The following is a 225757-nucleotide window of genomic DNA, read 5'->3' as shown; positions in this document are numbered from 1 at the left end:
TGCGCAGCGCCTCGCCGTCCGCATGCGCGCGAAACGATTCGAGGCTCTGCGATTTCGCGTCGGTGGGCTGATGCTTGCCGTGAGGGCGTTTGTGTTGTGTCATGGGGTGGCTCCTGGTTAGTGTTCCGAACGGCTCGCCACACTTTGAAGGCGAGCGCCGACACCACCCGGAGCGCAAGCGATGTGCCGTTGCAATCGCGCATGGGGCGCGTATGCCCACGGCACGCGATTTGCGCGCCTGCCCGCAATCAGGAACGCGTGAACGGGAGCACACGATGGCTGCGGGGATCAACGCGATCGACGTTGCGGCGCGCGACATGCCGGAGTTCTGATGGAGCGCGGCGCGCCTGCACGCGCGAACGCCACGGTCCCGCGCGCCGTCTACTACGCGCTCGCGTCGAATGTCGTGGTGGCCTTGTGCAAGTTCGCCGCCGCGGCTTACACGAATTCGGGCACCATGCTCGCCGAGGCCGCGCACTCCAGCGCCGATTGCCTGAACCAGTTTTTGCTCATCGCGGGCCGGCGCGCGGCCCGCAACCGGCCCGACGAACAGCATCCGCTCGGCTTTGGCCGCGAGACGCACTTCTACGCCATGCTCGTCGCGCTGCAGTTCTTCTTCGTGGGCGGCCTGGTTTCGATGGCCATCGGCGCATGGCGGCTCTGGCATCACAGCGGCGTGGATCATGTGCAGGTCGCCCTGGGCGTGCTGGCCGTTGCCGCGCTCGCCGAGGGCAGCGCGTTGCGCGCGTCGATCCGCTCCATCGACCGGCGGCGCCGCGCGGGCGGTCTATGGCGCTGGTTTCGCGAGACCGGCGAACTGGAGAACATGCTCTCGATCGGCGAGGACGCCGCGGCGCTCGTGAGCCTCGTCGTCTCGATCACGGGCACGGGGCTGGCCGCGCTCACCGGCTGGGCGGGCTTCGACGCGCTGGGCAGCATCGGCGTGGGCGGCGTGATGATGGCGACGGCCGTATTCGCGCTTCGCGAGATCAAGTCGCTGATCGTGGGCGAAGCGGCGCGCGCGAGCGTGCGCCGGGCCATGCGCGCGTGGCTCGATGCGCGCCCCGAGATCGGCCGCGTGGTGAGCCTCGTGGTGCTGCGCTGGTCGGACAACCTGCTCGTCGCGGTGCAGGCCGAACTCGCCGAGCGCTGCGACGCCGTCGAGCTGGTGCGCATCATCGACCGGGTCGAAAACGACTTGCAGCAGGCGTTTCCTGCTGCGCGCTGGGTGTTTTTCGAGCCGGAACTGCGCGAGCATGGCGAGCATCCGCTATAGGTTCAAGGGCGCAATCGCACGCGCCCCCGCATGCAATCCAGCCACCAGGCAAGCGCATTGCGCACTGCGTGATCTCGACCCACACCCACCCGCCCTGACAACGAGGCCGTCATGCACACAGCCACCCGCACCCGCGCGCCGCGCGCGCACGACGCAAAGGCGAGGCACGATGACACACAGCTTCGCAGCGAGGCCGCGAGCCCGCCCGAAGCCGTGCCGATCGAACTCACGATCAACGGCGCGCACCATGCGCTGCGCGTCGAACCGTGGACCAGCCTGCTCGATCTGCTGCGCGAGCAGCTGCATCTCACCGGCACGAAGAAAGGTTGCGATCACGGCCAGTGCGGCGCGTGCACGGTGCTCGTGAACGGCACGCGCATCAACGCGTGTCTCGCGCTCGCCGTGTCGCACGACGGCGCGGAAGTCACGACGATCGAGGGGCTCGCGCAGGACGGCGCGCTGCACCCCGTGCAGCAGGCGTTCATCGACCACGATGCGTTTCAGTGCGGCTACTGCACGCCGGGCCAGATCTGCTCTGCCGTGGGGCTGCTCGCCGAAGGCCACGCGCATTGCCACGACGACGTGCGCGAGCAGATGAGCGGCAATCTGTGCCGCTGCGGAGCGTATGTGAACATCGCGAACGCCGTGGAAGGCGTGCGCCGCGCGCAGGACCTTGCCAGCGGCGAGCAGGAAGAAGGAGACGAGTCATGAACCGCTTCACGTACGCGCGCGCGAAGAGCGTGGCCGACGCCGTGCGCCTGCACTACGTCACCCCCGGCGCCGAATTCCTCGCCGGCGGCACGAATCTCGTCGATCTCATGCGCGAGGACGTCATGCGCCCCGCCGCGATCATCGACATCACACGGCTGCCGCTGCGCGACATCGAGACGACGAACGACGGCGGCCTGCGCATCGGCGCGCTCGCCACCAACAGCGCGCTGGCATGGGACGCGCGCGTGATCGAGCGCTATCCGCTGCTCGCGCAGGCGCTGCTCGCCGGGGCATCCGCGCAGATCCGCAACGCCGCGACCGTGGGCGGCAATCTGCTCCAGCGCACGCGCTGCCTCTACTTTTACGACCCCGCCACCTGCTGCAACAAGCGCGCGCCGGGCACCGGCTGCGCCGCGCTCGACGGCGTGAACCGCATGCACGCGATCTTCGGCGCGAGCGAACACTGCATCGCCACGCATCCATCGGACCTGTGCGTCGCGCTCGAAGCGCTCGACGCCACCCTCCACGTGGCGGGCCGGCGCGGCACGCGCACGCTGCCGTTCGACAGCCTGCACCGCCTGCCGGGCCACACGCCGCACCGCGAAACGACGCTCGCCGACGAGGAACTCATCACCGCGGTCGAATTGCCGCGCGAGGGCTACGCGCAGCACTTCACGTATCTGAAGCTGCGCGATCGCCAGTCGTATGCGTTCGCGCTCGTTTCGGTCGCGCTCGGCGTGCGCGTGGAAGACGGCACGATGCGCGCATTGGGCTGCGCGCTGGGCGGCGTCGCGCACAAGCCCTGGCGCGACCGCGAAGCGGAACAGCGGCTGATCGGCCGCGCTGCCGACGACACGCGCGCCATCGAGCGCTACGCCGACGCCATGGTCGCGCACGCCGACCCGCGTCCCGGCAATGCGTTCAAGGTGGATCTCGCGCGGCGCGCGATCGTGCGCGCATTCGAACAGGCGCTGGCGCCCCGAACCCGGGGCGACGGCGCAGCAGACTCCGGGGAGGAATCAGCATGAGTACCGCCTATGAATCTCGCCGCGCCGCCACGCCGGCCACGCGCATCGGCGCGCCGCTCTCGCGTGTGGATGGCCGCAGCAAGGTCACGGGCGCCGCGCGCTACGCCGCCGAATTCACTGCCACGGGGCTCGTGCACGGCGCGGTCGTCAACGCCACCATCGCGCGCGGCGAGATCGTCGCCATCGACGCGTCCGCGGCGCTCGCGCTGCCAGGCGTGCTGCACGTGCTCACGCACGAGAACCGACCCACGCTCGCCGAAGACGACGCGGCCTGGAAGGATCAGATCGCACCGGGCGGTAAGCCGTTTCGCCCGCTCGCCGGCACGCACGTCGCCTTCGCGGGCCAGCCCGTCGCGCTCGTGGTGGCGCAAACCCCCGAACTCGCGCACTACGCGGCGTCGCTCGTACGCGTGCGCTACCGCAGCGAGGCGCATCAGACCGAACTGGGCCGCGTCCTGAAGCATGCCGTCAATCCCTCGACCGAGAAGGGCGGCTTCGAGCCGCCGCCGGCACCGCGCGGCCACGCGTACCGGGCGCTCGCGCGCGCCCACGCGCGCACCGATGCGTTTTACAGCACGCCCACGGAATTTCATCAGCCGATGGAGATGCACGGCTGCACCGTCGTGCCTTCGGCCGACGGGCGTTACACGGTCTACGAAAAAACCCAGGGCGTGATCAATACTCAGCAGTACCTGATGAAGGTATTCGGCCTGGCGCAGGACCGCGTGCGCGTGATCTCGCCGTTCGTGGGCGGCGCGTTCGGCTCCGGCCTGCGGCCGCAATATCATCTGCCGCTCGCGATGATGGCGGCGCGCGAGCTGCGCCTGCCCGTGCGCGTGGCGCTTACGCGCGCGCAGATGTTCACCATCGGCCACCGGCCCGCCTCGATCCACCACGTTGCGCTCGCCGCGCAACGCGACGGCCGCCTCGAAGCGATCATCCACGAAGCCGTGGGAGAAACCTCGCAGTTCGAGGACTTCACCGACGTGGTCGTCAACTGGACGGGACGGCTCTATCGCGCGCCGCACGTCCAGCTCGGCTACAAGCTCGGGCGGCTCGACGTCTACACGCCGCTCGACATGCGCGCGCCCGGCGCCGCGCAAGGCCTCTACGCGCTCGAATGCGCCATGGACGAACTGGCCGTCGCGCTGGACATGGACCCGCTCGAACTGCGCATCCGCAATTACGCCGACGAAGACGCGAACAAGCAGTTGCCGTATTCGAGCAAGGCGCTGCTCGACTGCTACGCGCAAGGCGCCGAGCGTTTTGGCTGGGGCGCGCGCATCGCCACGCCGCGTGCCATGCGCGAGGGCCACGAGCTGGTGGGCTACGGCATGGCCACGGGCATCTGGGAAGCGTTGCAGACGGAAGCGACCGTGCGCGCCGTCCTCAACGCGCAAGGGCGGCTCGAACTCACCAGCGCCACGGCCGATATCGGCACCGGCACCTACACCGCCATTTCGCAGATCGCCGCCGACGCCCTCCACATGGCCATCGACGACGTGGAATTCACGCTCGGCGACACGTCATTGCCGAGCGCGCCGATCGAGGGCGGCTCGTGGACCGTCGCTTCGGTCGGCAGCGCCGCATCGCTGGCCTGCACGCAATTGCGCTCGCGCCTCGCGCAACTGCTGCCCGCGCACGGCGGCGTGGCGTTCGCCAATCTCGACCCCGCCATGCTGGACGAAGCGCTCGTGATCGAAGGCGGCGAGGTGAGCCTGCACGAGAGCGCCAGCCGGCCCGAGACGCGCGCCCGCATTGCCGACGTGCTCGCCGACGCGGGCATGAAAACGCTCGAAGCGCAGATCACGCTCGCGCCCGAGGCCCTCCAGAAGCAGTATTCCATGGCGACGCATTCGGCCGTGTTCGCCGAAGTGCGCGTGGACGAAGCGCTCGGCGTGGTGCGCGTGGCGCGCGTGGTGAGCGCGGTCGCGGCGGGCCGCATCGTCAACCCGAAGACGGCCGCGAACCAGATTGCCGGCGGCGTGGTGTGGGGCATCGGCATGGCGCTGCACGAAGAAGCGCAATTCGACCATACGCTCGGGCGCGTCATGAACCACAACTTCGCGGAGTATCACGTGCCCGTGAATCGCGACATCGGCGAGATCGACGTGCTGTTCGTGGACGAGCACGACGACGTGGTGAACCCGCTCGGCGCGAAGGGCGTGGGCGAGATCGGTGTGGTGGGCGTGGCCGCCGCGGTGGCGAACGCGATCTACAACGCTACGGGCAAGCGCGTGCGCGATCTGCCGATCACGCTCGACAAGCTGCTGTGAAACCGCCACGCGCCACGACGCCATGAACACCACCCGGGTGACGCGCCTCGAAGCCCGCGCCTATACGATCCCCACCGACGCCCCCGAAGCGGACGGCACGATCGCCTGGCGTTCCACCACGCTCGTGCTGGTCGAAATCGACGCGCTCGGCTTCACGGGCGTCGGCTATACCTATGCGCATGCGGGCGCCACGGCGCTCGTGGAGAGCGTGCTCGGCGACGCCGTGCGCCAGCACGACCTCTTCGACATCGCGCGCATCAACCTCGCCATGCAGCGGGCCGTGCGCAACATCGGCCGGCCGGGCCTCGCGGCCTGCGCGATTTCCGCCGTCGATGCCGCGCTCTGGGACCTCAAGGCGAAGGCGCTCGGCATCCCGCTATGCGCGCTGCTCGGCATGCAGCGCGAGCGCGTGCCCGTGTACGGCAGCGGCGGCTTCACGAGCTATGACCTGAATACGCTCACGAAGCAGCTGCGCGGCTGGGTCGAGGACGAGGGCTGCGCGTGGGTCAAGATGAAAGTCGGCGCGCGGCCGGGCGACGACCCGGCGCGCGTGAAGGCGGCGCGCCAGGCGATTGGCAGCACGGCGGGCCTCTTCGTCGACGCGAACGGCGCGTATGAGATCAAGGAGGCGCAGCGTCTCGCGCAATGCTTCGCGCAAGAGGACGTGCAGTGGTTCGAAGAGCCGGTCTCCTCGGACGACCGCCGCGGCCTCGCCGCGCTGCGCGCCGCCCTGCCCGCGCGCATGGCGCTCGCGGCGGGCGAATACGCCTATACGGCAGACGACTTCCGCGCGCTGCTGGAAAGCCACGCCGTGGACGTGCTGCAGGCCGACGCCACGCGCTGCTGCGGCATCACCGGCTTTCTGCAGGCCGACGCGCTGTGCGATGCGTGGCATACGCCGCTCTCGGCGCATTGCGCGCCGGCGCTGCATCTGCACGTGGCGTGCGCGGCGCGGCGCCTCGTGCATATCGAGTGGTTTCACGATCACGCACGCATCGAGGCCATGCTGTTCGAAGGCGCGCCGCGCCTGAGCGCCGGGCATATCGCGCCCGACCTCGCGTGCCACGGCCATGGCCTGACGTTCCGGCACGCCGAAGCCGAACGCTACGCGGTGCGCTGACGCGCCGTCATTCAACTGTCGGGGGGCCGCGCGGGCACCTGCTGCCAGCCGCCGGGGCAGGTTTGCACGTAAGGGTAGTAGGTCTGCGACGCGACGCAGAAGTACCAGACGCCGTATGGCGCCTCGCCGCCCTGGCCGGATTGGCCGGATTGGCCGCCTTGCCCGTACTGCTCGTTTTGATCGTACATATTGGCGCCGCCGTACTGGGGCTCGGCCTGGTACTGGGCCTGGCCCTGGCCTTGTTCGATCCACTGCGTGGGCTGCGAGAAGTCGCCGGAAACGTAGGGGTAGTAGACGCTCGCGACGTACGGCGGATAGTAATACGGATAGAACGGATAGCCGTAGATGAAGCCGGGGCCGAAGTAGAAGCCGACGCTCGCCGATCCGCAGCAGCCATACCAGCCGTGATAGTAGCCGCCGTGGTACCAGCCGTAGCCGTGGTAGTAGCCGCCGTGGTAGTAGCCGCCGTGGTAATAACCGCCGTGATACCAGCCGCCGCCGTGGTAGCCGCCGCTCCAGCCGCTGCCGTGATTCACGCCGCCATAGCCGCCGCCCCAGCCGCCGCCTCCACCGCCACCCCAGCCACCGCCGCCGCCATGCACCCAACCGCCGCCTCTCCCCGCGCTTGCCCCGGCGCTGATGCATAGCGCCACGAGCACGAGCAGGAGTCTGCACAATTCACGCGCTTTCATGATGCTTACCCCGGTAGCCGCTGACCGATACGCTGACCGATAGCCGTCTGGCTTCATAGATTAGTTTAGGCGTCGGAAGCCCATTTTTCCTGTGCGGGCGATCACGGCGCGTTACGGCTCGCGCCAGTCGTCCTGCCTCGCGATGATGGCCGCGCCGATGAGTCCGCCGTCCTGCCGGAACGCGCCCGGAACCACGACGCGTGCGCGAAACTGCCGCAGCGTGCGCTTGCGCACGGCCGCATCCAGCGCGTCGATCAATGGGGCCACATTTGACAGGCCGCCGCAAACCGGGACGACCGAGGCGCCCGTGATATTGACCACGGCTGCGAGCGGTTCCGATACCAGTGCGAGCCAGGCGGCAACGGTGCGCCGCGCGCGAGCGCCGCCTCGCTGCCAGTCGTCGAGCAGGGTATGGCTGTCTTTCTGTTCGTCGTGCAGGAGTGCGTGGAGCCGTTCCAGACCGCGTGCCGCGCCGATGGTGTCGACGCAGCCCAGGCGCCCGCAGCCGCAACTCAAGGCCCTCACGGGCTGAGCGTGGCCGGTGCCGTCGAAGTCGACGTGCGTGCTGACGGGCAGCCCGTGGCCCCACTCGCCCGCGATGCCGCTCGCACCGCCGACCACACGGCCGCCCACGACGAGCCCGCCGCCGACACCGGAGCCGAGGACCACGCCAAACACGACATCGTGGCCCGCACCCGCGCCCTCGACGGCCTCGGCCAAGGCGAGGCAGTCCGCGTCGTTGGCAATGCGGATGCGCCGCTGGAGCCGGGACGACAACGCCGCGCCGAGCACGCGGCCCGAGACGCAGGGGACGTTGGACGCGCAAATCACGCCGCTTGCGGGATCGATCGCCCCTGCCATCGAGATGACGAGAGGCGAGCGGGTGTCGCCGATATGCCGGGCCGCGAGGGCTTCGAGCGTCGCACCGAACGCCTCCCAGCTGTCGACGGGCGTCGGCACGCTTTCGACGAGGCGCACGCTGCCCGCGCTGTCCGATACACCGAGCCTGATGTACGAGCCGCCGATGTCCGCGACAAAGACGCGTGGGTGTTGCCCTTGTTCAACGCTGGTGTCTGGCACCCTGGCTCCTCGTTAAGTGCATCGGCGACGCCAGCCTGCGGTTTCAGCGGGCGCGCACGAAATGATGCTCTATCTTCGCGCGCAACACGCCATCGACGGCCGCGAGCTGTTCGCGCAGCCGGGCCGCCCGCCTTTCGGTCATGTCGCCAAATACGATTTTTTGCTCGAGCACGTCGCCGAAGCGGGTCACGGCCCATCGGTCGACGACCACCTGTTCGCCGTCGAGCACGCCGGCGGCGGTCGAGACGACGCCGAGATCCAGACCGGATACCAGATGAACGGTGTGAGTGAGCGTGAAACCGGGGAGACAGTGCGACAGGTCTTCACAGACGGTCGACGAGGAGGAGGTATCTTGATGCATGGTGGCTCCGGATGAAGGTTGATCGAACCGGTGCCAGCCAGGCTGTTCCCGTTTCGTTGCCGTTAATCGGCCGCATCGCCTCGAGGGCTTCCACCTTGCCCGGGAGGGCAGGTTGGCGTCGGTCAGTCCGACTCTGGATGCTTTGCTGCTGCTTGATTTTTTCTTGTTCGATATTTCGAACGAGCTTTCATTATACCGAAATCAGAACGCCGGGCAAGCAGTGCGGCCACGCGCAACTTCACACCCGGCTTTCCCGGCCTTCCGGCCCGCACGCTACTTCCTGGGGACTGTGCCACGCGTTTCGGCCGCCCTGAGGAAATCGAAATCGGCGCCCTGGTCTGCCTGGGTCACGGTGTCCAGAAAGAGCTTGTGATAACCGCGGCTTGCCGTGGGCGCAGTCACCGGATTCGCCAGCGCCCGGCGCCGCAGTTCTTCGTCGTCCACGAGCAGGGCAATCTCGCGGCTGGCCACGCTCAAGCGGATGCGGTCGCCGTTGCGGACCTGCGCGAGCGGGCCGCCGATGGCGGCTTCCGGCGTGACGTGCAGCACGATGGTCCCGAATGCGGTGCCGCTCATGCGTCCATCCGAAATCCGTACCATGTCTTTCACGCCGGCCCGCGCCAGCTTCTTCGGGATCGGGATATAACCGGCCTCGGGCATGCCCGGCGCGCCTTTGGGCCCGATGCGCTTGAGGACGATCACGTCGTCGGCATGCACGTCGAGGTCGTCCGAGTCGATGCGGTTCGCCATATCGGTCGCGTCTTCGAACACCACGGCGCGGCCCTCGTGCTCCATGAGCGCCGCCGAGGCGGCCGATTGCTTGATGACCGCGCCGCCCGGCGCAAGATTGCCGCGCAGCACGGCGAGGCCGCCTTGCGGGTAAATGGGCGCGCTGGGCGGCTTCACCACGTCCTGCGCGAAGCGCGGCCCGGCGCGCTCCATCTCCTCGCCCAACGTGCGGCCGGTCACCGTCATGGCGTCGAGATGCAGCAACGGCTTCAGCTCGTGAAGCAGCGTGGCCATGCCGCCCGCCCGATGAAAATCTTCCATGTAGTGCTCGCCGGACGGCTTCAGGTTGAGCAGCACCGGCGTTTCGCGGCCCATGCGGTCCACCGCGTCCAGATCGATGTCGAAGCCCATGCGCCCGGCAATCGCGGCGAGATGCACGATGCCGTTGGTCGACCCGCCAATGGCCAGCAGCACCCGCAAGCCGTTTTCGAACGACGCGGCGCTGAGCACCTGGTCGATGGTGAGCCGCCGTTTCGCCATCGCCACGACTTGCGCGCCGGTCTGCTCGGCCACGCGCATACGGTCCGCGCTCACCGCCGGCGGCGAGGCCCCGCCCGGCATCGTCATGCCCATGGCTTCCGCCACGCAGGCCATCGTGCTGGCTGTGCCCATGACGGCGCAGGTGCCGACGCTCGGCACGAGGCGGTCGTTCACCTCGGCGATCTCGTCCGCCGTGACTTCGCCCGCGCGAAACTTGCCCCAGTAGCGGCGGCAATCCGTACACGCGCCGACGCGTTCGCCGCGATGCGCGCCTGTCACCATCGACCCGGTAATGAGCTGAATGGCCGGAATGCCCGCCGACGCCGCGCCCATCAACTGCGCAGGGACAGTCTTGTCACAGCCGCCGATGAGCACCACCGCGTCCATGGGCTGGGCGCGGATCATCTCCTCCGTATCCATCGACATGAGGTTGCGCATGAACATGCTGGTCGGCTGCGAAAAGCTCTCGTGGATGGAAATGGTCGGGAATTCCATCGGCAAGCCGCCCGCCAGCAGAATGCCGCGCTTGAGCGCCTCGATAAGCTGGGGCACGTTGCCATGGCACGGGTTGTACGCACTGCCCGTATTCGTGATGCCGATGACGGGTCGCGCCAGCGCGTCGTCGGTATATCCGGCGCCCTTGATGAAGGCCTTGCGAAGGAACAGCGAGAAGTCCGTGTCGCCGTAGTTCGTCAGTCCGCCGCGCATGCCCTGCGGATCATGGGAATCTTTTTCGTCGGGGGAGTGCTTTTCGGACATAGCCACCATCCTCGGGTCGGTTCATTCAGCCTGGTCGAAGTGCCGTCGCCGTTAAGAGTACTGCGAATTGCGCAATCAGCGAGCGGGAGAACGGCGTGACACGCGTGCCCGCGATATTACAAAACGCCTTCATTGGCGGATTGAACTCAATGCGCGCAAACTCGGTCAGTCAAGGAACCGGATTTGCTCGCTGTATTCATTTCGGCCCACTGAAGCGAAATCATGTCGACGAAACCGACCCACCCCGCGACCCAGCCCAACTCCTCCAACGAAGCTTCCCGCGCGGCCCCCAGCGCGAAAGTGCCGGCGCATCCGCACGGCGCACCGGCCGCGCCTGCTTCGCCCGTTGGCAAGCATCCCGCGCCGCCCTGCACGCTCGTGATCTTCGGCGCGGGCGGCGATCTGACCAAGCGCCTGTTGATGCCGGCGCTCTACAACCTCGCCGTCGACCGGCTGCTCGACGACGGCATGAAGATCATCGGCGTGAATCATGGCGAGCGCGAGACGCAGGCGTGGGTCGACGACCTGCACGCCGCGCTGGAAAAATTCGCCGCCGACAAGGCGAGCACCTTCCACGCCGGCAAGCTCGACGACAAGGCCTGGGACTGGGTCGCGCAGCGCCTCACCTACATGGCGGGCGAATTCGAGGACGACAGCGCGTTCGAGCGCCTCGCGCAGCAGCTGAACGGCAAGTCGCGCGGCAGCGTCGTGTTCTACCTCGCCGTGGGCGCGCGCTTCTTCAAGCCGATCATCGAGCGTCTCGGCAAGGCCGGGCTGCTCGACGAGGGCAACGACAGCAACGGCGTGTTCCGCCGCGTCGTGATCGAAAAGCCCTTCGGCGCCGATCTCGCTTCGGCGCGCGACTTGAACCAGCATGTGCTGCGCGTCGCGAACGAATCGCAGGTCTATCGCATCGACCACTTCCTCGGCAAGGACACGGTGCAGAGCATTCTCGCGCTGCGCTTCGCCAACGCGATGTTCGAGCCCGTCTGGCGGCGCGAGTACATCGACAGCGTGCAGATCACGGCTTCGGAAGTGATCGGCGTGGAAGGCCGCGGCAAGTTCTACGAGCAGACCGGCGCGTTTCGCGACATGGTGCCCAATCACCTGTTTCAGCTGCTCGGCATGGTCGCCATGGAGCCGCCCAACTCGTTCGACGCCGAAGCCGTGCGCAACAAGAAAGCCGACATTTTCGATGCGCTCAAGCCGCTCACGCCCGACGACGTGGTGTTCGGTCAATACGCCAAAGGCCCGGCGGGCGTGGGCTACCGCGAAGAGCCGGAGGTGGCGCAGGACAGCCGCACCGAAACCTATGCCGCCGCGCGCGTGCAGATCGACAACTGGCGCTGGGCAGGCGTGCCGTTCTATCTGCGTACCGGCAAGCGCCTCGCCGCCCGGCGCACGGAGATATCGGTGCAGTTGAAGAGCGTGCCGTTCCTGCTCTTTCGCGACACGCCGGTCGATACGCTCACGCCCAACGTGCTGACGCTGCGTATCGACCCGTCGCATGGCACGAGCTTCGACTTCAACGTGAAGACGCCGGGGCCGGTCGTGCAGATCGGCCCCGTGCATTCGTCGTTCGACTACGACGACTTCTTCGCGGAGCGCGCCAACGTGGGCTACGAAACCCTGCTCTACGATTGCATGCTCGGCGACCAGACGCTCTTTCAACGCGCCGATGGCATTGAAGCGGCATGGTCGACCGTGGATGGCGTATTGCACCCGGAACTCGACGCCGCGCTTCCCGTGTACGAGTATGCCGCGGGCAGCGAAGGCCCGGCGCAGGCCGATGCGCTGCTCGCGCGCGACGGCCGGGCGTGGCGCGCCCTCGCGCCGGCGCCAGCGAAGAAGACGTGAACCCGACAGCCAAGGAGAACGTATGACCAAAATCGAAAAAGCGGTCAAGAAAAGCGCTGTGAAAAGCGCGGTAAGTGCAACGCACGCCTCGCAGGACATCGAAAACATTCTCGCCATCGACGTCGGCGGCACGGGCCTGAAGGCCGCGATCATCGACGCGAGCGGCGCGATGCGCACACAGCGCGTGCGCGTGGCGACGCCGCATCCGTGCCCGCCCGCCTTGCTGGTCGAAACGCTCGCAACGCTCGCCGGCCCGCTCCTCAAGCAGTATCCGGCGACCCACGTTTCGATCGGCTTTCCTGGTTTCGTGCGCAACAATCATGTGATCACGGCGCCGCACCTCGGCCCTGACGACTGGAACGACGTGCCGCTCGCGCAGATGCTCGGCGAGCGCCTGGGCATTGCGTCGGTGCGCATGATCAACGACGCGGAAATGCAGGGCCTCGCCGCGATCGAAGGGGAAGGACTGGAATTCGTCATGACGCTCGGCACGGGCGTGGGCACGGCCATGTTCCGTGACGGCGAACTGATGCCGCACCTCGAACTCGCGCATCACCCGGTCAGCAGGAAGCGCGCTTACGACGAGTACATCGGCGACGCCGCGCGCAGCAAGGCGGGCAACAAGCGCTGGAACGCGCGCGTCGAGAAGATCATCGGCATACTCGACTCGCTCGTGCACTACGACAAGCTGTGGATAGGCGGCGGCAACGCGGCTCGCCTCACGTTCGATCTGCCGCCGAACGTGGCGACCGTGTCGAACGACCGCGGCATCGAGGGCGGCGCGCGCCTGTGGCATCCGCGTTCGGTGCGCGAAACGCGGCAGTTGCCCGCGGCCACCCAGCGCGCGGGCAAATTCCGCTAGCGGAGGGGTTAACTCACGCCGGGCCAGGGCAGCGCGCTGGCCCGCGTGCCCACCTTGCGCCCGACGATCTCGTAGATCGACACCTCGTCGCGTTCGAACGCCGTGGCCCAGTCGCGCAGATACTGACGCCACGTTTGATATTTCCGGTCGTTCACGAGTTGGCGCAGCGCCATTTCCTTCGCGCGGAAGTTGTCCTCCCACAGGCGCAGCGTGCGCACGCAATGGCGGCGCAGGTTCTGGATGTTCGACACTTCGATGCCGCTTTCGCGCATCGCGGTGAGTGCGTAGCCCAGGTCGGGCAGTTCGTCGTCGGGAAAGAGATAGCGCGCGAGGTACGCGCCGCTGTCGAGGCCGAAGCGTGAATCGATGCTGCCCGGCGCTGTGGACATGATGCCGTGGCTCACGAGCACGCCGTCCGGTTCGAGGTGTTCCTGCAGTACTGAAACGTAGTCCTGAAGATCGCTGCGGCCTTCGCATTCGAACATGCCGAGGCTCGCAATGCGGTCGAAGCGGCCTTTGACATCGGCGTACGCCTGCAGGCGGATGTCGATGCGATCGGCAAGGCCCGCGGCCTTCACGCACTCGCGCGCCCATTCGAACTGATTCTTCGACTGCGTGATACCTACGCAGCGCGCGCCGTATTGCTGCGCGGCCCGAATCACCAGTGCGCCCCAGCCGCAATCGACATCCAGCAGGCGGTGGCCCGGCTGCAGGCCGATTTTCGTGAGCACATGGTCGATCTTCTTGAGCTGCGCCGTGGCGAGGTCTTCTTCGCCGCTTTCGAACCACGCGCACGAGTAGACCATTCTCGGGTCCAGCCACATGGCGAAGTATTCGTTGGGCACATCGCCCAGGTGCGTGTCGCGCTCGGTCAGCACGCGCGTCGCAAATGATTTAAGGAATGAGCCAAACCCCTGTTTTGCTTTTCCCTCATCAGGCATCTATTTCTCCGTTTTGGCGCGTTGCGTTGTGCGGACAGGGCTCAGTGTTTGGCTTCGGCGCGCTCGTCCGTCATGCCCGGGCGCTTGCTGGTGGGTGCGAAGCGCTCGTTGCGCGGCACCCACACGCGGCGGAACTGTTCGCGCTCGCGCTCTTCCGTGAACACCGAAAGCGAAGGCTTGACGAGATCGTGGCGCGACACGATGCCGAGCAGGCGGCGGCTCTTGTCGTCGTCGACGACGGGAACGCGGTCGAGCCCCGTGATCGCCAGGCGCGCGGCCACGTTCCGGCAGGTCTCGCCGGGCAGCGCAACTTCGGGCAGTGCATCGGAGAAAAGCGCGCCGATGGGCGCATCCGCGGAACTGGGCAACGCACGGTCGAGCAGCGCGCGGTCGGCCATGCCCACGAGCACGCCGTTGTCGACCACGGGGAACGCGCGGAACTTCTGCTGCGCGCCGAAGTAGGTGCGCAGCACGTCGGCGACCGGCGTGCGGGCGTCGATCGATTGCACGCCCTTGGTCATGACCTCATCCACGTAGTGCCGCTCGAGCGGGTCGATGCTGTATTCGCGGTAAATGTGATAGCCGCGGCGCGCGATCTTCTCGGTGAGAATCGAGCGGCGCATGAGCAGCACCGTGAAGCCGTACGCCACCGCCGCCGAAGCGAGCAGCGGCAGCAAGGCATTGGCGTCGCCCGTGAGTTCGAACGCGAACACGGCGGCCATGACCGGCGCGCGCATCATGCCGCCGAGCGCGGCCGCCATGAAGATGAGCGGCCACACCGCGGGCTCGTGGCCCGGCATGTAGGGGCCGGCCAGCGCGCCCACGCCCGCGCCCATCATCAGCAACGGTGCCAACACGCCGCCCGAGGTGCCCGAAGCGAGCGCAATGACCCAGATGATGGCCTTCACGACCACGATGCCGATCACCGCCTGCATGGCGAGGTGGTTATGCAACAGATCGCCGATCACGTCGTAGCCCACGCCGAGCGTGCGCGGCTGAAAGTACCCGCCAATGCCCACCGCGATGGCGCCGAGCGCCGGCCACCACATCCAGTGAATCGGCAGCTTGCCGAACAGGTCCTCGACCTTGTAGAGCCACGTGGACAGGCCCCACGACAACGCGCCCGCGACGAGCCCGGCAATGCACGACGACACGATGCCGACCGTGCCGAGCGGCATGGTTTGCAGCGGAAAGAGCGGGCCGCTGCCGAGCAGCAGCGGACGCGTGAAGCCGGCGACGGCGCAGGCAATGGCGACGGGCAGCAGGCTGCGCGGCCGCAATTCGAACAGCAGCAGCTCGATGGCGAGCAGCACGGCGGCGACCGGCGTGCCGAACACCGCGGTCATGCCCGCCACCGCCCCCGCCACGAGCAGCGCCTTGCGCTCCGCCCCCGAGAGGTGGAAGAACTGTGCGATGAGCGAGCCGATCGCCCCGCCCGTCATGATGATCGGGCCTTCTGCCCCGAACGGCCCGCCGCTGCCGATCGCAATGGCGGACGCAAGCGGCTTGAGCACGGCGACTTTCGGCGACATCTTGCTCTTGCCGAACAAGATGGCTTCGATGGCTTCGGGAATGCCGTGGCCGCGGATCTGCTCCGAGCCATAGCGCGCGATCAGCCCTACGATCAGGCCGCCGATCACGGGCATCGCGACCACGAGCAGGCCGAGCGTGTTCTCGGCCGGCGAATGATTGGCCGTGGAAAACGACTGGAAGAAGAACAGGTTCGTGAAGAAGCGGATGAGGTGCAGGAGAAAGTCCGCCGCGACGGTGCTCAGCGCGCCGCCGGCGGCCGCAATGGCGCTAATGCGCAGAAGCCGGACATCGGTCGCGAAATCGCCCCTGTCGCCGTTGTGATTGCTCATGGTTCCTCTTGCCGCTCGAAATCGGTCAGTAACGTCCTCCGCACTTTATATCACATTATGATGTAACTCGTGGCACTGGCTGAATCCGTCGCCGCTCAGGAGCGGGCCGCGCCGCTGCCCTTGCGGGCTTGCCCGCCCCCGTCGGCAAAGAGTTCGACCACGAGTTCGCGCAGCCAGCGGTTGCCTTCGTCGTGCTGCACGCGCGCGTGCCAGAGCAAATGAATCGGCGCGGCGGGCAGCTTCATGGGCAGCGCGCTCAGGCTCAGCGAAAACGGCTTCGCCAGTTGCAGCGCCAGCCGCTCCGGCACGGTGGCGATCAGATCGGTGCGTTCGAGGATGTAGCCCACGCTCATGAAGTGCGGCACCGAGAGCCGCACCTGACGCTTCACGCCGCGCCGTTTCAGCCACTCGTCGACCTGGCCGTGCCCCGTGCCCGCCGACACCACCACCAGATGCTCGGCCTCGCGCCAGCTCGCGAGCGTGAGCGCCGCGTTCTCCAGCGGATGCCCGCGCCTGAAGAGGCAGACATAGCGCTGATCGAAGAGGCGCCGCTGATAGAAGCCGCCCTTGAGTTGCGGCAGCAACCCGATAGCCAGATCGACCCGGCCGTCGGCCATCTCGTCGCTGAGATTGACGCCCGTATTGCGCACGGTATTGAGCGCGACGCCCGGGGCTTCGCGCGCGAGGCGCTCGAGCAGCGCGGGCAGAAACACGACCTCGCCGATGTCGGTCATGCCGATCGTCATGGTGCGCGTGGCGCGCAGCGGATCGAAGCCGGTCACGGGATTGAGCGCGCCGTGCAACGTGGCGAGCGCCTGCGCGACCGGTTCCGCGAGACGCAGCGCGAACGGCGTGGGCACCACGCCGCCCGGTCCGCGCACGAAGAGCGGATCGCCCAGCAGGCGGCGCAACTTCGCGAGCGCGTTGCTCACGCCGGGCTGGCTCATGTTCATCTGCTCGGCCACGCTCGCCACGCGCCGCTCGCGCATGAGCCGATGAAATAGCAGCAGCAGGTTCAGATCGATGTCACCCAGTTCCATTCATTCAATCCAGTGATGAAGTAGATTCATTCCATTTTATTGTGGAATGAGAAGCGGCTGCCGAGAATACGGACACGGTGTGAGCGTGACGAACCAGCGCCAGCCGACCCCACATATCTGAATATCGGAGACACAGTCATGAAACCACGTGATCTGAAGATTGCGATCGTCGGCGCTGGCATCGGCGGCCTCACACTCGCGCTCGCGCTGCGCGAGCACGGCATCGACGCGCAACTCTTCGAGCAGACCGACGAGCTGCGCGAAGTGGGCGCGGCCGTCGCGCTCTCGGCCAACGCCACACGCTTCTACGAGCGCATGGGCCTGCGCCCGGCCTTCGAGAAAGTCTGCGCGGAAGTCCCGGGACTCGTCTATCGCGACGGCCGCAGCGGCGCGGTGATCGGCCACCATCGCGGCGCACCGGACTCCCGCGGGCAATTCGGCGGCTCGTACTGGGGCGTGCATCGCGCCGATCTGCAAGCGGTGCTGTCGGGCGCGGTCGGGCTCGAGCGCATCAAGCTCAGCCATCGGCTCGCCGATCTCGCGCAGCATGCCGATCGCGTGAGCCTGACCTTCGCCAACGGCGAACGCGTCGATGCCGATCTCGTGATCGGCGCCGACGGCGCGCGCTCGATCACGCGGCGCTGGATGCTGGGCTACGACGACGCGCTGTATTCGGGCTGCTCGGGCTTTCGCGGCGTGGTGCCCGCGGAGCGCATGGACCTGTTGCCCGATCCCGAAACCATTCAGTTCTGGGTCGGGCCGGGCGGCCATCTGCTGCACTATCCGATTGGCGACAAGGGCGACCAGAACTTCCTGCTGGTGGAGCGCCATCCCTCGCCGTGGCCGTCGCGCGAGTGGGTCATGCCTGCAGAGGAAGGCGAGCAACTGCGCCTTTTCAGGGACTGGCACCCGGCCGTCGTGCAGATGATCACCGCCGTGCCGGTCAGCCAGCGCTGGGGGCTGTTCCACCGCCCGCCGCTCGGCCGCTGGAGCAAGGGCCGCATCACGTTGATCGGCGACGCCGCGCATGCGCTCGTGCCGCACCACGGCCAGGGCGCGAACCAGTCGATCGAGGATGCCGTGGTGCTGGCCGACCAGCTGGCGAAGGCGGGCCCGGCCAACTGGCGCGAGGCGCAGGAAGCCTACGAGCGCCTGCGCCGGGGCCGCACGCGCAAGGTGCAGTACGCTTCGATCACCACGGCGGACGTGCTGCATCTGCCCGACGGCCCCGCCGCGCAGGAACGCAACGCCCGGCTCGGCTCGCGCGAGGGCGTGCTCAATCATCTGGACTGGATCCACGATTTCGACGCGCTGGCACAGGAGCCGAACGAGCGCCAAGGGGGGACGTGGCTGTAAAGGGGGCCGGCAAGTTGCACAGTTAATGATCCGTTAATCTCGGCACGCTAGAATCGCCGCTTTCAACCGACCATTTCTGAGCACGGAGCGCCCATGCAAATCGCCGCCGATTCGCGCTATGACTTCGTAGCGCGCCTGCTTCACTGGCTCGTCGTCGCACTCGTGGCGGCGCAGTTCGTGATCGGCTGGACCATGCCCGATGTGCACCGCGACACGCGCCCCGTTGGCGAAATTGCGTGGCATCTGGGCGTCGGCACGGCGCTCGTCGCCGCCATGGTGTGCCGTCTGGTCTGGCGCGCCACCCATCGCCCGCCGCCCGACGACCAGACGCCGTTCATGCGCGCCGTGGCGGCCCTCACGCATGTCGGCCTCTACGCCCTGCTCATCGCGGTGCCGGTGCTCGGCTGGATCAACGCCTCGTCGCGTGCATGGGACGTCACGCTGTTCGGCGCCATCCCCCTGCCCGCGCTCTCCGCTGCGGGATCGTCGTTCGGGCACGCCATGGGCGACGTCCACAGCGTGCTCGCGTGGGTGCTGTTCGCGTTCATCTGCCTGCATGTGGCCGCGGCGCTGTTTCATCGTTTCGTGCTCAACGATCGTGTGCTGCAGCGCATGAAGCTCTAACGCCAGCGGTCATTGGCCGTTCGGCGGCGCATCCGGCTCGGTCACGAAGCCGACCTTCGCGAGTCCTGCGGCGCTCGCCGCCGCGAGCAGCTGCGCGACACGCCCGTACGGCGTGGCGCGATCGGCCGAGAGCCGGATCTCGGGCTGCGGCGTGAGCCGCGCGGCTTCCACCAGGCGCGCCGATAGACCGGACTCCTGAACAGGCTGCGCGTTCCAGCTCATGTGGCCAAGCGCATCGACGACGATGTCGACGTGCGGCGCGGCCAGATCCTCGCGCTGGCTGGTCGCGCGCGGCAACGCCAGCTGCGCGGATTGGTGCAGAACCGGCAGCGTCACCATGAAGATCACGAGCAGCACCAGCATCACGTCGATCAGCGGCGTCATGTTGATGTCGGCCGCCGGCATCGCTTCGTCTTCCACATCGCGATCGTCGTTCATACCCGTTCCTTCATCGTCGCAGGCGCGCTGCCCGTGAGCAACAGCGCGTGCACCCCGTAGGCGAAGCGGTTGAGCTGCGCGACGATATCGCGCGAGACGCGCGCGAGCGCGTGGTAGCCAAGCACGGCGGGAATCGCCACGCACAGGCCGAGCGCCGTCATGATGAGCGCTTCGCCAACCGGCCCCGCGACGTGTTCGAGACTGGCGTTGCCACTCGCGCCGAGCGCGAGCAGCGCATGGTAGATGCCCCACACGGTGCCGAGCAGGCCGACGAACGGCGCCGTGCTGCCGATCGAGGCCAGCAGGCCAAGGCCGCGCTGAAGACGCGTCGAGCTCTCGCTCACCGAAGCCCTGAGGCTGCGCAGCAGCCATTCGCTCAGGTCGACGCGCCCGCGGTGCCCGGCGCTGCTCGCCTCGTGGTGCGCCAGCGCGCGCTGGCCGGCGCAGGCCAATTCGAAGAACGGCATGCCGGGGCGGCCCAGCGCGTCGATGCCATCGTCGGCTTCCCGGAAGTGCCTTTGCGCGGATCCGGCATGGCGGCGCAAGCGCGCAAACTCGAACGCCTTCAACACGATCACCGACCACGACACGATCGACATCGCTATGAGCAGCGCCGCCACGAAGCGTGTCATCGGATCGCCCTGAGCCCACAGGTGCGCGATTCCATAGGTTGGCATGAGGTCCTCCGTTTCATTCGCTGAGGGTGAACGTGAACGGCACGTCGGCGCGCGCCGGCACCGGCTTGCCGTCCTCGGCATACGGTTGGCAACGGCTCGCGAGCGCCGCGGCGCGCGCCGCTTCGTCGAGCCTCGCGTAGCCGCTGGTCGTTGCTACGCGCGCGGCGACCACATGGCCGTCCGCTGCGGTTTCGAGTTCGATGACGGCCGTGCCCGCCTCGGCGCGGCGCAATGACTGCGCGGGGTAATCGGGCTTCGTGAGCGCGCAGTCCAGATGAGCAACGCGGCGCGGCGTGTCCGCGGCCGGCGCCTGGGCGACGGGGGCGGGTTGCGATTGCGGCTGCGGTTGCGGTTGCGGTTGCGGTTGCGGTTGCGGTTGCGGCTGCGGTTGCGGTTGCGGTTGCGGTTGCGGTTGCGGTCCAGCTATGCGGTTCGTTGGCATTGCGGCTTCGGGGGCAGCATGTGCGGCAGGTGCTGCCGCTGGCGACCAGGGCGTGCGGGTGACGCTTTGCGCGTGCACAGGCGCCGCTGGACGCGTTCGAGCCGGCTGCACAGGATTGCTTCGGATTGCTTCATGAGTTGACCGACTCGGCGAGGACGTTCGCGCAGGCGCTTCGCTCTTGTGCGACTCCGGCGCGATCAGCACGGCCTCCACGACCCTCACGCGTACCGGCATGGCGTGCGACGCGCTCGCCTCCCAGCGTGCCACCGCAATCAGCGCGGCATGCAGCGCGAGCACGCTCGCGACCACAGCGGCGATTGCCGCGCGTCGCCCCAACACGTGCCGGCCGAAAACCACACGCTCACCGCGATCGAAGCGTGCAACGACCGACGCCATGTCGATTCTCCACTCAAAGCGCGAGCGAGTTCTGCCGGCTGCGGAACACGATCGGCCGCTCGTCGTCGCGCGTTGGCCGTCTCGCGAATGCCACGGTCTGCACGATGCGGTCGTGATGCGGCGACTTCGCGCACACCGGGTCGGCCGCGGCGGCGTCGCCGGTCAGCAGGTAGGCCTGGCATCGGCAGCCGCCATGATCGGCGTGACGCTCGTCGCAACTGCGGCAGGGCTCGCGCATCCAGCCGTCGCCGCGAAACGCGTTGAACGCTTCGCTCTCGTACCAGATCTGCCGCAGCGGCACGTCGCGCACGTTCGGCAGCACGAGGCCCGGCAGCGAACGCGCCGCGTGACATGGCAACGCCGCGCCATCGGGCGCCACGCCGAGAAACACGCTGCCCCAGCCGCTCATGCACGCTTTCGGCCGTTGTTCGAAGTAGTCGGGCACGACGAACAGAATGCGGCAGCGCTCGCCAATCCGGGCGCGATAGCGATTCACGGTCTCCTCCGCTTCGCGAAGCTGCTCGGCGGTGGGCATCAACTGATCGCGGTTGAGCATGGCCCAGCCGTAATACTGCGTGTTCGCAAGCTCCAGATAGTCGGCGCCCAGTTCGAGCGCCATGTCGATGATCTGCGCGATGTGCGGCAGGTTGAAACGATGCAGCACGCAGTTGAGGACCATGGGATAGCCATGCGCCTTCACGAGCCGCGCAACGTTGCGCTTGAGTTCGAACGTGCGCGTGCTCGTGAGAAAGTCGTTGAGTTCGCGCGTGGAATCCTGCATCGACACCTGGATATGATCGAGCCCGGCCGCCTTGAGCCGCTCGATGCGCTCGACGTTCAAGCCGATCCCGGACGTGATCAGGTTCGTATAGAAGCCAAGCTGGCGCGCATGCGCGACGAGCGCTTCCAGGTCGTCGCGCAGCAGCGGCTCGCCGCCGGAGAAGCCGATCTGCGCCGCGCCCAGTTCGCGAGCGGCGCTGATGGTCGCGAGCCATGTTTCGGTGTCGAGTTCTTCGCCGTGCCGCGCGAAGTCCACCGGGTTGTAGCAGAACGCGCAATGCAGCGGGCAGCGATAGGTCAGCTCGGCGAGCAGCCAGAGCGGCTTGGGCAGGGGAGCGGGAGCGGAAGCCATGTCAGTCGAGCCAGCCGCGCAGCCGCGCGTGATCGAGAAAGCGATAGACGTCGGGCGCCAGCTCGGAGGTGCTGAAAAGCCGCTCCAGTTCGCCGATGATCTCGTCGAGTTCGTGCGCGCCGTCACAGCGCGCGAGTATCTCGCCCGCGCTCGAATTGAGCTGCACCATCCCTTCGGGATAGAGCAGGACGTACGCGTCCTGGGCCGCTTCCCACTGCAAGCGGTACATGCCACGCAAGCGCGGGCGCAGCGGCACGCCGCTGCCTGCATCGGGCACTATCGGGTTCATATGGGCCACGCCTTTTCGACCGCATCGAGGATCGACCAGAGAATATCGAGCTTGAACTGCAGGATCTCCACCGCACGCTGCTGCTCGGCAGGCGTGCGGAAATGGCTCAGTGTCACTTCGAGCCCGTGTTCGACGTCGCGCTGCGCGAGCGGCACGCGGCTGCGGAAATACTGAAGGCCTTGCGGCTCGATCCACGGGTAATGCGAAGGCCAGCCCGCGAGCCGGTCCAGATGAATCTGCGGCGCGAACATCTCGGTGAGGGACGAACACACGCCCTCCTGCCACGGCGCACGGCGCGCGAAATTCACGTAGGCGTCGACCGCGAAGCGCACGCCGGGCAGCACGAGTCGTTGCGACCACATCGTGTCCCGATCGACGCCGACGGCTTCGCCGAGGCGCACCCAGGCTTCGATGCCGCCTTCGTTTTCGCCTTGCCCGTCGTGGTCGGTCAGACGCTGGATCCAGCGGCGGCGCGTGGCGCGGTCGGGGCAGTTCGAAAGGATCGCCGCATCCTTGAGTGGAATGTTGACCTGATAGTAAAAGCGGTTCGCGACCCACCCGCGGATCTGCGCTGGCGAACAACGTCCGCCGTTGAGCATCCGGTTGAATGGATGGTGAATGTGATAGCGCGATTCGAGTGCACGAAGACGCGACTCGAATTCATTCGCAGTCCATGGTATTGCGTGCGCGTTTTCAAGCTTGAGAGGTGCGTTCATCGTCATACCTGGAACTGCATGCCGTCGTGGGCCACATCGATACCGTGTGCACGCAGTTGCGCGTGCTCGACGGAATGCGGGTCGAGAATCGGATTCGTGTTGTTGATATGCGTGAGCACCTTGCGCGTGCCGCGCGGCAACGTGTCGAGCCAGTCGATCATGCCCGGCCGGCCGTCGCCGCCGCGCTGCGCGAGATGCCCCATGTCGGCCGCGTGCTTCGTAGAGAGGCCGAGGTCGATCATTTCGGTGGTGGTCCAGAACGTGCCGTCCACGAGCACGAGGTCGGCTCGGCGCATGGTGCCGAGCACATCGGTGCTCATCTGTGCGAGACCGGGCGCATAGAACGCGCACGTGCCCGCTGCGACATCCTCGATCAGGAGTGCGATATTGTCTCCGGGCGCGGATGCCTCGCGGCGTGGCGAATATGGCGGCGGCTTGCTCTCCACGGGCAGCGCGGTAAAGCGCAGGCCGGCGCAAGCGGCAATCGTGAACGGCTCGCCGGGCGAGACCGCATGTGCTTCGACGCCGCAGTAATGACCGAGCAGCGGCACGAGCGGCAACCCGCCCGACAGATCGTCGAGCACCGGCGCGCACGCATAGAGCGGCAGCGGCGAGGTGCGTTCGCGCAGCATCAGCAGGCCCGTTACATGGTCGATCTGCGCGTCGGTCAGCACGACGGCCGCGAGCGCGCTATCGCGCGTGGCGCGCGCGGGCTGCAGATCGGGATGCGAGCGCAACTGCGCAAGCAGATCCGGCGACGCGTTGACGAGCACCCAGTCCACGCCGTCACCGCTCACCGCGATCGACGACTGCGTGCGCGGCAGCACATCGCCGCACGCCTGCCGCGCGCGGCGGCAATTCGCGCAGTTGCAGTTCCATTGCGGCAGGCCGCCGCCCGCCCCTGAACCCAGTATCCTGATCTTCATGATCGTTCTCGCTGCATGCCGTCCGCCATGCCTCGCTGGCCGCGCGGACGGCACGCTGCCGTGCGCTCAGCGGTTGGCGATGTACATCGTGATTTCGAAGCCGAAACGCAGGTCGGTATAAGCGGGGGTGGTCCACTGCATGACATGTCTCCTTGTTTGAGATTGAGGCTGCATACCGCATCGAATGTGCGGCCAGTCTCTTCAAAGCAAGGGGCATGCCGATGCGAGCCAGCGTTCGCCCGATGCGGCCAGTGCTGCCGGCGTGGAAAAGGGTGTTGCGTTTCGGAACACGGGTGCTACAGGATGCAACACCCGTGGGACAGTGGAGGAGACAGGAAGCGACCTGGCCGCGCGCGAATGGCGCTTCAGGCGTCGCCCGAACCGCGCCCGGAATCGGCAGTGGGCATCTTGCGGTAGATGGTATTGCGCGACACGCCCAACGCCCGCGCCGCAGCCGACACGTTGCCGCCATGGCGCGCGAGCGTGGCCGCGATGGTCGACGCGGTCACATCTTCGAGGCGCGCGTCCTCCGGCACCAACGGCTCCGCGTGGGCATGCGCCAGGGGCAATGCCTGGGTCTGGCCGCAGCAGCGCAGATCGTCGAAGAAGTCGTCGGGCAGATGCTCGCGCCGGATCTGGCCGTCGTCGTCGACCATGGCCGCGGCCGTGCGCAGCAGGTTGCCGAGCTGCCGGAAGTTGCCGGGCCACGCGCAACGCTCGAACAGCGCCATCACGTCCGGTGCGACGCTGAGCGGCTGCACGTTCGCACGCCCGTGCGATTCGCGGTGCAGGAGCTTCTGGATCACGACCGCGAGATCCGTGCGGTCGCGCAGCGGCGGAAGGCGCACTACGAGGCCGTTGAGCCGGTAATACAGGTCCTCGCGGAAGCGGTTCTGCGCGATCATCTCGCGCAAATCGCGGTGCGTCGCGCAGATGATCGCGATATCGACGGGAATGGTCTTCGTCGAGCCGAGCGGATTGACCATGCGCTCCTGCAGCACGCGCAAGAGGCGCACTTGCAGCGGATACGGCATGTCGCCGATCTCGTCGAGAAACAGCGTGCCGCCGTTCGCCTGCAACAGCTTGCCCGCCGCGCCCTTGCGCCGCGCGCCGGTGAACGCGCCCTCCTCGTAGCCGAACAGCTCGGATTCAATAAGCGTTTCCGGAATCGACGCGCAATTCACCGCCACGAATGGCTGGTCGCGGCGCGGCGAATCGTTGTGGATGGCCTGCGCGAGCAGTTCCTTGCCCGTGCCGGTTTCGCCGGTGACGAGAACCGGGATGTCCTTGCCGATCACCTTGCGGACCTTCGCGATCACGAGCGCCACTTGCGGATCGCCCGTGTCGAGATAGCTCAGGCGCGAGAGGCCCATGGAAAGCGGCTGCGCCGTCGCAAAGGCGGCCGGCTGCGCAGCCGCGCCATGCACCACAACGGGTCGGGCGCCTTCGGCCAGCGTGGCACGCCTGAATTGCACGCGCGCGCAAACCACCGCCCCGCTCGCCAGATTGAGCATGAGGTGCGATTCCAGGCCCGCGTGCACACGGTCGATCAGTTGCGCGCTGGTGGTCTGGAATAGCGACGAGAGCGTATGGGCGCGCAGCGCGGCGAGCGAGAGGCCGAGCTGAAACTGCGCGCTGCGGTTGGCCGAGAGAAAGCGCCCGTCGCACGTGAAGGCGGCGATGCCCTCCATGAGCGTGCCGAGGAATTCCGGGCGGCCATGAAACGAGACCTGCAGCGTCTCCTGAAAAGTCGTCGCGAACAAATGATTCTCAATCATCTGCACCGACATGCGCGCGAGCGCCATGGTGTGCTGGTGATAGCTGCGATGGTCGCCCGTCACGTCCAGCACGCCGATCACGTCGCCGTACGGGTCGAAGATCGGCACGCTCGAACAGGTGAGGAAGCGGTTCGCCGCGAGGTAATGCTGGTCGCCGTGCACGACCATCGCACAGCGCTCGGCGAGCGCGGTGCCGATCGCGTTGGTGCCCTGGCGGTCCTCGGCCCAGTTGGCGCCGGGCCGCAGCGCGACCTTTTCGGCGCGCTGGAGGAAATCGTCATCGCCGATCGAATGCAGGATCAAGCCTTCGGCATTGGTCAGCACGATCATGCTTTGCGTGTTGACGATCTGCTCGTGCAGCGTCTCCATGACCGGCGTGGCATGCATGCACAGCACGCGGTTCTGCTCGCGCTTGAGCTCGAGCCCCGCGCCCGAAAGCACGTCGTAATCCGGTCTCGCGCCCGCGCGCAGACCGAAGGTCTCCGAGCGCTCGTGCGCCTTCTGAATGGCCGGTGCGGGCCAGCCATTGGACACCTGGACCGCTTGACCCGCGGCCATCTGTACGTCGTCGCGCATGCTCTCCTCCACGATTGGCCGGTACCTTGCCGGACACTTCGGTACTTCTCGGTGTCCTCTAATAGCAAGCTCCGGGCCATCCGGCCATCGATTCCAGCCAGCCGGTTTGCGCCGAACGCGCGCGCGACGCGCAACACGCTGTGTAAGCGAACCGTATGCAAGGCAGCGTGCGTCGATCGAAACACGTGCCACGCGATTCGCCAGCCTGTGTATTACCTTAAATGGCCCGCGTGGAGGAATGCGGACTCACCCCGATGCGTACGCTCGGCCCCTGAGTTCAATCCCAGGCGTAATGGAGGCCCACCCAGAAACCGCGCGGCGCGCCTGGTCCGACGAATTGCTCGTTCACCGGATTCGCGCCGTCGAACGTGTGGCCGGGCCCGTTGAAGAAGTTCTGGCCCAGCACGCCGAAGCTCGCATAGCGCCTGTCGAACAGGTTCGTCACGTTCGCGTAGACCTCCAGCCGTTTCGTGACGCGATAGCGCGTGTCGAGATCCACGAGCACATAGCCCGCGATCTTTCCATTGGCATCCTGATTGTTTTCATCGCCTTGCGCATACACGCCGCTGCGCCACGTGATGTTCGTGCCGATGCTCCATTGCGCCGTGGCCGCGTAGTCGAGCCGCAGCTTGACGGCATGTGCCGGAATGCCGGGCACGTGGTCGCCCGGCCGCACCGTGATGACGCCGTTCGCATCCGCCGAAGAATTCGCGGAGCTTTGTTCGGTCCATGTCGAGCGGTAGGTCGCGTCCACATAGCTGTAGTTCAGGCTGATGCCAATGGCGCCGAACGCCGTGTGACCCGCCAGCTCGACACCCTGGCGGCGCGTCTTGCCGACGTTCTGGAAATAGCCCTGGGTGCTGCCCGCCGCGTTCACGAACTCGATGTCGTTGGAGAGCGTGGTGCTGAACGCGGCGGCGCTCCACGTGGTCTGCGCGCCGATACGGCCGCGTGCACCGGCCTCGAAGGTCTTCGATACCACGGGCTGCAGCGCCGGATCGGCCACGAAGTCGTTCGGCAGCGAGCACGGCGCGGCCGGGTCCGCGCACGCAAGCTCGATAGCGGTGGGCGCGCGCATGCCTTCGTTGTAGGTCGCGTAGACGGTGACGGCGGGCAGCGGATTCCAGTTGAGCCCCACGGCCGGATTGAAGCGCGAGAATGTGTGATAGCCGTCGAGCAGCGGCTGCACGCCGCTTTCGTCTGCGATGCGCGCACTCGCCCAGTCGTAGCGGCCCGACAGCGTGAGAGTCCATTGCGGCGTGAGCGCGAGCGTTTCGTTCAGGTAGATGCCATAGTTCGCGTTGCGCGTTTTGGCATCGGTCTGCTGCACGAAATCGCCGATGCCGACTGTCGCGCGATCGGGCGTGAACGTGGCGTCCTGCGAAGACGACACGTAGCGCGAGTTCGCAAAGTCCGCCGCCACGCCCGCAACGAGCTGGCTGCCGATGCCGCCCAGCTTGCCGAGCAGTGTCAGCTGCAGGCTCGCGCCGAAGCTGTCCGTCGTCACGATGGAATCGACGTTGCTGCCCTCCAGCGTGTCGACGTTGCCGTTTGCGTCGATCGAGCCGTAGTCCGTGTTGTTGTTGCTGCTCACGTTCTCGTTGCGCAGATGGCGATAGTAGGCGTTGCCGCTCAGCTCCACGTTGTCGTTGAAGAAGTGTTCGCCCGAGAGCGTGAGGTAGCCCACGCTGTTGCGGTTCAGGTCCGGAAACGTATAGGCCTGTTTCGGGTTGTCCAGAAACGAGCGCGGAATGGTCTGGCTGCCGTACAGCTGGTTGTCCGCGCCGCCGCCCGAGATCGAGAGCGTGGTGTCGTCGTCGGTATAGCGCAGCTTGCCGAATCCCTGGCGCACGCGGCTCGCGTTGTGGTCGGCCCAGCCGTTGTCGTTCGTGACGTTCGCGTTCGCGTAATAGTCGACGTGCGGCCCGAGCGTGCCGCCCTGCTCGAACTGCGCGCTCTTGCGCCCCCATGAGCCGCCCGAGAGATCGATGTCGCCGCCGGGGCTCGTGCGCCCGTTCTTCGTGGTGATCGCGATGGCACCGCCCAGCGTGTTGAGGCCGTAGACAGGATTCGAGCCTGGAATGAGCTGGATCTTGTCGATCGCGCCGGCCGGTATCAGGTCCCAGTTCACCACGTCGCCAAACGGCTCGTTCACGCGCACGCCGTCGACGAACACCGACAATCCCTGAGGCGTGCCGAGCACTGGCGAAGCCGTGAAGCCGCGATAGTTCAGGTTCATCTGAAACGGATTGCCCTGGGCGTCGGTCACGCTCACGCCCGGCAGGTTCGCGGCGAAGAAGTCGGTCAGCGTTTCGCGGTGCTGTGTCGCGAGATCCTGCGCGGTCACGGTCTGCACGTTGGCCGGCACCTTCGCGAGCGGCGTACCGATGCCGAGCAGCGGCGTCGTGCCGACCACCACGACAGCGGGCAGCACGAGCGGACCCGACGCTTCGCTCGTCGCGCTGTTATCCGCTGCGCTCTGTGCCTGCGCGATGGCCAGTGTCGATGTACCGGCGCATAGCGCGCCGAGGGCGAGGCTCGTGCCGAGCGTCGCATACGCGCGCCTGGCGCCCACCGCCTTCTCTGGAATCAACTTTCGTCTCCATCTGTTTTATCCGCTCGTGCAGCTCGACCCCATAGCGTCGAGCGCCGACCGATGCACGCACAACCGTCTCCTCTTTGCCGTGATCTAGCCAGGAACGTGCCAGCGTGTATGGCGGCGCCCTTTGCCATGCCGCGCTTGTCATCGGCACGATGCGATACCGCGCAGCGCCTTTCGGAGCGACCGGCCCACTGTCACGTTCGCCAACACTCTTCGCCGCGGCCTGTATCGGAATGCAACACATCGGCCACACGCGGGGCACCTCGCCGGGAAGCCGGTCAACCGGCTGCATCGCCCGCCTCGCAACGCATCGCGGCCAATGGCATACGACTTGCAAGAACGGCAGCGCACCCGGACCGGCCCCATCCCCGCGCATCCAGCCTGACCGCTTCCCGCGCGTGCATCGACAAATACTCAGGAGACGAAGATGAAGAGACGCTCGGCTGCGGCAAGCCGGCTTGCGACCTGCGCCATGGCCATCGCAGCGGCGATGTCCTTGAACGCGCGCCCAGTGGATGCCGCCTCGGACTATCCGCCCGTGACCTATGACCGCCTGACCCGCGCGCAAAGCGACCCGGGCTGGCTCACGTACTACCGCAGCTACAACGGCCAGTCGCATTCGCCGCTCAAGCAGATCGACGCGTCGAACGTCGGCGAACTGAAGCAGGCGTGGAGCTACCAGTTTCCCGCCGAGCTGAAGCAGGGCTTCGAGGCGACGCCGATCGTCAACGGCAACTACCTCTTCGTCAGCACGCCGAAAGATAACGTCTACGCCTTCGATGCGAAGACCGGCGCACAACTCTGGAAATACGAGCCGAAGCTCGGCGCGGAGTCGTTCAAGACCGCGTGCTGCGACGTGGTGAACCGCGGCGTGGCGCTCTATGGCAAGAACGTCTATATCGCCATGCTCAGCGGCGAAATCGCCGCGCTCGACGCGAAGACCGGCGACGTGGTCTGGAAGAAGCAGATGTTCGAGCCGGGACTCGGCTATGCGTTCTCGCTCGCGCCGCTCGCGCTCGACGGCTCGATCGTCGTGGGCACCTCGGGCGGCGAGTACGGCATTCGTGGCTATATCGCCGCGCTGAACCCCGACGACGGCGCGATCGTGTGGAAGCGCTACACCATTCCGGGCTCCGGCGAAAAAGGCGCGGAAACCTGGCCCGACGGCATGCAGGCGCATGGCGGCGGCGCCGCGTGGCTCACCGGTACCTACGACGCCGCGAGCCGCACGCTGTACTGGGGCGTGGGCAACCCCGGCCCGTGGCTCGCCGCGCTGCGTCCTGGAGACAATCTGTACTCCGATTCACTGCTCGCGCTCGACCCGAAGAACGGCAAGCTCAAATGGCATTACCAGTACACGAGCAACGACACGTGGGACTATGACGGCGTCAACACGCCGATCCTCGCGAACATCCAGTACAAGGGCAAGGATTACGACGCCATCATCCACGCCGACCGCAACGGCTTCTTCCACGCCATCGACCGTCAAACGGGCAAGCTGATCTACGCGGAGCCGTTCGTGAAGGCAAGTTCGGTGACGGGCTACACGGACGACGGCAAGCCGGTTCAGGACCCGTCGAAATACCCGAAGGCCGGCACAACCATCGACACGTGCCCGAGTTTTCTGGGCGGCAAGAACTGGTGGTCGGTGTCCTACGATCCGGAGCGGCACATTGCCGTGGTGCCCGCACTTCACGCGTGCATGAGCCTCTCGGGCAAGTCGGTGAGCTATATGGAAGGTCTGCCCTATCTCGGCGAAGGCTTCGAAATCAAGCCTGAACCGGGCAGCGAAGGCTATGGCGAGCTGCAGGCCATCGACGTGAACACCGGCAAGAAGCTCTGGGGCCATTGGACCAAGATGCCCTGGAACGGCGGCGTGGCGACCACGGCCAGCGGTCTCGCGTTCAGCGGCTCGCTCGACGGCCATCTCTATGCATTCGACGTCGCCACCGGCAAGGTGCTCTGGGAAAGCCCGCAGCTCGCGAGCGGCATCATCGCGCAGCCTTCCGTGTTCGAAGTCGACGGCAAGGAGTACGTCGCCGTGCTGGCGGGCTACGGCGGCGCAAATCCGATCTGGGGCGGCCCGATGGCCGATGTGGCAAAGGATGTCCCGCGCGGCGGCACGCTCTACGTGTTCGCACTGGACCGGGGCTGAACCTGGGCTGAACGACGCTCTCGCCTTTCGCCGCACGCAGGTGTGCAAGCCACGCGCGCTTGCGTGCGGCCCCGACTTCACTGGAACACACGATCATGAATATCCGGATCACCTGGCTCGCCGTGGCCGCCGCGCTCGCGGCAGGCGGCGCGCACACCAGCGCCCAGGCGGCGGCGAACGCCGTGCGTGTCTGCACGCTCCCAGGCAGCCCGACGGCCGCGCTCGACCAGGCCGTCGCGCGCGCAGTGCTGAAAACCGCCGGCGTGGCCGCAACGTTCGTCACCCACGGCATCGACGACGATGGCGGCGACGACGGCATCTCGGCGCACGAACTCGCCAGCGCGCTGGGCCGCGACTGCGACCTCGTTGCGGGCTTCCCGCGCTCGAGCGTCGCCGACGCATCGGGCTCGCAGATGATTTTCTCACAAGGCTACCTGCGCTCGGGCTATGTCAGCCTCACGTTGCGCCACCCGCGCGCCGCCGCACCCGCTGCCCACGGCAAGGAAACGGTCGCGGCGACCTGGTCGAGCCCGTCGCAACTCATCGCCGTGCAGGAGAAGAACGCGCGCTTCGACCTGGAGAACACCTCCGAACTAACCGTCGACGCGGTCGCGAAAGGACGCGCACAGCGCGCGATCGTCTGGTATCCGGCCGTCGTGGCTTACCAGCGCGCGCATCCGCAGCATCAATTCGCGGTCGCGGCGACGGCCTCGCCGTATGCCGACTGGCATCTCGTGTTCGCATCGGGGGCCGGCATGCGTGCGCTGCAAGCGCGCATCGACGACGCCCTTGCCCGCATGAACGACGACGGCCGTCTCGCCGCACTCACGCGCGGCTGGACGCTGCCGGAAAGCGCCGCGAGCGCCTCACTCGATCGCACGACGACTTCATATCAGCGCAGCGCCATGCACGGCCCAGGCGCCTTCATCAAGGTCGCCGCAACGACTGGCGGCAACGCGCCCGCGTTCGACCACGAGCAGGTCGAGCACGGCCAGCATCTTTATTCGGAATCCTGTGCGAAATGCCACGGTGCGCAACTCGAAGGGATCACCGCGCCCGCGCTGAGCGGCCCGGCCTTCGCCCCGGCCGCGAATTCGCATCTGACCATCGGCGGCATCTATCAATACATGTCGACCAACATGCCGGCCGACCGCCCGGGGAAGATGAGCGATCAGGAGTACGCCGATCTGATGGCCTTCCTGCTCTACACGAACGGCTATGACACGGGCAACGCAAAGCTCACTGCCGAGGCCGCGCAATCGTCGACCACGCCGCTCAACGCCGGACCGCGCCACTAACCCAACCCAGGAAACCCGCATGATCTCCCGCAATCGCAGAACCTTCATCCTTCATACTGCCGGTCTTTGCGCCGCGCTCGCCACGGCCGGGCGCGCACTCGCCGGCCCCGCCCTCGTCGACGAGAACGACACGACCGCGAAGTCGCTGGGCTATCGCGCCAAAGCCAGCAGCGTCGACGCAGGCAAGTTTCCGAAGTACGCGGCGGGTCAGCGCTGCGCGACTTGCCGCTTCTATGCTGGCGCGGCCGCCGACGCTTCAGGCGCGTGCCCGATGTTCCCCGGCAAGGCGGTGACCGCCGATGGCTGGTGCAACGTCTACGCCCAGCGGGCCTGAACACTCGCCACCACGCGCGCTCACAGCGACATGCCGCCGTCGATGGTGAGGCTCGAGCCCGTCATATAGCCGGACTCCTTGCGCGCGAGCCACGCAACGAGCCCGGCAATCTCGTCCGGGTCCGCCGCGCGCTTGAGCAGAATGAGCGGCTTGATCGCCTCGATGTGTTCGGCGGTCATGTCGGTGACCGTCGGCCCCGGCTGGATATTGTTCACCGTGATGCCACGGCTCGCGAGATCCACGGCCGCCCCCTTCACCATGACGGCAACGGCGGCCTTCGTCATCGAGTACACGCTCGAACCCGGATGGCCGCTGCGCACCGCCGTGTTGCTGCCGATCGTGATGATGCGGCCACCCGCGGTCAGTTGCGCGGCGGCGGCCTGAATGGAGAGAAAGACGCCGCGCACGTTGATGCTGAGCATGCGGTCGAGGTCCTCGACGCTCACGGTCGCGATGTCGCCGAGCATGAGGATGCCCGCGTTGATCACGGCGATGTTCAGTGTTCCGAATCGTTCCACGGTCTGCGCAACGGCGCCCCGGATGGCGGCCGGATCGGCGCTATCGGCGTGAATGGCCAGACCCGCGCGGCCTGCGGCTTCGATAGCGGCAACGGTTTCGGCCGCACGCTGCGGCGCTGAAACGTAGGTCAGCGCGACATCGGCGCCTTCCTGCGCCAGGCGTCGGGCTGCCGCCGCGCCAATGCCCCGCGAACCGCCGAATACGAGCGCGGTTTTTCCCTCGAGTGTGACAGTCGTTTCCATTTGCCTCTCCTTTTATTGACAGATCAGTCCATAACACAGAAAAAATAAACCGCGCAAAGACGGCTTGCGCGGTTCGACGCGTATCGGTTCAGCTCAGATCAGCGCGCCCTGAAGCGGTCGATGGCGAAGCGCGCCAGGGCGCGCAGGCTTTTCGCGTCGCTGCCGCCGCGCGCCGCGAGCTGGATGCCCTGCATCGTCAGCAGCACAAAAGCGGCGGCCTGGCGCGCGTCGAGGCCGGTGTCGATTTCGCCGGCCGCCTGGCCCTCGCGAATACGCTCCATGAGTCGCTTCGAGAGACGCGGGGCGACCTTGTTGCGCAGCGCCACGAGTTCCGGGTCGGCGGCGCCGAATTCACTCATGGCCACCACGCCCATGCAGCCCAGCGCGCGTTCGTCCTCGTCGTCGGCGACGAGGCCCAGTAACAGTGCCTCGATGCCGCCCAGCGGCGACGCACTGCCATTCAGGCGCGCGATATGCCCTGCCGTGCTTTCGCCTTGATAGCGCTCCAGCGCTTCGAGGTAAAGCTTGCGCTTGTCGCCGAACGCGTTATAGAGGCTCTGCCGCCCGATATTCATCGCGGCGAGCAAGTCCTCGGTGGACGTCGAGGCATAGCCTTTCGCCCAGAACACGCGCAGCGCGCGCTCCAGTGCCTCGTCCCGATCGAATTCTCTAGGTCTGACCATGACGCGAGAATAGAGTTTGTGGACTGATCTGTCAATAACCGGCGAAATCCATGCAATATGCAAATACGAACGATCGGCCGTGGACACCGGGTGGCGATTCGTCCAGAATCGCCCAATTCACGACTTTCGCGGCCAGCCTCCGTTCGCACCATGAAAATCGCGGCGCTTTCCGACATTCACGGCAATTTGCCCGCTCTCGAAGCGGTGCTCGACGATATCGAGCGGCAAGGCGCGGACGTGATCGTCAATCTCGGCGACATCCTTTCTGGCCCGCTTTATCCGTCGCAAACGGCGGACCGCTTGATGCAGCTTGGGTTGCCCACGATTCGCGGCAACCACGAAAGACAGCTGCTCGGCGCGGATGGCACTCGCATGGGGCCGTCTGACCGCTTTGTGCGCGGCGCGCTGAGTGAAGAACAGCTGGCGTGGGTCGGCGCATTGCCTGCCACGCTATGGCTCGAAAGCGACGTGCTGCTCGTGCACGGTACGCCGCAGGACGACCTTTCCTATTTCCTCGAAACCGTCACGGCCAGCGGATGCCGAACGGCCACGCACGGCGAGGTCAGACGCCGCGCGGCCGAAGTCGAGGCGGCGTTGATCCTGTGCGGCCATACGCATCTCGCTCGCTCGATGCAGCTCGCCGACGGCCGCCTCATCGTCAACCCAGGCAGTGTCGGGCTGCCCGCGTACGAAGACACGCATCCGTTTGCGCATCGCATGGAAACGGGGACGCCGCATGCGCGCTACGCGAGCGTCACGCGCACGCCGCGCGGCTGGGAGGTGGAGTTTCGCGCCGTGGAGTACGACTGGCACGCGGCCGCCGAACGCGCCGCCGCCAATGGCCGGCCCGACTGGGCAGCGGCGCTGCGCACCGGGTATTGCTGATCGTTTTTGCCGATGCGGGGCGCCGCGTATCGGCGGACTATACCGTCACCACGATCTTGCCGAACTGCCCATTGGTTTCGAGGTAGCGGTGCGCATCCACCATCTGCTCGAACGTGAACGTGCGGTCGATAACGGGCTTGAGCGCACCGCTTTCGAGTCCCCTTAGCACGTATTCCACGGCGGCCTTGCGGCGCTGTGCGTCGCCGCTGGTGAGCCAGATGTTGTGGGCCTTCACGCTCACGACCTTCGCGATCATCTCCAGCACCGGCAGCGTCGTGGCACGTTCGTCGAGCGCGCCATAGAGATACGCGATCCCCTGAAAAGACAGCGCCGAGATCAGCTTCGCGAAGTTCGGGCCGCCGACCGGATCGAACACGACACGCGCCCCCTTGCCGCCGGTGATGCGCATGATCTCTTCCAGCAGATCCGTCTCGTCGGTCACGACCACGTGCGCCGCGCCTGCGTCGAGCAATGGCTGTTTCTTGGCGGCGTGACGCGTGACCGCGATCGAAGTCGCTCCGGCGTAGTTCGCGATCTGGATCGCGGCGAGGCCGACGCTGCTCGACGCGGCCGGCACGACGACATAGTCGCCGGCGCCCACCTTCGCATCTTCGATCAGCGCGCCGTATGCGGTGACGAACATCATCCACACCGACGCGGCCTCGGCGAACGAAAGCGATTCAGGATGCCTGACGACTGCATAGTCCGGCACGACGATGCTTTCTCCATACGTGAAGTACTGATTCATCGAAAACGACGGGATCACGTTGACCTTGTCTCCCGGTGCGAGGCCGACCACCCCCTCGCCCACGGCATCGACCATGCCGGCCGCTTCGTACCCGAGTCCTGCCGGAAAGCGCACGGGCTCGATGTACTGGTCGGCGCGCCACATCGATTCCGCGCGATTCAGACCAATGGCTTTGACGTCGATGCGCACTTCACCGGGGCCGGGGGCGCGTACCGGTTCGTCCACGAATTGCAGCACTTCCGGGCCACCTGCCTGTGCAAACCTGACTATGCGTGACATGACTGACTCCTGCCTGGATTGATGAGGGCGTAATGAGCGCATCACGCGGTCATTACAGCCTGTGAATTCGACTGATGAACCGGGAAGTCCGAGTAGTGCTTTTCGTCGCCGCCCCAGAATGCTGCGCGCACATAGGGCGTAAGCGGCAGCTTGTGCTTCAGACGATACGGCAAGTCCGGGTTTGACGAGAAATGCCTGCCGAACGCCACGAGATCCGCGTCGCCCGACGCCACGATCGCTTCGGCGCTCTCGCCGTCGAAGCCGCCAGCCGCGATGATCGGCCCGCTAAAGTGCTCGCGAAGATATTTCGCTGCGACTGGCGCGTGCCCTTCGTGAAGCGTGTCGTCACCTTTGACGCGCGGCTCGATCACATGCAGGTAGGCGATCCTGTAAGCGTCGAGCACCTTGGCGACATGGCTGAACGTCGCCTCCGGATTGCTGTCGGAGATGCCGCCCCATTCGCCCGACGGCGAGATGCGTACGCCGACGCGATCGGCGCCCCACACCGCAATCAGCGCTTCGACCACCTCGCGCAGGAAGCGTACGCGATTTTCGATCGGGCCGCCGTAAGCGTCGGTCCGCTGGTTGGTGCCGTCCTGGATGAACTGGTCGACGAGATAGCCGTTCGCGCCGTGCAGCTCGACGCCATCGAATCCGGCGTCGAGCGCGCGTTGCGCCGCGACGCGGAATTCCTCGACGATGCCGGGAATTTCACCAATGCCGAGCGCACGGTGGGGCGAGACCGGCACAAAACCGTCTTTCGTCAACGCGACGCCTTCGAACGGCACGACCGAGGGCGCGACAGGCGTAACGCCACCCGTCATGTCGATATGGCTTTGACGGCCGCCGTGGATCAGTTGCATGAAGACGCGGCCGCCCTTGGCGTGAACCGCATCGGCGATCGCTTTCCAGCCCGCGGTCTGGCCGTCGTGATAAAAGCTGGCCGCGCCGAGATACGAGCGGGCCGTCACGGAAATGCTGACGCCCTCCACGATCTCGAGGCCGCCGGCGGAGGCGCGCTGGCCGTAGAAGTCGGCCATCATCGGGCTCGGAATGTCGCCGGGCTGGATCGTGCGCAGGCGGGTCATGGGCGCCAGAACGACGCGATGCGAAAGGGAGTAAGCGCCAAGCGTGGTAGGGGTGAACAGGTGTGCCATGGTCTTTCCTCGAGAGTCGTAAAGTCGTCGGCACGCAAACTGTCGATATCGGCTCCAGGCATGGGGATATCCGATCCCGCACGGTCCTTTTGGAGCCACGCTTCGTCGCGACGCCGTCTGATGGACAATCTAGCGGGCGGCGACGCAAAGTAAAAAGACCTTCTGGGAAGGGGGGCATGCCTCCCGGGCATGGCCAGCCTGGCGCGCACGCCGCCGGCCTCTGGGTCAGGGAAGTGCGAGCGCGTCGAGCCGCGAAAGAAAGAGCTGCAAAGTCGGCGACGCATTGGCGCGGTTGTACCCGACCACGAGGTCGACCGTGGGCGCCTCGCCCTCCAGCGGCCGGCTCACGACCGACCCCGGCAGCAGGTTGTTCGCATACTCGGGCATGAGCGCGACGCCGCGCGTGGAAGCCACGAGCGACATGGCCATCGCGAGGTTGTCCACGCCGTGCTCGGTGGCCACGTTCACGCCTTGCGCCTGCAGATAACCCACGATCACCTCGTGCAGCACGCGCGCCTTGTTGGACGCCATGACGAACGGCTCGCCGGCAATGTCTTGCGGGGAAATGGCGGCCTTCACCGCGAGCGGATGATCGGCAGGCATCAGCACGATGAGCCGCTCGCGGTTCACCACGCGGTATTCGAGATCGTAGCCGGGCTCGGCGCGCAGGAAGCCGAGATCGAGCTTGCCGCGCGCGAGGGCATCGGCCACGTCCGGCGAGTAGTAGCTCGATACGGTCACGTCGATATTGGGCAGCTCGTCGCGCAGCACGCTCATCGCGCGCGGCAGCCAGGTCATTTCCTCGCCCGTGAGGAAGCCCAGCGCGAACACCTTGCGCTCGGGCAGCGCCGCGCGGCGCGCGGCCTCGGCGGCGGCGTCCACCTGCGTCAGCGCGAGCCGCGCGTGGTCGAGAAACGCCTTGCCGGCTGTGGTCAGTTCCACGCCCCGCGCGCTGCGAATGAACAGATCCACACCCACCTGGTCCTCGAGATCGCGGATCTGGCGGCTCAGCGACGGTTGCGACGTGAACAGCCGCTGCTGCGCGGCGACGGTCAGGCTGCCGGTTTCGGCCACGGCCACGAAATACCGCAGATGCCGCAGTTCCATCGCGCGCTCCAGTCTCGCCATGCCTCGCAGGTATGCCGGCAAGCCTACAAAGTCTTTTTCCGCCGCGCAAGCGCGCTCTAGAGTTCGGCACTACGCTTGTCGAGGAAGAAGCGCAGGCCGCAACCGAGTCGACTCGTACAACCTTCACGGAGCCACACCATGAACACGGACACCCAACCTGTCGTTCTGATTACCGGCGCGTTGACCGGCATCGGCCGCGCCACCGCTCTCGCTTACGCTCGCGACAAGGCGCGCGTGGTCGTTTCCGGCCGCCGCGACGAGCCCGGCCGCGCCCTGGCCGACGAACTCCGCGAACTCGGCGCGCAAGCCGAATACATCCACGCCGACGTGAGCAAGGAAGACGACGTGCGCGCGCTGATCGAGCGCACGATCGAACGTTTCGGCCGCATCGATATCGCCGTCAACTCGGCCGGCGTCGAAGGCGAGTCCGGCCCCGTCACCGAACAAACGCCGGAGAACTACGCGGCCGTGTTCGACGCGAACGTGCTCGGCACGCTGCTCGCGATGAAGCACGAACTGCGCGCCATGACGGCGCAAGGCAGCGGCAGCATCGTCAACGTTTCGTCGACCATGGGCGCGCGCGGCGCACCCAACGCCGCGCTGTACGTGGCGAGCAAGCATGCCGTGGAAGGCCTCACGAAGTCGGCCGCGCTCGAAGCGGCGCCGTTCGGCGTGCGCGTGAACGCCGTGGCGCCCGGCCCCGTGCAGACCGCCATGCTCGACCGCTTCATGCCCGACCCGCAGCGCAAGGCGACCTCGCTCGCGAACGTGCCGCTCAAGCGCGCCGGCAGCCCCGAGGAAATCGCCGACGCGATCCGTTTCGTCGGCTCCGGCGCGGCCAGCTTCATGACGGGCGAAATCCTGCGCGTCAACGGCGGGCGCACGGCAGCGTAGTGCTCGTTGCGCCGCCGCCCAGGCCGGAGGCCGCTCGCATACACGGATGCGGCCCGCCGATTTCCCGCCGCTGAACCCGCGTTATCCGACGACGTCTGCCAGCCCGCCATCAACGTGAACGGCCCCAAGGTGACCACCATGTCCACGCCTTGTTTCGATGAACTCCCGCCCGCGCTCCAGGCGGTCCAAACACGTCCGCTCTTCGTGATGCGGCTCGACGTCAAGCCGATCGAGATCGTCGGCCAGACCGGGGGCGCGTTGCGCCGTGTCGGCATCGTGCCGTCCGGTACGTTCACGGGCGAACGCCTCTCGGGTGTCGTGCTCGACGGCGGCAGCGACTGGCAGAGCGTGCGCGGCGACGGCAGCACGACGCTCGACGTGCGGCTGCCCCCGCGCCTCACGCCGCGCCGATATGCGGCTGCAGAGCCTTGAGCCAGCACGCCACCACCACCGCCCCGCCATCGGGCGTCCCGATTGCGCGCGCGCCGAGATAGCTTGCCCGGCCCGCGCGCGGCGTCATTTGCGCCGTGCTTTTCGCACCGGATTCCGCGGCGCTCACCGCCTGCGCCCACGCCTCGCTCACGGGGCGCGCCGACTTCAAGGCGCTTTCCAGCGCAGCGACGGCGGGAACGAGCGCATCGAGCATCGTGCGATCGCCGGGTTTCGCGCCGCCCAGTTCGCTGATCGCCTCGGCCGCGCCGCGCATGGCCGCCGCCCAGTCCCGCGCGTCGGGCTGCGCTTGCTCGCCGAGCGTGCGCGAGGCGCGCAGCAGCGCCGTTGCGTAGAACGGTCCGGAACTGCCCGCTATCGCGCGGCGCAATGCCGAGCCGAGTGCGGCGAGCGCGCTGCCCGGCGAGCCCAGCGCGCCTTGCGGCACGGCGAGCATGGCCTGCGCGGCGCGCTGCATGCTCGCGCCCAGATCGCCGTCGCCGGCTCGGGAATCGAGGTCCGTGAACAGCGCTTCGTTCTCGATCAATGCGTGCGCAACGGCATCGAGCGCCGGCTTCAGACGCCGCGCCCATGCAACGCTCGCCTCGTCCGCAGGCGTCGCGCCCGCTTCGGCGCGTACATCGGCCGCTGAAAACGCCGGCTCGATGCGGATTCGCCGGTTGACCGTGCCGACGCCGGGCCACGCGCGCGCTTCGGTGGCGGCGTCGAGCAGCGCGAGCTTCGCATCGTCGAGCCGGAGCACGGAGATCGAACAGCCCGGCATGTCGAGCGCCGAGAGAAATGTGCCGGTCCACGCCCGCTCGACCGTCACATGACGGCGATTCAGGCCCTCGAATGCATCGCGCATGATGATCGCCAGTTCCATCGCCGGTGTCGCGCCCAGTCCGTTCACGAGCAGCGCCACGCGCTCGCCGCTTTTCAACGCCAGGTCTTCGACGATGTTGGCGAGCAGCGTTTCCGTCAATTCGCCCGCCGCCATCGGCACCGTGCGCTCCACGCCCTTCTCGCCGTGGATGCCCATGCCGAGTTCGATCTCGTCGTCGGCGAGGCGAAAGCCGGCTTGCTCCGCGCCGGGCAGCGTGCAGCCGTCGAGCGCCACGCCCATCGTGCCGAGATTCTCGGCCACGCCGCGCGCAATCGCGGCCACGAGGCCCAGCGCGTCGCCGCGCGCCGCCGCCGCGCCCGCGATCTTGTGCACGAGCACCGTCCCCGCAATGCCGCGCCGCTGATTGCGCTCCGTATGCCCGCGCAGCGACACGTCGTCGGCCACGATGACGATGTCGACCGGAATGCCCTCGGCGCGCGCCAGTTCGGCCGCGAGGCCGAAATTGAGCCGGTCCCCCGTGTAGTTCTTCACGATGAGCAACGCGCCGTTCGGCCCCGCGCTCGCGCGAATCGCGGCCAGCACGGCGTCGGTGGAAGGCGACGTGAACACCTCGCCGCACACGGCGGCCGTGAGCATCCCTTGTCCGACATAACCGCCATGCGCGGGCTCGTGGCCGCTGCCGCCCCCTGAAATCACGGCGACGGTGCGCTCGGCCGGGCTGGGCAGCGGGTTGCGAACGAGCACGTTTTCGTTGCCGAGCACGGCGACATGCGGCGCAGTGCGCGCAATGCCTTCGAGCATTTCGCGCACGACTAACGACGGATCGTTGACGAGTTTCTTCATAAGAGTCCCTTGAACGAGTAACCGGGGCAAAAACGAGGGGCAGATGCGAGGAGCAGAACCGGCGGACCGCACGCGATCCCTTCACGCCATGGGTGTATTGAAGCACGGGCATCGAATGCGTTCAGGATGCCTGCCCCCACGCGTCGCGCGAACATCCCAGCATCCAGGCATCTAGGTAAAAACACCCATCCAAGCGGCACACAAACGACCCGTTATTCAGACAGTAGCGACCGATCACGGCTTTGCCGTGCCTTCGCCGTCTGCATGCCTGGAACACATGGCCCCTCTGCCCGCCTCCCGCGCTGATGCCGGTGCCTTCACCAGTAACCTGCCCACTCCGGCCCAGCAACGCGGCGCGAGTGGCGATGTGCCGAATCGCGTTGCGTGGCGATGAACGTAGCTGAACTATCCGGAACCCCTCCACAGGCCCCGTCCCGCGCGCCCGGCAAGGGCGTCGCCGTAGCGCTAGCCGTGGCGCTGATCGTCTGCGTGGCCATCGGCGCAATACTGAGCGCGAACCTTTCGCGCGGCACGGCCGACTCGCGGCTTCGTCAGGAACTGAGCATCACGTCGGAACTCGAAGCCCTGCTCACGCTGCATATTGCCGCGAATACCGACTTCCTCAAAGGCGTGGGCACGGCGGGCTACACGTCGCGCGCGTGGCCGATCAAGCGGGCCGCCGTCGTGGCTGGTATTTACGACCGGCTCGAGCACGACTTTGCCGGCGCGCCGCGCAACGAGCGCGCGATCCGCGAGTTGCGGCAGCTGAGCGCCGTCTGGCCCGAGCAGCTCGACGCGGCCGCCCGCAACATCGCGCTCGCCGACGCGGGCGCGAGGCTCGAGCCCGCCCTGATGCAGCGCGCGAACGAAACGCTCAGCTCCATCATGTCGCTGCTCACCGAGCTGCGCTCCGAGCAGCGCGAGCAGATCAAGGTCGTGCAGTTCGGTGCGCAGGCGCAGCTCGCGCGGCAAAAGATCTCGCTGATCGGCACGGCGACAGCCGGCGCATTGCTGCTGCTCTTCACGTTGTTTACGAGCCACCGCGCGGCGCTTTCCCGCAGCGCCGCGAAGATCGTCGCGTTCGAGGCCGAGCGGCGCTTTCGCGAGTACTTCGAGCAGCATCCGGTTGCGATGCTCATCTTCGATGTGCGCTCCTACGCGATCCTCACCGCCAACGCGGCAGCCCAGCGCCAATACGGCGCGAGCCTGCAGCAGCTCAAGGGCATGTCGATCGAGCGGCTTCGCCCGCAGGCCGAAGCCGGCGCGTTCCGCCGCGACCTGCACAGCTACGTCAATTCCGGCGCGCAAAGCGGCGCAGGCGGCGTGCGCCGGCATGTGCGCATCGACGGAGAAGTGATCCACGTCGATATCGCCTGGCATCTGCTCGACTATGCGGGCCAGGACGCGTGCTTCATCACCGCGCACGACGTCACGGCGCACGAACAGGCGAGAGAGCACTTGCGCATTCGCAGCCGGGCGCTGGAGGCGTCGAGAAACGCCGTGATCATTTCGCAAAAGGTCGACGGCGAAAGCATCATCACGTACGCCAACGCGGCGTTCGAGCGCATCACCGGCCGCGCCGTGGCGACGGCGAATGGCGCCGGGCATTGGGACATGCTCGATTGCGATAAAGCGTCCGCCGATGCCCATATCGTTCGCAGTGCCATGCAATCGGAGCGCGAGGGCGAGGGCCTGCTCAAATGCTGCCGGCCCGATGGCTCGCCCTACTGGATCGAGCTGCATGTCGCGCCGGTGCTCGACGAGCGCAATCACCCCACGCACTGCGTGACCGTGTTCAACGACGTTTCCGAGCGCATCCGCTATCAGGAGCAGTTGCGCCTGCAGGCCAACGAGGACTCGCTCACGCACCTGCCGAACCGGCTCGGCCTCAAGGCGCGTTTGCGCGAACTGGTCAGGACGGCGCTCGACGCGCAGCAGAAGTTCGCGCTGGTGTTCATCGACCTCGACAACTTCAAGGAGGTCAACGACTCGCTCGGCCATACCGCGGGCGACGAGGTGCTGTGCGAAGTGGCGCGCCGCCTGTCCGCCAATATCGCCCGGGGCGAAATGGTGTCGCGCTATGCGGGAGACGAGTTTGTCGCCGTGCTGTACGGCCGGGGCGGCGTCGATCACTTCGTCGCCGCCGCGGCACGCATGCAGGAATCCTTGACACATGGCCTGCTGATCGGCAACAAGGTCATCGTGCCGCTCGCCTGTGTCGGCCTCGCCGTGTTCCCCGATCATTCGAGCGACCCCGATTCACTCCTCAAGTACGCCGACTCGGCCATGTACCGCGCCAAGTCGATGGGGCCCGGCAGCATGCAGGTGTTCGACATGGCCATCGCCATGCAGAACCTGGAGCGGGCGAGCCTCGCGCAGGCGTTGCGCCTCGCCGTGGCGGCACGCGCGTTTGCCGTCGCGTGGCAGCCGAGAGTCGACCCGCGGACGGGCGAGACGATGGGTTTCGAGGCGCTCGTTCGCTGGCACGACGCGGAGCGCGGCCAGGTGAGCCCGGCGCTGTTCGTGCCGCTCGCCGAGGAAAACGGCCTGATCGTGCAGATCGGCGAGTTCGTGTTCGAGGAGGCCTGCCGCCAGGCCCGCGAGTGGGCGCGCGAGCACCCGGACATCGTCGTTTCGGTCAACGTTTCGCCGGTCCAGTTCGTGCGCGCGGATTTGCCCGCGATGATGGCGGAAACGCTCGCGCGCACCGGCGTGAGCCCACGCAATATCGAGCTGGAAATCACCGAAGGCGTGCTCATGGCGCCGCGCTCGCTCGCCACGCTGCGCGCCCTGCGTGAGATGGGGCTCTCGGTCGCCATCGACGACTTCGGCTCGGGCTATTCGAGCCTCGGGTACATTCGCAGCTTCATGCCCGATCGCCTCAAGCTCGACATGTCGTTCGTGAGGGGCATTGGCCAATCGCGCGCGGACGAGGTCATCGTGAAGGCCGTGCTCGCGCTCGGCCATACGCTCGGCATGCGGGTGGTGGCCGAGGGCGTGGAAACGCTGCGGCAACTGGAATTCCTGATCGAGAACGGCTGCAACGAAGCGCAGGGCTACTGGTTCTCACGCCCTGTGGATGCAGCGAGCGCGCAGTCTTACCTGGAAGCGAGCCATGCGGCCAGCATTCAGCAACGGTAACCTGCTCAGATGGCTCACGGGGCCGCGCACCATTTTCTATGGCAGCCTGGCGGTCGCCTTCATCATGGCGTCGCTCTGCGCGACGGTGCTCTACGAGAGCCGCCACGACGCCCTGGAGCGCGCCAGGGAGAACTCGCGCAACGTCGCACTGATTGCCGAACGCGATATCGAGCGCAACCTCGAGCTTTACGCGCTCTCGCTGCAAGCCGTGGTCGACGGCATCGGCCGGCCCGACGTCATGGCGCTGCCCGCGCCGCTGCGCAGCGAGTTGCTGTTCGACCACGCCGTTACCGCGGAATATCTGGGTTCGATACTCGTGCTCGACGAGGCAGGCAACGTCGCCATGAATTCGGCCACCGGCGCGCCGCTCAACGCCAATTTCGCCGACCGCGACTACTTTACGGCGCAGCGCGACAATCCCCATGCCGGCCTCTACATCAGCGCACCCTATCGTTCGCGCCTGCGCAACGGCGCGCCCAGCATCGCGCTGAGCCGCAGGCTTTCGCATCCCGACGGGTCGTTCGCCGGCATCGTCATGATCGCCATTAACCTCGAGTATTTTCACCAGCTGTTCGCCGGGCTGTCGCTCGGCCGCCACGGCGCGATTTCCCTCATCGCGCAGGACGGCACCATGATCATGCGCCAGCCCTATGATCCGGCCGTGGTGGGGCGCAACATCCGCAACGCGAGTACCTTCCGCCACTTTCTGGCTGCGAAGGAGGGCAGTTTCTCGGACACGTCGTCGATCGACGGCGTGCGCCGGATGTATTTTTTCCGCAATTTCCCGCGCCAGCCGCTCATCATCATGGTGGCGGAAGCCGAGCCCGATATCTACGCCGCGTGGCGGCGGCGCGCGCTGACCATCGGCACGCTCATGGGCACCTTCGCGATCGGCTTCGTCGGCCTCTCGTTCGTGCTCGCCACGCAGTTGCGGCGCAGGATGCGCGCCGAGTCGGAACTGCAGCTGCTCGCGCGCACCGACAGTCTCACGGGCCTGAACAATCGCCGCACGCTCGGCGAAATCCTCGAACAGGAGTGGCGGCGCGCCAGGCGCGCGCGCAGCGTGTTCTCGCTGCTGTTCGTCGATATCGACCGCTTCAAGGCCTATAACGACCAGTACGGCCATCAGGCCGGCGACGACGCGCTCGCCGCCGTGGCGCGCTGCATCGGCGAAAACATCCGCCGGCCCGCGGACACCGCCGCCCGCTACGGCGGCGAAGAGTTCATCGTCGTGCTGCCCGATACGCTGCTCGAAGGCGCCTGCGCGATCGCCGAGAAGATCCGCCATGCGATCAGCGAACTCGCCATCGAGCATGCGGGCAGCGAGTACGGGCGGGTCACGGCGAGCATCGGCTCCGCAAGCTGGTCGCCGGACCAGGATGTCGATGTCACGCAGGTCATCAAGGCGGCGGATCAGGCGCTGTACGACGCGAAAGCGCGCGGCCGCAACCGCGTCGCCATGTGCGGCGCCTGACTGGCGCGGCTACGCGGCTACGGGTTGGCGACGCTGTTGGAAGCGGTGTCCGCGTGATCGGGCCGGGGCGCGTCCTGCCCGCCTCCCAGCGCCACATAGAGCGACGCGCCGTTTTGCAGCGCCGCCGCGCGTAGCTGGATCAGTTGCTGTTGCGCCGCGAACAGGCTGCGCTTCGCATCGACCACTTCCAGGTAGATGGAAATGCCGTTGTCGTAGCGCAGTTCCGCGGCCTCGGCCAGGCGCGACTCGGAGGCCACCGCGCGCTCCTGTGCCGCGATTTGCTCCTGCAGACGCTGGCGCGCGATCAGCGCGTCGGAGACTTCGCGAAACGCCACCTGAACGGCCTTCTGGTAGTTCGCCACGAGTTCGGTCTGACGCGCTTCGGAGAGACGCACTTGTGCGCTGCGGCGCCCCGCGTCGAAGATCGGCAGCGTGACGAACCCGGAGATGAGCCATGCCTGCTTGCCGGGCACGAACAGGTCGCTCAGTTCTGGAGACACATAGCCGAAATTGCCCGTGAGCGAAACACGCGGGAAATAGTCCGCACGCGCTGCGCCGATATCGGCGTCGGCCGCTCGCAGCGACTGCTCGGCTGCGCGAATATCGGGGCGCAGCGCGAGCAGCGAGGAAGGCAGGCCCGCGTCGAGCGTGCCGAACTGGTCGGCGTCGGCAAGCGCATGGCGCTGCGTCATGTCCGCGGCATCCGGCAGCGGTCCGCCGATCAGGACCGCCAACTGATCGCGCTGCTGGCCAGTCGTTCTTTGCAGCTCGGCAAGCTGCGTCTGCGCCTGGGTGACGAGAATGCGCGCCTGCTCGTAGTCCACGAGCGAGGTCGCCCCCGCTTCGAGACGCAGCCGCGCGACTTCCAGCGCATACTGGCGCGTTTCCAGCGTGTGCTGCGCGAGGTCGATGCCCTCGTTGCCCGAGAGGATGGCGTAGTACGTCGCCGCCACGTTGCTGATGAGCGAGAGGCGAAAGGCTTCGTTGGCCTCCATCGTCGCCAGATAATTGCGCCGCGCCGACTCGCTCAGGTTGGCCACGCGCCCCCAGAAGTCGAGTTCGAACGACGTGACGGCCACCTGCACGCTGTACTGGTTGAAGTGAATCGACGTGTTGTTGTTGGGCAGTTCGGGCTCGATGGAGTTGAGCGGCGTTTTGGTGCGGGTAGCGTCGGCGCCCGCGGCCACTTGCGGAAACTGCGCGGAGCGCTGCACGCGGTAAAGCGCCTGAGCCTGCTCGATGCGCGCAACCGATGCCGCCAGATCGCGGTTATGCGCCAGCGCCATGGCAATCAACTGCTTGAGCGCCGGGTCGCGAAAGAAAGTCTCCCAACTGAGCTCCGAAGCGAGACGCTCGCCGCCAGGCGCGGCGATGTCCGCACTCTCGTAGCTTTGCGCAATCGGCAACTCCGGCTGCTGGTAACGTGGCGCGAAGTTGCACGACGCGAGCGTCAGGCATGCCGTGATCGCCGTCCACCTCGCAGGCTTACGCATCGTGCGCTCCCGCGGGCCGCGCATCTTCTTCGTCATCGTCGCGCATGCGTTTGCGGCTCAACCATCGGCGCGCCACCACGTAGAACACGGGCGTAAAGAAGATGCCGAAGAACGTGGCCGTGAGCATACTGCCCATGATGCCCGTGCCCACCGCCTGCCTGCCCGCCGCGCCCGCGCCCGTGGCGAGCACGAGCGGCAGCATGCCGAGCACGAAGGTCACGCTCGTCATCAGGATCGGCCGCAAGCGCTGGCGCGCACCGTTCACGGCCGCGCTCACCGTATCGCTGCCCGCGGCCTCCTCCTTGATCGCGAACTCCACGATCAGAATGGCGTTTTTTGCCGCGAGGCCGATGATGGTCACGAGGCCGATATTGAAGTAGATGTCCGCGGAAAAACGCCGCGCCATGGTGAAGAGCACCGCGCCCAGCACGCCCAGCGGAATGATGAGCAGGACCGCAATGGGGATCGCCCAGCTCTCGTAGAGCGCGGCGAGCAGCAGGAACACCACGACGAGCGAGAGCAGCAGCAGCGCACCGATCTGTCCGGCCGCCTGCTGTTCCTCGAACGCCGTGCCGGTCCATTCGTAGGTCAGGCTGCCGGTAAGAACGTGGTCAGCAATGCGCTCCATCTCCGCGAGCGCTGCGCCGCTCGAACGGCCCGGCGCCGCCTGCCCCGAGATCGTGGCCGAGGGAAAACCGTTGTAGCGTTCGACCTGCTGCGGCCCCGAACTCCAGTGCACGCTCGTGAACGCCGAGAACGGCACCATCTCGCCCACGTTGTTGCGCAGCCGCAGCGCGCCGATGTCCTCGGGCCGCATGCGCTGGTCGGCGTCGGCTTGCATGAGCACGCGCAGCACGTTCCCCTCGTAGACGAAATCGTTCACGTAGTTCGAGCCGAATGCGAGCGCGAGCGCGCTGTTCACCTGACCGATCTGCAGCCCCAGCGCGCGCGCCTTCACACGGTCGATATCGACATAGAGTTGCGGCGCGGGCGGCAAGCCGTCGGGACGCACGCCCACCAGCAAGGGGCTGCGCGCAGCCTCTGCGAGCAGGCGCGCGCTCGCCTGCTGCAGCGCCGCGCCGCCCACGCCGCTGCGGTCGAGTATTTTCATCGTGAAGCCGCTCGCATTGCCGAGCGCGGGAATGGCCGGCGGATCGAGCGCGAAGACGAGCGCTTGCGGAATATTGCGGAACGCCGCGTTCGCGCGCGCCACCAGCGCCCCCGCCGAATTGGCCGCGCCCGGCCGCTCCGACCACGGCTTCAGGTCGACGAACGACATCGCCGCCGACTGGCCCTGGCCGAAGAAGCTGAATCCCGTGACGGAGGCGATATTGCGCACCTGAGGCTGCTGCCTGAGAAAGGCCTCGACCTGATCGACGACCTGTTGCGTGCGCTGCGCCGTTGCGCCGGGCGCCGCCGTATACGCGACGAAAATGTGCCCCTGGTCCTCGCCCGGAATGAAGCCGCGCGGCAACTGGGTGAAGAGGAACCCGGTCGTCGCGCACACCACGACGAATACGAGGAGCCAGCGCACCGGCTTGCGCAGCATCGCCTGCACGGCCAGCACGTAGCGCTCGGTGGCGGTTTCCATGCCGCGGTTGAATCCATCGAACACGCGCCGCTGCATGCGGGCCGGCCAGTGCGTGGCGGCGGGCTTGCCGGTGCCGTCGCCGGTCGTCGTCCTGCTGCCCAGCAGCGTTGCCGACATGGCCACGCCCAGTGTCAGCGCGAGCAAGGTCGACAGAAAGATCGAGACGGTGAGCGTGACCGAGAACTGGCGATAGATCGCGCCCGTCGAACCCGGAAAGAACGCCATGGGGACGAACACCGCAATGAGCACGAGTGTGCTCGCAATGGCGGCGCCCGCAATCTGCCCGACGGCCTTGACGGTCGCCCGCCGCGAACTCAAGCCTTCTTCCTGGATCACGCGCTCGACGCTTTCCACCACCACGATCGCGTCGTCGTTGAGAATGCCGATCGCCACGACCATGGCGAACAGCGAAAGCAGATTGATGGAGAGTCCGAACAAAAAAATGCCGACGCACGTGCCGACCAGCGCGATCGGCACGACCAGCGTGGGAATGAGCGTCGCGCGCCATTTCTGCAGGAACAGGAACACGATGACCGTCACGAGCAGCAGCGCCTCGACCATGGTGCGCAGCACGCCGCTCAGCGAGGTCGTGATGAACGGCGTCGTATCGAACGGTACGACCCATGCCACGCCCTTCGGGAAGGTCGGCTGCAATTGCGTGAGACGCTGGCGCACCGCGCGCGCCACGGCCAGCGCATTCGCGCCGCTCGCGAGCTGGATGGCGATCCCGGCGGATTCCCTGCCGTTCACGCGAAAGCGAAAGCCATAGCTGTCGTTACCCAGCTCCACGCGTGCGACGTCGCCCACACGCACCGTCGAGCCATCCGGGTTCGAGCGCACGATCACCTCGCGGAACTGCTCGGGCGTCGAAAAGCGGCCGCGCATGACGATCTGCGCATTGAGTTCGGCGCCCGGCGCAATGGGCTGGTCGCCAAGGCTGCCGCCCGCAGTCTGGCTGTTCTGCTCCTGGATGGCCGTCATCACTTCGTTGGCCGAAATACCGAAGCTGCTCAGTTTTTCCGGATCGATCCAGATCCGCATGGCATACGACGAACCGAACAGCTGCGCGTCGCCGACGCCGGGAATACGGCGTAATTCGTTGACGATGTTGTTGGCGGCAAAGTTACCCAGCTCGACGGCCGGGATCGATCCATCGGCGGACTGCAGCGCAATGAGCATCAGAAAGCCCGACGACGCTTTCGTGACGCTCACGCCGACCTGCCTCACCTCCAGCGGCAGCCGCGGCTCCACGCGGCTCAGGCGGTCCTGGACCTGTGAGAGCGCCACGTCGAGATTCGTGCCGGGCCTGAGCGTGACGGTGATCTGCGCCGTGCCGTTCGAGCGGCTCTGCGACGACATGTAGAGGAAATTGTCGACGCCGTTCATCTCGTCTTCGATGATCGACGTGACCGTGCGGTCCAGCGTGTTCGCGTCGGCGCCGCTGTAGACCGCCGATATCGTGAGCGAGGGCGGCGCGACGTCGGGGTACTGCTCGACCGGCAGCAGCATGAGCGCGAGCGCGCCGAAGAGCGTGACGAAGAGCGCAACGACCCACGCGAAGACCGGCCGGTAGACGAAGAATCGGTTCATGAGGCGCGCCGCTCAGGAGTGGGCCGGCGCGGCGAAGGGATGGGCGTCCACGCGCTGCCCCGGCTGCACCCTTTGCCAGCCGTCGACGATGACGCGCTCACCCGGCTCCAGCCCGTCCTTCACGACCCATTGCCCCGCTTCCTGCGGGCCGAGCACGACATTGCGGCGCACGACGGTGCCGTCTTCGGCAACGAGCGAGAGGTTCGCCCCGTTGTTGTCGAACTGCACGGCGCGCGCGGGGACGACCAGGCCGTTCGGTATCGTGCCGATCACGACGCGCCCGCGCACGAACTGCCCCGGCAACAAGATGCGCGATGCATTGTTGAAGCGCGCGCGCAGCACCTGCGTTCCGGTGGACGGATCGACGACGAGGTCGGTGAAGTCCAGCACGCCCGGCTCGCCATAGTCGTCGCCGTTCGCGAGCGTGAGCCAGACCTGTGCGCGGTCCGCGGCCGGCGCCGCGAGCGTGCCCGAGGCGATCTGTTTGCGTACTTCCAGCAACGAAATATTCGACTGGGTAAAAACGGCGTTCACCGGCGTGAGCTGGTTGACCTGCGTGAGCAAGGTCGCGCCGGCCGCACTGACCAGCGCGCCTTCGGTGACGAGCGCACGCCCCACACGGCCCGCTATCGGCGCGCGCACGGTACACCGATCGAGGCGAAGCTGCGCGAGCGTCACCGCGGCGCGTGCGTCCGCAACGTTCGCGTCGGCCTGCTGCAGTGCGGCCGTCGCAGCCTCGAACTCCTGGGCGCTCACGACCTGACGCGCCACCAGTGGCTTGAAGCGCGCCACCTCCGAGGCCGCATTGCCCTGCACGGCCCGGGCCCGGTTGAGCGCGGCCTGGGCCTGCTGCAATGCGGCCTCGTAGTCGCGCGAATCGATCAGAAAGAGCGGCGCGCCGGCGCGGACGTCGGTGCCCTCCTCGAAGAGCCGCCGCTCGACGATGCCGTCCACGCGGGCGCGCACCTCCGCCGAACGGATCGCTTCGATCCGCCCCGGCAGTTCGATCTCGCGGGGAATGGATTGCGCCGCAACCGTTTCGACCAGCACGCTCGGCGGCGGTGGCGCCGCGCCGCTCTGCGCTTGCCGGTCGCGGCATCCGTTGCCCGCCAGCAGCAACATGGCCGCCATGCCGATCAGCCACGGTCTACAGCGTCTGGGTTCGCAGTTTGGCACGCGAGGCTCCACCGAAAAATAGAGACGGTACGCGCGCGCCCCGAACGGCTCATTGCGCAGTACTCGACCGGATCATTGCGATGTTCACTCAAACTGCGATTTACGGCCCGCGATGTGCGCAATCCGCAAGGGCAGAAGCGCGCGAAAAGCGCATAACGTCTGGATCGTTATCTAACAAGCAGCGCTTTCATGCATTCACAGGAATTACGCAAAAGCGCCGCAAAATCAACCACTCGTAAATTACTTGAAGTCGGAATTCCGTTTACTACTATGGATAGACGCTTCACACCCTTATTCACACCGCTACATTCGTTCGTTTTCCAGCCTTTGCCCATATGCTTTTAAGGGCACGTTCGCACAGTTCGATATCACGGCTTTCGGCATGTTCTATAACCGAAGAAGCCATAGGTCATGGCGACGTCAATCATCTTCCTACCTCAGGAGATCGAATCATGAAAAGCCAACTCGTCCTCTCAGTCATCGCTGCGCTCCTCCTCGGTGTTGCCTCTTCCGCAATGGCGCAAGACGCAGCATCGGGTGCAGATCAAAGCCAGGGGACAGGTCGCCAGCAGGTCATGCCGACCATGCCGCATCGCGACTGGCACGAGGGCCAACAGGTTCCCTCGAAATATCGGCACTACAACTATCAGATGAAGGACTGGAAGTCGCATAACCTGGACGCACCGAAGCGCGGCCAGCAATGGCTTGGCGTGAACGGCGACTACGTGCTGGTGACGAGAAGCAACTGGAAGATCTCGAAGATCGTACCGGGTACTGAATGACCGGATGACGCGGCGGGCTACGTTGCCGTAGCCTGCGCAATTACTGCATGATTCAGGCATGGACGGTCGCCATGCCTGCTGCCCCTCTCACTCGACGAGCCGCGCGCGCAGGCGCTTGTACTCGTCTTCGGTAATCGAGCCTGTCGTTTTCAGCTTGTCGAGCTTTTCGATTTCGTCCGCCACACTGTAGCCCACCATGTGGCGCAGTTCTTCGCGCGCCTTCTGCGCCCGCTCCTGGTTGCGATGCGCCATGTCTCTGCCCTGCGTGAGGACATAGGCAAATATGCCGATATAGGGCAAAACAATCAGAAAAATCACCCAGACGATCTTCAGGAAGCCCGAGATATCGGTTCGACGGAACAGGTCGCTCGTGATCGTGATGAACAGCCAGAACCACAGAATGAACATGAATATCGAAAACGCATCGATAATAAAGTTCGAAAACGTAAAGCCATTTGCGAAGATCATGAATCGCCTCCGTCGGTTTTGCGTGTGTAAAACGGCAACCGCACACTGACACGGGCATCGATGGCGACACCGTGTGCGCGCGAAACGTGATGCACGGCCGCGACGCGGCCGCCGACTGCGCTTTCGTCAGGTCAGATCAGCTCGCGCCTGCGCTCCCGGCCGCCGAACGGCACCACGGCCATGGAAATGAGATCCAGCCCGAGGAACAATCCGAGCAAGGGTAACGGCACGCTCGGGAAATTGGCGGCCAGAAAAATGGCGAGCAGGAAAGACAACGCCGCGCTGACAATGCCGATATTGTTGATCTTCACATCCTGCCCGACCGACGCAATGATCTTGAAGAAGCCGTCGAGTACGAAGAAGATCATCAGCATCACGGTAAGCCCGCGCGCCCGTGCGCTGTCATTGACCAGAATGAGAATGCCGATGAGGATCGGCACGATGACTGGCGGAATGCGCCGCACAGCGAGTTTCCAGTCTTTCGTCGTGAAGAGATTCAACGCATGCACGAAGCCGCAGAACAACAGCATCCTTGCGATGAAAAGCGTTCCAATCAGGGATCGTGTCGAGAGCGACAAGACGATGCAGAAAATTCCCGCCGCGACGAGAAGCGTTGAACTGGCAATCGGAAAAATAGCACGCTTTTTCATATTCGAATGTAACTGCGTCAATACGGTTACATAGCTCGGCATATCTGACTTGCGCGTATTCTTGCCGAATTATAGGCTTAAGCGAAATTAAGCGTTCTACGATCAGCCGTGGAAGTATAGTGCGTGAGTGTGCAAATACAAGGGCGCGATTGCACCGCGAGCACCGTGAACCTCGAACGCCGCCACACCTTCTCGTTCAGCCCCGACGGCGAGCACTTCCTGCTCGACGGCAAGCCCTTGCAGATTCGCAGCGGCGAGATGCATCCCGCGCGCATACCGCGCGAGTACTGGCTGCATCGCATTCGCATGGCCAAGGCGATGGGCATGAACTGCATCGCGTTGTACATCATGTGGAACTACCACGAGCCACGCCCGGGCGTGTTCGACTTCGCAAGCGGCAACCGCGATATCGAAGCGTTCATCCGCCTGTGCCAGCAAGAAGCGTTGTGGGTGCTGTTGCGCCCGGGCCCCTACGTTTGCGCCGAGTGGGACCTGGGCGGCCTCCCCGCTTACCTGCTGGGCGAACCGGACATCCAGTTGCGCACCGACTCCGCCACCGATGCCCGTTACATGGCCGCGGTTACACGCTATATCGGCGAACTGGCTCCCCGCATCAAGCCGTTGATGATCGATGCCGGCGGCCCGATCCTGATGATCCAGATAGAGAATGAATTCGGCTCGTACGCAAGCAATCCCGCTTACCTCGAAGAACTGAGGCAGCTTTGGCTGCGGGGCGGCATAGCGGGGCCCTTCTACACCGAGGACGGTCTCGCGCAACTCGAGCGCAATCGCACGACGGTGACGGGTGGCGCCATCGCATTGAGCAACGGCAACGCGGCGCAAATCGCCACGGTGCGGCGCGCGTTTCCTGCCGTGCCCGCGATGGCGGGCGAGGTCTATCCGGGCTGGCTGACGCATTGGGGCGAGCCGGAATTCGCAGGACTCCATTACGATCTTTCCGCCATCTTGACGGCATTCATGCAGTCGCAATTGTCGTTCAACCTCTATGTCATTCACGGCGGCACCAGCTTTGGCTTTTATGCCGGCGCGAATGTGGACGAGTCGGGTAATTATCAACCCGATATCACGAGCTACGACTATGGCGCGCCAATTAACGAGCAAGGGGCAGCCACCGCGAAATACCTGAAGTATCGCGACATCATCGCCCGTTATCTGGCCGAGCCGTTGCCGGAGATTCCGGACGCCATACCCACGGTCGCGGGCCACACCCTGACGCCCACCCTCTATGCCTCGATCTGGGACAACCTGCCCGCGCCTTTGCCGCGCGAATCGAGCGTCGATCCGCAGCCGTTCGAGCACTACAGTCAGACATCCGGCGTCATGTTGTATCGCAAACAGTTGCGGGCGCAACCGGTCGGTGCGCTGGATATCAGCGACGTTCACGACTATGCGGCGGTTTTTGTCGGCGAGCGCTATGCGGGCGGTGTCTCGCGCGCGCGGATTCCGCACGGCTATGCACAGCGGTTGCGTGTGACACATCGCGCGCCGCTCGCATTGCCCGCCAACGTGGCCGGTACGCTGGAAATTCTGGTAGAGGCCATGGGGCGCGTCAATTTCGGGCCTGCGATCGTCGACCGCAAAGGACTGCTCGCGCCCGTGAAGATGCAATACGCCGACGGGTCCGTTTCCTCAATCGTGGAATGGGACGTCTTTTTGCTGCCGATGGATGAGGCGTACATCGCCGGGTTAGAGGCACGCTGCACGAATCCGCTGAAACCCGGGCTCTTTTTCAAGGCACGCCTGGTTCTGGATGAAATCGGCGACACCTGGCTCGATATGAGCCAATGGACCAAGGGCGTGGTCTGGGTCAATGGGCACAATCTCGGGCGCTACTGGCGTATCGGCCCGCAACAGCGCTTGTATTGCCCCGCGCCGTGGCTCACGCAGGGCGAGAACGAGGTGCTGATCTTCGACCTGCATCAGACCGAAACGAAACCCGTGCAACTGATGAATTCGTTGTATTAGCCACCACCGGCCGGCAGCAGCTCCAGCGTGAGCACTTCGAATGGCGCGAGCCGGATTTCGCACGGCAGGTCCGCGTCGAGTATTGCGGGAATGCCGGTCGTGCCTGGCTGCCAGAGACTCCGCGCATGGTATCGTCCTGCCGCCCCGGCCGGTAATTCCAGTTGATGGCGCAGCGCCAGGGCAAAGCGCTGCGCCTGATCGTGCGGATTGCGCAGCGTCACGATGGCCTTGTGCTGCGTCCACGCGGCCCAGCCGTAGATGGCCGCTTCGTCGGGCGCGCCGCCGATCCAGTGGCTGTCGCGCAAGACGTCGCCGTTCGCGCGCGCCCATCGGGCCGCCTGGGCGAGCACGTTCCAGTCGTCCTCGCCCAGCAGCGATGGCGTGATGTACAGCTCCTGCAATTGCGTACCGCTCGCGAAGAAGGACCGCAGCTCGTGCGCGAATGCATCGCCTGCCGGCACATTCAGGCGTGGATTGCACTGTGCAACGACAATGCCGTGCAGCATCAGGGAGTTGAGCGGAAAGAGCGGGCTGCGCAGCACGACGTTGCGGTACGTCTGCGCGTCGCGATACGTGATCCAGCGCTCGCGGCTCGTGCCGCTGCCCGCCTGACCGTCGTCGCTGCCGCCGCGCCAGATCGCGTCGACGTAGCGCAGCCAGAACGGCGAGGGCTGCGTGCCGGTCGAGAGATTGATGAAGGTTGCCGGTTTCGCCGCGCGAATGTCGCCGATGAGCTGGATCGCCGCGTCCCAGTCGCTATCGAAAAGGCTGCCTGGAAATACGCGGTCCGCGTTGCCCGTCCCATCGAACTTGAACTGGTTCACGCCGTCTCTCGCGAGCAGGCTCATCACGACTGCGTGAAAGCGCTCGTAATAGCGCGGCCCCGATAACGCAAAACCATTGTCGATGACTTCATAGCCCGCGGCGCGGCCGCGCTTGACGCGCTCGTCCTTCGGTCCGCAATAGCCGCCCCAGGGAGACAGCCACACGCCGGGCGCGCCGCCATAGCGTGCCGCCGCTTCGCGCAGCGGCACGAAGCCATAAGGAAACGCCTCGCTGAAATGCCAGCCGCCGCCAAGGTCGTCCCAGCCGTCGTCGAACAGAAACGAATCGATCTGCACGCCACGCGCGGTATGCAATTCTCGGCCGATCGTTTCGATACGCTCCAGCGCCTGGCCCTGCGTATAAGGCGTGAGGTAACCGATATCCCACCAGCTGTTGTAGTGCAGAAACGGACGATATGGGCGGGCGCGCTCCTGCTCGAGGCAGCTGGCGAAATCGCGTCGCAACTGACCGTCGCGAGCCACGCCCACCACGGCGGAGTAAGTCAGCGTCCGGTTCTTTTGCAGCGGCAACGTGCGTTGCAGCGTAAAACTGACGCTATCCGCTTCCACGTGGCTGGTCGCAAGCGGCGACTCAAAGCCCAGATAGAAGTTGCCCGCGACGACCGGCGCGCCCTTGCGCTCGCTGCCGGTCTGCGCGCCGACCGCGCGCGCCTGCAGCAGGGAAACGACGGCAATCGCTTCGTCCTGGCGCAAGGCCGTCACGTTCAGCGTCATGCGCAGATATCGCGCGCCGTCGCGCTGCTCTACGTTCCATTGAATCGCGAGGCGCCCTTGAACGTCGCCCAGCGTGATGCTCACGCGCCGGCCCGCGACGCGTTCGGCCAGGCGCGATGCGTGCGGGTTGGCCGCGAGCGCCTCTTCCCGTACCGGCGCGAGCACCTGCATGCCGGCCGGGCCGAGTGTGGTGCCATCCGCGAAAGTTAGCGCGAACGGCGCGGCGATGGGCAACGCACCCGCCCCGGCGCAATCGACGAGTGAAAACTGCGTGAGGTGTTCATCCGCGAGCGCCCAGCGCAAGGCAACGGCATGGTTCCCGAACGAGCAGACGTCGCCCTGTGTCCGGAATGCGGGCATGGTGGCTTGCGGAGAGGTTCGATCGTCGGCACGCATGGGCAACCTGTCTCGAGTGCGAGCAGCCTCTATAGGGTAACGGCAATGGCACCAGCGCGTGTCATGACCCTAAAGCGGCTTACCTACGCGAATGGCCATTCGGGGCCGCGCGATTCCCTTATGGGAACCTTAAGGCCGCCATTTTTCGCGCGGCTTTACCAGCGGTTACACGATTGACAAATCTGCGCATCCCGTTCGTAAGCTCAGCGACTAGAATCCGCTTCCATCGCAACCGCGTCCGTAGACTGGAATAGAGATCATCATGAATCGCCTGACGTTTTATCTCCTCGCAGGACTCGCAGGGACGTGTGTCAGCACAGCGGCATCCGCCCATGCCGATATCGGTGTCTATCTCGGCGTTCCCGGTCCGGTCTATGCCGCGCCCGAACCCGTGTACGAAGCGCCGCCGCCCGTCGTTTACCAAGCGCCGCCCCCCGTGGTCTATGAAGGGGCCCCCGCTTACGGCTACTATCGCTACGACCACGACGACGAACACCACTGGCACGACCACGGCCGTCATCGCGGCTGGGAACATCACCACGGCGACGACGACGATTGAGCGGCGCGCCCGCACCCAGATAATTGCGCGCGCAACTTCTTGCGCGCGCATTCCTCCCTGCTAGTGCCAGTCCCACGCCCCCTCCCCGCAAAAGCAGTCCCGTTCTGCCAGCCCCTCAAAGTTGTCTAGCCAATAAGCGCTTACAACGCGCGATCCGCCCCGCCCCCTGTCCTTCCTTTCCGTGTGCAACGCGCACGTGTCAGCCCGTTTACACCGTCCGCCAGCAAAAACCCTAGTTGTCTCAATATGTGAGAGCCGTTATCTTGTCTATACAACACGGCTGACGTGACAGCCCGCTGTTGACCATGCCGCCATCCCTCATGGCGGCGTCGAAAGACATACTGGAGACTCCACGTCAATGAAGAAGTTTGCCCTGTGCATCGCGATGCTCGCCGTCGCCACCTCCGTCTGCGCGAAGGACTGGACCACGGTCCGCTTCGGCGTGGACGCCAGCTATCCCCCGTTCGAATCGAAGAGCACGGACGGCAAGCTGGTCGGCTTCGACATCGACGTCGGCAACGAAATCTGCAAACGCATCAACGCGAAGTGTGTCTGGGTGGAAAGCGAATTCGACGGCATGATTCCGGCGCTCAAGGCGAAGAAGTTCGACGCAGTGCTCTCCTCGATGTCGATGACGCCGCAGCGCGAAGCGCAGATCGCGTTCTCGTCGAAGGTCTTCCACACGCCTAGCCGCCTCGTCGCGAAGAAGGGCTCGAGCCTCCAGCCCACTGCCGATTCGCTGAAGGGCAAGACGGTCGGCGTCGAGCAGGGAACGACCCAGGAAGCCTACGCAAAAGCCAACTGGGCACCGAACGGTGTGAAGATCGTGCCTTACCAGGATCAGGACCAGGTCTATGCGGACCTGCTCTCGGGCCGCCTCGACGCCGCGCTGCAAGACGCCGTGCAGGCCGACCTGAGCTTCCTGAAGACCCCGCGCGGCGCAGGCTTCGCGTTCACGAACGGCGAACTCAGCGATCCCGGCGGCATCCTCGGCAACGGCGCCGCCATCGGCTTGCGCAAGGACGACGCCGACCTGAAGGTGAAGATCGACAAGGCGCTCGCCGACATGCTCAAGGACGGCACGTACAAGAAGATCGAATCGCGCTACTTCGCGTTCGACGTGTACGGTTCCTGAGCCTGACCGGAGCATACGACTAGCGACGAAGGCGCGGGGCACTCCCGCGCCTTTTGCCCTTTCCGCCGCCTGCAACTCTCCCCGCCCTCTCGCCATCATGCAGATTCAGACCCATCCGCTCATTTCGCCGGCGCTCGGCACCGCGCGGCACCTCACGAGCTTCCACTACGGCCCCACCGGCGCACAGAAGATCTACATCCAGTCGTCGCTGCATGCCGACGAACTGCCGGGCATGCTGGTCGCCTGGGCGCTGCGCCAACGCCTTGCCGCGCTCGAAGCCGCAGGCAAGCTGCGCGGCGAGGTCGTCGTCGTGCCCGTGCCCAATCCCATCGGCCTCAACCAGCGCCTGCTCGGTCAGCTGCTCGGCCGCTTCGAAAGCGGCACCGCGGCCAACTTCAACCGCCACTTCCACGATCTCGCCGAACTCGTGCTCCCGCGTGTCGGTCCTCGCCTGAGCGCCGACGCACAGCAGAACGTGGCCGTCGTGCGCGCTGCGATGCGCGAGGCGCTCGACGAACAGGCGCCCACCACCGAACTCGGCTCGCAGCGGCTTGCGCTGCAGCGCCTGTCGTACGACGCCGATGTCGTGCTCGATCTGCATTGCGACTTCGAAGGCGCGCTGCATCTCTACACGAACCCCGATCTGTGGTCCGATGTCGAGCCGCTCGCGCGCTATCTCGAAGCGAAGGCCTCGCTGTTCGCGCTCAATTCGGACGGCAATCCGTTCGACGAGATCCACAGCTTCTGCTGGTCCGCGCTGCGCGAGCGCTACCGCGAGCGCTTTCCGATTCCCAACGGCGCGGTTTCCGTGACGATCGAGTTGCGCGGCCAGGCAGACGTGAGCTACGACTTCGCCGAACGCGACGCGAACGCCATCATCAATTACCTCACGCATCGCGGTGTGATCGAGGGCGCGCCCGCGCCGCTGCCTGCGCTCGAATACCCGGCCACGCCGTTCGCGGGCGCCGAAGCGCTCATCGCGCCGGCCTCCGGCGTGCTCGTGTTCCGCACACCGGTTGGCGTGCGGGTCGAACCGGGCCAGCCGATCGCCGATGTGGTCGACCCGCTGACCGATCGCGTCGTCACGATCACGAGTTCCGTGACCGGCATGCTGTATGCACGCCAACGCACGCGCTTCGCCACGGCGGGGATGGAAGTCGCGTGGGTGGCAGGCGCCACGCCGCTGCGCAGCGGCTCGCTGCTGCCCAACTAGGCGATGAAACCGGGCAAATCGCCCGAAATGATGTGGGGTCATGCCCGATAACGGACACGTTACGCGGCACAGTTCGTTTGAAAACGAAACGATGTGTGACGGGGCGTAACAGCGGGCCGGCAGGCGCACCGCACAGGACGATGCCTGCCGTTGCGGCGCAGTGAGGGCGGGAGCAAGCGCGATTTACACTTGCTTTCGATTCTTTACCTATGCGCGCTGAGTTGAAACTTACGATTGTCAGCGCCTGGAACATCGGGCCCCAAGGCGGCCGGAGACCTCCGTTTCCGGCCGCCTTTCTCATTCGTAAATAGAACCAGCGGAATGGCCCACAATAAATGAACAGCTTCGATACCGTCATTCTGGGAGCCCTCACCCAAGTCGATCTGCCGCCACTGCTCAATCACGCGATCCGGGTGATGGTGGGGCTCTATACGTTCAAGGGCTATTTCCTCATCCCGCTCATCTGGTGGATCTGGTTCCAGCCCAACGAGCGGCGCGCGTGGCGGCGCGAGATGATGATCGCCACGGTGGCCAGCGGCCTGATCGCGCTCGCCGTGGGACGCCTCCTCGCGCGTCTTCTGCCGTTCCGGCAACGGCCGCTCTTCAATCCCGATCTGCACCTGCATTTCGCCTCGTCGTCGCTGCGGGCGGCCGGGCTCACCGACTTCAGCTCGTTTCCGAGCGATCACGCCATGCTGTGGGTGGCGATCGCGATGGGGATCTTTCTGGTATGGCGTGTGGTCGGCGCGCTGGTGATGTTGTATGTGGTACTGATCATCTGCTTGCCGCGTGCGTATCTGGGCTATCACTACCCCACGGATCTGATCGCGGGCGGCGCAATCGGCGTGGTGATTACCTGGCTGATGACGCGCGATGCCGTCAGGAAGCGGACCGCCGAGCCCGCACTGCGCCTGATGGTGCGCTTTCCAGGGGCGGCTGCCGCATTCACGTTTCTCGTGTGTTTCGAACTGGTCACGCAATTCGACGATCTGCTGCGGCTCGCCCACTCCGTGGTGCACGGGATGATCTGAAAACCGGCGCGGGCGGCGTATTCCGTACGCCGCCCGCGCGGCTTCACGCTGCGCCCGGATTGACGTACGCCGTCTTGACCGTGGTGTAGAACTCGCGGGCATAGCTGCCTTGCTCGCGCGGGCCGTAGCTCGAACCCTTGCGGCCGCCGAACGGCACGTGATAGTCCACGCCCGCCGTTGCGGTGTTCACCATGACCATGCCGGCCTGCACATGGCGGCGGAAGTGGTTGGCATGACTGAGCGAAGTCGTGCAGATGCCGGCCGACAGACCGAACTCGGTGTCGTTCGCCACGGCAAGCGCCTCGTGATAGTCCTTCACCTTGATGACCGAGGCGACGGGGCCGAACACTTCTTCGCGGTTGATGCGCATTGGCGCAGTCGTGCCGGTGATCAGCGCGGGAGCAAGGAAATAGCCGCGCGTGGCGCCTTCCACGCGCTCGCCGCCGTACACTTCGCCGCCCTCTTCACGCGCGATCGCAATGTAGCGCTCGTCCTGCTGAAGCTGCTTGTCGTCCACCACCGGCCCGATATGCGTGCCGTCCGCCAGCGCGTCGCCCGTCTTCAGCGTTTTCATGCGGGCCTTCATCGCTTCGATGAAGCGGTCGTGAATGCCTTCGGTCACGATGAGGCGGCTCGACGCCGTGCAGCGCTGCCCCGTCGAGAAGAATGCGCCGTTGATGCAGGCTTCCACGGCGACGTCGAGATTGGCGTCGTCGAGCACGACCATGGGATTCTTGCCGCCCATTTCCAGCTGGAACTTCTTGCCCGTTGCAAAGCACTTCGCGCCGATCGCGCGGCCCGTCGGCACCGAGCCGGTGAAACTCACGGCATCGACATCGGGCGAGCTGACGATCGCCTCGCCCACCACCGAGCCGCGCCCCATCACGAGGTTGATCACGCCGGCCGGCGCGCCCGCTTCCGCAATGATCTTCACGAGCTCCCACGTGCTGGCCGGCACGAGGTCGGCGGGCTTGATGACGACCGTGTTGCCATAGGCCAGCGCGGGCGCGATCTTCCAGGCGGGAATGGCGATCGGAAAGTTCCAGGGCGTAATGAGCCCGATCACGCCGAGCGGCTCGCGCGTCACTTCGACGGTCATGCCGGGGCGCACCGAAGGCACGATCTCGCCGCCCAGGCGCAGCGCCTCGCCGGCAAAGAACTTGAAGATCTGCGCGGCGCGGCCCACTTCGCCGATGGCCTCGGGCAGCGTCTTGCCCTCTTCGCGCGCGAGCAGGCGCCCTAGCTCGGCCTTGCGCGCGAGAATGACGCTGCCCACCTGGTCGAGCAAATCGAAGCGTTGCTGCGGCGTGGACAGCGACCACTGCGCAAAGGCCTTGCGCGCGGCGGCGATGGCGTCGCGCGTCTGCGCGTCGTCTGCCTGCGCGAACTCGCCGATCGCGTCGTCGAGATTGGAGGGATTGATGTTGGTGGAGGCCGTGGCGCCGCGCACCCACTGGCCGCCGATGTAATTGTCGAACTGGTTCATGTCGCGTTTTCCGATTCAGTGGCTCACAGCAATCCGCGCGAAGCCAGATTGCGATAGAGCGCGCGCACGCCGAAGGTCCACGGCGCGAGTGCCGTGCTCAATTGCACGGTGTTGATCAGCGCGCCGAGTTCCGGCGCGGAGATGGTGACCTTGTCGCCCAGATGATGCGTAAAGCCGCCGCCTTGCGTGTCGCGATCCTTGATCGGCGAGAACATGGTGCCGAGAAACAGCATGAAGCCATCGGGATACTGGTGATGCGGGCCCCACGTCTGCGCCACGAGGTCGGCCGGGTCGCGGCTGATTTCGCTCATGTGGCTGATGCCTTCCAGCACGAAGTCGTCGTCCGTGCCCTCCACGCGCAGCGCGACGCTCGTCTTGCGCACCGTGTCGAGGCTGAACGACTCGTCGAACAGACGCACGAACGGGCCGATCGCGCACGAGGCGTTATTGTCCTTGCACTTGCCGAGCAGCAGCGCCGAGCGGCCTTCGATGTCGCGCAGATTGACGTCGTTGCCGAGCGTCGCGCCGACGATCTCGCCGCGGCTGTTCACGGCCAGGACGATTTCCGGCTCGGGGTTGTTCCAGACCGAAGCGGCCAGCAAGCCGACAGCCGCGCCAAAGCCCACCGCCGACATGGGCTGCGACTTCGAAAACACTTCCGCGTCGGGCCCGATACCCACTTCCATGTACTGGGACCACGCGCCGCGCCGCTCGAGTTCCGCCTTGAGCTTCATCGCTTCTTCCGAGCCCGGCTTGATCTTCGAGAGATCGGTGCCGATCGTGGCCGCGATGGTTTCGCGCACTTCCTGCGCTTTCGCGGGATCGCCGCCCGCCTGTTCCTCGATCACGCGCTCGATCAGGCTCACCGCGAACGTCACGCCGCAGGCCTTGATGGCCTGCACGTCGTTGGGCGCGAGCAGACGCAGCGCGGGCGCCACGCTGCCGGGCAGATTTGCTTCGATCAGTTTTTCCACCGGGCCGAGCGATTCGCCGCTCACGGTGCGCGCGAATTGCGCGAGGTCCTCGCGGTCGAACAGATCCGCGGTGGTCGGCGCGCTGGCCGTGATATCGATGACTTCGCCGTTGCGCACGAGCACGACAGACGGGCCTTCATGCTCGCCTGCCTTGCGCCACACGCGGCCAACGAGCAGCGCCTGTCCGACATCGCCGGGAAGCCAGTTTGAGGGGGTGTTCGAGGTCATGGTGCGTCCAGTTGTCCGTGGTTAGTGCGAATGGCGCGGGTTGCCGCGCTCGGCGATGACTTTCAGGTAGAGCGTGGCCGGTTCGAGGCACCCGCCCGTGGACAGCTGCCCCACCGTCTTGCGGTAAAGCTCCTGCCAGGGCGTCTGTGCCGGCGGCACCTCGAAATGCGCCGTTTCGCGGCGGCGCGCCAGCTCGGCCTCGTCGACCAGCACGTTCACGCTGCGCGCGTTCAGGTCCACGCGAATGCGGTCGCCTGTTTGCAGCAGCGCGAGGCCGCCGCCCACCGCCGCCTCGGGCGACATGTTCAGGATCGACGGGCTCGCCGAGGTACCGCTCTGGCGGCCGTCGCCCAGCGTGGGCAGCGACGTGATGCCCTGGCGCACCAGTTCCGCCGGCGGCGCCATGTTCACCACCTCGGCGCTGCCCGGATAGCCCACCGTGCCGGTGCCGCGAATCACCAGAATGCAGTGCTGGTCGATTTCGAGCGACGGATCGTTGATGCGCGCGTGGTAGTCCTCGGGACCGTCGAACACGATCGCGCGCGCCTCGAAGGTGTTTTCCGCGCCCGGCTCGCTCAGATAAGTTTGCCGGAAGGCGTCGCCGACCACCGACATCTTCATGATCGCACTGTCGAAGAAATTGCCCGAGAGCACCATGAAGCCGGCGCCGTGCTTGAGCGGATCATCGGTGGTCCTGATGACTTCGCGATCGGGCTCGGGCGTGGCGTCGGCAATGGCGCCAATGGTGCGGCCCGATACCGTGAGGCATTCGCGGTGCACGAGGCCCGCGCGATCGAGTTCGCGCAGCACGCCGGGCACGCCGCCCGCGCGGTGGAAGCTCTCGCCCAGATACTCGCCTGCCGGCATGCAGTTCACGATGAGCGGCACTTGTTCGCCGACGCGTTGCCAGTCTTCGAGGCTCAGCTCGATGCCCATGTGCCGCGCGATCGCAATGAGGTGCGGCGGGCAGTTGGTGGACGCACCCAGCGCGGAGGCCACGACGATGGCATTCTCGAACGCCTCCTTCGTCATGATGCGCGAGGGCCGCATGTCGTAGCGCACGAGGTCGACAATGCGCTTGCCCGTTGCGTACGCCATCTGGCCGCGCTCGCGGTATGCCGCCGGAATGCTGGCGCAGCCGGGCAGCGACATGCCCAGCGCTTCGGCGAGGCTGTTCATCGACAGCGCCGTGCCCATCGTGTTGCAGTGGCCGATGGAGGGCGACGAGGCCGTCGTGAGCTCCATGAAGCCCTCGTAGTCGATCTCGCCGGCCGCCAGCAGATTGCGCGCATGCCAGATGACCGTGCCCGACCCGACACGCTGGCCGTGATGCCAGCCGTCGAGCATCGGGCCGCCCGACAGCACGATGGCGGGCATATCGACCGTTGCCGCGGCCATCAGGCAAGCAGGCGTGGTCTTGTCGCAGCCTGTGGTCAGCACCACGCCGTCGAGCGGGAAACCGTGAAGAATTTCGACCAGACCCAGATAGGCCAGATTGCGGTCGAGCGCTGCCGTGGGCCGGCGGCTCTGCTCGGCGAGCGGATGGACCGGAAATTCCATCGGGATGCCGCCCGCGTCGCGAATGCCCGCCTTCGTTCGCGCCGCCAGCTCGATATGGTGACGGTTGCAGGGGGCGAGATCGCTCCCCGTTTGTGCAATGCCGATGATGGGGCGGCCCGATTGCAGTTCTTCCCGGGTCAGACCGTAATTCATGAAGCGCTCGACATAGAGCGCGGTCATGTCCGCATGGGCCGGGTCGTCGAACCATTCCTGGCTGCGCAGGCGCCGTGCGTTGGGCTGGGTCATATCACTCACTTGCTTGTTCCTTGTCTCGACGATGTGGCGCGCAGGTCCACGCCATTTGTTATCGGTAACATTTCTGGATATTAGCACTTTGCACGCGCCCTGTGCACCAGGTGAGACCACGCGTTTTCCCGACCTCGGCGCCGGCGTCCGACTTGCCGTGGCGCCTCGTCTCATGCTAATTTAGCGCCCGCTGCGTTACCGATAACAAAACAGTGCGCTGTTCACAGCCAGCGCAGAGATCCAGCAAGCACACCACGAAGCTCGTGGAATCGACTCCCCTGCAGCGGGACCGTTCAAAGGCATATGTGAAAGGAGACACATCCCATGCCCACCCTGACCCAGATTGCGGACTCGCCGGCCGCCGTCAACGAAGCCGAAGAACTGCTGTACCGCAAGGTATTGAAGCGCATCTTGCCGCTTCTGCTTCTGTGCTATGTCGTCGCCTACCTCGACCGCGTGAACGTCGGCTTTGCCAAACTGCAGATGCTCGATTCGCTCGGCCTGAGCGACAGTATCTATGCGGTGGGCGCAAGCATTTTCTTCTGGGGATACTTCCTCTTCGAGATGCCGAGCAACCTGCTCCTGCATCGCTATGGCGCGCGTTTCTGGATCGCGCGCATCATGGTGACGTGGGGCATCGTGTCTTCGTCGCTCGCCTTTATCGCGCCGCTCGCGAGTGTCTTCCACGTGCAGACCTCGACGATGTTCTACATCCTGCGGTTTCTGCTCGGCGTCTGCGAAGCGGGCTTTTTCCCCGGCATCATTCTTTACCTGAACTACTGGTTTCCAGCGCGTCGCCAGAGCGTCGCGATGTCGGGGTTCCTGATCGCCATTCCGGTGAGCCTCACGCTCGGCGGGATTATCTCGGGGTGGCTCATGGAGAACACGCATGGCCTGTTCGGCCTGGGCGGCTGGCAGTGGATGCTGTTGCTCGAAGGCATTCCCTCGATTCTCGTCGCCTTCGTGGTGCTGCTGCGCATGGGCGACGGCATTCAGTCGGCGAAATGGCTGAGCGCCGCCGAAAAGGCCGTGCTGCAAAAGAATCTCGAACAGGAAAGCGCGAAGAAAACGCATAGCGCCATGGCGGCGCTGAAAAGCCCGCGCGTCTGGCTGCTGACGTTCATCCTGCTGACCTTCAATACCGGCTTCTATGGTCTGGCGTTCTGGCTGCCTTCCATCATCAAGGCTTCCGGTGTGAAGAGCACGTTCAATATCGGCTTGCTGACCGCCATTCCCTATCTCAGCGCCGTGGCCGCCATGATCTGGAACGCGTCGCACTCGCGCAAGACGGGCGAGCGCCGGCTCCATGCGGCCATTCCGGCCTGTATCGGCGGCATCGGCCTGATTCTGAGCGCACTGTTCGCGCACAACGTGCCGCTCTCGATCGTATTCCTGACGATCGCCACCTGCGCGATCCTCGGGCTCATGCCGATTTACTGGACGTTCCCGGGGCAGATTCTCTCCGGCACGGCCGCGGCGGCCGGTATTGCGCTCATCAACTCGGTCGGCAACCTGTCCGGCTTCACGGGCTCCATGATCACCAGCGTGGCGAAGGACCTGACCGGCGACATCAACAACGGCACCTATGCGCTGGGCGCGTGTCTGCTCGTGAGCTGCGTTCTGATTCTGTCGATTCCGAAAAGCATGCTGAACCGCGACGCGGTGGAAGAAAACTGAGCGTCATGCGAATCGGCTAAATCGTCCGTTGCGAGGGCCACCTTCTGCCACCTTCAGGCCGAGCCTTCCTTACACGATCCCGTTCTGAAAATTGCGTCGGCCTTGCGCCGGCGCTTTTTTTTGCCTCCGCGGTCCGGTCGGCACGGGTAATCGTCCCGCCCGCGCACCCCAGCGCCGGCACAAAAAGCGTGCAAAAAAACAATTGGAATTGTCTCAAGAATTGCAGCACGCTGCCGATAAGACGTGAACACTGTTTTCCGCCCGGTGCACTGCCATCGGGCCATCGACAAGCAACGGAGACGCTGTGATTCGAAACTGCCTTGGTGGTCTGCTGCTCGCGCTCGGTTGCATCGGCACCGCGGTTGCCGCAGGCCCCGACTGCTCGCGCTCATTTACGCTCGCCTTACACGATCATGGGCTGCTCTACTCCGTCGACACGGACACGGGCATCGACAAGGACTTCGCCGACGCCCTGGCACGGCGCAGCGGCTGCCAGATCCGCGTGAGCCTGATGTCGCGCGCGCGCATCTGGAAACTGATCGAATCGGGCGCGCTCGATTTCAGCCTTTCCGGCATTGCCAACGAAGAGCGCAATCAATACGCGGATTTTGCCTGGTACTTCAGCAACAAGTACTATCTGCTGGTTCGCAAGGATTCGGGCATCCATCAACTGGCCGATTTCGAGCACAACGACAAGTTTCAGCTCGGCGTGATTCGCAGTTTCCGCTACAGCGAGTCGGCCAACCGGCTGGTCGATTCGCTCTCCGCCGAAAACCGCGTGAGTCAGGCGGGCGGCCTCGAGCCGCTTTACCAGGCGCTGATCCTTGGCCGCATTCAGGGAATGATCATCGAGCCGTTCGATTATCCCGCCATCGACGAAGCGAAGATTCGGAGCGTGACCAATATCGTGGAGTTCGACGATCCACCCATTCCGCATGGACTCATCATGTCGAAGAAGGCGCTCTCGCCCGAGGAGCGGGACAAGTGGCGCGCCCTCGTCAACGAAATGATCGCCGACGGCACGGTGCGGCGCATCTTCACGAAGTATTTCAAGCCTGACCTCGCCGACTCGATGGTCCCCTTCTAGACGCCGCCATGACCCGGACGCGCCTCGTTCTGCTCCCGCTACTGGTTCTCGCCGCCGCGCTCGGCGTGACCTGGACGCTCTGGAACCACGAGCGGGAAGCGGCTCGCCACGAACTGCTCACGCAGTTCGATTACTCGCTCGGCGACGTCGTGAGCCGCGTCGAACAGCGCATGGGCACGTACGAGCTGTTGCTGCGCGGCGTGCAGAGCCTGTTTGCCGCCAGCGGCGAGGTCGATCGCGACGCGTTCCGGGCGTACGTCAATACGCTCAATCTCGACGCCAACTTTTCCGGCATCCAGGCCATCGGCATCGTCGCGTGGGTGCCGCAGACGCAAAAGGCCGCGCATATCACGGCCATGCAGCAGCGCGGCTTGCCCGGCTACGCGATCGAGCCCGACGGTCCGCGCGAGAACTACGCCCCCATCATTCAGCGCGAGCCGTATATCGGCGCCAATCGCGCGGCGCCCGGTTTCGACGCCTGGGCCGACCCGGTGCGCCGGCGCGCCATGGAGCAGGCGCGCGACACCGGCATGGCGACGATTTCCGGCAAGGTGCGCCTCTCGGTCGACACCGATCCCGGCGCCGATCCCGGCTTCGTGATGTACATGCCGGTCTACGCACACGGCCCGTCGCCGGAAAACGCCACGGAACGCCAGGCGCAGCTGGTGGGCTGGGTCTATGCGTCCTTTCGCATGCACGACGTCATCGCCAGCCTTTACGGCGAGGAACCGCCCGGCCTCTCGGTCTCCATCTACGACGGCGTGGAATCGTCGCCGGACGCATTGCTCTACAGAACGTCGGGCGCCGCCCATCACCTGGCGAGCGATCTTTCGGCAACCGAATACCTCGTCGTCTGCGGCCACGACTGGATGCTCAAGCTGATGGCGCGCGACGGCTTCAAGGCGCGCTTCGGCCGCGACGCGGCAACCCTCATCGCGATCACCGGCACGGGCCTGAGCCTGCTGCTCGCGCTGCTCACGCGCCTCATGATGACGGGCCGCAGCCGCGCGATACGGATGGCCTCGTCGATGACGAAGGAACTGCGCGAAAGCGAAGAAAAATTCCGCGCCATCGCGGACTGTACGGTCAACTGGGAAATCTGGTGGTCGCCGGAAGGCAAGCCGCGCTGGATCAACTCGGCGGTGGAGCAGTACATCGGCTATACCGTCGACGAGTGCATGGCCATGAGCGACTTCGCCTGCACCGTGATCTATCCGGGCGACGCGTCCTACGTCGCGCCCGAATTCCGCGGCGCGCAACTGGGCTCGCGCGGCGACAATCTGGAATTCCGCTGCGTGCGCAAGGACGGCTCGCTCATGTGGCTCTGCGCCTCGTGGGTGCCGATTACCGACTCGAAGGGCGATTTCATCGGTTTCCGCACGAGCGGGCGCGACATCACCGAGCGCAAGATCGCCGACCAGCGCATCAAGGAGCTGGCCTTCTACGACGCGCTCACGGGCCTGCCCAATCGCACGCTGCTGCTCGACAACCTCAAGGACGCCCTGACCGACAGCGCGAGGAATGGCACGAGCGGCGCCCTGCTGTTCATCGATCTGGATCACTTCAAGACGCTGAACGACACGCTGGGCCACGACAAGGGCGACCTGCTGCTGCAGGAAGTGGCGAAACGCCTGGCGGCGAGCATACCCGCGGGCGACACCGTGGCGCGCGTGGGCGGCGACGAGTTCGTCGTCGTGGTGGGCAATCTGAATCCCGTTCCCTGCGAGGCGGCCCGCCAGGCCGAGGCCCTGGGCGAGCGGATTCTCGCCGTGCTCGGGAATCCTTATCGACTCGACGAGATCGACTACCGCAGCACGGCGAGCATCGGCGCAACCGTATTCAAGGGCTTCCAGGCGACGACAGACGACCTCATGAAGCAGGCCGACCTCGCCATGTACAAATCCAAGGAACGCGGCCGCAACGCGGTGCGCCTCTTCGACCCCGACATGCAGACGGTCGTGGTGGAGCGTGCCGCGCTCGAAGCGGCGCTGCGCGAAGCCATCGAGAACGAAGAGTTCGTGCTTCACTACCAGATGCAGATCGACAGCGGCCGGGTCACCGGCGTCGAGGCGCTGGTGCGCTGGCGTCACCCCCTGCGCGGGCTCGTGTACCCGGCCGATTTCATTCCCGTGGCCGAGGAAACCGGGCTCATCGCCGAGCTGGGCAGCTGGGTGCTGCGCGCGGCCTGCACCCAGCTGGCGCGCTGGGCCATGCAGCCCGACACCGAACACCTGACCATTGCGGTCAACGTCAGCGTGCAGCAGCTGCACCAGCCCGACTTCGTGCAAAGCGTGCTGGCCACCCTCGAACAGACCGGCGCGCGAGCGGACCGGCTCAAGCTCGAGTTGACGGAAAGCGTGCTGGTCGACAACGTGCAGGAGATCATCGAGAAAATGGAGGCGCTGAAGGCGAACGGCATCGTCTTCGCGCTCGACGATTTCGGCATCGGCTATTCGTCGCTTTCGTATTTGAGGCGCCTGCCGCTCGCTCAACTGAAGATCGACCGCTCGTTCGTGCGCGATGTCCTCGTCGATCCGAACGACGCCGTGATCGCCCGCACCATCGTGGCGCTCGCGCACAGCCTGGGCCTCGGCGTAATCGCCGAAGGGGTCGAGACCGAGGAGCAGCGTGCCTTCCTCGCCTCGGCCGGCTGTTACGCGTATCAAGGCTATCTGTTCTGCCGCCCGATTCCTGTCGAGGAGTTCGAGGCGGCATTGCGCGGACTCGAGGCGTCGGAGTGCCTCACGGAGTAAGCGCGCCTCGCCGCCCGCCGCCCGCCACATCACGCGTCGCCGTGCCGGCGCGGCGCGAGCAGGTCGGACAGGCCCACGCGATGCAGCATCTCCGCCCGTACGCGGTCCAGTACGGCAAAGCCGACGTCCGCGCCGTCCTGGGTCGGGTCCACGTGCACCCGGAACGGCCGCTTGCCGAAGGGGGCATCGACCACCTCGACGATCGCCTCGGCCACGAGACCGACGTCGGCTTCTGGCGGCACGATGGCGGCGAACGCCTCCTGGATCTGCTCGCCGAACCCGGCATAGGGGCCGGCTTCATAGGCGGCGACCACGCCCTTGTCTTCCGGGCTGCCCGCATGCGCAAAGTGATTCGTGCCCGAGGTGAACGCGCCCGGCACGATGATCGACGTTTCGATGCCCCAGCGCGCAAGCTCGCGTGCGTACTGAACGGCAATCGCATCCATCGCGGCCTTCGCCGCGAAATACGGCGCGAGATAAGGCGGCGTGCCGCCGGCGGAACTGCTGCTCGACACCCACACCACGAGGCCTTCCCGCCGCTCGCGCATGTGCGGCAGCACCGCGCGGTTCACCCGCTGCGTGCCCAGCACGTTGATGTCGTACAGGTGTGCATACTGTTCCGGGCTGAACGCTTCGGCCGGCCCGAAGGCCATATGGCCCGCGTTGTGGACGATCACATCGATACGCCCGCTTGCGGCGATCACGCGGGCGATACCCGCATCCACGGACTGTTGCGACTGCACGTCGAGTTCGACGGTGCGCAGATCCACGCCGTTGTGCTGCGAGAATTCCGCCATCTGCGCGACAACCGGAGCGTTGCGCCCGGCGGTCGCACGCATGGACGCGTAGACGGTATGGCCGGCGTCGGCGAGTGCTGCGGCGGCGAGGCGGCCAAAACCGCTCGATGCGCCGGTAACGACAATGATCTTCTTCATGATGGGCTCCTCGTTCGTCGTGGAACACTTGATCAGGACATCAAACAATGCCGCCGTTCACGCGGATCGTTTGACCGTCAATCCAGCTGGCGCCGTTGCCGACGAGGAACGAGACCACCTCGGCGATGTCGTCCGCCTGGCCGAGCCTCTCGAGCGGCGGCATCTTCGCGAGGCGTTCGATCTGCTCGGGCGTCTTGTCCTTGAGGAACAGTTCGGTTGCGGTAGGCCCGGGGGCGACCGCATTCACGGTGATATTGCGGCCACGCAGTTCCTTCGCGAAGATGTTGGTCATCGCTTCCACGGCGGCCTTGGTGGCGGCGTACACCGAGTAGCCCGGCAGCGCGAGCGCCTGGATGCTGCTCGAGAAGTTGACGATGCGGCCGCCCTGGCGCAGCTTCTTCGCGGCAATGCGCAGCGTATTGAAGGTGCCCTTGAGGTTGATCGCGACGAGCCGGTCGAACAGGGCGTCGTCGGTATCGACCAGATTGACGAGGCCCGGCTGCATGATGCCCGCGTTGTTCACCACGATATCCACGCCGCCGAAGAGCGTAATGGCCTGGTCGAACATCGCGGCCACCTGGGCGGGCACGGCCACGTCTGCCTGAATTGCCGCGGCGCGACCGCCCGCGGCCTTGATTTCCTCCACGACTGCGTTGGCGTCCGCCGCGCGGCCGGCGTAGTTGACGACGACGGCGACGCCTTCGCTCGCGAGGCGACGGGCGATCGATGCGCCGATGCCGCGGGAAGCGCCGGTAACGATCGCGACTTTGCTGGTGTTGGCTTGCGTGCTCATGGTGACTCTCCGTTCCGGTTGGGTGGGTGATGCAACGTGATGCGATGGGTGCATCTTCCCGCCAGGCGACGCCCCACGGTAGCCGCATAGCCAGAATATCGGTTATGCTTCCCGCGTATGACCATCTTCAACGACCTGAGCCTGCTGCAGGCCTTCGTTGCCATCGTGGAGAGCGGCAGCATCTCCGCGGCGGCCCGCAAGCTGAACCTGAGCCAGCCCACGCTGAGCCGCCAGCTGCGTTCGCTCGAAGATCAATGCGGCGCGGCGCTGCTGCGGCGCGACACGCACCGCATGAGCCTCACGGAAACCGGCCACCAGTTCCTGGCCGACGCCCAGGCACTGCTCGCGCTCGCCGAGGAGGCCGGGCAGCGCATGCGGCGCGACCAGAGCGCGCTGAGCGGCAATATCCGGGTGTTTTCCACGATCGACTTCGGCCAGTCCGTGGTGAGCCGGATGATCAGCAGCTTTATCCAGGCCCACCCGGCTGTGCGAATGGAGCTGGCGTATTCGAACCGCCCGCTCCACATGATCGAAGAGGGCTGCGACGCGGGTATCGTCGCCGGGGCGCTCACTGACGATCGCGTCGTCGCACGCTCGCTGGGCGAGATCCGCCGCTATCCGGTTGCCTCGCCGGCGTTCCTCAAGGATCACAAGTTCGCCAGCAAGCCGGAAAGTCTCCAGGTCTTACCGTGGATCGCACTGTCGAGCCGGCAATTCGGCGGTTCGAGGGACGTCACGCTGTATGCGGGCGCAGCAACGCATACGTTGCAGATCGAGCCCGTGATGATTTCGGAAGGCGTGACGAGCATGCGCGAGGCCGCACGCATGGGGCTGGGTCTGGCCGTGTTGCCGGAATGGCTGATCGAGGAGGATCTGGTGTCGGGCCGCCTCGTGCGCGTCCTGCCGAAATGGCAGGCGAAACCGCTCGCCGCGCAAATCGTCTACCCCGTGCAAAGGCGGCTGCCGCTGCGCGTGCAGGCATTCATCGAATTCGCGACGGAATATATGACGACGGTTTTGAAGCCGCGATAACGCCTGGCTCCACTCATGCGTGCGCTTCGGGCTGAGTGACCTTCATTCTTGACTCGAAATCAAAACACTTTGGTCTCCAGGCCCGTTTTTCGTCAAAAGTAAAACCCGCACAATGCAGCGGTCCCAACTAGCCGGTGCCCAACCAGGCACGATGCCATGCTCGACCGCGACCTCAGTCTACCCGCCACGGGCCGTCCGGCCCGCCAGCAGCATTCCGCCAACCCGCCCGCAAAACGCGGCGCCGCCCTGCCGCTCCTCGCGCTAGCCGTTGGCGCATTCGGTATCGGCACCACCGAATTCTCGCCGATGGGCCTTTTGCCCGTGATCGCCGAGGGCGTGCATGTGTCGATCCCCAGCGCCGGCATGCTGATCAGCGCCTATGCCATCGGCGTGATGGTGGGCGCGCCGCTCATGACGCTTGCCCTCGCGCGCTGGCCGCGGCGCACCGCGCTCATGGCGCTGATGGGCATCTTCACGCTCGGCAACCTGCTTTCCGCCATCGCCCCCGACTACACCACGCTGCTGCTCGCGCGCCTCGTCACGAGCCTGAATCACGGCGCGTTCTTCGGCATCGGCTCGGTGGTCGCCGCGAGCTTCGTGCCGCGCGAGCGCCAGGCCAGCGCCGTCGCGACGATGTTCATGGGCCTCACCATCGCGAACATCGGCGGCGTGCCCGCGGCCACGTGGCTCGGCGAGACGATAGGCTGGCGCATGTCGTTCGCCGCGACCACCGGGCTCGGCGCGCTCGCCATTGCAGGCCTGTGGGCCGCGCTGCCGAGAGGCGAGGCGGGCGAAATGCCCAACCTGCGCGCCGAACTCGGCGTGCTCACGCGCCCGGTGGTGCTGGGCGCACTCGCAACCACGGTGCTCGGCGCAGGCGCGATGTTCACGCTCTACACCTATGTCACGCCCACGCTCACGCATCTCACGGGCGCGACGCCTGGCTTCGTGACCGCCATGCTCGTGCTGATCGGCGTGGGCTTTTCGATCGGCAACGCGATGGGCGGGCGTCTCGCCGACCGCTCGCTCGACGGCACGCTGCTGGGTTTCCTCGCGCTGCTGATCGTCGTGATGCTCGCGTTTCCGGCGCTGGCCGCCACGCATGTGGGCGCGGCGGCTGCCCTGCTCGTGTGGGGCATCGCAACCTTCGCGGTGGTCCCTCCGCTGCAAATGCGCGTGATGCGCGCCGCTCACGATGCGCCGGGGCTCGCCTCGTCCGTCAATGTCGGCGCGTTCAATCTCGGCAATGCGCTGGGCGCCGCCGCAGGCAGCGCCGCACTCTCGGCCGGTCTCGGCTACGGCGCGGTGCCGATTGTCGGGGCGTTCATCGCGCTTGGCGGCGTTGCGCTCGTCGTCGTCCAGATCGTCATGAACCGGTGCTCGCGTTAAATCATTATTCGCTTAGGCAAGCCAATCATTTTTTTGTGGAGAGCAACATGAGCAGGATTCCCGCATTCGGCCTCGGTACATTCCGCCTGCAAGGCCAGGTCGTGATCGACTCCGTGCGCAACGGCCTCGAACTCGGCTATCGCGCCATCGACACTGCGCAGATCTACGGCAACGAAGCCGAAGTCGGCGAAGCGATCGCCGCTTCCGGCATCGCGCGCGACGATCTCTTTCTCACGACCAAGATCTGGGTCGACAACTACTCGCGTGAAAAACTGGTGCCGAGCTTGAAGGAAAGCCTGAAGAAGCTGCGCACCGACGCAGTCGATCTCACGCTGATTCACTGGCCCGCACCCAACAACGGCGTGCCGCTCGAAGCATTCATGAGCGCGCTGGCCGAAGCGAAATCGCAAGGACTGACCAGACAGATCGGCATTTCCAATTTCAATATCGAACTGACGAAGCAGGCTATCGCGGTAGTCGGCAAAGACAATATCGCCACCAACCAGATCGAATTGAGCCCGTATCTGCAGAACCGCAAGCTCGTTGCGTTCCTGCAGCAGGAAGGCATTCACGTGACGTCGTACATGACGCTCGCCTACGGCAAGGTGCTCGGCGATCCGGTCATCCAGGCGATTGCCGAACGGCACCGCGCCACGCCTGCGCAGGTGGCGCTCGCCTGGGCGCTGCGCCTCGGGTACGCCGTCATTCCCTCTTCGACGAAGCGCGAGAACCTGGCCAGCAACCTGCGCGCGCAAAGCCTGGAACTCACGGACGACGACATGGCGCAGATCGCCGCGCTCGAACGCAACGGCCGTGAGGTGAGCCCCGCGGGTCTCGCCCCGCAGTGGGACTAAAACGCCGCGCCGTGCTACATCGACGATGCGAGCATGGCGCGGTACTCGTCTTCGGAAGCCTCGCGCGGATTGGTCTTGTGGCTGTGATCCTTGAGCGCGCCCTTGATGATCTCGGGGAACAGATCGGCGTTCACACCGAGTTGCGCGAGGCCCGTCGGCAAACCGAGGCGTTCGGTCATCGCGCGCACGGCGGGCGCCACTTCGGCGCCGCTGCCCAGCCCCATCGCCGTCGCGAGGCGGGCGAGCTTGTCTTCCTCCCGCACCGAAGGCGCTTGTTCGTTGAACCGAAGCACAGCCGGCAGGAAAATCGCGTTCAGCGTGCCATGATGCAAACGCGGGTTGATGCCGCCCAGCGAATGGCTCAGGCTGTGCACGCAACCCAGGCCCTTCTGGAACGCCAGCGCACCCTGCATCGATGCGCTCATCATGTTCAGCCGCGCCACGCGGTCGCCGCCATCACGCGTCGCGCGCTCGATATGACGCCACGCGCGCCACAAGCCGTCCAGCGCAATGCCGTCCGCGGGCGGATCGGCACGCGCGTGGCGCTCACCTCGAGTTCAGTCGGCAAAGCCTGGCTCGCCACGCTCACGCCGGCCGAGCGCGAGCCTTTGCTCGCGCAGGCGCCGCGCGTGCGCTTCACGGAGCATACGATGACCGACCTCGGCGCGATCCGCGACGAGATCGAACTCACGGCGCAACGCGGCTACGCGGAAGATCGCGAAGAAAACGAACAGTCGATCTGGTGTTACGGCGCGGCGATTCTCGGCGCCGATGGCCACGCAGTGGGCTGCGTAAGCGTCAGCATGCCGATGTTCCGCCGCCAGGATGACGCGCAGCGCAGCTACATCGCGCCCCTGCTCGCCGCGTGCCGCACCATTGCCGCGCGGCTCGGGCCGGTTTGCGTGCGCCAAGGCAGCAACGGTAGCCGTGCTACAGCGGCAAGTCTGGCCTACTTCGCCTCTTCCACGCGCCGCTCATCGGTGTTGCTGGGATATTTCGCCTGCCCGAAGCGGATGATCAGCACGCCCAGCGCGATCAGCACGATCGCGCCGGCGGACGCCAGCAAATGCAGTTCCGTGTTCGCGCCGGCGCGCAGGATGAGGTCCCGCGCAATCGACACCATGGCGATATAGAGCGGGAAGCGCACCGGCAACTGACCCGCCTTGAGATACTGCCCGACCATGGCGAAGATCTCGAGGTAGAGAAACATCAGCAGCAGGTCGGTCAGCGTCACGCCGTCCGAATGCACCATGTGCCAGATCAGCACGCCCATGGCGGCCACGGTGCCAATGCCGATGATCAACAGGCCGAACAGTTCGGCCAGTTCCATGGCGCGCTCGAGGCGCTCCTTGATCGCTCGCTGCAGAGCGTTCTCGTACTTCATCTTCGCGGTTTCCCCATGACACGGTAGGGGGATAGTAGCGCGACAAGATGAAAGTTCGAAAACGCGAAAAAAATCCGCGCGGGCGCGAGCGCGCAGCGAAATCAGGGCGAAGGCGCGGCGGCGCGCAGGTCGTCGAGCACGGCGCGGGCGAATTCGAGTTGCGTGACGAGCGCGGGCGAAGCCGGCCGGATCGGCATGCGCGTTTCGTGCGACAGGGTGCCGTCGAGCGCCAGCATGGCCTTGATCGCACTCGGGTTCGGCGCGGCGAACAACAGGCGCAGCACGCCCTTGAAGCGTGCGAACAGCCGCGCCGCCGCCTCGCCGTAGCCTGCCTTCACGAGCGCGTGCACATCGCGCAGCAGGTCCGGGCAAACGTGCGCACTGGCGAGTATGCCGCCCGCGGCGCCCGCCTCGAGGCACTCCAGAAACGCTTCGTCCGTCCCGCACAGCAGCGAGATGGGCAGTTGCCCCAGCGCCTTGAAGCGCTCGCTCGCGCAAGCCTTGATCGCCACGATACTGTCGAATTCCGCCAGTTCGCGCACCGTTTCGACTTCGATCGGCACGCCCGTGCGATGCGGCACGTCGTAGAGCACCAGCGGCTTCGACGTGGCACGCGCGATCTGCCCGAAGTGCCATGCGAGCCCCGCCTGGTCCGGGCAGACATACGACGGCGGAGGCACGAGAAAGCCCGCCACGTCCCACCGTTCCAGCGTGCGCAGATCGTGCACGAACGCACGCGTATCGCTGCCGCCCAGGCCCGCGATCACGGGCACGCGCCCCGCTGCGACCTCGGTTATGGCCTGCAGCACGGTCACGCGCTCCACGTCGTTCAGGAGCGCCGCCTCACCGGTCGTGCTGAGCGCGACGATGCCGGCAACGCCGTCACTCGCGTATTTGTCAGTCAGCAGTTCCAACGCATCGACATCCACTTCGCCATCGCGCAGCGGCGTCACAATGGGCAACCAGATTCCCTCGAACATATCAGGCCCCCTTGTTGCCGGTGCGCGGGCGCAATGCGCCGATCGTGGCTTCCGGCACGCTGCCTATCAGCGTATGCATCGTGAAGTCGATGTCTTCGGGCGCGATATCGAGTAGCACGCGCATGGCGCCGCGCACGAACGCAGTTTGCGCGACATAGACGCCGAGCGGCGAATGCAGCAGCGCCGCGAGATGCGCCCGCGCGGCTTCTTCGGTATTCGCGTTCAGCATGACTTCGAGCCAGGCACGCGGGGCCCGCAACGGAACGACCTTCGCAAGCGGGCGCGGAGTCGGCGCCACGATCTCGTAACGGGGGATGGGATTTGCGCAAGCCATGAGATTTGAATTGCTATTCGCAGGTTGTGAACACAACTTCAGCGTATTCCCGAACGCGTAAAACCGGTGTTAAAAATAGCGGTGCGTCGTGTCTAAATTTCACATGCCTTGTGCGAGCTGCGGATTCAACTCGAGATGCAGCACGACGAGCCAGCGTCGCGGGCACGCGTTGGCAATCTGGAGTTGCGCTTCGTGCGCACTCCCTTCGGTTCGCGCCGGTCCGATGAATCCCTGCTTCTTTGCCGTGGCCCACGCGGCGCGCGCGTCGGTCACCAGCCAGTTGCTGACGAGCAGGCACGTAATGCAGCTAAAGATCACTGTCTCGAAGTCCGAGATGCCCGGATCGATTTGCTGGGTAACGTAGCCGAACACGGCGGTCAGTATCTGGTCCACGGAAAACGTGAGAAGCGCGAGCTTCAACCAGCCTCTAAAACGCATCGGCATGATTAGCGGAGAAACACAGGATTGAACGGCGGGCGGCAAAACATGGCAATGACTCGGGCGGATTCGACGCGCCAGTGTAGGCGTGGCGTTCTTCCTCGCACAAGAAAAAATGCCGTAAAGAAGCACCGTATTTACACGCCGGCGGGCAATCTTTTACGGCTTGTTTACGCGCCGTTCGCTACGATCCTGCTGATCCGCAATCTCTCGGGCCAATTCGTGTTGAAACTCCTCATTCCCGTCATTGACCGGCACGGCGCAGCCGAAGCCGCACGCCACAGCGCGTTTCTTTTTGCCGAACGCGGCATGGTGGAAGTCGAGGTCGTGGAGACGATGCAGCGAGCCGCGGCGAGCAACGGCGCCCGCAAGCGCTGGCAACGGCACGGCCGCGACATGCTCGACGCCACCTGCGCGATTCTCAAGGACGCAGGCGTGCCGTACCGCCTGCGCCACGCGCCGGGACCTGCGGAGCGCAGCATTGCCGCGTGCGTGGAATGCGGCGGCGCGGATATCGTTCTCGTGGACGCAAGCCATCTCGGCTTTCTGCGCAAATGGATGATGCTCGCAAGGCTCAGGCGGCTTTGCAGCGTGCCCGTGACCTTGTTGCATTGACGACGTCTCGGTCCGCTCGCATGCGCAACCTCTCTTCGCCGCTTCGGCGCACATTGAATGCCACACGCGCCATCAGTCCGCAAAGACGCGCATTGCTGCGCGTGTGCGCGTTGATTCTGCTGATCAGTCCCATACTGACTTCAGCGTTCGCATTTTTCGCGTTTTCGAATCACCCCGATTTCGCGCTGGGACTCACGGCGTTCTTCTGCTTCATGTGCTGCACGCTGCTCGCCGTGTGGATACGCTCCGATGCGCATCATGCGTGGTCGCGCGCGCGCGAGTCGGGCTTCGTGCAGCCGGCCGCGATTCGCCCCGGCCGTGCAGTGCGCGTAGCGAGCGCCTGCCCTTCGCGGTGGCTCGTCGTGCTGCATGTGGAACTGCACGGAGGCATCGTCGCGGCGCGCTAGGCGTCGAAACCCTGCGTGATCGCGGCAATGCGTGCCTCGTCGCAGCGTGCTGTCGCGGCGTCGCGCATGAGTAAGTCGAGCCAGATTGGGTCTGCCCGAACGCGCGCGAACCCGCATGTTCGAAAACGTCCGTTGGGCACATTACGCTGCCGCGCCGCGCAATGCGGACTACTATATCGTCAGTGTATTGGGCAACCGGGCAAAGGAGGCTCGATGGCCGACTGGTCGAACATGATGCGCGATTTCGTCGACGAGATCGCGGCGAGCGTGGCGATGATCGGCCGCGACGAGCGGGGCCAGTTCGTGGTTTCGGCCTGCAACGATCATTTCATGCGAATGACGGGCGGCAGGCGTAGCGCGATCAAGTCGTTCCCGGCAACATTCGATTCGCTCATTCCCAACTACGCCCGAACCGAATTCCGCAAGAAACTGACCCAGTGCTTCGAATCCGGCGTCGCCCGGGAACTCGAGCAAGCCTATGACCTGAGGGACGGAACGCACTGGTGGCGCCTGTCGTTGAAGCCGATACGCCACGCCGAAAGCGGCGTCTCCGTGCTCGAAATCATGGTCACAGGCCTTGAAATCACCACGAAAATGTTGCTGACGCACGAACTGGAAGTCAGCACATCGCGCTTTCGTTCGGTCGTGGACGCAGCCTACGACGCCATCATCACGATCGACCAGCAGCATTGCATCACGCTGTTCAATCGCGCCGCCGAAAACCTGTTCGGGTACTCCGCCGAGGAAATGCTCGGCCAACCGATCACGGACCTTCTGCCCGAGCGCTTCCGCGGCAATCATTCGCAATATGTCCACCAGTTCGCGCGCTCGCCGGTGCGCTCGCGGCAGATGGACGAGCGCAACCGCGTGTATGGATTGCATCGGGATGGGTCGCTGTTGCCCGTCGAAATTGCGATTTCAAAAATCAACGTGGGCGGGCTGATCGAATTCACCGCGGTGATTCGCGATATCGCCGACCGCGTGCAATTGATGGACCTGCTCCAGAAACAGGCCGTGACCGACGAGCTGACCGGCCTGCCGAACCGCCGCGAATTTGCCGATACCGTCGAGCAGCTTCTGGAAGCGGACAAAACGCTCTCCGTCTTTATTCTCGATATCGATTACTTCAAGAAGATCAATGACAGCTACGGGCACGACATCGGCGACGAAGTGCTGCGCGTGCTGGCCAAGGTCGTGATGAACAGTGACAGGCGCATTGGCGTGTTCGCCCGCTGGGGCGGCGAAGAGTTCGTCGCCGCCCTGCCCGAGTTCGATATCGAGCAGGCAACGGCCGTGGCCGAGGAGCTGCGCCAGACCATCGAGCAGCAGGACTTCGAGCACAAATGGCGGCTGGGCAAGCCTGTGCCGTTTACGGTGAGCATTGGCGTGACGGAACGCCTGCCGGGCGAGGATGACTTCGGTGCGATCGTCAAACGCGCGGACGTGGCGCTCTATCGGGCCAAGGACAGCGGACGCAACCGCGTGGAAGTCGGCTAGCGCGCACCGCAAGCAATCGCATCGCCTGCTTTCGCCAGGGAGCTTCAAATGGACAGAATTGTGCTGGCCTGCGTGGCCGTGCTGGGTCTCCTGCTGTTTGGCCTCGGCCTGTCCATTTCCATGCTTCGCTTTCGCGAAGGCACGCTCTCGGGATGCGCGACGGACCCGGCCAGCCTGCTGCACAAGTTCGTCCGCGCGCATGCGAACACCGCCGAATATGTGCCCTTCCTGGCCGTGCTGTTTCTCTATCTGGGCACACGCTCGCCCTCGCCGGTCACGCTCGCGCTGATCGTGGCCGCGACCGTCTGCCGGTGCCTGCTCGTCGTCGGGCTGATCGCGTTTCCCTCGATGGCGAAACCCAATCCCGCCCGATTTCTCGGCGCGCTCGGCACTTACGCGGCCGGTATCGCGCTGAGTCTCGCATTGCTGCGTTGACTCGAGGTCATGAGCCGTGCGCGGCCATACCGCCTCTTTCGCTGTGCGCAACGTTGTCACCGATGTTGGCTACGGCGCACGCGGATCGCCGCGCAACGATGCCAGCAGTTGCACGAGCGCTTCGATGTCTTCATCCCGCGTGCGCCACGACGACACGCTGATCCGCAACGCAGGCCGCCCTTGCCAGATGGTGCCGCCGAACCACGTTTCGCCGGAGGCCTGCACGGCGCTGCGCAGCGCCTGTGTCTGCGCATCCGTTGCGCAGCGGAACAGCACCTGATTCAGCACGACCCGGTTGAGCACCTCGTAGCCGAGGCGTCCGAGTTCCGCGCCGATGCGCTGCGCCTGCGCGTGATGACGCTCGACCATGGCCGCGACACCGCCGCGACCGAGCGTGCGCAGCGCCGCCCACACGGGAATGCCGCGCGCGCGGCGCGAAAATTCCAGCGTGAGGTTCTTCTGCGCGTCGGCGCTCGCGGACAAATAGGCCGCGTCGCTGTTCATCGCCTCGGCCAGCGCCGTTGCATCGCGGCAAATGACCATGGCGCAGTCGTACGGCGTGTTGAGCCACTTGTGCGCGTCGGTCGTCCAGCTATCGGCCCCTTCGATGCCTTCGGTCAGCGCAGCCAGTGACGAGGTCCGCGCCCACAGGCCGAACGCGCCATCGACATGCACCCACGCGCCGGCCGCCCGCGCACGCGCGATGATCGGCGCAAACGGGTCGAATTCGCCGGTATTCACCTCGCCGGCCTGCAGGCACAGGATCGTACGGTCGTCGAGCGGCGGGAGTCGCGCCGCATCCACGCAGCCATGAGCATCGACGGCCGCGTAGACGATGCGATCCAGCCCGAAGCCCAGAATGCGCAGCGCCTTCTTCACCGTGATGTGAGCGAGTTCCGGGATCACGACCTTGATCTCGGGCGCGCCCATCAGCCCCCGGCGGTCGAAGTCCCAGCCTTGCCGTGCCAGCTGCGCGCGCCGTGCCGTGGCGAGTGCGCCGAGCGTGCACGCGGTGGCGCTGGTGCCGAAGCCCACGGCGCTCTCACGCGGCAGGTCGAGTGCTTCGAGCACCCAGCGGCCGGCGATGCGTTCCACCGTGGCCGCGACCGGCGAGTTGTCGAACGTCGAGGCGCACTGGTCCCACGCCAGCATGAGCCGCTCCACCGCGGCCGCCGCCGGCAGCGCCGCGCCGATCACGAAGCCGAAATAGCGCGGGCCGTTCGAAGCCGTAGTCGCCGGCGAGCCTACGCGGTCGAGCAGGGACAGCGTGTCTTCGGCGGGTAACCCGCTTGCGGGCAGCGGTTCGTCGAACGCACCGAGCGCCGCAATGGCTTCGTTCGAGGGGAAAACGCGCCGCGTGGCGTTGCCTTCGAGGTAGCGCAGGCCGCGCGCGTCGGCATCCGCCAGCAGTTTCAGTTCATCCATCCATGTCTCCCGGTTCGGGTTTCCATTCAAGCTTCAATTCGATGTGCAGGCGCACGAGGCCGCGCGCGGCATGCTGCGCACTGTGAGTGCCCAGAACACGAGCGCCAGCAAACTCGTGGCCGCGCCCAGCATACACACGCCATGCCAGCCCGCCACGGCATACGTCGCCGTCGTGCCGATCGCGCCAAGCCCGCTGCCAACCGCGTAGAACAGCATGTAAAGACTCACGAGACGGCTATGCAGTTGCGCATCGCTGCGAAAAATCAGGCTTTGATTGGTCACGTGCAGCGCCTGGCCGCCGAGATCGAGCAGCACGATGCCGACCAGCAGCATCCATAGCGAGTGTCCCAGCATCGAGAGCGGCCACCACGCCAGCAACAGGAGCGCCAGCGCGGCAGCGCTGGTGCGCTGGCCCCAACCCCGGTCGGCCCAGTGGCCCGCGCGCGCGGCGGCCAGTGCGCCCGTCGCCCCGGCGATGCCGAAGGCCCCGATCGCCGTATGAGAGAAATTGTAGGGCGGCGCACTCAACGGCAGCACCAACGCGCTCCAGAAGATATTGAGGGTCGCGAACATCAGCAGCGCGAGCGCGCCGCGCGTCTGCAGCACGCGATCCGAGCGCAGCAACGCGAACATCGAGATGATCAGCTGGACATAGCTCATCGTATCTGGCGCGCCGCGCGCCAGTTTCGGCAGCCGGCGCCACAACGGCACGGCAAGCGCGAGCATGACGGCGGCGGAACAGCCATACACGCCGCGCCAACCGGCGAGATCGCTCACGCCGCCGGAGAACACGCGAGCCAGCAGCAGGCCGATGAACACGCCACTGCCCGCTGCGCCCACCACGCGCCCGCGCTCGTCGGGCGCGGCGGCGGCGGCCGCATAGGCGATCAAACCCTGCGTCATGGCCGTGCCCAGCATGCCTACACCCAGCATGCCAGCCAGCAGCACCGCGACGGATCGCGCGAGACCGACCACGCCCAGCGCGGCCACCAGCGCCAGCAGTTGCGCGATCATCAGGCGGCGGCGCTCCACCCTGTCGCCCAGCGGCACGAGCAGCAGCAACGCCAGCGCGCAACCCGCCTGCGTCGCCGTGACCACGCCGCCAACCGCGGCGCGGGTAATGCCGAAATCGCGCGCCAAGGCGTCCAGCAAGGGCTGCGCATAGTAGACATTGGCGACGCTCAAGCCGCTGGCCACAGCGAACAGCAGCACGAGGCTGCGCGGCAACGGCGCGCGCGGCCGCACGGGAGCGCCGCGGGCCGGCGGTGCAAGCGCAACGGGATCCGCGTCCATGATCTTCAATCCAGTTTCAAAACAAAACTGATTGAATGGTATGTCGACTGGTTTTAAAATGCAACTACGTGAGGCGAACGCATTGCGTCAATCTGGACTGGCATAAGAAGGAGTCGTCATGGCAAGCCGCAAATCCATGCAGACGGAGACCTGCCCCGTCGCGCGCTCGGTCGACGTGATCGGCGACCGGTGGTCGCTGATGATCCTGCGCGACGTGTTCGACGGCATCTACCGCTTCGGTGATATTCAGCGCAATCTGGGCGTGGCGCGCAATATCCTGTCCGGCCGCTTGAGCCATCTCGTCGAGGCCGGCATTCTCGAAACCCGCCCTGCCTCCGACGGCACGACCTATCAGGAGTACGTGCTAACGAAGAAAGGGGAAAGCCTCTTCCCCATCATCGTGGCGCTTCAGCAGTGGGGCGAGCGTCATTTGTTCGAGCGCGGCGAACGGCATTCGTGGTTGATCGACAAGGCAACGGGCAAGCCGTTGCTTTCGATGTTTCCGCAGACCCGCGAGGGGCAGGCGCTCACCCCTCACGACACCGTGGTCAAGAAGCCCGCATAACGCCCGCCCCCGAGTTACATGGCCGGGTCGATCGGCGAAGGCGGCGCGCCGCGTTCCTCGATGGCCTGGCCCGCCAGCAGACACAGGTCTTCGCGGAAGTGCCCGGCGACGATCTGCACGCCAACCGGCACGTCCTTCACCATGCCCGTCGAGACGACGAGTCCCGGCAAGCCCATCGCGGGCAATGCGCGCATGGTCAGCTGGGCGTCCCACACGCGCTGGAATCCCGCCGCGCCCTGCATGTCGAGGTTGTCGGGGAACGGCAGTTCGCCCGAAACCGGCAGCAGCAGCACGGGATAGTCCGCAAGGAACAAGCGCCATGCGCGCGTGAGCGTCGTGCGGCGCACCAGCGACGGGACCACCACGTTCTCGGGCATCGCCGCGACCTTGGCGCGCACGCCGTCCACCACCGCCTGCGCGCCCGGGTCGCCGTCGCGGGCCACGGCGTCGGCGAGGGCCGGGAAGCCGTCGCCGAGCCACAGGCGTTCCTGCACTTCGCCGGCGTCACGCAGGAGCGGCACGTCGTCGATCTGCTCGACCGTCCAGCCCGCGTCGGCGAGCCGGCGGCCGGCGTCGAGCAAGGCGTCCTCCACCTCCTTCGTGATGCTCATGCCGCCCGGGCGCAGGCAGAGCGCCGCGCGTCGCGGCACATCGGGCCCGATGAGCGGCGCCGGTGCCCACCAGGGGTCGCGCAGATCGGGCGCAGCAAGCGCCGCGAGCGCCAGGCGCAGGTCCTCGACCGTACGCGCCATCGGGCCCGCGCCCGACATCATCTGCGCGCCGATCGGCCGCTCGGGCGACGACGCGTTGAACGCCGGCACCCGCCCGATGCTGGGCCGCAAACCGTGCACGCCGCACGCATAGGCCGGGTAGCGCACCGAGCCGCCAATGTCGGTGCCGAGCGCGATATGCCCGATGCCGGCCGTGACCGCCGCCGCCGCGCCGCCGCTCGAACCGCCCGGCGTGAGCGACGCGTTGCGCGGGTTCTTCGTATGCCCGTGGACCTGGTTGCTCGTGAACCAGCGCAGCGCGAAGGTCGGCGAATTGGTGCGGCCGAGCAGCACCGCGCCCGCGCGCACGAGGTTCTCGATGGCGGGGCTGTTGACCTGCGCGATCAGATCCTTTTGCAGCCGCGTGCCGTTGGTCGTCGCGAAGCCCGCCTGGTCAATGTTGATCTTCGTGGTCACGGGCACGCCCGCGAGCGGCCCCGGGTCTTCGCCGCGCGCAATCGCCGCGTCGATCCTGTCGGCCTGGTCGAAGACCCATTCGGGCCGATAGTCGATCACCGCGTTGATGAGCGGATTGACGGCTTCGAGCCGCTCGAGCGCGGCCTTCGCGGCCTCGCGCGCCGACACCTCGCGCGCGCGAACCCGCCTGGCGAGTTCAGTTGCAGTTAAACGCCATAGTTCAGTCACGATCCCTCCGGTTCGTTGGCAAATTGGGAATGGCCAGGCCTGTTCAGGCGCTGGCCGATAAGCTCTCGACACGCCGCCGGTCGCGCAGAACCGCCAGCGCGAGCGCCGCGAGTCCGCACGCCGCAATGAGCGCGAGCAGCGCCGCGCGGCCGCCGTGCACCAGCACCCAGCCGCCGACGGTCGGAAACCCGAACGCGCCGACGAAGTACGCCGCGACGAACCACGTCAGCGCGGCGCGGCGGTGCGCGGCAACGGAGTCGTTGACGGCCTGGAGCTGGACGATCGGGTAAGCGAGCCCGTACCCGGTGCCCAGCAGCACCGCGGCCGCCGATTGGAACAACACGTGAAACGGCACGACGAACATCGCCGCGCTGCCCATCACCATCATGATGAGCAGCACTTTCGTCGCGGTTTCGGAGCGCATCTTGATGACCACGCGCGAGAGCAGCCAGCGCGTGGCGATGACCGTCACCGTGTAGACGCTGAAGAAGGTCGTCGCTTTCGCCTCGGTGCCTTGCACGAGCGACATCTGGAACGTCATAAGGCCCGAGAACACGCAGCCGCCCAGCGCGATGATGACGATGGGATACACCGCGCGCGTACGGGCGATCACGCCCATCTTCAGGAGCCACGGGTCCGGCGAGGCCGGCTCCTGCGTCGTGGCAGCGGAAGCGGCGCGCACGTGCGGCGCGAGCCGGCCGAACAGTTCGAGCAGGACGGCCGCCAGCACGCACAGGCCGCCGATCGTGTAGAGCACGCCGCCAAGCGGCATGCGCCAAAAGCGGATCGCAAAGCCCGCGAGCGCCGGACTGGCGCCGATGCCCGTCATCTGCATGGTGGCGAAGCGCAGGAACCACAGGCCGCGCTCAGCGTCGTTGGTGCGCTCGGCGAGCGCCATGGGCGCGGCGAGACAGAACGCGCCCCAGCCGAAGCCCACGAGGAAGCCGGGCACGACGTCGAAGCTGCTCACGTGCTCGACGAGCGCGAAGCTCACCACGCCCGCACCCACGCAGAGCGCCGCGAGCGCGGCCATGCGCGCCGCGCCCACATGCTGGGCAACCCAGCCCGTGAGCGAGACGCCCACGAAGGTGCCGAGCGCCGCGCCCGCGAGCGCCACGCCCGTGTTGATGTCGTTCCCGCCGATGGCGCGCACGTGCATGGAGAACAGGAACGTCGCGCCATAGCCTGCCGATGCGAGCAGGACGCCGACGAGCATGATGAGGGCACTGAATGGGCGCACGGCGGGAATTCCGGACGATGACGGAAGTGTGCAGATTATCAGTCCCTGTACCCAGCGCTGCATTCAGGTGCTCCTCGGGTGCGATGTCGGTGGCAGGCTAGCGGCCGCGCGGGTGGAAGCGCTTCCACTGCACGGCTGGCGCGGGCTGGTTACTTTGCGTGCTGCTGCGCGTGCTCCGCCGCGTCGATGATCGCGTCGGCCACGGCTTTCGGCTGGCTCAGCATCGAGACGTGGCTGCCGTTCACGCGCGTCACCTTCGCGCCGATATGCTTCGCCATCGATTCCTGCAGCGCGGGGTCGATCATGCGGTCGCGCGCCGTCACGACGAAATACGAAGGCTTGTCGTGCCACGCGGCCTGCGTGACTTTCTGCGAGAGCGCGCCGCTGAACCACGGGCCCTGGGTGGCCGCCACGATGCGTTGCTGCACGGGCGGCAGGTCGGGCGCGAAGTCCTGGCGGATCGCCTTGTCGGAGAGCGTCAGGTAGCCCGCCGAGTCCTTGCGCAGTTCGCTCGCCCAGGGCGCGTCCGGCTGGCCCTGCGTGATATCGGCAATCGACTGGCCGTTGTCGGGCGCGAAGGCCGCCACGTACACGAGCGACTTCACCTTCGCGTCGTTGCCCGCTTCGCTGATCACGACACCTGCCCACGAGTGGCCGACCAGCACCACCGGGCCCTTCTGCTGCTCGATCACGCGCTTCGTTGCGGCCGCGTCGTCGGCGAGCGAGCTGAGCGGGTTCTGCACGGCCACGACGTGCAGGCCGCGCGCTTCGAGTAGCGGAATCACGCGATTCCAGCTGGAGCCGTCGGCGAACGCGCCGTGCACCAGCACGACGTTGGTGCCTTTCAGGTCCTGCGGCGGCGCGGCATGCGCCGCTTGCAGCGCGAACAGGCCGCCGAGGAGCGCCACGGACGTGAAAATCTGCTTGATCGAAGCCATCGTTTTTCTCTCTTCTCTTATCGGGTCGTTCGGTGGGTCGGGAAAGGCGGATTACGAATGCGCGTAGATCGGGCCGAGGCCGGGGATATCGTCCTGCGCGGCGCGTGCGGCGTTCGTGCCGTTCATGGCGTGATGCGGCTTGCGCGGAGCGGACGCATCGGACGAACCGTCCGCCACACCGCCATACGACGACGAAGCGGCTTGTTGCGCGACCTGGGTGGCTTCCACGCGCGCCAGCGCTGCCTGGATGTTGCGCGGGTATTGGGTTTCGTCGGCGGCCGGGTTGTAGCCGGCTTTCTGCAGCTGCACGAGTTCGGCGCGCACCTGCGCACGGGTGACGGGCTCGTTCGACTGGGCGAACGAGAGAACCGGGGCGGCGGCGAGAGCTGCAAGGGCGAGGAGCTTGAGGGCTTTCATGACGTTCTCCAAAGATCAATGAGGTAGACAGCGATCGGGTTCAAACCGGGTTCGGTTCAGCGCGAGGGATGTATCGAGCTGGCGTAGGTGTATTTGAACGTCCGGATGTATCTGCCGTGTTTCCATTTGGGGCGCGGTTTGCATATCAACGTGTCCGAATTGCGCGCAGATACATTGCGCTACAAAAAGCCCGCCGCGATGCGCGGCGCGGGCCGTAACGCAAAACGCCGCCGGCCCGCGAGGGCACGGCGGCGCGGCATGGCATAGCGCGTCGCGTATCAGCCGAACGTGAAGCTGTAGACTTGCGCGCCCGGGTCGAGAAAGCGGATCTCGAAGGTGTGATCTCCAATGCGGCCGGACTGCCGCACGAGCTGATACAGGCGCGCGCTCGTGGCGACGCCGGTGCCGTCCGCTGCGACGTCGGCGCCATGCGCGGCGCCCGGCGGCGCACCGTCGATGCTGATGCGAAAGCGCACGGGCTTGCCGTCGGCAGTGGGCGCGAGCACCAGATGCAGGTCGCGCGCATGGAAGCGATAGGCAATGCTCGCCTGCGGCGCACTCGCCACGGCGGACTCGGCGCCCACGTTCCACTGCCCGCCGAACGCCCACTGGTTCAAGTCGAGCTGCCCCGGCAACGTGTACGCGCCGGCAGTATCGGCCTGCACGCGCTGCGCGTTCGCATTGCCCTGCGCCTCGCGATACCCCACGTACGTTTCGCCCGAGCCGATGTCGCGCGGATCCGCGGGCGCCAGCGCGCCGCTCGCCTGCGGTGCTTTCGGCGTGGCCGCAGCCGTGGCGCGGCCGTTATCGGCCAGCAGTTGCTGGATCGCCTGCTCGGCCTGCGCGTAATCGCCTTCGCCGAAGTGGTGATAGCGCACGCGGCCCTGGGCATCGACGAGATAGAACGCCGGCCAGTACTGGTTGCCGAAGGCGTTCCAGATGCGGTAGTCGCTGTCCACGGCAACGGGATAGCGGATGTCCAGGTTGGCCAGCGCGCGCTTGACGTTGCCCGTGTCATGCTCGAAGCCGAACTCCGGCGTGTGCACGCCGATCACGACGAGGCCGTCGTTACGGTAGCGGTCGGCCCACGTCTTCAGATACGGCAGGGTTCGCAGGCAGTTGATGCACGAATAGGTCCAGAAGTTGACCAGCACGACCTTGCCGCGCAGCGCGTCGGGCGTGAGCGGCGCGGAGTTGAGCCACGCGTTCGCGCCGTCGAGCGCCGGCAGGCGGCCTTCCACGGGAAGATCGACGGCGGGCGCCGGAGCCGGCAGCGACACGCGCACGATGTGGGCCGCTGGTTCGTCTTGTACCGCCGGGCGTGCCAGGGCTTCGCGCTCCTCATGACGCACTGGCTCCGCGCCCGGCGTTTGCCGTGCCGCAGCGGGGCTCGCAAGCAAGTCGACGAGGCGAGCCTCCACACCATTGGTCGGCGCGCCCGGCACCAGCGCCAGCAGGCGCGTATCCACACCCAGCGCGATCGCGCCGACCGTGAGGAGCACGAGCGCACCCATCGCACGCCGCACATGCTCGCCCACGCCGAGCGAGCGCTTGAGCGCGGCCATCGCGCGATGGCCGAGGCCCGCCACCACCGCGAGCGAACTGGCGGCGCCCACCGCGTAGGCCGCGAGCGCGGCCCAGGTCAGCCAGGTCACGCCGTGGCGGGCCGCGCCGGTGATGATGAGACCGAGGATCGGCCCGGCGCACGGCGCCCACAGCAGGCCCGTGGCGGCGCCGAGCAGCACGGCGGAGCCGATGCGGCGCGACGCCCCGTCGTCCTGCGAGCGCGCCATGAAGCGGTCGGCGAGCGCCGTGAGCGGGCCGGACAGGCGCGTGGCGAGCGCGGGAAAGAGCAGCGCCGCGCCGAACAGCGCGAAGAGCCCGAGCGCGACCCAGCGGCCGTACTCGCTCAGCTGCGCCGCGCCGTTCAGGCCGGCGGCGCCAAGCCCCGTGAGCAGCGCGAAGGTGAGCGCAAGGCCGAGCAGCATGGGCAGCCGGCCAGTCAGAAAAGGTTCTTCGGAACGCGCGAACACGAACGGCACGACCGGCAGGATGCAGGGGCTCAGGACGGTGAACGCACCGCCCACGAATGCGATGACGATGAGTAACATGAGTTCGGTCTCCAGACGAATGTCGGCGGACTTGCCATGTGGCGTATTTCAGCGCGGGCATGTATCCGGGGAATGTCTGGAACGCGGGCGTCGTGCATCGTCATGTATCGCGAAAGCGGCTGGATACAAAGCGATACAAACACGCGCGCGGCGTGCCGCGGCGCGCGCGAGGCTGGGCACGCGCAGTGGACGATTTGTATCGCTACGTATCGCGCCCCGGCGGCGACACACTACGTTTCAACAGTGCCGCCAGCGGGACACGAGCCAGATACGTGGGAGCGTTCCAATACGCTCGTCGTCCACACAAGGAGAACCCTCATGATCTCTCGTCTCAAGATAGCCGCTGTCGCCATCGGCCTCGCCGCCACCGCCGGGCTCGCCGCGTACGCTTCGGGCGAAGCGCCGTCGGGCGGCTCGGCCGCGCTGCAGACCGGCGCGCAGGCGCCCAACTTCACCGGCATCAACAACTGGCTCAACAGCCCGCCGCTCGACCTCAAGCAGCTGCAAGGCAAGGTCGTGCTCGTCGACTTCTGGACCTTCGACTGCATCAACTGCGTGCACACTATCCCGCACATCAAGGAGCTGGACGCGCGCTATCGCGACAAGGGTCTCGTGGTGGTCGGCGTGCATACGCCCGAGTATTCGTTCGAGCGCGACACCGGCAACCTGCAGAAGGCCATCAAGCAATACGGCATTACGTATCCGGTCGCGCAGGACAACGGTTACGCGACGTGGAACGCCTATGGCAACCAGTACTGGCCGGCGGTCTATCTCATCGACCAGAATGGCAAGCTCGTTTATACCCACTTCGGCGAGGGCGACTACGCGCAGACCGAGCAGAAAGTTCGCGATCTGCTGGGCATTCAGGGCAAGCAGGGATGATCGGCTGGCGCCGCCGCTCCGGCTTGCGGGGCGGCGGCGCTCTCAAGGCGCTACGCTACGTATTCGCCGAAACCAGCAGCAGCATCGGACGTTCGAGTTCCTCCGCCAATGCGGGCGTTTGCTGAATCTGCCCGGGCGTCGGCGCGAATTCATTCACGCGCTGAATATGGAACCCCGCGTCGATCAGCGTGTTCAGCGTGGTGCCCAGCGTGCGATGGTATTTCAGCACGCCCTTGACGAACCAGTCGATACGGCGCTCGCCCTCCATGGCGTAGCCGTTGACGGGCCAGGTCTTGCGGCCCCGCTGGTCGCCCGCCTCGCCACCGATCCAGTGCGGGTTCGCCGCCGCCATGTACACCGGATGCTCGATCGTGAAGACCAGTTGGCCGGCGCTTGCGAGCGCGCCGCGAAGGGTGCGCACGAGGCGGCCGAAATCGGCGACGTAATGAAAGGCCAGCGCGCTGTACACGAGGTCGAACGCCTCGCCGGGCAGGCTCAGCGTGTCGAGATCGCCGATCCGGTACTCGATGGCGGGGTCCGCCGTATCTGCCCTCGCGCGCGCAATCATGCGCTGCGAAATGTCGATGCCGAGCACCGAGGCCGCGCCCTGCTCGCGCATCCAGCGTGATGCCCAGCCGAAGCCGCATCCCAGATCGACCACGCGTTTGCCGCGCAGATCCGGCAGCAGCGCGCGAACTGCCGGCCATTCGGGCGCGCCTTCGAGCCCCAGCAGCTGGCGCGGGAGCTGGCTGTAGCCTGCGAGGAAATCCGGATCGTCGTAAATATTCTGCGCCATGTTTTCCCTTCGAGATCGCGAGCGAAGCAACCGACTATACGCGTAACATGCGCACGTACCCGCATAAAGGGAGAAGACCGATGTCGACGGACTGGAAAGGGCGCTGCCTGTGCGGCGCGGTGCAATACAACGCGCGCGGCGTAGCGCTCGCGCAGCTCGTTTGTCACTGCCGCGATTGCCAGCGTGCATCCGGATCGGCCGGTTTGCCGGTAGTGGTCGTGAGCGCAGCCGAATTTTCGTTCGAAGGCGCAATCCGCTCGTACACAATGACCGGCGGCAGCGGCATGCCAACTACACGAAATTCCTGTGCGCATTGCGGCAGCCTGCTCTTTGGCACACCGCAACATGCGCCGGATATCGTGACGCTCTACGCCGGAACGCTCGATGACCCTTCACGGTTTCGTGCCGAATTCGTTCAGTTCACTTCTGAGCGGCATCAGCTGGACGCCCGCGAGGCCGGCGTTGCTCAACATGCGGGACGAGCGCCCTGAGGCGCTCAAAGGTGCCGCGTTTCGCGAGGCGGATTGCCCCAGTCATTCGCGAGACCGTTGGCATACGAGATCGGTGCATCGAGGGCTTCGTTCAGGTCGAAGTCGTCGATGCACATGATATTCACGTTGATGTACGGGTAGCCCGTTCCGTTCGGCATATCGACGCGGTCGAACACGTGCACGCCGCAGTGTTTGCAGAACGGATGATGGGCGACCGGGTTGCTCCCTTCGTAGTGCGTGAGATCGCTTTCGCCCGAGTGCAGAACAAAGGCCTCTGGGCGAACCTGAACGAGCCAGAGGCGCAGGCGGCCGCAGAAGCTGCAGTTGCATTTTCCCGTGCCCTTGCTGAAATCGATCAGAGCTTCGAACTTCACCGACTGGCAATGGCAACTTCCACGGTACGTCCGCTGCATGGGGCTCTCCCGATCAGTGTGAAGACGACTGCCGGATTGTGTCACCGATCCTGAATCAGGAGCCCCTGCACCCTGTCAAGGCGCGAACCGCGTAAATACGTAGTCGCGATCCTTCACCTTCGATGCGTGGCACGCGAAACAGGTTTGATGCTGCGCCTCGTTGGCCGGCACGCCGTTGATGAAGCGCCCGTACCCCCAGCCGCCCGTCGACGCATAGCGGCGCGAGTCCTTCACCATGACCTGCACGGTCGTGGGCTGGCCCGGCACCGTGGCCGGCCCGAAATCATCGGACTGCTTACGCTTGTACGCAAGCTTCACGAGGATCGTGCCGTCGGGATACGGCAGCGTCGCATTCTCGATGGCCTTGATCGCAACCGGATTGCCGAGCACCACGCGCAGTTCGTCGAGCGGCGCGGCCTCCTCGGCCGGCGCGATCATTTCCCACTTGCGGTAGCCGGGCGGAATCGTCACGCCGTAGATCGGCGAGGCGGCCTGCCCCGGCGCTTTCGACTGTGTTTGCGTGCCTTGCTGGGCCCATGCGGCGGGCCCCTGCGCGAGACCCGCGAACAGCGCGAGCGCGAGGAGCGCGCGATGCCTGAAAAAACGTGCTTGCATCGCGGCCCCCGTCACAGATGCGTGACTTGCAGGATGGCCTGCGCGAACTCCTTGGGCGCCTCCTGCGGGAGATTGTGGCCAATGCCGCCGTCGAGATTGCGGTGCAGATACTTGCCCGTGAACTTCTTCGCGTAAGCGGCCGGCGCGGGATGCGGCGCGCCGTTGGCGTCGCCTTCGAGCGTGATGGTCGGCACGGTGATGGCCGGCGCGGCGGCGAGTCGCTGCTCGAGGCTGTCGTACTTCGCCTCGCCCTGCACGAGCCCGAGGCGCCAGCGGTAGTTGGAGATCACGATGGCCGCGTGGTCCGGATTCTGGAAGGACGCTGCGCTGCGCTCGTAGGTCGCGTCGTCGAAGTTCCACTTCGGCGAGGCGAGTTGCCAGATCAGCTTGTTGAACGCGTCGCGATTCGCGGCATAGCCCTGCGCGCCGCGCTCGGTCGAGAAGTAGAACTGGTACCACCACTGCAGTTCGGCTTGGGGCGGCAGCGGCTTGCGGTTCGCCTCCTGGCTGCCGATCAGATAGCCGCTCACGGAGACCATCCCCTTCACGCGCTCGGGCCACAGCGCCGCGACGATGTTCGCCGTGCGCGCGCCCCAGTCGTAGCCGCCCAGAACGGCCTGATCGATCTTCAGGGCGTCCATGAACGCGATCAGATCGACGGCGGTGACGGCCTGCTGGCCGTTGCGCGGCGTGTCGTCCGAGACAATGCGCGTGCTGCCGTAGCCGCGCAGATACGGCACGAGCACGCGATAGCCCGACGCGGCCAGCATCGGTGCGACCTCGACATAGCTATAGATGTCGTACGGCCAGCCGTGGAGCAGGATCACAACCGGACCGTTCTTCGGACCCGCTTCGGCGTAGCCCACATTGAGCAAGCCAGCGTTGACCTGCTTGATCGGGCCGAACGAGACGCCGTTGCCCGTGCGTGTGTTGCCTTCCGTGCCGCCCGCCGACTGTGCGTGCGCGAGACCGCCGAATGCGAAGTCCGCGAGCGTGAGGCCGGCGAGCGACGTGCCGAGAAGGCGACGGCGCCGGACGTTGACGGGATCTGACATGACCACTTCTCCTTGTTGTGCATGCAGGCCGCGCCCGAACGGCTTGGCCTCGTTGATGAGCCGGCGGCAGCAGATCGTTCAACCGGTCGATCGCGCTCGCGGCGGCAGGCAAATGCCCCGGTGAATTTATAACCGGGCAGGAAAAGCGCCATGTATCCCAATGTGTCTGTTGCGAGCGCGTACACAAAACGAATCAAAAAAGCGTCGGCGTGCCAGGATCGCTGCGGCGCGAGCGGGATTGAAAGAGCGGCGAGTTTGTATCGCAATGTATAAGCGCCGACGACAGACACATACCCATGCAAAACGCGGCGTTCATGAAACACGGCAGATACGTCCGGTGGTTGTAATGCATCAACGCCGGAACTTGCTGATGACCGGACGGATTTCCAAACCCTTCCCAGGAGAAAGTCATGAACGTATCGAAGCTCGCCCTCGCCTTTGCCGCCAGCGCCGCAGTCCTCACCGCCGCTCCGGTCTTCGCCGCCATGCCTGCCCAGTCGGGCGCTGCGCAACCCGCGGCTCAGCAAGTCCAGGCATGGATGCCCGCCAGCAATGCGGCCAACGCAAAGATCACGCGTGCACAGGTTCGCCAGGAACTGGTTCAGGCGCAGCACGACGGCCAGCTCGCCGTGATCCAGCAGCTGTACCGCGGCAGCTAATTCATTGTCCCAACGACGCTAACCCCAGGAGAAGAACACCATGACTCAGGCAGAAAAAGTGCTGTACACCGGCAAGACCCACACCACCGGCGGCCGCGACGGCGCGGCACGCAGCGAAGACGGGCGTCTGGACGTGAAGCTCTCGCCGCCCGGATCGAGCGCGCCGGGCACGAACCCGGAGCAGATGTTCGCGGCGGGCTGGTCGGCGTGCTTCATCGGCGCGATGGGCCGCGCCGCCACGAAGCTCGGCACGACGCTGCCGCGCGACGTGGCAGTCGACGCCGAGATCGACCTCATCAACGCCGACGACGCCTTCAAGCTGCGCGGCCGCCTGAACGTCACCCTGCCGGGCGTCGATCGCGAGACGGCGCAGCGCATCGTCGAAACGGCACACCAGATCTGCCCGTACTCGAAGGCGACGCGCGGCAACATCGACGTCACGCTGAGCGTGGTCGAGGCGTAATCGCGTAGCAGTAGGAAGCAAAAAAGCGGGGCGGCTTGTGCGCGCCCCGCTTTGCTTTGGCGTGTCGCCGCGCGCGTGGCGCTTCAGCCGTGCGGCGCTTCCACGAGATTGCTGGGCGAGCCGTTGCGCCAGGCCTCCACGTTACGCAGCGTCGTTTGCGCGATCTCGCTCATCGCCTCGCGCGTGAAGAACGCCTGGTGCGACGTGACGATCACGTTCGGAAACATCAGGAGACGCGCGAGCACGTCGTCCTGCAGTGGCGCATCCGAGTGGTCCTCGAAGAACAGGCCGCCTTCTTCCTCGTACACGTCGAGTCCGAGATGTCCCAGCTGGCCGCTCTTGAGCGCATCGACGAGTGCCGTGCTTTCCACGAGCCCGCCGCGGCCGGTATTGATGAGCATGGCGCCGCGCTTCATCTTCGCGAGCGCGTGCCGGTCGATCAGATGACGGGTGGCGGGCACGAGCGGGCAATGCAGGCTCACTACGTCGGACTGCGCAAGCAGCGTATCGAGCGGCACGTAGCGCGCGCCGAGCGCCAGCAAGTCGGCGGCCGGCGGGCCCGGATCATGGGCGAGCACCTGCATGCCGAAGCCCGCCATGATGCGCGCAAAACACCGGCCGATGATGCCCGTGCCGATCACGCCGGCCGTCTTCCCATGCAGGTCGAAACCGAGCAGCCCGGCGAGCGAGAAGTCGCCTTCGCGCGTGCGCGACACGGCGCGCGGCAGCTTGCGGTTGAGCGCGAGGATCAGCCCGACGGCATGCTCGGCCACCGCATGCGGCGAATACGCGGGCACTCTCGCGACGGTGATGCCAAGACGCCGCGCGGCTACCAGATCGACGTGATTGAAGCCCGCCGAGCGCAGCGCCACGAGTCGCGTGCCGCCCTTGTGGAGGCGCTCGAGCGTGGCGGCGTCGACCGTATCGTTGACGAACGGGCACACCACGTCGTAGCCATCGGCGATCACGGCGGTATCGGCATCGAGATGCGATTCCTGGTAGTGCAGTTCGTACTGGAAAGCGGTGTTCGCCTCGGTGAACGTATCGACGTCGTACTGGCGCGCGCTGAACAGGATCATGCGCGGCCGAGCGGAAGGGGGGATCTGGGTTCCCGGCATGTTGACCTCGTGCGAGCTTCGGGGTGTGGGCGCGAAGGGCGCCATGATGCGCATGGATGCGCCTTGAACTCGAACGTGAAAGCGCTCGCGTGTGCCGCGTAGCCACGCAAGCACATGGTAACAGCAGGTCGGCGGGGGATCGGGAACGAGTGGGCTTGGGCTGGGCCTGGACGCGGCAACGCCGCGAAGCCTGCCGGTGCGCGGCAAACTTCGCGGCGTGGTGCCGCGCGCATTACGAGTGCGCGTAGATCGGGCCGAGGCCGACGACATCCTGACCGGCCTCATCGGCACCGGCCGCGTTCGATGCGGCGCGGGCGTGCGTGCGGCTGCCTGCTGCGGACGCGCCCCCGGCTACGCCACCGAATGACGACGCCGCTGCACCGCTTTCGGCGCTCACGCGCGAGAGCGCGGCTTGCAGGTTCGCGGGGTATTGCGTGTTGTCGCTCGCGGGGTTGTAGCCGGCCTTCTGGAGTTGCACGAGTTCGGCCTTCACTTCGGCGCGGGTCACCGGTTGGCTCGACTGTGCGAACGACAGCGCGGGAACGGCGACGAGGGCAGCAAGAGCGGCGGCGGCGAGCGAGTGTGCGAGCTTCATGGTGTTTCTCCTGACGTTGGTGAGTGGTTGCGCACTGTTGTGTATCAACCTTGCGTAGGAGACATTTGAACGCCGCGATGTATCTGGCTTGTTTGCGCGCGAGCCCGTTTTTGCAAGCGCGCTTGTCGGGCGGACGGCCAGACACAGTGCGATACAAGAAGGCGCCCGGCCGGGTGGGCGGGGCCCGCTAGCACACCAATAAGGGGCAAATCAAAAGTGTTGCTGCACTGCACACTTAGCCCCCGCGCGCCTTGCATTCCGCCCTGAAATCCCTATAATAAGGGTTATCCCTTAGGCACTAACCCTAGCAAAGAGGAAATCATGGGTGCAATCGTCGAAAAGCTGACTCAAGTTCTGGCTGCACTGCGTCGTCTCGGCGCCGAAGCGCTGAACCGTCACCTCGAATACTGCGAACTGCTCGCAGAAGCTCAGCGCCGCTGGTACTAAACCGCGCCTGACTGCAGCAAGCGTCCCTGCCCGTACAAACGCGGGACGAGAAGTAATACGCGGCCGCATCGAGCGGTCGGTTTTTATGCGGCGCCCTGCCGTGCCTCGATTTCGGAGGCGTCCGCGCGCCGCATCGGGCCGTGATCCCGGCGCAGCCAGAAGTTCGCGTGCGCGGTCATAGGCTTGCGCAAAGCCACGCAGTTCCCGCGTGACCGGCCGGTCGTCCAGACCCCGCCGGGGGTGAGCGCGTGGCTTTCACCATGGCCACCGCACCGAATCCTGGTAGCGCGTGAGCATCAAATGCGCGACCGCGTTCGAGCGGTGCGCGGCTACGCCCTGTACGTCCTCGAAGCTCGCCGCATCGATGCAGCGAAGCGCGGCCATAGGGCTCGTCGCCGTATGGGTCCGTGCGATTCCGTAGTCCTCTTGCCGTTTAGTTGCAATAGCAACGACTTGCCGGCCGCAAGATGTTCGCCCCGCAGCCCGGCGCGCGAAATCCCGATTCCTCCATTGCCTTCGGCGCCGCGGATTAAGTGCGCGGCGCAACGTTCGGCGCGTTTTCGCGCCATTCGGGCCGGTTCGCGCTTTGGGCGGAAAGCGCCTAATCTTGAGGTATCGGCTCTTGCCCCATCTGTGAGCCGGAACGTGCGCCACCTTCCGGACTTCCGATGCGCGATCATCGCCCCTCGCATGCCGCGGTGCACGGCGCGCCGCACGCTCACCCGCACCACCCGCTCACGGCGCGGCTTGCCCGCGCCGTTGTGTTCGTCGCCTTGCTGGTCGCGTGGGCCGCCCTGGCGGCCGCGCTGGCCGTGCCGGCTGCGTTCGCGGCACCGAGCCCGCCCGTCGTCGTCATGACGGTGAACGGTGCGATCGGGCCCGCCAGCGCCGATTTCATCGTCCGCTCGCTGGAGCGCGCCGCGCGCGAGCGCGCGCCGCTTGCGATCCTCGAACTGGATACGCCCGGCGGGCTCGACACGTCGATGCGCCAGATCATCAAGGCGATTCTCGCCTCGCCGGTGCCGGTTGCGACGTTCGTCGCGCCCGGCGGCGCACGCGCCGCGAGCGCGGGCACCTATATCGTCTACGCCAGCCACTTCGCGGCCATGGCGCCGGGGACGAACCTCGGCGCGGCATCGCCGGTGCAGCTCGGCGTGGGCGGCGGCGGTGGCGGCGGCCTGCCAGGTGGCCCGCCAGGCGCCCCCGAGACAGCCTCCGGCGCCTCGGCCCCGCACGCCGACGACAACGAATCGACGGAAGCCCGCAAGGTCATGCACGACTCCGCCGCCTACATCCGCGGCCTCGCTCAGCTGCGCGGGCGCAACGCGGCGTGGGGCGAGCGTGCGGTGCGCGAGGCCGTGAGCCTCTCGGACGAAGAAGCGCGCGACCAGCACGTGATCGATCTGATCGCGCAGGACCCCGCCGATCTCGCGCGCCAGCTCGACGGCCGTACCGTCACCACCACGGCGGGCACGCTGCGCGTTGCCACGGCGCACGCGCCGCTCGAAGTCGTCGCCCCCGACTGGCGCAACCGCTTTCTCTCGATCGTCGCCGACCCGAACGTCGCGCTGATTCTGCTGACCATCGGCATTTACGGGCTCTTCTTCGAGTTCGCGAACCCCGGCTTCGTGCTGCCCGGCGTGGCGGGCGCGACCTGCCTGCTGGTGGGCCTCTTCGCCATGCAACTGCTGCCCGTGAACTACGCGGGCCTCGGGCTCGTGCTGCTCGGGCTCGCATGCCTCATCGCGGAGGCATTTCTGCCGACCTTTGGCGTGCTGGGCTTCGGCGGCATCGTGGCGTTCGCCATCGGCGCGCTCATGCTGATGGACACCAGCGCGCCTGGCTACGGCATCCCCATCCCGCTCATCGCGGGCCTCGCGCTCGGCGGCGCGGCGTTCGTCGCCGCCGTCTCCAGCGTGGCGCTGCGCGCGCGACGCCGGCCCGTGGTGACCGGCGCGGAGGCGATGGTAGGCGCCACGGGCGAAGTGATCGACGAGGGCCTGCACCCTGACCCGCGGCCCGGCCATGCGACGTTATCCACGGGCTGGGCGCGCGTGCACGGCGAGCGCTGGCACGTGGCATGCGCGACGCCGCTCGCCGCCGGCAGCCGCGTGCGCGTGAGCGCGCGCAGCGGTCTCACGCTCACCGTCACCCCGCTGCAGGGCGCGGTACACGACAAGGCAAACGACAAGGGAGAACATTCATGATCGGCTTCACGTTCGGCTTCACAGGTCTTCTGATCGCGCTGCTGGTGCTGATCGCCTTATCGTCCATCCGCATCTTCAAGGAGTACGAACGCGGCGTCGTGTTCATGCTCGGGCGCTTCTGGAAGGTCAAGGGGCCGGGCCTCGTGCTCATCATTCCCGTGGTGCAGGTGGCGGTGCGCATCGACTTGCGCACCGTGGTATTCGACGTGCCTTCGCAGGACGTCATCACGCGCGACAACGTTTCGGTGAAGGTGAACGCCGTGGTCTATTTTCGCGTGGTGGACCCGGAAAAGGCCGTGATTCAGGTGGCGCGCTACATCGACGCGACGAGCCAGCTCGCGCAAACCACGCTGCGCGCCGTGCTCGGCAAGCACGAACTCGACGCCCTGCTCGCCGAACGCGAGCAACTGAACGCCGACATCCAGAAAGTGCTCGATGCGCAAACAGACGCGTGGGGCATCAAGGTGTCGAACGTCGAGATCAAGCACGTGGACCTCAACGAAACGATGATCCGCGCGATTGCCCGCCAGGCCGAAGCCGAACGCGAGCGCCGCGCCAAGGTGATTCACGCGGAAGGCGAACTGCAGGCGTCCGAAAAATTGCTGCAAGCCGCGCAATGCCTCGCGAAGCAGCCGCAGGCGATGCAACTGCGCTATCTGCAGACGCTCACCACTATCGCCGCCGACAAGAACTCCACCATCGTCTTCCCGCTGCCGATCGAACTGCTCAACGCGCTGATCGAGCGCTTGGGCAAGTGATCCGGCCCCTCGGTTTCGAGCCGCTTGCGCCTTCGGCAGTTCAACTGAATATTGCAGCGCAGCGAAATTAATGGGGCAACGCACTGCGCGCGCTCGTGCACGCTTCTTTTGAGCTTGGGATTGGCAGAGCGCGGAAATATCGCCAATAATTGCCGAACATCCACTAACGGACGACGGCGGCCATGGATTACAGTCCCGAAGCCATCCGCACGATCGCTCTGGTCGGCCATGCCGGCTGCGGCAAGACCTCGCTTGCCGAAGCGCTCCTGCACCAGGGCGGCGCGCTGCACGCGCCAGGCAACGTGAATCGCGGCACCGCCCTCTGCGATTTCGATCCCCTCGAACGCAAGTACCACCACTCCCTCAACTCCGCCATCGCCCACTTCGACCACCAGGACACGCGCATCTACCTGCTCGACACACCCGGCTACCCGGACTTCGCCGGCATGTCGATGAGCGCGCTGCCCGCGGTGGAAACGGCGGCCATCGTCATCAATGCACGCACCGGCATCGAAATGACGACGACCCGCATGATGGCGTACGCGCAGCAGCGCAAGCTGTGCCGGATGATCATCGTGAACGGCATCGACGCCGAAAAGGTCGATTTGCCGGGGCTGCTCGAGCAGATCCAGGAGACCTTCGGCAAGGCCTGCCTGCCGATCAATCTGCCTGCGCAAGGCGGCCGCGAAGTGGTGGACTGTTTTTTCAACCCGGCTGGCGAAGCCGATTTTCATTCGGTGGAAGCAGCGCACAATGCGCTCGTCGACCAGGTGATCGAACTCGATCCGGAGTTGATGGAGTTGTACCTCGAACAGGGCGAAGCTATCAGCCCCGAGCAGCTGCACGAGCCGTTCGAACGCGCGTTGCGCGAAGGCCATCTCGTGCCGGTGTGCTTCACCTCCACGGCCACAGGTGCGGGCATCGCGCAACTGCTCGACGTGTTCGTGCGGCTCTTGCCCAATGTCACCGAAGGCAATCCGCCGCTGTTCTACCGCGAGGTCGAGGGCAAGGAAGGCAAGGAGCCCGTGCGCGCGGAGCCGGATGCCGACAAGCACGTGCTCGCGCATGTGTTCAAGATCGTGATGGACCCGTATATCGGCAAGGTGGCCGTGTTTCGCATTCATCAGGGCACGGTGACGCGTGACAGCCAGCTTTATATCGGCAGCGCGCGACAGCCGTTCAAGGTCGCGCATCTGCTGATGCTGCAGGGCAAGGAGCATACGGAGGTGCAGCGCGCGGGGCCCGGCAATATCTGCGCGGTGGCAAAGGCCGACGACATCGGCTTCGACGCCGTGCTGCACGACGCTCCCGAGGACGGCAACATCCACCTCACGCCGCCTGCGTTTCCCAATCCGATTTACGGTCTTGCTATCGAGCCGGCGCGGCCCGGCAATGAGCAACGCGTGTGGGAAGTGCTGCAAAAGCTCGCGGCGGAAGATCCCTGCCTGCAGATCGATCACCCCGAAGGGACCAACGAAACCGTGGTGCGCGGGCTGGGCGAACTGCACCTGCGCTACATGCTGGAGCGGCTCACCGATCAGTACAAACTCGAAGTCGTGACGCGTCCGCCGACGATTGCGTGGCGCGAGACGATTGGCGGCAAGGCCGAGGGCCATTGCCGCCACAAGAAGCAGACGGGCGGCGCGGGCCAGTTCGGCGAAGTCATGCTGCGCGTGGAGCCCCTGCCTCGCGGCGCGGGCTTCGAGTTCGTGGATGCCGTGAAAGGCGGCGCGATTCCTTCGCAGTTCATGCCTGCGGTGGAGAAAGGCATCTTGCAGGTGATCGACAGCGGACCGCTCGCAGGCTTTCCCATGCAGGACGTGCGCGTGATCGTGTACGACGGCAAGCACCATCCGGTGGATTCGAAGGAAGTGGCGTTCGTTACCGCGGGGCGCAAGGCATTTATCGATGCGGTGCTCAAAGCGCAGCCCATCGTGCTCGAACCGATTGTCGATATCGAGGTGATGACGCCCGAGGCCGCGATGGGCGACATCATCGGCGATCTTTCCGCGCGGCGCGGGCAGGTGCATGGCACGCGCACGGTGGGCGGGCAGGCCATGGTCATTGCGGGGAAGGTGCCGCTTGCCGAGCTCAACGATTACCAGTCGCGGCTGAATTCGCTTGCGGGCGGCAATGGGAATTACAGCATTCAGTTGAGCCACTACGATCCGGTGCCGCCGACACATCAGGAAAGGCTGGCGGCGCAGCATAAGGGGCGGGGGGAGAGTGTGGAGTGAGGGGGGTTGAAATGGGGCTATTGATTAGGAAATAAACATTTCCTATAATCACCCCTATGGCATCCGAGCACCCATCCCAACCTCTGGCCCGCAGCCCCGGCCGCCCACGCGAATTCGACATGGCAACCGTGGTGGACGGCGCCGTGCGCGTCTTCCGCGAGCGCGGCTACCACGCCACCTCCGTAGGCGACCTCAGCGAAGCAACGGGCCTGACCGCAGGCAGCCTCTACAAGGCCTTCGGCGACAAGCGCGGCGTCTTTCTCGCCGCCTTCGACCACTACGTCACCACCCGCAACGCCGAATTGCGCCATCGCCTCGACAAGCAGTCCAAAGCAAGCGAGAAGATTCGCGTCATCTTCCTCTTCTACGCCGAGTCGTCCCACGGCAGCGAGGGCCGGCGTGGCTGCCTCGTGGTTTCCAGCGCAACGGCGCTCGCCACGTTCGACGACGAAGTCGCCACGCGCATCGAAGCCGCCATGCAGCGCACCGAAGAGATGCTGCGCGAACTCCTCCAGCAAGGCCAGAAAGACGGTTCGGTTGCAGCGGAAATCCATGCCCCGGCCATGGCGCGCACGTTACTCGCCCTGCTCCACGGTTTTCGTTTGATCGGCAAATCCGGTCGCACGCAGCGCGACATGCTGGCCGCCGCCGACGAAGCCATGCGTCTACTGCGTTGAAATTTTTTTGGCTAATTTGGAAATGATTATTTCCAATCGATGCCTGCGTTCCTCAAACCCACAGGAGTGTCACGCCATGAGTACGCCCTCACGCATCATCGACCACGGTCCAGCGTCGCTGACCGACCCCATCCTGCCCGGCTTCGTCCATCGCTTCGAAACCATCGAAGGCACACGGCTCCACTACGTGATCGGCGGAAATCAGGATGGCGAAACAATTGTGCTGCTGGCCGGCTATCCGCAAAGCTGGTTCGCGTGGCGCAAGGTCATGCCGCTGCTCGCCGAGCGTTATCGCGTGATCGCACCGGACCTGCCCGGCCAGGGCGATTCCGACCGCCCACAGGGCGGCTACGACACACAATCGCTCGCAAACGCCCTGCATGCGCTGCTCGGCAAGCTCGGAGCACACCGCTACCACCTCGCCGCTCATGATGTCGGCGCCTGGGTCGCTTACCCTTATGCTGCGCTGTTCGGCGATGAAGTGTCGAGCCTCGCGTTGCTCGACGCGGGCATTCCCGGCATCACGCTGCCGGAAGCGCTGCCCGTCGCGCCCGAGCGCGCGTGGCGCACCTGGCACTTCGCCTTCCATGCGGTGCCCGATCTGCCGGAGCTGCTGATACAAGGCAAGGAGCGCGCGTATCTGGAGTGGTTTCTGCGCCGCAAAACGGCGAATCCGCAAACCTTCACGGATGCCGATATCGACGAATATTTGCGCGTGTTCACGAAGGAAGGCGGCTTGCGCGCAGGGCTGGCCTACTACCGCGCGGCCGAAACTTCGGCGCGCCAGAATCGCGAGTTGAGCGCGCGCGGCAAATTGCGGATGCCCGTTCTCGCGCTGAGTGCCGATCAGGGCTCGATTGCCGACATGGCCGGTCCGCTGCGCCATTACGCCGATGAGGTGCAAGGCGCGACGCTGGCCCACTGCGGTCATTTTCTGCCGGAGGAGCAACCCGCGGCCGTGGCCGAAGCACTGCTGCGTTTCTTCGGCCAGACCTGACCAGGGTCGGCGTTACTCCGGCCTTACTCCGGCGCTTCGACCGTGGTCACCGCCGAGGAAAACACATAGCCCTCGCTGCGCAGCGTCTTGATGTAACGCGGCTCGCGCGCCTCGTCGCGCAGGCGCTGGCGCAGCCGGCTCACGAGCAGGTCGATCGAGCGGTCGAACGCATCGGCCTGGCGGCCTTGCGTGAGGCTCAGCAACTGGTCGCGCGTGAGCACGCGCTGCGGATGGTCGAGAAACACGCGCAGCAGCCGGTATTCCGCACCGCTCAGCGCGACGATCGTGCCCTCGGCGTCGAGCAGATGCCGCGCCGTGGTGTCGAGCCGCCAGTCGCCGAACGCGAGCAGTTGCGCCGCCTCGCTCACTTCCATGCCCGGCGGCAGCATGCGTGTGCGGCGCAGCACCGAGCGGATGCGGGCGAACAGTTCGCGCACGGCGAACGGCTTGGGCAGGTAGTCGTCGGCGCCCATTTCGAGGCCCACGATGCGGTCCGTCTCCTCATTGCGCGCGGTGAGCATCACCACGGGCACGGCGCGGAACTTGCCCGCACGCAGCTCGCGGCACAGCACGAGCCCGTCGTCGCCGGGCATCATGAGGTCGAGCACGATCAGGTCGGGGGCGCCGCCCTCCAGCACCGAGCGCATTTCGCGTCCGTTCGCGGCCAGCGACACGCGCATGCCGTTCTTCTCGAGGTAGGCCCCGACCAGTTCACGTATGCCGCGATCGTCGTCGACGATCAGGACGTGATCCATCTTTTCCGTCATTGGTGTTTTTCTCCTTGCGCGCGAGGCGTGAACGGGTTTCCGCGATGCACGAACAGTACACCGGATGCGCAATCTCCGCAGCCAGGCCGCTCGCCGCGAAGAACAGGATGGCGAGCAGGCGTTTCATGCGTCCTCCATCAGGGAAAGACTAGCACCGTCGGCAACCGACGCTTCGAGCGCGTAGACGTCCACGCCCTCGAGGCAGCCGAGATTGACGCGCCAGCGCGCCGGGTCCCTGCGCGTCTGGTGAAACGGATAAATGCCGCAGTGCCTGCAGAAATAGTGCTTCGCCACGCGCGTGTTGAACTGGTACAGCGTGAGCGCGTCTTCGCCCGCGAGGATCGTCAGTTCGCGGGCCTCGAACGGCGGGCTCATCAGCGCGCCCTTGCGGCGGCACAGGCTGCAGTTGCAACGCCCGGCCGGCTCGATCGCCGTGTGAACTTCGAACTGTACCGCACCGCAATGACAGGTACCCTTCCATCGGGTCGTGCTCGTCGACGTGCTCATCTTGCTCTCCATTGATTTCGTTGGGTGATGGATAGCGCGCCATCCGCCGCGTACAACCTGGAACCGCCCCGCCCGATTCGGGACGACAATGACCGCTAGCGCCCATCCGGCGCGACGCATATCGACCTGAAATGGCCGGCGATGACCACAGCCGGGCCAGCCACAAACCGGCATTGTTTATGCTCGCAAGCTGATAGCGAGCGAAACGCAGAGAACGGCTCCAGGAGGTCCCCATGAAATGTCTGCGCATCTATGCCGACGCCCAGGGCGAGTCCCATTTCGAGGACATCGATATCCCGCTCACGCCGCTCGAACTCTTTCCCAACATCCCGCCCATTTACCTCTCGACGTGGGAGCCGGCAAAGGCGGTGCGCTTCGGCTGGGTGCCGGCCGGCCTCAAGGAGGCGGACTGGCACACCACGCCGGTTCGTCAGTTCGTGATCTGGATGACCGGCTGGGTCGAGTTCGAAACGAGCGACGGCGACACGCGCCACTGCGAGCCGGGCACGGTCGTGCTGTGCGAAGACACCATTGGCAAGGGCCATCGCTCGCGCCACCCCGAGGAAGGCCAGTTCAACGTGTTCATTCCGCTCGCCTGAGTAACCGCTTGACCCCACGACCGGGCGCTCGTGGCGCGCCGCCCTTCACGCCTCCGCGCCGCGCAGCACGAGCCGCCCTTCCAGCCCGCCTTCGGGCCGGTTGCGCAGCGTGAGTTCGGCGCCCATCGCCACGGCGAGCTGGCGCGAGATCGCGAGGCCCAGGCCCGTGCCGCCCGTGCCCCGGTTGCGCGAGGTTTCGAGCCGGTAGAACGGCTCGAATACCTTTTCGAGCGCCTCCTCGGGAATGCCGGGGCCGCTGTCGAGCACCGAGATCGTGACGGTCTTGTCCTGCGGCGACGCGCTCACCTCGATGGCCGCTGTGCTCCCATACTTCAGCGCGTTATCGACGAGATTGCCGACGATGCGGCGCAGCGCCTGCACGCGCGTGACGATCGCCACGTTCAGGCGGCGCTCGAAGGTCACGGGCGAGCCCGCATCCACGTAGTCGCATACGAGGCTGTCGAGCAGCGCATCGAGGTCGACGCGGGCGGGCGCTTCGCCGGTGCCGTGCAGCGTGCGCGCGTAGGCCACGCCCTCCTTCACCAGTTGCTCCATCTCGTGCAGGTCCTGCGCGAGCTTGCCCGCCTGCGCTTCGTCGTCCATCTGGTCCACGCGCAGCCGCATGCGCGTGATCGGCGTCTGCAGATCGTGGGAGATGGCCGCCAGAATCTGCATGCGCTCGGCCACGTGCGCCGAGATGCGCTGCTGCATCGCGTTGAACGCGCGCGCCGCACGCGCCACTTCGGAAGGCCCTTCTTCCTCCAGACGCTCCGCCTTCAGGTCCGGACCGAGCGCGTCGGCCACGCGCGCGAGTTCGTGCAGCGGCCGCGTGGCGGTGCGCACCGCGAACCAGCAGCACGCCGCCAGCACGACGAGCTGGGCGACGAGCACGGCCGGCAGCCAGCCCGACAGGGGCAGCGCGGGACCCGGACGGTAGTCGATGGTGAGCGGCGAGCCATCCGACAGTCGCAAGTGGATCTGCAGGCGTTCGTGCTTGCCGGGCACCGAATTGGTCGTGAGCGCGTACTTGTCGCCGAGGCCCGCCGCGATTGCCGAGGCCACGTCCTTCGAGCGGCTCGCTTCGGGCGGCTCGCCCGGCGTGCCAGGACCGAGGATGAAGCTATAGGTACGCCGCGCGAGCTGCGGCAGCCACGCGGCGCGTTCGGCCGCGGGCAGATGGTCGAGCAGCGCCACGGAGATGGCGACTTCGCGCGAGATGTAATTGGTCATCATGTTCGCGGTGGCGTCGTTGCGCTCGGTCATCGTGAGCTTGAACGACAGCCCCTGCGCGAGCGCGAGGCCGACGCAAAGGATCAGGGCGAGGCGCGCGAACAGCGTGCGCGGCCAGCGCAGCGCGCTCATCGCCGCGCCGCCCGCTAAAACCAGCGGTGTGCGGCGGGCCGCAAGTCCATCGGCGTGCATGTTCGGACTCCGTGTGCAGGGAATGATGCGTTTATACCCCATGCCGCGAGCGGCTTTGTATCTCACTGTATCGGCGCGGGCGCGGGACACAATACATTGCAGGCTTGTTCGTTTCAGCGCGTCCTTTCACGTTTGCGGCTTGCGCTGCGGTGCGGCATCGGCCCATTCGCGCACGGCCTGCGCGAACAGGCGCAGCGCCGCGGGCGGATGGCGATTGGCCGGATAGTAAAGGCAGAGCCCGGAAAACACCGGCCCCCACTCGGGCAGCAGGTGGACGAGCCGCCCGGCGGCCACATGCTCGGCCACGAGCGTTTCCGGCACCCAGGCCACGCCCACCCCGGCGAGCGCCGCCTCGACCATCAGGTTGAGGTTGCCGAGCGTGAGCGGCCCGTCCACGTCGATGCTGGCGCTCTTGCCGCGGTGCGCGAAATCCCAGCGGAACAGCGCGCCGCTCTCGAAGCGAAAGCGGATGCAGCGATGCCGCTCGAGGTCGTGCGGCGCGCGCGGCGGCGCATGCTGCGCCAGATAGTCGGGCGAGGCCACCGCGCCAAAGCGCATGTCCTGCGTGAAGCGCACGGCGATCATGTCGCGCGGCACGTCTTCGAGCACGCGCACACCGGCGTCGAATCCGCCCGCCACGATGTCCACGAGCCGCGAGTCCGCCACGAACTCCACGCGGATGTCCGGATAGCGGGCGAGGAACCCCGGCAGCACATGGCGAATGAGCGGGCGCGCGCCCGATTCCGAGGCGCTGATGCGGATCGATCCCGAAGGCCGGTTGCTCGCGGTCGCGACGTCGTTGACGGCGTCTTCGAGATCGGCCATGGCGGGCCGCACTCGGCTGAGCAGTTGCTCGCCCGCCTCGGTCAGCGCCACGGAGCGTGTGGTGCGGTTCAGGAGGCGCACGCCGAGCTTCGCCTCCAGGTTGCGCACGGTATGGCTCAGCGCGGAAGGCGAAACGCCCAGCACGCGCGCGGCGCCGCTGAAGCTGCGCTGCTCGGCGATCGTCACGAAGGCCGTTAGTTCGGATAAGCCGGTGCGCACCATTTGTGAATTTCCCTCAATACCCCATGCAAGTTTAGCGGGATTGTTGAGCGGCCTGCAGCAACCTACACTCGATCGGGTAGAAGGCGGGGCCCACGCGAACGGGAGCGCCGCTCATTTCAGTTCACGCAAACAGGAGCAAGACATGCAAAAGCGCACACTCGGCAAGAACGGCCTGGAAGTTTCCGCGTTGGGCCTTGGCTGCATGGGCTTAAGCTTCGGCTACGGCCCCGCCACCGAAAAGAACGCCGCGATCCGCCTGATCCGCACGGCGTTCGAGCGCGGCGTCACGTTCTTCGACACGGCCGAGGTCTATGGGCCCTTCGTCAACGAAGAACTGGTCGGCGAGGCCCTCGCGCCGATTCGCGATCAGGTGGTGATCGCCACGAAATTCGGCTTTCAGGACGGCGATTCGAAGAAGCCGATGGACAGCCGCCCCGAGCGCATCCGCGCCGTGGCCGAAGCGTCGCTCAAGCGCCTGAAGACCGACCGCATCGACCTGTTCTACCAGCATCGCGTCGATCCGAACGTGCCGATGGAAGACGTGGCCGGCACCGTCAAGGACCTGATCCGCGAGGGCAAGGTCAAGCACTTCGGCCTTTCCGAAGCGGGCGAGCAGTCCATTCGCCGTGCCCACGCCGTGCAGCCCGTCGCGGCGCTGCAGAGCGAATATTCGCTCTGGTGGCGCGAGCCGGAGCACAAGGTGATGCCGGCTCTGGAGGAGCTCGGCATCGGCTTCGTGCCGTTCAGCCCGCTCGGCAAGGGCTTTCTGACCGGCGCGATCGACGAGCGTACGTCGTTCGACCAGAGCGACTTCCGCGCCATGGTGCCACGCTTTACGGAGGAGAACCGCAAGGCGAACGCGGGGCTGGTCGACGTGCTCGGCCGCCTCGCCGAGGGCAAAGGCGCGACGCGCGCGCAGATCGCGCTGGCCTGGCTGCTCGCGCAAAAGCCGTGGATCGTGCCGATTCCTGGCACCACGAAGCTTGCGCGGCTCGACGAGAACGCGGGCGCGGCCAGTGTCGAGTTGAGCGCGGGCGATCTCGCCGCCATCGAAGCGGCGCTCAACGAGATCCAGGTGGTGGGCGACCGCTATCCGGCGCAGTGGCAGCAGCGCGTGGACCGCTAAGTCTGCGCGCGCACGGCCAGCTCACACCCACAACCGGTACATCCAGAACGCCTCGTCCTCGACATAGCGCTGCGCGAAGTCGGTGGGCGAGAAGCCCGTCGTGCGGCGGGTCGTGCGGCTCGAGTGCGCCTGATCCGCGCAGCCTTCGACTGGGCGAACGCCGCCCAGTCGAAGGCCTGACCGTTGGCGAAGCGCTCCGTGGCCGCGAAATACGCGCCCTCGGCCTTCACGAGCGAGTGCCACTCGCGCAGCGAACGGCGTGCATCGCATGTGCCGTGTCGTGAAGCACCATCTTTTTGCAGCATCTTTACGGGCTTCGTTCTACGCTGTACGGAGGCGATCACGGGATCGGTCTCCGCGCTTCCGTGCGTAGGCGGTAACGCTGAGCCCCATTCTCGTCGTCGATGCCAGCCATCCGGCATGTTCAGAAGACCTGGCCGCTGCGCGCAACACCCGTTACGCGGCCGCATTGAGGCGCCGGTTCTCCTACTCCAAAGCCGATTCATTCATGATCGCAACAGAAGAACACGACGAATGGCTCAGCCTGGATCCGTCCGAAATGGTCCGGCTCCAGATCCGGCGGTTCGACATCCATCGCGATTCATCGGAACTGATCGCCAAGCTGCTCCGCAGCGCCGTCTCGAGCCTCGACAGGCACGATGAAATTAGCCGCTACTACGTGAGTCGCGAATCCGGCCGGCGGCGAAGCGCGAAAGCGGAGGCGTGCTTTATCGCCGCGTGCAACGGTCAGATCGTGGGAACGCTGACCATCGAAGCAACCAACCCCTCCTCACCGTGCCGCCACTACCGGCGCCAGGACGTGGCAACGATTCACCGCTACGGCGTCGATCCGCGTTGGCAACACCTGGGCATTGGCCGGGCATTACTGTCGTTTGCCAATCGGTGGGCAGCAGCCCTGGGCTATGCGCAACTGGCTCTCGATACGCCGGTTGCCGCGGGTAGTCTTCTCGACTTCTACCACACGCTAGGGTTCAGGCTCGTCGATACGGTCCACTTCCCCGGTTGCCCCGATGACAGCGCCGTACTCAGTCGTCCTACCTTAATTGGCTGGCGGCACGCACCTGCGTCGCACGCTAACCGTCGCTTGCAGAACGACCGATAACGCCTATATGGAACGGCACTGAATTCACTATCCTGTGAACGGCTTTACGCTCTTTTTACTTGCTGCAAAAAGATAGCGCATTAAAATATCGCGGTAACCCAATACGGAGATGTTCCATGAACATCCGATGTCCTCGTCCCCCTGGTTGTTCCTTGCCTGACTGACACGACGTCTGAGCCTTCTCCTCAAGCCACCGTCTTGCCAGCAGGCGAACGGTGCGCGTCCCGGCAGCATTTCCGCACGATCCTCATTGTCATCTGAACACCGCGATTGCGGTTGATCAGCCGTCGGCTCGTACCCGATCGGTTCGCACGTCAATGCAATGCGGAAAGCACCCTAATCCTGTTCGGCCATTCGCCGAGTGGATATCAACAGCAGTCGATTCAGGAGTTTTCCATGTTTGAGATTAACAAGAACTACACACGCGAATTCATCCACCAGGTCTGTGGCGGCAACAAGCAGGCATTTCTTCCCATGAAGAACGGCAAGGTCGTCGCCGCCTGTTTGCGGACGGACCTCAATCCGCAAGCGCCGGAAGTCATCATCTGCAACAGCAGTGCTTCTGCGTACGCGGCGGGACGAACGCTGTCGGGACAACGCGATGCCATCCCCGTATTCATCAAGACGGACACCGACGCCTACCGGTTTGCGGGGCTGTATGCGCCGGACGAGTCCTTCGTCACCCCGCTTTCCTGCGCGCCGTATGTGCAAAACTGTGGATTGACGTCCGCGCAGGTTTCGCGCGTCATCAAGATGCAACGCCGTTAAAGCAAGGCACCTGACAAAAGCGCCCCCCTTGACGTAGGCCTCGGGGGTTCGCGCTGATCAGTCGGGTTTATATTCGCGAGCGAGCCAGCCAGTACGCACTCAAAGATCGGTGGCCGCCAGTGTGATGCGCTCGTTGACGAGTAGCGGATATCGATGCTCGATTACGCGAACGAGCCTCGATTTATTGAGCGCAAATGCCAGCATGAGTTGTTTCGGGGACCCGTCCGTCGCACCCAGCTTTTCGCAAAGGACCTCGCGAGGGAGTGAATAGGCGCAATATCCCCACCCAAACCGGTAAGCCGAAAACCAGACGGACGAGTCTGCGGCCAGGATGGGCTCGGTGAGGTGAGCAGTTGGCTGAATCATGATTGTTGTCCCTCCCACACAAGCGTCGTTACTGGAATTGCGCCGCCGCTGCGGATGCCGGAATACGCGGCTGAACGGGGAATGCTGTCTTGATCACGCTCACGCGATCGGCCACGCGCCTCGGGTAGTCTCTAGCGCCACCACTATAGCGCAGAAGCGCGTCATGAACGTCCCCATCGGAAGCCTCGATGTAGTCGCGCAGGATCGACGACCCGATGCTGACGTTGGTGCCCGCGTCGGTCAGATCGGAAGCACGAAGCACGATGTCCCTGTGCTGCGAGGGCAGGATCTGCATGAGCCCCCTGGCGCCGGCGACGCTCACGGCGAAGCGGTCGAAATTCGATTCGACGGCGATGACGGCGAGCAGCAGAATCGGCGAGATCGTGTCGCGTCGTGCAGCTTGCAGCACCGCCTCGCCGATTTTCAGCGCATCGTGCAGGCCGATATGAAACCGCAGGTTCAACATCGTCGCGATGTCTTCGGCTGTCGGTATGCCCTGTGGGACGGCGTCATAGGCCGGCTCGGTCGGCACAACGACCGATGCGTCGGCGCCATAGGTCATGCCGTTGAACGAACTACCCACCAGGAGCGCCGCCAGAACGAGCGCGCGAAGGCCACGCGAACGAGCGCCGCGCCGATCACCGGGATTGTTGTTCATATGCGTTAGCGCTTTACTTGTCAAACTCCTTGAAAGGCTACGCCGGTCGACCGAACAATTTCAGAAAAAGGTGGCGCTCTTACGAAAAATTTGCGTAAACACGCGTGGGCAGAGCGCGGGGACCGCTCAATGCGAAATGCTCTCCAGCGACTTGCCGAGCGTGCGGGGCCCCATCAGGCCGATGGACACCATCACGAGCGCCATCGCCCCCGCGATGAAAACGAACACGCCTGTCACGCCGAACGCCTTGAGCGTAAACGCGATGGCGAAGGAACTGAACACCGCCGAGAGCCGGCTCCAGGAGTAGACGAAGCCCACGGCGCGCGCGCGAATGGCCGTGGGGTAAAGCTCCTGCTGGTAGGTGTGATAGGTGAACGAAATGATGTTGCCGGCGAGCGTCAGCAGCACGCCGAGCGTCACGATCGCGACCGCCGCCGACGCCTGGCTGAACAACAGACCGCTCACGATATTGATCGCCGCCATGCCGACGATCACATGCTTGCGCTCGAAGCGGTCGGCAATCCAGTAGCCGAGCAGCGGACCCAGCGGCGCAGCGAGACCGATTACCGTGGTGTACATGAGGCTCGACGTGACCGTAATGCCCTGCTTCACGAGCAGCGTGGGCACCCAGTTCGCAAAGCCGTAAAAGCCCACCGTCTGGAAGATATGGAAGACGATGAGCATGACGGTGCGTTTGCCATATGGCGGCTTCCACATGTCCGCGAATCCCGCTTTGCGCGGCACCGGGTCGGCCGGGCCTACCGCAGGCAGCGGCGCACCATATTGCCGCGCCACCTTTGCTTCGAGGTCCGCCAATACCGCTGCGGCTTCTTCGGTGCGGCCTTGACTCGCGAGCCAACGCGGACTCTCGGGCAGATTGCGCCGGAAGTACCAGACAAAGAGCGCGCTAATGCCGCCCAGCAGCACGACCCAGCGCCAGCCATCGAGCCCCAGCGGCACACGCGGCACCAGGAGCCACGAGAGAAACGCGACAACGGGCACCGCCGAAAAGCCGATCGCCTGGCACACGGCGAACGCCCTGCCGCGCAGGTGTTTGGGCGCAAGCTCGGAGAGGTAGGTGCCGATCGTCACGAGTTCGACGCCGATGCCCAGTCCCGAAACGAAACGCCAAAGGTTCAGGCCGCTCGCCGTATCCTGGAAGGCCATGACCGTGTTCGCCGCGACGTACCACAGCAGCGACCACGTGAAGATGGCGCGCCGCCCGAAGCGGTCCGCGAGGAAGCCGCACACGGCCGTGCCGATGAAGAGGCCGCAAAACAGCGCGGCAATGAAGCTCGCCACGCCCGAAGTGCCGAAGAGGCCCGGCGTGGTTGAAGTGAGAATGCCGCTCTTGACCAGACCCGGTGCGACATACCCGGTGAAGAGTAGATCGTACAGTTCAAAAAAGAACCCGAGGCTGAGCAGCAAGATCAGCTTCCATACCGCGCGCGTGGCCGGAAGCCGGTCGAGACGGGCCGATATCGCGCCGTACTGCGCGCTGCCGTCGGCAACCGTTTTCGCATCGGCGGGTGCTCCATGGTCAGCGTCCCGCAGATTCGCCGCGCTCTCCAGAATGGCCATGTCTGTCTCCAATGTAGTAGTTGGCATCAATTGTTCGTGGCATGTGGCTCACGGATATCGCGCTTTCAACTCGTCAAATGAAGCGATCTCTCCCGCGAGCGCGCTCGCCGCGACTGTCGGCGGGCTCGCGAGCCACACACGGCCAGGCCCCGAGCGCCCCGGGAAATTGCGGTTGATTGCGCTGATCGTGACCTGGCCCGCGTCGACGGAGGCCCCCGGTCCGCAATTGGCGCACGCACCGCATGAGGGCTGCAGCAGTATGACGCCCACCTGCTCGAAGGCCGCGATATAGCCGCGCTCTACGCAGTAGTCGCGCACGTTGGACGTGCCGAATTGCAGGTAGAGCTTCACGTCTGCGGGCACGCGCAGGCCGCGCGCCGCTGCCCACGCCAGCACGTCGTGGTAGTGGTCGAAGTCTTCGCGCTTGCCCGCCGTGCACGAGCCGCCATAGGCGATGTCGATGCGCGGCCTCGCTTCGAGTTCATACAGTGCGATGCCGTTGCCGGGGTCGCCAGGCGCGGCGAGCATGGGCGAGACGTGAGCGCAGTCGATTTCGATGACTTCGGCATACGCGGCATCCGGGTCGCTGCGCATCCACGGCTCGATGGCGAATTCGATGCCGCGCCGCTCCCGCAAAAAGCGCACGGTTTCTTCATCGGGCGCGACGATGCCCGTGAAGCCACCCAATTCCGCCGTCATGTTCGTGAGCGTCGTGCGCTCGTCAGTGCTCAATTGCGCGATCGCGGAGCCGGCGAACTCGAACACTTTTCCCACGCCTGCGCCGGCGCGAATGCCGGGCTGCGCGAGCAGGTGCAGCACGAGGTCTTTCGCCGTCACACCTGCGGGAACAGGACCGTGAAAATCCACGCGCAGCGACTGCGGCACCGTCATGCGCACCGCGCCCGTCACGAACGCATTCGCCATGTCGGTGGTACCCACGCCGAACGCCAGACACCCGAGCGCACCGCTATGCGGCGTATGCGAATCGGTACCGACGACGACCTGCCCCGGCAGGGCATAGCGTTCAGCCATCATCGCGTGCGAAATGCCTTCGGAGCCTTCGCGGATGCCGTCGTCCAGCTCGCTCAAATAGCCGTGATTGCGCAAACCGTAGTCGTGCGCGAATTGCCGGTGCGCCGCCGAAAGCTCGCGCACATCGCGCAATAGTCCGTTGCGCACATGCAACTCGCTCTTGTGCGCATACGAAAGATGGTCTTCGAACGCGAGTAGGGTTTCGGGATCGTGCAGCGAGAGCGGCTTGCCGAACGCGGCATGCAGCATGTGCGCCGCCATGCCCGTGTAGTACTCGTGGATGAAACGCCAGTCCGCGCGCACGAAAACGCCCGCGCCCGGCGTGAGCGATTCGCCCGTGTGCTCCGTGCGCAAGACATGGCGCGCGAGGATTTTCTGTGCGAACGTAAACGGCGCGTTCTGTGCTCGATGCGTGGCATGCGCAATCTGCCGCATGGATTGAGCGCCGTATCTCAACAATCCGCCGCTGCGCAGAATCGACGCCGCGAGGCCGTCGCGAGAGGCAACCAGCTCTTCGATGTCGATCGGCTCGCCGCGCCGGATGCGCTCGATCAGCCCGAAGTCGGTCGACGTGAACAGGCCGATGTTGTCGGCGTTCTGTCGATAGATGCGCTCGAAACTGCGCGCGATGACGAGCCGGATGCCCGCACGGAATTCGGCCAGCGGGCTATGCTCGCGCGACGATCCCTTGCCGTAGCGATTGCCGGCCACGGTCACGCTGAATCCGCCATTTCGTACGGAATCCATACCAACAGGATTGTGCCCGCCGGCCTGAAATCCAAGGTAGGGTACGCGGCCGAGGCGCTCGTCGAAGCGCGTGAGCACGCTCATCGGCGTGATCTCGTCGGTCGACACGTCGTCTCTCAATGCGTCCGGCGTGACGCCTTGCAGGTCGGCGCCGTTCAATTGCCGCTCGACCTGCTCCGGGTCATTGCAAAGAAACAGTACGCGGCCGGTCAATTCCAGTGTTGCCATCCAATTTCTCCTTGAGGGGAAATCTAGACGGCGGCGGGCGGCGCGATGAAGTGCTCGATCGGCAAAGGGGGCATCGCCGTTCGCGATGTCCTCGTTAACCCTCGCGCTGGACGAGCGTGTCGATCAAGGCTTGCACGGCCCGCAGGCGCGGCGACTTGCGCAACGCGTGCAGGTGCAGACTGCGGCTCGTCGCCCAGGGCTCGTCGAGCGGCCGGCGCACGAAGCCCTGCGAGCCCGCGAAGGCCGACGCCGCACTGGTCGGCACGATGCCGATGCCGAGCCGCGCCTCGACCATGCGGCATTGGGCGTCGAAGCTGTTGACCGTCACCGGAATCTTGAGCGGCATGCGCGCAGCGGCAGCGCGCTCCTTGAGGATCTGGTCGAGAGAGCCGCCCGCCTGCAGGGCCACGAGCGGAAAACGCAGCACGTCCTTGAACGTGAGTGCGGACATGGCGGCCAGCTCGTGCTCGGGCGGCAGCACGACCATGAGCGGGTCGTCGGCGAAGTGCCACGAATCCAGCCCGCCGGGAATCCTGGCGCTCGCGGAAATCCCCACGTCCGCGCGATCTTCCATGCAGGCCCGCACGACCTCGTCGCTGATCTGTTCGGTCAGGGCGATCTGCACGAGGGGGTAGCGCGCCTGAAAGACCTTGAGCCGCTCCGGCAGAAAACCAACGATGGCGGACGCGTTGGCGAACAGGCGCACCACACCCGCCACCTCGCCGCTGAGCGACTGGACTTCGCGCGCCAGCGACTGCAACTGGTCGTGCACCGCCAGCGCGCGCGAAAACGCGTGACGGCCCGCCTCGGTCAACTCGACGCCCGACGACGAGCGAATGAGCAAGGGCAGCCCCATCGCCGCTTCCAGATCCGCCATGCGGCGGCTCAGTGCCGAAGGCGCGATGTGATTGCGGCTGGCCGCTCGCGCAATGGAGCCTTCCTCCACCACCGAAATGAACAGCTCGAGGCTATAGGGATCGATTCGCATGCCCGCAATAATATCAGCAGAGCCAATTAACGTCCGACCCGAATAAATTCGAAAGGAAATTAAAAGGGAAATATAGACCAAAGAATTAATTACATCCGCGCACTTCAGACCATCCCAGAACTGCCGATATTGCGGGCAATAGCAGGCGAAACACGCAATTCATGCAGCAAGCATTACCTCATTGATTTGATGTAATTAATACCTTGCTATTGGCGGAAATTGACTAAGTTTCGGTAATTGAAACCAGAGACAATTCGTGTGACATTTTGTTACGTCTGATTTTCACATGCCAGGGGGAATTATCGGTAATATCCGCCGCGCGTCTGACTTCAAGCAGTGACTTCGTAATCTTCGTCCGAAAAAATTGCGCACGTCTCCCCTCCTTCAGGGATCCAGCGCAGGGCCGAAATTCCCGACGGGGCAGCCGTAGCGAGGGTGCAATATTTACCCGCGCGAAAGCAAAAGGACAGATAGCAGGTTCGCGCAATAGCGCGAGCCGCGCGGCGCACGTAGCGGGCGCAGGGCTCATCGAGCCGTTGTGCAGCGTCCGTTAGTTAAATCTCATTCTTCAGACCTTAGCCAGCATCTGAGCGCGCATCGCGCGCCGTCGCCGGCTGGGCGTCGTTTTGTCTTTTTTTCTTCGATCGATGAAACTCTTCTATCTCTTGCTCTCGTCGTCGCTATTCCTCGCGGCGTGCGGCGGCGGTGGTTCCGGAAGCTCCGGCACGGAAGCGACCAATGCCTCGGCCACGACACAAAGCGCGAGTGACGCGGCCGCCACGGACGCCAGCGCGAATGCGGCCACCACCACGCGCGGCACGCTGCACTGCGGCTCCGCCGTGAAATCGAGCGCGAGCTCCAGCAGCGAGCTGGTGAGCGCCGATACGCCGACCACGCAGAGCGGCCGCATCTTCGCCTCGGGTACCGCGTTTCCCCTCGCATTCACCACCAATGCGCCCGCAGCCGACACGGTGAACTGGTCGATCAGCGACCATCTCGGCAAGGTGGTCACGAGCGGCAGCCTGCGCGTGACGGCAGGCCCGGTGACGACCACGCTGAGTTGCACGTCGACGCTCGCAGGCTACTTTTCCGTGACCGCCAAGCTCGCCACCGCCGGCGGTCAGCTCCCCGAGCTGGGCACCCGCCCCGCCGGCACCGCGACCTTCGGCGTGCTGCCCAATCTGGCCGGCATCGTGCCGACGGTGACGTATCCGCATCAGGACCTGCACCGCTTCGGCATGCAAGGCGAAGACGACAACACTTCCGTGCTCTCCTCGCTCGGCATCTCGTGGACCTATGACCACCGCGAGCTATACAACATGGAGCCGAACGGCCCCAACACCTTCAACCCGAACGCCAACAATCTCGACCCGTTCTACACCGCGGGCAACGTGATGCGCCTCGTGCGTCTGGACGGCATTCCCGCCTGGGCGAGCCCGACCGGCGCGTTCGAGGACGAAGCCCTGCCGCCGAGCAACCTCTCGTACTACCAGAACTACATGAGCCGGATCGGTACGGAATCGAACCTCATTCGGACGACTTACTTTCCGAAGCAGGCGTCGAACTACTACCAGCTCACCTGGGAACCGGACGCACAATGGCAAGGCAATGACACGCAATTCGTGCAGCTCTATCAGGCCGTCTATCAGGGTATTCACTCGACCGATCCGCACGCAGTCGTGATGGGGCCGACCGATACGGCGCCGTCCGGCACCGCCGATCACCTCAAGGCCCTCGCGCCGCTCGGCTACGCGCAGGACATCGACGGCGTGACGACGCACGGCTATTACGACATCAACGGCAGCTCGCCTTCGTTCCCGCCCGAGCGTCAGGAAACCGACCCGGCCAACGCGTCCGGCTCGCTGATGGGGCAAATGCGTGCGCTGCGCAGCGAGATGGCGGCTGACTACAAGCCGGGCATGAAGCTGTTCAGCACGGAGCTTGGCATCAGCTACGACAACGGTTCGTCGTACGGTCCCAACTATCCGACCGGCAATATCCTGTACGCACAAGGTGCAGTGGTGGCCCGCAGCCACCTGATCATTCTGGGCGAAGGCGCTGATCAAACCTGGATCTTCTACGGTGCGGACTTCCCGGGCCTCGTGGGCTACGGCACGTTCTTCGATCTCGCCGACGCACAGGGTCAGTATGGCGCGCAGAACATCAGCCCGAAGCCTGCGGCGATGTCCGTCGCGGCGATGACGCGTATTCTCGACGGCACCAACACGCTTGGTCCGGTAAAGAAGACGCCTTCGGGTGTCTACGCCTACGCGTTCCAGCAGCTCAACAACGGCGCGGTCATCACGGCCCTCTGGACGCACAACAACAGCGTGTGGAGCGCGAGCGCCGGCTACAGCTCGACCTATAGCGTGGGCTACAGCCTCGCGGTGGATGCACCCGGCACGAGCGGCACGGTCACCGTGCTCGACGAAATGGGCAATCCGACGACGACGAACTACACCAACGGCAAGGTCGCGCTGAGCCTGACCGAATCGCCGGTGTATGTGATTTCGCAGAACGCTTCGGTGGCCAGCGCCAATGCGACGCTGCCCACGGGCTACGTGCCGAACTGAGCGAACTTACCGAACTGAGCGAACCGGGCGCCTCTTCCGTTTACCGCGTGCGGGGCACGCTTGTCCGAACCCTGGCGTGAGACGACACCGCGCTTCCGAATGCTCAAATTTTCGACGCCGCGACAGAAATGAACGAAAATGCTGCGAACCCACTGGAAAGCAACATGAAACGACTGTTACTAGCCGCACTCACCGCCGCCTCGTTCGTGACCTGCGCTCATGCGCAAAGCGACGCGACCGGCTCGTTCGCCACCCCCGCAGGCACGGTGCAGTTCGTGCGCGACGACCGCGACTTCGTGGCGGTCCTCGGCAAGGATGTCTTCGACCGCTTCGACGCGAAGACGCTCACGCACTTTGACGAAGTGGGCCACGACAACAGCACGATTACGCGCATGCTCGTGCAAACCGCAAACGGCCCGGTGCTGTACGACTTTCGCCACAATCCGCCGCTCGTGCAGCACGTGACCACGCGCATGACGATCAAGCGCGTGTTCTGGCAACCCGACGAAGTCGTGATGCAAGGCTCGGAGGGCTGGTTCCGGCTCAAGAACGGCGCGCTCACGAAGCTGCAATCGTCAACGACCACGTACCGCACCAACTAGTCCGGTTAGACGTCTTTCTCGTCCTTGTCGTCGCCCTGCGAGTCGCGGTCCGCGATCTTCAGCTGACGCAGCTTGTGATACAGCGTTTTCTTCGGCATCCCAAGCTCCTCGCTCGCCTGGGCGACGTTGCCGTGATGGCGGCGCAGCGTGTTCTCGATCAGCATCCGCTCGAAATACGCTAGCTGGTCCGCCAGCGTTTCCCCTTTCACGGTAGCCGCGCCCGCGGAGAGCAGGCTGTCGCCGGTCAGCCCGAGCACGAAGCGGTCGGCGACATTCTGCAGCTCGCGCACGTTGCCGGGCCATGCGTGCGTCATGAGCTCGGACACCTGTGCAGCGGTCACGACCGGCGCCGGCGTACCGAAGCGCCGCGCGGCCGCGAGCACGAAATGCTCGAACAGCAGCGGTACGTCCTCGCGCCGCTCGCGCAGCGGCGGCAATTCGATCTGCGCGACGTTCAGCCGGTACAGCAGGTCGGCGCGAAAGCCTCCTTGCGCAGACACTTCGGCGAGGTCGGCCTTCGAAGCGGCAACGATCCGGCAATCCACCGGAATCAGCTCGTTTGCGCCCAGGCGCTCGACCACGCGCTCCTGCAGCACGCGCAGCATCTTGATCTGCAGCGGCATCGACATCGTTTCGATCTCGTCGAGAAAGAGCGTGCCGCCATTCGCCCATTCGATCTTGCCCACGCGCTTCTTGATCGCGCCCGTGAACGCGCCCGCCTCGTGACCGAACAGTTCGCTCTCGAACACCTGCTCGGGCAAACCGCCGCAATTGAGCGCCACGAAATGCGCGTCGCGCCGCGCGCTGAAGTCGTGCAGGCTGCGTGCGATCAGTTCCTTGCCGGTGCCCGTTTCGCCCGTGATCAGCACCGACACGGAGGTATCCGCGAGACGCAGAATTTTCTTGCGGACTTCCGCCATGGCCGGCGACTTGCCGAGCACCAGCGCCTCAATGCCCTGCCAGTTGTGCAGCGAAGCACGCAGGCCCTCGACTTCGAGCGTGAGCCGCCGCTTCTCGACCGCGCGCGCCACGCGGCCCGCGATCACATCGGAGGAGAAGGGCTTTTCGATGAAGTCGTAGGCGCCCACGCGCATCGCGCTGACCGCCGTCGATATGTCCGCATGCCCGCTGATCAGCAGCACGGGAATTTGCGGGTCGATCGTCATCACGTGATCGAGCAGTTGCAGGCCGTCGATGCCCGGCATGCGCACGTCCGAGACGATCACGATTGGCGCGCCCGGCGCGATGTCGGCATACGCATCGGCCGCCGACGCATAAGCGCTCACCGGAAAGCCCGCGAGCGCCACCGCCTGCTCGACGCCGATGCGGACATTCTCGTCATCCTCGACGACCAGCACCCGAATCTCATCTGCCATGTTCTGTCCTTTGCGGCTCGGCTGCCGCGAATTCGATCGTGAAGCGGGCTCCGCCTTCGTCGCGATTCGTTGCGGTGATTTTCGCCCCAAAGCCTTCGACGATGCGCGACGTGATCGCGAGCCCGAGCCCGAGGCCTTGCCCGCGCGGCTTGGTCGTCACGAACGGCTCGAACAGGTGCGCCAGCACGTCCGGCGCGATGCCGGGGCCGCTGTCTTCGACCGTGAAGCGCACGCGGCCTTGCGCGTCGGGCTCACCCGCCTCGATCGCGATCACGCGCATGCTCGCGTCGCGCACGGCGTCGAGCGCATTGCCGAGCAGATTGACGATCACCTGCTGCAGTTGACTCGACTCCGCATACACCGTCGTGCCCGGCGCGATGCGCACGTCGAGCCGCACCGCTTCGTCGCGGATGCGCGACTCGTAGATGAGCCGCGCATGCGCGACGGCTTCGCCAAGCGACACCGCCACGCGCTCCACTTCCGGCTTGCGCGCAAACGCCTTCAGCTCGCTGGTGAGCACCGCCATGCTGTCCACGAGACGCCCGACGCGCTCGAGATTGGCGTTCGCCTGAGCGCCCTGATTGCGCTCGAAGAAGGTACGCGCATTGTCGCAGAGCGTGCGGATCGCGACGAGCGGCTGGTTCAGCTCGTGCGTGAGCCCCGCCGCCATCTGGCCGATCACGGCGAGCTTGCCGGCATGCACGACCTCCTGCTGCGTGGCGCGCAGGCGCTGCTCGGTGCGTTCGCGCTCGGCGATCTCGCGCTGCATCTGCGCGTTCGCTTGCGTGAGCGCGGCGGTCCGCTGCGCCACGGTCGTCTCCAGCTGGTCGTTCGCGCGCCGCAAGGCTTCCTGCGCCTTGAGCTTTTCCACAATCACGCGGCGGCGCTGCACCGCATACAGCGCATAGAGCGCGGCGATCAGGAACACGCCCGTCACGAACGCGAACGCGAGCCGTTGCTGGCGCCGCGCGCCCGCCGTGTCGAGCAGCACCATGATCGTGTCCTGCCCTTGCGGCGCAGGGCGCGACATCACGAGAAAGCGGGCCGTGCGGCCCGCGCGGCGCAGGTCGGGAAAGAGGCCGATCCACGCGTTGTCATTCCAGTCGCCCACGCGCCGGTATTGCAGCGCCTCGACGATGCGGCCCGCGTATTGGCGCGACGCCTGGATGTCGCGCTGCTGTGGCTCGGTCATCGCGCGCATGGCGCTGAATTTCCATTCGGGCTGGGTCGAGATCACGATCACGCCGTTGCTGTCGACGACGATCGCCGCCTCGCCAGGCGTGCGCCACGCGGATTCGAGCGCGTCGACGCTGACCTTTACCGCGGCCGCGCCGATCGCCGTGTCGCCGTCGTGAATCGCATTCGCGAAGTAGAGCCCCGGAATGCCGGTGTTCGTGCCGATGCCGAAGAAGCGGCCGCGGCCCTGGGCGAGCGCGTCCTTGAAGTACGGGCGATAAGACACGTTGGTGCCGACGAAGCTGACCGGCTGGTTCCAGTTGCTCGCGGCAACCACCGTGCCGTGCGCGTCGATCACGTCTACCGCGCCGCTGCCGACATCGTTGTTGACCGCTTCGAGATAGGCATCGACAGCGGGCAACATGCCGCGCGCTTCAGCGGGCGGCGCCTTGAGCAACGCGCGCACGCTGTCCTGCCGCGCCACGAGCGCGGGGACCATCTCGAAGCGTCCCAGCTCGCTTTTCAGGCTCGCCGCGTAAAGATCGAGCCGATGCTCGCCGACGTCGGCCAGCGCGTCGATCGCGCGGTTCCATGCGAACTCCACCGCGGCGGCGGCCGCACCGACATACAGCACGGCCGCCGCCGCCCATCCCCACCATGGAATGCCCTTGTAACGCATCTGCACGTTCGCCCTCGTCGATTGGCTGCCGCCAGACGGCGGGTTCAGCGGATACCGCGCGCCGGGTGCACCGGCGCCACGATCGCGAAGGCGCGCACGAGGGGCGCACAGCGGCGCGTCATGCGCCGAAGTGCGCGAGCAGGATGAGCGTCACGGTCACGACGATGGCGCCGCCAATGCGCGTGGCGATCTGCGCGAACGGCATGAGCTGCATGCGGTTCGCGGCGGTGAGGATCGCCACGTCGCCGGTGCCGCCCTGGCCGCTGTGGCACGCGTTCACGATTGCGGTGTCGATAGGGTACATCTTCATCAGGCGGCCCACCACGAAGCCCGTGCCCATGAGCGTGACCACGGTCGCGGCGATCGTCACGACATTGACGAGCGTGAACGCGGCCATGAGCTTGTCCCACGGTGTCATCGCCACGCCGATCGCGAACAGCAGCGGGTAGGTGACCGCGGTCGAGAAGAACTTGTAGACCACGAACGCGCCTTCCTGCAGCGGCGGCGAAACCGCACGCGCGAGCTTCACGAGCACGGCGAGGAACAGCATCGCCACCGGCGCGGGCAGGCCGAACAGCTTGTTCGCCATCAGGCCGATGAGGTACAGCGTGATCGCCGTGATGCCGGCCGCGGCGATGTGGCTCACGTCCACGTGCCCGCGGGCTTCGTCGTCCGACGACGCCAGTTCATCGGTCGCGCCGACTTGCAGACGGCCATTGCCGGTGAGATGCGGCATGCGCTTGCCCAGCATGTCGAGCATGCCCGAGAGGATGATCGCCATGAGGCTGCCGAGCATCACGGGCGGCAAGACCTGCGCGAACAGGTCGCCCTGCGCGACGTGCATGATTTCCGAGTAACCCACGGAGAGCGGAATCGCGCCTTCGCCCACGCCGCCGGCCATGATCGGCACGACGATGTAGAGCAGTGTGTGCTTGACGCCGAGTCCGAGCGCCGCGCCAACCGCGGTGCCCACGATGGTCGCCGCCACCGTGCCGGCCGCCAGCGGAATGAAGATCTTCAGGAAGCCTTGAATCAGCACGCGCCGGTCCATGCTGAGAATACTGCCGACGATGATCGAGGCGATGAAGAGATAGAGGAAGTTGGTCTGCTTCGTGAACTCGACCGTGAGGTGCTGCACGGGCGTGGGCAGCACGTGGTAGTACACGAGCGCCGAGGGCACGAAGGTCGCGAGAATCGCCGCCGCGCCGATATTGCGCAGCAGCGGCAGACGCTTGCCGAGTTCGGCGCACGTGAAGCCGCAAAAGGCGAGCACGGCGATGGCCATCGAGATCTCGCCGGGCACCTTGCCGGTGACCGCGAAGCCCGCGATCAGCGCGAACAGGATCACGTAGATCGGCAGCGGAATGATGCCGATGCGGATTTCCATCAGCTTCCACCAGCCTTCTGGCCAGAAGCGCGTTTGCGTCGTCGGGGATGACTCGGGGACCGCCGGGTTGACCTGCGAGGCGGCGGATACGGATGCACTGTTCTGCACGGGATGTCTCCTTCGTTTTCGCGACCGGACTGCGTCGCGTCTCCGGTGCTTGTTTAATGAGGGCTGCGGACTATCGAGGGATAGGCCGCCGGGCCTCTATAAAGCAGTAGCCGTGCCAGCGCGCGCCGGCGTCTCGAGTGATCCGCAACCCGTTGATTTATATGGACGTTTCCGGAACGCCACGCAACTCGAATCCGTCACCGAGCCGAGATTTCAGAATCGGCCCGAGCCGCAGGCTGAAATCTCGGCCTGCCCAGGCGCGACCGTTGAGCGCATGGCAAGAGTGATTTTCAGAATTCGCTATGGAACGACGCCGATCGTTGGCAGAAGATGGATTACCGCAACGTGAGGAGCGAGCCATGAAGATCGTCTTGCCAGGATGCGCCGTCGTTTGCGCCGCGGCGCTGTGGAGTGCCGGCGCGCTGGCCGCGCCGCCGGGTTCGGCCTACCAGACGTCGGTGCAGTTATCGAGCGGAAGGAATCTGCTTTGCAGCGTGAACGAATCACAGCCCGCTGGCGATTTGGCGGCGCTCACGCGTCGCGAACAGGTGGAAGCCGATGTCCTCGCCACGCAGCGCTTGAGGCTCGTGAGCGGACCGGAATCGCCTTATCCCTCTGCCTATACGGCGCCGAGCATTGCCTGCGTGAATGCGGGTTGAGGCCGCAGAAAGAACCGCGGGGCTCGATTCGCCTGACGAATCGAGCCCCGCGTGCTACGAAGTTGAGTGAGAAGACCGATCAGAAGCGCGTGCGCACGCCCGTCGTCACTTCGACCTGGTTGGTCGCACCGAAGGTCGTGCCCACCGTGTAGCCGCCGTGCAGCTTCATGTAGTCGCCTGCCAGATACACCTCGGTGCGCTTGGACAGGTGATAGAAGATCGAGCCGTAGAGCGTTTCCTTGAAGCCGTTGTGCAGCCCGCTCGCGGGATCGAATGCGCCGATGTTGGCGTTCGGAATATCGCCATCGACGTTATACGCGGCGTTGTGCGTGCGCATTTGCTGATAGCCGAGTTCGTAGTCGAGCGCGCCCTTCGGCACGAGCTTGAACGAGACCGTCCACGCATTGTCCTGACGCTGGCCGAGCGCTCCCTGATTGCCCCAGTAGCGGAAATAGCCCGCATTGGCGCGCACGATGCCGATCGTGTAGTTGCCGCCAACCGAGAACGCCTGGTTCGTGTTGCCGTCGCGGTTCACGTGGTTATAGAAGGTCGAGGCCGTCCACGTCGGGGCGTTGTAGCCGAGTGCGAACTGATAATTCGCATTGTTGCCGAAGCTCGTGGAATTGCCGAACGCGTAGCCCGCAGCCGCGTAGATGCCGTTGTCGAACACCTTCTTCCACGCGAGACCGTTTTCGTAACGGGTGCCCGTTGCGCTCGCTGCGTAGAAAATCATCTGCTTGAAGTTGTTCGCGTTGGTCCAGCCGCCCTCTTCCGTCGTGAGCTTCGCGTTGCCGTACGGGTCGCCGTAAATGGCCGCGGCGTCACGCGCGATGGTGTTCTGGAAGCCCGCCGTGAGCTTGCCGAAGCGCTCGTCTTCCACGCCGACCCATGCGTCACGGTCGAAGATCTGGCCCGGGTCTTCCATCTGGCCGTCGCTGACGCGGTACTCGCTTTCGAGCCGGAAGATCACCTTCGTGCCGCCACCGATGTCTTCGGCGCCCTTCAAGCCCCAGCGGCTGCCGCTGAACCACGGTTCGCCGGCAATGCCCATGCCGATCACGTGATTGCCGTTGGCGTCCGCGTGCGATTGATAGGTGGGGACGCTCAGGTCGATGAGGCCGTAGAGTTGAACGCTCGATTGCGCGTGTGCGCCGCTCGCCGCGAGTGCGCCGAAGGTCGCGCCAACCGCAGCGACAGCAAGTTGTTTTCTCTTCAAGATCGTCTCCAGGGGGTACTTCGTTGGAAGTTTTCATGGACCCGCTGCCATCACTCACCGGTTGCGGCGAGCCGTGTGAATCAGCGGGTGAGACGAATAGTAGAGAGGTGAATCCTTCGCGATTCTTTCACGAACGATGGGTATTCCTAAGTACATCCACCAATACCGGTAAAAAATCCGGCCTGCTCAGGCCGCCACCGGCTCTTTCACGCGAAGGATGTAGCCGAGGCCGCGCAGCGTGGTGATCTGCACGCTCGATTGCGCCAGATGCTTGCGCAGACGGTGGATGTAGATATCGATCGCGTCCACACTCGGTTCGTCGCTCAGGCTGCAGATGCGCTCCAGCAGCGCCTGCTTCGGCACCGCCTTGCCCTGGCGCAGCATGAGTGCTTCGAGAATGGAATGCTCGCGCCGGCGCAGGGCGAGCGGTGCATCCTTGTGGCGGAACTCGCGCGTGTCGCAAACGTACTGCAGGTCGCCGCAGGTCAGCCAGCCCGACTTCTCGCCTGTCTGGCGACGTATCAGCGCCTTGATGCGCGCAACCAGTTCGCGGCTGTCGAACGGCTTGACCACGTAGTCGTCGGCGCCGGCGCCGAAACACGCGACCTTGTCGTCGATCGAGCCGTGCGCCGTCAGCATGAGCACGGGCACGTCGTTGCGCCTGCGCCGCAAACGGTTGAGCACGTCCTTGCCGCTCAGGCGTGGCAGGCGCATGTCGAGGAGCACGAGATCGTAGCTCTGCGTGAGCAGCACGGAATCCGCGGCTTCGCCATCGGCCACGCAGTCCACCGTGAAATTCTCGGCGCGCAGCAGGTTGACGATCCAGTGCGCGAGTTCGGCGTTGTCTTCTACGAGCAGCAGCTTCATGGTCCCTCCTCCCCCTCATCCGGGCCAGACGGGCAAGCGCACCGTCGCGACCAGACCCACCCGCTCGGCCCCCGCGGCGACACTCACCGAGCCGCCGTGCGAGCGCGCGACCTGATGCACGATGGCAAGACCGAGCCCCGTGCCTTCGGTATCCGCCGCGACGCGATAGAAGCGCTCGAACACGTGCGCACGGGCCTCGGCGGGAATGCCGGGGCCGTTGTCGACTACCTGCAGCATGACCTGCTCCCCTTCGCTGCGGCACACGGCCGTCACACGGCCGCCCTTGTGCGTATAGCGGATGGCGTTGTCGATCAGGTTGGACACGAGCGAAGCCAGCAGGCCCGTGTTGCCCGCCACCTGCACGTCGTCGTCGAGTTCGGCGCCGAGATCGATGCCGCGCCGTTCCGCGGCCTGGACCATCTCTTCGAGCACGGAAGACACGACCTCGGTAAGATCGACGCGCGTCGGGCTCGGCGACGATTGCGTCATCGATTCGGCCTGTGCGAGCACAAGCAGTTGATTCGTCAACTCCGCCATTTTCTGGCTGGTGCGGCGCACGCCTTTGAGTGCGTCGAAAAGCGCGGGATCGCCCGCGTCGCATTGACTCGCGAATTGCGTTTGCGTGGTCAGCAGCGTGAGCGGCGTGCGCAGCTGGTGCGCCGCGTCGGCGATGAACTGGCGCTGCATGGCGGCATGCACCTTGAGCCGCGCGATGCACTGGTTGATCGCCTCGACGATCGGCCGCAGCTCCGACGGAAGATGATCCGGGCGGATCGGCTCCAGTTGCACGGGCTCGCGGTCGGCAACGTCGTCCTTGAGCTTCATGAGCGGCCGCAGTTCGAGCGTGAGCCCGAGCGGCACGAGCAGCGCGACGAGCGCCAGCATGAACCACTGGCGTGCGAGCTGCGGCCTCCATAAGGCGTTGACCATCGCCTCGCGCGACGCGATCGTCTTGCCGACGATTACCATCACGCGCTCGGCGCGGCCCGAGTCGTAGAGCATGCGCTCGTAGGCCACGGCGCGAATCGGCAAACCCGCATAGGTGGTGTCATAGAACACGGGCGCCTCGGCTGTGTTCGCGCGCGGCAGCGGCAAGTCCGGCGCGCCGCCCAGCAGGCGGCCATTGGCGGCGAGCACCTTGTAGAAGACGTGATCCTGCCACGGCGATTCGAACAGTTCCAGCGCCGCCGGCGGGATCGTCGCGCTGAGGGAGCCGTTGTCCCAGTCGACGTCTTCGATGATCGTGCGCGCCGAATCCAGCAGCGAGTGGTCCTGCACGAGATCCGCGGTCTGCCGCGCGGCATCGTACGACTCGCAGCTCGTCACGACGACAAACGCGGCGAGCGGCACCAGCAGCCACAGCAGCAACCGTCCACGCAGGCTATGCACCATGTCGCGCTCTCTCAGGTATCGAACCGCGAGGCGCGCGCAGGACGGCAGCTCCGGGCATGCTTCATTTCGCGCTGACGAATTCGTTCGTGTACGTGCCGGACAAATCCACGTGCTTGCCCTTCACCGAGGGATTGACACTCGAGAGCACCTTCAGCACGGTCGCCGGACCGTCGGCAGGCATCTTGCCGTCCGCGGTGTACATCGGCAGCGAGGCCTTGAGTGCGCTCACGTAAAGCGCCTTGTCCTTTTGATAGTCGGCGGGCATTTGCGCGGCGATTTCTTCGGCGCTGTGCGTGTGAATGAACTGCATCGTGCGCACGAACGCGTGCGCGAGCTTCACCGCCTGAGCCTTGTGCGACTCGGCCCATGCGTCCTGCACGTACAGGCTTGCGGCGGGATAGGTGCCGCCGAGCGCGGCGCGCGTGCCTTCCACCGTGCGCATATCGACGAGCACCTTCGCGTCGCCGGCTTTCTGCAGCGCCGAGACGGTTGGCTCGGTCGTCATGCCCGCGTCGATGCGCCCCTGCTTGATGGCCGCGATGAAGCTCGCGTCCGCGCCCACCGGCAACATCGTGTACGCGCTCGAGGCGATGCCATGCTGGCCCGCGAGATACTGCGTGAGAAAACTGGTCGAGGACCCGAGGCCCGTTACGCCGAGCGTTTTGCCTTTGACGTCGGCCATCGACTTGATCGTGCCGGCCGCTTTCGACGACACCATTTCCACTTCGCCCGGCACCTGGCCGAACACGACGATCGCCTTGACGTCCTTACCCTTGGTCTGCAAGTCGATGGTGTGATCGTAGAAGCCGACCACGGCCTGCACCGCGCCGGCGAGCAGTTCGTTCTCCGCATCCACGCCCGCAGGCTGCGAGAGCAGTTCGACGTTCAGCCCTTCGTCGTGGAAATAGCCCAGTTGCTCGGTGAGGCGCGCGGGCAGGTAAATGAGCTTCGTGATACCGCCGACCATGATGGTGATCTTGTCGCCGGCATCGTCGGCGGCATGCGCGCCTTGAAGCGCCATGGCAAACAGCAGGCCACCAGCGAGTGCGGCTCGCCGCAGCGCGCCAAAACTGGATTGCATTGATTGTCTCCGTCAGGATGGGTAGGCGGCGCGATGCTCGCCGCCTCGATCGTTCCGGGAATTCTAGAGATTCGAACCCTTCCCGAAGCTTTCGCGGGTCACGCGGATTTATACGGGATTTCCATGAGCGGCGGCATTATTTATGCTTTTAATCATTCTGAATAACAATGGCTTTTATTCAGAATGCCGGTCGAGCCGACATCGATTCAAACAGGATTCCTGATCGATTGCGCGCAAAGCAGCGAGACCCGGATATGGGTCTCTGGCAGGGGAAGTTGCCAGCCGAATCGCGCTTTAACGCGGCAGCGCGCCTTTCATGACGCGCACCACATCGTTTGGTTCGATGCTCGTGACGTCGGTCTGGCCGATGAGCGGGGTACACCTGAAGAAGTCGTTCTCCACGTACCGGGTCCTCGGGTCGATATCGTCGCTGAACAACGCGACGGTCGGCACGCCGGCCGCGTGCGCGATATGCAGCAGGCCGCCGTCCGCGCCAACGAACAGCTTGCTCTGACCGATGAGCGCATAGCATTCGTGAATCTTCAACTTGCCGACCAGCGAGTCGAGCTGCAAATGCCTGAATGACATGGCAGTGAGATCGCTGGCTTCCTTGAGCCCGTTGTCCGATCCGATCAGCACATATTGATAGCGCGACAACTCGGGATCGTCATCGAGCCGGGCCAGAACGTCGGCCCACTTGCCGTAGATGCGGTTCGATTCCCTGCCGCCCACCGAAATCGCAATTCTGCCGGCCCACGCTTGCGCCGGAAAATCCTGGCTCTGTGGCGCATCGAGAATCAGCCGCGAGTTCCTGTACAGCGCGGCTTCTGCGATCCCGGAATTCAGAATCTTGTTGAACGAGTAGTAGCTGAACTGGATATGGTTGAAATTGCGCCCGGCATACCATCCAATCAGGCTCGTAAATCTGGCTTGACCGGCATAGCGGATTTTCTCTTTAATGACGCGAATGCCGAGCTTGTTCAGAATAATGAAATCGTATTCGCCGAAATCGATTTCACGGTAATCCGTATAGACTTTCGAAAAATACCGGTCGTGGCGAAAAAGCTCGGCCAGAGACGGATCGAGCACCACGTCCAGCTTGTATGACGTGCCGCTGAGGAGCGCACGCCCGGAAAGGTCCATCAGCGCGTCGCCGAGGTTGTTGACGCCGCTGTAGAACAACAGGATCCGGGCGCCCGGGCGCAACTGCGCAGATTCCGTATACAGACCCAGTTGCCGGTTCAGCGAAAGTATCGACCACTTATGCAGCTGCTTCTTCAGAAGCGAAAGCTTTTTATAAGCGGAAAGGCTCTCGACCTCATCCTGGACGATTTCCGGATGGGGAACGCGAAGACTCTTGCTGATAAAACCGCGGACCGTATCGACTTTCATTGTTTACTCAGCAGGAGCCCTGTCCAGCCCATCCGTGACCTTTGACCGAGCGGCTATTATGCCACCCGGCGCGAAGGTCACAGAACGCGCTGGACGGCCCGGGCGGAGTCTGTGATGTCCTGCCCGAAACCGGCGACCGTGTTGCAGCCCGCCAAAGCGGCCAGTGCGCCGACCATCGATATCACCACCAGAATCCGTCCGATCATGTTCAACTTCCCCTAAGCTCGATTTTTGATTGTTGCGCGGGCGGCTGCTCATAGCCTCTTGCCCGCGGAATCCAGCCCCATTTGAGATGGCCGGAATTTCGTATTCTGCCTGCGCTGGGTCCGCGCGCGCAAATTGGCGGCGGATGCGGTTGCGCGCGGGGGCTTTGCGCCGCCCGCGCGAGAAAGCTTACACGTGTAAGGCGTGCCGAGCCGGCATATCGGGCGAACCGGCCAGCCGGAACATCGAAACGGAGCCCTTGAGGTCGTTCGCCTGAGCGGCGAGCGCGCTTGCCGCCGCCGCGGCCTGCTCTACGAGCGCCGCGTTCTGCTGCGTGACCTCGTCCATCTGCGTGACGGCCTGGCCGACCTGGCCGATGCCCTTGCTCTGTTCCTCCGACGCGGCCGTGATCTCGCTGATGACATCGGTCACGCGCCGGATTTCCTGCGTGATGACGCGCATCTTTTCGCCCGCCTCCTGCACGTGGGCCGCGCCGGCATGCGAGCGTTCGACCGATTCGTGAATCAGCTCCTTGATTTCCTTCGACGCCGCCGACGAACGCTGCGCGAGCGAACGCACTTCCGAGGCCACCACGGCGAAGCCGCGCCCCTGCTCGCCGGCGCGCGCCGCTTCGACGGCCGCATTGAGCGCGAGAATATTCGTCTGGAACGCGATGCTCTCGATGATGCCGACGATGCTCGCGATGCGATCCGAACTGGCGTTGATGTCCTCCATCGTCTGCACCACGCGCGAGACCACCGTGCCCCCCTGCTCCGCGGCCTCGGCGGCTTGCGCGGCGAGCTGGTTCGCCTCGCGGGCGCTGTCGGCGTTCTGCGCAACCGTGGACGTCAGCTGCTCCATGCTCGCCGCCGTTTGCGCGAGCGATGCGGCCTGTTCTTCCGTGCGCTGCGAGAGGTCCTGGTTGCCGGCGGCAATTTCGTTGGTCGCGGTCGCGATGGAGTCAGCCGAATGCTTGATCGTGTCGATGGTCTGCGTAAGCTGCGCCTGCATGCGCTTCATCGAAAACAGCAGGCTCGAACGGTCGTCCGCTGCGATCTCCACCACGGCGGTCAGGTCGTTGTCGGCAATGCGGTTGGCGATTTGCGCCGCGTAGGCGGGCTCGCCGCCCAGCGAGCGCAGGATGCCACGGTTCACCACTGCCACGACCGCCGAGAGCGCCAGCGCGATCGCCGCCAGAATGCCCAGGCTCCAATAGAGCGTCACGCGAAACGCCGCGTCGATATCGTCGACATAAAGACCGGTCGTGAGAATCCAGTCCCACGGCTGGTAGCTCACGCTATAGGAGATTTTCGGCGCAATGTCGTTCGAGCCGATGCGCTTGAACGAATACGACACGAAGCCCTGACCTTCCTGCTTGATGACGGCAACGATCTCCTTGAACAGATAGACGCCGTTCGAATCCTGAAAGTCGCCGACGTTCTTGCCGACCAGGTGCGGGCTCGCGGCATTCATCAGCAGCACGTACTGCGAATTCATAATGCCGAAGTAGCCACCCTCGCCATACTTCATGTTCTTGACGGCTTCCATCGCGCGCTTCTGGGCGTCTTCTGGCGACAACATGCCGGCATTGGCGCGTTCGCCGTATGACTTCACCACGGCGAGCGCGATTTCCGAGGCGTGCTTCAAATCCGCCTTGCGCTCCTCGAGGCGCGTTGCCCGCATCTGCCACGCGTCATAAATCGATACGCCTGCGAGACACACGAGGCTCAGGATCAGCGGCAACCAAAGCCTTTGCACAAAGGAAAGCTTCATTAGTCTGTCGTTTTCTAATAATTTGAGGAGCGTGCCTGAGCAAACGGCACCCCGCCTTCGCGGGCACGCACTGCGAGAGTCTCTGCGTATACGGCGCCGGCTGCGTACGCATTAGAGGCAGATGACGCAACAAGCTCTTGCGAAAATCGATGCATGCGCAACGTGTGCCGCTCACTGCGCCCGTGTGCTTCACGACGGGCGCAAGGGTTTCCGGGCCGCCTCTCGGTCCCTGTTTATTTTTTAGGCATGTTCTGCGGCCAATTAGCACAGGGCCGGAATGCGTCAGAGCGTTATCATGATCAAAACATTCATCGACGGTGAATGTTTTCTAGCATCCCATCCGCATATAGTTGGTTATCCTATCGTTTATCTCGAGTCTTCCATGAACACGACCCGCCTCAAACTCGACGAAACAGACGAAGAACGGGAGGTCCGCGACGCACTGCGCTGCGTGATCGACCCCGAAGTGGGCGTGAACATCGTCGACCTCGGGCTCGTGTATGGCGTAGAACTCGGCGACGAAGGTCTAAAGATCGAAATCACCATGACTTCGCCCGCGTGCCCGATGGGGCAACTCATCATGGACGAGGTGCAGGCCGTGGCCGAGGAGTCGGTGCCCGAGGGCGTGCCCATCGAAGTCGCGCTCGTGTGGGAACCCGCATGGGAGCCCGCCATGATGAGCGAGGCGGCGCGCGCCGTTCTGGGCTGGGAGCCCGACTGACTGCACAAGCGCCGTAGTCAGGCTCGCGGCACGCAGGCACACATCATGAACATTGCCCCATCACTGCGCCACCTCGGCAAGCTCGTCGCCGCGCTGACGATCGTCCTCGTACTCGTTTGCGCGGTGATGGCGGGACTTGCGCGGCTCGGCGTTCACGTACCCGCCCACGCGATGACGAGTGTCGCGTGGCACGGCGTGCTGATGCTGCCGGTCTTTTTCGGCGCGCTCGTCAGCCTCGAACGCGCGGTCGCGCTGCAGCGCGCGGTTTATCTGCTGGCGCCGGCCAGCGCGATCGCTGCGGGCATCGTACTGATCGCAGGCGCAGCGCCCGTGGCCGCACAATGGCTGCTCATCGCGGCGGCGAGCGTCTCTCTCGTCGCGAGCCTGCAGGTGTTGCGCAAGCAACCGGCCCTCCATCTGGGCGTGCTCGCGCTCGCCGTGCTTGGCTGGTGGTTCGGCAATCTGGTCTGGGCAATGACGAACGATGTGTCGTCTTCCGTGCCGTGCTGGCTCTCGTTTCTGGTTTTGACCATCGCCGCCGAGCGGCTCGAACTCACCCGCATGCTGCGTCTGCCGCGCGCAGCCCGCCATGCGTTTTTCGTGCCGCTCGCCTTGATGATCGCGAGCCTGCCCTGGGCGTTGTGGAAGCCCGAATACGGAACGCGCCTTTTCGCGGCGGGAATCGTCCTGCTCGCCATGTGGCTGGCCAGATATGACATTGCACGCCGCACGGTGCACCAGCGCGCGCTCACGCGCTATATCGCGCTGTGTCTGCTCGGCGGCTATGGCTGGCTCGCGCTGAGCGGCGTGCTCGGCCTCGCCGGCGCACTGTTGCCGGGGCATCCATGGCATGACGCGGCGCTTCACGCGCTCACGCTCGGCTTCGTGTTTTCGATGGTGTTCGGCCACGCGCCGGTCATCGTGCCCGCGCTCACGCGGCTGCCCGTGAAATACCATCCGTTGTTCTACGCGCCGCTCGCCGTGCTCCACGCGGGCCTCGCCATGCGCGTAACGGGCGGGCTCGCCGAACTGTTCTGGCTGCGCAAGGCAGGCGGCATTGCGGGCGCGGTGGCGCTGGCGCTGTTCGCGTTGACGCTCGCCACTGCCGTGCTCGCGGCACGCCGGGACCGCGCCCGGCGTAGCGGCGGTAGACGGATTTCGAACCCGACGCATTCTTCGTAGTCCACGACACGAACGTGTTTCGATGAAAACGCGGCGTGCATCGCTCTCCTAACGTTCAACCGTTCTTGACGGCAACCAGCAAAAGAACGCTCATCGGACGATACGGATAGAATTCACGACAATCCGGCAGTGGCTCCAATGCGGCGGAATCGTGACGAAGCCATCGAGGACAGCTTTCGTTTCCGCCCTGACTGAGCTTCAAGGCGCACGGCGAAACGCCGCTTTTCCGTGCCACGCGGTTCAAACGGCTCGCTACCCTTGCGCTGTTGATCGACGCGGGAGCCGATCCGTCCGTCGCCGATCCGCAAGGCCGCGATAACATGGCGATTGCACGCGAACGCAAGCTGCCGGCAGGTATCATTAACACAACCACGCACCACACCGGGCCCTCTCGTCCATGCGCATTTTCGGAATCAGCCTTTACGTCATCATCGCGCTGCTCTTTGCAGTGCATGCCATCCGCAACCAGCAGAACATGTACTGGCTGCTGATCCTGTTTCTGTTCCCCGGCCTCGGCAGCCTCGTCTACTTCTTCGTCATTTATCTGCCGAGCCTGCGCCAGTCGCGCGGGGCGAGGGCGACAGGCCGGGCCATCTCGCAACTGGTCGATCCCAACCGCGCCGTGCGGGAAGCGCGCAACGATTTCGACCGCGCGCCGACCGTCGCGCACCGTATGCGCCTGGGCGCTGCGCTGCTCGACGCGGGCAACGCCGTCGAAGCGCTGGAGCACTACCAGGCGGCGGCCACCGGGCCGTTCGCATCCGATCCCGCGTTGCTCGAGGGCCTCGCGCGCGCGCAGTTTGCCAACGGCCATGCCGCGGCCACCCAGGAGACGCTCGAAAAACTGTTCGCCGTCCAGCCCGTCGCCCGCCAGCAGCCGGATCCCTCCTTGCTGTATGCACGGGCGCTCGCCGCGAACGGCGCAGCAGGCACGCGCGCCGCGTTCGAAGCCGCGCTCTCGTGCGCGAGCGACGCCGCCCCGCGTTGCCTGTTCGCCGACTGGCTGGCAAAGCAGCCCGGCGACGCCGACCGCCAGCGCTCGCGCGAGCTTTACGCCGAGATCGTGCACGACGCGAAGCACTGGCCGCGCCACGCCCGCGAGCACAATAGCGAGTGGCTGCAACGAGCGCAGGCCGCGTTGAGCCGATAGCGCAGAGCTACCCGCGAGGAGCCGCCGTGCGAGAAACCACCGTCAAGTTCAAACGCGGCATGTTCACCGGGCTCTTCACGTTCGTCGCGCTGATCTGCGTGCACCCTTTTACGGCCCGCTATCCGTCGCTGGGCATCGCCGCGTTTGCCGGCGGCGCTTGCGCATTCGTCGGCACGCAACAGGCGAGCTGGTTATACCGGCCGTAACGCGAGCGCCGGTGCGCAGCGCGATCACAGGCGCTAACGCATACCCGTATGCGCCAGCGCGCGGCGCCGCACGGCCATCAGCGTGCAAATCCAGATCGAGGCAGCGAGGTTGACGGCCGGATAAAACGCGACGGCCACCGTCCACTTTTCCAGCGCCAGCACCGCCAGCAGGTATTTGAGAACGCACAGCGCGAAGTAGAGCAGGCTTTCGCTCCACGGATCGCGGAGCGTCTTGCGCATGGTCGGGCCGAGACCCGCGAGTTCGATCAACGTCACGATGACGACCGAAAGCGTGGGGTCGGCAGTGAGCAGCCAGACGGGAATCGCCGAAAACGCGGCGCCGAGAAAGAACCAGTCGGCTTTCGTCCAGTTTCTATCGCCGCGAAAAATGCTCGCCACGAACGTAAGGAAACACGTGAAGGCGATTGCCGCCGTGCACCACGCGGAAGGCCCGGCGCCCGCCACGAATTGCGCGGCGGCGGCAATGGCCGTGACGACCGACCATACGAGCCATGTAAAGAGATGCGGACGGATGCTGCGCCGGTAGATCGCGAGTCCGTACGGAATGGCCGCGAACAGCGAGATGGCCGTACCCGCCGCGCCAAAGAGCGCTGCGGTGTCGTGGTGTGCGCCGGTCATCGGGCCTGGAATCGATATGACATGGCCTGCAGGATGCGTTTAGTCCGGCGTGTCCGTGTCCATGCGCGCGCACATGCGCCGGTAGGTGGCCGGCGTCATGCGGTACGCGCGGCGAAACCAGCGGCCGAGATGGCTCTGGTCGGCGAAACCCACTTCCGCGGCGACCCGGGCCGGCGTGTGACCCGCCGCCAGCAGCCTGCGCGCGGCGCGCAGGCGCAAGCGCACCAGGTACGCATGGGGCGACGTGCCGAACTCGCGCTGGAACAGGCGCGTCAGACGAAACCGGTCGATGCCCGAGTTGTCGACGAGTTCATCGAGCCCGATGTTCGCGCTCATGTGTTCGTGCAGCAGATCGCGCACACGGGCCAGCGCGGGCGAAGCGGGAGGCGCCGCCGCGGTCGTATCGAGCAGATGGCCGCCCAGGTGCTCCAGCAAGCGGTCGAGCGCCACGTCACGCGCGAGCCGGCCTTCCTCGCCGTATAGCGCGAGAAACGCACGGCGGATCGCCTCGATCAGGCGCGGGTCGTCCACGAGCGTCTGGCCGAAAGCGGCCGCCACGCCGCCCAGGCCCGCAATGTTCAGCCTGCGCGCCGCACGCTCGACCCACGGCTGGGGCAGGTACAGCATCGCGTAGGTGAAGCCGCCCGGCTCAGGCGCGTGGCCGTCGTGCAGCGCGCCCGGCTCGATCAGGATCGCGCGGCCCGGCACGCTCGTATGCAGCGACCGGTGACACTGAAAGCGCTGCACCCCCTGCTCCGTATAGCCGATCAGCATGTCGTCGTGATCGTGGGGGTCGTACGCGTGGCCTCTGAAATGCGCGCGCAGACTCTCGATGCCCGTCTGCGCATCGCGCCGCGCGACGAGCCAGTGATCGTTCCGGCCCTCAGTCACCGTGGCGTTCGTCATGGCAAGCCTGGCTCCCTGTTCCCGATTCCTTTCCCAAGGGCACGAGTGTACGCCAGCCATGCGCGGAGGACAGAGCGTGCCCTCGGTCTCTTCGGGGCCCGCTCTATCGGGTTCAGTCGTCGAACTCGCCGGCCTGCAGCGCTTCGTCGAAATCCGTAATCCACGGGGCGAAGTGATCGGTGTCGTAGGTGGCCGTCTTGCCGTTGGCGATCCGTGTGACGGATACCTGGCGAATCGCCGCGCGCTCGCCGCCATCGGCCCTTTTCTCATGGTCCGAGATGCGGAACTCGCGCAGGTCGAGGCCCCGGCTCGCGAGCACAGCCTTGACGTCTTCCTGTTCGTCCCAGGAAAACTCGGCGAAGTCGTGGGCGGTCATGTTGGTCTCCTCGAGGGCGTCATCACGGGCTGCACGGCGCGACGGGCAATCCCTCGGCCTTCCAGCGCAACATGCCGCCAGCGAGATTGGCCACCTTGCCGAAGCCCGCCTTGGTCAGCAATACGCTTGCCTGCGCGGAGCGCACGCCGGAGCGGCACACCGCCACGACCGGCCGGTCGCGATCGAGCTCGTCGATGCGCGCCATCAGCTCCGAGAGCGGCACGAGTTTCGCATCGGGCAGATGGCCGAGATGGTCGATGAACTCGGGCGCCTCGCGCACGTCGACGATCTGCAGCGCGGCCGCATGCTCCAGCAGCGCCATGGGCTCGATTTCCCATACGCCGCTAAAGCGCAGCGTGAGCGGCGCCCAGTCGGGCGTTTCCTGGATCGGCGCGTCGCCTTCGGGCTTGCCGCAGCGCAGGTTGGCGGGCACCGCGACGGCCATCTGCTTGGGGTGCGGCAAATTCAGGTTGTGCATGTAGCCCGCGAAGTCGCCGAGATCGACGTCGCCGCCCAGGCGCGGATTGAAGCGCCGCTCCTCCGCCACGCTCGTGACCGTGATGCCGCGGTAGTCGTGCGCCGGGTAAAGCAGGCAGTCGTCCGGCAGCGTGAGGATCTGCTCGCGCACCGAGGTGAACAGCTGCTCCGCGCTCCCGCCCTGAAAATCGGTGCGGCCGCAGCCGCGTATCAGCAGGCTGTCGCCGGTGAAGGCCATGCTCGCGTCGTCGAGCACGTAGGTCAGGCAGCCGCTGGTGTGGCCGGGCGTGGCGCGCACTTCCAGATACCGCTTGCCGAAGGCGATGCGATCGCCGTGCCGCAGCGCACGGTTCACGCCCTCGGCGCCCACTACGTCGGCGAGCGCGATCTGGCTGCCGCTGCGCTCGCGCAAGCGCCACGCGCCCGTGACATGGTCGGCATGCACATGGGTGTCGAGCGTCGCCTGCAGGTGCAAGCCCAGCTCCTGCAGCAGCGCGAGGTCGCGCGGCACCTGCTCGTAGACCGGGTCGATCAGCAGCGCCTCGCCGCTTGCGGGGTCGCCGAGCAGGTAGGTATAGGTGGACGATACGGGGTCGAACAGCTGGCGAAAGATCATCGCGGCTCCCTGTTTGGGCAAACGCGTGGTTTGCTTTCCAGTATGCCGCATCCGGTTTCGACCCGGCGGCTCGACGTGCGCGATCTACCCGCATTTGTTCGGCAGCGAACCAAAGCGCGGGAGGCCGGCAATGCGAACGCCGCGCCAGGTCAGCGCCAGGTCCGCCCGAGCTTCTGCAGCACCGAAGCGACAATGCGATCGCAGCATCCCCCGCCGAATTCGAACAACTCGGGACCCAGCCGGTCGACCTCCTCGGCCAGCGCTTCGCGCAGCAAATTCCTCGCGCGGAAATGACGGCTACGCACCGTGGCCTCGGGGATATTCAGCACCTGCGCCGTTTCCTCGATGCTCATTTCCTCGACGGTCCTCAGCACGAACACCGTGCGAAAACCTACGGGCAACGTGTCGAGCTTGCGTTCGAGCAGGGCGCGGATCTCGGCACGCGAGACTTGCTGCTCGGGGCTGTTTTCGTCGTGGGCGTGCATCGGGTCCATATCGAAAGCCATCTGCTCTTCGTCCGGGCACTCCGGCACGATCGGCATCATGTTGTGGCGGCGGGCCTCGCGGCGCAGACGGGCGAGGCACTCGTTGAGCACGAGGTGCGAGAGCCATGTCGCGAGCGCCGCATCGCCGCGGAATTGCGCGAGCGCCCTGAAGGCTTTCAGATACGCATCCTGCAAGGCGTCTTCCGCCTCCGCGTCGTTGCGCAGCGTGGCGCGCGCAAGCCGGTAGAGGCGCCGGTTGTGGCGGCGCATCAGGAGCTCGAAAGCCGCAAGATCGCCCGCCACGATGCGGCGCACAATCCGCGCATCGTCACTCGTCAGGCCGCTGGTGTGCGCTTCGGCCAGCGCCGCCTCCTGGTTCGTCATGGTCCCGGCTCCACGATCACGGTGCCATGCATCACCGGATGAAACTGGCACGAGTAGGCATGGCGGCCCCGTTTGCTCGCGACATATCGCCATGATGCACCCGGCGCAATGCTGCCGGAGTCGAACGCTTTGGCGTCGGCGGTGACCGTGTGCGCCACGAGGTCCTTGTTGACCCACACGACGCTGTCGCCGGCGTGCACCGTCACGCTCGGCGGATCGAAGCGCATCTGCTCGATGGCGACGACGTAGCGGGCGGCCGCCGCTGGCCCGGCGCCGGCCGCACACACGATTGCGCACACGCCCAGCGCAACACGGCGCAAGCGGCTCATTGCGAAGTCGCGAGCGTCGCCTGCACGTGCTTCGCGTGGTCCAGATGCGCGACGAACGCCGGGCGGACCTTCACGAGCAAGGCCTTCAGCTCGGCGTTTTGCGCGCTGGGAATGAGCGTCTTGTCGAGCGCGTCGATGACCTGTTCGTGATACGTCACTTCATGGTCGATATACGCGCGATCGAACGCCGCGCCTTTGAGCGTCTCGAGATTCGCCATGTTGGCCTCGCCACCCTGCTTCAGGCTCTCGCTGGTCGGATTGGCTTCGGGCGTGACACCCAGCTTGTGCACGAGTTTGACGGCTGCCTGATTCACAGCGGTATGGTCGGCCACCATGCGTTGCGCGAAGGCCTTCACGTCTTTCGACTGCGTTTTCGATTCGGCCAGCTTGCCGGCGTCGATGTCGGCCTGGTTCGCGGCCACGACGATCGCGGCGATCTGCGGATCGGTCGGGCCCGCGCCCTGGGCGCGCGCCGGGATGCTCGACAGCGCGCCCACGAACAGGCTCACCAGTGCGAGCGCCGCGCCTGGCAGCATTCTGATGGGGTTCATACGATTCTCCTCGATGGGCGGCGGGCGTTTCACCTGCCTTCGAGGAAATAGATGTCACGAATCGCGAGGCTGTTCCCATTGGCAAACCGAAAATGGAAGAAAGGCCGCTGTCAGCCGTTTTACAGATATCCCGGCGGGGTGCTTAAGAGGACTGAAATCATGACCAGAATCTTGTTGTGCGCCATGGCTTGCCTTCTGCCCATCGCGGTGTTCGCGGAAGCGCCGAAAGTGACCAACGGCATGGTCGTCGACGATGACGGCATGACGCTCTATACCTTCGACAAGGACACGATGCAAGGCAAAAGCGCCTGCGCCGGTGCGTGCGCAAGCATGTGGCCGGCCGCGCTCGCCGACCCCTACGACAAGGCCAGCGGCGACTGGGGGCTGATCGCTGCCGAAGACGGCAAGCATCAATGGACCTACAAGGGCCACCCCCTCTATCGCTACTCGAAGGACACGCACGCCGGCCAGATGAACGGCGACGGCTTCAAAGGCATGTGGCACACCGTAAAGCCCTGACATTATTTCGGTTAGCTAATCGATTGTCATTGCCCGGCCCGCCCCGGTGTTTCGGGGCGAGCCGAGGAAAGTGACGTTGCATTGTTGTCGATCAGTTACCCGTGCGCAACGTCCAGACCGTTGCCGCATTGGTGCTGTCGTCTACGGCGGCAAACTGCGAGTGGTGCTGGCTGTCCATGCCGAATGCGAGCCCGAACGCGGAACCCGCCGTGGGATCGACCGACATCTGCGCGACGAACTGCCCTTCCACGGTGAATTCGACGATCTCGCTGGGCTGTTGCGGGTCGGCGTTCACGGCGTCGCCGTTGGCCGTGACGAGATGCCCGTTCGGGGCGAGCGCAAGGGCAAGCGGTCCGTGCAGATGGGTGTTGTCCTGATAGATCAGCCGCCCCACGCCGCCGCTATGATTCGCACCCGCCGCGCCGTAGATGGCGAACACCGCGTTGTCGCCCGTCGAGGCGACGTAGAGCACGTCGTGCTGACCATCATAGGCGAGGCCCGTCGGGCCGACGACGAGTGCAGCCGGGTCGGTGCGATGCAGGTAGCCCGAAGCGACGATGGTCGAGGAGGGCAACTCCGTCACGCCGTTCTCGCCGATCGCGAGGTCGATCCGGGCGACGGTGCCATTGAGCACATCCGAGACGAAGACCTTCACGAACTGCCCGCCGTCGAGCACGGTGAGGTCCCAGGGGCCGTCGAGCAGCCGCGCATCTTTCAGTTCCTTGACGAGCCGGCCCTGCGGATTGATGACGAGAAGCGAGCCCTGCGCGATGACGTTCTTGCCGTCGGAGGTCGGCACATTGCCCACCAGCACGAAGCCGCTTCTCAGCACGGCGAGCGCCGTCGTGAGACCGAGGTGCGCGCCCTGGAAGAACGTCACCGGCTGGCTATTCGGAACGAGCTTGACGATCGTCGTACCGGTGCCTTGCAGATTCGATTGCGCATTGAAGTTGGACACCACCACGTCGCCGGGTTTGAGCGTGCTCCACGAGGGCACGCCGAACGGTACGAATGCAATGCCATACGGATTGACGTCGCCGTTGGACGGTACGGTCGACGAAGTCGCGAAGGCCGGCGGCAGGATCGCCTGCAGGGCGTCGGCGCGGACGGTTCCCAGCGCAAGGGCGAAGAGCCCGGCGCCCAACGCCAGGTGACGCAGTCGCGGCACGAACGCCGCCCGGTTCCGGCCGAAGTATGAACGACATGCAGACAACGAGCGAGAAGCTTTCATCTGACACCTCCTTCTCGCGGGGACGGTCCGGAACGCCAGGACGACTCGCGCGGCCAGTGAACGCACCATGCTTCGCGCGCCCCGCGTCTTGCGTAAACGATCCGCAGGCGGGGCTATTCCGCTAAACGCGCTTCAACGCTTTGCCACGCCGATTTTCGCTTTCGGCGCAAGCGCAGGCGCCGCCAGTTGCTCCACCAGAAAGTCCACGAACGCCCGCACCCGCGACGTCAAATAACGCGCGTGCGGATACAGCAGAATGAAAGGCCGGGTACGTCCGCCCTCCTCGCGCAGCACTTCCACGAGCCTGCCTTCTCGCAGGTCGTCCGCCACCACAAAGCGATACGTCTGGAACAACCCCGCCCCCGCGCGCGCGAGCGTCACGCCGGCGAGCGCGTCGCCCGACGTTCCGTAACTTCCGCTCGTGATCACATCGCCGTCTTCATTGGCATTGCCGTCGAACGTCCACGCAAGATGGCGGCCACTACTTGGCAGTTCGAACTGTATGCATTCGTGCGACTGCAGATCCGCCACGGTCTTCGGCACGCCCGCGCGCTTCAGATAGGCGGGCGTGGCCACCACCACCATCTCCGCGTCTTCGAGCTTGCGCGCCACGAGGTTGGAATCGGCGGGCGCGCGTCCGCGAATCGCCAGGTCGAAGCCTTCGTCTGCGAAGTCGATGTTGCGGTTGCTCAGATGCGTGTCGACCTGCACCTCCGGATAGCGCTCGCGAAATGCCGGCAAGAGCGGCAGCACGCGATAGTGCCCGTAGGGCGTGGGCATGCTGATGCGCAGCACGCCGGCCGGCGTGGTCTGTTCGCCCGTGACTTCGCGCTCCGCATCCACCAGTTGCGAGAGCGCCTGGCGGCACTGCTCGAAGTAGCGCCGCCCCGCATCGGTCAGGCGGATCTGGCGCGTCGTGCGCACGAACAGGCGTACGCCGAGCCGCTCTTCGAGCCGCGCCACGGATCGGCTCACCGCGGCGGGCGTGACGCTCGCCGCATTGGCCGCCAGCGTGAAGCTGCCCAGCTCCGCCGCCTGGCAGAACAGTTCGATGCTGCCCAGCAGCAGATCGTCGAATTTGCGTTGCATGCCCGTTTTCTCCTGATTGCTTCAGTTCGCGCCCGATGCTTTAGTTCTATCCTGAAGCGTCCCACATAGGCGAATACTCATCACCCCTGGAGGAGAACATCGTGTCCGTCGAACAAAAACTTGCCGATCTCGGTCTCGCCCTGCCCACCGCGCCGCAACCGCTCGGCAACTACAGAGCAGCTTCCGAGGCGGGCAATCTGCTCTTCATCTCCGGCCAGGGACCGCTCGTCGACGGCAAGCTGCGCTGGAGCGGACGCGTGGGCGCGGAGCTGACGCTCGAACAGGGCCGCGAGGCCGCGCAGCTCACCGCCTTGAACGTGCTTGCGCAGATCAAGCGGCACCTGGGCAGCTTCGAGCGCCTGCATCACATCGTGCGCATGGAAGGCCACGTGAGCAGCGCCGAAGGCTTTCTCGAGCAGCCCGTCGTGCTCGACGCCGCGTCGGACCTCTTCGCCGCCGTGCTCGGCGAGAAGGCCGGGCACGCACGCTCCGCGTTCGCGCCTCCCCGACTGCCCCTCGATCTGCCCGTCGAACTCGTGGTGATCGCGCAGATTCTGCCTGCCTGAAGCCGTCTTTGCCGACACCTAAAGGAACATCGGCACGCGCATCCATCGCGCGTGCCGATGTCCCCGTTTGCGTTTATCGAATGCCGCTCAAGCGAACACCGACTGCAACCGTGCGATGCTCTCGCGCGTCTCGCGCTCCAGTTGCGCCACCAGCTCCGCCGCCGGCAACGCGCGCGCGAGCGGCGCGGCCTGGCCCGCCCACTGCGCACCGTAGCCGGATTCTCCCGTGGCCTTCGCAGCCGCGATCAGCGCCTTGCCCGCGTCGTAAGTGATCGGATAAGACGGCACGCGCGGCGCCTTGGGGTCCTCGCCAAGCGCGGTGAAGCGGTTGACGATGCTGCGCGCGAGCCGCCCCGAGATCGCCGAGGTGAACGTCGTATGGCGCGCCGCGTCGCCGAGCAAGGCGGCCCGATAGCCTTCGTCGGCCGCGCTCTCCGGGCAGGCCACGAACGCCGTGCCCAGTTGCGCCGCCTGCGCGCCCAGCGCGAGCGCGGCGGCAATGCCCGCGCCGTCCATGATGCCGCCCGCCGCGATCACGGGCACGTCGAATTCGCTCACCAGCAGGCGCGTGAGCGCGAACGTGCCGAGGCCGTCATCGCGGGCATTCTGGTCGAACACGCCGCGATGGCCGCCCGCCTCCACACCCTGCGCGACGATCGCATCGACGCCCGCCTCCACCGCTGCGGCCGCTTCGTCGAGACTGGTTGCGCTCGCAAACAAACGGATACCCGCGTGCTTGAGTTCGGCGATCACCGCATCGGACGGCAGGCCGAAATGGAAGCTCACCACCGCCGGCTTCTCTTCGAGCAGCATGGTCTGCATGGCCTTGTCCACGACGAAGCTCGTGTAGATCTCCGAGAGCGACGCGGGCGGCTTCGCGCCGTATTGCTCGAACACCGGCGCGAGCCAGTCGAGCCACGCGCGCTCCACGGCCGCGTCGGGCGTAGCCGGGCGATGGCAGAACACGTTGATGTTGAAGGGCTTCGCCGTCAGCTCGCGCGTCTGGTGGATCGCGCGGCGCGCGTTCTCCGCGTTCATCGCGGCCACGCCCAGCGAGCCGAGCGCGCCCGCATTCGACACGGCGGCGGCCAGCGCCGGCGTGGTGGTGCCCGCCATGGGCGCCTGGATGATCGGCTTCTGAATGCCGAGCGAGCGCAGCAACGCCCGCTGGTCCACTTGAGTGCTCATATTGCGTTCCCTCCGGATCCGTTCCCGTTTCAAGCGTGAGCGCGGCGCTGCGCCCAGTGCGCGAGTCCACCGCATGCGACCAGCAGCGCGCCGGTCGCGAAGAACACGGCGTGCAGGCCGAAGTGAACGCCGATCACGCCGCCGATCACCGGGCCCACCACCTGGCCGCTGAATTGCGCCGACTGCAAATAGCCGAGCATGCGGCCCGTTTTGCTTTCGTCCACCGACTGCCGCGCGAGCTTGCCGATGGACGGCAAGAGTCCCGCGAGCGTCATGCCCATCACCACGCGCAGGCCCGCGAGCTGCCACCAGTGGGTGACGAACGCCTGCGGCACCATCGCGAGCCCCGTGAGCACGAGGCAGGCGACGATCACGCGCCAGCTCCCGAAGCGGTCGGCCAGTGCGCCGAGGCGCGCCGCCGTGAGCATGCTGCCAAGCGCCGAGCATGCCATGACCACGCCCGCCACGCGCGCGAGATGCGCCGCGCCCACACCCAGACTGCCGATATACACCGTGATGACGGGCTCGATCGACATGTTGGCGAGCAGCACCATCATCGCGGTCACGAGCAGCGCGGCCACCACCGCGTAGTCCGGACGGCGCGCGCCGCTGCCCGCACCGGCCGCCGCATTGCTTGCGTGCGGTTTCGCGTCGCTTTCTGGATGAAACTCTTCCTTCACCACGAAGATGGTCAGGAGCGCCGCCACGGCGATCATCGCGCCGCCGGCGAAAAAGGTGCCGCGAATGCCGATCCAGCCGGGCAGCACGCCGCCCACCAGCGGCCCGACGAGATTGCCCGCGAGCGCGCCCGTCGAAAGAATGCCGAGCGCCCAGCCCGCGCGCTCGCGCGGCGCCTGGGTGCCGACCATCACCGTGGAAGCCGACGCGTAGCCACCCACGAGGCCGGCGATCAGACGCAGCGCGACGAGCTCGTACACATTGTGCGCCACGCCGATCAACGACATCACCACCGCCATGCCGATGGCGGCGCGCACGAGCATGGGCTTGCGGCCATAACGGTCGGCGAGGCGGCCCCAGACCGGCGCGGTGAGCGCCGTGCCGAGGAAGGTCGCGCCGAATGCCACGCCCGACCACTGGATCACGGCGGACTGGGAGCTCACGCCGAGCTGCCGCACGTAGAGCGGCAGGAACGGCAGCAGCATGCTGAGGCTCACGAGCGTCGTGAACGAGCCGATCACGCACACGACGAGATTGCGCTGCCAGTACTGCGCATTGCGCTCGGAGTAGCCGCGCGGCTGCGGCTTTGTCTGCTGGAGTGCAGCCACGGGAGAAGAAACGGTGGTATTCACCTGGCCCTCAACGCGGAGAAGAGATCGATGAAGAGCGCGAGCACGAGCGCCGCGGCGCCGATCGCGAACAACACGAGGTAGTTGCCGCCGCTCGACGAGAACACGAACGACAGCCCGTAGGCGGCAACGGCCTGCATCACGGCGAAGCTCGTCGTGGCGCGGCTCCACGCGCCCTTCACGGCGGACGGATGATGCGCGAGCAGCTCGTTCACGCGGCCGAGCACCAGCGGCACGATGCCGGGCGTGAAGGCGCCCACCAGCACGGCGGAAACCATGAGCCCCGCAGGACCGAAGAGGCCGAGCGCCGGAATCGCGACCGCCACGGCCTGCACCAGATACGCGGCGCGCAGCGCCGGACCGAAGCCGGCGCGGTCGGCGAGGTGCCCCGCCGCGAGCGGGCCGACGATCGCGCCGATGCCATACAGCACCCAGAACTCGGCGCCGGCATCCACGCCGCGGCCCAGCCCGCGCGCCACATAGTCGACGAGGAAGATCATGTGCGGCACGAGCCCCACGGCATTCAGCCCGTATTCGGCATAGAGCGCGCGCAGCTGTGTGCGGGGGTAAGCCTTGGCGTGCTCGAAGCGCGAAGGCGCGTGAGCGTGCGCCGGCGTGCCGTGCTCGGGCCAGCCGTTCCACGCCACGGCCGTGAGCAGCAGCGAGACGACGGCAAGCCCGAGCCACGTGGCCGTCAGGCCCTGGCGCAGCAGAATCGGCACGATCGTGCCCGAGGCGGCAATGCCGAGCCCGATGCCCGTGAAGATGCCGCCGCTCGCAAAGCCGCGGCGCGCCGCCGGCACGTGCGCGAGGATCGTGGGTGCGGCGAGCACCATCAGCGCGCCGCCCGACAGGCCCGAGGCGAAGCGCCAGATGAAGAACCACAGGAACGAAACGGGCACCGCACAGGCGACGAAGGCGAGGGTCGCGAGCAGCATCATCGCGCGCAGCACGTTGGCGGGTTTGGCGGCGCGGACCATCGCGCCCGCGAGCAGCGCACCGGCCAGATAGCCGCCCAGGTTGGCGGCGCCGAGGTAGGCGGCGGTCGAGGCGGGGAACCAGTGGGCGCCGATGATGGCGGGCAGCAACGGCGTATAGGCGAAACGCGCGAGGCCAATCCCGATGAGGCTTGCGCTGGCCCCGGCGAGCGTGCCCCGCCAGACGTTGTAGGCCGCAGGCGCGGACGGATTCGAGACGGCTTGATGCATGACGACTCCCGGGAGCGCTTGCAATGAAGCACCCGCTGAACATGGGAGCCAGTCTAGGTTAGATCGTGCAGCGAGAGAATCGCCGCGATACGTAAGTCATTCTTCCGCGTGGCGAACGAATGGCGAATATCGCTCAATCGGCGTCGGTAATGCGCCTGGCCTGCTCGAAGTACTCGCGCAGCCGCGGCGTGGCGAAATCGACGAAGCTGCGCACCTTGGGCACCGAAAGGCGCCCATGCGGCGTGACGAGATTCGCGGGCAGCGGCGCATGCTCGCTGTCGCGCAGCACGATCCTGAGCCGGCCCGCTTCGACCTCCTCGGCCACGTGATAGGAAAAGAGCCGCGTGACGCCGTGCCCCGCCACGGCCGAAGCCCGCGCCGCACGGATCGTATTCACGATGAAGCGCGGCGAGAACTGCACGACCTGAGGCAGCGCGGTCTGGCGCGCTGCCGGGAAGCTCCACGAGTCGAGCCCGAAATGCGTCATCGAGATGATCGGGTGGCTCGCGAGATCGGCGGGCGTCTCGATGGCGGGATGCGCGGCGAGATAGTCGGGCGAGGCGACCACCACGCGCCGCACCTCGCCCACCGGAATGGCGACGAGCGTCGAATCCTGCAGATGCGCAATGCGCAACGCCACGTCGATGCCCTCGTCGATCAGGCTCGCGGGCCGGTCGAGCAGGTGCAGGCGGATCGACACCTCGGGGTGGCGGTCGATGAACTCCTCGATCATCGGACGCAGCACCTCTTCGCCCACGGCCACCGCCGCCGTGACGCCCAGCAGCCCGCGCGGCGCGGAGCGCTCGTCGGCGGCGAGCAGGTCGGCTTCTTCGAGATCGGCGAGGATGCGCCGGCACGCCAGCGCATAGCGCTCGCCCGCCTCGCTCAGGCGGATCGTGCGTGTGGTGCGGTACAGGAGCGGCGTGCCGGTGTGCTCCTCGAGGAACGCAATGGCCCGGCTCACCGCCGCAGGCGAGCGGCCCAGCCGGCGGCCCGCGCCCGCGAGACTTCCCTCGTCGAGCGTGGCGACGAAAACCTTCATGGCGTCGATTCGGTCCATTGCGCGTTCTGGCGTGCGGTCGCTTCGCTCTGTGAATTCCGCGTCGATCTTAGCGGATATCGCGCAGGCGTTAAAATCGGCGCTTCCCCTTTTGCGGCAATCGATCACTCATGAAGTGCCTCACCCTCTCGCCGGTCCTCGCGGCCTTCGCAGCCATGGCGCTGGCCGCCGCTCCCGCCCTTGCCCAGACGTCGTCGGGCGATTCGAATTCGAAGCGCGACTGCGCAATCGGTTATGTGACGGGCGTGGCCGGCTCGGCGCAAAGCGTGCGCGACTATCTGGCCACGCCCGACCGCGACCGCATTCGCTACCTGAAGGACAACGAGATTCAATGCAAGATCGCCGACGACGACAGCCACGCGTCCGGCTGCACCGGCGTCACGCTATTGAAGAACGAGAAGGTGAGCGTGTACGACGATAGCGACCCTGCCACCACCGCCATCGTCGTGCGCGTCGAACTCGATCGCGGCACCTACCCGGTGATCATCGTCGCGCCCAAAGACGAAGTGAAGTGCGACGAGTGAGCGGCGCGTCGTTAGCCTCGTAGTTAGCCTGGTAGTCAGCGCGAGCTACGCTCGCACGCCGCGATGTCCGCCTCGGTCACGCCCGCCATGCGCGCGGCATCGACGATCTGCGACCAGCTCGTCGCATCCACGGGAATGCCCTGCGCCTCGCGCGTGCGCCGCGTCGCGTCCTCGCGCTCGCCGGGCAGCAGGATCTCGTCGACGCCCGCCACGCGCCGCGTGGCCTTCAGCCATTCGACGAACGCGAGCGCTTCCTGCTCGCGCGAGGGCGCGTCGAACGCCGCCGGATCGACGATCACCGACGTCATGCAATTGACGATCGCGTGCGAGGAGACGATGGTTTGCTCGCGCGTCGTGAAGCCGCCCGAGAGCGCGCCCGCCAGGATCTCGCACATCGCGGCAAGCCCCGAACCCTTGTGGCCCGCCACCGCGCCGCCGAATGCGCGCAGCGCGCCGTGCTGGGTGTCGCTGAACAGCGCGCCCGGATCGCGCGTGGGGTGGCCGTCGCTGTCGATCAGGGCGTCGGCGGGCACATCCACGCCCTTGTTGTAAGCCACGCGCACTTTCCCCGCGGCAATCGCGCTCGTGGCGAAGTCGAGCACCAGCGGCGAGCGCCCCTCGAGCGGAAACGCCGCGCAAAACGGATTGGTGCCGAAGCGCCGGTCGATGCCGCCGAACGGCGCGACGAGCGGATCGCCCGCGACGTTGACGAAGTGGAACGACACGAGCCCGGCGCGCGCACATTGTTCGGCCCAGTGCCCGATACGTCCGATGTGATGCGCGTTGCGCAGGCCGAGCGCACACACGCCGAGCGACTTCGCGCGCTCGATGCCGTGCTCCATCGCCTCGAAGGCCGTGACTTGCCCGAAACCGCGCCCGGCTTCGATCGTGAGCACCGCACCGGCGTCGCGCGCGACCTGCGCGTGCGCGTTCAGTTTGAGCTCGCCTTCGCGGCACGACAGCATATAGCGCGGAATCATGCCCACGCCGTGCGAGTCGTGCCCGGCGAGATTGGCTTCGACGAGATGGTCGGCGACCAGCGTCGCCTCGCGCGCCTCGCTGCCGGCCGCGCGCCAGATGGCGACGACGAAGGCGTGCAGCGCGCGAGCCTCGATAACGACTTCTGAACCTTTTGCAGCAGTGGCGTTCGACATGTACGTGACCCTGTGTGTGGCAGCGAAACAAGAGGCGGTGCTGACGCGCTTACGTGCGCGGCGCGTAAGCCGGTTCGTCGACGCCGCTGGTCTCCGGCGCCCGGAGCGGCTCGACGCGTCCGACAATCACAAGATAGCTCACGGCGCCGAGCACGCAAAACCCGCCGGCGACCACGAGCGGAATCGTGAACGAGCCGCGCGTGAGCTGCAGCATGACGCCGGTAAACGTCGTCAGCGCGATGCCTGCAAGATTCGACGCGAAGTTCTGAATGCCCGCCAGCGAAGCGACGTGCCGCGGCGTGGGCGCGACGTCGGCGGGCAGCGACCAGATGCTGGCCGCTGCAGCCGCGAGGCTCCCATAAGCAATCGCGAAGAGTGCGAGCATTACATAGACATCCTGAACAACGCCGGTCAGCGTGATCACGGACGAAAGCAGCATGCCGCCGACGATGCACGTCTTGCGCGCGGCGGTCAGGCTCCAGCCACGCTTCACGAGCGCATCGGAAAGCCAGCCGCCCAGCCAGCCGCCGGGGATCGAGGCGATGGCGGGCAAGGTGCCGAGCGTACCGAGCGACTTGAGCGAGAAACCGCGCGCCTCCACGAGATAGCTCGGGAACCACGTAATGAAGAAGTAAATGACGAAGTTCAGGCAGAAGAAGCCCAGCATCATGCCCCACACGGTGCGGTAGCGGAACAAGGCGCTCCAGCGTATCGAGGCGGCGGCCGGCGCGGGGGCGCGCGGCTGCTCGAGTGCGGCCCGCGCCTCGGGTTCCCGGTACATCACGACCCAGCCCAGGATCCACACGAGCCCGAGCGCGCCGGTAATCACAAACGACGCCTTCCAGCCCCACGCGGCCATGATGGCGGCGACGAGCGGCAGCGAGAGTGCGGAGCCCACGCGCGAGCCGCTGTCGAAGATGCTCGTGGCGAGCGCGCGTTCATCGCGCGAGAACCATTGGCTCACGAGCTTCGCGCACGACGGATACGCCCCCGCCTCGCCCACGCCGAGCATGAGCCGGCAGCCGAACATCGCCGCGAAGCCGCCCGCGACCGCGGTGGCCGCGGTGAACACCGACCACCAGCCCACGGCGAACGGCAACGCGATGCGTGCGCCGGCCCGGTCGACGAACCAGCCAAACGGCAGTTGCATCACGGCGTAAGTCCAGAAGAAGCCGCTGAGCAGCAGCCCCATGGCGGCAGGACCAATGCCGAGGTCCTTCATGATGTGCGGCGCCGCCACCGCGAGATTGGCGCGGTCGATGTAGTTGACCGCTATCGCCAGAAAACAGAAGAAAATGACCAGCCAGCGCGATTTTTCCTTCATCGAAAGCACTCCTTCTGAATGTGGCCACCCTTTCTGCTTCGATTAGCGGCGACCGTTCGAATGTCTCCCGCTACATGACCGCCCCCAGGTGCCAGGGCACGAATTCGTTCTGGCCGTAGCCGTGCAGCTCGCTCTTCGTGCGCTGCCCGGAGGCCGTCGCGAGCATCAACTCGAAGATTGCGGCGCCAGCCTCGTCCACGCTTTGCTCGCCGTCCAGAATGCGGCCGCAGTTCAGGTCAATGTCTTCTTCCTGGCGTCGCCACAGCGCGCTGTTGGTGCCGAGCTTGAGCGACGGCGAAGGCGCGCAGCCATAGGCCGAGCCGCGGCCCGTCGTGAAGCAGATCAGGTTGGCGCCGCCGGCCACCTGGCCCGTGGCGGACACCGGGTCGTAGCCCGGCGTATCCATGAACACGAGCCCCTGGGCGCGCACGGGCTGCGCGTATTCGTAGGTTTCGACGAGCCGCGTCGTGCCGCCTTTCGCCACCGCGCCGAGCGACTTCTCGAGAATGGTCGTCAGGCCGCCCGCCTTGTTGCCGGCAGAAGGGTTGTTGTTCATGTTGGCTTCCATGCGCGCGCAATACGCTTCCCACCAGCGGATGCGCGCCACCAGCTTTTCGCCCACTGCGCGCGATACCGCGCGCCGCGTGAGCAGATGCTCGGCGCCGTAGATTTCGGGCGTTTCGGAGAGGATCGCCGTGCCGCCATGCATGACGAGCCGGTCCACGGCCGCGCCGAGCGCCGGATTCGCGGAAATGCCGGAATAGCCGTCCGAGCCGCCGCACTGCAAGCCGACCATGAGGTGACGCGCATCGACCGGCTCGCGCGTCACGCGATTTGCATCGGCGAGCAGCGCACGCACCTGTTCGATGCCCGCCGCCACCGTGCGCGCGGTGCCGCCCGTCTGCTGGATCGTCATGGTCGACAGGCGCGTGCCGCGCTCGAGCTGTTCGGCTTCCACGAGGCCGTCGATCTGGTTCGTCTCGCAGCCGAGTCCGACGATCAGCACGGCATAAAAATTGGCGTGCCGTGCATAGCCCGCGAGCGTGCGGCGCAACACCGTGATCGGCTCGCCCTCGGCCGCCAGCGCACAGCCTTCGCCGTGCGTGAGCGCCACCACGCCATCTACGTTGGGGAACGCTTCGAGCGCTTCGGGGTGGATGTCGCGGCGAAAGTGATCGGCGATCGCGCGCGCGACCGTGGCCGAGCAGTTCACAGACGTCAGGATGCCTATGTAGTTGCGCGTCGCGACGCGGCCATCCGCGCGCCGAATGCCAAGAAACGTCGCCGCTTGCGCAGCAGCCGGCGTGTCGTGCGCGTCCACACCGAAGGCGTAGTCGCGCTCGAAATCGCCCATCGAAAGATTCTGCGTATGCACGTGTTCGCCGCAGCGGATCGGCCGGCTCGCAAAGCCGATGATCTGCCCGTAGCGGCGCACCGGTTCGCCTGGCTCGATATCGCGCAGCGCGACCTTGTGGCCAGGCGGAATCATGCCCGCAACCGTATGGTCGCCATAGAGTGTCGAGCCGGGCATCAACTGCCCGCGCGCGATGGCAACGTCATCGCGCCGGTCGAGGAGAATGAGCGCGGCCGAAAGCAAGGCGGGGTCGAGAAGCGTCATAGCCGGTCTCCGTGGGCAGCGCCGCGCACGCCAACGTAAAGCGAGTACAGCGACGTGCTGGCTGCAATGAAAAGGCGATTGCGATTCGGGCCGCCGAACACAATATTCGCGACCGTCTCGGGCACGAGGATCTTGCCGAGCAGCGTGCCGTCGGGCGCATAGCAGTGGATGCCGTCGCCCGCGCTCGTCCAGAGGTTGCCGTGCTCGTCCACGCGCATGCCGTCGGGCACGCCCGGCGAGACCTCGGCGAATAACCGGCCGTTGTGCAATCCGCCTTGCGCGTCGACATCGAATACGCGGATGTGATGCGGGCCGTTCTCGATATGCGACGCACCGGAGTCGGCCACATAGAGCCGCAGTTCATCGGGCGAGAAGGCGAGCCCGTTGGGCTTCATGAAGTCGTCGGCCATGCGCTGCACCACCCCCGTAGCGGGCGCCACGCGATACACATGACATGCGCCGATCTCGCTCGGTGCGCGAAAGCCCTCGTAGTCGCCGAGAATGCCGTAGTCGGGGTCGGTGAACCAGATCGAGCCGTCCGAATGCACGATCACGTCATTGGGCGAATTCAGCCGATGCCCTTCGTAGCGGTCGGCGATGACGGTGATGCGCCCGTCGTGCTCCGTGCGCGTGACGCGGCGCGTGCCGTGCTCGCAGGTCACGAGCCGGCATTCGCGGTCGAGCGTGTTGCCGTTGCTGAAATTCGAGTTCGCGCGGAACACGCCCGTGCCGATGCCGGGCACCCAGCGCATCATCCGGTTGTTGGGAATGTCGCTCCAGACAAGAAAGTCGCCGGCGGGAAACCACACCGGTCCTTCCGCCCACATGCAGCCGCCCGCGAGCTTCTCGAACTGCGCGTTGGGCTGCAGCAGCATGCGAAAGCGCGCATCGTGGATTTCGTATTCGTGGGGATTCATCGTTCCGGCCTCGTACCGTCAGGGTCAGGTCACGGCAACGCGCGTGACCGATCGCTCACTGCCGCGCCGGTTTATTAAATACTAGTTGAATAGGCCTGTGAAGATTTTCTTCAAGCGCCCGGAATGTGGTTTACCCGTGTTTACCCGCGAGCCTGGATGGCAATCAGGTTTTGTCGAACACCTGGTCCAGGTCGTAGACGAGCAGGAACACGCAGCCCGTGTCGCTATGAAATCCTGCATCGACGGTGCCCCGTTCGGCGATGCCGGCATAGCCCGCCGTTAGTCGCCGGCCGTTTTGCACGGCCTCGCCTTCGAGCATGTAGATGAACTCGGGGCCCGTATGGCGGTGATCAGGGAACGTTGCCCCTGCAGCGAACCGGACCAGTTGCATCGCGCGGCCGTCTGCCTTGCCGAGGTTCTTCACCTCCACGCCGGGCGCGAAGCGGGAGGGCACCCATGGCAGGCTCGCTGAATCGATGCCTGAGAAGCCGGGCGCGAGCGGCGGGTCGTTTGCCATGACGGTGCCCTTGTGTGCGCTGGTGCGCGTTATTGCGCCTTCTGGTCGGCGGCGGCGAGCATGGCGTCGGCAATGCGAGACTCGCCGCTCGATTTGAGCGCTTCGCCCGCGCCGCGAATATCGCGCTCTTCCTTGTTCTGACTGAGCTTGCTCTTGCCGACCAGACGCGTAATCTCGATCTCCACGCCGACGATCGCCTTGACGAGCGTGTCCGTGTAGTCCTTCGGCGCGTCGGCCATCTTCCACGGCTTGGGCTGCGTGGCTTCGTGCGTGCGCGTCAGGCGGCCAATCACGCCGCGCACGTAGCGCTCGTCGTCGAGAATCCTGATGCGCCCGTGCGCATGGACCACGACGTAATTCCAGGTCGGCACCTGCTTGTGCGCCTCGTGCTTGCTCGGATACCAGTTCGGCGAAATATACGCGTCGCCCGCGCGGAAGATCACGAGCACGTCGTCGCCGTTCGCCACGTCCTGCCAAACCGGGTTGGCCCGCGCGACGTGCGCGCGCAGGATGCCCAGCTCGCCTTCGCCCGCCGCGAGTTCAAAGGGAATGTGATTGGCGTCGAGCCCGCTCTTTCCCTGCGTGACCAACGTGCCGAACGGATGTTGGGCGATGCAGTCATGCAGGACGTCCTTGCGGTTTTCGGCGAAATGGGCTGGTACGTACATGCGTTGGTCCCTGCTCGTAAGGTGATGGGTTAGCGCGGCCGACGCCGCCACAGACCCGAGTCTGCCGCAAAAGTGGTTTATTCTATAGATCCAGTTTATTCATATTCCAGTGAACCAGAATCATGCCGAGAACCGCGCAGGCCGCCGAGATGCCATCGTTCGGCACGCTGGACCGGGAGGCCGGCAACCTCAGCCGCCAGGTGGCCGAGGCACTGCGCGAAGCGGTGCGCAAAGGCGATCTGCGGCCCGCCGATGCGTTGCCGTCCACGCGCGCGCTCGCCGCTTCGCTCCAGGTGGCGCGCGGCACGGTGGTCGAGGCCTACGAGCAGCTCATAGCCGAGGGCTTTCTTGAATCGAAAGCCGGAGCCGGCACCCGCGTAGCGCTCGCGCTGGCCGAGCCGCCGCCCGCGCGCGAGCCCCGCGCGGCTTCAGGGCAGGCGGCGCAAGCCGGGCTGCCGGAACGCGCCGCAGCGTTCGCCAGGATCGGACGCGAGTTCAAGCCGCTTCCTCCGGCGCCGTTTGCCATCTCGGTGCCGACGGGTATGACCGCACCCGGCGACGTCTGGCGCCGGCTCGGCAACCGCCTGCGTGCGCGGGGCCCCGCCTCGCCGACCGGCTATGCCGACCCGCAAGGCGCCCTGGCGCTGCGCGACGCGATTGCCGATTATGTGCGCAAGTCCCGCTCGGTGCGCTGCGAAGCGGATCAGGTCATCGTGACGAGCGGCACCCAGCAGGGGCTCTTTCTCGCAAGCCAGGTGCTGCTGGGGCCGCGCGACCAGGCGTGGGTCGAGAACCCGGCCTATCGTGGCGTCACCGCCATCCTCGAAAGCCTGCCCTACCGCGACGCCATGGTGCGCGTGCCCGTGGACGCCGAGGGTCTCGACGTCGAGGCCGGCATTCGCATGGCCCCGAAGGCGCGCGTGGCGTTCGTCACGCCTTCGCATCAGTATCCGCTCGGCATGCCGCTGAGCATGGCGCGGCGCGCCGCCTTGCTCGCGTGGGCGCGCGCCGCCCATGCCTGGGTCGTCGAAGACGACTACGACAGCGAACTGCGCTACGAGGGCTCTCCGTTTCCGGCGCTGCAGGGCCTCGCGCCGGATCGCGTGGTGTATCTCGGCACCTTCAGCAAGATCCTGTTTCCCTCGCTGCGGCTCGGCTATGTCGTCGTGCCGCCCGGTCTCGTGGATGCGTTCTGCGGCGCGCGCGTGCTAATGGACCGCCATCCGCCGACGGCCGATCAACACGTGCTCGCCGCCTTCATGACCGAGGGGCATCTCGAACGGCACGTCCGCAAGGTGCGCAACGTCTATGCCGAGCAGCGGCTCAGTCTGATCGCGACGCTCGAAGCGCTCTTGCCCCGTGAGCTGGCGTGGATCGAGCCCGGTGATCAGGGCATGCATCTCGTGCTCTGGCTCGCCGCAAGGCTCGACGATCACCGGATCGTGCGGCTCGCAGCGAACGAAGGGATCGCGGTGCGCGCAGCGTCGCCCATGTTCGCCGCGGGCACCGCGCGCCCAGGGCTCATCCTCGGCTTTGGCGGCTTCAGCAGCGCGCAAATGAAAGCGGCCGCGCAGCGCCTCGCCGCCGTGATCGCCGCGGCAGCGAACTGAAGCGAGGCTAAACGCTTCGGGCTACTGGATATCGCTGCGACTTGCTCAATTCGATGGCGAGGAAGTCGACGAACGCCCGAATGCGCGTGGACAACTGGTGCCGCTGCGCATACACGGCGTAGATGTCCGCGCCCGGCGTCTCATACTCGGGCAATACGACCACGAGCCGACCGTCCGCCAGATATTCGTTGATGTCCCATTCCGCGCGCATCAAGATGCCATGCCCGTCCAGCGCCCACTTCACGGCAATCTCGCCGTCGTTGGTCGTGAGATTGCCGTTGATCCGGATTGCTTCCGATTTGCGCGCACTGCCGCGCTCGTTCGAAAGCCGCCACACGCCATAGGCTTCGTCGCCCTGGCGAATGCTGATGCAGTTGTGCTTCGCGAGGTCGTGCGGCGTGGCGGGCGTGCCCCGGCTCGCGAGATAGGCGGGCGAAGCGCACAGCAAACGCCGGTTCGCCGCGAGACGCCGTGCGATCACGCGCGTATCGGGCGGCTCGCCGAAGCGGATGCAGACATCGTATGAATCTTCCGTGAGCGGCGGCGGCATGACCGACAGCTGAAGCTGCACGGAAACCTGCGGATACTGCGCGACGAAACGCGAAAGCGCGGGCCCGATATGGCTGCGTCCGAAGCCGAGTGTCGCGTTCACGCGCAGCAAGCCCTTGGGATGCTTCTTCGAGCCGCCCAGCAACTCGCCCAGTTCGTCGATCTCGTCGAGAATGCGGCGCGCGTGCTCCAGGTACACCTCGCCTTCGGGCGTGAGCATCATGCGGCGGGTCGTGCGGTTCACGAGCGGCACCCCGGCGCGCTCCTCCATTTGCGCGAGCCGCTTGCTCACGGCGGCGGGCGTAAGGCCCAGCTCGCGCGCGGCGGCGCTCAGGCTGCCCGAGGAGGCGAGCGTCGAGAAAAAGCCCAGATCGGCGGGTAGAACGGTGTCGGTCACGGTCGCCACTTGTGAATTCAAGTTAAGGATGCTTTGAGTCTAGCACCGGTTTTTGAACCGGGAGTTCGGTAAAGTGAACCCACACTGGCCACACTCCACAGGAACGAGACATGAAGACCTATCGCATCGCAACCATTCCCGGCGACGGCATCGGCAAGGAAGTCGTGCCCGCGGGCAAGGAGGTGCTGGAAGCGCTTGCGAAAACCACCCAGCGCTTCGCGTTCGAATTCGAAAACTTCGATTGGGGCGCCGACTACTACCGCCAGCACGGCGTGATGATGCCGGCCGACGGACTCGACGCCATCCGCAACAAGGACGCCATTTTGTTCGGCTCCGCGGGCGACCCCGACGTGCCCGACCACATCACGCTCTGGGGCCTGCGCCTGAAGATCTGCCAGGGCCTCGATCAGTACGCGAACGTGCGCCCCACGCGCATCCTGCCCGGCATCGACGCGCCTTTGAAGCGCTGCAAGCCCGAAGACCTGAACTGGGTGATCGTGCGCGAGAACTCCGAAGGCGAGTATTCGGGCGTGGGCGGGCGCGTGCACCAGGGTCATCCGCTCGAAGCCGCGACCGATGTCTCGATCCTCACGCGCGCCGGCGTCGAACGCATCCTGCGCTTTGCGTTCCGCCTCGCGCAGTCGCGCCCCCGCAAGCTGCTCACGGTCATCACCAAAAGCAACGCGCAACGCCACGCCATGGTGATGTGGGACGAGATCGCGCAGCAGGTTGCGAAGGAGTTCCCGGACGTGAAGTGGGACAAGGAACTGGTGGACGCCGCCACGGCACGCATGGTCAACCGCCCCGCTTCGCTCGATACGATCGTCGCGACCAATCTGCACGCGGATATTCTCAGCGACCTCGCCGCCGCGCTCGCGGGCAGCCTGGGCATCGCGCCGACCGGCAACATCGACCCCGAGCGGCGTTATCCGTCGATGTTCGAGCCGATCCACGGGTCGGCCTTCGACATCATGGGCAAGGGGCTCGCCAATCCCATCGGCACGTTCTGGTCGGTCGTGATGCTGCTCGAGCACCTCGGCGAGACCGAAGCCGCCGCTCACGTGATGCAGGCCATCGAGACCGTGACCGCCAACCCCGCGCTGCACACCGGCGACCTGGGCGGCAAGGCGACCACGGCGCAGGTCACGGCCGCAGTGTGCGAACTCGTCGAGAAGGCGGCTGTCGCTGCCTGAGCGCTAGCGCCGTTAAAAGCAGACACGGGGGCGTGACACAAAAAAAACCCGCGCGCCCCCGCCGAACCCTCCAAGGAGGAGACACGTGAATTCGGATACCGAAGCAATCGTCACGCGCAAACTCATGTGGCGCATCATCCCGTTCGTCATGCTGCTCTATTTCGTGAGCTTTCTCGACCGGGTCAACGTGGGCTTCGCGGCAATGACGATGAACAAGGCCATCGGCCTTTCGCCCACGGCGTTCGGCCTGGGCGGCGGCCTGTTCTTCATCGGCTACTTTCTGTTCGAAGTGCCTTCGAACCTCATCTTGCACCGCGTGGGCGCGCGCATCTGGATCGCGCGCGTGATGGTCACGTGGGGCATTGTCTCGGCGGCGTCCGCCTTTGTGACCGGCCCCACCAGTTTCTATGCGCTGCGCTTTTTGCTCGGCGTGGCGGAAGCAGGCTTCTTCCCCGGCATCATCCTCTACCTGAGCCTCTGGTTCCCGACGAAGCAGCGCGCGGCAGCGGCTGCATGGTTCATGGCGGCGGCGCCGATTTCGACGGCGCTCGGCTCGCCGATTTCCGGCGCGCTCATGCAATTGCCGACCCTGTTCGGGCTCGCCAACTGGCAGCTGCTTTACGTGATCGAAGCGGTTCCGGCCGTGCTGCTAGGCTTCGTGGTCCTGAAAGTTCTCACCGATGTGCCCTCGAAAGCGCAGTGGCTCAAACCGCAAGAGCGCGACTGGCTCATGGCGAAGCTCGCCGACGAAGCGAGGGCGCGCGAGGGGCACGCCGGCCATACGGCGGGGGCACTGAGCGCCCTGCGCGACCCGCGCGTGCTGGCGCTCGCGCTGATCTACTTCGGCACCTCGGCCGGCCTGTACACGCTGGGCCTATGGGCGCCGCTCATCATCCGGCAATATGGCTTCAGCTCGCTCGAAACCGGGCTGCTGAACGCGATTCCGAGCATCGTGGCGGTCATCGCCATGATTCTTTGGGCGCGGCACTCCGACCGCACGACGGAGCGCACCTGGCACGTCGTGATTCCCTGCGTGATCGCATGCGCGGGCTTCATCTTCGCGGGGCAGGCCAGCACCGCGCTGATGATCGTGCTGGCGCTCGTGGTGGTCAATGTCGGCATCAGCGCCGCCAAGGCGCCGCTCTGGGCCATGCCCAGCATGTTTCTCTCCGGCGCGGGAGCCGCCGCGGGGATCGCCATGATCAATTCGATCGGCAATCTGGGCGGGTTCGTCGGGCCCGCCGTGATCGGGTGGCTGAAGACCCAGACCGGGAGCTATGCCGCGGGCTTGTACGTCGTTGGCGCGACGCTCGCGCTTTCCGCGGTCGTGACGTTGATGCTGAGCCGCAAGGCGAGCCAACCGGTGATGGCGCAGGTGAGGCACGATCACTGAAGGGGCGGGCTCTTGCGCGGGCATCGGCCGAGTGCGTCAGGCCTTGCCCGCCAACCGCACCGCCACCACGCAAGCCGCGAGCGAGATCAACGAGACGATCAGCACGGCCCATTCCCACCGGCACGTAGCTTTTGCGTACGACCCAGATCGCCGCGCCCGCTATAGGGGCAACGCCTTTGGCGATATTCGCGGGCATCGACAGCAGGCCGCTCACCGCGCCATAGCCTTCGGTCCACAGCAGCGCCTGCACGATCGTCCCGCGCAGGATCGTCATCATGCCGTTGGCGCCGCCGTAGACGATGGCGAACAGCATCAACCACGCCGCCGACTTCCCCGCGCACATCAGGATCACGACGGAGCACGGGAAGGCCGTCGTCACCACGATGGCGACGAGCCCCGGTCGAGCGCGCCTGCCGACGGCGAACCATACGACACGCGCCAGCACCTGGGCCGGCCCGATCGCCGCCATGGTGACGATGACCGTGGCGCCCGCAACGGCACGCTCGCGCATCAACGGGATCAGATGAAACGTCAGCGCCACGAACGTGGCGTAGCACGCCGTGAAGCAAACGGCCAGCGCCCAGAACACCGGCGAGCGCAAGGCGTTGCGCGCCGATGCGCGGCTGACCTCGCGTGCGCTATTGCGCCTCGCGGCGTCCTCGCCCGGCTCGCCGCTGTGGCGTGCGTTCCGTGCGGTCTCGCGTGGGTCGATGTCGGCATGAAGATGAAATGGATCGGCAAACCCGGACAAGTTCGGGCACGCCACTCGCCAGACGCGAGCCCGGCCCGTATTGCCGATTCTGGCGCACGTCGAGTGCGCTTGCACTATGTGCGCTAGCGCACGGAGCAGGCCGCGCGGAGTCCCTATGCTCGCCGGGTGCCCGAGAGACCCCGGCGCGAGCCCTCACGTTCGTTTCGCCAAACGGTATCGCCAGTGCGTAGCCAAGCCATCCAATATGCCTTGCTTCTCGCCTGCGGGTGCCCGCCCGTCGTCGATGCGCACGCAGCCGATGCAATTGGCATAGTCAAGACAATCAAAGGCTCGGTGCATGTCGAGCGTGCGAGTCAGCCGGTCGGCGTCGCGGTCGGCAGCGAGGTGTTCGCGAGCGACCGCGTCCTGACCGGCCCCGCGTCTTCGGTTGGCATCACGCTGCGCGACAACACGCTGCTGACCGAGGGCGCCAACTCCGTTCTCGATCTCAACAAGTTCGCATTCAACACCACCACTTACGACGGCGCGCTCGACGTGAGCATCAAGCGCGGCTCGCTCGCCGTGGTCGACGGCAAGCTCGCGAAGGCCAATCCGGAAGCCGTGCGCTATAGCACGCCCACCACCACGCTCGGCGTGCGCGGCACGGAGTTCATCATCGAGGTGGGAGGAAGCGGGGAGACCGATCATTGAAGACGACGAACCGCGCACACCGGCTGCCGCGATACATGGCACTCACGCTGTACGTGTGCCTCTGCGCGTGCAGCACGCCCGACAAGATCACGCTGCTGCCCAACCCGGACGGCAGCGTCGGCAACGTGATCGTGCATAACGGCGGCAAGACGCAAGTCATCGACAAGGCCTACACGCGCGCCGATGTTTCGAAAGGCGGCGCGATCGAGCAGACCGCCGGCAACAAGGCCGCCGTGGAGACCCAGTACGGCGACCTGCTGGCCGCCGAGCCGCCCAGGCCCCGAACGTTCACGATCAACTTCGTATTCGACTCCGCCACGCAGCTGGCGCCCGAGTCCACGGCCACTGTCGCCGAGTTGAAAAAGGTCTTGGCGAGCTGGCCCGCGCCTCACCTCACGGTGGTCGGCCACACCGATATGGCGGGCTCCCAGGAATTCAACGACCGGCTTTCCATGCGCCGGGCGCAAAGCGTGGCGTCGTTTCTGGTCAAGTCCGGCATACCCGCGCAGCAGATCGAGGTTGCAGGCCGAGGCAAGCGCGAGCCGCTCGTCCATACCGCGGACGGCGTGCCCAACCAGGCAAACCGGCGCGCAGTCATCACCGTTCAGTAATCCGTATCGATACGCGTCACTCTTCAGCGATCCCATGCCACCATGAAACGCTACCGCAACTCATGCATCGCCTTTCTCAGGCGCATGATGCGGGCGCGCAAAGGACGCCCCTGGGCGCTCGCGGTGCTCTTGACGCTTCTGTTCATCAACCTGTGCAGCGAATGGCCCGGCGATGTTGCGCGGCCAGCCTTGCTCGACACGCTCGACACCGTGTTGCCCGACACCTTCGGCTCGGCGCGCCAGCTTCTTTTCGACCACTACCAGCGCCGCTTTCCGCGCGTGCCGGCCACGCAGCCGGTGACCATCGTCGAGATCGACGACAAGACGCTCGAATCCTTCGGCCAATGGCCCTGGCCGCGCAACCGCCTAGCCGGGCTGGTCGATGCGATCGAGGCGAACAGACCGCTGGCGATCGGCCTCGACATCTACATGCCCGAGCCCGACCAGACATCGCCTGGCAACGTGGCCGACAACCTGCCCGCCTCGGAGACCGCGCTCGCCACGCAACTGCGCGCGCTGCCCAGCCATGAGCGCATTCTCGCGACCGCGCTGCGCGCTTCGCCTTCGATCCTCGGCGCGGCGGCCTTCGATTACGCGACCTCCACGACGCGCACCGACATCCTGAGCGCCCCCGTGCTCGTGCACGGCCCGGACGCCCTCCCGAACGTGCACCGCTTCAATTACGTGCTCGCGAGCCTCCCCGCGCTGCAGGGCGCGGCACACGGCCAGGCGATGCTCAATGTCGCACAGGAACAGGGCACAGTGCGGCGCATTCCGCTCGTGCTGGGTCTTGGCGACAAACTCGTACCGAGCCTGCCCATCGAAATGCTGCGCGTGGCCACCGGCTCGCCAGCCATCGAGGTGTTCGCGGGCCCATCCGGCGTGCGCGCCGTCGGCGTGGCGGATGTGCGGGTGCCCACGCAGCCCGACGGCGATATCTGGCTGCATTTCGCCTCGATTGCGCGTACGCAGCAGCGTTATGTTTCCGCACTCGACGTCTTGCAGGGCAAGGTCGATGTGAGCCGTATCCGCAACAAGCTGGTTCTCGTCGGCCTCACCGGCACGGGCTTGACCGACATGCGCACGACGGCGTTGGGCGAACTGGTGCCCGGCATCGAGATTCAGGCGCAGGTGATCGAAACGATTTACGAGGGCCGCTTCCTGCAGCGCCCCGACTGGGTGATCTGGGGTGAGACGGCTTTCGTCCTCGTGCTCGGCCTGTTCTTCATCTGGTATGTGCCGCGCAACGATTCACGGCTTGCCGTCTTCATGCGCGCCGTGCCGAAGGCCTCCGCCATCATCGGCCTTGCGCTGAACCTGTTGACGCTTTCGGTTTGCTTCCTCGTGTTCCGTTATTTCGGCTTCCTTGTCGATGCCGCCTCGATCTTCATCATTCTTTCCGCGGTCATGGGCAGCTTCTTCACCATTTCCCTCATGGAGCCGGGAGCGCAAACCGCATCCGGCTCCGCCAAGGCGCCCGAAACGGGCGCGTCGCTCAACACTTAGCGATTGCTTCAGTTGCCTGCATGGCTTCGACCTCGCGACCTCGGTGCTACATTACGATCCTGATTGCCCGACAACAGGAACTCACCCAAGGCACGGAGCGCGCATGACCCCATCGGAACGGATTGACCAGCTAATCGCGGAACTCACCGACTGGCGCCGCGAAACCTTCGCCGCGATGCGCGAGGCCATTCTCGCGGCCGACCCGGCGATCGTCGAGGAATGGAAATACATGGGCAGCCCCGTGTGGTATCGCGACGGCATGATCGCCGTGGGCAACGCGCACAAGGGCAAGGTGAAGCTCACGTTCCTGTACGGCGCGAGCCTGCCCGACCCGAAGCAGCTGTTCAACGCCGGGCTCGACGGCAACGCGCGACGCGCCATCGACTGGCTCGAGGGCGACAAGGTCGACAAACGCGCGCTCACAGCGCTCATTCGCGCGGCGATCGAATTCAACCAGGGCAACGTGAAGAAAAAGGCGCCTGCCAAACCGCGCGCCCGCAAAACGGCCTGATGCGAGTGCGAGGCGCCTTCGCCTCAGGCGTCGGCTTCGCTCACCTCGCGAATGGGAATCACGGTGCGCGCGCCGCAATCGCGCAACAGGTCGCGCAACTCGTTGATGACGGGAAACACTTCGTGATTCCAGTCGGCGCCCTGGTTGTCGTGCGCGGCCTGTTCGAGTTCGACGATGGTGCGGTCTTCCTTGAAGATGCGCTCCGTGAACCAGACCAGCAGCGGCCACGCCGCGTCGAGCAGGAACGGAATGGCAGGCCTGCGGACTGAAAGGAGTCCGAAAGTCCGGTTCGTGCGCTGACGCGCGTCGAGCGGCACATAAACGATCCAAAGGTCCATCAGGAGCGAGTCGTCGCCCGAGCGTATTTTCAGCGTTTGATACGGATATTCCGTGCGGATCGTCATCACGCTCTGATCGCTCGGGTCCGCGCGGTTCTTGCTCGCGCCGAACACGAGCGCCTCGCCCGCGGGCTGCTTGCCCGCCATGCGCGAGAACGTATAGTCCACTTCGATGGAACGCTCGCCGCGCCGCCGGCCAAGCGAGCGCGCGCGCATCTGGCCCATCTGGCGACGGTGCAGAAACTGGTGATTCATGTCCATCAGATTCTCGTGCATGAACGAGTAGTGGCACTTCACCTCGCGCCCGAAGCGGCGCGTCTTGTATGCCTTGTCCGTGACCGAATCCAGCACGGGCAGCGGCGTTTCCCCGGCGAGCGTGGTGTTGCCGGGAAAGACGAAGATCATGCCGTGCGCCTCGCGGCACGGATAGGCGCGCACACCGTTGGGCAGGCGCTCCCTGCCGAGGTAAGGCACGTCCACGCACTGGCCCGAACAGTTGTAGGTCCAGCCGTGGTAGCCGCAGCGCAGCGACTCGCCATCCACCACGCCCGCATGCAGCGGCACCTGGCGGTGGGCGCAGCGATCTTCGAGCGCGTGCACCGCGCCGGACGCGGTGCGAAACAGCACGATGGGCTCGCCGGCGAAATGCGTGCCCAGCGTCTTGCCAGGCTTGAGTTCGCGCGACCAGGCGAGCGGATACCAGTGATCAGGATGAATGGGCACCCGGCGCAGGTCGCGCGGCTCCTGCAAATGTGACTCGATCGTATAACCGTCGGGGAAAGGCATTGCGCGCATACGGTGAAACTCCTTGTCGAGTCCGTCGATATCGTCGTTATGGTCGTTATCGTCGTTCTGGGAAATCGGTAATTCGACGCAAATCTCGTGCCCGATCATTCAACGCGATTGGCGCCCGGGTGTCGATCAGTGTTTTGCCGGAAAGCACGCGATGATGGCGGCCTGAACCTTGACGATGGCGGCGTCGCGCAGCGAACTGTTGCGCCACCCGAGTTCCACGGGATAGCGCGGCAGATCGAGCGGACACGCGAGCAACTTCAGGCCCGTCACGCGTGCGATCGCCTCGGCCGCGTGGCGCGGAATCGTGGCGACGCTGCGCGTGCCCTTGAGCAGAAAGGGCAACGCGGCGAAATGCGTCGTAGAAGCCACGACATTGCGCTTCAGGCCGCGCGCGGCGAGCCCTTCATCGACGATCCCGACCACGCCGCCCGACGACACCAGGATGTGCCCTCTCGACACGTAATCGCCGAGCGTCAAACGCCGCAGCGTGCGCGGTGCGTCGTCCACGAGGCACGCATAGCTGCCCTCGCCGAGCACCCGGTGGCTCAGCCCGCGCGAAGCGAAACCGCCTGCCGCGACGGCGAGATCCATGTCCTGGTTGGCGAGCGCATCGGCGACGATCTGGCTGTGCGTCTGGCGAAAGATGATGCGCAGGCCCGGGGCGCTGGTTTCCAGCGTTTCGATGATGCGCCGGCCGAAAGCCACTTCGAAGTCGTCCGAAAGCCCGATGGAAACCGCGCGCCCATGAAACGTGGTGGCATCGGGCGAGGCGATCGCGAGGCTATGGCGGCAACGGTCGAGCGCTTCGCTGATCACGGGCTTGAGTTCCTGCGCACGCGAGGTCGGCGCGAGCCCGCGGCCCGTACGCACGAACAGCGTGTCCGCATAGAGCGCGCGCAGACGCCTGAGCGCCGCGCTCACGGCCGACTGCGTCATGTCGAGGCGAATCGCGGCGCGGCTCGCCCCGCCCTCTTCGAACAGCGCCTCGAATATCTTCAACAGGTTCAGGTCCACACCGGCGATATCAAACTGGTTCATATCACATAGTATCGATATACGTTCTCGCGATTTTATCGCCGTGGAAAGATGCAGGTAGTCCAACCTCTGGGAGCCATCATGGCCAAGTCGAAAGTCGCCGCGCTGCAGATCGGTTCGTCCGCCGCCGGCAAAGCGCAAACGCTGGAACAGATTCTCTCGTTCGAAGCGCAGATCCGCGCCTCGGGCGCGAAGCTCGTCGTCATGCCCGAGGCGTTGCTTGGCGGCTACCCGAAGGGCGAAATATTCGGCACGCGCCTCGGCTACCGCCTGCCCGAAGGCCGCGAGGCATTCGCGCGCTACTACGAGAATGCGATCGACGTGCCCGGCGCGGAAACCGAAGCGCTCGCGGAGCTTTCGACGCGTTGCGGCGCGTCGCTCGTGATCGGCGTGATCGAGCGCGACGGCAGCACGCTCTTTTGCACGGCGCTGTTCTTCAATCCGGGCGAGGGGCTCGTGGCGAAGCATCGCAAGCTCATGCCGACGGGCACGGAACGGCTCATCTGGGGGCAGGGCGACGGCTCGACGCTGCCCACCGTGCGCACGGAATCCGGCGTAGCGGGCACGGCAATCTGCTGGGAAAACCACATGCCGCTGCTGCGCACGGCGATGTACGCGAAGGGCGTGCAGATCTGGTGCGCGCCCACCGTGGACGAGCGCGACATCTGGCAGTGCTCCATGCGCCACATCGCGCACGAAGGACGCTGCTTCGTGATCAGCGCGTGCCAGGTGCAGCCTTCGCCCGCGGCGCTCGGCGTCGAGGTGCCAGACTGGGACGAGAGCCGGCCGCTCATCAACGGCGGCAGCCTGATCGTCGGACCGCTCGGCGACGTGCTCGCCGGCCCGCTGCGCGGTGAAACCGGGCTCGTCGTCGCGGAGATCGACACCGGTGAACTCACGCGCGCCCGCTACGATTTCGATGTGGTGGGCCACTACGCGCGGCCCGATGTGTTCGCGCTTGCGGTCGACGAACGGCGCAAGCGCACGGTCTCGTTCATCGCGGAGTAACGCGGCGCGAAGCTAAAGGCGCGCCGTCAGGCCGGGCGTCGCTACGCCGAATAAAGCCCTTCCGGCCCGTTGCGCAGCGTGCGCGCCAGCAGTTCCAGCCCTTCTCGCAGGGCCTCGTGGCTGCGCGCGCCGCCGAGGCTCAGGCGCACCGCGTGCGGCGCCGACCCGCGGCCGATCACGAAGCTGTCCGCCGTTTTCGCGAGCACACCGGCCTGACGCAGCGCCGCGGAAAATTCGGCGGCGCGCCAGGGCTCGGCGAGCGGCAGCCAGAGATGCGGGCTCGCCGGATCGGTGCGATACGTCCAGTCCGCCAGCACCTCGGCGGCGATCGCATGGCGCGCGTCCACCTGCGCGCGCTGCTGCGCGACGAGCCGATCGACCTCGCCGTCCACGATCCAGCGCGCCGCGATCTCCGCGGCGAGCGGCGACGTCATCCAGCAGTCGCTGCGTATCACCGCGAGGATCTTGCCGACCCAGTCCTGCGGCGCCTGCACATAGCCCACGCGCAGGCCCGGCGCGACCGCCTTCGAAAGGCTGCTGATGACGATGCCGTGCTCGGGCAGCCGCGCGGCGAGCGGGGTGGGCGGCGCATCGAGCAACGCGGCAGGCACGAGGTCCTCGATCACGACGAGGTGATGGCGCACGGCGATCTCGGCGATCTGCGCGCGGCGCGCTTCGGAGAGCGTCGCCGTGGTCGGGTTGTGCAGGGTCGGCACGCAAAAGAGCGCGCGCGGCGCGAGCAGCCCGCACGCGCGCTCGAGCGCGGCGGGCACGATGCCTTCCTCGTCGATTTCGATGCCGACGAGATTCAGCCGCAACTGCCGCGCGAGCGCGACGATGCCGGGATAGCTCAACGCCTCCGCGAAAATCGTGTCGCCTGGCCGTAGCACCGCGCGCAACACACAGGCAAGACCGTGCTGCGCGCCCTGCGTCACCAGCACACGCTCGGCGGCCACCGTGCAGCCCATGCGCGCGAGCCAGCGCGCACCTGCCTCGCGGTGCGAGCGGCGCCCGCCTTCGGGCTGATAAAGCAGCAGTTCGCCCGCGAGGCGCTCGTCGGCGGCCAGTTCGCGCAAGGTCTGTGTGAGCAGGAAGGCTTCGTCGGTCGGCATCGGCACGTTCTGGCCGAGATCGATCAGGCGTCCCGGCGCATGGACGCCCGGCGCACCGGGCAGGCCGGGCGAAAGCGCCGCCGCGGCCCGCTCGCTGGACTCGGGCGCGGGGCGCGTACGGTCCTGGATGCGCGCCCCGTCGGCGTCGGGCTCGGCCACATAGGTGCCGTCGCCCACGCGCGCCACCACGAGGCCGCCGCGCTCCAGCTCCGCATAAGCGCGGCTCACCGTGCCGGTCGTGACGTTGAGCTTCTTCGCCAGCAGCCGGTGCGCGGGCAGCTTTTCTCCGGGCAGCATCTGGCCGCCGTGAATGGCCTGCGAATAGGCCTGGGCGATCGCCCGGTACTTGGGTTCGCTGCTGCGCGAGAGCGTGGGCATCCAGCCATTCATGGTTTTCCCGAAGGAGCAATGCACGCCGCGGCACGGCGCGACGGCTGGGTCATTATCGCGCCCAATCCGCGGAAATGAAGGCTGTCATTTACTTCAATTGACTTCATTGAGTGCACGAAATTGACCCTCTAGGATGCCGTAACGCCTGACAAGGCCAAGGAGACAATCGCCCGCCCCACGGCGCGCCGCATGCGTATCTTCAGACGTAAGCCACGCAATGCTGCATGCCCCCAGGCGGCGCCCCACGCGCCATGACGAACCGCATCGCACGCATCACCGTGAGCCAGCACCGGCTGCCGCTCGACCCGCCGTTCCCCGCCTCGTGGGACAGCCGCCCGCGGCGCGCCTTCCCGGCGACGATCGTGCGCGTGGAAGACAACGAAGGCCGCGTGGGCATCGGCTCCGGCGACGCGATGTACGGCTTCGACGACTACCGCGACCTCTTCATCGGCGCCGACCCGCTCGACCTCGCGCGGCACTCGGCGGTGCTCGAGAACCTCAGCTTCCACGCGGGCCGGCTCTGGCCGCTCGACGTCGCGCTCTGGGACCTCGCCGGGAAAATTCGCGGCGAGCCGTGCTGGCAAATGGCCGGCGGCCGTGCGAAGCGCGTGCGGGCCTATGCGTCCTCGGGCGTGCATCGCACGCTCGAAGGCATGGCGCAGTGGGCCGAGCATGCCGTTGCGCGCGGCTTCCCGGCGCTCAAGGTGCGCTTCGGCCGCCCGACCCTCGCCGACGATCTCGCCGCGCTCGCCGCCGTGCGCGAAGCCGCGGGCGAGCACATCGAACTGATGGTGGATTGCAACCAGGGCTGGCGCATGCCCTGGGACACCCAGGCGCCGTGGCGCGCCGACGAAGCGCTCGCCGTGATTCGCCAGATCGAAAAGCATCGCGTGTACTGGGTCGAGGAGCCGCTCCATCGCGGCGACTACGCGGGCCACGCGCAGTTGCGCAAGCAGACGCAAGTGCGGATCGCAGGCGGCGAGATGACACGCGACGCGCACGAATTCGCGGCGCTCCTCGCGCACGACTGCCTCGACGTCTATCAACCCGATGTCGTCTGCACGCTCGGCATGGAGGGCGCGCGGCGCCTCGCGGCGCAAATCGAGGCGCACGGCAAGGTGTTCACGCCGCATACGTGGGGCAACGGCATTGGCCTCGCGGCCAACCTGCATGTCGTGGCCGGCGCCGCCCACGCGCCGTTCGTCGAGTTTCCCTATGACCCGCCCGAATGGACGCCGGCGCGGCGCGACTTCCCGATCAAGCACGTGATCGACATCGATGCGAATGGCTGGATCGCGCTGAGCGATGCGCCCGGCCTTGGCATCGAACTCGACGAAGCCATGCTCGCCGCGACACGCGCACACGACAGCCGTTACGACTAAATCCTCATTGGGCCGTAGCACGAACGAGATGCCAGCCCACATCTAAAGCATTCCGAAACATTTCAATAAAACGGAGACACACCATGAACCGCCTGACCACCCTCCTGCGCGCAGCCAGCCTGGCAGCGCCGCTCGCCCTCGCCGCATTGCCGGCGCACGCCGCCGGCACCTGGTGCAGCGCAAGCAAACCCGTGCGCTTCGCGGGCGTCACATGGGAAAGCGGCAACTTCACGAGCGAAGTGCTGCGCTACATCGTCAAGAACGGCTATGGCTGCCAGACCGACACGGTGCCCGGCAGCACGGCGGCCACCGAAACAGCGCTCTCGCGCAACGACCTGCAGGTCTGGTCCGAGCAGTGGACGGGCCGCTCGGAGATCATCGCAGGCGCGGTCAAGGCGGGTTCGGTCAAGCTCGTGGGCGACACGCTGCCGGGCGGCACGAAGGAAGGCTGGTACGTGCCCGACTACGTGGTGCACGGCGACGCGAAGCGCGGCATCAAGGCCAGCGCGCCCGACCTGCAGTCCGTGAGCGATCTGCCGAAATACAAGGGGCTTTTCGTGGACGACGAGGAACCGGATCGCGGCCGCTTCCTCAACTGCCCCTCGGGCTGGGACTGCGAACGCGTGAATACGCGCCTGCTCAAGCTGCTCAAGCTCGACGACACCTACACGAACTTCCGCCCCGGCACCGGCGCGGCGCTCGACGCGGCCATCTCCTCGGCCTACGCGCGCGGCAAGCCGATCCTCACCTACTACTGGGAGCCGGCCGCGCTGATGGCGAAGTACAAGTTCGTTCAGCTCAAGATGCCGCCGTTCAACGAAGCGTGCTGGAAGACGCTGCGCGATGCCAACAGCGCACAGCCATGCGCCTCGTCGTATCTGGTCTCGCAGTTGAAGATCGGCGTTTCGACACCGTTCTATCAGGCCGAGCCCGACGTGATGGCGTTCTTCTCGAAGGTGAACTTCCCCATCGACTTCCTGAACACGACGATTCTCGACATGACCGAGCATAAGGTCGATGCGCAGGACGAAGCGCTCAAGTTCCTCAAGCAGCACCCCGAGATGTGGAAGACCTGGGTGCCCGCCGATGTCGCGCAGAAGGTGCAGAAGTCGCTTGGCGCGTAAGCGCGATGCGCCCCACGAGATAAAACGATTCCAACGAGAAAAGCCGGGCCGCGCAACGCGGCTCCATGATAAGGAGACTTAAATGAAGAAGAAGATGCTTGCGGCGCTGCCGCTGGCGCTCGCCGCAGCGGGCGCGCACGCGCAAAGCAGCGTGACGCTGTATGGCCTGATCGACCTCGGCGTGGACTACGCCAGCAATGTGGCGAACGGCGCGAACGGCCAGCTCGTGCCGGGCACCGGCAGCAAGCTCGTGCAGATGCAAAGCGGCGTGCCCGCCGGCAGCCGCTGGGGTCTGCGCGGCACCGAAGATCTGGGCGGCGGCTACGCCGCGATCTTCCGGCTCGAAAGCGGCTTCAACGCGGCGACGGGCGGCCTGGGCGGCGGTCTCGCGTTTTCGCGCAACGCCTATGTCGGCTTCAAGTCGGATCAATACGGCCAGGTGACCTTCGGCAAGCAATGGGACGCCACCGTCGATCTGATCGAGCCGTATTCGCTGAACGGCAACTACGGCGGCTGGTATTTCGCCCACCCGAACGACATGGACAACCTCGACAACGGGTTCCCTGTCAACAACGCCGTGAAATACGTGAGCCCCGTGCTCGCCGGCTTCCAGTTCGAAGGCCACTATTCGTTTGGCGGCCAGGCGGGCCAGTTCTCGAACAACGCCTCGTATAGCGCGGCGGCGGCCTACACGCTCGGCTCCTTCAGCGCGGGCGTGGGCTACCTGCGCGTGAACGATCCGATCACGGCGGTGGCCGGTTATGGCAGCGGCGGCAGCTTCGTGAACTCGATCTTCGGCGACGCGCTCGCCAATGCGCGCTACCAGGGCATCCTCTCGGCCGGCGCGTCGTATGTGATCGGCAGCCTCAAGCTGATGACGAACTACTCGAACGTGGACTTCGCCTCGGCCACCGGCAGCGGCGACCTGCACTTCCAGAACTTCGAAGTGGCGGGCACCTATGCCGTGACGCCCGCGTTCGTCGTGGGTGCGGGCTACACCTACACGGTGGGCCAGGACCACGCCACCGACAAATCGCCGAAGTATCACCAGGTCAACCTGATCGGCCAGTACGCGCTGTCCAAGCGCACGTCGCTCTATGCGATGGGCGTGTACCAGCACGCGGCGGGCTCGGCGGACAACGCGCAGATCACGGGTTTCAACCCCTCGGGCACCGACAACCAGGCCGTCGCCCGCGTGGGTATCACGCACGCCTTCTAACGTTTTAACGTAGTCGTTATCATTGGAAACGCGCCGGCGCGAGTGAACATGCGCCGGCGCTCCTGCATCGCGAGGCCTGCATGCGCCGCCTACCCTCTTTATCGGCACTGCGTTCATTCGAGGAGGCGAGCCGCACGCTCAGCTTCACCCGGGCAGCGCAGAACCTGCACGTGACCCAGGGGGCGATCAGCCGCCAGATCCGCCTGCTCGAAGACTATCTCGGCACGCCGCTCTTCATGCGGCATCATCACCGGCTCGAAATCACGCCCGCGGGAAAGCGGCTGCTGCCTACGCTGCAGGCCGCGTTCGATAGCATCGCCCATACGCTCGACACGATTCGCGCCGATCCGTCGAACAGCCTGCTCAGTCTGAACGCCGCGCCCACGCTTGCCACGCGCTGGCTCACGCCGCGCTTGCGCGACTTCCAGCTGCGCCACCCCGACTTGCGCATCTCCATCACCAACGAATATGGGCCGCTGCACGGCACGGAGCGCAACGAAGATTGCCAGATCCGCTTCGGCATGGAACCGCTGCCGGGCGGCCAGAGCACGCTGCTCATGCGCGAGCGCCACGTGCTGGTCGGCTCGGCGCGCGAGTTCAGGCAGGCGGCCGCCGATCAAGACGCGTTGCGCGAGATCCTCGCGCAACATCCGTGGCTCTATATCCTCGATATCGACCGGCGCCTGCTGGTCTGGGAAGCGTGGCTCGAAGCCGCGGCACTCGACGTGCAGATCGCGCCGCACGGCGAACTGGAGTTCAGCACGCTCGATCAGGTCATTCACGCGGCGGTGGCGGGTCTGGGCATCGCCGTTGCCGACCGGCACATGATCGCGCCCGAACTGGAGAACGGCACACTCGTGCAACTGAGCGAGGTGGAAGTGGTGGGCCCTTCGGGATACTGGCTCGACGTGCGGCCCGAAGTGCAAGAGACACTACGCGTGCGCAACTTCAGCAACTGGCTGGTCGAGCACCACTGCGAACGGGACGGGCAACAACGCTAGCGCGGGTGCATGACTGGCGTCACGCACCCGCGTCTGCGACCTGGACATCCTCAGTTGGGATCGATCGGCGGGCCCGGCGGACCCGAGTCCACCTGTCTCATCGTGGCCGCGGGGGGGCCTGCGCCCTGTGCCACGTTGCGGGCTCCTTGAGCTGCGATCGAACGCGAGAGGATCTCCCGTGCTTCGCCGCTCGACGAATCGACGGTCAGTGCATGCCCCGCGTTATGCCAGGCGCACACCCACCGCCCATCGCGCGCGCAAAGCCGCGCGTAGCCAAGCAGCGAATCGCGCTGGTCTTCGCGCGACGTCAATTCGGCCTGCATTTGCAGCGCAGTGCCGTTGCCAGGCTGTTGCGCGAGCGCGGAATTGATCGCACTGCGCGCGGGCCCGAGGCTGTTCTTGTCGAGGCTCGCGCGCGCGATCGACAGATTTCTCGAGACGTCGGCCCGCGAATCGGCGGCGGCCTTCGCCGCGGCAACCTTCTCTGCGTTGGCCTTGGCGGCGGCGACCTTCTCCGCATTGGCCTTCTCTGCCTTGGCCTTCGCGGCGGCGAGCTTCTCCGCGTTGGCCTTGTCTGCCTTGGCCTTCGCTGCAGCGAGCGCGCGCTCTTCGGCAGCGCTCGGCGGTGCGGTCTCCGCGCGAGCGGTCGCGGTACGCGGCGGCTGCGCTTGAGCGGGCGCCGGCTGGGGCGCCGGTGCGACATGGGCCACCACCGGCGGCGGCGCTGCTTTAACAGGAGGCGGCTTCACGCTCGCTACCGGAGGCGGCGGCGCACTGCCGACGGGAGCCGATGGCACGCTGGCCACCGGAGGCGGCAACTGCGCGACGGCTACCGGCGGCGCGCTGGGCACCGTGTGCGGCTTCGTGTCGTGCGCGGTGGAAGTGGCCTTGGGTCCGAGGATCGCACCCTCCACGATCTGGGCGCCGACGGTCGGCTCGCGCCCGGTGTGGTGCGAAATCATGTACGCGGTCAGCAGGAACGCGATCGACACCACGCTGCCAATCGCATAGAAGGGCATCCACGAACGTGACGCCCGAGGCGCTTCCTCGCGCAGCTCGTAATCGCTGTCGCGCGGCGCGCCACCACTGAAACTGAATGCAGACGGGTTCCACTCCGTGCGCGCATGGCGCGCGAAACCATCGTGCCATTCGGGCGCGGCGGACTCGCTAGCCGGCGACATGCGCGGGCCAGAGGAAAGCTGCTTCGCGCCGCACTGAGGACAGATCATCAGTGGCGCATTAAAACCGGTCCCGCAGTATGGACATCCCCACGGACCAGACTTGGATCGGCCAGGTTCGTTGAACATTGCAGGCATGGAAGCTTTGACAGGATGGTTTCGGGTTTGCTACCGGCGGCTGGTGCGCGTCGCAGCGGAGGCAACCAGGCGGCCCGGATTCGAAGTATTGGCTGTAATCCCTACTCTATTGCGCGAATCGTTGGACGGTTGTAACAAATAGTCGATTTGAATATGAGCTACTTCGACGCGAAGTTCAACCGGCATAATCGGCCAGATGGCGGATAGGGACAGGCGGGATTTCGACCCCCGCTGGGGGTTCCCGGGGCGTGCCATGATGGCTGCGCCGCGCAGGCAAATGGGCGCGTTTGATACGTCCCCACGCCGTGACATCTTGATACAGAAATCGTGTGGCTGATTCGCCAGGAGCGGCCGTTCGCCATGCCCGCGCGGGCTATCTGGCCTTCGATTTTCGTGCCAAATCGCGATCGCGATGCGGGTTTTTTTACGGGCTTTGGGTGACGCGGGGCCCGCGCCTCACGCCTTCAACGCGTCCTTGTAGACGCGGCCATCCTTCATGATCAGGCTCAGGTTCTGATCGGGGTTCGCCAGCAGCGTCATGTCCTGGAGCGGGTCGCCCGCCACGATCAGCAGGTCCGCGTACGCGCCCTCTTCCAGCACGCCAAGCTTGTGCGGATATGGATTGCGCTCGCCCGCCATCGCGAGCAACTGTCCGTTCGTGGCCGTGGCCATGCGCAACGACTCCGCATTCGAATACCAGCGCGTCATGTGCCCGAGCATCGTGCCTTGCCGCGTGGCCAGCGCCTGCGAAAAGATCAGGTCCGTGCCGAACGCCACCTTGAGCCCATGCTTGCGCGCGAGCTTGTACATGTTGTCGGTCCCGGCTGTCACCTCGAGAAACTTCTCGCGGCTCGACGGCGCCAACGGTGCAACATCCTCTTCGCTGGTAAATGGTTGCGTACTCAACCATGTGCCGTTCTTCGCCAGGATTTCAGCCGTCCGGTCGTCGATGAGGTGGCCGTGCTCGACGCATTGCGCGCCGGCAGCAACCGAGCGCTTCACCGATTCCGGCGTGTAGGCGTGCACGAGCACGTAGGTGCCCCAGTCGGACGCCGTTTCCACCGCGGCTTTCAGTTGCGGCTCGGTGAACGTGAGCATGTCGAGCGGACTGCGCGGCGTGGAGACGCCGCCGCAGCCCACGAGCTTGATCTGCGTGGCGCCCATCATGAACTGCTCGCGCACACGCAGGCGCACTTCGTCGGCCGTGTCGGCGATGGCGGCAGCGCCGGTGCGTTCGATCTCGCTGATCTGGCTGCTCGTGCGCGGCACGTCGGTCAGCAGACGAAAGTCGCCGTGGCCGCCCGTCGTGGTGATCATCGCGCCGCAGGGGTAAATGCGCGGGCCGCTCAGCATGCCGGCGTCGATGGCCTGCTTCAGGGCGAACGCGGGACCGCCCACATCGCGAATGGTCGTGAATCCGCGCAAGAGTGTGCGCTGCGCCTCCGCGCCCGCGGCCAGGTAGACGAAACTCAGGTCGGACTGGAGGATCGTCGCGATCGGGACCGCAGCGAGAAGCGAATGCCAGTGCATGTCGATGAGACCGGGCATCATCACCTTGCCGCCGCAGTCGATCACGCGGCCGCCCGACGCGTTCTGTGCATCAGGCGCGCCCCGCCGCAACTGCGAGATGCGGTTGCCGTCGACGACGAGGGACATGCCGTCCTGCAGCGCCGCGGACTTGCCGTCGAACAGGCGAAAGTTCGTGAAGGTCGTGGGCTGGGCAGGCGCGGCGGCGCCAGGTTGCTGCGCGCTGCTGAACTCGGGCAGCACCGCGCTCAACAGGGAGGCCCCCATGCCGACCAGGAAGCCGCGCCGGGCAAGGTCCGCGCTGATGCGGCGACTGGCGAACTCCGCGAGCGCCTTGTCGCCCAGGCAGGCGGAGACCGGGCGGATTGCGTTGCCGCGGCGGTTGATTCTGGAAGCCATAGGTCACCTGTGAAAGTAAGCCACGCATTTATTCTGCACGCCTGACTACATCGTCCTTCGTCAACAGCAGCGCCAGCGGCCGTGTGGAGCTGAACGCAGAGAAGATGATCGTGAGCGCCACGGTGCCCGGCACGGCGAGAAAGGCGCCGGGAATGCCCCAGAGCGCCGTCCATGTCGCGAGGCTCATGAGGATGACCGCGGGACTCAGGTTCAGCGACCCCGCCATCAACCACGGGTCGAGCACGTTGCCCATCACGAAGTTGATCGCGGACAGCGCGATGAGCAGCGTGATCGACTCGTTCCACTGGCCGAACTGGAGCGCCGCGAGCAAGGCGGGGAGCGCCACGGAAATGAGCGACCCCGCATACGGCACGAAGTTGAGCAGCACGATGAGCACGGCGAGGAGTGGCGCGAACTCCAGCCCGACCAGTTGCATGCAGACCCAGCTGAGAATGCCGAGCACCACGCCGAGCAGCGCTTTCAACGCCAGATACGTGCCGATCTTCGAATTGATGGCGTCGATCACGGGCTCCATGTCCGCCTTGCCGCGCATGACCGCGGAGAGCTTGCGGCGGAACCGCCCCATCTCGACCATGAAGAACGCGGTGTACAGCAGAACGACGAGCGTCGTCGCCATGAGCGAAGAGAGCGAGCCGAGCAGCGAGGTGAGCAGCGACTGGACGTTGACGGTCGCGAGCAGCTCGCGGCGAAACGCCGTCCACGAAGCCTCGGTCTCCAGATGAAACAGCGCGGTGATTTTCGCGAGCAACGCGAGCAGCGTGGCTTCGTACTTCGGCGCCACGGCGAGCATGCGGTCAGTGTCGGACAGCAGCAGTTCGGTCGCGAGCCACGCGGCCGCGAGGATGAGCGCGGCGGCGCTCCAGTAGCGCACGCCCGCGCGAATGCGCGGGCCCACGTGGGGCACGCGGCGCAGGATTTCGGCGAGCCCGTAGATCACATACGACGTGATGATCGCGAATGCGATCGGCACCAGCACCGGGCGCCCGATATACAGCACCCACCCCGTGATGACGGCGATGACGACCACGCAGGTGAACGTGACGAGATCCTGTTTCATGGAGATGTTCTGGATGACGAACCACGTTGCGTCGATGTTGCAGGCAGCGGTTGCGTACAGCGCGTCGCGCAGCGAACCGGCTATCCGGCGCGAGACGTTTGCAAGCCATCCACGCCTCGCCGCGCACATCCGGCCCTCAATAAAGCGTCTTCGGGGCGCGATCGGCCGCCACTTCGCAAGACTAGCCGCTTTGAAAAAGACGTGCGCGCTAGCTGGCGAGGAATCCGAACAACCGCGCCCGGATTTTCGTTGCACGCACATCGACTCTTCGCGCGGACAAAAGATCTCTCCTGCATTTAAGTCACGTTTAAGCAGCTAAAAGTACCTTACGCGCACCTTCACCATCTCTTCGAAGACCATAGCAATGAGTACCATCAAATATCGGCGCCGGGGCCTGATCGCCGGTGTAGCGGTGGCGCTTGCCGGCGCCTGGGTCGTCAGTCACGAGCACGCCAGCGCGGACGAAAGCGGCATCACCAAAACGACGTTGTCGGCACCTGTGCCGAAGGCAGACGACGTCCGCGGCGCGGCGCCGAACTTCTCGGCGATCGTCGCGCAGTACGGCCCGGCTGTGGTCCATGTCGAGGTCGTCAAGGAAAACCCGGACTCCGAAGACGGCCATTCGGGCGCCCTCGGATCGGGCTTCATCGTGAGCCAGGATGGCTTCATCCTGACGAACAATCACGTCGTCGAAGGCGCGGACGACGTGACGGTCAAGCTCACCGACGGCCGCAAGTTCCCCGCACGCGTGATCGGCACCGACAAGGCCGGCGACGTGGCCGTGCTGAAAATCTCCGGCAAGGGTTTCCCCACGGTGAAGATCGGCAATCCGGCGAACAGCAAGGTGGGCGACTGGGTCGTCGCGATCGGCTCGCCCTATGGTCTCGACAACACCGTGACCTCGGGCATCATCAGCGCGAAGTCGCGCCAGCTCTCGGAAGATAGCCCGACGCACCTGATCCAGACCGACGTGCCCGTCAACCCGGGCAATTCGGGCGGCCCGCTCTTCAACCTGAACGGCGAAGTCATCGGCATCAATTCGATGATCTACTCGCGCACGGGCGGCTTCCAGGGCCTCTCGTTCGCGATTCCGATCGACGAAGCCATGCACATGAAGGATCAGATCGTGCAGGGCGGCGGCAACGGCAATGGCAACGGCACGACGCTGGCCCGCAATGCGCATCCGCGTCTCGGCGTGGCCGTGCGCGCGCTCAGCGGCGACGAAGCGCAGCAGGTCGGCGTGGACGGCGGCGTGCTCGTCGTGAAAGCGGGCGGTGCGGCAAAGGCGGCTGGCATCAGCGCTGGCGACGTGATCATCGCGGTCAACGGCATCGAGGTGGACAACGTCGAGCAGCTGCAAAGCATGATCGCGCGGGCACGCAGCAACGTGTCGATCGTCGTGGCCCGCGACGGCGAGCAAATGACCGCGCAGGTCCAGCTCGCGCCGCGCGCGTAACGCCCTGGCCGGGTCCGGGCCTGGCGCGCGCCAGACGCGCGCTCACGGCCCGTGGCTCGCCAGGTAGTCGATACGCTCGACGATGTAGTCGTAGAAGGGGTTCCACGAGAGCCGCGTGAGGAGCCCCGCCCCCACGATCAGCGCCCCGGTTTCGCCGCGTACGGACTGGGCGCCCAGATGGATGCCCAGGTCGTCGTTGGGATCGGGGTTGCGGCCGTACAGCGAATCGGTCACCGGAAACGGCAAGGCCACGTGTGACAGCGAATAGACATCGAGCGGATAGTCGAGCCCCGTGGGTTCGACTTTCGCCGTGGTCTCGCTCGGCGCCGTGCTCTCTTCGACCACGTGCGGCGAGGTGGCCGAGGCGTTGGTCAGCACGGTCAGGCGGTAACGCAGCGGCGGCACGGGCGAGAGACGGCGCAGCGCGTCACGCATCGACGCGCGCAGCAGCGGACTCCATTGCGCGGTGCGGTTGATGTCGAACAGCACGAGCTCGCTGCCGTTGGCAGGCAGTTGCGCATACAGCGAACTGACGATCGCGCTCGTGCTCACCGTGAAGTCGAGCACGGACTGGAACGTGAGCGTGGGCGGCAGCGCCGCCAGTTTGCCGTTGCGCGCCGCGTCCGCCACTTCCTGCTGGATCTTGCGCGTGACCCGCCACGACTGGCGTGCGCCGTTCACCGGAAACGAGTTGTACTTGAACGGATTGAATTCCGGCACGATGTCGAGCCACGCGGCTTTCGCGAACGCGGGCAGGATCGCAGGCAATGCCGCGAGCCCCGCAAAGCGCGCGAAACGCGTAATGCCGATCATCGGCGAAAGCAGGATCAGGCGGTCCGCTTGCGGCAGGCTCGGGTCGTCCAGCGCCTCGAGCGAGTATTGCAGTGCGAGCGCGCCGCCATTCGAAAACCCCACGATATGCAGCGGCGCAGGCGCCGGCACGAGGCGCCGCGCTTCGCGCACGGCGAGGCGCGCGGCCGCCTCCCAGTCTTCCGCCGTCACTTCGGTCAGCCCCGATGGCACGGTGCCATGCCCGGGCAAGCGCACCGCCACCACGGCGAAACCATCCTGCTGATAGCGCTGCGCGATGTGCCGCAGGCTATAGGGCGAATCGGTCAGCCCATGCAGCATCACGGCCACGCCGCGCGGCGCGCCTTGCGGCATGAGCGTGTACGAGCGGTTCCAGTCGGTGCGAAAGTGCCCGGGATAAATCGGGCTGCCCGAGAAATAACGGTTGGCGGGAATGCGTTCGTCCGCCGGCAGCTTGTCGGTCACGTTTTTCTTCACCGCGTCGAACAGGCGGTTCTCGTTGGCGATGTATTCCTCCCACGTCGCATGATCGATTTCGTGCGCGTGCATGTCTTCCGGCACATAGGTGTGCCACAGGCTCAACGGCGCCTTGCGCTGCGCGTCGAAGAAGCGCACGCCGGCAATGCACACGAATGCGATCAGCACGAAAAGGGCAATCCGCTTGATCCAGCGAAGGAGCCACGCTCTCGTCAAGAAATTCGCCATGTCCGGTCAATGCCTCGTGAACGGGCGGCCTTTCCCTCGCGCTAGCGCGGGAAAACCGGCCAGATGAGCGGTACCAGCATTACGGTGATGACGAGCGCCCCGAGGGCAGCCGGCGAGCCCACCATGAAAAACTCCCGGAACCGATAGCCGCCAGCCGTGCTGACGAGCGCATTCACGGGCGTCGAGATCGGCGACATGTAGGCCGCCGACGCGGCAACCGCCGTCGTCATCGCGAACGGATACGGCGACGCATGCAGGTGCGCCGCCATCGCGAGCACCACGGGCGCCATCAGCACCGCCGTCGCCGTGCCGGAAATCACGGTGCCGATCACGAGCGTGAGCAGGAAGACGGCGCCCAGCAAGCCATGCGCACCCCAGTTGCCGGCCACGCGCAGCACGGCGTCGGCGGCGATATCGATGCCGCCCGTGCGCTGCAGCGCGATGGAAAACGGCAGCATGCCCACGATCAGCACGAGGCTGCGCCAGTGAATCGCGCGATACGCGCTGTCGAGGCTCACGCAACCGGACGCGCCCATCAGCAGACACCCGATCAGGCCCGCGAGCACGTTCGGCACGCGCGGCGTGAGCATCATCGCGATGACGAGCGCCATGATGGCAAGCGCGTGCAGCGCCTTGTGCGGCACCGGCACGTAGGCGTCGCTTTCGACCGGCATGGCAAGGCACACGATATCGCGCTCCACCGACTGCATCGAGAAGATGTCGATCCACGGCCCGACCACCAGCAGCGTGTCGCCCACTTTCAGCTGCGTGGCCTGCAGGTCCTGCTCGAGCGCGGCGTCGGCGCGGCGCAGGCCGACCACCGTCACGCCGTGCCGGCGCAGCGCCGCGGAACTGCGCGCGACGTTGCCGACCAGCGACGAGTCGGGCGGCACGATGACTTCGGCCATGCCCACGTCGTGCGACTGGTCGGTGAAGTAGGCGCCGGACATGCGGCGCGTCGCGAGCGCATAGCGCGCGCAAAACGCCTGCACGTCGAAACTCGCGGACTCCACGTCGAGCAGCAGCACGTCGCCGGGCGCGATGCTGCTGTCCGCGGTCGCGGGCAGCACCGTCGCGCCCATGCGCGTGCGCCGCTCGATCGCGACGACGTGCGCCACGGGGTCGTCGTCGAGCCCGGTGTGGCCGAGCGTCTGCCCCACGAGCGGCGAATCCGCGCCGACCTCCAGGCGAAAGGCGCGCCCTTCGAGCGAATAGCGCGCGACCCAGTCGTTCAGCGACGGGCGCGTGGTCGCCTCCGCGCCGCCCGTGCCGTTCAGAAAGCGCCTCGCGAACAGCATCCAGCCGATGCTCGCGGCGAGAACCGGCAGGCCCAGCGGCGTGATGGCGAAGAAACTGAAGGGCCGGTAGCCGCGGTAGGCGAGCGCGCTGTTGATGACGAGATTCGGCGTCGTGGCGACGAGCGTGAGCATGCCGCTCGTGAGCGCGGCCATGCTGACCGGCATGAGCATGCGCGCGCGCGACACGCCCGACTGGCGTGCGATGCGAATGACGATCGGAATGAAGATCGCGACGACGGCCGTCGAACTCATGACCGAACCCATGACGCCGACGATCATCATGATCAGCACGACGAGGCGGCGCTCGTTGGAGCCGCCGCGCTCGATCAGGTAGTCGCCCACGCGCTGGGCGACGCCCGTGCGCGCGAGCGCATCGCCGAGCACGAAGAGGGCCGCGATGAGCACGATGTTCGGGTCGGAGAAGCCGGCCAGCGCCTCGTTGACCGTCACGATGCCCGCGAGCGACAGCGCGACGATCATGATGAGCGCCACCGCGTCCGAGCGGGGCCGGCCGATCAGGAACATCGCGATCGCGCAGGCCAGACAGGCAACGGTCATCAAAAGGTCGGTAGACACGATTTCGCTTTGCCTGCTCAACGGGCCTGGGAAACCACTGCTACCGCAAATAGTGCCGGATTTTGAAAACTTACGTTTCAGCGCGGCCTTGGGCCGTCATGCCCGCTGCGCCGCCGTTTCTATGCAACGTTTGTGAACGTTTTGATGTTCACGCTTCCAGCAGCGAAACGCGGTTGCGCCCCTGGTGCTTGGCCCGGTACATGGCCTGATCGGCCTGGTCGAGCAGCGAGCGCGCCAGCGCTTCGGGACTCGCGGCGCCGGTGTTCGCCTCGCTGTTGAGCCGATACGCCGCCACGCCGATCGACACGCTGAGCGCAATGCGCTCGCCCTCGTCGTCGAGCACGTCGAGCGCCTCGACCGCGATCCGGATGCGCTCCGCAACGGCCAGCGCGTCGGGCAGCTCGCACATCAGCAGCGCGACGAACTCCTCGCCGCCGTAGCGCGACACCGTGTCCCCCACGCGCACCTGCTGCTTCAGGCAGGTGCCGATGGCGCCCAGCGCGAGGTCGCCGGTTGCGTGGCCGTGCGTGTCGTTGATCTGCTTGAAATGATCGATGTCGATGAAGAGGCACGACATGGGCGCCGCGTGCGAACTCGCGCGGCGGATCTCGTGATGCAGGCGCTCGTCGAAATAGCGGCGGTTCGACAGGCCCGTGAGCGGGTCGGTCACGCCGGTCTTGCGCAGATGCTCGCGGTGAGCGACGTTGTCGAGACTCGCCGCCGCAACGCGGCTGAAGCGCGCGAGCAGATCGGTGCCCATGCTGGCGTCGAAGCGCGCGGGATCATCGCTCGCGAGGCACAGATAGCCGAGCAGCTGGGTGCGGTTCAGAAGCGGCAACACGATCGCGCTGCCGATCGTGGTCCGCGCGTCGAAGAAGGTCTCGCTCACCGCGGGCTCGAGTTCGCTCAGTTCGCTCACGCGGCCAAGCCACGGCTGGTTTCCCGCGCACAGGCGTGACAGCGCAAGGCCGCCCTGGAGCCCGGAGCGCAGGTTCGCTTCGAGGTCGGCGCGCCCGCAGTCGGATTCGAGCAGATCGCGCAGCAGCGGCGTGCGCACGTCGAGCCAGAGACCGGCCGAAGCCAGCCGGAACACCTCGGGCAGATAGACGAATATCCCTTCGAGAAAAGCACACCAGTCGTGCGCGCCGATCAGGCGCAGTTCCACGTCCTGGAACGACTTCGATGCGCGCTCGTTCCGCTGGACGGTTTCGATAAGCGCAGCAAGATCCAGTGAAGGCTGAGTCCCGGGATGTGTCACGATGCATCGAGAATATTCCGAAGCCTGCTATTACGGCAGCTTGGGGACAGACTTGAGCGTCGAACGACGACATCCGCATGCCGGCGGCCGTTTTCCAGCGGGGTCAGGGCAAAAGAAAAGACCGCTGTCCGTGAGGGCAGCGGTCTTTATGGTCACAGGCTGCTGTTATTTCGCTGCCGGCGACCTTACGCTCGGCCTCGCCAGCGAGTTGTTGTCAGGGCCGCCGGGGGCCGGCGCCGCGCTGTTGTCCATGCTATTCGGCGACGCAGCGCTCATGCCGCTGTCCGAGCCCGTGGCGCCTGGCGTGCCGTAGCCGCTCGTTGCATTGGTATTGGCTGCGGCAGCCGGCGACGTAACGCCCGGGGTTGCCAGTGTGTTGTTGCTCTGTGCATACGCACCGGCGGACAGCGTGAGCGCGGCAACGGCCGCGATCAATGTGCTGGTTGTCTTGCTCATGACTTGCTCCTCCATTGATTGGACTGGAATTCCGGCACAAACGACGCACCCTATTTCTCATTGGGCGGTCGTTATATGCGGCTCACGACGATCAAAATCGCGTAACTGTTCGCAGTGGTGTACGTAAAGCAAACCACTACCAGTTGATATCAAGTTTAGGAAAGCAATCGCGGATAATTAAGCGCATTGTGCGCAACGATTTATTTCGTTTTTTGGCAATTACCCGTGATGGCGTAATGGATTTCGCGGCCTCGAATCCGGGCGCTGCGGGGTTCGATATACGGTTCGGCGATTTGACCTGGCATTTCCGAAAACCTCTTTTTTGGCACCTTGGTGGAAATCCAGCTCAACGATTTACACCGCTTTTTGCGCGACTACGTTTCACATCGATATTCGGGAATATCGGTCGCCTTCATTGCGGCACACATAATCGGTCTGCGCGATTTTCGTTGCATGCGCATCGAGGTCATCATCCATTTCCGCGTTGACATGCAGCCCGCAGCGCGCCGGCAAAAACCGTACGAAGCGCGAGCGAGGCCACCGAGGCCACCGAGGCCACCGAGGCCAAAATTTTCACGTCGTGCGAGCGATCTCCTTGCCAATTCTTCGATATTTCGACTATTATCGAAACATGGAAACGAACCAGACCATCGCCGCTCTGGCGGCACTCGCGCACGAGTCCAGGCTCGCGATCTTCCGCGCCCTCGTTCAGGCAGGCCCCGAAGGCTTGCCCGCAGGCCAGATCGCCACCCTGCTCGACGTGCCCCCGTCGTCGCTCTCCTTCCATCTGAAGGAGCTGTCTCACGCGCAACTCGTCACGAGCCGTCAGGAAGGCCGGTTCGTTTTCTACTGCGCGAACTTCGCGACGATGAACGGCCTGCTGGCCTACCTCACCGAGAACTGCTGCGGCGGCAATCCCTGTTCGCCGCTATCCACGTGCTCACCCTCCACGGAGAAACAGTCATGAAGCGCTTTCATGTTCACGTCGCCGTTGCGGATCTCGCATCGAGCATCCGTTTCTACTCGGCGCTGTTTGCCGCTGAACCGACCGTCGTGAAGAGCGACTACGCGAAGTGGATGCTCGAGGACCCGCGCGTCAATTTTGCGATCTCGCAACGCGGCGCCGCACCGGGCCTGGATCACCTCGGTGTGCAGGTCGAGAACGAAGCCGAGCTGGCCGAAATGCACGCGCGGCTGGAAAGCGCGGCATTGCCGGTGGATACGCAGATGGATACCGCCTGCTGCTACGTGAAGTCGAACAAGTACTGGAGCGTCGATCCGCAGGGCATCGCGTGGGAGTCGTATCACACGCTCAATGAAATTCCCGTGTTCGGCGAGTCGCGCAATACGCCGACCGGTGCACCCGCCCGCGAAGTGGCCGCGTGCTGCGGGCCGTCGTCGGACAAGCCGGCCAGTTCTTCGGCGTGCTGCTGAGCAGCCGCGCACGATCGAGCGGGAAAGCCATGACGACCAACGTATTGATCCTGTGCACGCACAACTCCGCTCGCAGCGTGCTGGGCGAAGCCATGTTGAATCAGCTCGCTTCGAAGGTCGGCAAGGACGTGCGGGCGTTCAGCGCGGGCAGCGCGCCGGGCGGCCGCCTGAATCCCTTCGCCGTCGAGTCGCTCGAGCGCGCGGGTATCAGCGTGAGCGGCTACCGCAGCAAAAGCTGGGACGAGTTTGCCGCCAGCCAGGCGCCGGTCATGCGCATCGTCATCACCGTTTGCGACAGTGCCGCCGCCGAAACGTGTCCGTATTGGCCGGGCAGTCCCGTCAAGGTCCACTGGGGCTACCCGGATCCTTCTCTTGCGCCCGGTGGCGATGAAGGCAAACGCGTGGCGTTCGAACTCACCCGCCAGGCGATCGGTTATCGCATGCTGCAACTCCTTGCGCTGCCGCTCGAGTCGATGAGCGACGAGGCGCTTCAGCAGGCGCTCATTGCGATCTCCGAATCATGACTGCAATCGTGGGTCTTGGGCGCAAGGTCCTGGCCGAGCTGATCGGCACGGCCTTGCTGCTTGCAGTCGTGATTGGCTCCGGCATCATGGCGCAGCGGCTTGCCGGCGGCAATGTGGCGATCGCGCTGCTCGCCAACACGCTGGCAACCGTGGCCGGACTGTATGTGCTCATCGAGGTGTTTGGGCCCCTGAGCGGCGCGCATTTCAATCCCGCGGTCAGCGCCGTCATGGTGCTGCGCGGCGAGCTGCATGCTCGGGAATTGCTGCCGTACGTCGCTGCGCAGCTCGTCGGCGCGCTGCTGGGTGCATGGCTCGCGCACGCCATGTTCGACCTGCCGATCATCGAGCTATCGAGCAAGGTGCGCACCGGTAGCGGGCAATGGATCGCCGAGGCCGTGGCGACCGCAGGTTTGCTCCTCGTGATCCTGCGCGCGCCGGGCGAACGCGCCTCGATCATGGTGGCCGCGTACATTGGCGCCGCCTACTGGTTCACGGCATCGACATCGTTTGCGAACCCGGCCGCAGCGTTCGGACGCATGTTCAGCGACACCTTTGCAGGCATTGCGCCATCGAGCGTACCGGCCTTCGTCATTGCCCAACTGATAGGCGCTGCGACAGGTCTTGCGCTGCATACGGCCTTCGAACCGCGCAAGCAACGCGCTCGCCACCCGAATCTGGTTGAGTCGTCCGGCGGACACGGCGACGTTCGCTAATGCGCGCAAGCTGATGAGCCGCCGCTTCGCGAGATGAAGGCAACGGCAGGCGCGGCCTCCAGGATGATCCCGGAGACCTGTCTCCGGGCTTTAGCGCATGCGCCCGGCCGGGCGCAAGGCCATAGTGAGAGGATGATCAGGACTCGTTCGGACGGATCGTCAGCGCGTTCTTGACCGACGTTACGCCTTGCACGCCCGTGGCGACTTCGGTGGCGTGTTCGATCTGCGACTGCTCCGGCACCGAGCCCTGCAGGACGATGGCGCCGTCACGCGCGCGCACGGTGATCTTCGCAACATCGATCTTCTTGTCCTTGGCGAGAGCGGTGCGGACCTTGCGGCTGAGCGCGCGGTTAGCGGCCTTCGCCTGCTTCGATTGCGCCTTCGACGGGGCTGCCTGTTGCTCGGCTGCGGCAGTCGCGCCGCTAGCCGCGTCGCCCTGCGCATAGGCGTGCAAAGACGCGGCCACGAGAGCCGTCGCCGCGGCCAGCTTGAATACCTGAATAGCCTTCATGGAATTTCTCCTGTTGTCACAGTCTTGTTGTGGGCCCACGAACGGGCCAATGCACTACACCGTCCACGACTAAGCATTCGCGCGCCAGAAACGGCGCTCGACGCGATGCCGCATTTTTCGGCGACATCGCATCGATTCGCGCGAGCGCGCGGCTGATTATAAGAACGTAAGCTGCGGCGCAGGACGGGGAAAATGCGGCTGCATCATTAGCTTGATATCGATTCCATCATGAAGTAGGCGCAGCGTTCGTGACCATGGGCTCGTGGTCACATTGCCCGCGCAGCCAATTCCATCCATCGGCTATCGAGCGGCTTTGACGCGCTTTTTCGCGGCTGGGAGAGAAATGGAGCGCGCAATCGGTCGCGCGCGTGCGGCAAAATTCTGCCAGGCGTCGCATTATTACGACGCCGGTTCTGCCGTGGGATCAGCGCGATGACCGGCTTCCTCTTGCGTCGCGCGGCGCATCTGCGTTCACGAACCTGTTCCCTCGCGTTCGAGCCATGAACGGAACAACGCGACCCGTTCATCGCCGGACTTCTCGTCTGCAACGTAAGTGCAATAGCTGCGCGACGGCAGACGTGGACCTGCGAACGGCGCCACGAGCCGGCCGGCGGCGAGATCGTCGGCGACCAGCGCAGTGGGTCCCATCGCGATGCCGATACCGTCGATGGCGGCCTGCAAGGTCAGGAAGAAGTGGTCGAAGGTCAAAGCGGCGGCCGGCCGCAGGTCGGGAATCTGCGCGCTCGCCAGCCAGTCGGGCCAAAGCCGCGGAAGACTCGAGGTGTGCAGCAACGTGTGTTCTCGCAGGTCGCGAGGCGCGCGCAACGGTACGCGCTTGATAAGCGTAGGACTGCAGACCGGCAGCCGCTCCTCGGACAAGAACGGCCGCATGGAATAGCCGTAGAAGGTGTCCGGGCCACCCCGGATGACGACGTCATCGTCGTCCTTCAGACTCTCCAGCGGCGCGTTCGACGTCTCCACCTTGACGTCGATGTCGGGATGCCCGGCGCGGAATGTCGCCAGCCTCGGCACCAGCCAGCGCAGCGTGAACGTCGCGGGCGCATTCACGGACAGGGTTCGCGAGACCGTTTGCGGCGCGCCGTATCGCGCGGTTGCCTGCGAGAGCTGTTCGAACAACGGGCCGATTTCCGCCAGATAGCTTTTCGCCGCCGGCGTCAGCGCCACGCGGCGGTTGTGCCGCTCGAAGAGCGACGCGCCAAGCCACTCCTCCAGCAAGCGCACGTGCTGGCTCACTGCACCGGGCGTCACGTGCAGTTCCGCGGCGGCGTCCTTGAAGCTGCCGAGCCGGCCCGCGGCCTCGAAGGCTCGCAGGGCATTGAGTGGGGGCAACACCGGTTTCATTCGAGAGAGTTTATCTAACACGAACATCGAATTTATCTGGTTTGTTGCCCCGCCACAAGATAGATATCCTTCTTGTTAGACCATTCATGCAACCCTGCCCGCACCCTCATGCTCAGTTATACCGGCGGTATCGTGCTGTTCGCCGCGCTGCTCCACGCGAGCTGGAACGCGATGCTCCACGGCAACCGCGACCGGTTTTTCTCCATGGCGTGGATGAGCATCGCCATCGGCGCGGTCGCCACGCTGGTCGTCCTGTCCATGCCCGCGCCGGCCCGCGTTTCGTGGCCTTACATCGTCGCGTCGGGGCTCGTGCATGTCTTCTACAACGTAAGTCTCGTGCGGTCGTATCGCCGCAACGACCTGGCGCTGGCGTACCCGATCGCACGTGGCTCGTCGCCGCTGCTCGTCACGCTCGGCGCTGCGCTGTTCGCGCATGAAGCGATCGGTCCGTTGCACGCTCTCGGGATCGTGATGATTTCGGGCGGCATCATCGCGATCGCGCTGCAGGGCCGTCACGTGTCGCGCGCGGGTGCGCTGGCCGCGCTGACGACCGGGGCAACGATCGCGCTCTATACCGTGATCGACGGCATCGGCGTGCGCCTGTCCGATGGCCAGCCGCTCAGCTACACCGCGTGGATGTTCCTGTCCTATTGGGCGATGCCGCTGCTGTTCGTCGCGCGGCGCGCTCCCGCTGCGCTATGGACGCCGGTGCGCGCCGAGCCTCTGTCGATCGCCTCTTCGCTGGCCGGCGGCCTCGTGTCGATCGGGGCGTATGGCATCGTGATCTGGGCGCTGCAGTCGGGCGCGATGGGCGCAATATCGGCGTTGCGCGAGACCAGCGTGGTGTTCGCGGTGCTGATCGGGCGGATGTTTCTGCGGGAGGCGGTGAGCGGACCGCGCTGGCTCGCCTGCGTGGTCGTCGCGGCCGGAGCGGTGTGTCTCGGGCTCTGAGATGATTTCACGCACGCCGTTTGCTACCCGTGCAGCATCACGCAACTGAGCACGCAACTTGAGCGCGAAGGAGCGCCCCATGCTTAACCATATCGAAACCGATTTGCTCGACATCGCCTATGACGAACAGGGCGACGCGAACGGATGGCCAGTCGTCCTGCTGCACGGCTTTCCCTATGACATCCACGCATACGACGAAGTCACGCCACGCCTGGTTTCAGAGGGCGCCCGCGTGATCGTCCCCTACCTGCGGGGATACGGCCCAACGCGCTTCCTTTCGCCCACGACGCCTCGCTCGGGCCAGCAGGCAGCGCTTGGCGCGGACCTGCTGGCGCTGCTCGACGCCCTGCAGATCGACCGCGCCATCCTCGGCGGATACGACTGGGGCGGCCGCGCGGCATGCATCGTGGCGGCGCTCTACCCGTCGAGAGCGCGGGGTCTGGTATCGGTCAACGGCTACAACATCCAGGATATCGCCGCTGCCGCACAGCCGGCCGACCCCGAAAAGGAACATCGCATGTGGTACCAGTACTACCTGCACGGCGAGCGCGGCCGGGCTGGATTGACCGAACAACGGCGCGTGTTCTGCCGTCTCCTGTGGTCGCTCTGGTCGCCGACCTGGCGCTTCGACGACGACCTCTACGCGCGCACGGCAGCGTCGTTCGACAATCCCGATTTCGTCGACGTGGTGGTCCATTCCTACCGCCACCGTTTCGGGCTGGTCGAAGGCGATCCCCGCTTCGACGACATCGAGCATCGCCTCGCCGCCACGCCGCCGATCACCGTGCCGACGATCACGCTCGACGGAGACGCCGACGGCGTTCAGCCGCCCGGGGCACGAGAGACCAGCTCGAAGCGCTTCAGCGGACGCCATGAGAACCGCATCGTGCCGAATGCAGGCCATAACCTGCCGCAGGAGGCGCCAGCAACGTTCGCCGCAGCGGTTCTCGACATCAACGCGTGGGCCGGTTGACGCCGCGCTTTATCCGCAAGGGAGAAACTAAAGACATGGTGGGCGATACGAACCAACGGGCAGGCCAGTGCCATTGCGGCGCAGTGCGTTTCGTGGCGACGCTCAGCGACGGCCTCAACTCGATCCGCCGCTGCAATTGCTCTTACTGCCGCATGCGAGGCGCGGTCATCGTCGCGGCCGAAATGGGCGGGATCGCATTCCTGCAGGGCGAGGAGGTGCTGACGAGCTACCGCTTCAACACCGGAGCGGCGCAGCACTTCTTCTGTTCTCGCTGCGGAATCGCCACCCATCTTCAACGGCGTTCCAACCCGAACCGATATGGCGTGAACGTGGCTTGCCTCGACGGCGTCAGCCCGTTCGATTTCGCCGAGGTCCCGGTGATGGACGGCGTGAATCATCCGAACGACACCGGCGGCACGGCGCGCCTTGCGGGCACCGTGCGTTTCATCGCGGCTGAATGAGGCCTGAGGCCCATTCGCTCGCTCAATTGAAGGCTCAAAATAAACCGCCGCGCTCTCGCGCGGCGGCCTTCGCCAGACGCTGGCAGGCGTGAGGAAAATCAGCCGAGCCCGCCCATCATCAGGTACTTCGTTTCGAGGTACTCGTCGAGCCCGTACTTCGAGCCTTCGCGCCCGAGCCCCGACTCCTTCACGCCGCCAAACGGCGCGACCTCAGTCGAGATGATGCCCTCGTTGATGCCGACCATGCCGCTTTCCAGCGCGCCCGCCACGCGCCATACGCGGCCAATGTCGCGTGCGTAGAAGTAGGCGGACAGACCGAAGTCGGTATCGTTCGCCGCCTGGATCACTTCCTCCTCGGTCTCGAAGCGGAACACCGCGGCCACGGGGCCGAACGTCTCCTCGTGCGCGAGCATCATGCCGCCGTGCGCGCCCGTGATGACCGTCGGCTCGTAAAACGTGCCGCCCAGCGCATGCGGGTGGCCGCCGCACGCAATGGCGCCGCCCTTCTCGAGCGCATCGCTCACATGCGCCTCGACCTTGCGCAACGCCGCGCCGTTGATGAGCGGCCCTTGCGTGGCGCCCGGCTCCATGCCGCCCGCCACGCGCAGCGCGCGCACGGCCGCAACCAGTTTCTCGACGAAGGCGTCGTGCACGCCGGCCTGCACGTAGAAGCGGTTCACGCAGACGCAGGTCTGCCCCGTGTTGCGGAATTTCGAGGCTATCGCGCCTTCCACGGCGGCATCGAGATCGGCGTCGTCGAACACGATGAAGGGCGCGTTGCCGCCCAGTTCGAGCGACACCTTCTTCACCGTATCGGCGGCAGCACGCATGAGCAGCTTGCCCACGCGCGTCGAACCCGTGAACGAGATCTTGCGCACGGCCTTCGAGGCCATCAGCGTGTCGCCGATCGCCGGGGCGTCGCCCGAGACGACATTGAACACGCCGCGCGGAATGCCCGCCTCGGCCGCCAGTTCGGCGAGCGCGAGCGCAGAGAGCGGCGTTTCTTCCGAAGGCTTGAGCACCATCGTGCAACCCGCCGCGAGCGCCGGGCCGGCCTTGCGCGTGACCATGGCGAGCGGGAAATTCCACGGCGTGATCGCACCGACCACGCCCACGGGCTCCTTCGTGACGACAATGCGCGCGCCCTTCTTCGGCGCGGGAATCACGTCGCCATAGGCGCGTCGCGCTTCCTCGGCGAACCACGTGAGAAAGCTCGCCGCGTACGCCACTTCGCCCAGCGCTTCCGCATAGGGCTTGCCCTGCTCGGCCGTCATGATGCGCGCGAGGTCTTCGCGATGCGCATGCATCAGCTCGCCCCAGCGGCGCACCTTCGCGCTGCGCTCCGCCGCCGTGGCGTCGCGCCAAGCCGGGAACGCGTGCGAGGCCGCCGCCACGGCCTGCAGCGCTTCGCGCGCACCGGCGCGGGCCACCTGCGCGAGCGGCGCGCCGGTGGCCGGGTCGATGATGGGGTAGGTCGCTTCGCTCGCCACCCATTCGCCGTCGATGAAGCTCGATGTGCGCCACAGGCGCGCTTCCTTGAGTCCGTCAATCGTCGAGCCCGTCATGCTGCGATCTCCAGGCGGCGTGCCGCGCGCGGCACGCGCGGAATGCGCGCGCTCACGTAATCGTTGATCACGTCGCACGGCGTGTAGTTGCGCTCGAGTTCGTAGAGCTCGTCGGCACTCAGTTGCATGTCGAGCGCGGCGAGCGCGCTTTCGAACTGCGCAACGGTGTCCGCGCCCACGAGCATCGACGAGATGCCCGCACGCCCCAGCACCCAGGCCTGCGCGATCTGCGCGCTCGACACGCCGCGCGCCGCCGCGACTTCCGCCACCGAACGCGCGATATCGCGCGAAGCTTCATCGTCGTACATCTGCACGGTGAAGAAGTCGGTCTGGTTACGCACCGACTTCGCGTCGCCGGAAAGGAGGCCGCGTGCGAGCGGACTGAACACCGAGACGCCCACGCCCTGATCCTGGCAGAACGGAATCATCTCGCGCTCTTCCTCGCGATACGCACAGTTCAGCTGCAGCTGCATATTGATGGGTCGTGCGAAGTGATAGCGCTCGCACGCCTGCAGAATCTTGGCGAACTGCCACGTGAACATCGTCGACACGCCGATATAGCGCGCCTTGCCCGCACGGACGATGTCGTTGAGCGCGTCCATGGTTTCTTCGACCGGCGTGTTCACGTCGAAGTAGTGCAGCATGTAAACGTCGACGTAGTCGGTTTGCAGCCGGCGCAGCGAGCCGTCGATGCTTTCCATGATGTGCTTGCGCGAGTGGCCCTGGTTGTTCGCGCCGTTGCCGATCGGATACCCGACCTTGGTCGTGAGTACGAGTTCGTCGCGCTTCGCAAGCCGCCGCACGATGCGCCCCACCACTTCCTCGCCCACACCGGTCGAGTAGAAGTCCGCGAGGTCGATGAAGTTCACGCCCGCTTCGAGCGCGCGGCGCACGATGGGCTCGCTTTGCTCTTCGTTGTAGATCCACGGCTTCCATTCGGGCGTGCCCATGTTCATCGTGCCGAGGCACAGGCGCGACACCTTCAGGCCGGAGCGGCCAAGTTGCACGTATTGCATCGTAGTCACCTGTAACGATTGGCGCGGCTCAAGCCGCTTTGGCCTTCGGCGTGTAGAACGGATTGCTGATCTGGTCTTTGATCTTCGCAATGTCGTCGAGCTTCGGGAGCCCGTTCATCGCGGCGCGAATGGCCGTCTTGCAGGCCACGTAATTGTTCTCGTACACGGCGTCGAGGTCGTCGCACGACCAGTTCACCCAGTTCGCCGTGACGATGCACCATTCGTTCTCCGCTTGCGGCGGCAGCGTGCCGTCGAGCATCGCTTCCGTCACCGCCTTTGCGATGGCCGCCTGCGAGGCGCCCCACGTGGCGTTGCCGTGCAGGTCGCCGCGAATGTCGGCCTTGTTCACGTAGAGCGTGGCGGGCTTGACCGGCACGTTGGGCTGCGCCACCACCATGAACGGCACGTGCCCTTGCGAAGGCGACGACAGGCTGTTCGTAAACGCCTGCCCCACCGGGCCGTTGCGCGGGCCGATCATGATGTTGATGTGGGCAGCGTTTACGCCTGGTCCAGCGAAACCTTCGCCGATATAGACTTGCAGGTCTTTCATGTTTGACTCCGTCTCCTGTGTACATGAGTTCGAATTTGGCCAGACGCATTCCAGCACACGCCGCAAGCGCCCAAAAGCTATGAAATCTCATGGGGGCATGACGCGCAGTCATCGCTCTCGCATGCATCATTCGCGTGATGAAAGTGGCATGAGATCAGGTAATGCATCGATGACTATTCGTTGCTTCGCAACCCGAAATGCCACGGCTAGACTCTGGTCGGACTGATTCGAAAAGCGGCGGCCCCACGCTGGCCCGCGCATACAATTCCAATCACTGGAGACGACATGAGACGTATCACGCTGGCAGGCGTGCGTATTGCCGCCGCCCTCGCGCTGACCGGCGCGGCCACGAGCAGCTTTGCAGCCCCCGGCTGGTGCCAGGCGGGCAAAACCGTGAAACTCGCGCAAATCACCTGGGAAAGCGGCGCGCTGATGACCGAAATGGTGCGCACGGTGCTGGAGAAGGGTTACGGCTGCAAGACCGAAGTCGTGCCCGGCGCCACGGCCGCCACCGAAACGGCGCTCACGAAGAACGACCTGCAGGTTTGGGCCGAGCACTGGACGGGCCGCAGCCCCATCGTCGCGCGCGGCTTGAAGGACGGCAGCGTGAAGCTCGTGGGCGAGCTGATTCCCGGCGGCGACAAGGAAGGCTGGTACGTCCCCGACTACGTGATCAACGGCGACGCGAAGCGCGGCATCAAGCCCATGGCGCCGCAACTGCGCTCCGTCGCGCAACTGCCGCAGTACAAATCCCTCTTCACGGACGACGAAGAACCCGGTAAGGGCCGCTTCTACAACTGCCCCGCGGGCTGGGATTGCGAGCGCTTCAACAACCGCCTGCTCACCGCCTACAAGCTCGGCGACGACTATACGAACTTCCGCCCCGGCACTGGCGGCGCGCTCGACGCGGCGATCGCCTCGGCCTACGAGCGCGGCAAGCCCATTCTGTTCTACTACTGGCAGCCCGCCGGCCTGATGGCGAAGTACCACTTCGTGCAACTCGAGGGCGCGCCGTATTCCGACGCCTGCTGGGACACCATCGCCGACCCGAAGGGCGCGCCGTGCGCGTCTGCCTTCAAGGTCTCGCATCTGAAGGTCGCGGTCTCCACACCGTTCTACGACGCCGAGCCCGACGCCGTCGCGTTCTTCGGCAAGGTGAGCCTGCCGCTCACGCTCGACGAACAACTGGTCCAGCAGATGCACGACAAGAAGCTCGACGCCTCCACGGTCGCGCGCACGTTCTTCGAGCAGCATCCGGAAATCTGGAAGCAATGGGTCACGCCGGAAGTCGCCGCGCGCGTGCAGGCCGGCCTGCGCACGTAAGCAACGACACTGGCCGCACGACGGTCCGCATCACATGACACACGCAGAATGAGGCTCACCATGGGATCTCCCTTTCTTCACCTCTCGATCGCCGACTGGGTCAACGATCAGGTCGCCGCGTTCGTGCAGCGCTACGGCGACGCGTTCCACAACTTCAGCGTGCTGATGCTGCGCGACCTGCTCGTGCCGCTCGAAAGCCTGCTGCGCGCCACGCCGCCCGTCGTCGTGCTCGCCGCCGTGGGCCTGCTCGGCTGGCATGCGTCGCGGCGCATCGGCGTGGCGCTGCTGTTCGTCGTGCTGCTCTGGCTGATCGGCTGCTTCGGGCTGTGGGACAAGCTCATGCAGACCTTCGCGCTGATGGTCGTCGCCACGCTCATCTCGGTCGTGCTCGGCGTGCCGCTCGGCATCCTCGCGGCCTCGAGCAGCGGGTTGCGCCGCGTGCTGCTGCCGGTGCTCGACGTCATGCAGACGCTGCCCAGCTTCGTGTACCTGATTCCGGTGCTGATGCTGTTCGGCCTCGGCAAGGTGCCCGCCATTCTCGCCACGGTCGTCTATGCGCTGCCGCCGCTCATTCGTCTGACCGATCTCGGCATCCGCCACGTGGATGCGGAAATCGTCGAAGCCGCGCGCGCGTTCGGCACCACGCGCACGCAATTGCTGTTTGGCGTGCAGTTGCCGCTCGCACGGCCGAGCATCATGGCGGGTATCAACCAGACCACGATGATGGCGCTTTCCATGGTCGTGATCGCCTCGATGATCGGCTCGCGCGGTCTTGGCGAAGACGTGCTTGCGGGCATTCAGACGCTCGACGTGGGCAAGGGCACGCAGGCGGGCGTCGCCATCGTGATTCTCGCGATCGTGATCGACCGCATCAGCCAGAGTTACGGGCAGGGCCGGCGCACGCGCGGCCTCGCGCGTAAATCGAAGCAACCCTCGCGCATTCCGTTTCGCCGCGTTCGCGAACAGGAGAGCGAAAGCGCCGGCGCGCCCGGCAGCAGCGACCTGACGAGCCAGCCGGCCAAGTAACGAACGCGCAGGCAAAAGCGCCGGCACAATGGCGGAAACCCGGCCGGCGCGTCCCGCATACGCAATGAGCATGGAATGAGGTAACGATCATGAGCGGCATCGAAGTCAAGAACGTCTACAAGATCTTCGGCACGCGCGAAAGCAGCCAGCGCGCGCTCGAACTGCTGCGCGGCGGCGCGGGCAAGGCCGAGGTCCTCGAGAAGACGCGCTGCAATGTGGGGCTCAACGACGTGAGCCTGTCGATCGGCTCGGGCCAGATCTTCGTCATCATGGGCCTGTCGGGCTCGGGCAAATCCACTCTGGTACGCCACTTCAACCGGCTCATCGAGCCGACCGTGGGTGAGATCCTGATCGACGGCAAGGACGTGCTCAAGCTTTCCGACAACGGCCTGCGCGATCTGCGCCGTTACGGCGTGAGCATGGTGTTCCAGAGCTTCGGACTCCTGCCTCACCAGACGGTGCTCAACAATGCCGCGTACGCCCTCGCCACCCGCGGCGAAAAGAAAGCGGCGGCGCACGCGAGCGCGCGCGAATGGCTCGGCAAGGTGGGCCTCGCGGGTTATGCGGACCACTATCCCGACGAGCTTTCGGGCGGCATGCGCCAGCGCGTGGGCCTCGCCCGTGCGCTCGCCGCGAACACCGACGTGCTGCTGATGGATGAAGCGTTCTCCGCCCTCGATCCGCTCATCCGCACCGAAATGCAGGACCAGCTGCTCGAACTCCAGGCCACGCTCAAGAAGACCATCGTGTTCATCACGCACGACCTCGACGAGGCGTTGCGCATCGGCAACCAGATCGCGATCCTGCGCGACGGCCGCCTGATCCAGTGCGGCTCGCCCGACGACATCCTGCACCGCCCCGCCGACGACTACGTGCGGCGCTTCGTCGAGCGCCGCGCCGGGACGACGCACTAAGCCGCCGTACATGCGGGCGCTCATCGGCCTGCTGGGCGGCTATACGATCCTCGTTTGCGGGAACAGCCTCCTCACGACGCTGATCTCGCTGCGCATGCTGCACGGCGAGCGCACCGCGCTCGACGTCGGCCTCGTGCAATCGTGCTATTACGTCGGCTTCATCATCGGCGCGCTGGGGCTCGGCCCGATCGTCGGGCGCATCGGGCCGCAGCGCGCCTTCATCGGTTTTGGCGCGCTCGCCGCACTCGCGGCGCTCGGCTATCTCTCCTTCGATTCCCCCGACATTTGGGCCGTGCTGCGGCTCATCACCGGCTTTAGCATGGTCGGCGTGTTCACCTCGATCGAGAGCGGCGTGAACGGCGCCGTGCCGAACGAACGGCGCGGGCGGGCATTCGCGTTTTATCTCGTCCTCACGTATCTCGGCGTGAGCGCGGGGCAGTTCCTGCTGGGCGTGGGCGCGCCCGGCGGCATTTTCGAGCATGCACTCGTGAACGGGTTGTTCGTGACCGCGCTCATCCCGGTGGCGCTGATCGGCGAGTGGCAATCGGCCGGAGCGGCACCGCCCGCGCCTGCGGCCACGGCGCCGGCTTCCGCGCTCGCCACGCCGAAGCGCCCCACGCTGCTGCTCGACGGCCTACGCGAACTGCACCGCGTCGCGCCGCGCAGCGTGCCGGCCTGCGTCGGCGCGGGGCTGCTTTCCAGCGCGTTCTATGCGCTCACGCCGGTGTATCTCGCGCGCATCGGCTATCCGGCCAGCGGGATTTCACGCGCCATGGGCGTCGTGCTGATCGGTGCCCTGCTTTCGCAATGGCCCGTGGGGCGGCTCTCCGACCGGCTCGGGCGGCGCGCCACGCTCGGCCTGATCTCGCTCGTCTCCGCGTGCGCGGCCGCGGCGCTCGCCGTCCTGCGCGCGCCGGTTCTCGTCGACACGATCCTGTTTCTCTACGTGGCGCTCACCTTCACGCTCTACGGCGTGATCGTCTCTGACGTGAACGACCGTGTCGATCAGGCGCGGCGCGTGCAGACGAGCGCGACGCTGCTGCTCGTCTTCTCGCTCGGCGGCGCGGCCGGTCCCACCGTCGCTTCGCTGTTCATGCGTCTTCTGGGGGCGGGCGGGCTCTATGTGTTCGCGCTCGTCGTCACGCTCGCGCTCGCGGCGCTGTCACGCGCGCGGGGCGTCTGAATGGCGGCGCGGGCCGGTATACTGCGTCGTTTGCAGGAGGCGTCGTTTCGAGGCGCCCGGAGCGAGGAGACGACCTTGAAGCGAAAGATGCCGGCGCTGAACGCCCTGAAGGCGTTCGAGGCGGCAGGCACGAGCGGCAGCTTCACCCGCGCCGCCGAGCAGTTGAACGTGACGCAGAGCGCGGTGAGCCGCCAGGTGCGCCAGCTCGAAGAACAGCTTGGCGAGGCGCTGCTCGAGCGCCATCACCACCGGCTCGAACTGACCGAAGCCGGGCGTGCGCTGCTACGCACGCTCCAGCAGTCGTTCGACCGCATCGAAGTGACGGTGCGCACGATCCAGCAGAAGAGCGACCTCAACCGCCTGCGCGTGAACGCGCCGCCCACCTTCGCGAGCCGCTGGCTCGTGCCGCGCCTCACGCGCCTGCAGGCGCGCCATCCCGAGCTCGAACTGAGCCTCACCACGCATCTGCAGGACAGTCTGGCCGATTCGACGGCGCTGGACTGCGCGATCCGCTTTGGCGACGGGGAATGGGAAGGCCTCGACAGCTCGCTGCTGATGCACGAATCGCACATCGCGGTGTGCGCGCCCGCGCTGCTCGCGCAAGGGCCCATCGATCTCACGCAGCACACCTTGCTGCACGTGCTCGCGGGCGACAACCAGCGCTATCTCACCTGGCGGCACTGGCTCGACGCGGCGCGCATCGAGGACGTGGACACCTCGGGCGGCTACGAATTCGACCTGCTCGATCATGCGATCCGCGCGGCCATCGAAGGGCTCGGCGTGACGATGGCCGACCGCCACATGATCGAACACGAACTGGCCCAGGGGCTGCTCGCGCCCGTGCGCGACATCCACGTGGACGGCCGCCAGTCCTACTGGTTCGTGGTGCGGCCCGAACAGAAGGCTTCGAAGCCGCTCCGGCTTTTCCGGCAATGGCTTCAGGACGAAATCGCGGCCATGCGCTGACGGCCCTGCGCGACGGCCTGCGCGGCAATGGCCTGATCGGCGTCTTCCAGAATCAGGTCTGCGCCCTTTTCCGCGACCATCATGGTCGGCGCGTTGGTGTTGCCCGACGTGATGTTCGGGAAGATCGACGCATCCACCACGCGCAGACCTTCGATGCCATGCACGCGCAGACGCGCGTCCACCACCGCCGTGCGCGGGTCCGGCCCCATCGCGCAGGTGCCGCACAGGTGATAGATCGATCCGCTTTGCTCGCGGAAGAACTTGAGCATGCTCGCGTCGTCGGTCACTTCGCCCGCGGGCGTCACCTCGGCTTCAGTGATGCCCCGCAGTGCGCGCGCCGTCATCAGCTTGCGCACGAGGCGGCTGCCCGCAATCGCCTCGTCGCGGTCCTTCCGCGTCGAGAGGTAGTTGCCGCGAATTTTCGGCGCGTCTTCCACGTTCGCCGAAGCGATCTCCACCGAGCCACGGCTCGTGGGCCGGCAAGGATTGAAGCAGACCAGAAAGCCCGAGTACGGCTCCGGCGTGAGCTGTGCCCGATTCGATTTGGGAATCCGGTACGAAAGCGGGTTGAAGTACACCTGCATGTTCGGGTGCGCCTCGTCCTGGCTCGTGCGGAAGAACCCGCCCGACTGGTTCACGCTCATCGAGAACGGACCCTTGCGCTGCAACACGTATTGCAGCCCGAACTTCAGCTTGCCCATCCAGCTGCCGAATGAATCGTTGAGCGTCTTCACGCGCGAGCGGTAGTAGAAGCTCACGCACAGATGGTCCTGCAGGTTCTGCCCCACCGCAGGCAGTTCGTGCACCACGTCGATGCCGTGCTTCGCGAGCAGCGCACGCGGGCCCACGCCCGATAGCTGCAACAGCTTGGGCGAATCGACCGCGCCGGCCGCGACGATGACTTCGCGATTTGCACGAAACGTGCGCTTCACGCCTTGCTGCACGATCTCCACGCCGATGGCGCGTTTTTGAGCCTCGTCGAACAGCACACGCGTGGCGCGTGCATGATGCTCGATCTTCAGGTTCGAGCGCTGCCCCGCGCGATGCAGATAGGCCACGCTGCTCGAATCGCGCTTGCCGTCGCGCGTATTCACATCGTAGATGCCCACGCCTTCGAGCCGCGCGCCGTTGAAGTCCTCATTGCGCTCGTAGCCGAGCTGCGTGCAGCCTTCGACGAAGGTGCGGCAAACCGGATGCGCGCCATCCTTCATCGGCGTGATGCGCACGGGGCCGTTCGCGCCGTGCCAGGGCGTGTCGCCGAGCGGATGCGATTCGAGCTTGCGGAAGTACGGCAGCACTTCCTGGTACGACCAGCCCACATTGCCTGCCGCGGCCCAATCGTCGTAGTCGCGCGCGGCGCCGCGCACGTAGATCATGGCGTTGATCGCGCCCGAGCCGCCCTGCACCTTGCCGCGCGGCGCGTAGATCTGCCGGCCGGCAAGCTCCGGCTCCGGCTCGCTGTAGTACATCCAGTTGTACTGCTTGTTGTAGTACAGCTTGGCGAAGCCGATCGGGATCTTGAACCAGAACGAATCGTCGGGTCCGCCCGCTTCGAGCAGCAGCACCGAGTGACGCCCGGAAGCGGAGAGCCGTTCCGCGAGAATGCAGCCCGCCGATCCGGCGCCGGCGATGATGTAGTCGTAGTTCATCTGAGTGCTCCGGCAGGTCAGCCGCGTGCGGGCGAGGTATCGCGCACGTCGGCGGGCTGGCTTGCCATCTGCAGATGCAGACGCTTGCCTGTATAAGGCGAGTGCGCGCGCACGACGTCCATGTCGAGTTCGACGCCCAGGCCCGGCGCCTTCGAGGGAATGATGTAGCCGTCTTCCCACTGGATCGGCTGCTTGAGCACTTGCGCGTGGAAACCGTCCCACGTGCCGATGCTTTCCTGAATCAGGAAGTTCGGCGTGCAGGCCGCGAGCTGAATGCTGGCCGCCGCGCCGATGGGCCCGTTGTAGAGATGCGGCGCGATCTGCGCGTAGTGCACTTCGGCGAGCGTCGCGATCTTCTTCGCTTCGAGCAGACCGCCCACGCGCGCGACGTTCAGTTGCAGGATCGACGCACCGCCCCCCTGCAGCAGCTTGTGGAATTCGTACTTGGTGGTGAGGCGCTCGCCCGTGGCAATGGGAATCGACGTGTGCTGCGCGACATGGGCGATGGCCTCTTCCTGGCCCGGCGGCACCGGCTCCTCGAACCACAGCGGGTCGTATTTTTCGAGCCGCTTCGCCAGCCGGATGGCCGAAGAAGGCACCATCTGGCCGTGCGTGCCGAACAGCAGATCGGCCTTGCTTCCCACCGCTTCACGGACCTTGCGGCAGAACGTTTCGCAACGGTCGAGCACTTCGAGCGAAAGCTGGTGCCCCGAATAGGCGGTGTACGGACCCGCCGGATCGAACTTGACCGCAGTGAAACCGCGCTTCACATTTTCGGCCGCGCATTCGGCGGCGAGATCCGGGTCGTCGTAATCGTATTCGCCCTGCGCATTCTTCGGGTACAGGTAGGTGTACGAACGCAGCCGCTCGTTCACCATGCCCCCGAGTAGTTCGTACACGGGCTTGTCCGCCGCCTTCCCGATGATGTCCCAGCATGCCATTTCGAGGCCGCTCACGATGCCCATCATCGTAAGGTCCGGGCGCTGCGTGAAGCCGCTCGAATAGCCCTCGCGGAACAGGCGCTCGACGCGGTGCGGATCGTGATCCAGCAGATAGCGCGTGAAGACGTCTTCGATCGCGCTCACCATCACGTCGGGATGGAACGTGGCCGCGTAGATTTCGCCCACGCCTTCGATGCCGCAATCGGTTTTCAGCGTAACGAAGATCCAGTACATGCCGCCGAGGTGCGGAGGCGGCACCGCGACGACGTTCGTGTCAATTGCAACGACTTTCATGGTTCAGGCTGTTTCAGGCAGTTTTGGAGTGGGTCATGCGCTTGAGCACGAGCGCGGCGATACCGCCGAGCGTGCCGATGGCGGCGATATAGGCGAAATAGATCTGGTAGCCGGCCATGCCCGCATAGTGCTCGGTGATATAGCCGTTCACGAGCGGCAGGAAGATGTCCGACGAGTAGCCGATCAGCGAAACGAGACCGATGGCGAGGCCCGTGATGCGCATGGGAATCGCGCAGTAATCGAGCAGCGTCCAGTAGAGGCCGCGAATCGCGTAAGTCATGAGGCCGATGAACAGCACCACCGCGCCGAGCAGCGCCATGTTGCGCAGCGCGGGCAGCAGGATCAGGCCGATCAGGCCCGCGACGGCCAGGAACAGCGCCCAGATCAGCACGCGCAGGTTCGACAGGCGGTCGCCGAGAAAGCCGCCGCCAATGCCGCCGATGGGGCGCATCCAGAGCTTCGCGGTGGTGACCATGCCGGCCGCCACGACGCTCATATGCATCTCACCCTGCTGGAGATATGCGGAGAAGCTGTAAGTGGCCCAGAAGATCTGATAGCCGCAGAACACCACAGCCGCCATGAGCCAGAGTTGGGGAATCGCGGCGAGCGTCGCGAGATCGCGCCACAGCGAACCGGTCGCATTTGCCTCGACCGATTTGCTTTCGACCTGCGCGGGCGCGGGATCCTTGAAGAAGCTCATCAACGCGCCGAGTGCGATACACGTGAAGGAATACAGATAAATCACGTGACGCAGGCCCGCCGCTTCACCGCGTCCCGAGCCGGTCGCGGCGGCGAAGAGCGCGAGCGCGGCGGTGGCGAGGAGCGCTTCGACGAGCCCGCGTCCGCCATCGAGCAGCCCGAAGAAGCGCCCTTGTTCGTTCGCCGCCGCGATCATGCGCACGCGTTTGAGCACCGAGGCCCAGAACGTGAGGCCGGTCGTGACGCCCCAAAGGCAGAAGATCGCGAGCAGCGTATGGAATGACGGCGCGGTGGAGTACCAGAGGCCCAGCGCCCCGGTGCCGATGAGCGAAAAGCAGATCAACAGGCGCGGCGCGACGCGGTCGGCGAGCCAGCCGCTCGGCAGATAGCAGACGAAGAACACGATGCCGAGCACCGAGTAGAGATAGCCGAGCTGGGCGTTGTCGATACGCAGGACATCGAGCATCGTGGTCTGGTAGACCTGACGCAGATACAGCAGCGGATAGATACCGCCCGCGGCGAGCACGAGCAGCAGCAACTGCACGTAGCGCTGCATGGAGCCCGCTGCGGCGGGCGTGAGCGATGGGGTTTCGGCGCGCGGCAGCGCCGGCGCATTGGGTTTTCCGATGGACTTCTGCAAGTTTGTCTCCTGTCGACCAGAGTTAGTGCAAAGCACTTACTCTGGTCCCATGCAAAGCTGTCGACGCCGGCGCGCGGACGGTTGGCCGCGCGAGGCGTTCTCTCTTTATCTGCGGCGCCTTGTACGAGAGGCGCCGTTGCTGCAATTAATCAGTATCTCGAACGATCAGAACGGCATCACGACAAGGCGTGTCTGCGTGAATTCGAGCATGCCGTGCTTGCCGTCGTCGCCGCCGAGGCCCGAGCGCTTCCAGCCGGCGTGATAGCCCTGGTATGGGTCGGCAGGCGTGCGGTTCACGTACAGTTCGCCAGCTTCGATCTCGTTCGCGACGCGCAGCGTCGTGCGGTAGCGCTCCGTAAAGAGCACCGACGACAGGCCGAACTGGTGATCGTTGGCCATGTGCAGCGCGTCGTCGAGCGTCTCGTACGAAAGCACCGGCAGCACCGGGCCGAAGATCTCTTCCTGCACGATCTCCATGTCCTGGCGACAATGCGTGAGCAAGGTAGGCGGATAGAAATGACCCTTGCCTTCGGGCACGTAACCGCCCGTTTCGAGCTTCGCGCCTTCGGCTACCGCGCGCTCGACCATCGCGTGGATCGCTGCGCGTGCGCTCGCGCTCACGAGCGGACCCATGCGGGCGGCGTCTTCGGCGCGGTCGCCGAAGCGCACGGCGCTCATCTTCTCGCGCAGCAGCGCGACGAAGCGGTCATGCACCGAAGCGTGCACGTACACGCGTTCGATCGCCGTGCAGAGCTGGCCGCAATGCGTGGTTTTCGAGCGCACGATGGCCGTTGCGGCCGCTTCGAGATCGGCGTCGTCTTCGATGATGGCGGGCGTCTTGCCGCCCAACTCCAGCGAAGGCTTGGCGATGTTTTCCTTGCAGTAATCGAGCACCTTGCGGCCCGCGCTCACGCTGCCCGTGAGCGTGATCATGCCGACGTCCGCCTGCGTGCAGAGCACGGCGGCGGTATCGTGGTTCATGGCCAGCACGTTGAAAATGCCCGCGGGCAGTTCCGCTTCCTGCGCGGCGCGCGCCACTTCGAACGCCGAGCCCGGCGTGTTGTTGCTCGGCCGCACGACCACCGCGTTACCCGTGATGAGCGCCGGCGCGACCTTGCGCAGCAGCGTGTACACGGGGAAGTTGAACGGAATCAGGCACGCGGCCACGCCGATCGGCTCGCGCATGAGAATGAGGTTTTCGTTCGCGCTGTCGCTCGGAATCACCTCGCCTTCAATGCGGCGCGCCCACTGCGCGTGGTAGCGCAGGATTTCGGCGGCGTACTGCGCTTCGGCGGTCGCGTCCGCGACGCTCTTGCCCGACTCGGCGGCAAGCGCCGCGCCGATCTTCGGCGCGCGCGCCACGATCGCGTCCGCGAAACGGTTCAGGATCGCGCCGCGTTCGGCGGCGGGCAGCTTGCGCCAGGCGCGCTGCGCGGCCTTGGCGGCCACGACCGCGCGCACCGCGTCGGCGGCGCTCGCGGCGCTCACGTGGCCGATCGCGTCGCCGGTTGCCGGGTTATGGACAGCGATCTGCGGCCCTTCGGCGCCGACGAACTGCCCATTGATGAAATTGAGGTCTGATCGCATGGATTGCTGCCGGTTTGGCGTTGCCGCCGCTTCATGAGAAAGGGCAGTATCCGTGCGGCATCGGGACGCCACAAACGATTAATTGTCGAGCGGAGCATGCGAAAAACGCATGCTCGCCGTAGCGGGCGCTGGGGCGGCAGGAGCCAAAGCGCGTGGCCATCGCACGCCTTGCTTGTTATAATTCGCTCACGCGTACGAAACAAATCTAACGTTCGCCGGAACGCAGCATACTCCGGCGCAGCACCCACTCCATGGCCAAAACCGACCGGCTGCGCGCCCTTGCCGACGCGCTCGCAAAACACAACGTCATGCATCTGCGCGATGCAGCCAGCGTGCTTGGTGTCTCCGAAATGACCGTGCGGCGCGACATCGCCGCGAATCCCGAGCGTTTCACGTATCTGGGCGGCTATATCGTGAGCGCGCAGGACGTGCCCAATACCGCCGGCTACTCGCTCGAACACGAAAAGGACCACTTCGCGCAGGCCAAGGCGCAAGCGTCCGCGCACGCGGCGCGGCTCATCGCGCAGAACGACACCGTGTTCATCGACTGCGGCACGACGCTTGCCGCCCTCGCGCGCCTCATCCCTTCGCAGCTGCAAATCACGGCGGTGTGCTATTCGCTCAACGTGGCCGAGATTCTGCGGCGCATGCCCAATGTGCGCATGATCTTGCTGGGAGGCGTGTATGTGCCGTCGTCGGACTCGTTTGCCGGCGAGGAGAGCCTGGAAACGCTGCGCCGCATGGGCATCAACAAGGCGTTCATTTCAGCGGGCGGCGTGGACGCCGCGCGCGGCGTAACCTGCTGGAACTTCCACGAAGTGGCGCTCAAGCAGGCCGCGATGGCCAGCGCCGTGGAAAGCCATCTCGTTGTGGATGCCAGCAAGTACGGCATCGTGAAGGCGTGGCGCTTTTCGCAGCTGGACGACTTCAACTCCGTCATCACCGAAAAAGGCCAGACGCTGCGCGCGCACAGCGCATAAGCGCCGACCGGCCGTGCTGCGCCGGTCGCTTCAATAGCCGGCTGACTCAGCTGCGCCGACGCAGCGCGAACAGCGTACCGGCCACCAGAATGAACGCGCCGACGATCACCTTCTGCCACGTGCTCGGCACGCCCACGAGAATCAGCACATTGTTGATGAGCGTGACGAGCGCCACGCCGAGCAACGTGCCCACGACCGTGCCGCTGCCGCCCGTAATGCGCGCGCCGCCCAGAATCACAGCCGCGATCACGTCGAGTTCCGAGCCCACGAGGTCGAACGGATTGGCAAGCCGGTTGTTCGCCACGTGCAAGATACCTGCCACGCCGGCGAGAAACCCCGTATAGCCGAACACGAACAAACGGATCGCGCGCAGGTTGAAGCCGAGCCGCTCCGCAATCGCCGTGCTGCCGCCCATGGCGTAGACGCCGCGCCCCATCATCGTGCGGTTGAGCAGCCACCACGTGAGAATCGCGCCCGCCACGAGCGCGATCGCGGAAACGGGCAGCACCGCGTTGAGCCCGTCGGCGGTCTTGTAGGCAATGAGCGGAATGCGGCCGAAGTGATCCATGCTGTGCGGGATGTTCATGAAGAACGTCGTGCCCACGAAGGTGAGCAGCAGCCCGCGATAGAGGTACTGCGTGCCGATCGTCACGATCAGCGAGGGCGCCTGCAGCCGGTGCACGAGCATGCCGTTGATGACGCCGAGCACGATGCCGCCCACGGCGCCCGTGAGCAGAATGAGCGCGAACGGCGCGTCGGGCCACCACGCGAACACGGCTTTCGTGATCGAGTACATCGTGAGCGCGCCGATCGCCGTGAACGAGACGTCGATGCCGCCCGACGCCAGCACGACGAGTGTGCCGAGCGCGAACAGCGACGTGATCGTGGCGGAGTGCAGCAGATCGAACAGCGTGGCCCACTGGAAAAAGCGCGGATTGATGGAAGCGACGATCACGCAGGTAATGACGATCAGCGTGGCCGTGAACCATTCGGGGTTGCGGGCGAGCTTCGCGCGCCAGTTGAGCGGTACGCTCTGGCGCGCGACTTCGACGGTGTTGGACGACGTGCTCATTGTCTGATTCATGCTCATGCGGTGTCCGGCAAAACGTTACGCGGAATTCAGGCTGCCTCTGCAAGCAGCGCGCGGTACAGCTCGGCCTCGGTCAGGCCATCGGCGTGATGCTCTTCGGCGAGGCGGCCCTTACGCATCATCAGCACGCGGTCGCAGTTCTGCAGCAGCTCGGGCAGGTCGTCGCTGACGAGCAGAATGCCGATGCCGCGCTGCGAGAGCCGCTGCATGATGCGATAGATGATGTCCTTCGAGCCGACGTCCACACCCACGGTCGGCCCGTGCAGGATCAGCACGTGCGGGTCGATGGCGAGCCAGCGGCCAATCAACACGCGCTGCTGGTTGCCGCCCGAGAGCGACTGCACGGCCTTGTCCACATCGGGCGTGGCGATCTGCAGTTCCTTCACGGTGTTTTCGGCCAGCGCGCGTGCGCGCGTGCGGTCGATCTGGCCGAAGCGGTCGCGCAGGCTCGCGATCATCGCCGTGATCACGTTGTCGCGAATCGGCTTGTCGAGGAAGAGGCCTTCATTCAGGCGGTCTTCCGGCACGTAGCCAATGCGCGCGCGCCTCGCGTCGCCGGGCGTCGATAGCTTGATCGCGCGGCCTTCGAGCACGATCTCGCCCGCATCGGCGGGCGCGACGCCCGCAAGCGCACGCGCGAGTTCGTTGCGGCCCGAATCGAGCAGGCCCGTCACGCCGAGAATCTCGCCGCGATGCAGCGTAAACGAGACGTCGCTGAAGAGGCCCGTGCGGCCGAGGCCGCGAACGTCGAGCAGCACCTCGGCTTCGGCCGCGACGTTGCGGTAGCGTTCGGTGGAAAGCTCGCGGCCCGTCATCAGTTCGCTCAACTGCGCCTTGGTGTAGTTCGTGATCGGGCCTTGCGTCACTTTCTGGCCGTCGCGCAGCACGATCACTTCGCCGCCGATCGCATAGCACTCGTCGAGCTTGTGGCTCACGAACAGCACGGTCACGCCCTGCGCGCGCAACTGCCCGAGCACGGCGATGAGGTTGGTCACTTCCTTTTGCGTGAGCGAGGTCGTGGGCTCGTCCATGATGACGAACTTCGCCTCGCTCGCGATGGCACGCGCGATCGCCACGAGCTGGCGCGTGGCGAGCGGCAGCTGTTCGATGAGCGTCGCCTGAAAATCGGCGTCGCCCGGCAGGCCCACGGCCTTCAAGGCGCGCTCTGCCGTGCGGGCCAGTTCGCGGCGGTCGAACGTGCGCGCGAGACGCCCCGCGTGTTCCGCGAGTTCGGTCGTGAGCCCGATGTTTTCGGCCACGCTCATGTTGGGCAGCAGCGAAAGATCCTGGTACACAGTCTCGATGCCGGCCGCCAGCGATTCGAGCGGCGTGAGCCGCGCGTGGCGCGCGCCGTCGATCACCAGATCGCCTTCGTCGGGCGGCTGCGCGCCGGAGATGATCTTGATGAGCGTGCTCTTGCCGCACCCGTTCTCGCCGAGCAGGTGATAGATCTGCCCGCGCTCGAACGCGAGCGTCACGCCGCGCAAGGCGTGCACGCCCGTGAAGCGCTTGTGCACGCCGAGCACCTGCAATAACGGTTCTGAAGCCATGTCGTCTCTTCGTGACGTTGCGACGAAGCGCGCGCCGGGTCACCAGACCGCTGCGCGCGCCACCTTCTCCCGATCAGAAGTTGTATTGCTTGTAGTTCGACTTGTCGACGCTCACCCAGCCCTGGCCGCGCACGATGATGCCCTTGCCCGGACCCTTCGACACCGTGACCTTTTCGTAGCCCGGCAGGCCGAGGTTCGCGCCGTTCTCCACGGTCTTGCCGTCGATCAGCATCATCGCGATCTTGTTCATGGCGATGCCGGCCAGCTTCGGATCCCAGAACGCGATGCCGTTGATCGCGCCGCTTTCGAGGTACTTGCCGGCCTCGGTCGGCAGGCCGGTGCCATACACGCAGATCTTGCCCTGCAGGCCCGCTTCCTCGACGGCGCGGCCAATGCCGATCACGTCGAGCGACGACGAGCCCTGGAAGCCCTTGATGTCCGGATGCTTGCGCAGCACTTCCTTGGCCACTTCATACGCGTGCTCGCCGTCGTTGTTGGTTTCGAGGTTGGTCTCGACGAGCTGCATCTTCGGGAACTTCTTCTTCGCGTTGTCGATGCCGCCATTGGCCCACTGCACCTGCGAGCGGCTGCCGAGCGAGCCGACCATGGTCGCCCACTTGCCATCGTCGTGCATGCACGAGGCGAGGCGGTCGTTGAGCGCGGCGCCGTAGGCGGAGTTGTCGAACGCCTCGACGTCGACCATCGTGTTCTTCTCGTTGTCGGCTTCATGCGTGACGACCTTGATGCCGCGGTCCATCGCCTTCTTGAGCGCCGGTTCGAGCGTGGGCGGGTCATACGGCACGACCGCGATCGCGCTCACTTTCTTCGCGATCAGGTCGTCGATGATCTTCAGTTGCTGCGCGGCGTCCGCGCGGCCGGGCCCGGTCTGGTAGACCGAAACGTTCGGGTTGTCCTTGCCGAATTCCTTGACGCCGTCGTCCATGCGGTTGAACCAGCTGATGCCGGTCACCTTCACCACCGTGACGATGGTCGGGTTTTCCGCCGCATACGCCACGGCCGCCATGCCAGCGGCAAGTGCACACGCCGTGATCGCCACACTGAGTCGCTTGATCTTCATGTTCGATGTCTCCGTTTTTTTATAGCCGATTAGCCTTCGCCCCGAAAGAGATGGCGGCGGACCTCCGAGGCTCGAGGCCCGCCTGCTACACGGTTCAGCCCGTCAGCCCGAGGTCCGCCCTTTGCCGGCGGACGCGGAGCCACCGAGACCGAAAATCGCGCGTACCCGCTCGCCGCCCGCGAATGCGAGCGAGAGCAACAGCAGGAAGCCCCAGGCACAGTCGCCGAAAAACTGCGAAACGCCCATCAGATTGAAGAGGCTCGAAAGGAATTGCAGCACCGTCGCGGCAAAGAACACGCAAATGATGCGTCCGTAGCCGCCCGCGGGATTCACGCCGCCCATCACCGCAATGAGAATGGCGATCAGCAGATAGGAATTGCCGTAGTCCCATTTCGCGCTGAGCGTGTGCGAAACGCTCACGAGCCCCGCGAGCGACGCGAGCACGCCGCACATCGCGTAGGTCATGATCAGCATGCGCGCGCGCGGAATGCCGGCATAAAACGCCGCGCGCTGGTTCGTGCCCATCAGGTAGAGGCGCAGCCCGAACGGTGTGCGCCTGAGCAGCCAGCCCAGCAGCACGACCACGGCCACGAATAGCAGGAACGAGATCGGCACCTGGAAGAACGTGCCGTTGCTGATATCGGCGAGCGGTTCGACGTAGTCCACGTGCACGGAAGCGCCGTTGCTCAGCGCCACCGCGAAGCCCGTGAAAAGCAGCTGCGTGCCGAGCGTGCAGAGAATGGGCGTGAGCCCGAGGCGCGCGATCACCACGCCGTTCAGCAGGCCGCCAAGGAGCCCCATCCCAAGCACGATCACGATGAAGAGCGCCGTATAAAGCGCGGGCGAGTCGTCGCCGCTCACGAAACGCGGCACCACCAGCGCGGCGATCATGCCCGAAAGATTCGCGAGCCCCACGCCGGACAGGTCGATGCCGCCGTTGCCCGACAGCATGGAGAGCATGATGCCGAGCGCGAGCAGCGCGACTTCGGGCAGTTGCGCGCCCATCGACTGCAGGTTGTCGATGCCGACGAACTGCCCGCGCGACACCCAGACCGCGACCAGCACGACCAGCAGGTTCACGGCCAGCAGGAAGTTCAACTGCCGGTCGCCGAACCATTTGGCAAAGAGTGCAGACTTCATGGACCTCATCCTTTGCGGTGTGTTTTCACCTGGCAACGTTCAATGCGCGCTGGCACTCGCCGTGCGCGCGAGCATGGCGTCGACTTCTTCCTTGCGCGGCATGGAAGGCGCGGTGCCGGGGCGCGTGACGGAAATGCCCGCCAGCGCGCAGCCGAAACGCGTGGCCGTGAGCGCGTCGTCGCCGCGCGCGAGCGCCGCCGCGAAGCCGCCCGTGAAGCCGTCGCCCGCGCCCGCCGTTTCCACCACCGGGCCACAGTTGAAGGCGGGCAGCAGGACCGAAGCATCGCGCGTATGGAGCAACGCGCCGGCTTCGCCCAGCGTCACGATGACCGCGCCCGCGCCCTTGGCGAGCAGCACGTCGGCGGCGCGGCGCGCGTCGTCGGCGTTGCGGATCTCGATGCCCGTGAGCGCCTGCGCCTCGGTCTCATTGGGCGTGATGTAATCGCACAGCGGGAAGATGTCGTCGGGCAGCGCCATGGCGGGCGCCGGATTGAACACCGTCTTCACGCCATGCCGGCGCGCGAGTTCGAGGCCGCGCCGCGCTGCCGCGAGCGGCTGTTCCAGCTGCGTGACGAATACCTGGGAGGCCGCAATATCGGCTTCGATCGCTTCGGCGTCGCCGGGCTCCATCGTGGCCGCCGCGCCCGCTGCGACGATGATCGCGTTCATGCCGGTCGTGTCGTCCACGAAGATGTGCGCCGCGCCCGTGGCCAGGCCGTCCACGGCCTGGGTGCGCGCCGTGATGCCTTCGGCGGCCCACGTCGCGCGCGCGATGTCGCCGAACGCGTCGTTGCCCACGCGCGTGCAGAACACCACTTGCGCGCCCGCGCGCGCGGCGGCCACGGCCTGATTCGAGCCCTTGCCGCCCGGCCCCATCGCGAATGCCGATCCGGCGAGCGTCTCGCCGATCATCGGCATGCGGCTCGCGCGGAACGCCAGATCGGTCACATAGATGCCGAGGATGACGACGCGTCCGCTCATTGGCCGTGCTCCCTGGCGCGCGGCGCGTCGGGTGCGAGCAGCACGCCTTTGGTGAACACGAAGCAGCCGTAGCCGCGCGTTTCGCCCGTGGCGATCACACAGTAGGCTTTGCGGGCGCGCGCATAGAACGCATGACGCTCGATGGGCGCGAACGGCACCGCGCGGCCTTCCGCGGCGTCGACCTCGGCCTGCGCTTCGTGCTGCACGGTGGGAATCGTGTCGGGTTCGCCGACCACTTCCATGCGCATGGCCGGGGCTTCGACGAAGGTGTCGAGCGGCAGCACGGAGAGGATCGCGCGCACGGCGCGGGGCGCATCGGCGCCGTCGATGCGCAGGAGCTTGCCGAGCACCGTGGCGCGCGCAACGGAGTCGGCGGGAAAGTTGGCGTCGCAAACGACGAGTTCGTCGCCGTGACCCATCGCGCGCAGCGCTTGCAGGACATCGGCGTTCAGAAGCGGGTCGAGATTCTTCAGCATGTTTGTCTCCTGTCGGCCGCACTTGGCGCTTTAGCTGTCGACCGGAGTTAGGGCTTTAGCCCTTACTCCGGTCCCATGCAAAGCACTTAGTGCGGCCCCATGCAAAGCTAATACGTGGCGCTTTCTTGTTCGAAACGCTCAGTCGCCGTACGGTATCCAGATGTTCTTCACCTGCACGGCATGGCGCAGGAACGGCAATCCTGCGCTCGTCCGGTCGAACCAGTCAACCTCGCGGCCATGATCGACGAAGGTCCGTTTCAGGTTGCCCACCGACTCGCGCTCCACGAGGGACGAATCGGCCGCCGTACCGAAGCACCAGAGCGCATCCACGTCGTCGTGCTTCGCGAGGGCGGGCAGCAGCGCGGCACGCTCGCCGGTCAGGATGTTGAGTGCGCCCGCAGGCACATCCGAGGTTTCCACGACCTGATAGAAGTCCGTTGCCGCCAGCGGGCACGCCTCGCTCGCCAGCGCCACGACGCGATTGCCCATCGCCAGCGCCGGGGCGATCAGCGAAACGAAGCCGAGCAGCGGCGCTTCGTCGGGGCAAGCGATGCCGACCACGCCCAGCGCCTCGTGCATGGCGAGCGCGACGCCGCGCAACGGCGGGGTATGCACCGCGCCATCGAACTTGTCGGCCCACGCCGCATAGCTGAACAGCCGGTCGATCGCCATCTCCACTTCACGCCCGGCTGCGCGCGCGTCGTGCCCGGCGCGGCGCGTGAGCTGCCGCGCGAATTCATCGGCGCGCGCGCTCAGGTTTTCCGCGAGGTAGTACAGCACCTGGGCGCGAGCGTGCGTGCTCATCTGCGTCCACTTGCCCGCGCCGCGCGCGGCGGCAACGGCGTCGCGCACGTCCTTGCGGCTGCCCGCGCCGACTTCGCCCACCCATTCGCCATTCGGCGCGTAGACGGCGTGCGAATAGCCACTGTCGGGCCGCACCTGTTTGCCGCCGATGAATAGCTTCGCAGTGCGATCGAGACCGCTGCCCGCGTGCGTAAAGTCGGGTGCCGGCGGGCGCACCTCACGTTGCGCGCGCATCGGCAGCTTGCTCCATGCGGCCGGCTTCAGATATTCGAACACGCCTTCGCGGCCGCCCTCGCGCCCGAAGCCCGATTCGCGGTAACCGCCGAAGCCCACGCTCGCGTCGAAGAGGTTCGTCGCGTTGATCCACACCACGCCGCACTGCAGGCGCGGCGCAATGTCGAGCGCGCGCCCGATGGTCTCGCTCCACACGCTCGCGGCGAGGCCATAGCGCGAATTGTTGGCGAGCGCCACGGCCTCTTCCGGCGTGCGAAAGCTCATGGCCGCGAGCACCGGCCCGAAGATTTCTTCCTGCGCGAGCGTCGAGGCGGGCCCGATGCCCGTCACGAGCGTCGGCGGATAGAAGCAGCCGCCCGACGGCAGTTCGACTTCGCGCGGCTGCCACACGTTGCAGCCTTCGCGCCGCCCCGCTTCGACGAGCGACTCGATGCGTTCGAGCTGCACCGGATCGACGATCGCGCCGATATCGATGCCCTTGTCGAGCGAGGGCCCGACGCGCAGCGTCGCCATGCGGCGCTTGAGCTTCTCGATGAAGCGCGCTTCGACGCCTTCCTGCACCAGCAGCCGGGAACCCGCGCAGCAGACCTGGCCCTGGTTGAACCAGATGGCGTCCACCACGCCTTCCACGGCGCCGTCGAGGTCGGCGTCGTCGAACACGATGAACGGCGACTTGCCGCCCAGTTCGAGCGTGAGCGACTTGCCCGTGCCGGCCGTGGCGGTGCGGATGAGGCGCCCCACTTCGGTCGAGCCGGTGAAGGCGATCTTGTCGACGCCGGGATGCTCGACGAGCGCCGCGCCCGTGCCGCCGTCGCCCGTCACCACGTTGAGTACGCCCTTGGGCAGGCCGGCGCGATGCGCCAGTTCGGCGAACAGGAGCGCGGTGAGCGGCGTGTATTCGGCGGGCTTGAGCACCACGCAGTTGCCGAGCGCGATGGCGGGCGCCACTTTCCACGCGAGCATCAGCAGCGGGAAATTCCACGGCACGATCTGGCCGATCACGCCAAGCGGCGACCAGCCTTCCAGCTCGCTGTCCTGAAGCTGCGCCCAGCCCGCGTGATGGAGGAAATGGCGCGCCACGAGCGGCACGTCGATATCGCGCGCCTCGCGAATCGGCTTGCCGTTGTCGAGCGCTTCGAGCACGGCGAAGAGGCGGTTGTGGCGCTGCACCATGCGCGAGAGCGCGTAGAGATGCCGCGCGCGCGCCGCGCCGCCCATGGCGTACCACGCGGGCTGCGCCGCGTGCGCCGCCGCGACGGCCGCCGCCACATCCGCCGCACCGCCCTGCGCCACCGCGGCGAGCGCCTCGCCCGTGGCGGGCGCACGCACTTCGAAGCGCGCACCATCGGCACTTGCGCGCCACGCGCCGTCAATGAAATGCCCAAACGCGGCCTCGTGCTGCGCGAGCCACGCGCGCACGGGCTGATCGTCCTCGGGGGCGGGACCGTAATCCATCGTTCGGAAATACTCGGCTACGCTCATCGGTATGGTCTGCTCAGGCTACGGGGTGGCGGTGGAAGGCGGAATAGCGGCCGCTCACATGGTGTTCGAGCTGGCGCTCGATGTCGGCGAGCAGGCTCGAAGCGCCGAAGCGGAACAGCTCGGGCTCGAGCCAGGGCCGCCCCAGCTCTTCCTTCATGAGGATCTGGTACGCAAGCGCGGTCTTGGCGTTCGATACGCCGCCCGCGGGCTTGAAGCCCACCAGCGCGCCAGTGCGCTCGCGGTACTCGCGGATCATGCGCACCATCACGAGCGAAACGTCGAGCGTGGCGTTGACCCCCTCCTTGCCCGTGGACGTCTTGATGAAGTCCGCGCCCGCCATCATGCAAACCATCGACGCGCGGGCGATGTTCGACAGCACGCGAATGTCGCCCGTGGCGAGAATCGCCTTCAGATGTGCGTCGCCGCAGGCCGCGCGAAACTCGCGCACTTCCTCGTAGAGCGCGCGCCAGTTGCCGGTGAGCACGTGCTCGCGCGTGACGACGATGTCGATTTCCTCGGCGCCGTCCTTAACGGAGGCCTCGATTTCCTTGAGCTTCAGCGCGTGCGGGTTCAAGCCCGCCGGGAAGCCGGTGGAGACGGCCGCGACGGGAATGCCGCTGCCCGCCAGCGCGTCCACGGCTGCCGCGACGAAGCGGTGGTACACGCACACCGCACCTGTCGTGATGGCGTCGGGTGCGAAGCCGAGCGCCGCGAGCAGGTCGGCGCGCACGGGGTGGCGCGCCTTCGTGCACAGGCGGCGCACGCGGCCTTCGGTGTCGTCGCCGTTGAGCGTGGTGAGATCGATGCAGGTGATGGCCTTCAGGAGCCACGCGGCCTGCGCGTCCTTCTTGACCGCGCGGCGCGTGCCGAGCGTGGCCGTGCGCCGCTCGACGGCGGACTGGTTGACGCGCAGGGCGTCGATCCACCCCGCGTCGAACGCCACGCCGGCGTTGCGCGCGACATGCGCAGCATGCTGGGCGGGCGCGCCGCGCAGCACGACGAGCGAGTTCATTGAGGCTTCTGACATAGGCTGGGTGGCGAATTTGTGCAATGCACATCAAACCGTGGTGGTTTATTCGCACTCATCCTATACCGATGAAATGATCGTGACAATACTCGTTACAATCCTATCTATCGGGCTCGGGACGTGGGAACGCCGGCCCGCGCGTTCGGCTTGCGCCCGAGGCCTGCGTTTGCGCGCACGCGCGCGCCTCATCCTGAGAGTGGTTTAGAACTGCAACCGATAGCGTACGAAATCGTCGGCTTGCGCGAATTCGTCGTAGAGCTTGCGCGCGGGGTTGTCCTCGCGCGTATGCCAGTAAAGACGCGACCATGCGCGCGAACGCGCCAGTGCGATGAGGTCTTCGATGAGCCGCCTGCCTATACCCTGGCCACGGCAAGCGGGATCGACGAACAGGTCTTCGAGGTAACAAATGGTTGCATCGACCCATGTGCCTTCATGCAGCACACAAAGGCTGAATCCCAACAGTCGTCCCTCGACTTCGGCGACGCGCGCGAACACCGGCGCGTTCGGATCGAGCATGCGCTGCCAGGTGCGCTCGCTGATGTGCGGCGCGACGCTCGTCTCGTAGAACGCGTTGTAGCCCGCCCAAAGATCGAACCACGCGTCGCGGTCGGTGGCCGCGACGTCGCGGATAAGGATCGCCCCGGACATTCAGGAGGCTGCCGCTTCTCTCAAGCTCGCAAGCGACGCGCGCTGCTGGCCTTGCGCGTCGAAGTTCTCTTTCGAGAGCCACTCCTCGAACGCGCCTTTCACGAGCGGCCAGTCCTGGTCGATGATCGCGAACCACGCCGTGTCGCGGTTGCGGCCCTTGTACACGATCGCCTGGCGGAAAATGCCCTCGAACTGGAAGCCCAGACGCAGCGCCGTCTTGCGCGACGGCGCGTTGAGGCTGTCGCATTTCCATTCGTAGCGCCGGTAGCCGAGGTCGTCGAACACGTAGCGCATCAGCAGGTACTGCGCCTCGGTGGAAAGCGGCGTTTGCTTCAGGCGCGGCGAAAACGTCACGCTGCCCACTTCGATCACGCCATGCACCGGCTCGATGCGCATGAGCGCGAACGTGCCCACGGCCTTCCCGCTCGCGCGGTCGATCACGGCGTAGTGGAACGGGTCGGTCGAAGCCGCGGCTTTCGCAAGGTATTCGCGAAACGCGGCAAAGTCGGTAAACGGCTCGGCGAACAGGTAGGTCCAGTCGCGCCCGTCGGCCGCCGTGCCGTAGGCTTCGAAGAGATCGGCGGCGTGGCGGTCGAGGTCGATCGGCTCGATACGGCAGAACTGGCCCTCGATCGTCACACGCGCAGGCCGTTCGCGTGGCTGCCAGCCGGTGACCGGGTCGCCAATGGGCTGCTGGAATTCGTTCAGTCTTGCTGACATGCGTGACAAGCTCCTCGTGCGCGGGACGTAACCAATATCCGCGTTAAGTTACCGCATGTCGTGGTTCTGTGGAAAGGTCCACGAACGGCAGGGCGCGTGGAACCACGCAGCGCGCTCGCAGGCACATCGCGTCGCGCACTTTTGATTGTTCAGTTTTCCTCTGCTTTTCGATTCCCGCGCACCGGGACCCTTGCGGATCACCGACGCCCGCCAGCAAGCCTCACCGCATCGGGATGCCGCCGCAACCGCAGCATCGCCACACAGCCGAGCGCCGGCCCCACGGCCAGCATGCCGAAGCCGCCCCGCCATCCCAGCCACGCCACCGCGTACGGCACGAGATGAATGCTCACGAGCGTGAGCAGAAAACCCGCGCAGGTTTGCGCGGTCAGCAGCGTGCCGACCGAGTCCGGATCGGCCAGTTCGGCCACGCTCGCCGAAAACTGCGCGGAATCGGCGATCACCGAGACGCCCCACACGAGCGCGACCGCGCCCATTACGACGAGCGGCGCGTGAGCCAGCCAGCCCATCAGCGCGGCACAGGTTGCGCTCGTCGCCATCGCGCCGACCGTGACGGCCGTGCGCCCCACGCGGTCCGCCAGCACGCCGCCGAGCCACGCGCCCATCGCGCCGATCGCGATCACGCTGAAGGTCATCCATTCCGCGCGCGTGCGGGCGTTGGCCATGCCGCGCGCGACGAACGTTTGCTGCAGGAACAGCGCGAGCCACGCCCACATCGCGTAAAGCTCCCACATGTGGCCGAGGTAGCCGAGATTGGCGAGCCGCAAGGCGGGCCGCCGCCACGCCTGCGCGACCTTCGCAACGTCGATGCGCGTGGCGCGCCGGATATTCGGCCCGATGCCCGCAAAGCCGATCAGCACCGCGGCACACGCCGCGCAAGCCGCGGCGACGCCATAGATCGTGCGCCAGCCGAGCCCGCCTGTGGCCGCCAGCAGATGGGGGCTTGCCGAGCCGAGCGTGAGCGCACCCACGAGCAGGCCGACGAGCAGACCGAGATCGCCTTGCGCCCAGGTGGCCGCGAGCCGCATGCCGACGGGATACACGCCCGCCATGCACATGCCGGTGACGAACCGCAGCGCGACCACCGCGCCGCCAACCGGCGGCAGGAACGCGAGCGAGGCCGTGGCCACGGCCGCCACGAGCGCGGAACCCGCGAGCAGCCGGCGCAGATCGTAGCGGTCGGGCAGCGAAAGCAATGCGGACGTGATGGTGCCGGCCACGAAGCCGCACTGCACGGCGCTCGTGAGCAAGGCTTCGTCGAACGCGGCAATGGCGTGCGCCTGCTTGATGAGGACCACCACGGTGCTCGACGAAAACCACACGCCCATCGCCGCCACCTGCGCGAGGAGCAGCAACGCGAGCGAGGCGGCCTTGCCGCGTTGCGCCGTGCCAAGCCCTGGCGGCCCCGTTTCGTCCGACGAACGGGAACCGGCAGCGCCTCGGGAAGGCGTGCGCGCCACGCTCAGGCCGCCGCTGCCGCGTGCGCCTGTGCGAGCACGCGATGAAACGCGCGGCCGAACCAGATCAGCCCGTCGCGCCCGCCCACCATGCGCGCCGCCTTGATCTCACAGAAGAACACCGTGTGCGTGCCGACTTCGGTCGTGCGCGCGATGTGGCAATCGAACGAACTCACGGCGCCGCGCAGCGCGGGCGCGCCCGTTTCGAGCCGATACCATTCGGCGAGCGCGAAACGTTCGTCCATGTCGATGTCTTTCGTGGCGAAACGCGTGGCCACCTCGCGCTGGTCGGCGGCCAGCACGTTCACGCAGAGCCGCCCGTTCGCGCGCAGGATCGCGTTGTTGCGGCTCGTGCGATTGATGCAGACGAGCAGCGTGGGGGGCTCGTCCGTCACGCCGCACACGGCGGACGCCGTGCAGCCGGCGCGCCCGGCGTCGCCGTCGGTCGTGACGATGTTCACGGCGGCGCCAAGACCGGACATGGCGTCGCGAAAGAGGGATTTGTCTACCATATTCTTGCCCGCTTGCCGCGGTCTCCTCGTAGCGGGAATTCAGTGCCCGATTTTCATGCGTCGCTCATGCCTCGTTCACGCGCGCGCCGCGATACTGCGCTGCCGCGTGCGAGGCCGGCAGGCGCGCGCCGCCGGAGAGCTTCTCGCGCAGGGTGCCCTCACGATACGCGCTTTTATAGGCGCCGCGCGTTTGCAGTTCGGGCACCAGCAGTTCGACCACGTCGTCGAAGCATTCCGGCACCACCGTGCGCGAGAGATTGAAGCCATCCACGCCGGCCGTTTCGCTCCACTCGATCAAGGTTTGCGCGATGCGCTCGGCCGATCCCACCCACGGCGCCTGGCGGCTGCCGAGGACCATCTGCTCGAGCAGCTTGCGGCGCGTCCATTGCGGCCCGGCGCTGCGCGCCATGGCTTCGACGTTGGACACGATCGCCTGGCTCTTGCCCACCTCGATAGGCTCGTCGAGGTCGTAACGCGCGAAGTCGATGCCAAGCGACGCCGCCGCGTGCGCGAGCGCCGCTTCCGAGCTCACGTAGCGCCGGTACTCGTCGAACTTCTCGTGCGCTTCGCTATCCGTGCGTCCGACGATCAGCGTCGCGCCCAGAAAGACCTTCACGTCGTCGGCCGCGCGCCCGAGCTGCACGGCCTGCGCCCGAATGTCCCCGACGATCTCCTTCACGCCTTCCATCTTCTGACCATTGATGAACACGCACTCGGCGTGCGTCGCGGCAAAACGCCTGCCGCGCGTGGACGATCCCGCCTGGTAGAGCACCGGCGTGCGCTGCGGCGACGGCGCGCATAGATGCATCGCATCCACCTTGTATTGCGGCCCGCGATGATGAATCATCCGCACGCGCGCGGGGTCGGCATAGATGCCGCCGGCGCGATCGTTGACGACGGCGTCGTCGTCCCAGCTGCCTTCCCAGAGCTTGTAGACGAGCGCCATGTATTCGTCGGCCAGATCGTAGCGGTCGTCGTGAGCGTTCTGGCCGTCCATGCCGATGGCGCGGGCCGCGCTGTCGAGATAGCCCGTCACGATGTTCCAGCCGATGCGCCCGCCCGTGAGATGGTCGAGCGTGGACATGCGCCGCGCGAACAGAAACGGCTGTTCATACGTGAGATTGGCCGTCACGCCGAAGCCCAGATGCTGCGTCACCGCGGCCATGGCGGGGATGACGAGCGTGGGATCGTTCACGGGCACCTGCACCGCGCCGCGCAGCGCGGCGTCGGCATTGCCGCCGTAGACGTCGTACACGCCGACGACATCCGCGAAGAAAATGCCGTCGAAGAGGCCCCGTTCGAGCGTCTTCGCATAGTCGGTCCAGTACTGGAGTTCCGTGTAGCGGTTCGACTGGTCGCGCGGATGGGTCCACAGGCCCTGCTGAATGTGGCCCACGCAGTTCATGTCGAAAGCGTTCAGACGGATTTCACGCGGCATGTCGGCTCCTTTTTGGGCGCGCTCGATGCCATCTACTATAGTAGACGAACGGATACTAATGAAACCTGGGATTGATCCGGTGTTGCCGCGAAGGACTCAGGTGAACTTACCTTGCCGGGTTCACTGGATGTGATGGCACCCATCACGGATCGTCATTTGTCCCGGTCGACCGGGTGGCGTATGTTTGCCGGGACGAAGCGTTGACGCTGGCGCGTGCAGCGTGGTCCCGTTATTTTCTGGCGATGCGATATTGGCAGATGAGGCGGCCTTCGCGTAAGCAGTGCTCGCTGACCGGGCGGCCGGTCGCCTCGGAAAAATACGCTGCGAGCGCTCGACATAC

The 225757-nt window shown here is 65.8% G+C and carries 213 protein-coding genes, 4 pseudogenes and 1 riboswitch (2 of these 218 only partly in view); of the genes and pseudogenes, 87 read left to right on the top strand and 130 right to left on the bottom strand.

The genetic code is table 11. The annotated features are described in order from the left end of the window. Nucleotides 1–103, bottom strand: partial view of a catalase HPII gene (gene katE, locus AB4Y35_RS21490; protein WP_368705834.1) — the start only. The gene continues 1994 nt to the left of window position 1, outside the view; only the first 103 of its 2097 coding nucleotides appear in the window; it begins with the start codon at nt 101–103; the stop codon falls past the left edge of the window. Between the two features lie 228 nt (nt 104–331). On the opposite strand from katE, the gene AB4Y35_RS21485 reads away from it, so the two are divergent. The 5 genes from AB4Y35_RS21485 to AB4Y35_RS21465 all read left to right on the top strand — a co-directional run bounded on the left by AB4Y35_RS21485 (nt 332) and on the right by AB4Y35_RS21465 (nt 6411). After that, nucleotides 332–1276 (top strand): cation diffusion facilitator family transporter, encoded by a 945-nt coding sequence (locus AB4Y35_RS21485; protein ID WP_368705833.1) that lies wholly within the window; start codon nt 332–334, stop codon nt 1274–1276. 111 nt (nt 1277–1387) lie between these two features. Next, on the top strand, nt 1388–1987 hold the full coding sequence (locus AB4Y35_RS21480; protein WP_368705832.1) for a (2Fe-2S)-binding protein: 600 nt from the start codon (nt 1388–1390) through the stop codon (nt 1985–1987). Beyond that, entirely contained in the window at nt 1984–3015 is a 1032-nt protein-coding gene (locus AB4Y35_RS21475; RefSeq protein WP_368705831.1) for a xanthine dehydrogenase family protein subunit M, read from the top strand. The genes AB4Y35_RS21480 and AB4Y35_RS21475 overlap by 4 nt, the downstream gene beginning before the upstream one ends. Then, complete coding sequence (locus AB4Y35_RS21470; RefSeq protein ID WP_368705830.1) at nt 3012–5291, top strand: xanthine dehydrogenase family protein molybdopterin-binding subunit; 2280 nt, start codon at nt 3012–3014, stop codon at nt 5289–5291. The genes AB4Y35_RS21475 and AB4Y35_RS21470 overlap by 4 nt, the downstream gene beginning before the upstream one ends. A gap of 22 nt (nt 5292–5313) precedes the next feature. Beyond that, entirely contained in the window at nt 5314–6411 is a 1098-nt protein-coding gene (locus tag AB4Y35_RS21465) for an enolase C-terminal domain-like protein (protein WP_368705829.1), read from the top strand. 11 nt (nt 6412–6422) lie between these two features. Here the strand turns inward: AB4Y35_RS21465 and AB4Y35_RS21460 are convergent, their stop codons facing one another. The 4 genes from AB4Y35_RS21460 to AB4Y35_RS21445 form a co-directional block, all read right to left on the bottom strand. Beyond that, nucleotides 6423–7103 (bottom strand): hypothetical protein, encoded by a 681-nt coding sequence (locus AB4Y35_RS21460; RefSeq protein ID WP_368705828.1) that lies wholly within the window; start codon nt 7101–7103, stop codon nt 6423–6425. A 111-nt stretch (nt 7104–7214) separates the two neighbouring features. Beyond that, nucleotides 7215–8183, bottom strand: a complete 969-nt coding sequence (locus AB4Y35_RS21455; RefSeq protein ID WP_368705827.1) for an ROK family protein — start codon at nt 8181–8183, stop codon at nt 7215–7217. A gap of 43 nt (nt 8184–8226) precedes the next feature. Further along, nucleotides 8227–8544, bottom strand: coding sequence for a hypothetical protein (locus tag AB4Y35_RS21450; RefSeq protein ID WP_254318483.1), 318 nt, complete (start codon nt 8542–8544; stop codon nt 8227–8229). Between the two features lie 42 nt (nt 8545–8586). Then, nucleotides 8587–8690: riboswitch (SAM-I-IV-variant riboswitch) on the bottom strand. 127 nt (nt 8691–8817) lie between these two features. Then, nucleotides 8818–10572 carry an IlvD/Edd family dehydratase gene (locus AB4Y35_RS21445; RefSeq protein WP_368705826.1) on the bottom strand — a complete coding sequence of 585 codons (1755 nt, stop codon included), beginning with the start codon at nt 10570–10572 and terminating at the stop codon, nt 8818–8820. 222 nt (nt 10573–10794) lie between these two features. Here AB4Y35_RS21445 and zwf point away from each other — a divergent pair, with 222 nt between their 5' ends. Both zwf and AB4Y35_RS21435 read left to right on the top strand, forming a co-directional pair. Then, nucleotides 10795–12429 carry a glucose-6-phosphate dehydrogenase gene (zwf, locus tag AB4Y35_RS21440; RefSeq protein WP_368705825.1) on the top strand — a complete coding sequence of 545 codons (1635 nt, stop codon included), beginning with the start codon at nt 10795–10797 and terminating at the stop codon, nt 12427–12429. Nucleotides 12430–12451: 22 nt separating this feature from the next. After that, the gene (locus AB4Y35_RS21435; RefSeq protein WP_368705824.1) at nt 12452–13291 is read left to right on the top strand and encodes an ROK family protein; all 840 of its coding nucleotides are present in this window, start codon (nt 12452–12454) and stop codon (nt 13289–13291) included. Nucleotides 13292–13299: 8 nt separating this feature from the next. On the opposite strand, the gene AB4Y35_RS21430 is transcribed toward AB4Y35_RS21435, so the two are convergent. The 3 genes from AB4Y35_RS21430 to AB4Y35_RS21420 all read right to left on the bottom strand — a co-directional run bounded on the left by AB4Y35_RS21430 (nt 13300) and on the right by AB4Y35_RS21420 (nt 17134). Beyond that, on the bottom strand, nt 13300–14169 hold the full coding sequence (locus tag AB4Y35_RS21430) for a class I SAM-dependent methyltransferase (RefSeq protein WP_368705823.1): 870 nt from the start codon (nt 14167–14169) through the stop codon (nt 13300–13302). A 104-nt stretch (nt 14170–14273) separates the two neighbouring features. Next, on the bottom strand, nt 14274–16094 hold the full coding sequence (locus AB4Y35_RS21425) for a chloride channel protein (protein WP_368687133.1): 1821 nt from the start codon (nt 16092–16094) through the stop codon (nt 14274–14276). A 95-nt stretch (nt 16095–16189) separates the two neighbouring features. After that, entirely contained in the window at nt 16190–17134 is a 945-nt protein-coding gene (locus AB4Y35_RS21420) for a LysR family transcriptional regulator (protein ID WP_368705822.1), read from the bottom strand. A 138-nt stretch (nt 17135–17272) separates the two neighbouring features. Here AB4Y35_RS21420 and AB4Y35_RS21415 point away from each other — a divergent pair, with 138 nt between their 5' ends. Beyond that, nucleotides 17273–18490 carry an FAD-dependent monooxygenase gene (locus AB4Y35_RS21415; RefSeq protein ID WP_368705821.1) on the top strand — a complete coding sequence of 406 codons (1218 nt, stop codon included), beginning with the start codon at nt 17273–17275 and terminating at the stop codon, nt 18488–18490. Nucleotides 18491–18589: 99 nt separating this feature from the next. Then, nucleotides 18590–19114: a cytochrome b gene (locus tag AB4Y35_RS21410; RefSeq protein WP_342923619.1), complete on the top strand. Its 525-nt coding sequence runs from the start codon at nt 18590–18592 to the stop codon at nt 19112–19114. Nucleotides 19115–19123: 9 nt separating this feature from the next. On the opposite strand, the gene AB4Y35_RS21405 is transcribed toward AB4Y35_RS21410, so the two are convergent. The 10 genes from AB4Y35_RS21405 to AB4Y35_RS21360 form a co-directional block, all read right to left on the bottom strand. Continuing rightward, nucleotides 19124–19552 carry an ExbD/TolR family protein gene (locus tag AB4Y35_RS21405; protein WP_368705820.1) on the bottom strand — a complete coding sequence of 143 codons (429 nt, stop codon included), beginning with the start codon at nt 19550–19552 and terminating at the stop codon, nt 19124–19126. Beyond that, complete coding sequence (locus AB4Y35_RS21400; protein WP_368705819.1) at nt 19549–20229, bottom strand: MotA/TolQ/ExbB proton channel family protein; 681 nt, start codon at nt 20227–20229, stop codon at nt 19549–19551. The genes AB4Y35_RS21405 and AB4Y35_RS21400 overlap by 4 nt, the downstream gene beginning before the upstream one ends. Before the next feature lie 13 nt (nt 20230–20242). Continuing rightward, entirely contained in the window at nt 20243–21067 is an 825-nt protein-coding gene (locus AB4Y35_RS21395; RefSeq protein WP_368705818.1) for a TonB family protein, read from the bottom strand. Nucleotides 21068–21080: 13 nt separating this feature from the next. Beyond that, nucleotides 21081–22199: a pyrroloquinoline quinone biosynthesis protein PqqE gene (pqqE, locus tag AB4Y35_RS21390; RefSeq protein WP_368705817.1), complete on the bottom strand. Its 1119-nt coding sequence runs from the start codon at nt 22197–22199 to the stop codon at nt 21081–21083. 1 nt (nt 22200) lies between these two features. After that, nucleotides 22201–22488: a pyrroloquinoline quinone biosynthesis peptide chaperone PqqD gene (gene pqqD, locus AB4Y35_RS21385; RefSeq protein ID WP_069262319.1), complete on the bottom strand. Its 288-nt coding sequence runs from the start codon at nt 22486–22488 to the stop codon at nt 22201–22203. Continuing rightward, a complete protein-coding gene (gene pqqC / locus AB4Y35_RS21380) occupies nt 22485–23204 on the bottom strand; it encodes a pyrroloquinoline-quinone synthase PqqC (RefSeq protein WP_368705816.1) in 720 nt (239 codons plus the stop codon). Before pqqC ends, pqqD begins: the two co-directional genes overlap by 4 nt. 2 nt (nt 23205–23206) lie before the next feature. After that, entirely contained in the window at nt 23207–24130 is a 924-nt protein-coding gene (pqqB, locus tag AB4Y35_RS21375) for a pyrroloquinoline quinone biosynthesis protein PqqB (protein WP_368705815.1), read from the bottom strand. A gap of 66 nt (nt 24131–24196) precedes the next feature. Then, entirely contained in the window at nt 24197–24271 is a 75-nt protein-coding gene (gene pqqA / locus AB4Y35_RS21370) for a pyrroloquinoline quinone precursor peptide PqqA (RefSeq protein ID WP_006410019.1), read from the bottom strand. Nucleotides 24272–24495: 224 nt separating this feature from the next. Then, nucleotides 24496–26484: a sigma-54-dependent Fis family transcriptional regulator gene (locus AB4Y35_RS21365; protein WP_368705814.1), complete on the bottom strand. Its 1989-nt coding sequence runs from the start codon at nt 26482–26484 to the stop codon at nt 24496–24498. A gap of 277 nt (nt 26485–26761) precedes the next feature. Next, the gene (locus tag AB4Y35_RS21360) at nt 26762–29077 is read right to left on the bottom strand and encodes a TonB-dependent receptor (RefSeq protein WP_368705813.1); all 2316 of its coding nucleotides are present in this window, start codon (nt 29075–29077) and stop codon (nt 26762–26764) included. Nucleotides 29078–29513: 436 nt separating this feature from the next. Here AB4Y35_RS21360 and AB4Y35_RS21355 point away from each other — a divergent pair, with 436 nt between their 5' ends. From AB4Y35_RS21355 to AB4Y35_RS21345, 3 genes are all read left to right on the top strand, one after another. Next, nucleotides 29514–31241 (top strand): methanol/ethanol family PQQ-dependent dehydrogenase, encoded by a 1728-nt coding sequence (locus AB4Y35_RS21355; protein ID WP_368705812.1) that lies wholly within the window; start codon nt 29514–29516, stop codon nt 31239–31241. 95 nt (nt 31242–31336) lie between these two features. After that, nucleotides 31337–32539 (top strand): c-type cytochrome, encoded by a 1203-nt coding sequence (locus tag AB4Y35_RS21350; RefSeq protein WP_368705811.1) that lies wholly within the window; start codon nt 31337–31339, stop codon nt 32537–32539. A 19-nt stretch (nt 32540–32558) separates the two neighbouring features. Continuing rightward, on the top strand, nt 32559–32873 hold the full coding sequence (locus AB4Y35_RS21345) for a high-potential iron-sulfur protein (protein ID WP_368705810.1): 315 nt from the start codon (nt 32559–32561) through the stop codon (nt 32871–32873). Nucleotides 32874–32893: 20 nt separating this feature from the next. Here the strand turns inward: AB4Y35_RS21345 and AB4Y35_RS21340 are convergent, their stop codons facing one another. Then, a complete protein-coding gene (locus tag AB4Y35_RS21340; RefSeq protein WP_368705809.1) occupies nt 32894–33634 on the bottom strand; it encodes an SDR family NAD(P)-dependent oxidoreductase in 741 nt (246 codons plus the stop codon). Between the two features lie 98 nt (nt 33635–33732). Then, nucleotides 33733–34404 carry a TetR/AcrR family transcriptional regulator gene (locus tag AB4Y35_RS21335; protein WP_368705808.1) on the bottom strand — a complete coding sequence of 224 codons (672 nt, stop codon included), beginning with the start codon at nt 34402–34404 and terminating at the stop codon, nt 33733–33735. 63 nt (nt 34405–34467) lie between these two features. On the opposite strand from AB4Y35_RS21335, the gene AB4Y35_RS21330 reads away from it, so the two are divergent. Continuing rightward, nucleotides 34468–35202, top strand: coding sequence for a metallophosphoesterase (locus tag AB4Y35_RS21330; RefSeq protein ID WP_368705807.1), 735 nt, complete (start codon nt 34468–34470; stop codon nt 35200–35202). Between the two features lie 37 nt (nt 35203–35239). Here AB4Y35_RS21330 and AB4Y35_RS21325 read toward each other — a convergent pair whose 3' ends face one another. The 3 genes from AB4Y35_RS21325 to AB4Y35_RS21315 all read right to left on the bottom strand — a co-directional run bounded on the left by AB4Y35_RS21325 (nt 35240) and on the right by AB4Y35_RS21315 (nt 38493). Next, nucleotides 35240–36229, bottom strand: a complete 990-nt coding sequence (locus AB4Y35_RS21325; RefSeq protein WP_368705806.1) for a zinc-dependent alcohol dehydrogenase family protein — start codon at nt 36227–36229, stop codon at nt 35240–35242. A gap of 41 nt (nt 36230–36270) precedes the next feature. Continuing rightward, the gene (locus AB4Y35_RS21320) at nt 36271–37386 is read right to left on the bottom strand and encodes an alkene reductase (RefSeq protein WP_368705805.1); all 1116 of its coding nucleotides are present in this window, start codon (nt 37384–37386) and stop codon (nt 36271–36273) included. A gap of 225 nt (nt 37387–37611) precedes the next feature. Continuing rightward, nucleotides 37612–38493: a LysR family transcriptional regulator gene (locus tag AB4Y35_RS21315; protein ID WP_368705804.1), complete on the bottom strand. Its 882-nt coding sequence runs from the start codon at nt 38491–38493 to the stop codon at nt 37612–37614. A 159-nt stretch (nt 38494–38652) separates the two neighbouring features. On the opposite strand from AB4Y35_RS21315, the gene AB4Y35_RS21310 reads away from it, so the two are divergent. Both AB4Y35_RS21310 and AB4Y35_RS21305 read left to right on the top strand, forming a co-directional pair. Next, nucleotides 38653–39408: an SDR family NAD(P)-dependent oxidoreductase gene (locus AB4Y35_RS21310; protein WP_368705803.1), complete on the top strand. Its 756-nt coding sequence runs from the start codon at nt 38653–38655 to the stop codon at nt 39406–39408. Nucleotides 39409–39546: 138 nt separating this feature from the next. After that, complete coding sequence (locus AB4Y35_RS21305; RefSeq protein WP_368705802.1) at nt 39547–39840, top strand: DUF3237 family protein; 294 nt, start codon at nt 39547–39549, stop codon at nt 39838–39840. Here the strand turns inward: AB4Y35_RS21305 and AB4Y35_RS21300 are convergent. Further along, nucleotides 39806–41527 carry a dihydroxyacetone kinase family protein gene (locus tag AB4Y35_RS21300; RefSeq protein ID WP_368705801.1) on the bottom strand — a complete coding sequence of 574 codons (1722 nt, stop codon included), beginning with the start codon at nt 41525–41527 and terminating at the stop codon, nt 39806–39808. The genes AB4Y35_RS21305 and AB4Y35_RS21300 overlap by 35 nt on opposite strands. 390 nt (nt 41528–41917) lie before the next feature. Between AB4Y35_RS21300 and AB4Y35_RS21295 the strand changes: the two genes are divergently transcribed. Then, complete coding sequence (locus AB4Y35_RS21295; protein ID WP_368705800.1) at nt 41918–44668, top strand: putative bifunctional diguanylate cyclase/phosphodiesterase; 2751 nt, start codon at nt 41918–41920, stop codon at nt 44666–44668. After that, a complete protein-coding gene (locus tag AB4Y35_RS21290; RefSeq protein ID WP_368705799.1) occupies nt 44643–46142 on the top strand; it encodes a diguanylate cyclase in 1500 nt (499 codons plus the stop codon). The genes AB4Y35_RS21295 and AB4Y35_RS21290 overlap by 26 nt, the downstream gene beginning before the upstream one ends. 17 nt (nt 46143–46159) lie before the next feature. Here the strand turns inward: AB4Y35_RS21290 and AB4Y35_RS21285 are convergent, their stop codons facing one another. The 3 genes from AB4Y35_RS21285 to AB4Y35_RS21275 are packed head-to-tail and all read right to left on the bottom strand — an operon-like array spanning nt 46160 to nt 51992. After that, complete coding sequence (locus AB4Y35_RS21285; RefSeq protein WP_368705798.1) at nt 46160–47635, bottom strand: efflux transporter outer membrane subunit; 1476 nt, start codon at nt 47633–47635, stop codon at nt 46160–46162. Then, on the bottom strand, nt 47628–50816 hold the full coding sequence (locus AB4Y35_RS21280) for a multidrug efflux RND transporter permease subunit (RefSeq protein WP_368705797.1): 3189 nt from the start codon (nt 50814–50816) through the stop codon (nt 47628–47630). The genes AB4Y35_RS21285 and AB4Y35_RS21280 overlap by 8 nt, the downstream gene beginning before the upstream one ends. Before the next feature lie 12 nt (nt 50817–50828). Next, complete coding sequence (locus AB4Y35_RS21275) at nt 50829–51992, bottom strand: efflux RND transporter periplasmic adaptor subunit (protein ID WP_368705796.1); 1164 nt, start codon at nt 51990–51992, stop codon at nt 50829–50831. Nucleotides 51993–52444: 452 nt separating this feature from the next. Here AB4Y35_RS21275 and AB4Y35_RS21270 point away from each other — a divergent pair, with 452 nt between their 5' ends. After that, on the top strand, nt 52445–52774 hold the full coding sequence (locus AB4Y35_RS21270; RefSeq protein WP_368705795.1) for an RcnB family protein: 330 nt from the start codon (nt 52445–52447) through the stop codon (nt 52772–52774). 87 nt (nt 52775–52861) lie between these two features. On the opposite strand, the gene AB4Y35_RS21265 is transcribed toward AB4Y35_RS21270, so the two are convergent. Together AB4Y35_RS21265 and AB4Y35_RS21260 are read right to left on the bottom strand one after the other, a co-directional pair. Continuing rightward, a complete protein-coding gene (locus tag AB4Y35_RS21265) occupies nt 52862–53242 on the bottom strand; it encodes an SHOCT domain-containing protein (protein WP_368705794.1) in 381 nt (126 codons plus the stop codon). A gap of 131 nt (nt 53243–53373) precedes the next feature. Continuing rightward, nucleotides 53374–53892: a hypothetical protein gene (locus tag AB4Y35_RS21260; RefSeq protein ID WP_368705793.1), complete on the bottom strand. Its 519-nt coding sequence runs from the start codon at nt 53890–53892 to the stop codon at nt 53374–53376. Nucleotides 53893–54021: 129 nt separating this feature from the next. Between AB4Y35_RS21260 and AB4Y35_RS21255 the strand changes: the two genes are divergently transcribed. Further along, complete coding sequence (locus tag AB4Y35_RS21255; RefSeq protein WP_368706131.1) at nt 54022–55878, top strand: beta-galactosidase; 1857 nt, start codon at nt 54022–54024, stop codon at nt 55876–55878. On the opposite strand, the gene AB4Y35_RS21250 is transcribed toward AB4Y35_RS21255, so the two are convergent. Continuing rightward, complete coding sequence (locus AB4Y35_RS21250) at nt 55875–57797, bottom strand: enterotoxin (protein ID WP_368705792.1); 1923 nt, start codon at nt 57795–57797, stop codon at nt 55875–55877. The two genes, AB4Y35_RS21255 and AB4Y35_RS21250, sit on opposite strands and share 4 nt — an antisense overlap. 298 nt (nt 57798–58095) lie before the next feature. On the opposite strand from AB4Y35_RS21250, the gene AB4Y35_RS21245 reads away from it, so the two are divergent. From AB4Y35_RS21245 to AB4Y35_RS21230, 4 genes are all read left to right on the top strand, one after another. Further along, nucleotides 58096–58392 carry a hypothetical protein gene (locus AB4Y35_RS21245; protein ID WP_368705791.1) on the top strand — a complete coding sequence of 99 codons (297 nt, stop codon included), beginning with the start codon at nt 58096–58098 and terminating at the stop codon, nt 58390–58392. 358 nt (nt 58393–58750) lie between these two features. Next, nucleotides 58751–59527 (top strand): ABC transporter substrate-binding protein, encoded by a 777-nt coding sequence (locus tag AB4Y35_RS21240; protein WP_342923577.1) that lies wholly within the window; start codon nt 58751–58753, stop codon nt 59525–59527. 97 nt (nt 59528–59624) lie between these two features. Continuing rightward, nucleotides 59625–60740, top strand: a complete 1116-nt coding sequence (locus AB4Y35_RS21235) for a succinylglutamate desuccinylase/aspartoacylase family protein (RefSeq protein ID WP_368705790.1) — start codon at nt 59625–59627, stop codon at nt 60738–60740. A gap of 335 nt (nt 60741–61075) precedes the next feature. Beyond that, nucleotides 61076–61771 carry a phosphatase PAP2 family protein gene (locus AB4Y35_RS21230; RefSeq protein ID WP_368705789.1) on the top strand — a complete coding sequence of 232 codons (696 nt, stop codon included), beginning with the start codon at nt 61076–61078 and terminating at the stop codon, nt 61769–61771. A 43-nt stretch (nt 61772–61814) separates the two neighbouring features. Here the strand turns inward: AB4Y35_RS21230 and AB4Y35_RS21225 are convergent, their stop codons facing one another. Genes AB4Y35_RS21225 through AB4Y35_RS21215 form a run of 3 tightly spaced genes read right to left on the bottom strand, consistent with a single transcriptional unit; the run spans nt 61815 to nt 66265 of the window. Beyond that, nucleotides 61815–63257, bottom strand: coding sequence for an aldehyde dehydrogenase family protein (locus AB4Y35_RS21225; RefSeq protein ID WP_368705788.1), 1443 nt, complete (start codon nt 63255–63257; stop codon nt 61815–61817). Between the two features lie 23 nt (nt 63258–63280). Continuing rightward, nucleotides 63281–64459 carry a fumarylacetoacetate hydrolase family protein gene (locus tag AB4Y35_RS21220; RefSeq protein WP_368705787.1) on the bottom strand — a complete coding sequence of 393 codons (1179 nt, stop codon included), beginning with the start codon at nt 64457–64459 and terminating at the stop codon, nt 63281–63283. Between the two features lie 21 nt (nt 64460–64480). Next, on the bottom strand, nt 64481–66265 hold the full coding sequence (locus AB4Y35_RS21215; protein ID WP_368706130.1) for an IlvD/Edd family dehydratase: 1785 nt from the start codon (nt 66263–66265) through the stop codon (nt 64481–64483). 324 nt (nt 66266–66589) lie between these two features. Here AB4Y35_RS21215 and AB4Y35_RS21210 point away from each other — a divergent pair, with 324 nt between their 5' ends. From AB4Y35_RS21210 to AB4Y35_RS21200, 3 genes are all read left to right on the top strand, one after another. Beyond that, nucleotides 66590–67942 carry an MFS transporter gene (locus AB4Y35_RS21210; protein ID WP_368705786.1) on the top strand — a complete coding sequence of 451 codons (1353 nt, stop codon included), beginning with the start codon at nt 66590–66592 and terminating at the stop codon, nt 67940–67942. A gap of 304 nt (nt 67943–68246) precedes the next feature. Then, entirely contained in the window at nt 68247–69029 is a 783-nt protein-coding gene (locus AB4Y35_RS21205; RefSeq protein WP_321921838.1) for a transporter substrate-binding domain-containing protein, read from the top strand. A gap of 8 nt (nt 69030–69037) precedes the next feature. Continuing rightward, nucleotides 69038–71782 (top strand): EAL domain-containing protein, encoded by a 2745-nt coding sequence (locus AB4Y35_RS21200; protein ID WP_368705785.1) that lies wholly within the window; start codon nt 69038–69040, stop codon nt 71780–71782. Nucleotides 71783–71811: 29 nt separating this feature from the next. On the opposite strand, the gene AB4Y35_RS21195 is transcribed toward AB4Y35_RS21200, so the two are convergent. Beyond that, nucleotides 71812–72717, bottom strand: a complete 906-nt coding sequence (locus AB4Y35_RS21195) for an SDR family NAD(P)-dependent oxidoreductase (RefSeq protein WP_368705784.1) — start codon at nt 72715–72717, stop codon at nt 71812–71814. Between the two features lie 40 nt (nt 72718–72757). Then, the gene (locus tag AB4Y35_RS21190; RefSeq protein WP_342923585.1) at nt 72758–73510 is read right to left on the bottom strand and encodes an SDR family oxidoreductase; all 753 of its coding nucleotides are present in this window, start codon (nt 73508–73510) and stop codon (nt 72758–72760) included. A gap of 117 nt (nt 73511–73627) precedes the next feature. On the opposite strand from AB4Y35_RS21190, the gene AB4Y35_RS21185 reads away from it, so the two are divergent. The 3 genes from AB4Y35_RS21185 (at nt 73628) to dkgB (ending at nt 76785) form a co-directional block, all read left to right on the top strand. Continuing rightward, nucleotides 73628–74542 carry a LysR family transcriptional regulator gene (locus AB4Y35_RS21185; RefSeq protein WP_368705783.1) on the top strand — a complete coding sequence of 305 codons (915 nt, stop codon included), beginning with the start codon at nt 73628–73630 and terminating at the stop codon, nt 74540–74542. A gap of 156 nt (nt 74543–74698) precedes the next feature. Further along, nucleotides 74699–75931 carry an MFS transporter gene (locus AB4Y35_RS21180; RefSeq protein ID WP_368705782.1) on the top strand — a complete coding sequence of 411 codons (1233 nt, stop codon included), beginning with the start codon at nt 74699–74701 and terminating at the stop codon, nt 75929–75931. Between the two features lie 47 nt (nt 75932–75978). After that, nucleotides 75979–76785 (top strand): 2,5-didehydrogluconate reductase DkgB, encoded by an 807-nt coding sequence (dkgB, locus tag AB4Y35_RS21175; protein ID WP_368705781.1) that lies wholly within the window; start codon nt 75979–75981, stop codon nt 76783–76785. 14 nt (nt 76786–76799) lie between these two features. Here the strand turns inward: dkgB and AB4Y35_RS21170 are convergent. After that, nucleotides 76800–77315, bottom strand: a pseudogene (locus AB4Y35_RS21170) (iron-containing alcohol dehydrogenase); the annotation flags it as partial. On the opposite strand from AB4Y35_RS21170, the pseudogene AB4Y35_RS21165 reads away from it, so the two are divergent. Next, a pseudogene (locus AB4Y35_RS21165) lies at nt 77262–77603 on the top strand (IclR family transcriptional regulator); the annotation flags it as partial. The pseudogenes AB4Y35_RS21170 and AB4Y35_RS21165 overlap by 54 nt on opposite strands. A 131-nt stretch (nt 77604–77734) precedes the next feature. Here AB4Y35_RS21165 and AB4Y35_RS21160 read toward each other — a convergent pair. The 4 genes from AB4Y35_RS21160 to AB4Y35_RS21145 form a co-directional block, all read right to left on the bottom strand. Beyond that, nucleotides 77735–78169 carry a phosphate-starvation-inducible protein PsiE gene (locus AB4Y35_RS21160; RefSeq protein WP_028204349.1) on the bottom strand — a complete coding sequence of 145 codons (435 nt, stop codon included), beginning with the start codon at nt 78167–78169 and terminating at the stop codon, nt 77735–77737. Nucleotides 78170–78270: 101 nt separating this feature from the next. Continuing rightward, the gene (locus AB4Y35_RS21155; protein WP_368705780.1) at nt 78271–79149 is read right to left on the bottom strand and encodes a 4-hydroxy-tetrahydrodipicolinate synthase; all 879 of its coding nucleotides are present in this window, start codon (nt 79147–79149) and stop codon (nt 78271–78273) included. Between the two features lies 1 nt (nt 79150). After that, nucleotides 79151–79447 (bottom strand): hypothetical protein, encoded by a 297-nt coding sequence (locus AB4Y35_RS21150; protein WP_368705779.1) that lies wholly within the window; start codon nt 79445–79447, stop codon nt 79151–79153. 135 nt (nt 79448–79582) lie between these two features. Then, on the bottom strand, nt 79583–79903 hold the full coding sequence (locus AB4Y35_RS21145; RefSeq protein ID WP_368687181.1) for a hypothetical protein: 321 nt from the start codon (nt 79901–79903) through the stop codon (nt 79583–79585). 240 nt (nt 79904–80143) lie between these two features. Here AB4Y35_RS21145 and AB4Y35_RS21140 point away from each other — a divergent pair, with 240 nt between their 5' ends. From AB4Y35_RS21140 to AB4Y35_RS21125, 4 genes are all read left to right on the top strand, one after another. Continuing rightward, a complete protein-coding gene (locus AB4Y35_RS21140; protein ID WP_368705778.1) occupies nt 80144–80536 on the top strand; it encodes a universal stress protein in 393 nt (130 codons plus the stop codon). Between the two features lie 53 nt (nt 80537–80589). Then, nucleotides 80590–80943, top strand: a complete 354-nt coding sequence (locus AB4Y35_RS21135) for a hypothetical protein (RefSeq protein WP_368705777.1) — start codon at nt 80590–80592, stop codon at nt 80941–80943. Nucleotides 80944–81156: 213 nt separating this feature from the next. After that, the gene (locus AB4Y35_RS21130; protein WP_368705776.1) at nt 81157–82440 is read left to right on the top strand and encodes a diguanylate cyclase; all 1284 of its coding nucleotides are present in this window, start codon (nt 81157–81159) and stop codon (nt 82438–82440) included. Nucleotides 82441–82488: 48 nt separating this feature from the next. Continuing rightward, nucleotides 82489–82875: an MAPEG family protein gene (locus AB4Y35_RS21125; protein ID WP_368705775.1), complete on the top strand. Its 387-nt coding sequence runs from the start codon at nt 82489–82491 to the stop codon at nt 82873–82875. A 69-nt stretch (nt 82876–82944) separates the two neighbouring features. On the opposite strand, the gene AB4Y35_RS21120 is transcribed toward AB4Y35_RS21125, so the two are convergent. Together AB4Y35_RS21120 and AB4Y35_RS21115 are read right to left on the bottom strand one after the other, a co-directional pair. Beyond that, nucleotides 82945–84300, bottom strand: coding sequence for an aspartate aminotransferase family protein (locus tag AB4Y35_RS21120; RefSeq protein ID WP_368705774.1), 1356 nt, complete (start codon nt 84298–84300; stop codon nt 82945–82947). A 33-nt stretch (nt 84301–84333) separates the two neighbouring features. Continuing rightward, the gene (locus AB4Y35_RS21115) at nt 84334–85593 is read right to left on the bottom strand and encodes an MFS transporter (RefSeq protein ID WP_368705773.1); all 1260 of its coding nucleotides are present in this window, start codon (nt 85591–85593) and stop codon (nt 84334–84336) included. Between the two features lie 118 nt (nt 85594–85711). On the opposite strand from AB4Y35_RS21115, the gene AB4Y35_RS21110 reads away from it, so the two are divergent. After that, a complete protein-coding gene (locus AB4Y35_RS21110; RefSeq protein ID WP_368695876.1) occupies nt 85712–86158 on the top strand; it encodes a winged helix-turn-helix transcriptional regulator in 447 nt (148 codons plus the stop codon). Between the two features lie 14 nt (nt 86159–86172). On the opposite strand, the gene AB4Y35_RS21105 is transcribed toward AB4Y35_RS21110, so the two are convergent. From AB4Y35_RS21105 to AB4Y35_RS21085, 5 genes are all read right to left on the bottom strand, one after another. Next, nucleotides 86173–87573, bottom strand: coding sequence for an amidase family protein (locus tag AB4Y35_RS21105; protein ID WP_368705772.1), 1401 nt, complete (start codon nt 87571–87573; stop codon nt 86173–86175). A gap of 43 nt (nt 87574–87616) precedes the next feature. Continuing rightward, complete coding sequence (locus AB4Y35_RS21100) at nt 87617–88813, bottom strand: MFS transporter (protein ID WP_368705771.1); 1197 nt, start codon at nt 88811–88813, stop codon at nt 87617–87619. A 149-nt stretch (nt 88814–88962) separates the two neighbouring features. After that, entirely contained in the window at nt 88963–89751 is a 789-nt protein-coding gene (locus tag AB4Y35_RS21095; protein ID WP_368705770.1) for an alpha/beta fold hydrolase, read from the bottom strand. Nucleotides 89752–89802: 51 nt separating this feature from the next. Further along, nucleotides 89803–90168 (bottom strand): DUF4148 domain-containing protein, encoded by a 366-nt coding sequence (locus AB4Y35_RS21090; RefSeq protein ID WP_368705769.1) that lies wholly within the window; start codon nt 90166–90168, stop codon nt 89803–89805. Between the two features lie 278 nt (nt 90169–90446). Further along, nucleotides 90447–92279 (bottom strand): cytochrome c biogenesis protein DipZ, encoded by a 1833-nt coding sequence (locus AB4Y35_RS21085; RefSeq protein WP_368705768.1) that lies wholly within the window; start codon nt 92277–92279, stop codon nt 90447–90449. Nucleotides 92280–92597: 318 nt separating this feature from the next. Here AB4Y35_RS21085 and AB4Y35_RS21080 point away from each other — a divergent pair, with 318 nt between their 5' ends. Next, the gene (locus tag AB4Y35_RS21080) at nt 92598–93161 is read left to right on the top strand and encodes a thioredoxin family protein (protein ID WP_368705767.1); all 564 of its coding nucleotides are present in this window, start codon (nt 92598–92600) and stop codon (nt 93159–93161) included. Nucleotides 93162–93216: 55 nt separating this feature from the next. Here the strand turns inward: AB4Y35_RS21080 and AB4Y35_RS21075 are convergent, their stop codons facing one another. Next, on the bottom strand, nt 93217–93957 hold the full coding sequence (locus tag AB4Y35_RS21075; RefSeq protein ID WP_368705766.1) for a class I SAM-dependent methyltransferase: 741 nt from the start codon (nt 93955–93957) through the stop codon (nt 93217–93219). 47 nt (nt 93958–94004) lie between these two features. Between AB4Y35_RS21075 and AB4Y35_RS21070 the strand changes: the two genes are divergently transcribed. Next, complete coding sequence (locus AB4Y35_RS21070) at nt 94005–94448, top strand: GFA family protein (protein WP_368705765.1); 444 nt, start codon at nt 94005–94007, stop codon at nt 94446–94448. 5 nt (nt 94449–94453) lie between these two features. Here the strand turns inward: AB4Y35_RS21070 and AB4Y35_RS21065 are convergent, their stop codons facing one another. The 4 genes from AB4Y35_RS21065 to AB4Y35_RS21050 form a co-directional block, all read right to left on the bottom strand. Then, nucleotides 94454–94861, bottom strand: coding sequence for a GFA family protein (locus AB4Y35_RS21065; protein ID WP_368705764.1), 408 nt, complete (start codon nt 94859–94861; stop codon nt 94454–94456). A gap of 75 nt (nt 94862–94936) precedes the next feature. Beyond that, nucleotides 94937–95476: a cytochrome P460 family protein gene (locus tag AB4Y35_RS21060; protein ID WP_368705763.1), complete on the bottom strand. Its 540-nt coding sequence runs from the start codon at nt 95474–95476 to the stop codon at nt 94937–94939. A gap of 11 nt (nt 95477–95487) precedes the next feature. Further along, complete coding sequence (locus AB4Y35_RS21055; protein WP_368705762.1) at nt 95488–96531, bottom strand: alpha/beta fold hydrolase; 1044 nt, start codon at nt 96529–96531, stop codon at nt 95488–95490. A 193-nt stretch (nt 96532–96724) separates the two neighbouring features. Next, a complete protein-coding gene (locus AB4Y35_RS21050; protein WP_368705761.1) occupies nt 96725–96943 on the bottom strand; it encodes a hypothetical protein in 219 nt (72 codons plus the stop codon). Here AB4Y35_RS21050 and AB4Y35_RS21045 point away from each other — a divergent pair. Together AB4Y35_RS21045 and AB4Y35_RS21040 are read left to right on the top strand one after the other, a co-directional pair. Further along, the gene (locus tag AB4Y35_RS21045) at nt 96942–97190 is read left to right on the top strand and encodes a DUF4148 domain-containing protein (RefSeq protein ID WP_368705760.1); all 249 of its coding nucleotides are present in this window, start codon (nt 96942–96944) and stop codon (nt 97188–97190) included. The two genes, AB4Y35_RS21050 and AB4Y35_RS21045, sit on opposite strands and share 2 nt — an antisense overlap. A gap of 40 nt (nt 97191–97230) precedes the next feature. Continuing rightward, on the top strand, nt 97231–97653 hold the full coding sequence (locus tag AB4Y35_RS21040; RefSeq protein WP_133181099.1) for an organic hydroperoxide resistance protein: 423 nt from the start codon (nt 97231–97233) through the stop codon (nt 97651–97653). Nucleotides 97654–97736: 83 nt separating this feature from the next. On the opposite strand, the gene AB4Y35_RS21035 is transcribed toward AB4Y35_RS21040, so the two are convergent. Both AB4Y35_RS21035 and AB4Y35_RS21030 read right to left on the bottom strand, forming a co-directional pair. Continuing rightward, the gene (locus AB4Y35_RS21035; RefSeq protein WP_368705759.1) at nt 97737–98771 is read right to left on the bottom strand and encodes a 2-hydroxyacid dehydrogenase; all 1035 of its coding nucleotides are present in this window, start codon (nt 98769–98771) and stop codon (nt 97737–97739) included. A gap of 232 nt (nt 98772–99003) precedes the next feature. Then, nucleotides 99004–99366, bottom strand: a complete 363-nt coding sequence (locus tag AB4Y35_RS21030; RefSeq protein WP_368705758.1) for a DUF4148 domain-containing protein — start codon at nt 99364–99366, stop codon at nt 99004–99006. 321 nt (nt 99367–99687) lie between these two features. On the opposite strand from AB4Y35_RS21030, the gene AB4Y35_RS21025 reads away from it, so the two are divergent. Next, entirely contained in the window at nt 99688–99813 is a 126-nt protein-coding gene (locus tag AB4Y35_RS21025; RefSeq protein WP_256094506.1) for a hypothetical protein, read from the top strand. A gap of 255 nt (nt 99814–100068) precedes the next feature. Here AB4Y35_RS21025 and AB4Y35_RS21020 read toward each other — a convergent pair whose 3' ends face one another. After that, nucleotides 100069–100197, bottom strand: coding sequence for a hypothetical protein (locus AB4Y35_RS21020; protein WP_368705757.1), 129 nt, complete (start codon nt 100195–100197; stop codon nt 100069–100071). A gap of 284 nt (nt 100198–100481) precedes the next feature. On the opposite strand from AB4Y35_RS21020, the gene AB4Y35_RS21015 reads away from it, so the two are divergent. The 5 genes from AB4Y35_RS21015 (at nt 100482) to AB4Y35_RS20995 (ending at nt 106689) form a co-directional block, all read left to right on the top strand. Beyond that, nucleotides 100482–102020, top strand: coding sequence for a nodulation protein NfeD (locus AB4Y35_RS21015; RefSeq protein ID WP_368705756.1), 1539 nt, complete (start codon nt 100482–100484; stop codon nt 102018–102020). Then, entirely contained in the window at nt 102017–102778 is a 762-nt protein-coding gene (locus AB4Y35_RS21010) for a slipin family protein (protein ID WP_069262378.1), read from the top strand. The genes AB4Y35_RS21015 and AB4Y35_RS21010 overlap by 4 nt, the downstream gene beginning before the upstream one ends. Nucleotides 102779–102960: 182 nt before the next feature. Further along, entirely contained in the window at nt 102961–105015 is a 2055-nt protein-coding gene (gene fusA, locus AB4Y35_RS21005; RefSeq protein WP_368705755.1) for an elongation factor G, read from the top strand. A gap of 119 nt (nt 105016–105134) precedes the next feature. Further along, nucleotides 105135–105692, top strand: coding sequence for a TetR/AcrR family transcriptional regulator (locus AB4Y35_RS21000; RefSeq protein WP_368705754.1), 558 nt, complete (start codon nt 105135–105137; stop codon nt 105690–105692). Nucleotides 105693–105768: 76 nt separating this feature from the next. Next, nucleotides 105769–106689, top strand: coding sequence for an alpha/beta fold hydrolase (locus AB4Y35_RS20995; protein ID WP_368705753.1), 921 nt, complete (start codon nt 105769–105771; stop codon nt 106687–106689). 23 nt (nt 106690–106712) lie between these two features. Here the strand turns inward: AB4Y35_RS20995 and AB4Y35_RS20990 are convergent, their stop codons facing one another. Genes AB4Y35_RS20990 through AB4Y35_RS20980 form a run of 3 tightly spaced genes read right to left on the bottom strand, consistent with a single transcriptional unit; the run spans nt 106713 to nt 107963 of the window. Beyond that, the gene (locus AB4Y35_RS20990) at nt 106713–107456 is read right to left on the bottom strand and encodes a response regulator (protein ID WP_069266943.1); all 744 of its coding nucleotides are present in this window, start codon (nt 107454–107456) and stop codon (nt 106713–106715) included. Then, nucleotides 107401–107583, bottom strand: a complete 183-nt coding sequence (locus AB4Y35_RS20985) for a hypothetical protein (RefSeq protein WP_368695863.1) — start codon at nt 107581–107583, stop codon at nt 107401–107403. The genes AB4Y35_RS20990 and AB4Y35_RS20985 overlap by 56 nt, the downstream gene beginning before the upstream one ends. Beyond that, nucleotides 107580–107963, bottom strand: a complete 384-nt coding sequence (locus AB4Y35_RS20980) for a GFA family protein (protein ID WP_368705752.1) — start codon at nt 107961–107963, stop codon at nt 107580–107582. Before AB4Y35_RS20980 ends, AB4Y35_RS20985 begins: the two co-directional genes overlap by 4 nt. 233 nt (nt 107964–108196) lie before the next feature. Between AB4Y35_RS20980 and AB4Y35_RS20975 the strand changes: the two genes are divergently transcribed. Further along, a complete protein-coding gene (locus AB4Y35_RS20975) occupies nt 108197–108562 on the top strand; it encodes a hypothetical protein (protein WP_133181087.1) in 366 nt (121 codons plus the stop codon). A 45-nt stretch (nt 108563–108607) separates the two neighbouring features. Here the strand turns inward: AB4Y35_RS20975 and AB4Y35_RS20970 are convergent, their stop codons facing one another. Then, nucleotides 108608–109924 (bottom strand): ATP-binding protein, encoded by a 1317-nt coding sequence (locus AB4Y35_RS20970; protein ID WP_368706129.1) that lies wholly within the window; start codon nt 109922–109924, stop codon nt 108608–108610. Nucleotides 109925–110110: 186 nt separating this feature from the next. Continuing rightward, nucleotides 110111–111031, bottom strand: a complete 921-nt coding sequence (locus AB4Y35_RS20965) for a LysR family transcriptional regulator (protein ID WP_368705751.1) — start codon at nt 111029–111031, stop codon at nt 110111–110113. Nucleotides 111032–111173: 142 nt separating this feature from the next. Here AB4Y35_RS20965 and AB4Y35_RS20960 point away from each other — a divergent pair, with 142 nt between their 5' ends. After that, a complete protein-coding gene (locus AB4Y35_RS20960; RefSeq protein WP_368705750.1) occupies nt 111174–112157 on the top strand; it encodes an aldo/keto reductase in 984 nt (327 codons plus the stop codon). A gap of 21 nt (nt 112158–112178) precedes the next feature. Here the strand turns inward: AB4Y35_RS20960 and AB4Y35_RS20955 are convergent. Continuing rightward, nucleotides 112179–112414: pseudogene (locus AB4Y35_RS20955) on the bottom strand (AraC family transcriptional regulator); the annotation flags it as partial. 251 nt (nt 112415–112665) lie between these two features. Between AB4Y35_RS20955 and AB4Y35_RS20950 the strand changes: the two are divergent. Further along, nucleotides 112666–113280, top strand: coding sequence for a GNAT family N-acetyltransferase (locus AB4Y35_RS20950; protein ID WP_368705749.1), 615 nt, complete (start codon nt 112666–112668; stop codon nt 113278–113280). A gap of 396 nt (nt 113281–113676) precedes the next feature. Next, entirely contained in the window at nt 113677–114048 is a 372-nt protein-coding gene (locus tag AB4Y35_RS20945) for a hypothetical protein (RefSeq protein ID WP_368687218.1), read from the top strand. A gap of 99 nt (nt 114049–114147) precedes the next feature. Here AB4Y35_RS20945 and AB4Y35_RS20940 read toward each other — a convergent pair whose 3' ends face one another. The 5 genes from AB4Y35_RS20940 to AB4Y35_RS20920 all read right to left on the bottom strand — a co-directional run bounded on the left by AB4Y35_RS20940 (nt 114148) and on the right by AB4Y35_RS20920 (nt 119648). Continuing rightward, entirely contained in the window at nt 114148–114414 is a 267-nt protein-coding gene (locus AB4Y35_RS20940; RefSeq protein WP_368705748.1) for a hypothetical protein, read from the bottom strand. A gap of 28 nt (nt 114415–114442) precedes the next feature. After that, the gene (locus tag AB4Y35_RS20935; protein ID WP_368705747.1) at nt 114443–115072 is read right to left on the bottom strand and encodes a lytic transglycosylase domain-containing protein; all 630 of its coding nucleotides are present in this window, start codon (nt 115070–115072) and stop codon (nt 114443–114445) included. A 126-nt stretch (nt 115073–115198) separates the two neighbouring features. After that, complete coding sequence (locus tag AB4Y35_RS20930) at nt 115199–116653, bottom strand: MFS transporter (RefSeq protein ID WP_368705746.1); 1455 nt, start codon at nt 116651–116653, stop codon at nt 115199–115201. Between the two features lie 48 nt (nt 116654–116701). Beyond that, nucleotides 116702–118660 carry an aconitase family protein gene (locus AB4Y35_RS20925; RefSeq protein ID WP_368705745.1) on the bottom strand — a complete coding sequence of 653 codons (1959 nt, stop codon included), beginning with the start codon at nt 118658–118660 and terminating at the stop codon, nt 116702–116704. Between the two features lie 94 nt (nt 118661–118754). After that, a complete protein-coding gene (locus AB4Y35_RS20920) occupies nt 118755–119648 on the bottom strand; it encodes a LysR family transcriptional regulator (RefSeq protein WP_368705744.1) in 894 nt (297 codons plus the stop codon). A gap of 647 nt (nt 119649–120295) precedes the next feature. On the opposite strand from AB4Y35_RS20920, the gene AB4Y35_RS20915 reads away from it, so the two are divergent. Together AB4Y35_RS20915 and AB4Y35_RS20910 are read left to right on the top strand one after the other, a co-directional pair. Next, entirely contained in the window at nt 120296–122221 is a 1926-nt protein-coding gene (locus tag AB4Y35_RS20915) for a hypothetical protein (protein ID WP_368705743.1), read from the top strand. A 164-nt stretch (nt 122222–122385) separates the two neighbouring features. After that, nucleotides 122386–122823: a hypothetical protein gene (locus AB4Y35_RS20910; RefSeq protein WP_368705742.1), complete on the top strand. Its 438-nt coding sequence runs from the start codon at nt 122386–122388 to the stop codon at nt 122821–122823. Between the two features lie 5 nt (nt 122824–122828). Here the strand turns inward: AB4Y35_RS20910 and AB4Y35_RS20905 are convergent, their stop codons facing one another. The 3 genes from AB4Y35_RS20905 to AB4Y35_RS20895 form a co-directional block, all read right to left on the bottom strand. Then, nucleotides 122829–124199 carry a sigma-54-dependent transcriptional regulator gene (locus AB4Y35_RS20905; protein WP_368705741.1) on the bottom strand — a complete coding sequence of 457 codons (1371 nt, stop codon included), beginning with the start codon at nt 124197–124199 and terminating at the stop codon, nt 122829–122831. Next, nucleotides 124189–126054, bottom strand: coding sequence for an ATP-binding protein (locus tag AB4Y35_RS20900; protein ID WP_368706128.1), 1866 nt, complete (start codon nt 126052–126054; stop codon nt 124189–124191). Before AB4Y35_RS20900 ends, AB4Y35_RS20905 begins: the two co-directional genes overlap by 11 nt. A 118-nt stretch (nt 126055–126172) precedes the next feature. Beyond that, the gene (locus tag AB4Y35_RS20895; protein ID WP_368705740.1) at nt 126173–127549 is read right to left on the bottom strand and encodes a 2-hydroxycarboxylate transporter family protein; all 1377 of its coding nucleotides are present in this window, start codon (nt 127547–127549) and stop codon (nt 126173–126175) included. A 359-nt stretch (nt 127550–127908) separates the two neighbouring features. On the opposite strand from AB4Y35_RS20895, the gene AB4Y35_RS20890 reads away from it, so the two are divergent. Further along, the gene (locus AB4Y35_RS20890; RefSeq protein ID WP_368705739.1) at nt 127909–128208 is read left to right on the top strand and encodes a hypothetical protein; all 300 of its coding nucleotides are present in this window, start codon (nt 127909–127911) and stop codon (nt 128206–128208) included. Between the two features lie 79 nt (nt 128209–128287). Here the strand turns inward: AB4Y35_RS20890 and AB4Y35_RS20885 are convergent, their stop codons facing one another. From AB4Y35_RS20885 to AB4Y35_RS20855, 7 genes are all read right to left on the bottom strand, one after another. Then, nucleotides 128288–129427: a porin gene (locus AB4Y35_RS20885; protein ID WP_368706127.1), complete on the bottom strand. Its 1140-nt coding sequence runs from the start codon at nt 129425–129427 to the stop codon at nt 128288–128290. Nucleotides 129428–129610: 183 nt separating this feature from the next. Then, nucleotides 129611–130291 (bottom strand): response regulator, encoded by a 681-nt coding sequence (locus AB4Y35_RS20880; RefSeq protein WP_368705738.1) that lies wholly within the window; start codon nt 130289–130291, stop codon nt 129611–129613. Between the two features lie 15 nt (nt 130292–130306). Continuing rightward, nucleotides 130307–131683 (bottom strand): sensor histidine kinase N-terminal domain-containing protein, encoded by a 1377-nt coding sequence (locus AB4Y35_RS20875; protein ID WP_368705737.1) that lies wholly within the window; start codon nt 131681–131683, stop codon nt 130307–130309. A gap of 61 nt (nt 131684–131744) precedes the next feature. Continuing rightward, nucleotides 131745–132764, bottom strand: a complete 1020-nt coding sequence (locus tag AB4Y35_RS20870) for an ABC transporter substrate-binding protein (protein WP_368705736.1) — start codon at nt 132762–132764, stop codon at nt 131745–131747. Nucleotides 132765–133058: 294 nt separating this feature from the next. After that, on the bottom strand, nt 133059–134156 hold the full coding sequence (locus AB4Y35_RS20865) for a glycosyltransferase family 9 protein (RefSeq protein ID WP_368705735.1): 1098 nt from the start codon (nt 134154–134156) through the stop codon (nt 133059–133061). Nucleotides 134157–134233: 77 nt separating this feature from the next. Next, a complete protein-coding gene (locus AB4Y35_RS20860) occupies nt 134234–134362 on the bottom strand; it encodes a hypothetical protein (RefSeq protein WP_368687229.1) in 129 nt (42 codons plus the stop codon). Between the two features lie 187 nt (nt 134363–134549). Continuing rightward, nucleotides 134550–136133, bottom strand: coding sequence for a methyl-accepting chemotaxis protein (locus tag AB4Y35_RS20855; RefSeq protein WP_368705734.1), 1584 nt, complete (start codon nt 136131–136133; stop codon nt 134550–134552). A 382-nt stretch (nt 136134–136515) separates the two neighbouring features. Here AB4Y35_RS20855 and AB4Y35_RS20850 point away from each other — a divergent pair, with 382 nt between their 5' ends. From AB4Y35_RS20850 to AB4Y35_RS20835, 4 genes are all read left to right on the top strand, one after another. After that, a complete protein-coding gene (locus AB4Y35_RS20850; RefSeq protein WP_368705733.1) occupies nt 136516–136854 on the top strand; it encodes a metal-sulfur cluster assembly factor in 339 nt (112 codons plus the stop codon). A gap of 45 nt (nt 136855–136899) precedes the next feature. Beyond that, complete coding sequence (locus AB4Y35_RS20845; RefSeq protein ID WP_368705732.1) at nt 136900–138036, top strand: hypothetical protein; 1137 nt, start codon at nt 136900–136902, stop codon at nt 138034–138036. Nucleotides 138037–138433: 397 nt separating this feature from the next. Continuing rightward, nucleotides 138434–139186, top strand: coding sequence for a hypothetical protein (locus AB4Y35_RS20840; protein ID WP_368687233.1), 753 nt, complete (start codon nt 138434–138436; stop codon nt 139184–139186). A gap of 26 nt (nt 139187–139212) precedes the next feature. After that, the gene (locus AB4Y35_RS20835) at nt 139213–139392 is read left to right on the top strand and encodes a hypothetical protein (protein ID WP_368705731.1); all 180 of its coding nucleotides are present in this window, start codon (nt 139213–139215) and stop codon (nt 139390–139392) included. Between the two features lie 33 nt (nt 139393–139425). Here AB4Y35_RS20835 and AB4Y35_RS20830 read toward each other — a convergent pair whose 3' ends face one another. The 7 genes from AB4Y35_RS20830 to AB4Y35_RS20800 all read right to left on the bottom strand — a co-directional run bounded on the left by AB4Y35_RS20830 (nt 139426) and on the right by AB4Y35_RS20800 (nt 144140). Further along, nucleotides 139426–140031, bottom strand: coding sequence for a hypothetical protein (locus AB4Y35_RS20830; RefSeq protein WP_368705730.1), 606 nt, complete (start codon nt 140029–140031; stop codon nt 139426–139428). A 39-nt stretch (nt 140032–140070) separates the two neighbouring features. Continuing rightward, on the bottom strand, nt 140071–140937 hold the full coding sequence (locus AB4Y35_RS20825) for an AraC family transcriptional regulator (protein ID WP_368705729.1): 867 nt from the start codon (nt 140935–140937) through the stop codon (nt 140071–140073). Between the two features lie 112 nt (nt 140938–141049). After that, the gene (locus tag AB4Y35_RS20820; protein WP_368705728.1) at nt 141050–141313 is read right to left on the bottom strand and encodes a hypothetical protein; all 264 of its coding nucleotides are present in this window, start codon (nt 141311–141313) and stop codon (nt 141050–141052) included. Between the two features lie 22 nt (nt 141314–141335). Then, complete coding sequence (locus tag AB4Y35_RS20815) at nt 141336–142406, bottom strand: MBL fold metallo-hydrolase (protein WP_368705727.1); 1071 nt, start codon at nt 142404–142406, stop codon at nt 141336–141338. A gap of 149 nt (nt 142407–142555) precedes the next feature. Beyond that, nucleotides 142556–143275 carry an RNA polymerase sigma factor gene (locus tag AB4Y35_RS20810; RefSeq protein ID WP_368705726.1) on the bottom strand — a complete coding sequence of 240 codons (720 nt, stop codon included), beginning with the start codon at nt 143273–143275 and terminating at the stop codon, nt 142556–142558. Continuing rightward, a complete protein-coding gene (locus AB4Y35_RS20805) occupies nt 143272–143604 on the bottom strand; it encodes a cupredoxin family copper-binding protein (protein ID WP_368705725.1) in 333 nt (110 codons plus the stop codon). The genes AB4Y35_RS20810 and AB4Y35_RS20805 overlap by 4 nt, the downstream gene beginning before the upstream one ends. Next, complete coding sequence (locus tag AB4Y35_RS20800) at nt 143601–144140, bottom strand: DUF4142 domain-containing protein (RefSeq protein WP_368706126.1); 540 nt, start codon at nt 144138–144140, stop codon at nt 143601–143603. The genes AB4Y35_RS20805 and AB4Y35_RS20800 overlap by 4 nt, the downstream gene beginning before the upstream one ends. 174 nt (nt 144141–144314) lie before the next feature. On the opposite strand from AB4Y35_RS20800, the gene AB4Y35_RS20795 reads away from it, so the two are divergent. After that, nucleotides 144315–144674: a hypothetical protein gene (locus tag AB4Y35_RS20795; RefSeq protein WP_368705724.1), complete on the top strand. Its 360-nt coding sequence runs from the start codon at nt 144315–144317 to the stop codon at nt 144672–144674. A gap of 91 nt (nt 144675–144765) precedes the next feature. On the opposite strand, the gene AB4Y35_RS20790 is transcribed toward AB4Y35_RS20795, so the two are convergent. Next, nucleotides 144766–145905 carry a hypothetical protein gene (locus tag AB4Y35_RS20790; protein WP_368705723.1) on the bottom strand — a complete coding sequence of 380 codons (1140 nt, stop codon included), beginning with the start codon at nt 145903–145905 and terminating at the stop codon, nt 144766–144768. Nucleotides 145906–146037: 132 nt separating this feature from the next. Continuing rightward, on the bottom strand, nt 146038–146994 hold the full coding sequence (locus AB4Y35_RS20785) for a LysR substrate-binding domain-containing protein (RefSeq protein WP_368705722.1): 957 nt from the start codon (nt 146992–146994) through the stop codon (nt 146038–146040). A gap of 101 nt (nt 146995–147095) precedes the next feature. Here AB4Y35_RS20785 and AB4Y35_RS20780 point away from each other — a divergent pair, with 101 nt between their 5' ends. Further along, on the top strand, nt 147096–147560 hold the full coding sequence (locus tag AB4Y35_RS20780) for a RidA family protein (RefSeq protein ID WP_368705721.1): 465 nt from the start codon (nt 147096–147098) through the stop codon (nt 147558–147560). 87 nt (nt 147561–147647) lie between these two features. Here the strand turns inward: AB4Y35_RS20780 and AB4Y35_RS20775 are convergent, their stop codons facing one another. The 4 genes from AB4Y35_RS20775 to AB4Y35_RS20760 form a co-directional block, all read right to left on the bottom strand. Next, nucleotides 147648–148748, bottom strand: a complete 1101-nt coding sequence (locus tag AB4Y35_RS20775; RefSeq protein WP_368705720.1) for an NAD(P)H-dependent flavin oxidoreductase — start codon at nt 148746–148748, stop codon at nt 147648–147650. Nucleotides 148749–148777: 29 nt separating this feature from the next. Further along, a complete protein-coding gene (locus AB4Y35_RS20770; RefSeq protein ID WP_368705719.1) occupies nt 148778–150058 on the bottom strand; it encodes an MFS transporter in 1281 nt (426 codons plus the stop codon). Continuing rightward, nucleotides 150055–151263 (bottom strand): YbfB/YjiJ family MFS transporter, encoded by a 1209-nt coding sequence (locus AB4Y35_RS20765; protein WP_368705718.1) that lies wholly within the window; start codon nt 151261–151263, stop codon nt 150055–150057. Before AB4Y35_RS20765 ends, AB4Y35_RS20770 begins: the two co-directional genes overlap by 4 nt. 133 nt (nt 151264–151396) lie before the next feature. Next, nucleotides 151397–152323, bottom strand: coding sequence for a LysR family transcriptional regulator (locus AB4Y35_RS20760; RefSeq protein ID WP_368705717.1), 927 nt, complete (start codon nt 152321–152323; stop codon nt 151397–151399). Nucleotides 152324–152433: 110 nt separating this feature from the next. Between AB4Y35_RS20760 and AB4Y35_RS20755 the strand changes: the two genes are divergently transcribed. Continuing rightward, on the top strand, nt 152434–152847 hold the full coding sequence (locus AB4Y35_RS20755) for a hypothetical protein (RefSeq protein WP_368705716.1): 414 nt from the start codon (nt 152434–152436) through the stop codon (nt 152845–152847). 35 nt (nt 152848–152882) lie between these two features. Here the strand turns inward: AB4Y35_RS20755 and AB4Y35_RS20750 are convergent, their stop codons facing one another. The 6 genes from AB4Y35_RS20750 to AB4Y35_RS20725 all read right to left on the bottom strand — a co-directional run bounded on the left by AB4Y35_RS20750 (nt 152883) and on the right by AB4Y35_RS20725 (nt 159045). After that, entirely contained in the window at nt 152883–154001 is a 1119-nt protein-coding gene (locus AB4Y35_RS20750; protein ID WP_368687249.1) for a malate/lactate/ureidoglycolate dehydrogenase, read from the bottom strand. A gap of 49 nt (nt 154002–154050) precedes the next feature. Continuing rightward, nucleotides 154051–155325, bottom strand: coding sequence for an MFS transporter (locus AB4Y35_RS20745; RefSeq protein WP_324159773.1), 1275 nt, complete (start codon nt 155323–155325; stop codon nt 154051–154053). 70 nt (nt 155326–155395) lie between these two features. Further along, nucleotides 155396–156943 (bottom strand): UxaA family hydrolase, encoded by a 1548-nt coding sequence (locus AB4Y35_RS20740; RefSeq protein ID WP_368705715.1) that lies wholly within the window; start codon nt 156941–156943, stop codon nt 155396–155398. Continuing rightward, nucleotides 156940–157860 (bottom strand): SMP-30/gluconolactonase/LRE family protein, encoded by a 921-nt coding sequence (locus AB4Y35_RS20735; RefSeq protein WP_368705714.1) that lies wholly within the window; start codon nt 157858–157860, stop codon nt 156940–156942. Before AB4Y35_RS20735 ends, AB4Y35_RS20740 begins: the two co-directional genes overlap by 4 nt. A 163-nt stretch (nt 157861–158023) precedes the next feature. Next, nucleotides 158024–158377, bottom strand: a complete 354-nt coding sequence (locus tag AB4Y35_RS20730; protein WP_368705713.1) for a cupin domain-containing protein — start codon at nt 158375–158377, stop codon at nt 158024–158026. A gap of 29 nt (nt 158378–158406) precedes the next feature. Beyond that, nucleotides 158407–159045 (bottom strand): FMN-binding negative transcriptional regulator, encoded by a 639-nt coding sequence (locus AB4Y35_RS20725; protein ID WP_368705712.1) that lies wholly within the window; start codon nt 159043–159045, stop codon nt 158407–158409. Between the two features lie 122 nt (nt 159046–159167). On the opposite strand from AB4Y35_RS20725, the gene AB4Y35_RS20720 reads away from it, so the two are divergent. After that, complete coding sequence (locus AB4Y35_RS20720; protein ID WP_368705711.1) at nt 159168–160655, top strand: PLP-dependent aminotransferase family protein; 1488 nt, start codon at nt 159168–159170, stop codon at nt 160653–160655. A gap of 7 nt (nt 160656–160662) precedes the next feature. Here the strand turns inward: AB4Y35_RS20720 and AB4Y35_RS20715 are convergent, their stop codons facing one another. Beyond that, nucleotides 160663–161601, bottom strand: coding sequence for a LysR family transcriptional regulator (locus AB4Y35_RS20715; protein WP_368706125.1), 939 nt, complete (start codon nt 161599–161601; stop codon nt 160663–160665). Nucleotides 161602–161711: 110 nt separating this feature from the next. Here AB4Y35_RS20715 and AB4Y35_RS20710 point away from each other — a divergent pair, with 110 nt between their 5' ends. Further along, on the top strand, nt 161712–162794 hold the full coding sequence (locus AB4Y35_RS20710) for a tartrate dehydrogenase (RefSeq protein ID WP_368705710.1): 1083 nt from the start codon (nt 161712–161714) through the stop codon (nt 162792–162794). Nucleotides 162795–162879: 85 nt separating this feature from the next. Further along, entirely contained in the window at nt 162880–164187 is a 1308-nt protein-coding gene (locus tag AB4Y35_RS20705; RefSeq protein ID WP_368705709.1) for an MFS transporter, read from the top strand. 223 nt (nt 164188–164410) lie between these two features. Here AB4Y35_RS20705 and AB4Y35_RS20700 read toward each other — a convergent pair. Next, nucleotides 164411–164776, bottom strand: a pseudogene (locus tag AB4Y35_RS20700) (MFS transporter); the annotation flags it as partial. Between AB4Y35_RS20700 and AB4Y35_RS20695 the strand changes: the two are divergent. The 5 genes from AB4Y35_RS20695 (at nt 164748) to AB4Y35_RS20675 (ending at nt 168217) form a co-directional block, all read left to right on the top strand. Continuing rightward, nucleotides 164748–164909 (top strand): hypothetical protein, encoded by a 162-nt coding sequence (locus tag AB4Y35_RS20695; protein ID WP_368706145.1) that lies wholly within the window; start codon nt 164748–164750, stop codon nt 164907–164909. The pseudogene AB4Y35_RS20700 and the gene AB4Y35_RS20695 sit on opposite strands and share 29 nt — an antisense overlap. A 323-nt stretch (nt 164910–165232) precedes the next feature. Beyond that, nucleotides 165233–165589 carry a FecR domain-containing protein gene (locus tag AB4Y35_RS20690; RefSeq protein ID WP_368687259.1) on the top strand — a complete coding sequence of 119 codons (357 nt, stop codon included), beginning with the start codon at nt 165233–165235 and terminating at the stop codon, nt 165587–165589. Continuing rightward, nucleotides 165586–166200, top strand: coding sequence for an OmpA family protein (locus tag AB4Y35_RS20685; protein ID WP_368705708.1), 615 nt, complete (start codon nt 165586–165588; stop codon nt 166198–166200). Before AB4Y35_RS20690 ends, AB4Y35_RS20685 begins: the two co-directional genes overlap by 4 nt. 42 nt (nt 166201–166242) lie before the next feature. Continuing rightward, entirely contained in the window at nt 166243–167706 is a 1464-nt protein-coding gene (locus tag AB4Y35_RS20680; RefSeq protein WP_368705707.1) for a CHASE2 domain-containing protein, read from the top strand. A 103-nt stretch (nt 167707–167809) separates the two neighbouring features. Beyond that, nucleotides 167810–168217: a DUF1801 domain-containing protein gene (locus tag AB4Y35_RS20675; protein ID WP_368705706.1), complete on the top strand. Its 408-nt coding sequence runs from the start codon at nt 167810–167812 to the stop codon at nt 168215–168217. Between the two features lie 23 nt (nt 168218–168240). Here AB4Y35_RS20675 and AB4Y35_RS20670 read toward each other — a convergent pair whose 3' ends face one another. Together AB4Y35_RS20670 and AB4Y35_RS20665 are read right to left on the bottom strand one after the other, a co-directional pair. Continuing rightward, nucleotides 168241–169350, bottom strand: a complete 1110-nt coding sequence (locus AB4Y35_RS20670) for a Rieske 2Fe-2S domain-containing protein (RefSeq protein ID WP_368705705.1) — start codon at nt 169348–169350, stop codon at nt 168241–168243. Nucleotides 169351–169476: 126 nt separating this feature from the next. Further along, on the bottom strand, nt 169477–170388 hold the full coding sequence (locus tag AB4Y35_RS20665) for a LysR family transcriptional regulator (RefSeq protein ID WP_368687264.1): 912 nt from the start codon (nt 170386–170388) through the stop codon (nt 169477–169479). Nucleotides 170389–170466: 78 nt separating this feature from the next. Between AB4Y35_RS20665 and AB4Y35_RS20660 the strand changes: the two genes are divergently transcribed. Further along, nucleotides 170467–171393, top strand: coding sequence for a carbon-nitrogen hydrolase family protein (locus AB4Y35_RS20660; RefSeq protein ID WP_368705704.1), 927 nt, complete (start codon nt 170467–170469; stop codon nt 171391–171393). Between the two features lie 41 nt (nt 171394–171434). Here the strand turns inward: AB4Y35_RS20660 and AB4Y35_RS20655 are convergent, their stop codons facing one another. Next, complete coding sequence (locus tag AB4Y35_RS20655) at nt 171435–172895, bottom strand: PLP-dependent aminotransferase family protein (protein ID WP_324162993.1); 1461 nt, start codon at nt 172893–172895, stop codon at nt 171435–171437. 251 nt (nt 172896–173146) lie between these two features. Between AB4Y35_RS20655 and AB4Y35_RS20650 the strand changes: the two genes are divergently transcribed. From AB4Y35_RS20650 to AB4Y35_RS20635, 4 genes are all read left to right on the top strand, one after another. Then, the gene (locus AB4Y35_RS20650; protein ID WP_368705703.1) at nt 173147–174277 is read left to right on the top strand and encodes a mandelate racemase/muconate lactonizing enzyme family protein; all 1131 of its coding nucleotides are present in this window, start codon (nt 173147–173149) and stop codon (nt 174275–174277) included. A gap of 83 nt (nt 174278–174360) precedes the next feature. After that, the gene (locus AB4Y35_RS20645; RefSeq protein WP_368705702.1) at nt 174361–175401 is read left to right on the top strand and encodes an ABC transporter substrate-binding protein; all 1041 of its coding nucleotides are present in this window, start codon (nt 174361–174363) and stop codon (nt 175399–175401) included. Nucleotides 175402–175483: 82 nt separating this feature from the next. Next, entirely contained in the window at nt 175484–176620 is a 1137-nt protein-coding gene (locus tag AB4Y35_RS20640; RefSeq protein WP_368705701.1) for a porin, read from the top strand. Nucleotides 176621–176700: 80 nt separating this feature from the next. Beyond that, nucleotides 176701–177621 carry a LysR substrate-binding domain-containing protein gene (locus AB4Y35_RS20635; RefSeq protein WP_368705700.1) on the top strand — a complete coding sequence of 307 codons (921 nt, stop codon included), beginning with the start codon at nt 176701–176703 and terminating at the stop codon, nt 177619–177621. Between the two features lie 50 nt (nt 177622–177671). On the opposite strand, the gene AB4Y35_RS20630 is transcribed toward AB4Y35_RS20635, so the two are convergent. The 3 genes from AB4Y35_RS20630 to AB4Y35_RS20620 form a co-directional block, all read right to left on the bottom strand. Beyond that, entirely contained in the window at nt 177672–178850 is a 1179-nt protein-coding gene (locus tag AB4Y35_RS20630; RefSeq protein WP_368705699.1) for a hypothetical protein, read from the bottom strand. Nucleotides 178851–179393: 543 nt separating this feature from the next. Beyond that, nucleotides 179394–180863, bottom strand: coding sequence for an amidohydrolase family protein (locus tag AB4Y35_RS20625; RefSeq protein ID WP_368705698.1), 1470 nt, complete (start codon nt 180861–180863; stop codon nt 179394–179396). A 28-nt stretch (nt 180864–180891) separates the two neighbouring features. Next, entirely contained in the window at nt 180892–181941 is a 1050-nt protein-coding gene (locus tag AB4Y35_RS20620) for an AI-2E family transporter (protein WP_368705697.1), read from the bottom strand. Between AB4Y35_RS20620 and AB4Y35_RS20615 the strand changes: the two genes are divergently transcribed. Further along, nucleotides 181940–182260 (top strand): hypothetical protein, encoded by a 321-nt coding sequence (locus tag AB4Y35_RS20615; protein WP_368705696.1) that lies wholly within the window; start codon nt 181940–181942, stop codon nt 182258–182260. The genes AB4Y35_RS20620 and AB4Y35_RS20615 overlap by 2 nt on opposite strands. 45 nt (nt 182261–182305) lie before the next feature. Continuing rightward, nucleotides 182306–183397 carry a S1C family serine protease gene (locus tag AB4Y35_RS20610; protein ID WP_368705695.1) on the top strand — a complete coding sequence of 364 codons (1092 nt, stop codon included), beginning with the start codon at nt 182306–182308 and terminating at the stop codon, nt 183395–183397. 42 nt (nt 183398–183439) lie between these two features. On the opposite strand, the gene AB4Y35_RS20605 is transcribed toward AB4Y35_RS20610, so the two are convergent. The 4 genes from AB4Y35_RS20605 to AB4Y35_RS20590 form a co-directional block, all read right to left on the bottom strand. Further along, nucleotides 183440–184900, bottom strand: coding sequence for an alpha/beta hydrolase (locus AB4Y35_RS20605; RefSeq protein ID WP_368705694.1), 1461 nt, complete (start codon nt 184898–184900; stop codon nt 183440–183442). 53 nt (nt 184901–184953) lie between these two features. After that, a complete protein-coding gene (locus AB4Y35_RS20600) occupies nt 184954–186786 on the bottom strand; it encodes an SLC13 family permease (protein ID WP_368705693.1) in 1833 nt (610 codons plus the stop codon). Between the two features lie 148 nt (nt 186787–186934). Continuing rightward, on the bottom strand, nt 186935–188044 hold the full coding sequence (locus AB4Y35_RS20595; RefSeq protein ID WP_368705692.1) for a DUF484 family protein: 1110 nt from the start codon (nt 188042–188044) through the stop codon (nt 186935–186937). A 165-nt stretch (nt 188045–188209) separates the two neighbouring features. Beyond that, nucleotides 188210–188500 (bottom strand): hypothetical protein, encoded by a 291-nt coding sequence (locus AB4Y35_RS20590; RefSeq protein ID WP_069266991.1) that lies wholly within the window; start codon nt 188498–188500, stop codon nt 188210–188212. Between the two features lie 631 nt (nt 188501–189131). Between AB4Y35_RS20590 and AB4Y35_RS20585 the strand changes: the two genes are divergently transcribed. The 4 genes from AB4Y35_RS20585 to AB4Y35_RS20570 are packed head-to-tail and all read left to right on the top strand — an operon-like array spanning nt 189132 to nt 191171. After that, the gene (locus tag AB4Y35_RS20585) at nt 189132–189467 is read left to right on the top strand and encodes an ArsR/SmtB family transcription factor (RefSeq protein WP_368705691.1); all 336 of its coding nucleotides are present in this window, start codon (nt 189132–189134) and stop codon (nt 189465–189467) included. Next, nucleotides 189464–189934, top strand: coding sequence for an ArsI/CadI family heavy metal resistance metalloenzyme (locus AB4Y35_RS20580; RefSeq protein ID WP_368705690.1), 471 nt, complete (start codon nt 189464–189466; stop codon nt 189932–189934). Before AB4Y35_RS20585 ends, AB4Y35_RS20580 begins: the two co-directional genes overlap by 4 nt. A 29-nt stretch (nt 189935–189963) precedes the next feature. Continuing rightward, nucleotides 189964–190458 carry an arsenate reductase ArsC gene (locus AB4Y35_RS20575; protein WP_368705689.1) on the top strand — a complete coding sequence of 165 codons (495 nt, stop codon included), beginning with the start codon at nt 189964–189966 and terminating at the stop codon, nt 190456–190458. 5 nt (nt 190459–190463) lie between these two features. Next, nucleotides 190464–191171, top strand: a complete 708-nt coding sequence (locus AB4Y35_RS20570) for an aquaporin (protein ID WP_368706124.1) — start codon at nt 190464–190466, stop codon at nt 191169–191171. A gap of 136 nt (nt 191172–191307) precedes the next feature. On the opposite strand, the gene AB4Y35_RS20565 is transcribed toward AB4Y35_RS20570, so the two are convergent. Together AB4Y35_RS20565 and gcvA are read right to left on the bottom strand one after the other, a co-directional pair. After that, nucleotides 191308–191682 (bottom strand): BON domain-containing protein, encoded by a 375-nt coding sequence (locus tag AB4Y35_RS20565; protein WP_368687279.1) that lies wholly within the window; start codon nt 191680–191682, stop codon nt 191308–191310. 471 nt (nt 191683–192153) lie between these two features. After that, nucleotides 192154–193044: a transcriptional regulator GcvA gene (gene gcvA, locus AB4Y35_RS20560; protein ID WP_368705688.1), complete on the bottom strand. Its 891-nt coding sequence runs from the start codon at nt 193042–193044 to the stop codon at nt 192154–192156. Nucleotides 193045–193152: 108 nt separating this feature from the next. Here gcvA and AB4Y35_RS20555 point away from each other — a divergent pair, with 108 nt between their 5' ends. The 3 genes from AB4Y35_RS20555 (at nt 193153) to AB4Y35_RS20545 (ending at nt 195429) form a co-directional block, all read left to right on the top strand. Then, on the top strand, nt 193153–193995 hold the full coding sequence (locus AB4Y35_RS20555; RefSeq protein ID WP_368705687.1) for an EamA family transporter: 843 nt from the start codon (nt 193153–193155) through the stop codon (nt 193993–193995). Between the two features lie 79 nt (nt 193996–194074). After that, nucleotides 194075–194968, top strand: a complete 894-nt coding sequence (locus tag AB4Y35_RS20550; RefSeq protein ID WP_368705686.1) for an alpha/beta fold hydrolase — start codon at nt 194075–194077, stop codon at nt 194966–194968. Further along, nucleotides 194956–195429, top strand: a complete 474-nt coding sequence (locus AB4Y35_RS20545; RefSeq protein ID WP_368705685.1) for a GFA family protein — start codon at nt 194956–194958, stop codon at nt 195427–195429. Before AB4Y35_RS20550 ends, AB4Y35_RS20545 begins: the two co-directional genes overlap by 13 nt. Nucleotides 195430–195527: 98 nt before the next feature. On the opposite strand, the gene AB4Y35_RS20540 is transcribed toward AB4Y35_RS20545, so the two are convergent. The 3 genes from AB4Y35_RS20540 to fae are packed head-to-tail and all read right to left on the bottom strand — an operon-like array spanning nt 195528 to nt 198560. After that, a complete protein-coding gene (locus AB4Y35_RS20540; protein ID WP_368705684.1) occupies nt 195528–196994 on the bottom strand; it encodes an NAD-dependent succinate-semialdehyde dehydrogenase in 1467 nt (488 codons plus the stop codon). After that, nucleotides 196991–198010, bottom strand: coding sequence for an aldo/keto reductase (locus AB4Y35_RS20535; protein ID WP_368705683.1), 1020 nt, complete (start codon nt 198008–198010; stop codon nt 196991–196993). Before AB4Y35_RS20535 ends, AB4Y35_RS20540 begins: the two co-directional genes overlap by 4 nt. A 28-nt stretch (nt 198011–198038) precedes the next feature. Then, complete coding sequence (gene fae / locus AB4Y35_RS20530) at nt 198039–198560, bottom strand: formaldehyde-activating enzyme (RefSeq protein ID WP_158761135.1); 522 nt, start codon at nt 198558–198560, stop codon at nt 198039–198041. 285 nt (nt 198561–198845) lie between these two features. On the opposite strand from fae, the gene AB4Y35_RS20525 reads away from it, so the two are divergent. The 5 genes from AB4Y35_RS20525 to AB4Y35_RS20505 all read left to right on the top strand — a co-directional run bounded on the left by AB4Y35_RS20525 (nt 198846) and on the right by AB4Y35_RS20505 (nt 203972). Continuing rightward, nucleotides 198846–199883, top strand: a complete 1038-nt coding sequence (locus AB4Y35_RS20525) for an ABC transporter substrate-binding protein (protein WP_368687286.1) — start codon at nt 198846–198848, stop codon at nt 199881–199883. A gap of 60 nt (nt 199884–199943) precedes the next feature. Continuing rightward, entirely contained in the window at nt 199944–200909 is a 966-nt protein-coding gene (locus AB4Y35_RS20520) for an ABC transporter permease (RefSeq protein ID WP_368705682.1), read from the top strand. A gap of 89 nt (nt 200910–200998) precedes the next feature. Continuing rightward, nucleotides 200999–201823 (top strand): glycine betaine/L-proline ABC transporter ATP-binding protein, encoded by an 825-nt coding sequence (locus AB4Y35_RS20515; protein ID WP_368705681.1) that lies wholly within the window; start codon nt 200999–201001, stop codon nt 201821–201823. A 10-nt stretch (nt 201824–201833) separates the two neighbouring features. Beyond that, complete coding sequence (locus AB4Y35_RS20510; protein WP_368705680.1) at nt 201834–203006, top strand: MFS transporter; 1173 nt, start codon at nt 201834–201836, stop codon at nt 203004–203006. An 87-nt stretch (nt 203007–203093) separates the two neighbouring features. Then, entirely contained in the window at nt 203094–203972 is an 879-nt protein-coding gene (locus AB4Y35_RS20505) for a LysR substrate-binding domain-containing protein (RefSeq protein ID WP_368706123.1), read from the top strand. On the opposite strand, the gene AB4Y35_RS20500 is transcribed toward AB4Y35_RS20505, so the two are convergent. The 4 genes from AB4Y35_RS20500 to aldA form a co-directional block, all read right to left on the bottom strand. Further along, complete coding sequence (locus AB4Y35_RS20500) at nt 203945–205621, bottom strand: GMC family oxidoreductase (protein ID WP_368705679.1); 1677 nt, start codon at nt 205619–205621, stop codon at nt 203945–203947. The genes AB4Y35_RS20505 and AB4Y35_RS20500 overlap by 28 nt on opposite strands. 17 nt (nt 205622–205638) lie before the next feature. Then, on the bottom strand, nt 205639–206856 hold the full coding sequence (locus tag AB4Y35_RS20495) for a mandelate racemase/muconate lactonizing enzyme family protein (RefSeq protein WP_368705678.1): 1218 nt from the start codon (nt 206854–206856) through the stop codon (nt 205639–205641). A 13-nt stretch (nt 206857–206869) separates the two neighbouring features. Then, entirely contained in the window at nt 206870–208111 is a 1242-nt protein-coding gene (locus tag AB4Y35_RS20490) for a nitrate/nitrite transporter (protein WP_368706122.1), read from the bottom strand. Nucleotides 208112–208360: 249 nt separating this feature from the next. Then, nucleotides 208361–209782: an aldehyde dehydrogenase gene (aldA, locus tag AB4Y35_RS20485; protein ID WP_368705677.1), complete on the bottom strand. Its 1422-nt coding sequence runs from the start codon at nt 209780–209782 to the stop codon at nt 208361–208363. 251 nt (nt 209783–210033) lie between these two features. Here aldA and AB4Y35_RS20480 point away from each other — a divergent pair, with 251 nt between their 5' ends. Then, the gene (locus AB4Y35_RS20480) at nt 210034–210762 is read left to right on the top strand and encodes a DeoR/GlpR family DNA-binding transcription regulator (protein ID WP_342919691.1); all 729 of its coding nucleotides are present in this window, start codon (nt 210034–210036) and stop codon (nt 210760–210762) included. Nucleotides 210763–210808: 46 nt separating this feature from the next. Here the strand turns inward: AB4Y35_RS20480 and AB4Y35_RS20475 are convergent, their stop codons facing one another. The 14 genes from AB4Y35_RS20475 to AB4Y35_RS20410 all read right to left on the bottom strand — a co-directional run. After that, nucleotides 210809–211852 (bottom strand): ABC transporter permease, encoded by a 1044-nt coding sequence (locus AB4Y35_RS20475; RefSeq protein ID WP_368705676.1) that lies wholly within the window; start codon nt 211850–211852, stop codon nt 210809–210811. Nucleotides 211853–211881: 29 nt separating this feature from the next. Then, entirely contained in the window at nt 211882–213402 is a 1521-nt protein-coding gene (locus AB4Y35_RS20470; RefSeq protein WP_368705675.1) for a sugar ABC transporter ATP-binding protein, read from the bottom strand. Between the two features lie 73 nt (nt 213403–213475). Beyond that, nucleotides 213476–214480: an autoinducer 2 ABC transporter substrate-binding protein gene (locus AB4Y35_RS20465; RefSeq protein WP_321921577.1), complete on the bottom strand. Its 1005-nt coding sequence runs from the start codon at nt 214478–214480 to the stop codon at nt 213476–213478. 102 nt (nt 214481–214582) lie between these two features. Further along, a complete protein-coding gene (locus AB4Y35_RS20460) occupies nt 214583–215620 on the bottom strand; it encodes an ABC transporter permease (protein ID WP_368695810.1) in 1038 nt (345 codons plus the stop codon). 39 nt (nt 215621–215659) lie between these two features. Further along, complete coding sequence (gene rbsK / locus AB4Y35_RS20455; RefSeq protein WP_254314878.1) at nt 215660–216601, bottom strand: ribokinase; 942 nt, start codon at nt 216599–216601, stop codon at nt 215660–215662. Continuing rightward, nucleotides 216598–217077: an RbsD/FucU family protein gene (locus AB4Y35_RS20450; protein ID WP_368705674.1), complete on the bottom strand. Its 480-nt coding sequence runs from the start codon at nt 217075–217077 to the stop codon at nt 216598–216600. The genes rbsK and AB4Y35_RS20450 overlap by 4 nt, the downstream gene beginning before the upstream one ends. Nucleotides 217078–217215: 138 nt before the next feature. Then, on the bottom strand, nt 217216–219597 hold the full coding sequence (locus AB4Y35_RS20445) for an aldehyde dehydrogenase family protein (RefSeq protein WP_368705673.1): 2382 nt from the start codon (nt 219595–219597) through the stop codon (nt 217216–217218). 13 nt (nt 219598–219610) lie between these two features. Continuing rightward, nucleotides 219611–220624 (bottom strand): deoxyribose-phosphate aldolase, encoded by a 1014-nt coding sequence (gene deoC, locus AB4Y35_RS20440; protein WP_368705672.1) that lies wholly within the window; start codon nt 220622–220624, stop codon nt 219611–219613. A 201-nt stretch (nt 220625–220825) separates the two neighbouring features. Next, nucleotides 220826–221272 carry an N-acetyltransferase family protein gene (locus AB4Y35_RS20435; protein ID WP_368705671.1) on the bottom strand — a complete coding sequence of 149 codons (447 nt, stop codon included), beginning with the start codon at nt 221270–221272 and terminating at the stop codon, nt 220826–220828. Beyond that, complete coding sequence (locus AB4Y35_RS20430) at nt 221273–221992, bottom strand: GNAT family N-acetyltransferase (protein ID WP_368705670.1); 720 nt, start codon at nt 221990–221992, stop codon at nt 221273–221275. It lies immediately after the preceding gene. Nucleotides 221993–222189: 197 nt separating this feature from the next. Then, nucleotides 222190–223470 carry an MFS transporter gene (locus AB4Y35_RS20425; protein ID WP_368705669.1) on the bottom strand — a complete coding sequence of 427 codons (1281 nt, stop codon included), beginning with the start codon at nt 223468–223470 and terminating at the stop codon, nt 222190–222192. 2 nt (nt 223471–223472) lie between these two features. Beyond that, nucleotides 223473–223979, bottom strand: coding sequence for a flavin reductase (locus AB4Y35_RS20420; protein WP_368687303.1), 507 nt, complete (start codon nt 223977–223979; stop codon nt 223473–223475). A gap of 64 nt (nt 223980–224043) precedes the next feature. Further along, a complete protein-coding gene (locus AB4Y35_RS20415; protein WP_368705668.1) occupies nt 224044–225417 on the bottom strand; it encodes an LLM class flavin-dependent oxidoreductase in 1374 nt (457 codons plus the stop codon). Between the two features lie 229 nt (nt 225418–225646). Then, nucleotides 225647–225757, bottom strand: partial view of a helix-turn-helix transcriptional regulator gene (locus AB4Y35_RS20410; protein ID WP_368705667.1) — the 3' end only. 495 nt of this gene lie beyond the right edge of the window; only the last 111 of its 606 coding nucleotides appear in the window; its start codon lies off the right edge, out of view; it ends in the stop codon at nt 225647–225649.

This window comes from Paraburkholderia sp. EG286A (assembly GCF_040965375.1).
Classification (GTDB): Bacteria; Pseudomonadota; Gammaproteobacteria; order Burkholderiales; family Burkholderiaceae; genus Paraburkholderia.
The sequence above is the reverse complement of the archived record's forward strand: the minus strand, read 5'-3'. Positions and strand labels throughout refer to the sequence as shown.

Coding starts and splice junctions, on each gene's coding strand:
- rbsK (WP_254314878.1), bottom strand. CDS start 216,601: ATGAGCGGACGCGTCGTCATCCTCGGCATCTATGTGACCGATCTGGCG.
- AB4Y35_RS20555 (WP_368705687.1), top strand. CDS start 193,153: ATGCTCAGTTATACCGGCGGTATCGTGCTGTTCGCCGCGCTGCTCCAC.
- AB4Y35_RS20435 (WP_368705671.1), bottom strand. CDS start 221,272: ATGTCCGGGGCGATCCTTATCCGCGACGTCGCGGCCACCGACCGCGAC.
- AB4Y35_RS21320 (WP_368705805.1), bottom strand. CDS start 37,386: ATGGCACACCTGTTCACCCCTACCACGCTTGGCGCTTACTCCCTTTCG.
- AB4Y35_RS20760 (WP_368705717.1), bottom strand. CDS start 152,323: ATGGACCGAATCGACGCCATGAAGGTTTTCGTCGCCACGCTCGACGAG.
- AB4Y35_RS20870 (WP_368705736.1), bottom strand. CDS start 132,764: ATGCAATCCAGTTTTGGCGCGCTGCGGCGAGCCGCACTCGCTGGTGGC.
- AB4Y35_RS21265 (WP_368705794.1), bottom strand. CDS start 53,242: ATGATCTTCGCAAATGGCTTTACGTTTTCGAACTTTATTATCGATGCG.
- AB4Y35_RS21400 (WP_368705819.1), bottom strand. CDS start 20,229: ATGCCAACCTATGGAATCGCGCACCTGTGGGCTCAGGGCGATCCGATG.
- AB4Y35_RS21155 (WP_368705780.1), bottom strand. CDS start 79,149: ATGTTCGAGGGAATCTGGTTGCCCATTGTGACGCCGCTGCGCGATGGC.
- AB4Y35_RS20550 (WP_368705686.1), top strand. CDS start 194,075: ATGCTTAACCATATCGAAACCGATTTGCTCGACATCGCCTATGACGAA.
- zwf (WP_368705825.1), top strand. CDS start 10,795: ATGTCGACGAAACCGACCCACCCCGCGACCCAGCCCAACTCCTCCAAC.
- AB4Y35_RS20925 (WP_368705745.1), bottom strand. CDS start 118,660: ATGGCAACACTGGAATTGACCGGCCGCGTACTGTTTCTTTGCAATGAC.
- AB4Y35_RS21300 (WP_368705801.1), bottom strand. CDS start 41,527: ATGAAGAAACTCGTCAACGATCCGTCGTTAGTCGTGCGCGAAATGCTC.
- fae (WP_158761135.1), bottom strand. CDS start 198,560: ATGAAAGACCTGCAAGTCTATATCGGCGAAGGTTTCGCTGGACCAGGC.
- AB4Y35_RS20460 (WP_368695810.1), bottom strand. CDS start 215,620: ATGAAGTCTGCACTCTTTGCCAAATGGTTCGGCGACCGGCAGTTGAAC.
- AB4Y35_RS21280 (WP_368705797.1), bottom strand. CDS start 50,816: ATGAACCGATTCTTCGTCTACCGGCCGGTCTTCGCGTGGGTCGTTGCG.
- AB4Y35_RS20680 (WP_368705707.1), top strand. CDS start 166,243: ATGAAACGCTACCGCAACTCATGCATCGCCTTTCTCAGGCGCATGATG.
- AB4Y35_RS21090 (WP_368705769.1), bottom strand. CDS start 90,168: ATGAAAGCCCTCAAGCTCCTCGCCCTTGCAGCTCTCGCCGCCGCCCCG.
- AB4Y35_RS20580 (WP_368705690.1), top strand. CDS start 189,464: ATGAAGCGCTTTCATGTTCACGTCGCCGTTGCGGATCTCGCATCGAGC.
- AB4Y35_RS21290 (WP_368705799.1), top strand. CDS start 44,643: ATGCGGCCAGCATTCAGCAACGGTAACCTGCTCAGATGGCTCACGGGG.
- AB4Y35_RS20610 (WP_368705695.1), top strand. CDS start 182,306: ATGAGTACCATCAAATATCGGCGCCGGGGCCTGATCGCCGGTGTAGCG.
- AB4Y35_RS21050 (WP_368705761.1), bottom strand. CDS start 96,943: ATGACTTTCTCCTGGGAAGGGTTTGGAAATCCGTCCGGTCATCAGCAA.
- AB4Y35_RS21435 (WP_368705824.1), top strand. CDS start 12,452: ATGACCAAAATCGAAAAAGCGGTCAAGAAAAGCGCTGTGAAAAGCGCG.
- AB4Y35_RS20875 (WP_368705737.1), bottom strand. CDS start 131,683: ATGGTGCATAGCCTGCGTGGACGGTTGCTGCTGTGGCTGCTGGTGCCG.
- AB4Y35_RS21070 (WP_368705765.1), top strand. CDS start 94,005: ATGCGCACGTACCCGCATAAAGGGAGAAGACCGATGTCGACGGACTGG.
- AB4Y35_RS20475 (WP_368705676.1), bottom strand. CDS start 211,852: ATGAGCATGAATCAGACAATGAGCACGTCGTCCAACACCGTCGAAGTC.
- AB4Y35_RS20445 (WP_368705673.1), bottom strand. CDS start 219,597: ATGAGCGTAGCCGAGTATTTCCGAACGATGGATTACGGTCCCGCCCCC.
- gcvA (WP_368705688.1), bottom strand. CDS start 193,044: ATGAAACCGGTGTTGCCCCCACTCAATGCCCTGCGAGCCTTCGAGGCC.
- AB4Y35_RS21285 (WP_368705798.1), bottom strand. CDS start 47,635: ATGCGTAAGCCTGCGAGGTGGACGGCGATCACGGCATGCCTGACGCTC.
- AB4Y35_RS20520 (WP_368705682.1), top strand. CDS start 199,944: ATGGGATCTCCCTTTCTTCACCTCTCGATCGCCGACTGGGTCAACGAT.
- AB4Y35_RS21180 (WP_368705782.1), top strand. CDS start 74,699: ATGCTCGACCGCGACCTCAGTCTACCCGCCACGGGCCGTCCGGCCCGC.
- AB4Y35_RS20650 (WP_368705703.1), top strand. CDS start 173,147: ATGACGAACCGCATCGCACGCATCACCGTGAGCCAGCACCGGCTGCCG.
- AB4Y35_RS21460 (WP_368705828.1), bottom strand. CDS start 7,103: ATGAAAGCGCGTGAATTGTGCAGACTCCTGCTCGTGCTCGTGGCGCTA.
- AB4Y35_RS21250 (WP_368705792.1), bottom strand. CDS start 57,797: ATGCCCGCATTCCGGACACAGGGCGACGTCTGCTCGTTCGGGAACCAT.
- AB4Y35_RS20740 (WP_368705715.1), bottom strand. CDS start 156,943: ATGACGCTTCTCGACCCCGCCTTGCTTTCGGCCGCGCTCATTCTCCTC.
- AB4Y35_RS20420 (WP_368687303.1), bottom strand. CDS start 223,979: ATGGTAGACAAATCCCTCTTTCGCGACGCCATGTCCGGTCTTGGCGCC.
- AB4Y35_RS20820 (WP_368705728.1), bottom strand. CDS start 141,313: ATGACCGCCCACGACTTCGCCGAGTTTTCCTGGGACGAACAGGAAGAC.
- AB4Y35_RS21245 (WP_368705791.1), top strand. CDS start 58,096: ATGAATCGCCTGACGTTTTATCTCCTCGCAGGACTCGCAGGGACGTGT.
- AB4Y35_RS20590 (WP_069266991.1), bottom strand. CDS start 188,500: ATGAGCAAGACAACCAGCACATTGATCGCGGCCGTTGCCGCGCTCACG.
- AB4Y35_RS20635 (WP_368705700.1), top strand. CDS start 176,701: ATGCGCCGCCTACCCTCTTTATCGGCACTGCGTTCATTCGAGGAGGCG.
- AB4Y35_RS21095 (WP_368705770.1), bottom strand. CDS start 89,751: ATGGCTTCGATCAAGCAGATTTTCACGTCCGTGGCGCTCCTCGGCGGC.
- AB4Y35_RS20970 (WP_368706129.1), bottom strand. CDS start 109,924: ATGAGCGCGCTGCGCTGGCCGCGCACGCTGTTCGCGCGCCTCGCCCTG.
- AB4Y35_RS20880 (WP_368705738.1), bottom strand. CDS start 130,291: ATGAAGCTGCTGCTCGTAGAAGACAACGCCGAACTCGCGCACTGGATC.
- AB4Y35_RS20905 (WP_368705741.1), bottom strand. CDS start 124,199: ATGGCAGATGAGATTCGGGTGCTGGTCGTCGAGGATGACGAGAATGTC.
- AB4Y35_RS20755 (WP_368705716.1), top strand. CDS start 152,434: ATGAAGTGCCTCACCCTCTCGCCGGTCCTCGCGGCCTTCGCAGCCATG.
- AB4Y35_RS21225 (WP_368705788.1), bottom strand. CDS start 63,257: ATGAACCAGTTCGACAATTACATCGGCGGCCAGTGGGTGCGCGGCGCC.
- AB4Y35_RS20470 (WP_368705675.1), bottom strand. CDS start 213,402: ATGGCTTCAGAACCGTTATTGCAGGTGCTCGGCGTGCACAAGCGCTTC.
- AB4Y35_RS20945 (WP_368687218.1), top strand. CDS start 113,677: ATGTTTGAGATTAACAAGAACTACACACGCGAATTCATCCACCAGGTC.
- AB4Y35_RS20805 (WP_368705725.1), bottom strand. CDS start 143,604: ATGAGCCGCTTGCGCCGTGTTGCGCTGGGCGTGTGCGCAATCGTGTGT.
- AB4Y35_RS20625 (WP_368705698.1), bottom strand. CDS start 180,863: ATGGCTTCCAGAATCAACCGCCGCGGCAACGCAATCCGCCCGGTCTCC.
- AB4Y35_RS21215 (WP_368706130.1), bottom strand. CDS start 66,265: ATGACCCAGCCCAACGCACGGCGCCTGCGCAGCCAGGAATGGTTCGAC.
- AB4Y35_RS21030 (WP_368705758.1), bottom strand. CDS start 99,366: ATGAAGCTCGCACACTCGCTCGCCGCCGCCGCTCTTGCTGCCCTCGTC.
- AB4Y35_RS21340 (WP_368705809.1), bottom strand. CDS start 33,634: ATGGAAACGACTGTCACACTCGAGGGAAAAACCGCGCTCGTATTCGGC.
- AB4Y35_RS21040 (WP_133181099.1), top strand. CDS start 97,231: ATGACTCAGGCAGAAAAAGTGCTGTACACCGGCAAGACCCACACCACC.
- AB4Y35_RS21055 (WP_368705762.1), bottom strand. CDS start 96,531: ATGTCAGATCCCGTCAACGTCCGGCGCCGTCGCCTTCTCGGCACGTCG.
- AB4Y35_RS21295 (WP_368705800.1), top strand. CDS start 41,918: ATGAACGTAGCTGAACTATCCGGAACCCCTCCACAGGCCCCGTCCCGC.
- AB4Y35_RS20710 (WP_368705710.1), top strand. CDS start 161,712: ATGAAGACCTATCGCATCGCAACCATTCCCGGCGACGGCATCGGCAAG.
- pqqD (WP_069262319.1), bottom strand. CDS start 22,488: ATGAACCCGATAGTGCCCGATGCAGGCAGCGGCGTGCCGCTGCGCCCG.
- AB4Y35_RS20930 (WP_368705746.1), bottom strand. CDS start 116,653: ATGGCCATTCTGGAGAGCGCGGCGAATCTGCGGGACGCTGACCATGGA.
- AB4Y35_RS20730 (WP_368705713.1), bottom strand. CDS start 158,377: ATGGCAAACGACCCGCCGCTCGCGCCCGGCTTCTCAGGCATCGATTCA.
- AB4Y35_RS21020 (WP_368705757.1), bottom strand. CDS start 100,197: ATGGCCGCGCTTCGCTGCATCGATGCGGCGAGCTTCGAGGACGTACAG.
- AB4Y35_RS20765 (WP_368705718.1), bottom strand. CDS start 151,263: ATGCATCAAGCCGTCTCGAATCCGTCCGCGCCTGCGGCCTACAACGTC.
- AB4Y35_RS20540 (WP_368705684.1), bottom strand. CDS start 196,994: ATGACGGGCTCGACGATTGACGGACTCAAGGAAGCGCGCCTGTGGCGC.
- AB4Y35_RS21270 (WP_368705795.1), top strand. CDS start 52,445: ATGAAAAGCCAACTCGTCCTCTCAGTCATCGCTGCGCTCCTCCTCGGT.
- AB4Y35_RS21470 (WP_368705830.1), top strand. CDS start 3,012: ATGAGTACCGCCTATGAATCTCGCCGCGCCGCCACGCCGGCCACGCGC.
- AB4Y35_RS20790 (WP_368705723.1), bottom strand. CDS start 145,905: ATGAAAGCTTCTCGCTCGTTGTCTGCATGTCGTTCATACTTCGGCCGG.
- AB4Y35_RS20845 (WP_368705732.1), top strand. CDS start 136,900: ATGAACATTGCCCCATCACTGCGCCACCTCGGCAAGCTCGTCGCCGCG.
- AB4Y35_RS20860 (WP_368687229.1), bottom strand. CDS start 134,362: ATGATCGGACGGATTCTGGTGGTGATATCGATGGTCGGCGCACTGGCC.
- AB4Y35_RS21000 (WP_368705754.1), top strand. CDS start 105,135: ATGGCAACCGTGGTGGACGGCGCCGTGCGCGTCTTCCGCGAGCGCGGC.
- AB4Y35_RS21445 (WP_368705826.1), bottom strand. CDS start 10,572: ATGTCCGAAAAGCACTCCCCCGACGAAAAAGATTCCCATGATCCGCAG.
- AB4Y35_RS20775 (WP_368705720.1), bottom strand. CDS start 148,748: ATGAGCACTCAAGTGGACCAGCGGGCGTTGCTGCGCTCGCTCGGCATT.
- AB4Y35_RS20725 (WP_368705712.1), bottom strand. CDS start 159,045: ATGTACGTACCAGCCCATTTCGCCGAAAACCGCAAGGACGTCCTGCAT.
- AB4Y35_RS21080 (WP_368705767.1), top strand. CDS start 92,598: ATGATCTCTCGTCTCAAGATAGCCGCTGTCGCCATCGGCCTCGCCGCC.
- AB4Y35_RS21235 (WP_368705790.1), top strand. CDS start 59,625: ATGCAGATTCAGACCCATCCGCTCATTTCGCCGGCGCTCGGCACCGCG.
- AB4Y35_RS20795 (WP_368705724.1), top strand. CDS start 144,315: ATGACCAGAATCTTGTTGTGCGCCATGGCTTGCCTTCTGCCCATCGCG.
- AB4Y35_RS21130 (WP_368705776.1), top strand. CDS start 81,157: ATGGCCGACTGGTCGAACATGATGCGCGATTTCGTCGACGAGATCGCG.
- AB4Y35_RS21425 (WP_368687133.1), bottom strand. CDS start 16,094: ATGAGCAATCACAACGGCGACAGGGGCGATTTCGCGACCGATGTCCGG.
- AB4Y35_RS20810 (WP_368705726.1), bottom strand. CDS start 143,275: ATGACGAACCAGGAGGCGGCGCTGGCCGAAGCGCACACCAGCGGCCTG.
- AB4Y35_RS20900 (WP_368706128.1), bottom strand. CDS start 126,054: ATGCGTTACAAGGGCATTCCATGGTGGGGATGGGCGGCGGCGGCCGTG.
- AB4Y35_RS20815 (WP_368705727.1), bottom strand. CDS start 142,406: ATGATCTTTCGCCAGCTGTTCGACCCCGTATCGTCCACCTATACCTAC.
- AB4Y35_RS20670 (WP_368705705.1), bottom strand. CDS start 169,350: ATGCGCGCAATGCCTTTCCCCGACGGTTATACGATCGAGTCACATTTG.
- AB4Y35_RS21395 (WP_368705818.1), bottom strand. CDS start 21,067: ATGGCGTCGGTCGTTGCACGCTTCGATCGCGGTGAGCGTGTGGTTTTC.
- AB4Y35_RS21485 (WP_368705833.1), top strand. CDS start 332: ATGGAGCGCGGCGCGCCTGCACGCGCGAACGCCACGGTCCCGCGCGCC.
- AB4Y35_RS20940 (WP_368705748.1), bottom strand. CDS start 114,414: ATGATTCAGCCAACTGCTCACCTCACCGAGCCCATCCTGGCCGCAGAC.
- AB4Y35_RS20665 (WP_368687264.1), bottom strand. CDS start 170,388: ATGAACCAGTTTGATATCGCCGGTGTGGACCTGAACCTGTTGAAGATA.
- AB4Y35_RS20920 (WP_368705744.1), bottom strand. CDS start 119,648: ATGCGAATCGATCCCTATAGCCTCGAGCTGTTCATTTCGGTGGTGGAG.
- AB4Y35_RS20510 (WP_368705680.1), top strand. CDS start 201,834: ATGCGGGCGCTCATCGGCCTGCTGGGCGGCTATACGATCCTCGTTTGC.
- AB4Y35_RS20965 (WP_368705751.1), bottom strand. CDS start 111,031: ATGGTGCGCACCGGCTTATCCGAACTAACGGCCTTCGTGACGATCGCC.
- AB4Y35_RS21085 (WP_368705768.1), bottom strand. CDS start 92,279: ATGTTACTCATCGTCATCGCATTCGTGGGCGGTGCGTTCACCGTCCTG.
- AB4Y35_RS20865 (WP_368705735.1), bottom strand. CDS start 134,156: ATGAAAGTCGATACGGTCCGCGGTTTTATCAGCAAGAGTCTTCGCGTT.
- AB4Y35_RS20855 (WP_368705734.1), bottom strand. CDS start 136,133: ATGAAGCTTTCCTTTGTGCAAAGGCTTTGGTTGCCGCTGATCCTGAGC.
- AB4Y35_RS21450 (WP_254318483.1), bottom strand. CDS start 8,544: ATGCATCAAGATACCTCCTCCTCGTCGACCGTCTGTGAAGACCTGTCG.
- AB4Y35_RS20960 (WP_368705750.1), top strand. CDS start 111,174: ATGCAAAAGCGCACACTCGGCAAGAACGGCCTGGAAGTTTCCGCGTTG.
- aldA (WP_368705677.1), bottom strand. CDS start 209,782: ATGCGATCAGACCTCAATTTCATCAATGGGCAGTTCGTCGGCGCCGAA.
- AB4Y35_RS20840 (WP_368687233.1), top strand. CDS start 138,434: ATGCGCATTTTCGGAATCAGCCTTTACGTCATCATCGCGCTGCTCTTT.
- AB4Y35_RS21120 (WP_368705774.1), bottom strand. CDS start 84,300: ATGGATGAACTGAAACTGCTGGCGGATGCCGACGCGCGCGGCCTGCGC.
- AB4Y35_RS21190 (WP_342923585.1), bottom strand. CDS start 73,510: ATGAGCACGCAAGCCAACACCAGCAAAGTCGCGATCGTTACCGGCGCT.
- AB4Y35_RS21015 (WP_368705756.1), top strand. CDS start 100,482: ATGCGCGATCATCGCCCCTCGCATGCCGCGGTGCACGGCGCGCCGCAC.
- AB4Y35_RS20535 (WP_368705683.1), bottom strand. CDS start 198,010: ATGCAATACGTGCAACTTGGCCGCTCCGGCCTGAAGGTGTCGCGCCTG.
- AB4Y35_RS20450 (WP_368705674.1), bottom strand. CDS start 217,077: ATGCTGAAGAATCTCGACCCGCTTCTGAACGCCGATGTCCTGCAAGCG.
- AB4Y35_RS20500 (WP_368705679.1), bottom strand. CDS start 205,621: ATGAACTACGACTACATCATCGCCGGCGCCGGATCGGCGGGCTGCATT.
- AB4Y35_RS21220 (WP_368705787.1), bottom strand. CDS start 64,459: ATGACCTCGAACACCCCCTCAAACTGGCTTCCCGGCGATGTCGGACAG.
- dkgB (WP_368705781.1), top strand. CDS start 75,979: ATGAGCAGGATTCCCGCATTCGGCCTCGGTACATTCCGCCTGCAAGGC.
- pqqB (WP_368705815.1), bottom strand. CDS start 24,130: ATGAAGATCAGGATACTGGGTTCAGGGGCGGGCGGCGGCCTGCCGCAA.
- AB4Y35_RS20525 (WP_368687286.1), top strand. CDS start 198,846: ATGAGACGTATCACGCTGGCAGGCGTGCGTATTGCCGCCGCCCTCGCG.
- AB4Y35_RS20950 (WP_368705749.1), top strand. CDS start 112,666: ATGATCGCAACAGAAGAACACGACGAATGGCTCAGCCTGGATCCGTCC.
- AB4Y35_RS20675 (WP_368705706.1), top strand. CDS start 167,810: ATGACCCCATCGGAACGGATTGACCAGCTAATCGCGGAACTCACCGAC.
- AB4Y35_RS20480 (WP_342919691.1), top strand. CDS start 210,034: ATGGCCAAAACCGACCGGCTGCGCGCCCTTGCCGACGCGCTCGCAAAA.
- AB4Y35_RS20490 (WP_368706122.1), bottom strand. CDS start 208,111: ATGCAGCGCTACGTGCAGTTGCTGCTGCTCGTGCTCGCCGCGGGCGGT.
- AB4Y35_RS21125 (WP_368705775.1), top strand. CDS start 82,489: ATGGACAGAATTGTGCTGGCCTGCGTGGCCGTGCTGGGTCTCCTGCTG.
- AB4Y35_RS21465 (WP_368705829.1), top strand. CDS start 5,314: ATGAACACCACCCGGGTGACGCGCCTCGAAGCCCGCGCCTATACGATC.
- AB4Y35_RS20800 (WP_368706126.1), bottom strand. CDS start 144,140: ATGCTGCCAGGCGCGGCGCTCGCACTGGTGAGCCTGTTCGTGGGCGCG.
- AB4Y35_RS21420 (WP_368705822.1), bottom strand. CDS start 17,134: ATGGAACTGGGTGACATCGATCTGAACCTGCTGCTGCTATTTCATCGG.
- AB4Y35_RS20915 (WP_368705743.1), top strand. CDS start 120,296: ATGAAACTCTTCTATCTCTTGCTCTCGTCGTCGCTATTCCTCGCGGCG.
- AB4Y35_RS20655 (WP_324162993.1), bottom strand. CDS start 172,895: ATGAATGGCTGGATGCCCACGCTCTCGCGCAGCAGCGAACCCAAGTAC.
- AB4Y35_RS21475 (WP_368705831.1), top strand. CDS start 1,984: ATGAACCGCTTCACGTACGCGCGCGCGAAGAGCGTGGCCGACGCCGTG.
- AB4Y35_RS21065 (WP_368705764.1), bottom strand. CDS start 94,861: ATGCAGCGGACGTACCGTGGAAGTTGCCATTGCCAGTCGGTGAAGTTC.
- AB4Y35_RS21415 (WP_368705821.1), top strand. CDS start 17,273: ATGAAACCACGTGATCTGAAGATTGCGATCGTCGGCGCTGGCATCGGC.
- pqqE (WP_368705817.1), bottom strand. CDS start 22,199: ATGGCTTCCGCTCCCGCTCCCCTGCCCAAGCCGCTCTGGCTGCTCGCC.
- AB4Y35_RS21185 (WP_368705783.1), top strand. CDS start 73,628: ATGACCATCTTCAACGACCTGAGCCTGCTGCAGGCCTTCGTTGCCATC.
- AB4Y35_RS20830 (WP_368705730.1), bottom strand. CDS start 140,031: ATGACCGGCGCACACCACGACACCGCAGCGCTCTTTGGCGCGGCGGGT.
- AB4Y35_RS21075 (WP_368705766.1), bottom strand. CDS start 93,957: ATGGCGCAGAATATTTACGACGATCCGGATTTCCTCGCAGGCTACAGC.
- AB4Y35_RS20995 (WP_368705753.1), top strand. CDS start 105,769: ATGAGTACGCCCTCACGCATCATCGACCACGGTCCAGCGTCGCTGACC.
- AB4Y35_RS20645 (WP_368705702.1), top strand. CDS start 174,361: ATGAACCGCCTGACCACCCTCCTGCGCGCAGCCAGCCTGGCAGCGCCG.
- AB4Y35_RS20505 (WP_368706123.1), top strand. CDS start 203,094: ATGCCGGCGCTGAACGCCCTGAAGGCGTTCGAGGCGGCAGGCACGAGC.
- fusA (WP_368705755.1), top strand. CDS start 102,961: ATGGATTACAGTCCCGAAGCCATCCGCACGATCGCTCTGGTCGGCCAT.
- deoC (WP_368705672.1), bottom strand. CDS start 220,624: ATGTCAGAAGCCTCAATGAACTCGCTCGTCGTGCTGCGCGGCGCGCCC.
- AB4Y35_RS21240 (WP_342923577.1), top strand. CDS start 58,751: ATGAAGAAGTTTGCCCTGTGCATCGCGATGCTCGCCGTCGCCACCTCC.
- AB4Y35_RS20745 (WP_324159773.1), bottom strand. CDS start 155,325: ATGAAGGAAAAATCGCGCTGGCTGGTCATTTTCTTCTGTTTTCTGGCG.
- AB4Y35_RS20850 (WP_368705733.1), top strand. CDS start 136,516: ATGAACACGACCCGCCTCAAACTCGACGAAACAGACGAAGAACGGGAG.
- AB4Y35_RS21330 (WP_368705807.1), top strand. CDS start 34,468: ATGAAAATCGCGGCGCTTTCCGACATTCACGGCAATTTGCCCGCTCTC.
- pqqC (WP_368705816.1), bottom strand. CDS start 23,204: ATGAACGCACCTCTCAAGCTTGAAAACGCGCACGCAATACCATGGACT.
- AB4Y35_RS20735 (WP_368705714.1), bottom strand. CDS start 157,860: ATGAATCCCCACGAATACGAAATCCACGATGCGCGCTTTCGCATGCTG.
- AB4Y35_RS21060 (WP_368705763.1), bottom strand. CDS start 95,476: ATGCAAGCACGTTTTTTCAGGCATCGCGCGCTCCTCGCGCTCGCGCTG.
- AB4Y35_RS21230 (WP_368705789.1), top strand. CDS start 61,076: ATGAACAGCTTCGATACCGTCATTCTGGGAGCCCTCACCCAAGTCGAT.
- AB4Y35_RS20615 (WP_368705696.1), top strand. CDS start 181,940: ATGGAGATGTTCTGGATGACGAACCACGTTGCGTCGATGTTGCAGGCA.
- AB4Y35_RS21350 (WP_368705811.1), top strand. CDS start 31,337: ATGAATATCCGGATCACCTGGCTCGCCGTGGCCGCCGCGCTCGCGGCA.
- AB4Y35_RS20415 (WP_368705668.1), bottom strand. CDS start 225,417: ATGCCGCGTGAAATCCGTCTGAACGCTTTCGACATGAACTGCGTGGGC.
- AB4Y35_RS21260 (WP_368705793.1), bottom strand. CDS start 53,892: ATGAAAAAGCGTGCTATTTTTCCGATTGCCAGTTCAACGCTTCTCGTC.
- AB4Y35_RS20825 (WP_368705729.1), bottom strand. CDS start 140,937: ATGACGAACGCCACGGTGACTGAGGGCCGGAACGATCACTGGCTCGTC.
- AB4Y35_RS21345 (WP_368705810.1), top strand. CDS start 32,559: ATGATCTCCCGCAATCGCAGAACCTTCATCCTTCATACTGCCGGTCTT.
- AB4Y35_RS21405 (WP_368705820.1), bottom strand. CDS start 19,552: ATGAACGACGATCGCGATGTGGAAGACGAAGCGATGCCGGCGGCCGAC.
- AB4Y35_RS21355 (WP_368705812.1), top strand. CDS start 29,514: ATGAAGAGACGCTCGGCTGCGGCAAGCCGGCTTGCGACCTGCGCCATG.
- AB4Y35_RS21045 (WP_368705760.1), top strand. CDS start 96,942: ATGAACGTATCGAAGCTCGCCCTCGCCTTTGCCGCCAGCGCCGCAGTC.
- AB4Y35_RS21115 (WP_368705773.1), bottom strand. CDS start 85,593: ATGGACGCGGATCCCGTTGCGCTTGCACCGCCGGCCCGCGGCGCTCCC.
- AB4Y35_RS20750 (WP_368687249.1), bottom strand. CDS start 154,001: ATGTCGAACGCCACTGCTGCAAAAGGTTCAGAAGTCGTTATCGAGGCT.
- AB4Y35_RS20985 (WP_368695863.1), bottom strand. CDS start 107,583: ATGAAACGCCTGCTCGCCATCCTGTTCTTCGCGGCGAGCGGCCTGGCT.
- AB4Y35_RS21200 (WP_368705785.1), top strand. CDS start 69,038: ATGACCCGGACGCGCCTCGTTCTGCTCCCGCTACTGGTTCTCGCCGCC.
- AB4Y35_RS20975 (WP_133181087.1), top strand. CDS start 108,197: ATGAAATGTCTGCGCATCTATGCCGACGCCCAGGGCGAGTCCCATTTC.
- AB4Y35_RS21305 (WP_368705802.1), top strand. CDS start 39,547: ATGTCCACGCCTTGTTTCGATGAACTCCCGCCCGCGCTCCAGGCGGTC.
- AB4Y35_RS20565 (WP_368687279.1), bottom strand. CDS start 191,682: ATGAAGGCTATTCAGGTATTCAAGCTGGCCGCGGCGACGGCTCTCGTG.
- AB4Y35_RS20575 (WP_368705689.1), top strand. CDS start 189,964: ATGACGACCAACGTATTGATCCTGTGCACGCACAACTCCGCTCGCAGC.
- AB4Y35_RS21025 (WP_256094506.1), top strand. CDS start 99,688: ATGGGTGCAATCGTCGAAAAGCTGACTCAAGTTCTGGCTGCACTGCGT.
- AB4Y35_RS21160 (WP_028204349.1), bottom strand. CDS start 78,169: ATGAAGTACGAGAACGCTCTGCAGCGAGCGATCAAGGAGCGCCTCGAG.
- AB4Y35_RS21310 (WP_368705803.1), top strand. CDS start 38,653: ATGAACACGGACACCCAACCTGTCGTTCTGATTACCGGCGCGTTGACC.
- AB4Y35_RS20465 (WP_321921577.1), bottom strand. CDS start 214,480: ATGAAGATCAAGCGACTCAGTGTGGCGATCACGGCGTGTGCACTTGCC.
- AB4Y35_RS20640 (WP_368705701.1), top strand. CDS start 175,484: ATGAAGAAGAAGATGCTTGCGGCGCTGCCGCTGGCGCTCGCCGCAGCG.
- AB4Y35_RS20890 (WP_368705739.1), top strand. CDS start 127,909: ATGAAGATCGTCTTGCCAGGATGCGCCGTCGTTTGCGCCGCGGCGCTG.
- AB4Y35_RS20980 (WP_368705752.1), bottom strand. CDS start 107,963: ATGAGCACGTCGACGAGCACGACCCGATGGAAGGGTACCTGTCATTGC.
- AB4Y35_RS20935 (WP_368705747.1), bottom strand. CDS start 115,072: ATGAACAACAATCCCGGTGATCGGCGCGGCGCTCGTTCGCGTGGCCTT.
- AB4Y35_RS20910 (WP_368705742.1), top strand. CDS start 122,386: ATGAAACGACTGTTACTAGCCGCACTCACCGCCGCCTCGTTCGTGACC.
- AB4Y35_RS20785 (WP_368705722.1), bottom strand. CDS start 146,994: ATGCAACGCAAATTCGACGATCTGCTGCTGGGCAGCATCGAACTGTTC.
- AB4Y35_RS21325 (WP_368705806.1), bottom strand. CDS start 36,229: ATGTCACGCATAGTCAGGTTTGCACAGGCAGGTGGCCCGGAAGTGCTG.
- AB4Y35_RS21480 (WP_368705832.1), top strand. CDS start 1,388: ATGCACACAGCCACCCGCACCCGCGCGCCGCGCGCGCACGACGCAAAG.
- AB4Y35_RS20720 (WP_368705711.1), top strand. CDS start 159,168: ATGCCGAGAACCGCGCAGGCCGCCGAGATGCCATCGTTCGGCACGCTG.
- AB4Y35_RS20630 (WP_368705699.1), bottom strand. CDS start 178,850: ATGATCTGTCCTCAGTGCGGCGCGAAGCAGCTTTCCTCTGGCCCGCGC.
- AB4Y35_RS21315 (WP_368705804.1), bottom strand. CDS start 38,493: ATGGAACTGCGGCATCTGCGGTATTTCGTGGCCGTGGCCGAAACCGGC.
- AB4Y35_RS20620 (WP_368705697.1), bottom strand. CDS start 181,941: ATGAAACAGGATCTCGTCACGTTCACCTGCGTGGTCGTCATCGCCGTC.
- AB4Y35_RS21035 (WP_368705759.1), bottom strand. CDS start 98,771: ATGCCGGGAACCCAGATCCCCCCTTCCGCTCGGCCGCGCATGATCCTG.
- AB4Y35_RS21195 (WP_368705784.1), bottom strand. CDS start 72,717: ATGAAGAAGATCATTGTCGTTACCGGCGCATCGAGCGGTTTTGGCCGC.
- AB4Y35_RS21010 (WP_069262378.1), top strand. CDS start 102,017: ATGATCGGCTTCACGTTCGGCTTCACAGGTCTTCTGATCGCGCTGCTG.
- AB4Y35_RS20430 (WP_368705670.1), bottom strand. CDS start 221,992: ATGTCAGCAAGACTGAACGAATTCCAGCAGCCCATTGGCGACCCGGTC.
- AB4Y35_RS20990 (WP_069266943.1), bottom strand. CDS start 107,456: ATGACGGAAAAGATGGATCACGTCCTGATCGTCGACGACGATCGCGGC.
- AB4Y35_RS21210 (WP_368705786.1), top strand. CDS start 66,590: ATGCCCACCCTGACCCAGATTGCGGACTCGCCGGCCGCCGTCAACGAA.
- AB4Y35_RS20660 (WP_368705704.1), top strand. CDS start 170,467: ATGGCCAAGTCGAAAGTCGCCGCGCTGCAGATCGGTTCGTCCGCCGCC.
- AB4Y35_RS21110 (WP_368695876.1), top strand. CDS start 85,712: ATGGCAAGCCGCAAATCCATGCAGACGGAGACCTGCCCCGTCGCGCGC.
- AB4Y35_RS20495 (WP_368705678.1), bottom strand. CDS start 206,856: ATGAAAGTCGTTGCAATTGACACGAACGTCGTCGCGGTGCCGCCTCCG.
- AB4Y35_RS20585 (WP_368705691.1), top strand. CDS start 189,132: ATGGAAACGAACCAGACCATCGCCGCTCTGGCGGCACTCGCGCACGAG.
- AB4Y35_RS21365 (WP_368705814.1), bottom strand. CDS start 26,484: ATGCGCGACGACGTACAGATGGCCGCGGGTCAAGCGGTCCAGGTGTCC.
- AB4Y35_RS20515 (WP_368705681.1), top strand. CDS start 200,999: ATGAGCGGCATCGAAGTCAAGAACGTCTACAAGATCTTCGGCACGCGC.